Origin of the sequence: Mesorhizobium sp. B2-4-19 (genome assembly GCF_006441315.1) — a bacterium.
Classification (GTDB): domain Bacteria; phylum Pseudomonadota; class Alphaproteobacteria; order Rhizobiales; family Rhizobiaceae; genus Mesorhizobium.
In genome coordinates, this window is the sequence record NZ_VFUV01000003.1 from 220741 (window position 1) to 445851 (window position 225111).

At 63.1% G+C, this 225111-nt stretch carries 219 protein-coding genes, 3 tRNA genes, 5 pseudogenes and 1 riboswitch (2 of these 228 cut by a window edge); of the genes and pseudogenes, 89 read left to right on the forward strand and 138 right to left on the reverse strand.

The annotated features are described in order from the left end of the window. Positions 1–1599, reverse strand: the 5' portion of a protein-coding gene (gene parC / locus FJ546_RS07155) for a DNA topoisomerase IV subunit A (protein WP_140888687.1). It extends 654 nt beyond the left edge of the window; only the first 1599 of its 2253 coding nucleotides appear in the window; it begins with the start codon at positions 1597–1599; the stop codon falls past the left edge of the window. Here parC and FJ546_RS07160 point away from each other — a divergent pair. Continuing rightward, on the forward strand, positions 1555–1929 hold the full coding sequence (locus FJ546_RS07160) for a hypothetical protein (protein WP_140888688.1): 375 nt from the start codon (positions 1555–1557) through the stop codon (positions 1927–1929). The two genes, parC and FJ546_RS07160, sit on opposite strands and share 45 nt — an antisense overlap. After that, on the forward strand, positions 1926–3116 hold the full coding sequence (locus tag FJ546_RS07165) for a hypothetical protein (protein ID WP_140888689.1): 1191 nt from the start codon (positions 1926–1928) through the stop codon (positions 3114–3116). The genes FJ546_RS07160 and FJ546_RS07165 overlap by 4 nt, the downstream gene beginning before the upstream one ends. A 117-nt stretch (positions 3117–3233) precedes the next feature. Here FJ546_RS07165 and aspS read toward each other — a convergent pair whose 3' ends face one another. After that, entirely contained in the window at positions 3234–5024 is a 1791-nt protein-coding gene (aspS, locus tag FJ546_RS07170; RefSeq protein ID WP_181167864.1) for an aspartate--tRNA ligase, read from the reverse strand. Positions 5025–5311: 287 nt separating this feature from the next. Between aspS and FJ546_RS07175 the strand changes: the two genes are divergently transcribed. The 3 genes from FJ546_RS07175 to rnd all read left to right on the forward strand — a co-directional run bounded on the left by FJ546_RS07175 (position 5312) and on the right by rnd (position 8131). Continuing rightward, the gene (locus FJ546_RS07175; RefSeq protein WP_246686771.1) at positions 5312–5593 is read left to right on the forward strand and encodes a hypothetical protein; all 282 of its coding nucleotides are present in this window, start codon (positions 5312–5314) and stop codon (positions 5591–5593) included. Between the two features lie 66 nt (positions 5594–5659). Continuing rightward, positions 5660–6904 (forward strand): MFS transporter, encoded by a 1245-nt coding sequence (locus FJ546_RS07180; protein ID WP_140888691.1) that lies wholly within the window; start codon positions 5660–5662, stop codon positions 6902–6904. 75 nt (positions 6905–6979) lie between these two features. Beyond that, positions 6980–8131: a ribonuclease D gene (gene rnd / locus FJ546_RS07185; RefSeq protein ID WP_140888692.1), complete on the forward strand. Its 1152-nt coding sequence runs from the start codon at positions 6980–6982 to the stop codon at positions 8129–8131. A 102-nt stretch (positions 8132–8233) separates the two neighbouring features. Here rnd and FJ546_RS07190 read toward each other — a convergent pair whose 3' ends face one another. The 3 genes from FJ546_RS07190 to guaB are packed head-to-tail and all read right to left on the reverse strand — an operon-like array spanning position 8234 to position 10755. Next, a complete protein-coding gene (locus tag FJ546_RS07190) occupies positions 8234–8653 on the reverse strand; it encodes an MAPEG family protein (RefSeq protein ID WP_140888693.1) in 420 nt (139 codons plus the stop codon). A 25-nt stretch (positions 8654–8678) separates the two neighbouring features. Next, positions 8679–9302 (reverse strand): hypothetical protein, encoded by a 624-nt coding sequence (locus tag FJ546_RS07195; protein ID WP_140888694.1) that lies wholly within the window; start codon positions 9300–9302, stop codon positions 8679–8681. Beyond that, on the reverse strand, positions 9253–10755 hold the full coding sequence (gene guaB / locus FJ546_RS07200) for an IMP dehydrogenase (protein ID WP_010915551.1): 1503 nt from the start codon (positions 10753–10755) through the stop codon (positions 9253–9255). The genes FJ546_RS07195 and guaB overlap by 50 nt, the downstream gene beginning before the upstream one ends. A 39-nt stretch (positions 10756–10794) precedes the next feature. Between guaB and FJ546_RS31115 the strand changes: the two genes are divergently transcribed. Beyond that, positions 10795–10944: a hypothetical protein gene (locus tag FJ546_RS31115; protein ID WP_181167842.1), complete on the forward strand. Its 150-nt coding sequence runs from the start codon at positions 10795–10797 to the stop codon at positions 10942–10944. Between the two features lie 95 nt (positions 10945–11039). Then, positions 11040–12461 (forward strand): MFS transporter, encoded by a 1422-nt coding sequence (locus FJ546_RS07205; protein WP_140888695.1) that lies wholly within the window; start codon positions 11040–11042, stop codon positions 12459–12461. An 8-nt stretch (positions 12462–12469) separates the two neighbouring features. On the opposite strand, the gene FJ546_RS07210 is transcribed toward FJ546_RS07205, so the two are convergent. Together FJ546_RS07210 and FJ546_RS07215 are read right to left on the reverse strand one after the other, a co-directional pair. Then, a complete protein-coding gene (locus tag FJ546_RS07210) occupies positions 12470–13267 on the reverse strand; it encodes an RlmE family RNA methyltransferase (RefSeq protein WP_140888696.1) in 798 nt (265 codons plus the stop codon). Then, entirely contained in the window at positions 13267–14604 is a 1338-nt protein-coding gene (locus FJ546_RS07215) for a Ppx/GppA phosphatase family protein (protein WP_140888697.1), read from the reverse strand. The genes FJ546_RS07210 and FJ546_RS07215 overlap by 1 nt, the downstream gene beginning before the upstream one ends. 402 nt (positions 14605–15006) lie before the next feature. Here FJ546_RS07215 and FJ546_RS07220 point away from each other — a divergent pair, with 402 nt between their 5' ends. Together FJ546_RS07220 and FJ546_RS07225 are read left to right on the forward strand one after the other, a co-directional pair. Continuing rightward, positions 15007–15939 (forward strand): lysylphosphatidylglycerol synthase domain-containing protein, encoded by a 933-nt coding sequence (locus FJ546_RS07220; protein ID WP_140888698.1) that lies wholly within the window; start codon positions 15007–15009, stop codon positions 15937–15939. Between the two features lie 175 nt (positions 15940–16114). Further along, positions 16115–16188 (forward strand) — tRNA-Gln (locus FJ546_RS07225). 252 nt (positions 16189–16440) lie between these two features. Here the strand turns inward: FJ546_RS07225 and FJ546_RS07235 are convergent. Genes FJ546_RS07235 through FJ546_RS07245 form a run of 3 tightly spaced genes read right to left on the reverse strand, consistent with a single transcriptional unit; the run spans position 16441 to position 20365 of the window. After that, positions 16441–18720 carry a xanthine dehydrogenase family protein molybdopterin-binding subunit gene (locus tag FJ546_RS07235; protein WP_140888699.1) on the reverse strand — a complete coding sequence of 760 codons (2280 nt, stop codon included), beginning with the start codon at positions 18718–18720 and terminating at the stop codon, positions 16441–16443. Positions 18721–18723: 3 nt separating this feature from the next. Further along, positions 18724–19746 carry a xanthine dehydrogenase family protein subunit M gene (locus FJ546_RS07240; protein WP_140888700.1) on the reverse strand — a complete coding sequence of 341 codons (1023 nt, stop codon included), beginning with the start codon at positions 19744–19746 and terminating at the stop codon, positions 18724–18726. Between the two features lies 1 nt (position 19747). Continuing rightward, positions 19748–20365 (reverse strand): (2Fe-2S)-binding protein, encoded by a 618-nt coding sequence (locus tag FJ546_RS07245; RefSeq protein WP_140888701.1) that lies wholly within the window; start codon positions 20363–20365, stop codon positions 19748–19750. A 307-nt stretch (positions 20366–20672) separates the two neighbouring features. On the opposite strand from FJ546_RS07245, the gene FJ546_RS07250 reads away from it, so the two are divergent. Beyond that, positions 20673–20906: a hypothetical protein gene (locus FJ546_RS07250; protein WP_246686772.1), complete on the forward strand. Its 234-nt coding sequence runs from the start codon at positions 20673–20675 to the stop codon at positions 20904–20906. Between the two features lie 14 nt (positions 20907–20920). Here FJ546_RS07250 and FJ546_RS07255 read toward each other — a convergent pair whose 3' ends face one another. From FJ546_RS07255 to FJ546_RS07270, 4 genes are all read right to left on the reverse strand, one after another. Continuing rightward, on the reverse strand, positions 20921–21331 hold the full coding sequence (locus FJ546_RS07255; protein ID WP_140888702.1) for a DUF427 domain-containing protein: 411 nt from the start codon (positions 21329–21331) through the stop codon (positions 20921–20923). Positions 21332–21371: 40 nt separating this feature from the next. After that, on the reverse strand, positions 21372–21554 hold the full coding sequence (locus FJ546_RS07260) for a hypothetical protein (protein ID WP_140888703.1): 183 nt from the start codon (positions 21552–21554) through the stop codon (positions 21372–21374). Positions 21555–21622: 68 nt separating this feature from the next. Then, positions 21623–21811 (reverse strand): DUF2934 domain-containing protein, encoded by a 189-nt coding sequence (locus tag FJ546_RS07265; RefSeq protein ID WP_140888704.1) that lies wholly within the window; start codon positions 21809–21811, stop codon positions 21623–21625. 623 nt (positions 21812–22434) lie between these two features. Further along, complete coding sequence (locus FJ546_RS07270) at positions 22435–23184, reverse strand: Crp/Fnr family transcriptional regulator (protein ID WP_140888705.1); 750 nt, start codon at positions 23182–23184, stop codon at positions 22435–22437. Positions 23185–23743: 559 nt separating this feature from the next. Here FJ546_RS07270 and FJ546_RS07275 point away from each other — a divergent pair. Next, a complete protein-coding gene (locus tag FJ546_RS07275) occupies positions 23744–24043 on the forward strand; it encodes a PRC-barrel domain-containing protein (protein ID WP_140888706.1) in 300 nt (99 codons plus the stop codon). Positions 24044–24310: 267 nt separating this feature from the next. Here the strand turns inward: FJ546_RS07275 and FJ546_RS07285 are convergent, their stop codons facing one another. The 3 genes from FJ546_RS07285 to FJ546_RS07295 form a co-directional block, all read right to left on the reverse strand. Then, positions 24311–24622, reverse strand: coding sequence for a hypothetical protein (locus tag FJ546_RS07285; protein WP_181167843.1), 312 nt, complete (start codon positions 24620–24622; stop codon positions 24311–24313). A 95-nt stretch (positions 24623–24717) separates the two neighbouring features. Further along, entirely contained in the window at positions 24718–25011 is a 294-nt protein-coding gene (locus FJ546_RS07290; protein ID WP_246686773.1) for a hypothetical protein, read from the reverse strand. A 3-nt stretch (positions 25012–25014) separates the two neighbouring features. After that, positions 25015–25242, reverse strand: coding sequence for a hypothetical protein (locus FJ546_RS07295; protein WP_140888707.1), 228 nt, complete (start codon positions 25240–25242; stop codon positions 25015–25017). Between the two features lie 251 nt (positions 25243–25493). Here FJ546_RS07295 and FJ546_RS07300 point away from each other — a divergent pair, with 251 nt between their 5' ends. Together FJ546_RS07300 and FJ546_RS07305 are read left to right on the forward strand one after the other, a co-directional pair. Continuing rightward, a complete protein-coding gene (locus tag FJ546_RS07300; RefSeq protein ID WP_140888708.1) occupies positions 25494–25886 on the forward strand; it encodes a hypothetical protein in 393 nt (130 codons plus the stop codon). Positions 25887–25950: 64 nt separating this feature from the next. Continuing rightward, positions 25951–27141 (forward strand): NADH-quinone oxidoreductase subunit D, encoded by a 1191-nt coding sequence (locus FJ546_RS07305; protein ID WP_140888709.1) that lies wholly within the window; start codon positions 25951–25953, stop codon positions 27139–27141. Positions 27142–27153: 12 nt separating this feature from the next. On the opposite strand, the gene FJ546_RS07310 is transcribed toward FJ546_RS07305, so the two are convergent. Beyond that, a complete protein-coding gene (locus FJ546_RS07310; RefSeq protein WP_246686774.1) occupies positions 27154–27309 on the reverse strand; it encodes a hypothetical protein in 156 nt (51 codons plus the stop codon). A gap of 593 nt (positions 27310–27902) precedes the next feature. Between FJ546_RS07310 and FJ546_RS07315 the strand changes: the two genes are divergently transcribed. Continuing rightward, entirely contained in the window at positions 27903–28283 is a 381-nt protein-coding gene (locus FJ546_RS07315) for a cupin domain-containing protein (protein WP_140888710.1), read from the forward strand. A gap of 184 nt (positions 28284–28467) precedes the next feature. Here the strand turns inward: FJ546_RS07315 and FJ546_RS07320 are convergent, their stop codons facing one another. Continuing rightward, positions 28468–28863 carry a hypothetical protein gene (locus FJ546_RS07320; protein WP_140888711.1) on the reverse strand — a complete coding sequence of 132 codons (396 nt, stop codon included), beginning with the start codon at positions 28861–28863 and terminating at the stop codon, positions 28468–28470. A 260-nt stretch (positions 28864–29123) separates the two neighbouring features. Here FJ546_RS07320 and FJ546_RS07325 point away from each other — a divergent pair, with 260 nt between their 5' ends. Together FJ546_RS07325 and FJ546_RS07330 are read left to right on the forward strand one after the other, a co-directional pair. Then, complete coding sequence (locus FJ546_RS07325) at positions 29124–29756, forward strand: hypothetical protein (protein WP_140888712.1); 633 nt, start codon at positions 29124–29126, stop codon at positions 29754–29756. 161 nt (positions 29757–29917) lie between these two features. Then, positions 29918–31597: a hypothetical protein gene (locus FJ546_RS07330; RefSeq protein ID WP_140888713.1), complete on the forward strand. Its 1680-nt coding sequence runs from the start codon at positions 29918–29920 to the stop codon at positions 31595–31597. A 600-nt stretch (positions 31598–32197) separates the two neighbouring features. Here the strand turns inward: FJ546_RS07330 and FJ546_RS07340 are convergent. Beyond that, the gene (locus FJ546_RS07340; protein ID WP_140888714.1) at positions 32198–32980 is read right to left on the reverse strand and encodes a hypothetical protein; all 783 of its coding nucleotides are present in this window, start codon (positions 32978–32980) and stop codon (positions 32198–32200) included. A 90-nt stretch (positions 32981–33070) separates the two neighbouring features. On the opposite strand from FJ546_RS07340, the gene FJ546_RS07345 reads away from it, so the two are divergent. The 6 genes from FJ546_RS07345 to FJ546_RS07370 are packed head-to-tail and all read left to right on the forward strand — an operon-like array spanning position 33071 to position 39075. Beyond that, positions 33071–33754 (forward strand): DUF4129 domain-containing protein, encoded by a 684-nt coding sequence (locus FJ546_RS07345; RefSeq protein WP_140888715.1) that lies wholly within the window; start codon positions 33071–33073, stop codon positions 33752–33754. Next, complete coding sequence (locus tag FJ546_RS07350) at positions 33751–34965, forward strand: DUF4350 domain-containing protein (RefSeq protein ID WP_140888716.1); 1215 nt, start codon at positions 33751–33753, stop codon at positions 34963–34965. The genes FJ546_RS07345 and FJ546_RS07350 overlap by 4 nt, the downstream gene beginning before the upstream one ends. Beyond that, the gene (locus FJ546_RS07355) at positions 34952–35908 is read left to right on the forward strand and encodes a MoxR family ATPase (RefSeq protein ID WP_140888717.1); all 957 of its coding nucleotides are present in this window, start codon (positions 34952–34954) and stop codon (positions 35906–35908) included. The genes FJ546_RS07350 and FJ546_RS07355 overlap by 14 nt, the downstream gene beginning before the upstream one ends. Continuing rightward, the gene (locus FJ546_RS07360; protein ID WP_140888718.1) at positions 35905–37209 is read left to right on the forward strand and encodes a DUF58 domain-containing protein; all 1305 of its coding nucleotides are present in this window, start codon (positions 35905–35907) and stop codon (positions 37207–37209) included. The genes FJ546_RS07355 and FJ546_RS07360 overlap by 4 nt, the downstream gene beginning before the upstream one ends. Continuing rightward, entirely contained in the window at positions 37206–38225 is a 1020-nt protein-coding gene (locus FJ546_RS07365) for a stage II sporulation protein M (protein ID WP_140888719.1), read from the forward strand. Before FJ546_RS07360 ends, FJ546_RS07365 begins: the two co-directional genes overlap by 4 nt. Beyond that, the gene (locus tag FJ546_RS07370; protein ID WP_140888720.1) at positions 38212–39075 is read left to right on the forward strand and encodes an RDD family protein; all 864 of its coding nucleotides are present in this window, start codon (positions 38212–38214) and stop codon (positions 39073–39075) included. Before FJ546_RS07365 ends, FJ546_RS07370 begins: the two co-directional genes overlap by 14 nt. A gap of 28 nt (positions 39076–39103) precedes the next feature. Here the strand turns inward: FJ546_RS07370 and FJ546_RS07375 are convergent, their stop codons facing one another. Then, complete coding sequence (locus FJ546_RS07375) at positions 39104–39790, reverse strand: D-lyxose/D-mannose family sugar isomerase (protein WP_140888721.1); 687 nt, start codon at positions 39788–39790, stop codon at positions 39104–39106. A 241-nt stretch (positions 39791–40031) separates the two neighbouring features. On the opposite strand from FJ546_RS07375, the gene FJ546_RS07380 reads away from it, so the two are divergent. Beyond that, entirely contained in the window at positions 40032–41090 is a 1059-nt protein-coding gene (locus tag FJ546_RS07380) for a D-TA family PLP-dependent enzyme (RefSeq protein WP_140888722.1), read from the forward strand. Positions 41091–41117: 27 nt separating this feature from the next. Here FJ546_RS07380 and FJ546_RS07385 read toward each other — a convergent pair whose 3' ends face one another. The 9 genes from FJ546_RS07385 to hutI all read right to left on the reverse strand — a co-directional run bounded on the left by FJ546_RS07385 (position 41118) and on the right by hutI (position 58942). Then, positions 41118–41882, reverse strand: a complete 765-nt coding sequence (locus FJ546_RS07385; protein ID WP_140888723.1) for a heme ABC transporter permease — start codon at positions 41880–41882, stop codon at positions 41118–41120. A gap of 158 nt (positions 41883–42040) precedes the next feature. Further along, a complete protein-coding gene (locus FJ546_RS07390; RefSeq protein WP_140888724.1) occupies positions 42041–43813 on the reverse strand; it encodes a glucan ABC transporter ATP-binding protein/ permease in 1773 nt (590 codons plus the stop codon). Positions 43814–43973: 160 nt separating this feature from the next. Beyond that, positions 43974–44165: a hypothetical protein gene (locus tag FJ546_RS07395; protein ID WP_140888725.1), complete on the reverse strand. Its 192-nt coding sequence runs from the start codon at positions 44163–44165 to the stop codon at positions 43974–43976. Between the two features lie 18 nt (positions 44166–44183). Next, positions 44184–52775 carry a glucoamylase family protein gene (locus FJ546_RS07400; RefSeq protein ID WP_140888726.1) on the reverse strand — a complete coding sequence of 2864 codons (8592 nt, stop codon included), beginning with the start codon at positions 52773–52775 and terminating at the stop codon, positions 44184–44186. 288 nt (positions 52776–53063) lie between these two features. After that, positions 53064–53642 carry a HutD family protein gene (locus tag FJ546_RS07405; protein ID WP_140888727.1) on the reverse strand — a complete coding sequence of 193 codons (579 nt, stop codon included), beginning with the start codon at positions 53640–53642 and terminating at the stop codon, positions 53064–53066. Between the two features lie 12 nt (positions 53643–53654). Beyond that, entirely contained in the window at positions 53655–55325 is a 1671-nt protein-coding gene (gene hutU / locus FJ546_RS07410; protein ID WP_140888914.1) for a urocanate hydratase, read from the reverse strand. Positions 55326–55356: 31 nt separating this feature from the next. After that, positions 55357–56175 (reverse strand): N-formylglutamate deformylase, encoded by an 819-nt coding sequence (gene hutG / locus FJ546_RS07415; protein WP_140888728.1) that lies wholly within the window; start codon positions 56173–56175, stop codon positions 55357–55359. Continuing rightward, positions 56175–57716 carry a histidine ammonia-lyase gene (gene hutH / locus FJ546_RS07420; RefSeq protein WP_140888729.1) on the reverse strand — a complete coding sequence of 514 codons (1542 nt, stop codon included), beginning with the start codon at positions 57714–57716 and terminating at the stop codon, positions 56175–56177. The genes hutG and hutH overlap by 1 nt, the downstream gene beginning before the upstream one ends. Then, the gene (gene hutI / locus FJ546_RS07425; protein WP_181167844.1) at positions 57713–58942 is read right to left on the reverse strand and encodes an imidazolonepropionase; all 1230 of its coding nucleotides are present in this window, start codon (positions 58940–58942) and stop codon (positions 57713–57715) included. The genes hutH and hutI overlap by 4 nt, the downstream gene beginning before the upstream one ends. Before the next feature lie 97 nt (positions 58943–59039). Here hutI and FJ546_RS07430 point away from each other — a divergent pair, with 97 nt between their 5' ends. Continuing rightward, a complete protein-coding gene (locus FJ546_RS07430; protein ID WP_140888731.1) occupies positions 59040–60395 on the forward strand; it encodes a formimidoylglutamate deiminase in 1356 nt (451 codons plus the stop codon). 13 nt (positions 60396–60408) lie between these two features. Next, a complete protein-coding gene (gene hutC / locus FJ546_RS07435) occupies positions 60409–61155 on the forward strand; it encodes a histidine utilization repressor (RefSeq protein ID WP_140888732.1) in 747 nt (248 codons plus the stop codon). A gap of 125 nt (positions 61156–61280) precedes the next feature. Here the strand turns inward: hutC and FJ546_RS07440 are convergent, their stop codons facing one another. Next, the gene (locus tag FJ546_RS07440; protein ID WP_140888733.1) at positions 61281–61625 is read right to left on the reverse strand and encodes a RidA family protein; all 345 of its coding nucleotides are present in this window, start codon (positions 61623–61625) and stop codon (positions 61281–61283) included. 219 nt (positions 61626–61844) lie between these two features. Between FJ546_RS07440 and aztA the strand changes: the two genes are divergently transcribed. The 4 genes from aztA to FJ546_RS07460 all read left to right on the forward strand — a co-directional run bounded on the left by aztA (position 61845) and on the right by FJ546_RS07460 (position 65074). Then, on the forward strand, positions 61845–62663 hold the full coding sequence (gene aztA, locus FJ546_RS07445) for a zinc ABC transporter ATP-binding protein AztA (RefSeq protein ID WP_140888734.1): 819 nt from the start codon (positions 61845–61847) through the stop codon (positions 62661–62663). Continuing rightward, the gene (aztB, locus tag FJ546_RS07450) at positions 62663–63538 is read left to right on the forward strand and encodes a zinc ABC transporter permease AztB (protein WP_140888735.1); all 876 of its coding nucleotides are present in this window, start codon (positions 62663–62665) and stop codon (positions 63536–63538) included. Before aztA ends, aztB begins: the two co-directional genes overlap by 1 nt. Before the next feature lie 30 nt (positions 63539–63568). Next, positions 63569–64510 carry a zinc ABC transporter substrate-binding protein AztC gene (gene aztC, locus FJ546_RS07455; RefSeq protein ID WP_140888736.1) on the forward strand — a complete coding sequence of 314 codons (942 nt, stop codon included), beginning with the start codon at positions 63569–63571 and terminating at the stop codon, positions 64508–64510. Positions 64511–64735: 225 nt separating this feature from the next. Next, entirely contained in the window at positions 64736–65074 is a 339-nt protein-coding gene (locus FJ546_RS07460) for a TIGR01244 family sulfur transferase (RefSeq protein WP_140888737.1), read from the forward strand. 44 nt (positions 65075–65118) lie between these two features. Here FJ546_RS07460 and FJ546_RS07465 read toward each other — a convergent pair whose 3' ends face one another. After that, entirely contained in the window at positions 65119–65400 is a 282-nt protein-coding gene (locus FJ546_RS07465) for a hypothetical protein (RefSeq protein ID WP_140888738.1), read from the reverse strand. 165 nt (positions 65401–65565) lie between these two features. Further along, complete coding sequence (locus FJ546_RS07470) at positions 65566–66033, reverse strand: Lrp/AsnC family transcriptional regulator (RefSeq protein ID WP_140888915.1); 468 nt, start codon at positions 66031–66033, stop codon at positions 65566–65568. 137 nt (positions 66034–66170) lie between these two features. On the opposite strand from FJ546_RS07470, the gene hppD reads away from it, so the two are divergent. The 3 genes from hppD (at position 66171) to FJ546_RS07485 (ending at position 67955) form a co-directional block, all read left to right on the forward strand. Then, positions 66171–67286 carry a 4-hydroxyphenylpyruvate dioxygenase gene (gene hppD, locus FJ546_RS07475; protein ID WP_140888739.1) on the forward strand — a complete coding sequence of 372 codons (1116 nt, stop codon included), beginning with the start codon at positions 66171–66173 and terminating at the stop codon, positions 67284–67286. Positions 67287–67356: 70 nt separating this feature from the next. Further along, positions 67357–67581 (forward strand): type II toxin-antitoxin system prevent-host-death family antitoxin, encoded by a 225-nt coding sequence (locus FJ546_RS07480; protein WP_023780515.1) that lies wholly within the window; start codon positions 67357–67359, stop codon positions 67579–67581. Beyond that, positions 67578–67955 (forward strand): type II toxin-antitoxin system VapC family toxin, encoded by a 378-nt coding sequence (locus tag FJ546_RS07485; RefSeq protein WP_140888740.1) that lies wholly within the window; start codon positions 67578–67580, stop codon positions 67953–67955. Before FJ546_RS07480 ends, FJ546_RS07485 begins: the two co-directional genes overlap by 4 nt. A gap of 17 nt (positions 67956–67972) precedes the next feature. Here FJ546_RS07485 and FJ546_RS07490 read toward each other — a convergent pair whose 3' ends face one another. The 4 genes from FJ546_RS07490 to hmgA form a co-directional block, all read right to left on the reverse strand. Beyond that, on the reverse strand, positions 67973–68509 hold the full coding sequence (locus tag FJ546_RS07490; protein ID WP_140888741.1) for a DinB family protein: 537 nt from the start codon (positions 68507–68509) through the stop codon (positions 67973–67975). Positions 68510–68529: 20 nt separating this feature from the next. Continuing rightward, on the reverse strand, positions 68530–69543 hold the full coding sequence (locus FJ546_RS07495) for a fumarylacetoacetate hydrolase family protein (protein WP_140888742.1): 1014 nt from the start codon (positions 69541–69543) through the stop codon (positions 68530–68532). Positions 69544–69634: 91 nt separating this feature from the next. Next, positions 69635–70489 carry an MBL fold metallo-hydrolase gene (locus FJ546_RS07500; RefSeq protein WP_181167867.1) on the reverse strand — a complete coding sequence of 285 codons (855 nt, stop codon included), beginning with the start codon at positions 70487–70489 and terminating at the stop codon, positions 69635–69637. Positions 70490–70500: 11 nt separating this feature from the next. Then, positions 70501–71814: a homogentisate 1,2-dioxygenase gene (gene hmgA / locus FJ546_RS07505; RefSeq protein WP_140888744.1), complete on the reverse strand. Its 1314-nt coding sequence runs from the start codon at positions 71812–71814 to the stop codon at positions 70501–70503. 117 nt (positions 71815–71931) lie between these two features. Here hmgA and FJ546_RS07510 point away from each other — a divergent pair, with 117 nt between their 5' ends. Further along, positions 71932–72375: a MarR family transcriptional regulator gene (locus FJ546_RS07510; protein ID WP_140888745.1), complete on the forward strand. Its 444-nt coding sequence runs from the start codon at positions 71932–71934 to the stop codon at positions 72373–72375. A 50-nt stretch (positions 72376–72425) separates the two neighbouring features. On the opposite strand, the gene tdh is transcribed toward FJ546_RS07510, so the two are convergent. Both tdh and FJ546_RS07520 read right to left on the reverse strand, forming a co-directional pair. Further along, a complete protein-coding gene (tdh, locus tag FJ546_RS07515) occupies positions 72426–73460 on the reverse strand; it encodes an L-threonine 3-dehydrogenase (protein ID WP_023672918.1) in 1035 nt (344 codons plus the stop codon). A gap of 52 nt (positions 73461–73512) precedes the next feature. Then, on the reverse strand, positions 73513–74700 hold the full coding sequence (locus FJ546_RS07520; RefSeq protein WP_140888746.1) for a glycine C-acetyltransferase: 1188 nt from the start codon (positions 74698–74700) through the stop codon (positions 73513–73515). Between the two features lie 309 nt (positions 74701–75009). On the opposite strand from FJ546_RS07520, the gene FJ546_RS07525 reads away from it, so the two are divergent. Together FJ546_RS07525 and FJ546_RS07530 are read left to right on the forward strand one after the other, a co-directional pair. Further along, positions 75010–77079: an EAL domain-containing protein gene (locus FJ546_RS07525; RefSeq protein ID WP_140888747.1), complete on the forward strand. Its 2070-nt coding sequence runs from the start codon at positions 75010–75012 to the stop codon at positions 77077–77079. Positions 77080–77183: 104 nt separating this feature from the next. Then, on the forward strand, positions 77184–77888 hold the full coding sequence (locus tag FJ546_RS07530) for a polysaccharide deacetylase family protein (protein ID WP_246686775.1): 705 nt from the start codon (positions 77184–77186) through the stop codon (positions 77886–77888). An 18-nt stretch (positions 77889–77906) separates the two neighbouring features. On the opposite strand, the gene FJ546_RS07535 is transcribed toward FJ546_RS07530, so the two are convergent. Then, on the reverse strand, positions 77907–78335 hold the full coding sequence (locus FJ546_RS07535; protein WP_140888749.1) for a MarR family winged helix-turn-helix transcriptional regulator: 429 nt from the start codon (positions 78333–78335) through the stop codon (positions 77907–77909). A 115-nt stretch (positions 78336–78450) separates the two neighbouring features. On the opposite strand from FJ546_RS07535, the gene FJ546_RS07540 reads away from it, so the two are divergent. Next, positions 78451–78858, forward strand: coding sequence for a hypothetical protein (locus tag FJ546_RS07540; RefSeq protein WP_095770514.1), 408 nt, complete (start codon positions 78451–78453; stop codon positions 78856–78858). A 158-nt stretch (positions 78859–79016) separates the two neighbouring features. Here the strand turns inward: FJ546_RS07540 and FJ546_RS07545 are convergent, their stop codons facing one another. Next, entirely contained in the window at positions 79017–81062 is a 2046-nt protein-coding gene (locus FJ546_RS07545; RefSeq protein WP_140888750.1) for an NADH:flavin oxidoreductase, read from the reverse strand. 136 nt (positions 81063–81198) lie between these two features. Here FJ546_RS07545 and queF point away from each other — a divergent pair, with 136 nt between their 5' ends. Next, the gene (gene queF / locus FJ546_RS07550) at positions 81199–81660 is read left to right on the forward strand and encodes a preQ(1) synthase (protein WP_140888751.1); all 462 of its coding nucleotides are present in this window, start codon (positions 81199–81201) and stop codon (positions 81658–81660) included. A gap of 6 nt (positions 81661–81666) precedes the next feature. Here queF and FJ546_RS07555 read toward each other — a convergent pair whose 3' ends face one another. Continuing rightward, a complete protein-coding gene (locus tag FJ546_RS07555; protein WP_140888752.1) occupies positions 81667–82245 on the reverse strand; it encodes a hypothetical protein in 579 nt (192 codons plus the stop codon). A gap of 45 nt (positions 82246–82290) precedes the next feature. Here FJ546_RS07555 and FJ546_RS07560 point away from each other — a divergent pair, with 45 nt between their 5' ends. Beyond that, positions 82291–84150 (forward strand): class I SAM-dependent methyltransferase, encoded by a 1860-nt coding sequence (locus FJ546_RS07560; RefSeq protein WP_140888753.1) that lies wholly within the window; start codon positions 82291–82293, stop codon positions 84148–84150. Between the two features lie 216 nt (positions 84151–84366). Here FJ546_RS07560 and FJ546_RS07565 read toward each other — a convergent pair whose 3' ends face one another. The 4 genes from FJ546_RS07565 to FJ546_RS07580 form a co-directional block, all read right to left on the reverse strand. Further along, positions 84367–85350 (reverse strand): right-handed parallel beta-helix repeat-containing protein, encoded by a 984-nt coding sequence (locus tag FJ546_RS07565; protein WP_181167846.1) that lies wholly within the window; start codon positions 85348–85350, stop codon positions 84367–84369. A gap of 293 nt (positions 85351–85643) precedes the next feature. Continuing rightward, the gene (locus FJ546_RS07570) at positions 85644–86123 is read right to left on the reverse strand and encodes a DUF3828 domain-containing protein (RefSeq protein WP_140888754.1); all 480 of its coding nucleotides are present in this window, start codon (positions 86121–86123) and stop codon (positions 85644–85646) included. A gap of 97 nt (positions 86124–86220) precedes the next feature. Next, positions 86221–87870 carry an ABC transporter substrate-binding protein gene (locus FJ546_RS07575; RefSeq protein WP_140888755.1) on the reverse strand — a complete coding sequence of 550 codons (1650 nt, stop codon included), beginning with the start codon at positions 87868–87870 and terminating at the stop codon, positions 86221–86223. A gap of 44 nt (positions 87871–87914) precedes the next feature. Further along, positions 87915–89465: a trimethylamine methyltransferase family protein gene (locus FJ546_RS07580; RefSeq protein WP_140888756.1), complete on the reverse strand. Its 1551-nt coding sequence runs from the start codon at positions 89463–89465 to the stop codon at positions 87915–87917. Positions 89466–89553: 88 nt separating this feature from the next. Between FJ546_RS07580 and FJ546_RS07585 the strand changes: the two genes are divergently transcribed. The 3 genes from FJ546_RS07585 (at position 89554) to FJ546_RS07595 (ending at position 92731) form a co-directional block, all read left to right on the forward strand. Next, positions 89554–90456: a LysR substrate-binding domain-containing protein gene (locus tag FJ546_RS07585; RefSeq protein ID WP_140888757.1), complete on the forward strand. Its 903-nt coding sequence runs from the start codon at positions 89554–89556 to the stop codon at positions 90454–90456. Positions 90457–90522: 66 nt separating this feature from the next. Then, positions 90523–92412, forward strand: a complete 1890-nt coding sequence (mutL, locus tag FJ546_RS07590; RefSeq protein ID WP_140888758.1) for a DNA mismatch repair endonuclease MutL — start codon at positions 90523–90525, stop codon at positions 92410–92412. A 4-nt stretch (positions 92413–92416) separates the two neighbouring features. Further along, on the forward strand, positions 92417–92731 hold the full coding sequence (locus FJ546_RS07595) for a DUF1905 domain-containing protein (protein ID WP_140888759.1): 315 nt from the start codon (positions 92417–92419) through the stop codon (positions 92729–92731). Positions 92732–92967: 236 nt separating this feature from the next. Here FJ546_RS07595 and FJ546_RS07600 read toward each other — a convergent pair whose 3' ends face one another. Further along, positions 92968–93861, reverse strand: a complete 894-nt coding sequence (locus tag FJ546_RS07600) for a DMT family transporter (protein WP_140888760.1) — start codon at positions 93859–93861, stop codon at positions 92968–92970. A gap of 92 nt (positions 93862–93953) precedes the next feature. On the opposite strand from FJ546_RS07600, the gene FJ546_RS07605 reads away from it, so the two are divergent. Next, positions 93954–94880, forward strand: coding sequence for a LysR substrate-binding domain-containing protein (locus tag FJ546_RS07605; RefSeq protein ID WP_140888761.1), 927 nt, complete (start codon positions 93954–93956; stop codon positions 94878–94880). Positions 94881–94905: 25 nt separating this feature from the next. Here FJ546_RS07605 and FJ546_RS07610 read toward each other — a convergent pair whose 3' ends face one another. Then, positions 94906–95469, reverse strand: a complete 564-nt coding sequence (locus FJ546_RS07610; RefSeq protein ID WP_246686776.1) for a hypothetical protein — start codon at positions 95467–95469, stop codon at positions 94906–94908. Between the two features lie 156 nt (positions 95470–95625). Here FJ546_RS07610 and FJ546_RS07615 point away from each other — a divergent pair, with 156 nt between their 5' ends. Beyond that, positions 95626–95859, forward strand: a complete 234-nt coding sequence (locus tag FJ546_RS07615) for a DUF2093 domain-containing protein (protein WP_140888763.1) — start codon at positions 95626–95628, stop codon at positions 95857–95859. Here the strand turns inward: FJ546_RS07615 and lpxK are convergent. From lpxK to FJ546_RS07645, 6 genes are all read right to left on the reverse strand, one after another. Continuing rightward, on the reverse strand, positions 95856–96881 hold the full coding sequence (lpxK, locus tag FJ546_RS07620) for a tetraacyldisaccharide 4'-kinase (protein WP_140888764.1): 1026 nt from the start codon (positions 96879–96881) through the stop codon (positions 95856–95858). The genes FJ546_RS07615 and lpxK overlap by 4 nt on opposite strands. A gap of 1 nt (position 96882) precedes the next feature. Beyond that, complete coding sequence (gene waaA, locus FJ546_RS07625; protein WP_140888765.1) at positions 96883–98199, reverse strand: lipid IV(A) 3-deoxy-D-manno-octulosonic acid transferase; 1317 nt, start codon at positions 98197–98199, stop codon at positions 96883–96885. Beyond that, on the reverse strand, positions 98196–98987 hold the full coding sequence (locus tag FJ546_RS07630; RefSeq protein ID WP_140888766.1) for a lysophospholipid acyltransferase family protein: 792 nt from the start codon (positions 98985–98987) through the stop codon (positions 98196–98198). Before FJ546_RS07630 ends, waaA begins: the two co-directional genes overlap by 4 nt. Before the next feature lie 5 nt (positions 98988–98992). Continuing rightward, positions 98993–99238 (reverse strand): DUF4170 domain-containing protein, encoded by a 246-nt coding sequence (locus FJ546_RS07635; RefSeq protein ID WP_095770531.1) that lies wholly within the window; start codon positions 99236–99238, stop codon positions 98993–98995. Positions 99239–99314: 76 nt separating this feature from the next. Next, on the reverse strand, positions 99315–100124 hold the full coding sequence (locus tag FJ546_RS07640; protein WP_140888767.1) for a 3'(2'),5'-bisphosphate nucleotidase CysQ: 810 nt from the start codon (positions 100122–100124) through the stop codon (positions 99315–99317). Continuing rightward, the gene (locus tag FJ546_RS07645) at positions 100111–101454 is read right to left on the reverse strand and encodes a TldD/PmbA family protein (RefSeq protein ID WP_140888768.1); all 1344 of its coding nucleotides are present in this window, start codon (positions 101452–101454) and stop codon (positions 100111–100113) included. The genes FJ546_RS07640 and FJ546_RS07645 overlap by 14 nt, the downstream gene beginning before the upstream one ends. A 168-nt stretch (positions 101455–101622) precedes the next feature. Here FJ546_RS07645 and FJ546_RS07650 point away from each other — a divergent pair, with 168 nt between their 5' ends. After that, positions 101623–102039 carry a VOC family protein gene (locus tag FJ546_RS07650; RefSeq protein ID WP_140888769.1) on the forward strand — a complete coding sequence of 139 codons (417 nt, stop codon included), beginning with the start codon at positions 101623–101625 and terminating at the stop codon, positions 102037–102039. Between the two features lie 25 nt (positions 102040–102064). Here FJ546_RS07650 and epmA read toward each other — a convergent pair whose 3' ends face one another. Then, on the reverse strand, positions 102065–103111 hold the full coding sequence (gene epmA / locus FJ546_RS07655; protein ID WP_140888770.1) for an EF-P lysine aminoacylase EpmA: 1047 nt from the start codon (positions 103109–103111) through the stop codon (positions 102065–102067). A 123-nt stretch (positions 103112–103234) separates the two neighbouring features. On the opposite strand from epmA, the gene efp reads away from it, so the two are divergent. Beyond that, positions 103235–103804 (forward strand): elongation factor P, encoded by a 570-nt coding sequence (gene efp / locus FJ546_RS07660; RefSeq protein WP_140888771.1) that lies wholly within the window; start codon positions 103235–103237, stop codon positions 103802–103804. Between the two features lie 63 nt (positions 103805–103867). Here the strand turns inward: efp and FJ546_RS07665 are convergent, their stop codons facing one another. Further along, a complete protein-coding gene (locus FJ546_RS07665) occupies positions 103868–104767 on the reverse strand; it encodes an HNH endonuclease (protein WP_140888772.1) in 900 nt (299 codons plus the stop codon). Between the two features lie 169 nt (positions 104768–104936). Here FJ546_RS07665 and FJ546_RS07670 point away from each other — a divergent pair, with 169 nt between their 5' ends. Beyond that, the gene (locus tag FJ546_RS07670) at positions 104937–105479 is read left to right on the forward strand and encodes a dihydrofolate reductase family protein (RefSeq protein WP_140888773.1); all 543 of its coding nucleotides are present in this window, start codon (positions 104937–104939) and stop codon (positions 105477–105479) included. A 62-nt stretch (positions 105480–105541) separates the two neighbouring features. Here FJ546_RS07670 and FJ546_RS07675 read toward each other — a convergent pair whose 3' ends face one another. The 5 genes from FJ546_RS07675 to FJ546_RS07695 form a co-directional block, all read right to left on the reverse strand. Beyond that, positions 105542–106411, reverse strand: coding sequence for a patatin-like phospholipase family protein (locus FJ546_RS07675; RefSeq protein WP_140888774.1), 870 nt, complete (start codon positions 106409–106411; stop codon positions 105542–105544). Further along, a complete protein-coding gene (locus FJ546_RS07680; protein ID WP_140888775.1) occupies positions 106408–107835 on the reverse strand; it encodes a pitrilysin family protein in 1428 nt (475 codons plus the stop codon). Before FJ546_RS07680 ends, FJ546_RS07675 begins: the two co-directional genes overlap by 4 nt. Positions 107836–107945: 110 nt before the next feature. Continuing rightward, on the reverse strand, positions 107946–109334 hold the full coding sequence (locus FJ546_RS07685) for a pitrilysin family protein (RefSeq protein ID WP_140888776.1): 1389 nt from the start codon (positions 109332–109334) through the stop codon (positions 107946–107948). Between the two features lie 113 nt (positions 109335–109447). Next, positions 109448–110002 carry a 16S rRNA (guanine(966)-N(2))-methyltransferase RsmD gene (rsmD, locus tag FJ546_RS07690; protein ID WP_140888777.1) on the reverse strand — a complete coding sequence of 185 codons (555 nt, stop codon included), beginning with the start codon at positions 110000–110002 and terminating at the stop codon, positions 109448–109450. After that, entirely contained in the window at positions 109999–111936 is a 1938-nt protein-coding gene (locus FJ546_RS07695; RefSeq protein ID WP_140888778.1) for a pseudouridine synthase, read from the reverse strand. The genes rsmD and FJ546_RS07695 overlap by 4 nt, the downstream gene beginning before the upstream one ends. Before the next feature lie 180 nt (positions 111937–112116). Between FJ546_RS07695 and FJ546_RS07700 the strand changes: the two genes are divergently transcribed. Continuing rightward, the gene (locus FJ546_RS07700) at positions 112117–112566 is read left to right on the forward strand and encodes a nucleoside deaminase (protein ID WP_140888779.1); all 450 of its coding nucleotides are present in this window, start codon (positions 112117–112119) and stop codon (positions 112564–112566) included. A 37-nt stretch (positions 112567–112603) separates the two neighbouring features. Here the strand turns inward: FJ546_RS07700 and FJ546_RS07705 are convergent, their stop codons facing one another. The 5 genes from FJ546_RS07705 to FJ546_RS07725 form a co-directional block, all read right to left on the reverse strand. Next, entirely contained in the window at positions 112604–113281 is a 678-nt protein-coding gene (locus FJ546_RS07705; RefSeq protein ID WP_140888780.1) for a hypothetical protein, read from the reverse strand. A gap of 240 nt (positions 113282–113521) precedes the next feature. Next, on the reverse strand, positions 113522–116503 hold the full coding sequence (gene ileS / locus FJ546_RS07710) for an isoleucine--tRNA ligase (RefSeq protein ID WP_140888781.1): 2982 nt from the start codon (positions 116501–116503) through the stop codon (positions 113522–113524). A 287-nt stretch (positions 116504–116790) separates the two neighbouring features. Continuing rightward, positions 116791–117600, reverse strand: a complete 810-nt coding sequence (locus FJ546_RS07715; RefSeq protein WP_140888782.1) for a MipA/OmpV family protein — start codon at positions 117598–117600, stop codon at positions 116791–116793. 129 nt (positions 117601–117729) lie between these two features. Beyond that, complete coding sequence (locus FJ546_RS07720) at positions 117730–117942, reverse strand: hypothetical protein (protein ID WP_140888783.1); 213 nt, start codon at positions 117940–117942, stop codon at positions 117730–117732. A gap of 23 nt (positions 117943–117965) precedes the next feature. Next, a complete protein-coding gene (locus tag FJ546_RS07725) occupies positions 117966–119522 on the reverse strand; it encodes an acid phosphatase (protein ID WP_246686777.1) in 1557 nt (518 codons plus the stop codon). Positions 119523–119658: 136 nt separating this feature from the next. Here FJ546_RS07725 and FJ546_RS07730 point away from each other — a divergent pair, with 136 nt between their 5' ends. Beyond that, the gene (locus FJ546_RS07730) at positions 119659–120213 is read left to right on the forward strand and encodes an HdeD family acid-resistance protein (protein WP_140888785.1); all 555 of its coding nucleotides are present in this window, start codon (positions 119659–119661) and stop codon (positions 120211–120213) included. A 79-nt stretch (positions 120214–120292) separates the two neighbouring features. Here FJ546_RS07730 and FJ546_RS07735 read toward each other — a convergent pair whose 3' ends face one another. Beyond that, positions 120293–121273 (reverse strand): bifunctional riboflavin kinase/FAD synthetase, encoded by a 981-nt coding sequence (locus FJ546_RS07735; RefSeq protein ID WP_140888786.1) that lies wholly within the window; start codon positions 121271–121273, stop codon positions 120293–120295. Positions 121274–121279: 6 nt separating this feature from the next. Continuing rightward, positions 121280–122140: a TIGR01459 family HAD-type hydrolase gene (locus FJ546_RS07740; RefSeq protein WP_140888787.1), complete on the reverse strand. Its 861-nt coding sequence runs from the start codon at positions 122138–122140 to the stop codon at positions 121280–121282. Between the two features lie 296 nt (positions 122141–122436). Here FJ546_RS07740 and FJ546_RS07745 point away from each other — a divergent pair, with 296 nt between their 5' ends. The 3 genes from FJ546_RS07745 (at position 122437) to FJ546_RS07755 (ending at position 127372) form a co-directional block, all read left to right on the forward strand. Then, positions 122437–124356 carry a TadE/TadG family type IV pilus assembly protein gene (locus FJ546_RS07745; RefSeq protein WP_140888788.1) on the forward strand — a complete coding sequence of 640 codons (1920 nt, stop codon included), beginning with the start codon at positions 122437–122439 and terminating at the stop codon, positions 124354–124356. Positions 124357–124546: 190 nt separating this feature from the next. Continuing rightward, complete coding sequence (locus tag FJ546_RS07750) at positions 124547–126532, forward strand: TadE/TadG family type IV pilus assembly protein (protein WP_181167847.1); 1986 nt, start codon at positions 124547–124549, stop codon at positions 126530–126532. A 207-nt stretch (positions 126533–126739) separates the two neighbouring features. Further along, the gene (locus FJ546_RS07755; protein ID WP_140888789.1) at positions 126740–127372 is read left to right on the forward strand and encodes a LysE family translocator; all 633 of its coding nucleotides are present in this window, start codon (positions 126740–126742) and stop codon (positions 127370–127372) included. A 345-nt stretch (positions 127373–127717) separates the two neighbouring features. On the opposite strand, the gene FJ546_RS07760 is transcribed toward FJ546_RS07755, so the two are convergent. Next, entirely contained in the window at positions 127718–128542 is an 825-nt protein-coding gene (locus FJ546_RS07760) for a DUF2189 domain-containing protein (protein ID WP_140888790.1), read from the reverse strand. 272 nt (positions 128543–128814) lie between these two features. Here FJ546_RS07760 and FJ546_RS07765 point away from each other — a divergent pair, with 272 nt between their 5' ends. Continuing rightward, positions 128815–130038 (forward strand): TadE/TadG family type IV pilus assembly protein, encoded by a 1224-nt coding sequence (locus FJ546_RS07765; RefSeq protein ID WP_140888791.1) that lies wholly within the window; start codon positions 128815–128817, stop codon positions 130036–130038. Between the two features lie 78 nt (positions 130039–130116). Next, complete coding sequence (locus FJ546_RS07770) at positions 130117–130632, forward strand: CAP domain-containing protein (protein WP_140888792.1); 516 nt, start codon at positions 130117–130119, stop codon at positions 130630–130632. 92 nt (positions 130633–130724) lie between these two features. On the opposite strand, the gene FJ546_RS07775 is transcribed toward FJ546_RS07770, so the two are convergent. The 3 genes from FJ546_RS07775 to FJ546_RS07785 form a co-directional block, all read right to left on the reverse strand. Beyond that, positions 130725–132260, reverse strand: coding sequence for a DHA2 family efflux MFS transporter permease subunit (locus tag FJ546_RS07775; protein WP_140888793.1), 1536 nt, complete (start codon positions 132258–132260; stop codon positions 130725–130727). 308 nt (positions 132261–132568) lie between these two features. Then, positions 132569–133747 (reverse strand): HlyD family secretion protein, encoded by a 1179-nt coding sequence (locus tag FJ546_RS07780; protein ID WP_140888794.1) that lies wholly within the window; start codon positions 133745–133747, stop codon positions 132569–132571. After that, positions 133744–134217: a MarR family winged helix-turn-helix transcriptional regulator gene (locus FJ546_RS07785; RefSeq protein ID WP_140888795.1), complete on the reverse strand. Its 474-nt coding sequence runs from the start codon at positions 134215–134217 to the stop codon at positions 133744–133746. Before FJ546_RS07785 ends, FJ546_RS07780 begins: the two co-directional genes overlap by 4 nt. A gap of 142 nt (positions 134218–134359) precedes the next feature. On the opposite strand from FJ546_RS07785, the pseudogene FJ546_RS07790 reads away from it, so the two are divergent. Together FJ546_RS07790 and FJ546_RS31520 are read left to right on the forward strand one after the other, a co-directional pair. Further along, a pseudogene (locus FJ546_RS07790) lies at positions 134360–134854 on the forward strand (class I SAM-dependent methyltransferase family protein); the annotation flags it as partial. A gap of 13 nt (positions 134855–134867) precedes the next feature. Further along, positions 134868–135509: pseudogene (locus tag FJ546_RS31520) on the forward strand (phosphatase PAP2 family protein); the annotation flags it as partial. A 128-nt stretch (positions 135510–135637) separates the two neighbouring features. On the opposite strand, the gene FJ546_RS07800 reads toward FJ546_RS31520, so the two are convergent. From FJ546_RS07800 to FJ546_RS07845, 10 genes are all read right to left on the reverse strand, one after another. Continuing rightward, a complete protein-coding gene (locus tag FJ546_RS07800; RefSeq protein ID WP_181167848.1) occupies positions 135638–136687 on the reverse strand; it encodes an iron ABC transporter permease in 1050 nt (349 codons plus the stop codon). Next, on the reverse strand, positions 136687–137634 hold the full coding sequence (locus tag FJ546_RS07805) for an ABC transporter substrate-binding protein (protein ID WP_140888796.1): 948 nt from the start codon (positions 137632–137634) through the stop codon (positions 136687–136689). Before FJ546_RS07805 ends, FJ546_RS07800 begins: the two co-directional genes overlap by 1 nt. 47 nt (positions 137635–137681) lie before the next feature. Further along, positions 137682–138470 carry an ABC transporter ATP-binding protein gene (locus FJ546_RS07810; protein WP_140888797.1) on the reverse strand — a complete coding sequence of 263 codons (789 nt, stop codon included), beginning with the start codon at positions 138468–138470 and terminating at the stop codon, positions 137682–137684. Further along, positions 138467–138865, reverse strand: a complete 399-nt coding sequence (locus tag FJ546_RS07815) for a DUF1636 family protein (protein ID WP_140888798.1) — start codon at positions 138863–138865, stop codon at positions 138467–138469. The genes FJ546_RS07810 and FJ546_RS07815 overlap by 4 nt, the downstream gene beginning before the upstream one ends. 90 nt (positions 138866–138955) lie before the next feature. Next, a riboswitch (cobalamin riboswitch) is annotated at positions 138956–139163 on the reverse strand. A 129-nt stretch (positions 139164–139292) separates the two neighbouring features. Further along, positions 139293–140501 carry a PAN domain-containing protein gene (locus FJ546_RS07820; RefSeq protein ID WP_140888799.1) on the reverse strand — a complete coding sequence of 403 codons (1209 nt, stop codon included), beginning with the start codon at positions 140499–140501 and terminating at the stop codon, positions 139293–139295. Then, a complete protein-coding gene (locus FJ546_RS31120; RefSeq protein ID WP_181167849.1) occupies positions 140485–142077 on the reverse strand; it encodes a hypothetical protein in 1593 nt (530 codons plus the stop codon). The genes FJ546_RS07820 and FJ546_RS31120 overlap by 17 nt, the downstream gene beginning before the upstream one ends. Before the next feature lie 358 nt (positions 142078–142435). Beyond that, positions 142436–143425: a substrate-binding domain-containing protein gene (locus FJ546_RS07830; RefSeq protein WP_140888800.1), complete on the reverse strand. Its 990-nt coding sequence runs from the start codon at positions 143423–143425 to the stop codon at positions 142436–142438. A gap of 71 nt (positions 143426–143496) precedes the next feature. Then, the gene (locus FJ546_RS07835) at positions 143497–144552 is read right to left on the reverse strand and encodes an ABC transporter permease (RefSeq protein WP_140888801.1); all 1056 of its coding nucleotides are present in this window, start codon (positions 144550–144552) and stop codon (positions 143497–143499) included. Further along, positions 144552–146069, reverse strand: coding sequence for a sugar ABC transporter ATP-binding protein (locus FJ546_RS07840; protein ID WP_140888802.1), 1518 nt, complete (start codon positions 146067–146069; stop codon positions 144552–144554). Before FJ546_RS07840 ends, FJ546_RS07835 begins: the two co-directional genes overlap by 1 nt. Beyond that, complete coding sequence (locus tag FJ546_RS07845; protein WP_140888803.1) at positions 146066–147094, reverse strand: LacI family DNA-binding transcriptional regulator; 1029 nt, start codon at positions 147092–147094, stop codon at positions 146066–146068. Before FJ546_RS07845 ends, FJ546_RS07840 begins: the two co-directional genes overlap by 4 nt. 218 nt (positions 147095–147312) lie before the next feature. Between FJ546_RS07845 and FJ546_RS07850 the strand changes: the two genes are divergently transcribed. Continuing rightward, complete coding sequence (locus FJ546_RS07850; RefSeq protein WP_140888804.1) at positions 147313–148146, forward strand: AraC family transcriptional regulator; 834 nt, start codon at positions 147313–147315, stop codon at positions 148144–148146. A gap of 6 nt (positions 148147–148152) precedes the next feature. Here the strand turns inward: FJ546_RS07850 and FJ546_RS07855 are convergent, their stop codons facing one another. From FJ546_RS07855 to FJ546_RS07870, 4 genes are all read right to left on the reverse strand, one after another. Continuing rightward, positions 148153–149103: a helix-turn-helix domain-containing GNAT family N-acetyltransferase gene (locus FJ546_RS07855; protein WP_140888805.1), complete on the reverse strand. Its 951-nt coding sequence runs from the start codon at positions 149101–149103 to the stop codon at positions 148153–148155. A 71-nt stretch (positions 149104–149174) separates the two neighbouring features. After that, positions 149175–150320, reverse strand: coding sequence for an alanine racemase (locus tag FJ546_RS07860; protein ID WP_181167850.1), 1146 nt, complete (start codon positions 150318–150320; stop codon positions 149175–149177). Then, positions 150320–151639 carry a D-arabinono-1,4-lactone oxidase gene (locus FJ546_RS07865; RefSeq protein ID WP_140888919.1) on the reverse strand — a complete coding sequence of 440 codons (1320 nt, stop codon included), beginning with the start codon at positions 151637–151639 and terminating at the stop codon, positions 150320–150322. The genes FJ546_RS07860 and FJ546_RS07865 overlap by 1 nt, the downstream gene beginning before the upstream one ends. A gap of 5 nt (positions 151640–151644) precedes the next feature. Further along, positions 151645–152829: an MFS transporter gene (locus FJ546_RS07870; RefSeq protein WP_140888807.1), complete on the reverse strand. Its 1185-nt coding sequence runs from the start codon at positions 152827–152829 to the stop codon at positions 151645–151647. A 125-nt stretch (positions 152830–152954) separates the two neighbouring features. Here FJ546_RS07870 and FJ546_RS07875 point away from each other — a divergent pair, with 125 nt between their 5' ends. The 3 genes from FJ546_RS07875 (at position 152955) to groL (ending at position 155772) form a co-directional block, all read left to right on the forward strand. Then, positions 152955–153581, forward strand: a complete 627-nt coding sequence (locus tag FJ546_RS07875) for a TetR/AcrR family transcriptional regulator (RefSeq protein ID WP_140888808.1) — start codon at positions 152955–152957, stop codon at positions 153579–153581. 176 nt (positions 153582–153757) lie between these two features. Continuing rightward, positions 153758–154054 (forward strand): co-chaperone GroES, encoded by a 297-nt coding sequence (groES, locus tag FJ546_RS07880; protein ID WP_010915433.1) that lies wholly within the window; start codon positions 153758–153760, stop codon positions 154052–154054. A gap of 62 nt (positions 154055–154116) precedes the next feature. After that, on the forward strand, positions 154117–155772 hold the full coding sequence (gene groL / locus FJ546_RS07885) for a chaperonin GroEL (protein ID WP_095770579.1): 1656 nt from the start codon (positions 154117–154119) through the stop codon (positions 155770–155772). A gap of 375 nt (positions 155773–156147) precedes the next feature. Here the strand turns inward: groL and FJ546_RS07895 are convergent, their stop codons facing one another. Next, positions 156148–156756 carry a TetR/AcrR family transcriptional regulator gene (locus tag FJ546_RS07895; protein ID WP_140888809.1) on the reverse strand — a complete coding sequence of 203 codons (609 nt, stop codon included), beginning with the start codon at positions 156754–156756 and terminating at the stop codon, positions 156148–156150. 98 nt (positions 156757–156854) lie between these two features. Between FJ546_RS07895 and FJ546_RS07900 the strand changes: the two genes are divergently transcribed. Further along, complete coding sequence (locus FJ546_RS07900; RefSeq protein ID WP_140888810.1) at positions 156855–157865, forward strand: NAD(P)-dependent alcohol dehydrogenase; 1011 nt, start codon at positions 156855–156857, stop codon at positions 157863–157865. A gap of 33 nt (positions 157866–157898) precedes the next feature. Beyond that, entirely contained in the window at positions 157899–158348 is a 450-nt protein-coding gene (locus FJ546_RS07905) for an OsmC family protein (protein WP_140888811.1), read from the forward strand. Positions 158349–158676: 328 nt separating this feature from the next. Here the strand turns inward: FJ546_RS07905 and FJ546_RS07915 are convergent. From FJ546_RS07915 to FJ546_RS07945, 8 genes and pseudogenes are all read right to left on the reverse strand, one after another. Then, positions 158677–158877, reverse strand: a pseudogene (locus FJ546_RS07915) (LysE family transporter); the annotation flags it as partial. A gap of 107 nt (positions 158878–158984) precedes the next feature. Beyond that, positions 158985–159365 (reverse strand): YkgJ family cysteine cluster protein, encoded by a 381-nt coding sequence (locus tag FJ546_RS07920; protein WP_140888812.1) that lies wholly within the window; start codon positions 159363–159365, stop codon positions 158985–158987. A gap of 4 nt (positions 159366–159369) precedes the next feature. Then, complete coding sequence (locus tag FJ546_RS31125) at positions 159370–159534, reverse strand: hypothetical protein (protein ID WP_181167851.1); 165 nt, start codon at positions 159532–159534, stop codon at positions 159370–159372. A 1-nt stretch (position 159535) separates the two neighbouring features. Beyond that, on the reverse strand, positions 159536–159943 hold the full coding sequence (locus FJ546_RS07925; protein ID WP_010915422.1) for a hypothetical protein: 408 nt from the start codon (positions 159941–159943) through the stop codon (positions 159536–159538). Continuing rightward, on the reverse strand, positions 159943–160170 hold the full coding sequence (locus FJ546_RS07930) for a hypothetical protein (protein WP_095770917.1): 228 nt from the start codon (positions 160168–160170) through the stop codon (positions 159943–159945). The genes FJ546_RS07925 and FJ546_RS07930 overlap by 1 nt, the downstream gene beginning before the upstream one ends. A 384-nt stretch (positions 160171–160554) precedes the next feature. Then, positions 160555–160764, reverse strand: a complete 210-nt coding sequence (locus tag FJ546_RS07935; RefSeq protein ID WP_140888813.1) for a cold-shock protein — start codon at positions 160762–160764, stop codon at positions 160555–160557. A gap of 340 nt (positions 160765–161104) precedes the next feature. Further along, positions 161105–161365, reverse strand: coding sequence for a hypothetical protein (locus FJ546_RS07940; RefSeq protein ID WP_140888814.1), 261 nt, complete (start codon positions 161363–161365; stop codon positions 161105–161107). Further along, positions 161355–162365, reverse strand: coding sequence for an oxidoreductase (locus FJ546_RS07945; RefSeq protein ID WP_210243100.1), 1011 nt, complete (start codon positions 162363–162365; stop codon positions 161355–161357). Before FJ546_RS07945 ends, FJ546_RS07940 begins: the two co-directional genes overlap by 11 nt. A 105-nt stretch (positions 162366–162470) precedes the next feature. Here FJ546_RS07945 and FJ546_RS07950 point away from each other — a divergent pair, with 105 nt between their 5' ends. Then, positions 162471–163097, forward strand: a complete 627-nt coding sequence (locus FJ546_RS07950) for a TetR/AcrR family transcriptional regulator (RefSeq protein ID WP_140888815.1) — start codon at positions 162471–162473, stop codon at positions 163095–163097. A gap of 13 nt (positions 163098–163110) precedes the next feature. Here the strand turns inward: FJ546_RS07950 and FJ546_RS07955 are convergent, their stop codons facing one another. Both FJ546_RS07955 and FJ546_RS07960 read right to left on the reverse strand, forming a co-directional pair. Further along, the gene (locus FJ546_RS07955; protein ID WP_246686778.1) at positions 163111–163440 is read right to left on the reverse strand and encodes a YciI family protein; all 330 of its coding nucleotides are present in this window, start codon (positions 163438–163440) and stop codon (positions 163111–163113) included. A 46-nt stretch (positions 163441–163486) separates the two neighbouring features. Beyond that, positions 163487–164155, reverse strand: a complete 669-nt coding sequence (locus FJ546_RS07960) for a glutathione S-transferase family protein (protein WP_181167852.1) — start codon at positions 164153–164155, stop codon at positions 163487–163489. Positions 164156–164357: 202 nt separating this feature from the next. Between FJ546_RS07960 and FJ546_RS07965 the strand changes: the two are divergent. Continuing rightward, a pseudogene (locus FJ546_RS07965) lies at positions 164358–164508 on the forward strand (CsbD family protein). A gap of 57 nt (positions 164509–164565) precedes the next feature. Here the strand turns inward: FJ546_RS07965 and FJ546_RS07970 are convergent. After that, a complete protein-coding gene (locus FJ546_RS07970) occupies positions 164566–165699 on the reverse strand; it encodes a metallophosphoesterase (RefSeq protein ID WP_140888817.1) in 1134 nt (377 codons plus the stop codon). Between the two features lie 66 nt (positions 165700–165765). Between FJ546_RS07970 and FJ546_RS31525 the strand changes: the two genes are divergently transcribed. The 4 genes from FJ546_RS31525 (at position 165766) to FJ546_RS07990 (ending at position 168866) form a co-directional block, all read left to right on the forward strand. After that, the gene (locus tag FJ546_RS31525) at positions 165766–166131 is read left to right on the forward strand and encodes a hypothetical protein (RefSeq protein ID WP_246686779.1); all 366 of its coding nucleotides are present in this window, start codon (positions 165766–165768) and stop codon (positions 166129–166131) included. Between the two features lie 158 nt (positions 166132–166289). Further along, positions 166290–167687: a class II fumarate hydratase gene (fumC, locus tag FJ546_RS07980; RefSeq protein WP_140888818.1), complete on the forward strand. Its 1398-nt coding sequence runs from the start codon at positions 166290–166292 to the stop codon at positions 167685–167687. A gap of 177 nt (positions 167688–167864) precedes the next feature. Beyond that, entirely contained in the window at positions 167865–168287 is a 423-nt protein-coding gene (locus tag FJ546_RS07985; RefSeq protein ID WP_140888819.1) for a DoxX family protein, read from the forward strand. 156 nt (positions 168288–168443) lie between these two features. After that, positions 168444–168866 carry a DoxX family protein gene (locus FJ546_RS07990; RefSeq protein ID WP_140888820.1) on the forward strand — a complete coding sequence of 141 codons (423 nt, stop codon included), beginning with the start codon at positions 168444–168446 and terminating at the stop codon, positions 168864–168866. Between the two features lie 21 nt (positions 168867–168887). Here FJ546_RS07990 and ppx read toward each other — a convergent pair whose 3' ends face one another. Then, the gene (gene ppx, locus FJ546_RS07995) at positions 168888–170423 is read right to left on the reverse strand and encodes an exopolyphosphatase (protein WP_140888821.1); all 1536 of its coding nucleotides are present in this window, start codon (positions 170421–170423) and stop codon (positions 168888–168890) included. Continuing rightward, positions 170423–172624 carry an RNA degradosome polyphosphate kinase gene (locus FJ546_RS08000; protein WP_140888822.1) on the reverse strand — a complete coding sequence of 734 codons (2202 nt, stop codon included), beginning with the start codon at positions 172622–172624 and terminating at the stop codon, positions 170423–170425. The genes ppx and FJ546_RS08000 overlap by 1 nt, the downstream gene beginning before the upstream one ends. Before the next feature lie 228 nt (positions 172625–172852). Between FJ546_RS08000 and FJ546_RS08005 the strand changes: the two genes are divergently transcribed. Together FJ546_RS08005 and FJ546_RS08010 are read left to right on the forward strand one after the other, a co-directional pair. Further along, a complete protein-coding gene (locus FJ546_RS08005) occupies positions 172853–173098 on the forward strand; it encodes a zinc-finger domain-containing protein (protein ID WP_140888823.1) in 246 nt (81 codons plus the stop codon). Between the two features lie 19 nt (positions 173099–173117). Continuing rightward, positions 173118–174356 carry an FAD-dependent monooxygenase gene (locus FJ546_RS08010; RefSeq protein WP_140888824.1) on the forward strand — a complete coding sequence of 413 codons (1239 nt, stop codon included), beginning with the start codon at positions 173118–173120 and terminating at the stop codon, positions 174354–174356. Positions 174357–174421: 65 nt separating this feature from the next. On the opposite strand, the gene FJ546_RS08015 is transcribed toward FJ546_RS08010, so the two are convergent. From FJ546_RS08015 to FJ546_RS08050, 7 genes are all read right to left on the reverse strand, one after another. Beyond that, entirely contained in the window at positions 174422–175087 is a 666-nt protein-coding gene (locus FJ546_RS08015) for a TIGR02117 family protein (protein WP_140888825.1), read from the reverse strand. A 259-nt stretch (positions 175088–175346) separates the two neighbouring features. Further along, positions 175347–176150 carry an amino acid ABC transporter ATP-binding protein gene (locus FJ546_RS08025; RefSeq protein WP_140888827.1) on the reverse strand — a complete coding sequence of 268 codons (804 nt, stop codon included), beginning with the start codon at positions 176148–176150 and terminating at the stop codon, positions 175347–175349. Between the two features lie 23 nt (positions 176151–176173). Then, complete coding sequence (locus FJ546_RS08030) at positions 176174–177331, reverse strand: amino acid ABC transporter permease (protein WP_140888828.1); 1158 nt, start codon at positions 177329–177331, stop codon at positions 176174–176176. A gap of 4 nt (positions 177332–177335) precedes the next feature. Further along, entirely contained in the window at positions 177336–178523 is a 1188-nt protein-coding gene (locus tag FJ546_RS08035) for an amino acid ABC transporter permease (RefSeq protein WP_140888829.1), read from the reverse strand. A gap of 61 nt (positions 178524–178584) precedes the next feature. Beyond that, positions 178585–179613: an amino acid ABC transporter substrate-binding protein gene (locus FJ546_RS08040; protein WP_095770605.1), complete on the reverse strand. Its 1029-nt coding sequence runs from the start codon at positions 179611–179613 to the stop codon at positions 178585–178587. 383 nt (positions 179614–179996) lie between these two features. Further along, a complete protein-coding gene (locus FJ546_RS08045; RefSeq protein ID WP_140888830.1) occupies positions 179997–180857 on the reverse strand; it encodes a DUF2182 domain-containing protein in 861 nt (286 codons plus the stop codon). A 9-nt stretch (positions 180858–180866) separates the two neighbouring features. Continuing rightward, a complete protein-coding gene (locus tag FJ546_RS08050) occupies positions 180867–181502 on the reverse strand; it encodes a DUF1326 domain-containing protein (protein WP_140888831.1) in 636 nt (211 codons plus the stop codon). Between the two features lie 351 nt (positions 181503–181853). Here FJ546_RS08050 and FJ546_RS08055 point away from each other — a divergent pair, with 351 nt between their 5' ends. The 5 genes from FJ546_RS08055 to FJ546_RS08075 all read left to right on the forward strand — a co-directional run bounded on the left by FJ546_RS08055 (position 181854) and on the right by FJ546_RS08075 (position 186133). Further along, positions 181854–183035, forward strand: a complete 1182-nt coding sequence (locus FJ546_RS08055) for a cystathionine beta-lyase (protein WP_140888832.1) — start codon at positions 181854–181856, stop codon at positions 183033–183035. 227 nt (positions 183036–183262) lie between these two features. Continuing rightward, on the forward strand, positions 183263–184342 hold the full coding sequence (locus FJ546_RS08060) for an HPP family protein (RefSeq protein ID WP_140888833.1): 1080 nt from the start codon (positions 183263–183265) through the stop codon (positions 184340–184342). A 159-nt stretch (positions 184343–184501) separates the two neighbouring features. Beyond that, positions 184502–185188, forward strand: a complete 687-nt coding sequence (locus FJ546_RS08065) for an RNA polymerase sigma factor (protein ID WP_181167853.1) — start codon at positions 184502–184504, stop codon at positions 185186–185188. Positions 185189–185294: 106 nt separating this feature from the next. After that, a complete protein-coding gene (locus FJ546_RS08070) occupies positions 185295–185819 on the forward strand; it encodes a DUF4142 domain-containing protein (protein WP_140888834.1) in 525 nt (174 codons plus the stop codon). Beyond that, positions 185816–186133 (forward strand): cupredoxin family copper-binding protein, encoded by a 318-nt coding sequence (locus FJ546_RS08075; RefSeq protein ID WP_140888835.1) that lies wholly within the window; start codon positions 185816–185818, stop codon positions 186131–186133. Before FJ546_RS08070 ends, FJ546_RS08075 begins: the two co-directional genes overlap by 4 nt. A 224-nt stretch (positions 186134–186357) precedes the next feature. Here FJ546_RS08075 and FJ546_RS08085 read toward each other — a convergent pair whose 3' ends face one another. Next, positions 186358–187233: a crotonase/enoyl-CoA hydratase family protein gene (locus FJ546_RS08085; protein ID WP_140888837.1), complete on the reverse strand. Its 876-nt coding sequence runs from the start codon at positions 187231–187233 to the stop codon at positions 186358–186360. A 79-nt stretch (positions 187234–187312) separates the two neighbouring features. Between FJ546_RS08085 and FJ546_RS08090 the strand changes: the two genes are divergently transcribed. Beyond that, positions 187313–187897: a TetR/AcrR family transcriptional regulator gene (locus tag FJ546_RS08090; RefSeq protein ID WP_140888838.1), complete on the forward strand. Its 585-nt coding sequence runs from the start codon at positions 187313–187315 to the stop codon at positions 187895–187897. A 60-nt stretch (positions 187898–187957) separates the two neighbouring features. Next, a complete protein-coding gene (locus tag FJ546_RS08095) occupies positions 187958–188674 on the forward strand; it encodes a hypothetical protein (RefSeq protein WP_140888839.1) in 717 nt (238 codons plus the stop codon). Here FJ546_RS08095 and FJ546_RS08100 read toward each other — a convergent pair. From FJ546_RS08100 to FJ546_RS08135, 8 genes are all read right to left on the reverse strand, one after another. Beyond that, on the reverse strand, positions 188612–189481 hold the full coding sequence (locus FJ546_RS08100; RefSeq protein ID WP_140888840.1) for a tetratricopeptide repeat protein: 870 nt from the start codon (positions 189479–189481) through the stop codon (positions 188612–188614). The two genes, FJ546_RS08095 and FJ546_RS08100, sit on opposite strands and share 63 nt — an antisense overlap. Positions 189482–189498: 17 nt before the next feature. Further along, positions 189499–190725, reverse strand: coding sequence for an anion transporter (locus FJ546_RS08105; protein ID WP_140888841.1), 1227 nt, complete (start codon positions 190723–190725; stop codon positions 189499–189501). Positions 190726–190833: 108 nt separating this feature from the next. Beyond that, positions 190834–191796 carry a glycosyltransferase family 4 protein gene (locus tag FJ546_RS08110; RefSeq protein ID WP_140888842.1) on the reverse strand — a complete coding sequence of 321 codons (963 nt, stop codon included), beginning with the start codon at positions 191794–191796 and terminating at the stop codon, positions 190834–190836. A 216-nt stretch (positions 191797–192012) separates the two neighbouring features. Beyond that, positions 192013–192801, reverse strand: a complete 789-nt coding sequence (locus FJ546_RS08115) for a GGDEF domain-containing protein (protein ID WP_140888843.1) — start codon at positions 192799–192801, stop codon at positions 192013–192015. A 178-nt stretch (positions 192802–192979) separates the two neighbouring features. After that, positions 192980–193201: a hypothetical protein gene (locus tag FJ546_RS08120; protein WP_140888844.1), complete on the reverse strand. Its 222-nt coding sequence runs from the start codon at positions 193199–193201 to the stop codon at positions 192980–192982. A gap of 172 nt (positions 193202–193373) precedes the next feature. Beyond that, the gene (locus FJ546_RS08125) at positions 193374–193661 is read right to left on the reverse strand and encodes a hypothetical protein (protein ID WP_140888845.1); all 288 of its coding nucleotides are present in this window, start codon (positions 193659–193661) and stop codon (positions 193374–193376) included. 95 nt (positions 193662–193756) lie between these two features. Continuing rightward, positions 193757–193833, reverse strand: a tRNA-Arg gene (locus FJ546_RS08130). A 46-nt stretch (positions 193834–193879) separates the two neighbouring features. Further along, positions 193880–194185 carry an ETC complex I subunit gene (locus FJ546_RS08135; protein WP_015318428.1) on the reverse strand — a complete coding sequence of 102 codons (306 nt, stop codon included), beginning with the start codon at positions 194183–194185 and terminating at the stop codon, positions 193880–193882. A gap of 125 nt (positions 194186–194310) precedes the next feature. On the opposite strand from FJ546_RS08135, the gene FJ546_RS08140 reads away from it, so the two are divergent. Continuing rightward, a tRNA-Pro gene (locus FJ546_RS08140) sits at positions 194311–194387 on the forward strand. Between the two features lie 468 nt (positions 194388–194855). Further along, a complete protein-coding gene (locus tag FJ546_RS08145; RefSeq protein ID WP_140888846.1) occupies positions 194856–195305 on the forward strand; it encodes a hypothetical protein in 450 nt (149 codons plus the stop codon). Here FJ546_RS08145 and hdaA read toward each other — a convergent pair. Genes hdaA through FJ546_RS08160 form a run of 3 tightly spaced genes read right to left on the reverse strand, consistent with a single transcriptional unit; the run spans position 195302 to position 197743 of the window. Then, positions 195302–196006: a DnaA regulatory inactivator HdaA gene (gene hdaA, locus FJ546_RS08150; protein ID WP_140888847.1), complete on the reverse strand. Its 705-nt coding sequence runs from the start codon at positions 196004–196006 to the stop codon at positions 195302–195304. The two genes, FJ546_RS08145 and hdaA, sit on opposite strands and share 4 nt — an antisense overlap. After that, positions 196003–197211 carry an AI-2E family transporter gene (locus FJ546_RS08155; RefSeq protein WP_140888848.1) on the reverse strand — a complete coding sequence of 403 codons (1209 nt, stop codon included), beginning with the start codon at positions 197209–197211 and terminating at the stop codon, positions 196003–196005. The genes hdaA and FJ546_RS08155 overlap by 4 nt, the downstream gene beginning before the upstream one ends. Beyond that, positions 197183–197743: a CDP-alcohol phosphatidyltransferase family protein gene (locus FJ546_RS08160; protein WP_140888849.1), complete on the reverse strand. Its 561-nt coding sequence runs from the start codon at positions 197741–197743 to the stop codon at positions 197183–197185. Before FJ546_RS08160 ends, FJ546_RS08155 begins: the two co-directional genes overlap by 29 nt. A gap of 199 nt (positions 197744–197942) precedes the next feature. Here FJ546_RS08160 and purM point away from each other — a divergent pair, with 199 nt between their 5' ends. The 4 genes from purM to FJ546_RS08180 are packed head-to-tail and all read left to right on the forward strand — an operon-like array spanning position 197943 to position 200623. Then, entirely contained in the window at positions 197943–199052 is a 1110-nt protein-coding gene (gene purM / locus FJ546_RS08165; RefSeq protein ID WP_140888850.1) for a phosphoribosylformylglycinamidine cyclo-ligase, read from the forward strand. Continuing rightward, positions 199049–199762 carry a phosphoribosylglycinamide formyltransferase gene (purN, locus tag FJ546_RS08170; RefSeq protein WP_140888851.1) on the forward strand — a complete coding sequence of 238 codons (714 nt, stop codon included), beginning with the start codon at positions 199049–199051 and terminating at the stop codon, positions 199760–199762. The genes purM and purN overlap by 4 nt, the downstream gene beginning before the upstream one ends. A gap of 10 nt (positions 199763–199772) precedes the next feature. Continuing rightward, positions 199773–200114: a hypothetical protein gene (locus FJ546_RS08175; RefSeq protein ID WP_140888852.1), complete on the forward strand. Its 342-nt coding sequence runs from the start codon at positions 199773–199775 to the stop codon at positions 200112–200114. Further along, on the forward strand, positions 200114–200623 hold the full coding sequence (locus FJ546_RS08180; RefSeq protein ID WP_140888853.1) for a histidine phosphatase family protein: 510 nt from the start codon (positions 200114–200116) through the stop codon (positions 200621–200623). Before FJ546_RS08175 ends, FJ546_RS08180 begins: the two co-directional genes overlap by 1 nt. A 46-nt stretch (positions 200624–200669) precedes the next feature. On the opposite strand, the gene FJ546_RS08185 is transcribed toward FJ546_RS08180, so the two are convergent. The 3 genes from FJ546_RS08185 to FJ546_RS08195 all read right to left on the reverse strand — a co-directional run bounded on the left by FJ546_RS08185 (position 200670) and on the right by FJ546_RS08195 (position 201992). Further along, positions 200670–200909, reverse strand: a complete 240-nt coding sequence (locus tag FJ546_RS08185; protein ID WP_140888854.1) for a DUF680 domain-containing protein — start codon at positions 200907–200909, stop codon at positions 200670–200672. A gap of 216 nt (positions 200910–201125) precedes the next feature. After that, positions 201126–201359, reverse strand: coding sequence for a DUF680 domain-containing protein (locus tag FJ546_RS08190; RefSeq protein WP_140888855.1), 234 nt, complete (start codon positions 201357–201359; stop codon positions 201126–201128). Positions 201360–201743: 384 nt separating this feature from the next. Further along, entirely contained in the window at positions 201744–201992 is a 249-nt protein-coding gene (locus FJ546_RS08195; RefSeq protein WP_140888856.1) for a DUF680 domain-containing protein, read from the reverse strand. A 480-nt stretch (positions 201993–202472) separates the two neighbouring features. Here FJ546_RS08195 and FJ546_RS08200 point away from each other — a divergent pair, with 480 nt between their 5' ends. Together FJ546_RS08200 and FJ546_RS08205 are read left to right on the forward strand one after the other, a co-directional pair. Continuing rightward, entirely contained in the window at positions 202473–203144 is a 672-nt protein-coding gene (locus FJ546_RS08200; protein ID WP_095770629.1) for a response regulator, read from the forward strand. Further along, on the forward strand, positions 203131–204489 hold the full coding sequence (locus FJ546_RS08205) for a sensor histidine kinase (RefSeq protein ID WP_140888857.1): 1359 nt from the start codon (positions 203131–203133) through the stop codon (positions 204487–204489). The genes FJ546_RS08200 and FJ546_RS08205 overlap by 14 nt, the downstream gene beginning before the upstream one ends. Before the next feature lie 13 nt (positions 204490–204502). On the opposite strand, the gene FJ546_RS08210 is transcribed toward FJ546_RS08205, so the two are convergent. The 6 genes from FJ546_RS08210 to FJ546_RS31130 form a co-directional block, all read right to left on the reverse strand. After that, a complete protein-coding gene (locus FJ546_RS08210; RefSeq protein WP_019857360.1) occupies positions 204503–205381 on the reverse strand; it encodes an ABC transporter permease in 879 nt (292 codons plus the stop codon). Positions 205382–205392: 11 nt separating this feature from the next. After that, positions 205393–206202: an ABC transporter ATP-binding protein gene (locus FJ546_RS08215; protein ID WP_140888858.1), complete on the reverse strand. Its 810-nt coding sequence runs from the start codon at positions 206200–206202 to the stop codon at positions 205393–205395. 108 nt (positions 206203–206310) lie between these two features. After that, the gene (locus FJ546_RS08220; RefSeq protein ID WP_140888859.1) at positions 206311–207324 is read right to left on the reverse strand and encodes an ABC transporter substrate-binding protein; all 1014 of its coding nucleotides are present in this window, start codon (positions 207322–207324) and stop codon (positions 206311–206313) included. A 203-nt stretch (positions 207325–207527) separates the two neighbouring features. Beyond that, positions 207528–208304: a 4-hydroxy-tetrahydrodipicolinate reductase gene (gene dapB / locus FJ546_RS08225; protein WP_140888860.1), complete on the reverse strand. Its 777-nt coding sequence runs from the start codon at positions 208302–208304 to the stop codon at positions 207528–207530. Beyond that, the gene (locus FJ546_RS08230; protein ID WP_140888861.1) at positions 208305–210398 is read right to left on the reverse strand and encodes an ATP-dependent helicase; all 2094 of its coding nucleotides are present in this window, start codon (positions 210396–210398) and stop codon (positions 208305–208307) included. It lies immediately after the preceding gene. 129 nt (positions 210399–210527) lie between these two features. Continuing rightward, positions 210528–210701, reverse strand: a complete 174-nt coding sequence (locus FJ546_RS31130) for a hypothetical protein (RefSeq protein WP_181167854.1) — start codon at positions 210699–210701, stop codon at positions 210528–210530. A 107-nt stretch (positions 210702–210808) separates the two neighbouring features. Between FJ546_RS31130 and FJ546_RS31135 the strand changes: the two genes are divergently transcribed. After that, on the forward strand, positions 210809–210964 hold the full coding sequence (locus FJ546_RS31135; RefSeq protein ID WP_181167872.1) for a hypothetical protein: 156 nt from the start codon (positions 210809–210811) through the stop codon (positions 210962–210964). Between the two features lie 28 nt (positions 210965–210992). Here FJ546_RS31135 and FJ546_RS08235 read toward each other — a convergent pair whose 3' ends face one another. From FJ546_RS08235 to FJ546_RS08250, 4 genes are all read right to left on the reverse strand, one after another. Then, entirely contained in the window at positions 210993–211166 is a 174-nt protein-coding gene (locus FJ546_RS08235; RefSeq protein ID WP_246686780.1) for a hypothetical protein, read from the reverse strand. 317 nt (positions 211167–211483) lie between these two features. Further along, entirely contained in the window at positions 211484–212644 is a 1161-nt protein-coding gene (locus FJ546_RS08240) for a M20 aminoacylase family protein (RefSeq protein WP_140888862.1), read from the reverse strand. Between the two features lie 5 nt (positions 212645–212649). Next, positions 212650–213882, reverse strand: a complete 1233-nt coding sequence (locus FJ546_RS08245; RefSeq protein ID WP_140888863.1) for a Zn-dependent hydrolase — start codon at positions 213880–213882, stop codon at positions 212650–212652. After that, the gene (locus FJ546_RS08250; RefSeq protein ID WP_140888864.1) at positions 213879–215087 is read right to left on the reverse strand and encodes a diaminopropionate ammonia-lyase; all 1209 of its coding nucleotides are present in this window, start codon (positions 215085–215087) and stop codon (positions 213879–213881) included. Before FJ546_RS08250 ends, FJ546_RS08245 begins: the two co-directional genes overlap by 4 nt. 103 nt (positions 215088–215190) lie before the next feature. Here FJ546_RS08250 and FJ546_RS08255 point away from each other — a divergent pair, with 103 nt between their 5' ends. Both FJ546_RS08255 and FJ546_RS08260 read left to right on the forward strand, forming a co-directional pair. Then, positions 215191–215673 (forward strand): Lrp/AsnC family transcriptional regulator, encoded by a 483-nt coding sequence (locus tag FJ546_RS08255; protein WP_181167855.1) that lies wholly within the window; start codon positions 215191–215193, stop codon positions 215671–215673. A gap of 35 nt (positions 215674–215708) precedes the next feature. Next, positions 215709–216896: an NAD(P)/FAD-dependent oxidoreductase gene (locus tag FJ546_RS08260; protein ID WP_181167856.1), complete on the forward strand. Its 1188-nt coding sequence runs from the start codon at positions 215709–215711 to the stop codon at positions 216894–216896. A 20-nt stretch (positions 216897–216916) separates the two neighbouring features. On the opposite strand, the gene FJ546_RS08265 is transcribed toward FJ546_RS08260, so the two are convergent. Then, the gene (locus tag FJ546_RS08265; protein WP_140888867.1) at positions 216917–219025 is read right to left on the reverse strand and encodes a molybdopterin oxidoreductase family protein; all 2109 of its coding nucleotides are present in this window, start codon (positions 219023–219025) and stop codon (positions 216917–216919) included. A gap of 104 nt (positions 219026–219129) precedes the next feature. Further along, positions 219130–221007, reverse strand: a complete 1878-nt coding sequence (locus tag FJ546_RS08270) for an ABC-F family ATP-binding cassette domain-containing protein (protein ID WP_140888868.1) — start codon at positions 221005–221007, stop codon at positions 219130–219132. A gap of 126 nt (positions 221008–221133) precedes the next feature. Between FJ546_RS08270 and FJ546_RS08275 the strand changes: the two are divergent. Next, positions 221134–221397 (forward strand): annotated as a pseudogene (locus FJ546_RS08275) (helix-turn-helix domain-containing protein); the annotation flags it as partial. A 75-nt stretch (positions 221398–221472) separates the two neighbouring features. Here the strand turns inward: FJ546_RS08275 and FJ546_RS08280 are convergent. From FJ546_RS08280 to FJ546_RS31140, 4 genes are all read right to left on the reverse strand, one after another. Continuing rightward, entirely contained in the window at positions 221473–221922 is a 450-nt protein-coding gene (locus FJ546_RS08280) for a MucR family transcriptional regulator (RefSeq protein ID WP_140888869.1), read from the reverse strand. 159 nt (positions 221923–222081) lie between these two features. Then, positions 222082–222285, reverse strand: coding sequence for a hypothetical protein (locus FJ546_RS08285; protein WP_140888870.1), 204 nt, complete (start codon positions 222283–222285; stop codon positions 222082–222084). Beyond that, the gene (locus FJ546_RS08290) at positions 222278–223204 is read right to left on the reverse strand and encodes a DMT family transporter (protein WP_140888871.1); all 927 of its coding nucleotides are present in this window, start codon (positions 223202–223204) and stop codon (positions 222278–222280) included. Before FJ546_RS08290 ends, FJ546_RS08285 begins: the two co-directional genes overlap by 8 nt. A gap of 45 nt (positions 223205–223249) precedes the next feature. Beyond that, the gene (locus tag FJ546_RS31140; protein ID WP_181167857.1) at positions 223250–224086 is read right to left on the reverse strand and encodes a hypothetical protein; all 837 of its coding nucleotides are present in this window, start codon (positions 224084–224086) and stop codon (positions 223250–223252) included. A 112-nt stretch (positions 224087–224198) separates the two neighbouring features. Here FJ546_RS31140 and FJ546_RS08305 point away from each other — a divergent pair, with 112 nt between their 5' ends. Next, positions 224199–225111: the 5' portion of a LysR substrate-binding domain-containing protein gene (locus tag FJ546_RS08305; RefSeq protein WP_140888872.1), read on the forward strand. It continues 47 nt past the right edge of the window; the window shows 913 of its 960 coding nt (coding positions 1–913); its start codon is at positions 224199–224201; its stop codon lies beyond the right edge, outside the window.

Consider the following 225111-nt stretch of genomic DNA (forward strand, 5'->3'; position numbering starts at 1 on the left):
CTTCATCGCCCGCAGCCAGCCTTTTTCCGAAACCACCACGGTGACCGGCTCGCGCTCGATCATGGCGTGCGCGATGTCGGTCAGGTCGTGCTCGGGTGCATCGGCGAACTGGGTGCGGCGCTTGCCGAGTTCGGTCTCCGGGCCGAACTTGTCGCGGATGTTGGTGACTTCCCACTTGATCGTCGACCATTGCTTGGCATCGGACGCCAGCAGCGCCTCGATCTGCTTCTTCTCCGCGCTCAGGCCATCGAATTCCTTGCGGATCTCGAATTCTTCCAGCTTGCGCAAGGCGCGCAGACGCATGTTGAGGATGGCCTCGGCCTGGTTGTCGGTGAGCGACCAGCGGGCCATCATCACCTGCTTGGGCTCATCCTCCTCGCGGATGATCTTGATCACCTCGTCGATGTTGAGATAGGCGATCAGGTAGCCGGCAAGGATCTCCAGCCGTCTTTCGATCTCGCCCAGGCGATGTTTCGAGCGGCGGATCAGAACGTCGCGGCGGTGGTCGAGCCATTCCTGCAGCACGCCCTTCAGCGACAGGACGTTGGGCACCTTGCCGCGCGACAGCACGTTCATGTTGAGGGGGAAACGGCTTTCAAGCTCGGTGAGCTTGAACAGCGATTCCATCAGGATGCCCGGATCGACGGAACGGCTCTTCGGTACCAGCACGACGCGGATATCCTCGGCGCTTTCGTCCCTGATGTCCTCGAGCAGCGGCAGTTTGCGGGCCATCAGCAGTTCGGCGATCTTCTCGATCAGCCGCGCCTTCTGCACGCCATAGGGAATTTCGGTGACGACAATGCTCCAGGTGCCCCTGCCCTGGTCCTCCTGGCTCCATTTCGACCGCACACGAAAACCGCCGCGGCCGGTCTGGTAGGCTTCGAGGATGGAAGCGCGGCTGTCGACGATGATGCCGCCGGTCGGGAAATCCGGACCCTGGACGAAATCCATCAGCTTCGACACTGGCGCATCGCGATGCTCGATCAGGTGCAATGCGGCGTCGCAAAGCTCGGCCGCGTTGTGCGGCGGGATCGATGTCGCCATGCCGACCGCGATGCCGGACGAGCCGTTGGCCAGCAGGTTCGGGAAGGCGCCGGGGAGCACCACCGGCTCCTCGTCCTCTTCATTGTAGGTCGGCCGATAGTCGACGGCATCCTCGGTGATGCCGGACAACAGTTCGGTCGCCACATCGGTCATGCGCGCTTCGGTATAGCGCATGGCGGCGGCGTTATCGCCGTCGATGTTGCCGAAATTACCCTGCCCGTCGACCAAGGGATAGCGCATCGAAAAATTCTGCGCCAACCGCACCAGCGCGTCGTAGATCGACTGGTCGCCATGCGGGTGGAACTTACCCATCACCTCGCCGACGATGCGGGCGCATTTGGCAAAACCCTGGTCGGGGTTAAGCCTGAGCAGCCGCATGGCGTGCATGATGCGGCGGTGGACCGGCTTCAGCCCATCGCGAACGTCGGGCAGCGCCCGGTGCATGATGGTCGACAGCGCATAGGCCAGATAGCGCTCTTCCAGCGCCTTCTTCAGATCGACCGGCTCGATATGATCACCACCGCCATTTTCAGGCGGCAAAAGCCTTTTTCCCATGGGCTGGGACTAGCCGAGCGGGCGATTCGCGGCAAGAGCCCTGCAGATATACCCGCCGTTGTGCAACATGAAACCGTATGCCTGGGGATGTCGACCAACATCAGCCTGTTACAACAGGCCTTTATGGCCAAGCGTGATGATATCGGGCAACCGGCTCTTCATGACAAATTCACCGGTTTGCGCCAAGACGGTGGGATCGAGTTTGCCTTTCACTGTGATTTTCGACCATGGTACCGGGATACGCCTTTTTCCCGTCCAGTTCGTCACGGAATGGTGATGGCGCAAAGAATTGAAAACAATTTCAGGACACTCTCAGGGACCTTGCGATGACAATCAAACGCTCAACTCTCCGGAAATTCGCTCTTTCAACCTTCTTGTTCACACTGCCGCTGAATGCGGCCCTTGCCCAGGATGCCGCGGTTGCCGACCGGCTGAAGGCGGCGCTGGCTGCCCAGGGCGTCGACATCTCCTGGACCGGGGTGACCGGCGACAACACCAGCATGGTGCTGCAGGGCGTTGCCATCAAGCCGGCGGCGGAAAAGGAAGCCCTCACCATCGGCGACGTCAAACTCGAGAACGTGACCGCGGCCAATGGCGGCTTCGATATCGGCACCGTCTCGACCTCGGCCTTCGAGCACGCCAAGGACGGCGTCACCCTCAACCTCAGCCCCTTCGTCATCCATGACATGGTGGTTCCGGCCGATGGCGCCACCGGCCCGCTGGGCTCGCTGATGATGTACAAATCCGCCGAACTCGCCAACATGACTGTCAAGGTCGCCGACAAGATCGCCTTCTCGATGGACGGGCTTGCCATCCAGATCACGCCGCCCGCGGACGGCAAGGCGATGGAATTCACCGGCAATACGGAAAAATTCACGGCCGATCTCTCGCTGGTCGACGACCCCAAGTCCAAGGAGGTCATCGATGCGCTCGGCTACCAGAACATTTCGGGCAATCTCGCAATGGCCGGAACCTGGCAGCCCTCGGACGGCAAGATGGAACTGTCGAAATACGACATCTCCGTCGAGAATGCCGGCACGCTCGGCATGACCTTCGACCTCGGCGGCTACACGATCGACTTCATCAAGTCGCTGCAGGAAATGCAGAAGAAGATGGCCGCACAACCGGCAGGCGCGGACAATTCGGCGCAAGGCATGGCCATGCTCGGCCTGTTGCAGCAGCTTTCCTTCAACAGCGCCTCGATCCGTTTCGACGACGATTCACTGACCGGCAAGGTGCTGGAATATGTCGGCAAGCAGCAAGGCATGTCGGCCAAGGACGTCGCCAACCAGGCCAAGGCGATCGTGCCGTTCGGCATGGCGCAGCTCAACAATCCGGAGCTGACAGCGCAGGTGACCGCGGCAGTCAGCAAATATCTCGACGACCCGAAGAGCCTCGAAATCTCGGCCGAGCCGCCGGCCTCGGTGCCGTTCGCGCTGATCATGGCCGGCGCCATGTCCAACCCGCTCGACCTGCCGAAGACGCTCGGCGTCAGCGTCAAGGCGAACGAAGACTGATCGAACGGCCTCAGATTACAAAAATAGCCCGGCAGCGATGCCGGGCTATTTTTTTGGATTATCGAGTCAAGAGAATCGGTTCGGGAGGGTTTTTAAAGTACCGCTCGAAACTCGCGATCAGGCGTCCTTCCTAGTCGGGGCGACACGCAGTGCCAGTTCGCGAAGCTGCTGCGGGCTTGCTTCCGACGGCGCGCTCATCAACAGGTCGTAGGCCTGCTGGTTCATCGGGAACATGGTGATCTCGCGCAGGTTCTTGGCGCCGACCAGCAGCATGACGACGCGGTCGACGCCGGCCGCCATGCCGCCATGCGGCGGCGCGCCATACTGGAAGGCGCGGTAAAGGCCGCCGAAGCGTTCCTCGACGGTCGCACGGTCCAGTCCGACCGTCTCGAACGCCTTGACCATGGTTTCAGGCAGATGGTTGCGGATGCCGCCTGATGCAATCTCGAAACCGTTGCAGACCATGTCGTACTGGAAGGCCTTGATGCCGAGCAGATCCTCGCCGTTCAGCGCATCGATACCGCCCTGTGGCATCGAGAACGGGTTGTGGGCGAAGTCGATCTTCTTTTCCTCCTCGTTCCATTCGAAGAACGGGAAGTCGACGATCCAGCACAATTCGAAGCGCTCGCGGTCGACGAGATTCAGTTCCTCGCCAGCGCGCGTGCGGGCCGCACCAGCGAAAGAAACGAACTTCCTGGGATCACCGGCAACGAAGAAGGCGGCATCACCGTCGGCAAGGCCGAGCTGCTGGCGGATCGCCTCGGTGCGCGCCTCGCCGATGTTCTTGGCGAGCGGGCCAGCGCCTTCGAGCTTGTCGCCCTCCTTGCGCCAGAAGATGTAGCCCAGCCCCGGCTGGCCCTCGCCCTGCGCCCAGGAATTCATGCGGTCGCAGAAGGCACGGCTGCCGCCGGTCTTGGCAGGAATGCCCCACACCTCGGCCTTCGGGTCGTTGGCCAGGATGTTGGCGAACACCTTGAAGCCGGAATCGCGGAAATGATCGGAGACGGCTTGCATTTCGATCGGGTTGCGCAGGTCCGGCTTGTCGGTGCCGTATTTGCGCATGGCGACATCGTAGGGAATGCGCTGGAACTTCTGCGTCACCGGCTTGCCGTTGGCGAAGGCCTCGAAGACGCCCCGCATCACCGGTTCCATGGTCGACAGCACGTCGTCCTGTTCGACAAAGCTCATTTCCAGGTCGAGCTGGTAGAATTCGCCCGGCAGACGGTCGGCGCGCGGGTCCTCGTCGCGGAAGCACGGCGCGATCTGGAAATAGCGGTCGAAGCCCGACACCATGATCAGCTGCTTGTACTGCTGCGGCGCCTGCGGCAGCGCGTAGAACGTGCCGGGATGGATGCGCGACGGCACCAGGAAGTCGCGGGCCCCCTCAGGCGACGAAGCCGTCAGGATCGGCGTCGAGAATTCGGTGAAGCCGACATCGGTCATGCGCTTGCGCATCTCGGCAATGATCTTGGTGCGTGCCACGATGTTCCTGTGCAGCGTGTCGCGGCGCAGGTCGAGGAAACGGTATTTCAGCCTGATGTCCTCGGGATAGTCCGGCTCGCCGAACACCGGCAGCGGCAGTTCCTTGGCCGCCGACAGCACCTCGATCTCGCGGGCGAAGATCTCGATCTCGCCTGTGGGCAGGTTGGCGTTGGTGGTCTCGGGCAAGCGCGCCTTGACCTCGCCATCGACGCGGATGACCCACTCGCCGCGCACGGTCTCGGCGACCTTGAAGGCAGGCGAATCGGGGTCGGCGACGATCTGGGTCAGTCCGTAATGGTCGCGCAGGTCGATGAACAGCAGGCCGCCATGGTCGCGCACGCGATGCACCCAGCCCGACAGGCGAACGGAAGAGCCGACGTCGCTCTTTCTCAACTGGGCACAGGTATGGCTGCGGTAACGGTGCATTGTCATTGGTAAAGTCCGGGGTGCTGGGTGGCAGGCCAAAGCATCGAAGCCCGGCCCAAAATTTGCGCGAAAAGCGCATGGGAGCCTGGATTTGTCAAGGCAAGGAGACGTTGGGCCGTATCCAGGTTCGACCGTCAGGGCTCAAGTCTTTGCCGGCCTCCACGCATTGCCGCTGGACGTGTTCCTGAGACAACGCATTTATCAAGCGATCTGGTATCAAGCGACCTGGAGACGCCCAGTGCCAAAACGCACTCCCACCGGGCATTGGGCCACACAATGGCCGCGAGATGGAACTGATGCTTCAGGGCGACAAGCCAATGGCCTTGTTCCAGGCCGAACCGGGCATGGATTCCGACGATATTGGCGACGCGGACTTTGAACCGTTTGTCAAAGACGGCCGTATCCTTAGGTTCACTACCATTGATTCTGGAACCTCGGTGGAAGAGCGACGCTATTGTCGCCGACGCAGGAGTGGCGCTGCAAGCTCAGCTTGCTTGAACGACTGCTTCCCAGGCCAGGACGAATTCGCCATGGAATGCAATGGCCTGCCCCCGTCAATGCCGGCCTAGATTTGCCGCTGGCATTGACGAGGGTAATGGTTCAAGAAGGGATCACCGATATGTGACCGCCTTTTCATGTCCTCCATCCGCCCGCTGATCCCGCTTCTTCTGGCCGCAGGCATCCTGCTCGGCGGCAACGGGCTGCAAAGCACGCTGATCGCACTGCGCGGCGCGCAGGAGGGGTTTTCCGCTTCCGACATCGGCCTGATGGGCACCTTCTATTTCGCCGGCTTCCTGCTCGGCTGCCTGGCCATTACCCGCATCATGAAGGCGGTCGGCCATATCAGGGCGTTTTCGGCACTGGCCGCCATTGCATCGGTCGGCACTCTGCTGTTGGTGCTGGTGCTCGATCCGGTGATGTGGTGCGCCGTGCGCTTTGCCGGCGGCTTCTGTTTCGCCGGGCTGTTCACCATCGTCGAAAGCTGGCTGAATTCCGGCGTCACCAACAAGGATCGCGCCCGCGTGCTGGCGATCTACCGGATGGTCGACACCGGCTCGGTGACATCGGCCCAGTTCCTGATCCCGGTCTTCGGCGCCGGCGGCTTCACCATCTTCGCCATCATGTCGATCATGATCACGCTGTCGCTGGTGCCGGTCTCGCTCGGCGACCGCTCCAACCCGACACCGCCGGAGGAGGTCAAGCTCGACCTGGCGCGCGTCTGGCGCATTTCGCCGCTCGGCTGCTTCGGCTGCATCGCCGTCGGCGTCACCAACAGCGCCTTTCGCACGCTGTCGCCGGTCTATGCCGAACAGATCGGCATGTCGGTCGCCGATGTCGTCACCTTCGTCAGCGTCGGCATTTTCGGCGGCGCCATCATCCAGTATCCGCTCGGCTATCTCTCCGACCGCTGGGACCGGCGCCGGGTGCTGTTGCTGACGACCTGCTGCGCTATGCTTTCAGCCCTGGCGCTGGTGTTCATCGCCGGCAGCAATCCGCTGCTCAACTTCATCATCATCTTCATCTTCGGCTGTTTCGCCATGCCGCTCTATTCGCTGTCGGCGGCGCATTCCAACGACCGCGCCGGCACCGGCGAGTTCGTGCTGATCAATGCGGCGCTGATGCTGTTCTACTCCTTCGGCGCCATCGGCGGCCCTTTCGCCGCCTCGACAGTGATGCAGCATTTCGGGCCGAGTGCGCTGTTCGTGTTCAGCGCCACCGTCTATGCGATCTTCATCGCCGTCATCCTCTACCGCATGCAGGCACGCTCCGGCGTGCCCGTGGGCAAGCGCAGCCGCTTCATCGCGCTGTTGCGCACGTCGACCGTTTTCGCGCGGCTGGCCAGGCGCAATGGCGATTCCGATGGCCCGGGAAGCGCATGACGGAAGCGCCAAAGCTTGACGAAAGCTTTCCCGGCTGAAATCTAGGAAGACCTTACTCCTGCCAAAAGCGATTTGATGCACGTCATCACCACCCAGAAAGAACTCGAGACCGTTCTCGCCGCTTTCGAAAAGTCGGATTTCGTTACCGTCGACACCGAGTTCATCCGCGAAACGACCTTCTGGCCGATCCTGTGCCTGATCCAGATGGCGGCGCCCGGCGTCACCGCGCTGATCGACCCGCTGTCGCCCGACATCAATCTCGCCCCGTTCTTCCGGCTGATGGCCAACGAGGCCGTGGTCAAGGTCTTCCACGCAGCGCGCCAGGACATCGAAATCATCGTCCATCTCGGCGATCTCGTGCCACACCCGGTGTTCGACACGCAGGTCGCGGCCATGGTCTGCGGTTTCGGCGACAGCGTTTCCTACGATCAGCTCGTGCAGCGCATCACCGGGGCCCGGCTCGACAAGTCGTCTCGCTTCACCGACTGGCGCCACCGGCCGCTGTCCGACAAGCAGCTCGATTACGCGCTCGCCGACGTCACCCATCTGATCGAGGTCTATCAGCATTTGAGCGCCGAACTGGTGCGGGAGAACCGCGCCCACTGGCTGAACGAAGAGATGGATGTTCTGACCTCGCGCGAGACCTACGATCCGCATCCCGAAGACGCCTGGAAGCGGCTGAAGATGCGGCTGCGCAAGCCGCAGGAACTGGCGATCGTGCAGGCCGTGGCGGCATGGCGCGAACGTGAGGCGCGCGAGCGCGACGTGCCGCGCGGCCGCGTGCTCAAGGACGACGCGATCTACGAGGTGGCGCAGCAGGCGCCGCGCGACACGGCCGCCCTCGGCAAGCTGCGCACGACGCCCAAGGGCTGGGAGCGCTCCTCGACGGCGACGGCCCTGCTTGGGGCGGTCAACACCGCGCTGGCCTTGCCCAAGGAGCAGATGCCGAAACTGCCGAAGAATTTCCAGCCGCCGGAAGGCTCGAGCGCCGCGGCTGAATTGTTGAAAGTGCTGCTCAGGATCGTCGCCGAAAAGCAGGGCGTGGCCTCGAAGGTGCTGGCCTCCAGCGATGACATCGACCGCATCGCCGCCGAAGGCGAGGACGCCGATGTGCCGGCACTGCAGGGCTGGCGGCGCGCCGTGTTCGGCGAAGCGGCGCTGAAGCTGGTGCGGGGCGAGATCGGGATAAAGTTCGACAAGCGTAAGATAGCGGTGTTCGATCTCTAGAGGCTTTCTAGCCAATGCGTTCGGATCAGGACGAGAACCGGCGATACGAGGCGATCGACGCATTGCGTGCGTCGAGGGCCGCAACCCCTGCGTGACCCCGCCTCAGACGATGCCAAGCAGGTGCAGCGCGAACCAAATCCAGGCCAGCGCCAACACCACCGCACCGGCGAAGAAAGAACGGCTGCGCAGCCGCAGATTGTTGCTGGTCAGGTGAACCCAGGCATGAAAATAGCGCGTCAGGACGAAAATCCACGCCAGCGCCAAGGTCAGATAGTTAACGCCGTTGGTGACGTGGAGCGTCAGGCACAGCACGTAGAAAAGCACCGGCAGTTCGAACTGATTGCAGAGATTGGCGGCAACGGTGATGCTGGACGCCGGCTCGGTCGAGCGGGCCTTGTACTGTCCGACCTTGGCCTCACCTGATTTGATTGCGCCATATCTGCGGCGCCCCAATACGCCGTAGACGATGTAGACCAGAGCCACATGCGCTAGAACAGGCCAGAAGATCGTCGTCTGGTTCATGATATTTCCCCTGCCCTGATCGGCTTCAGGCCTGGCGTCTTTGGCCCACCAGCCAGAAAGCGGCAATGACGACCACCGGGATGGCGAGAAGCGCGAATTTGGTGATGATCAGAGCCGAAGCGAAAGACAGTGAATCCGGGTTGGCCGACAGGAAGTCGGACAGAAGCCGCGCCACGGCGATGTTCTGGGCATAGTCGGCCAGCGTGTAGGGAAGCACCAGAACCAGCGCGAAGATCGACTGCACCTGCCCGGGAAGCTCGCGAAAGTTCTGCAGGCGCCGGCCGGTGGCCAGGACCAGGCTCATCAAGGTCAGCGACAGCAGAGCCGGGAACAACAGATCGAAGGTCAGATAGTGCCAGACCAGAATGATCTCGCCGCCGCGCCGCCCGAGCGCCGTCAGCCAGGCCATGCCTTCGTCGGGCGTGAAGCCGAAATAGCGCATGTCGAGCGACGGCAGGCCGCCGCTCAACTGGCGGAAATAGAAGAATTCCATCACCGTCATGGCGATGAAAACCGCCGCCGACAGGAAACACAGTGCGGCCGCGTGGCGGGGCAGCCGCAGGACCGTCGCGGTCAGGCTCCGGCCGAGCCCGTATTGTTCAGGCTCCGCCGGGATAGTTCGGGCTTTCGCGGGTAATCGTGACGTCATGGGCGTGGCTTTCACGAAGTCCGGCGTTGGATATGCGCACAAAAGTGGCGCGCTCGCGGAAATCGGCAAGGTCGCGGCCACCGACATAACCCATAGCGGCTTTTAGCCCGCCCGCAAGCTGGTGCAGCACGCCAGACACAGGTCCTTTGTATGGGACCTGGCCCTCAATGCCTTCCGGGACCAGTTTGAGGGTATCGCGCACCTCGGCCTGGAAGTAGCGATCGGCCGAGCCGCGCGCCATGGCGCCGACCGAACCCATGCCGCGATAGGCCTTGAAGGAGCGACCCTGGTGCAAATAGACCTCGCCCGGGCTCTCATCGGTGCCGGCCAGCAGCGAGCCGATCATGGCGGCACTGGCGCCGGCTGCGAGCGCCTTGGCGAGATCGCCGGAATATTTGATGCCGCCGTCGGCAATCACCGACACACCCGATTTGTGCGCCGTCTCGACGGCGGACATGATGGCTGAAAGCTGCGGCACGCCGACACCGGCGACGATGCGGGTGGTGCAGATGGAGCCCGGGCCGATGCCGACCTTGACGGCGTCGGCGCCGGCGTCGATCAGCGCCTGCGTGCCTTCCGCGGTGGCGACGTTACCGGCCAGGATGCGCACCGAGTTGGAGAGTTTCTTGGCGCGCGTGACGGCGTCGAGCACGCGCTGCGAATGGCCGTGCGCGGTGTCGATGACCAGAAGGTCGACGCCGGCGTCGATCAAGCGCTCGGCGCGCTCGAAGCCATCGTCGCCGACGCTGGTGGCGGCCGCCGCGCGCAGGCGTCCTTGCGCATCCTTGGTGGCGTGCGGGTTGAGCTGCGACTTCTCGATATCCTTGACGGTGATCAGGCCGACGCAATTGCCCTGCTTGTCGACAACGACCAGTTTTTCGATGCGGTGCTGGTGCAGAAGCCGCTTGGCTTCGTCCTGGTCGACATTCTCCTTGACCGTGATCAGGTTCTCGCGGGTCATCAACTCATAGACCTTCTGCGCCGGGTCGGAGGCAAAGCGCACGTCGCGGTTGGTCAGGATGCCGACCAGCCTGCCGGTCTTGTGGCCGCCAGTGCCGCCATTCTCGACCACCGGAATGCCCGAGATCGAATAGGTTCGCATCAGCGACAGCGCATCGGCGAGCGTGGCGTCCGGACCGATGGTGACCGGATTGACCACCATGCCGGATTCGAATTTCTTCACCTGCCGCACCTGCTCGGCCTGTTCGGCCGGCGAGAAATTGCGGTGGATGACGCCGATGCCGCCGGCCTGGGCCATGGCGATGGCAAGACGCGCCTCGGTGACGGTGTCCATCGCGGCAGAGAGGATCGGCACGTTGAGATCGATGTCGCCTGCGATGCGGGTGCGGACATCGGTTTCGCCGGGCATGACCTCGGAGTGACCCGGCTGCAAAAGCACGTCGTCAAAGGTCAGCGCCAGTGCGCCTGTGGACGTTTCGATGATTTTTGCCATGGCCAGCCCTTTAGAATGCGGAAAAAGCGCTGGACCGGAATGGACAGCGCCGACTCTCATCTTCCCTTTCAGGATTGGCGCTGGCTGGTAACACGTCGCGGCGCGGATGAAAAGCCGATCGTTGCATTGCACAACGGCGTCTTCGACCATTTGATTGCGCTACCCACGGTTGCGGTCGCACAAAAGTGACAGCAATTTAACACGACATCGGTGTCCAGCCATGATAACCGGCCCCTGTATCGGTTCGCCCCCGACCGAAGAGAAGATTTGAAACGGTCACGCTCGTGAATCGCACCATTCCGCTGATCCTGGCGGTCGCTCTTTTCATGGAAAACATGGATTCGACCGTCATAGCGACATCGCTGCCGGCGATCGCCATCGACATCCACACCAGCCCGATCGCGCTCAAACTGGCGCTGACCGCCTATCTGGTGTCGCTGGCGATCTTCATTCCCATCAGCGGCTGGATGGCCGACCGCTTCGGCGCCAAGAACATTTTTCGCGCCGCGATTGCGGTGTTTATCGTCGGTTCGGTCGCCTGCGCCTTCTCCGGCTCGCTGCCGGCCTTCGTGGTGTCGCGGTTCCTGCAAGGCATTGGCGGCGCCATGATGACGCCGGTCGGGCGCCTGGTGCTGGTGCGGGCCACGCCCAAGAGCGACCTGGTCGCCGCCATGTCGTGGCTGACCGTTCCCGCCTTGGTCGGACCGCTGGTCGGCCCGCCGATCGGCGGCTTCATCACCACCTACTTCACCTGGCACTGGATCTTCCTGATCAATGTGCCGATCGGCCTGGTCGGCATCTGGCTGGCGACGCGCTTCCTGCCGGAAACCGAATCGATGGAGACGCCGCCGCTCGATTTCTTCGGCTTCGTGCTGAGCGGGCTTGCGGCATCCGGCGTCGTGTTCGGCCTGTCGGTGGTCAGCCTGCCCTATCTGCCGCCGGCGACCGGCTTCATCACCGTGGGGGTCGGGCTGCTGTCGGGCGCGCTCTACCTCATGCATGCGCGGCGCGCCAGAAATCCACTGCTGGCGCTCGAACTGTTCCGTAACCAGGTGTTCCGCTCATCGGTGCTTGGCGGCTCGCTGTTTCGCATCGGCATCGGAGCAGTTCCGTTCCTGCTGCCGCTGATGTTCCAGATCGGTTTCGGGCTGACGCCGTTCCAGTCCGGCATGATCACCTTTGTCTCGGCGGTCGGCGCCATCGGCATGAAATTCGTCACCGCGCTGATTTTTCGCCTCGCCGGCTTCCGCCGCGTGCTGATCGTCGGCTCGCTGGTCGCCGCCGCATCGATCGCCATCTACGGCCTCTTCACCCCGGAAACGCCCTACATACTGATGCTGGCCATATTGCTGGTCGGCGGCTTCATCCGCTCGATGTTTTTCACCGGCGTCAACGCGCTCTCCTATGCCGAAGTGTCGGCCGAAGACACCAGCAAGGCAACGCCGATCACGGCGGTGTTCCAGCAGTTGTCGATCGCCCTTGGCGTGGCGCTGGCCGGCGGCATCCTGGAAGTCTCGACCTCGATCCATGGCGGCCCGTTGACGCTGGGCGATTTCCACATCGCCTTCTTCATCGTGGCGGCCGTATCGGCGGCGGCGTCGCTGTCGTTCATGCGGCTGGCGCCCGATGCCGGCAATGCCGTCTCCGGCCATGGCCGGCTGACGACGCCCAAGACGCTGGAACCGGCGAGATCGCCGGGCGAGTGAAGGCCGGCTCAGCGGTCAGCGTCCCCCGGCCCTTCGCTATGGCTCCGGGCGCTCGAGTCCTTCGGAACGTCCACTGGACGTTCCGATCCGCCTGATGGCGGAACGGACTCTCGCCCTTTGAAGTCCTTTGCCAACAGATAAAGCTCGACCGATTCATCGCGCGAGGCCGGCGGCTTGACGTGGTGGACGGAGCGGAAATTCTTCTTGAGCATGGACAGCAGTTCGTTCTCGGCGCCGCCCTGAAAAGTCTTTGCGAGGAAATGGCCGCCCGGCTTCAGGACGGACAGCGCGAAATCGGCCGCCACTTCGCACAGATGCATGGTGCGGATGTGGTCGGTGCGTTTGTGGCCGGTGGTTGGTGCCGCCATGTCGGACAGCACGACATCCGGGCTCCCACCCAACGCCTCGGCGAGCTTGCGCGGCGCATCCGCATCCAGGAAATCCATCAAAAGCACCGGTGCGCCGGGCACGGCATCCATTTCCAGATAGTCGATGCCGACGACATGCGGATTTTCCGCCGTCGATTTCGTGCGCGCGGCCGCGACCTGGCACCAGCCGCCGGGGGCGGCACCGAGGTCGATCACCTTCATGCCGGGCTTCAGCAAATGGTGCTTGTCGTCGATCTCGATCAGCTTGTAGGCCGCGCGCGAGCGATAGCCGTCAGCCTTCGAGCGCTGGACATAGGGATCGTTGATGTGGCGCTGCAGCCAGCGTCGCGACGATTCCTTCAGGCCGCTCTTTTTCTTGATCCGCGTCTTCAGCACGCGAATGCCGGCCGATCCTGGGTTTTCCGGTTTCTTGGTCATTATCGGCCACGCCCATCGTTGCGCCAGACGCCGTCATCGGCCATCAGCTCGCTCAATATGCCTTCGCGCAGGCCGCGGTCGGCGACGCGCAGCCGCTCCGAGGGCCAGACGGCGCGGATCGCTTCGAGGATGGCACAGCCGGCCAGCACCAGATCGGCGCGGTCGGCGCCAATGCAAGGGTTGGCGCAGCGCTGCTGGAAATCCCAGCCGACCAGCCGCTCCACCATGCGGTCGACGCTGTCGCGGTCCATCCACAGCCCGTCGACCCGACGACGGTCGTAACGCTCGAGATCGAGGTGAACGCCGGCCAGCGTCGTCACCGTGCCGGACGTGCCCAGCAGATGAAAATTCGGGCTGGCCTTGAGGTGGCTCAGCCGGTCGCGCCCGTCGAAGCTCGCCAAACGGCCGGCGACGTCGTCGACCATGGCGTCGAAGATCTCGCGCGTCACGGTACGGCCGCCAAAGCGCTCGGCCAGTGAGACGACGCCAACCGGCAGCGATGTCCACGAGACGATATGATTGGCGAGCCGCGGCGAACGGCGACCGGTGAGATCGATCAGCGCGATCTCCGAAGAGCCGCCGCCGATGTCGAACAGCACGACACCCTGCGTGTCGCGCTCGACCAGCGAGCCGCAGCCGGAAACCGCCAGCCGCGCCTCGGTCTGGCGGTCGATGATCTCGAGCTTCAGGCCGGCCTCGCGCTCGACGCGTTCGAGAAATTCGACGCCGTTCTCGGCCGAGCGGCAGGCTTCGGTGGCAATCAGCCTGGCCTTCCTGATCTTGCGGCTGCGCAATTTGTCGCCGCAGATCTTCAGCGCCTCGACGGCGCGATCCATCGCCGGCTGGCCGAGGCGGCCATTGGCGGTGAGCCCCTCGCCCAGCCTGACGATGCGTGAGAAGGCGTCGATGACGCGGAACTGGCCATGCCGTGTGGGAACGGCGACCAGCAGTCGGCAATTGTTGGTGCCGAGGTCGAGGGCCGCGAAGACCGGCAGCTCATGCACCGGTGGCCGGCGCGTGCCCTGTTCGGGGCGTGGCGCGGGAGCGGTGGGGGAGACTGCTGGCGCCGTCGGCTGCTTCGCTTCCAAGGCTGGCACCGGCGATCGATTGCCCTGCGTTTCGTCGCGCGCAAAAACCTTGCGCCCGCGCCTTCGCTTGCGCCGCTTCTTGGGCTTGCCCTTCTGGTGATGGGTCGCGTCACCCGCCTGCCCACCGACGGAGTGCGGCTCCGTCGGGCGGCGTTGCTGCCAACCGGCTGTCCCCGAGCCCGATAGCCCTGGGGAAGCGCTGGACGCGCCCACCTCCGACGCGCCTGCGCCGGTGTCGCGGTCTTCCACTGTCGTTCCTTCCGGCGCCGCGCGAACCGGTGAAGGACGCAGCGGGCGCTTTGGCATGTTTCAAGTTGCCGTCAGACTAACAGTGCCGTGGCCGATCACCAAGAGCCGCATGCCGAATTTTGCCGGCTCGGCGCGGACCGCCTTTTTACGCTACCGCGTAATGTAGCGGCAAGGCTGGATTGGTAGCGCGGATGCCGGCGAGGACAACGCCGGCCGAAGCCGATGTCTTATCGCGTGCCGTTCGCGCCGGGCAGATCTTGCCGGCGGCCGGCGCGACAAGTGTTCGCGGTTGAATAGCCGGCTTCAATGAGGCATTTCTGAAATGAATGGAAGTCACCGGGCAGCCGGCCTCCCACCATCAAGCGAAAAGGAAGCGGGCACGCAGCGCATGGCGGTCAGGCAATGAACTGGAAACGCTATTTCTGGCCGGTCGTCGGCATCGCCGCGGTGATCTTCTCGCTGCTGCTGCTCTGGCATGAACTGCGCGGTATTTCGCTCGACGATGTCTGGGATGGGCTCGCCGCCATCCCAACCCGCGGCTGGGTGCTGGCGGCGCTGAGTTCCGTCATCGCCTATGCCGCGCTCGCCGGCTACGACCACATCGCACTGCTGCATATCGGCAAGCGTGTGTCGTGGCTGTTCGTAACGCTCTGCTCCTTCACCACCTATGCGCTGTCGCACAATATCGGCGGATCGGTGTTTTCGGGCGCCGTCATCCGCTACCGCGCCTATGGCACAAGAGGCCTGACCGGCCAGGATATCGGCGTGCTGGTGGCGATCTGCTGGATCACCTTTGTGCTGTCGACGATTCTCGCCTCCGGCCTCGTGCTGGTCTTCGAGCCTCAGATCATCGATCGGTTCTCGGGCATCGCCCATCATGGCCTGTCGGAAGCGGCGGGCATCGCAATGCTGCTCCTCGTCGCCGCCTACATCTTCGGCAGCTGGCTGCATCTGCGCCCGCTGAAGATCGCCGGCTTCCAGCTGCACTATCCGGCACTGCCGATCGTCGCCAGGCAATTGCTGATCGGCCCGATCGAACTGATTGCCGCCGCGGCGATCATCTTCTTCGCCCTGCCCGAGGTGCACAATCCCGGCTATTTCGTCGTGCTCGGCGTCTTCCTCGTCTCCTTCTCGGTCGCCCAGATCTCGCATGCGCCGGGCGGACTCGGCGTGTTCGAGGTGGTCTTCCTCACCGGGCTTTCCGACATGGAGCCGGTCGGCGTGCTGGCGGCGCTGTTGGTGTTCCGGCTGTTTTACCTGATCATCCCGCTGATTCTGGGCCTGGGCGTGGTGCTGTTCTTCGAGCGTTCGCAGTTCAGCCGGACAGAGAGCTGAGGCGCGGATTGGATTTTGTGCCCGCGCCCGTACACATGAACCCCGGCATATGAAACCAGCTGTCAAAACGTAGCGATTGAACCACAGAGCAGGCTTGACTATTTTCCGCTGGCGGCTACAAGGCAGCGCTCAAGCGGCTCAGCCGTTCGGCCCACGCGGTTGATACCGCGCCTGCTGGGGAATAGGTTAACGGTAGACCCACGGACTCTGACTCCGTTAGTCCTGGTTCGAATCCAGGTTCCCCAGCCAACATTCTTCTGAAGCCTCCAGATCTGATTTGATCTTCGTCAGAATGGCGCGCCACTGTGCCGCTGCATCGCCAGTGAAGCCGCCTCCCTTCTTTCCGGTTGGATCATAATCGTCTGCGGTTGCGTGTTTCCACAAAGGTAGACAAATCCTTTGCTCCGGTAACGACCGTGCCTTTTCCCCACGGCATCAACCTGCCGTTTTTGAATTTCTTATGGGTTACGAGTTTCACTTTCAGTCCAATGCCTCAAATCGTCAGTCCATCAAATCGTCGATCCTGATCGGCAGGTTGCGGATACGCTTGCCGGTAGCATGGTAGACCGCACTTGCCACGGCGGCGGCTGTTCCAACGTTGCCGAGTTCGCCCAGCCCCTTGACGCCGGCCGGATTGACCTCGCGATCGACTTCCGGGACGAGGATCACATCAACCTGTTTGATGTCCGCGTTGACCGGCACCAGATAGTCTTGCAGGTCGCGGTTGACGTAGCGCGCGTGCCGCCGATCGATTTCCGTGGCCTCGTGCAAAGCCTGGCCGATGCCCCAGATCATACCACCCATCAATTGGCTGCGCGCGGTGCGTGTGTTCATGATGCGCCCGGCCGCGAAGGCACCGACGACGCGCGGCACCCTGACTTCACGGGTGTAGCGGTTGATGCGCACTTCCGCGAACTCGGCGCCAAAGGCATATTTGACTGAATCCTTGTCGCCTTCCCCACCATGAAACTCAGGTTGTCCAGCATAGAGCTTGCTCAATGCCTCTGGCGAAGAACCCTTGGGGGCAAACTCGGCATATTCCTCGATGGCGCCGACCTGCATGGTCTTGAAGACATCGGCCAGCTTTGCGGATTTGCCGGTCTCCGTGACAACTTTCCCATCCGCCATATTCAGTTTCGCATTGCCCGAACCGGCAAGAGGACCATCGTTGCCCGCCGCAGCCGCGAACAGCTTCTCGCGCACGGCATCGCAGGCCTTCATCACCGCCGAGCAAACACTGGCCGTCGAAATCGAGCCGCCCGACACCGGTGCCGGCGGCAAGGCGCTGTCGCCCATCTCAACGCTGATCTTGTCCATGCCGACCCCCAGCCTTTCGGCCGCCATCTGTGCTGCGATGGTGCGGACACCGGTGCCGATTTCATGCGAACCGCATTGGACCCGAACGTCGCCGTCGACGGTGAGACGGATCCTGGCCGCGCAGGGTGCGGCGGCGGTCGGATAGATCGCCGTCGCGCACCCCATGCCGACCAGCCAATCGCCTTCACGCATCGACCCGACCTTGGGATCGCGCTTCGACCAGCCAAAGGTCGCTGCCGCCTGATCGTAGCATTTGATGAGCGAGCGGCTGGAAAACGGCTTGCCGCCGATCACTTCCTTCTGCGGTTCATTGATGCGCCGGAACTCCACCGGATCCATGCCGAGTGCTGCCGCCATCTCGTCCATGGCGTTTTCCAGCGCATAGACGTAAGGCGTTTCTGGTGGTGACCGCATGTATCCAGGCGTGTTGCGATCGGCGTGGACCAGCGAAACATGCGTCAGGACAGACCCGTAATTGTACATGCGTGCAGTGGCGGACGTGCCGCCGACGACATAAGAGTCAGGGCGGGATGTCACCTCCCAGCCCTCATGTCCGAACGCCGTGATCCGGCCGTCCTTGTCGGCGCCCATGCGGATTCGATGCCGCGTTTCAGCGCGATAGGTCTGCGTGCCAAAGGCCTGCATACGGCTGACGACGCAGCGAACTGGCCTGCCAATGCGACGCGCCGCAACCGCAACGATGGCCGTGCGTGCCGTCATCGGTCCCTTAGAGCCGAAGGCGCCGCCAATGTAGGGACTGATAATCCGCACGTTGGCTGGATCTAGCTTTAGTTGGCGTGCCAGTTCTACTTTCCAGCCGGTCACGTTCTGGGATGGCTCATGGATCGTCAGTTGATCGCCCTGCCAAATCGCGGTGGTTGAGAACAATTCGATCGGATTGTGATGCTGGGTCGGGGTCGAGTATTTTTCGTCGATCTTCACCGCCGCATTTGCCCAAGCGGCATTGAAGTCGCCAGCCTTCGCATCTTCCTTTAGCATCGGGCTTTTACCCGCCGCCGGCTCCACTTTCACGCCTTGTGAATCGAAAGTGGCGCTGGGTAGTTCGTCCTCATAATCGGCGCGGATCAACGCCGCGGCTTCTTCCGCCGCCTCAAAAGTCTCGGCAACGACCAGAGCGATGATCTGGCCGTCGTGGAAAATCGACTTATCATGCAACGGCCCGATTGAACTTGCGCCAGTATTGCCAAACTTCGGTGCGTCGGTCTTATCCATGTCGCCATAGGTCACAACATCAAGCACACCAGGTACCGCCTTGGCGTCTTGTATATGGATTTGGGAGACCTTGCCCCGAGCAATGCTGCTGGTGGCAAGGGCGCCATAGGCAACGTTGGCCGTGGCGATGTCTGCAGGATAACTGGCCTGACCGGTAACCTTCAGCCGGGCGTCGATCCGAACAATAGGATCGCCCTGATTGTCTTTGGGAGTTGGTGCGGCTTGATTCATGGCTCAGACCTTCATGTCACGGGTTTCGAGCAACGCCCGCACCAGCGTGCGCTTGCCGAGCGGTATCTTGAACGCATTGTGTTCGCGCGGCCTGGCATCGGTGAAAGCGACGTCGGCGGCCCGCTGTGCCGCTGGCTCGTCAAGCACCTTGCCCTTGAGCGTATCCTCCGCCGCGCTCGCCCGCCACGGCACGGTCGCTACGCCGCCGAGAGCGATGCGGGCACTCCTGACCGTCTCGCCGTCCATATCGAGCGCGACAGCCGCGGACGCCAGCGCAAACGCGTAGGATTCGCGATCGCGTATCTTCAAATAGCGCGACCGGCTGCTCCACGGCGCGAGCGGCACTTCGATGGCAGTGATGAGTTCGTCGGCTGCGAGATCAGTTTCGATGTTCGGCGTTTCGCCCGGCCGCCGATGCAGCTTGGCGAAGGCAAGCGTGCGCCTCCCCTGCTGGCCTTCGATGTCGACGGTCGCGCCGAGCGCAATCAGGGCTTGCGCGAAATCGCCATGATAGGTGGCGATGCAGGCATCGCTGGTGCCGAGAACGGCGTGCTGGCGGTTGAACCCTTCCATCGCAGCACAGCCGGAGCCTGGCTCACGTTTGTTGCATGGCCAGGAGGTTTCACGGAAATACTCGCAGCGCGTCCGCTGCAGCACATTGCCTCCGAGGCTCGCCATGTTGCGAAGCTGGCCGCTGGCGGCGAATTTCAGACTTTCGGCCAGGAGTGGACAACGACGTCTGACATCGCGGTTGTCGGCTGCTTCACTCATGCGAACCAACGCCCCGAAGCGAATGGCATCACCCTCTAGCCTGATCTGTCGCAAGGCGGGTTCGGCGAGAGTGTTGAGATCGATCAATCGTTCCGGTTGCGCGACACCGAGCTTCATGTAGTCGGCCAGATTGGTGCCACCGGCGATAAACTGCGTGTTGGCACCGGTCGGCGGAGTATGTTCGGCGCCGGTGTGGGACGCCATGGCGACCGCCGCGGAGACGCTGGTTGGTCTCTCGTAGACGAAGGGGCGCATGCTAGGCCCTCCTGATCTCATCGCGGGCCTGGATGATCGCCGCAACGATGTTGGGATAGGCCGCACAGCGGCACAGATTGCCACTCATATATTCGCGGATGTCATCTTCCGACCCAGCGTGGCCTTCATTGATGCAGCCGATGGCGGACATGATCTGGCCCGGTGTGCAATAGCCGCATTGAAAGGCATCGTGGTCGACAAACGCCTGCTGGACGGGATGCAGTTCGCCGTCGGTCGAAACTAGGCCTTCCACCGTGGTGATCTCGCGGCCCTGGTTCATGACGGCGAAACTCAGGCACGAGAGCACCCGTTTTCCGTCGACAAGAACGGTGCACGCACCGCACTGCCCGTGGTCGCAACCTTTTTTTGTGCCGGTCAGGCCAACATGGTCGCGCAGAGCGTCAAGCAGGCTGGTGCGATTGTCGAGTGCGAGGGTGTAGGGCTGTTTGTTGATACGCATTGAAACCGCCGACAAGTCACGCGGTTCGGCCAGTTTGGCGGACGTTGGCTGGTCAGCGCTCTTCGAGGAATTGACAAGCGGCATTGCCGCTACCGCCGAAACAGAGGCCGTCATGAACATGCGTCTGCTTAGGCCACTGGCTATTTTGGCTTCGGACATGGCTGGCTCCGGGCTGGCTGGGTCTCAAGCGGACCCAACCAACCGCAAAGATCAAAGTTCCCTCCTCACGTGCCTGTGATCGGTTTTTGTTGGTCGCATCGACGCATCAGGAACTTCACCTGCCGGGCGATGGTCGTCTTTCGAAAGCCCGAAGGGAAACGATCATGAGCGATGATCGGCATGACAAGAACAGTGACGATGGGCCTGTATTCTCGGCGGAGCAGGCGCGGCAAGAAACGATGGATCAGAAGGACATCGCCTATCTCCATGACGTGCTGAAAAGGGCGAAGGTTGGAACCGGGCGAAGTTGGAAGAGGCTGGTTTTGGCCCGGCGATTGCTTCGGCTGTCGATGCCATGTCGCGCAGGGACGGCGAGGATTATTTCGCCCTCGTACGACGAGTTGCATCGAACTCGCTGGCGCTGCCAGTAAAGCGTGCGGATCTGGAAGACAATATCTGGCAGTTGCAGCAGATCGGGGCATCGGCGGCCAGATACGAAGAGGGACTGCGCATCCTCGACAAGGAATTCCCGCGCCGCTGATCCCCGTCAGCGGTCTATTTCGTCACATGGGGCGTGTGCCGCTTGTCTTCCGACGGCTCGATATCAATGCGCGCCTTTTCCGGATCGAACGCGCCGTGACCCGCAATTGCCCTCGCCGCCGTGTCGGGAGTTTCATATGTCCACATGAAGTCGTCGGCCGAGCTTCCCACGGCATGGACGCGCCAGTAGCTGGCGGTACCTTTCAACGGGCTTTCCTTCGTAGTGTTGGTCTTTTCGAAAAGATCGAAATAGATATCTTCGAAAGGGATGTAGAAGACGGGCTCCTCTCCCTCTTCCCGCAGCACCTTGGCTCGGCCGGTGGCTGCGACTATGGCGTCGGAAAATCGTACCGTCACCGTGCCGGCAAACGGCTCTATGGCCAGTTGGCCCTGATGGCGTGTCGCTGTCGGGACTGAAGTTTGCATATCTTTTCTCCTGGCCAACAGGGGGTTGTGAGATCGCAGGTCATTTGCTCGGAGGCGCGGTAGCTGGCTGGTCACCGCCAGTCGTGGACTTGGGCCTAGCGTCCTTGTCGACCTGCGGGTTCTTGTTGACCGTGTCGGTGTTGGCTTTCGTCGGCTCGGTGCTGTTGTCGCAGGCAGCAAGCGCGAGACCAGTGGCCAAGATCAGCAATGACAAGGTTCTCATTGTCGAGGCCTCCTCTGGTTGATATCGACAAACGAAGCTCCGGCGTATTTGGTTGCTTAGCTGTGTCTTCAACCGCTGGTGCTTTTCGAGCCCACTCCAACCACGGGAGCGGCCGTTCCACGCTCGGCCTCCGGGCCTTCCGCCTCTATTTCCTGCACTGCTTGGTCCCAGTGTTCCTGCTCTCGGCCAGTTGGACGGCCTTCCCGCTCCCAGATTTCGTAGGCTCGCCGTTTGATGCGCTCTTCTCTGCTGTCCATAACTCGATCCTCCGATCCATCAGTCTCAATTCCGGCAGATATTTTTTGTTCCTTTCTTTGTCGGGACGAGGAGCTGCACGACTGATCGTGTTGCGCGAGACAGCCTATGATGGCAGTTTTCAGCAGTCCGCGATCGCAAGTCGACAATTCTGTTTTTCTGCGAACACGTCGTCCTTTCAATCATTCAAGAGAGGCCGTGTGTGCCGCGTGGATCGACCCGGAAATCGTCCGCCGCTGGTTCTTCGTCAGTCCGGCGAACAAGACAATTGCAGTTCAGATTGAACCTCACCCGGGCGGAAGGGTGTCTCCTCACGTTGACGCAGACCGTTGCTGCTCCAGAAAACGCCGAGCGGATATGGCAAGGTATGCTCCATGGCCTTGCCTGCGTCTTGCAAGTCGACCAGCATTCGAGCGACCTTGAGATGTCAAAGGCTCCGTACGGTTTTTACCAAACGGTGAACCTTTGTTGCCGGTCATTTGGCGAGGATTAAATTAGCAAGGGCGGCATAACCCCAATTTGCCGCGGTGGCCGGCGCGGGCCTAGGCAATGATGTCTCACCGGCATGATCGCGTCGGCCACTTGCCGCTATGCACCCCGGCTGCGGACGCACCTATCCCAACGCTCAGACGATGGGCCGGTCCTGCCTTGCGGGGTTCTTTGAACCGAGGTCTCCGACCAGCCGGCGATATTGGGCTTCGGGTGATCCGTAGCAGTCTCGCGCCAGCGTAAGCAGCCCATCGCGATCGCGGATCGTGATCTCTCCGCGACGGGCACGGATATAGCCGTAGCCCTCGATCACTTGCAGTCCCACAGTCACGCCGGGGCGCCTGACGCCGAGCATGATGGATAGGAACTCGTGGGTTATCAGGAGCCTGTCACCGACAGTTCGGTCGCTGCACATCAGAAGCCACCTCGCCAGCCGGACTTCGAGGTTTTGCCGCGCATTGATCGATGCCGTGTAGCTGGCCTGAATGTGAAAATACTGGACGTAGCGCAGTAGGAACGGCCGCAAGGTAGAGCTGCCTGCCAACGCCTCGACGAAGGGGGCGGCGGCTATCCTCAGCGCTTCGCAGGTCGACTGGACATAGCAATCAAAGTTCGCCTGGTCGTCCCCCATGACCAAGGCCGAGCCGGTCATGCCTTCGAAGCCGATGATCCCCACTTCGGCCTCGCCTTTTGCGGAGGTCTTGGCCACCACCGATGCCAGCCCGCTTTCAAGAAAATAGACGGCTTCGATCGGTTGCCCCGCGGTCTCGAGCGGCGCGCGCAGTTCTAGGAAGACGCTTCGCAGATGGGGCTTCAGCCGCGCGAAGTCATCCGCGCTCATGCGGCGCAGCAATTCGCTCTTGGCTTGCAGGATCTGATGATCCACGAGACGCTCTCCCCTTTGGCAAGAGCACTGGGATCTCTTAGCCGGCCGCGTCCGTCGAACGAGCGGACGGTGCCGAACCATAGACTGTGGCCGGCGCAGCACTAGGCGGGTCAGCGTGTTGGTATGAAACCGACATTGACTGCTGTAGAACAATCGAACGCTTCGGTGGCTATCCATCTTTCGCCAGGAGACGCGCTTCCCGCAGGATGGAGGCACGATCAAACCCGATCAGCGATATTATTTCGCGTATCTGTTGTTCCGTGGCGCCGGATTCGCGCGCAATTGCGCGAACCATCTCTTGTGCTGGACTAAGCCGTTCGGGGTTCTTCGACATGACACACTATGCCTCGTGACGGGCAGGAGTGCGATGGTCGCTCCCAAGCGTCGGCGCCCGGACCGTGCTGCCGACGATTTATCTATGTACGCTTTCGTACAGAATGTTGCGAGTCAATTCAGGCCGAGGCCGAATTTCAGCTGGTCTTGTCGGGCGCCTGAAACCGTACGGAACGATTGCGTCGCTGGGAGGTTCAAACATTCCACCCAACAGGAGTTTCGAACAATGGATCACGCCAATCATGCACGCCTCACGAGCACCGAATTGACGCCGGACATTCTGGCAGACGCCACGATATACGATGCCGACGACAACAAGGTCGGCACTGTTTCGCACGTCCACGGTTCCGGGGCCGCCAGTCAGGTCGTCATTGATGTTGGTGGTTTTCTCGGCATTGGCGCCAAGCCGGTGGCCGTGCCCGCGAGCCAGTTGGATTTCATGCGTGACGAGGACGGCGATGTGCACGCGGTGACGAACTGGACAAAGGACCAACTCAAGAAAATGCCTGAACACCACGACGCATGACTCCATCTTGACCGGGAGCCGGCCGCGCCTGGCCGCTCCCCGCCTATCCGATCGGCAAAATCGATCCGAACAGGCTTCAACGGAGTCAAAAACCATGACGGCCAAGAAGCAGAAGACCGAGAGCGAGGATAAGAAGGCACTGCGCCTGGCGGAGACGACCGACGTCTCACCCAAACAGGCCAAGGAGCTCGTGCGAAAGCACGGCAAGGATAGCCCAAGGTCGAGAAGGAAGTCAGGAACTTCAAGGCAGAAGGATAGTAGCCGTAGTCAAGGCTTGCCCGGTATATTTGCGCAAGCGATCAGCGCAAAGGTTAGCAATTCGAGATTAAGGGATGTTCCGGACCTTTCGGCCGCGAAGGCAAATGGGAAGCGCAGCACCAGCTTATGGTTTTCGTCAAGAATCTCGAACGCCAATCCCGTACGCACCGGCTTGCCGCGCAGCAGTTCTTCGGCGAGGATTTCTTTCGCCGAGACCATCGCGTTTTCCTCGGCGCCCGCGAGATCAGAAAACTCTTGACCCTCGGGATCCTCCTGCAGGTTTCCATTCTCATCTCGAAGGCAGAAAAAATACCTGGGCATAGCGGACTCAACTCCTGCTCATCGTAAAGCCGGCGCAATGGTGGCGCCGGAAGCATGCCAAGTGGATTTGCAACAATCTGGCCAGGCCCTCAGCCTCAGGATTCGGTGCCTGTCGTGCTCGGGTTGTCGAAGAGCACACCAAGGCCATGCTCGATGGCACAAGCCGCGATCAGATCGTCGAAAGCTTTTCCCGAGAGCGGGCAACTTGGCATCACCTCTCGAATTGCGGCGCTGGCCTTGGCGGCGGAGACTACATCGTGGCGTTTCTTGCGTGTCTCGACATATTGCTCGACCAGGATTTTCAGGCGCTTCACCGCAACGTCGTCTGTAAACATGAATTCCTCAGCCAGTACCAAGCGGCGTCGACCGATATTAACTCCTTCGGCCATCGATCAATCGCGAGAGTCAAAAAGGACAGCCAGCCCCAGTTCCCTTGCCAGATCGACGATCTTTTTCGTCAACTCATCATCCGTATCTTGCAAATAAGGCGCGTCCTTGCGAGCAGCCTCTATCGCTGCTTTGACCGAGACGATATCGCCATATCGCGCATTTCGAAGCTCTAATGCCAGAAACTCCCTAGCGCTACCGACAGGTCTTGTTGCCCATCTGGCGATGCTCATGCAGCTCCTCCCATGGTCATCCTCGGCGTTATCCTGACCCTGTCCACGACGCAGATCAATTGATTGTACGATCCCGTACGGAAACGCCTACCTGGTAGGAGACAACAGCAGGATGACGCAATTCGGACCTTAGTTTGGGCATCTCGACGGTTGGGGTTGGGACGTAATCGCCCGCTGTGGCCAGCCCTACGGAACCATCGCTCAGTATGAGGGTTTCTTCAAATGTCCCTTGAGAGGATGAAGGAGCGACCATGCGGATCTTGACGATAGTTATCGCACTTTCCGGGGCGGTCATCACGCAGCCCATCTACGGGCAAACCATCAGCCCACAGCTCCCCCATATGACACCACAGGGCGAAGCGCAAACGGAACAGACGCCACCTGATCAAGGCTCTCCCGATCAGAATTTCACCGATATTGCCATTGTCGCTGTCGAGGAGCTGCCTGCGGAAATCAAAGCGCAGGCGGAAGCCGTGATTACCCAGACCAGTGCGGAAGATCTGCTGCGGCTGCAAAAATCTATCGATGCATCGCCTCAGGCTACATTGGCGCTAAGGGCGAACGGGCTCAACTCTTCACAGGTCGTGGCCGCCAACATCGATGGTGATGGTACCCTGACGTTGATCATCCAGACGACAACTTGATCGGCATCCCGAACCATAAAGCCGCGCAGTCAAGCACACAAACGCAGATATCGCCGAGTCCGCCATGGCCGAAGCCGCTGTTCGCAACTTCACCATCAATTTCGGACCGCAGCATCCGTCGGCCCACGGGGTTCTGCGATTGGTACTGGAACTGGATGGCGAGATCGTCGACCGTGCCGATCCGCATATCGGCTTGCTCCATCGCGGCACGGAAAAGCTCATAGAGCACAAGAATTATCTGCAGGCCCTGCCCTATTTCGACCGGCTAGACTACGTCGCGCCGATGAATCAGGAGCATGCCTTCTGCCTCGCCGCCGAGAAATTGCTCCAAATATCGGTGCCGAGGCGTGGGCAACTTATCCGCGTCCTGTTTTGCGAAATCGGCCGCCTTCTGTCGCATCTCCTCAACGTTACGACCCAGGCCATGGACATCGGCGCATTGACCCCGCCGCTCTGGGGTTTCGCAGAGCGTGAGAAGTTGATGGTCTTCTACGAGCGCGCCTCGGGCGCCCGGATGCACGCGAATTATTTCAGGATTGGAGGCGTGCACCAAGACCTGCCTGCCGAGCTTCTGGACGACATCTGGGATTTCTGCGACCCGTTCCTCAAGGTCTGCGACAATCTTGACGGCCTGCTCACCAACAACCGGATTTTCAAGCAACGCAATGTCGATATTGGCGCGGTTGGGCTCGATGACGCCTGGGCATGGGGGTTCTCCGGCGTGATGATACGTGGATCTGGGGCGCCATGGGACCTGCGCAAGGCACAGCCATACGAATGCTATCCCGAGATGGATTTCGACATTCCCGTCGGCAAGAACGGAGACTGTTACGATCGGTACCTAGTTCGCATGGAGGAAATGCGCCAGTCGGTCCGGATTATGAAGCAATGCCTGGAAAAGCTGGGCTCACTGGAAGGCCAAGGGCCTGTGGCAATTCCGAACCAGAAGATCACACCGCCACCGCGCGCCAAGATGAAACGATCCATGGAAGCGACGATCCAGCATTTCAAACTTTATACCGAAGGCCATCGTGTGCCGGCCGGAGAAGTCTACGCCGCCGTCGAAGCGCCGAAAGGGGAATTTGGCGTCTATCTGGTTTCGAACGGAAGCAATGTTCCCTATCGATGCAAGATACGCGCGCCGTCCTTTGCCCATCTGCAGGCGATGGATTTTCTATCCAGGGGTCACATGATCGCCGATGTCGCCGCAATCATCGGATCCCTTGATATCGTGTTCGGCGAGATCGATCGCTGACCAGTGCGCGGATCACATGCCGCGGTCGAAATCGGTAGCCTCACCGGTATGGCGCATCATGCGACGAAAGCTCATCGAGATGTGGGCGCGCCTTATGTGGCCGATCGATTCCCAATGTCCGATCTCCGCAGCGGCAAGGACTTCCTCCATCCCGGCGGTACATATCATGCAACGCTCAGCCAGAAGTGTTTCGAGGGCTGCCCTGCTGTCCAGTTTCGGGCGATCCCTCGCGGGCAAATTTCAAAGACAAAATCAAAAACAATGTTGGGACCGGAGGGACTCCAACCCCGGCGAACCGGTTGTGGATCAACGGTTCGACGTTCGCCTAACTCCGAACCAAACATCCGCAATCGATCCTCTGACAGGGGCCGGGCCTCGGCAATCTTACGACCCAGGCAAACATTGCTCGCCAATACCCCCTGCCCCAACAGAGTAAAGTACCGACGCAAATGTGGTTGACGTCGGATCTGGGCACCAGTGATGATGCTCAGACGCGGGCGAGGCCTGAGATCCAGCGCGGCTTCAACGGCCTGTGAAAGCGTGAATTTGTGCTGGCTGGGGATCCAGGTTCCCCAGCCAAGCTTATTCATAATTTGAATCAGCCGCTTACACAGAACTTCATGTCCTGACGCAGGCCATTCCAGGTCACCCGTTCAGGTGGTGAGCGCGGCTGTGGTCGACCTTCGCGAGATATAAAAGCAATTGCTAATATAATGAAAAGGTGCCAGCATTGGACTCCGCGTCGCGTATGGGAGGATGCCATGGCCGATGGTGGAATGAATGTCACCAAACTTGAATCCAAATCTCACGACAACCCGGATGAGGTTCGCTCGCCCGACAAGACACGCGTCGAGGTGGTGCGGCTTCCAGGCTTTACGCTCGGGCGGCTCAATATGGAGCCGGGATGGAAATGGTCCGAATGCGTGAAGCCGGTCGTCAAGACGGATAGCTGTCAGGTATCGCATGTCGGCTACGTCATTTCCGGAACCATCACCGTCAAGATGAACGACGGGACCCAGAAGACGTTCACGAAGGGTACGTCCTATACGATCCCGCCTGGCCACGACGCCTGGGTGGAAGGCAACGAACGCTTCGTCTGTATCGAGGTCATGAGCGCCGAGCAATACGCCAAGCCGGCGTAGGGCAGGCCGCAACCTGCTGGCTAAAAGGTTTCTCGTCGGGCGGCGAGGCTGCCGGCGCGACATGAATATGGCTGCAGCTCCGCCCGTCGGCCGTAGGCAGAAGACAAATCTTTCGTTTCTCGAAAACGGAAGGATTTGGCGAATCTCCCTTGCCGGATATTGTCGTGGTTGCGCTCCGGCCGCCTCACCCCTTCCACATCGTCGATCGAAGAACAGCCTGCATATGCTCTGCGAGGTCGAGTTCGCCGCGTGCCTCTATCTCCAAAAGATATCGGGCCTTGGCCAGGCGATCGCCTTCCTCGACCGCAGCATAGCCGCAAATGGCCAGCAACGCCCTCTCCTCCTCCCGGCTGGCTCTCTCGGAGTCGCCGCCGCCTATATCGTGCAGCGCCTTGCCGAACGCTGCGTATGCAATCCTGTGCGCCTCAATCAGCTCTTGCAGTCTATCGGAGTGTTCCTGATCTCGGCCCGGCGAGCCTGTGCCGCGTGCGGTTGCCGCAACCGTCGAGGCGACGACTGCGCTGCCGGAGTGGAAAAGCAAGGCGCGGCGGTTGATCCTGGACGTGGCGAACTCTCCCATTTGCTTCGATCGCTATCAGATCGACGACATGTCACCATCTGACTGTAGCACGACGGTTTGCACATTCTTGTCAGGATGGAAGGTTCGAGGCAGCCGACAGCAAGCGCGACCGGGTGAAGCTTCCCGCGCCCCGAGAATCCGTACGGCGCGTCACTTTTTGGGCGGTTCGAGGCAGGTGATATCTCCAGAATGAAAAAGATTGATGGTGGCAGGTGCGTTCCAATGGCTAAGCTGCCTGAAGTTCTGCACGAGGCCGGATAATGGTCACCGACACCGAGTTCATTCACGAAAGCATCAGCCAAGGCTGCGTTACGCTTGCCGATGGCGAATTCCTCATCGACAGGCTGGTGAAGTATATCGGCAACGGAAGGATCCGTTGGCACGTCGAGTTTCGTGGGCATCGTGTCGAGTTCACAACCGGCCAGCTCAAGAAACAGCCGACCTTCCGAAGGAAGATGCTCGAACAGGCCGGCGTGCTGCCGCCCCAGCGTGCCGGGGCCGATTACAGACGATGGGCCATGGATTTGAGGAAGAATGCCATCGAATTGCCTTGGCGGGACACGCCGGTCGATGCCGGTTTCTCCATCGACAGCCTTGTCAGTCTTGGAGACGATCGCTGGACCGTCGACTATCGAGGCAAGGTCATCAAGTTCACGACGACCAAACTGCGCAGGCAAACCAGTTTCCGCAAACGCATGCTGGCCAAGGCCAAGGTGCTGCCGCCGCAACTGGATCCGGTCGCCTATCGGAAGTGGGTGGACTGGCTGATTCAAAACGCCACGGAGGCCGCACCGCAGGCCAGCGATACTTTGATGAGCGAGAAAAGTTGGCTCGACGACCTGCCGGACCTGGCCGGCTGGCAAAACGAAGCGCCGCACGACGGGACCAATTAAGGGCGGCGCCACCGACAGTCCCCCGTTATCGTCACGCCAGCCCTACCGCTCAAATAGCGGTGTTGGCGTTTACCATGCCTGGAGATTTCGGCACACATTGATGGCTAGGGAATCTGGCCTCGAGCTTGGCTCGCGGCCGCCCAGACCTTGAATGAGAACCCATGGACCACTTCAACCTTGGCACCTATCGCCGCCCGATCTCCACCCGCTCCACCGAGACCCAGCGCTGGTTCGATATCGGGCTCAACTGGTGCTACGGCTTCAACCACGAGGAAGGCATCAAGTGCTTTGAGAAGGCGTTGGAGACCGATTCCGGCTGCGCGATGGTGCATTGGGGCATCGCCTATGCCGCCGGGCCTTTCTACAATCTGACCTGGAAGGAACATGGCGAGGCCGAGGCCAACAGTGCGACCAGGCGCTGCTTCGAGCACGTCCGGCTGGCGCGTGCGCATGCGGCCGGCGCCAGCGATGTCGAACGGCGATTGATCGAGGCGCTGGCTTGCCGTTTCCAGAAGCCGCACAAGGTCAGCCCGCAGGAATTCGAACGATGGGATGATGCCTATGCCGCCGCGATGCGGCGGGTCTACCAGGATTTTCCCGACGACCATGATGTGATGGCGCTGCTGGTTGAGGCGCTGATGATGCGCACGGTGCGGCGGCTGTGGAACCTAAAGACCGGTGAGCCGGCGCCGAATTCGGACGCGCTTGAAGCGCTGGAGGTTTGCGAGCGGTCGATCCGGCTTGCCGACGAGGCAGGTGCCGCGCAACATCCGGCGATCCTGCACCTGCACATCCATCTCCTGGAAATGTCCACCATGCCGGAGCGCGGCCTGCGCTCGGCCGACCGGCTCGGCGAAATGTGTCCCGATGCCGGGCACATGAACCACATGCCGGGGCATATCTACGTGCTGTGCGGCGAGTATGAGAAGGCGAGGCTCGCCAGCGAAAAGGCGGTCCGCGCCAATGACCTCTATCTCGCCTATGCGGACGAGCCGACCTATTACCTGCTCGGCTGCTGCCACGACCTGCATCTGATGATGTTCACCTGCATGTTCCTTGGCCAGTACCGGCCGGCGCTGTGGGCCGCCGACAAGGTACGCAGCCTGGTGATGCGAGACGTGGTCGCCATCCCGGACCGGCCCAAGCTGACGCAAACGGTGGAAGGCTATCATGCGATGAAATCGCACGTGCAGGTGCGCTTCGGCCGCTGGCAGGAGATCATCGACGAACCGGCGGTCGACGAGCCCGGCCTCTATGTGCTGACGGCGGCCATGCAGCACTACGCCAAGGGCGTCGCGCATGCGACGCTGAGGCAATTCAGGGAAGCCGAGCGCGAGCGCGACCGGTTCCACCGGCATATGGAGACCATTCCGGCCGAACGGCGTTTCCTCAGCAACCCGACCCGCGCCTCGCTCGCTGTCGGTGCCGCCTTGCTCGACGGCGAGCTTGCCTACCACCAGGGCCGGCACGAGGAGGCCTACGCCCATTTGCGCCAGGCGGTCGAGCTGGATGACAACCTCTCCTACACCGAGCCATGGGCGTGGATGCACCCTCCCCGCCATGCGCTGGCGGCCTTGCTTCTCGACCAGGGCCACATGCAAGAGGCCGAGCGGGTCTATCGCGACGATCTCGGCATCAGCGGCAAGGTGCAGCGCTGCGCCCAGCACCCGGACAATGTCTGGGCGTTGCATGGGTTGGTCGAATGTTTGAGGCGGCGTGGCGAGAGCGAGGAGTTGCCGGCCCTGCAGGCAAGGCTCGCTACGGCGCTGGCCGAGGCGGATGTGGCGATCAGCTCGTCATGCCTGTGCCGGACGAGCGTGCAGCGCGGTTGCTGCCACTGAGATTCCGATCTGAGGATGTTTCTTCCGAGCCCGATCTTCAGGCGATGGAAGCCCGAGCCGCCACAGCACGGACCGGACCTTCGATCAGGATTTATGGCTGCAGCGCGGATAGTGCTGGCTTTGATCGCTGAAGTGCGCTGCGCGCAATTCTCGATCAGGCGAGGGAAACGGCATCAGCCGATCAGGCCAGGCTCAATGAACGGCTTTCCTCAATCAGCGCGGAGCAGTCAATCTCGTCATGAAATTGGGCGCATGCATCAGGTGCGAGCCAGGAAGCGTAAGACCGAAGCCGTTTGAGCCTGGCTGTTTTCTCGAGCCGCGCCAGGCGCTCATCTTCGGCTGGTTGGGTATGAGGTGGCCTTTTGTTCCTCTCGGCGGGATCTTGCATATCGACTGTCCTCGGTCGGAGCCTACAAAGAGGCCCGCTTAATGAGGGAGTTGGCCCACTCACCGGAAGATAGGATCACCTATTGCTCGGGGGCCGCTCTCCACTTGGGCTGATGCCACCACAGGCGCGGACGAAAGTCGCCATCCATTTTGATGACGCTGCCGCGAATTGGGACTCGGCAGCTGTTGCCCTCATGTGAATGGCGCCGTGCGCTACGAGAATATCTGCGCCAGTTCGTCGATGCTTGCGCCTTCCTTGACCTGGCGCAGCTCGACATAGCTGACCGCGGCGGCGATCGACAGCACCATGGAGACCACGGTCTGCACCAGCGCGGCGCCCAGCCGCGCCAGAATCCCGCCAAACAGTGCGAAAACCAGCAATATACCCCACTGGATGACCATCGCGATGATCATCAGTATGAGAAACAGGCCAAACAGCGACCAGCGGTTGCCCTTGGTCAGGGCACGGCTGCGCGACATCGAGCCGAAAACGCCCCGCCGCTCCTGAATCAGGACCGGCACCGACATCGACCATCCGAGCCACAAGATGATGCCGGGCACAATCAGGGCCAGCATGGCAAGGACCGAGCCAAAGGCGACGAGGAAGCCAATCGCCAGCGTCGGCAGCAGGAAGCGGACCGCAATCTGAATGCAGTCGCCGACGGAGGGCCGCCTGCCGTTCAGGTCCTCGATCGTCGCCCGGACCAGTGACGACTGAAGCAGCATGGTGAAAACGAAGGAAACCAGCCCGGCGACAAGGCTGAGATAGGAATTGCGGAACATCGCATGGGGATCCGCCATAGCGCCCGGATCGCCATGCAACATCGCGTCGACCTGCGGCTGGGTCCACAACCGGACAAGCAGCGTCGGCGCGCCGGCGAACAGCGCCGCAAGGCCAAGGCAAAGCCCGATGTTGCGGCCGATGACGGCAAAGGTGTTGTTGAACACCCTGCCGATCTCGAATCGGCCGGGTTGTCCCAATGTCGCAGTGGTCATGATATTCCCCCGAGCCGCCGCAACATCCAAATGACCAACCTCGAAAGTAAATCTGGCAAGATTAAAAGGCTTCGTCCAGTGGCCTTGCAATTGTCCAGGCGTATTGCCAGTGTCGGCACCAAACCGCAGGTGCAGAGGGGCGAGCGGGTGACAGTCGCACAGCCGCAGGACGCCGAATGGCTGGCAAAGATACACAAGCAGTTGCTTGCGGACGATTCCATCCAGTTTGACCTGCCGACGCTGGTGCAGCCCGAGCCGCCGGAATGGCTGCGGCCTTTCCTGGAAGCATTGGCGAAGATCGGCCCTTACATGATCTACCTGTTCTGGGGCGCGGTGATCGTCGGCGTCGCGGTCATCGCGCTTCTCGTTGCCCTCGAGGCCAAGGGCGTGGCATGGCGCCTGATGTGGCGGCGCGCCCGCAAGCAGGCTGAGGCGGAAGAGGCATGGCGCCCGGATGCTGGTGCCGCGCAGATCCTGCTGTCCGAGGCCGACGCGCTCGCCGCGCGCGGCGACTATGACGAAGCGGTGCATCTTCTGCTTCGCCGCAGCGTCGCCGACATTGCCGGGCGGCTGCCCGACTTTCTGCGCCCGTCGCTCACCTCGCGCGACATCGCCAGCGCCACATCGTTGCCGGCGCGGGCACGCAGCGCCTTCAGCGAGATCGCGCGAATCGTCGAGGCAGCGCTGTTTGCCCGCCAGCCGGTCGGAGCCGATGGCTGGCAGCAGGCGCGCGGCGCCTATGAACGCTTCGTCTTCAGGGATGCCTGGACATGAGCGCGCCGGCGGTCGAGGCCGCGCAGGAACCGTTCAGCCGCAAAACCCTGTTCTGGGGCATTTTTGCCAGCTTGCTGGCGGCGGCGGGATTTTTCCTGCTGTCGACCTACGCGCCGGACTTTCGCCAGCCGGAAGGCGGCGGCACGCCGCTCTCCAAGGGCGGCTCCGGTTATGCCGGGCTCGTCGAATGGCTGAAACTCGCCAATGGACAGACGCCACCCATGGCGCGCAGCGAGGACGCACTCAGCTCCGTCCTGGCGTCCGAATTCCTGCTGGTCGTCACCATCGCGCCAAACAGCGACCCGGGCGCGCTGGCAAGAATCATCAAGCTTCGCTCGGGCAAGGCCACATTGTTCGTGTTGCCCAAATGGATCACGTTGCCGTTGCAGGACCATGAAGGCTGGGAGATGAAGCTCGAACGGCTGCCCGATACGGTCGTCAATGACTGGCTCGGGCGCATCGACAAGGCCAAGCTTGGCGAAGGCAAGAGTTCGGTCGCGCAGATGGACGTCGCAGGCCGCATGGTCGCCACGCCGGAAGACCTGCAATGGGTGGCGGACGATCACCCCTTGATCGCGGCGGGCAATGGCAAGGCCGTTCTCACGGAGCTCGACGAAGAGCCGTTCTACATCCTGACCGACCCCGATCTGATCAACAACGCGGCGCTGAAGGATCCGCAAAAGGCGGCGGCGGCGCTCGACATCATCGCCATGCTGGAGCCCGGCGAGGGCGCGGTGATGTTTGACCTGACGCTGCATGGCGTCGGGCAGAAATACGATCTTGCCAAGCTTTTGGTCGAGCCGCCCTTCCTGGCGCTGACGCTGTCGGTGCTGGCGGCGGCGGCCCTCGCCTTCCTGCATGGGCCCGGGCGGTTCGGGCCGCCGCGCACCGAGGCCCGGGCGATTGCCTTCGGCAAGCGGGCGCTGGTCGACAGCACGGCAATGCTTTTGAAGCGCGCCGGGCGGCTCGGGGAGCTCGGCGATCGGTATGCCGCGCTGATGCGTGCGCGTACCGGCGCATTGCTCGGCGCTCCGCAAGGCTTGCAGGGCGAAGAGCTCGACCGCTGGCTCGATTCCCGCGACCGAAGCGAAACGCAGGGCTTCAGCCGTCGCTTCAAGGCCGCGAGCGGAGCTGGGGATCTGGCGCAAATGCATGAAGCGGCGGAAGCGCTGCATGACTGGACGACAAGGAGGCTCGGTGAACGTCGATGATGTGAAGGCCCTGGCGACCGCGATCAGGGAAGAAGTGGCGAAAGCAATCACCGGGCAGCGCGACACGGTCGATCTGATGCTGACGGCATTGTTCGCCGGCGGTCACATTTTGCTGGAAGGCCCGCCGGGAACCGCCAAGACCATGACCGCGCGATGCTTCGCGCAAGCGCTTGGCGTTGCCTATGGCCGCATCCAGTTCACGCCCGACCTGATGCCTGGCGATATCGTCGGCTCCAACATCTACAATTTCCAGAGCGGGCAGTTCACGCTGACGCGCGGGCCGATCTTCTGCGACCTTTTGCTTGCCGACGAGATCAACCGCACGCCGCCGAAGACGCAGGCAGCCCTTCTGGAGGCCATGCAGGAACACGCCGTCACCTTCGACGGCACCACGCATGCGCTCAGCCAGAACTTCATGGTGGTGGCGACGCAGAACCCGATCGAGCATCAGGGCGTCTACCCCCTGCCCGAGGCACAGCTCGACCGCTTCCTGTTCAAGCATCGGGTGAGCTATCCCGATCTCAAGGAGGAACGCGCCATCATCGTCCATCATGGCGGCGGCACCGCCTCGCACGATATTGCGCAATACGGCATCAAGGCGCAGACGGACCGCAAGACGCTGGAAGCAGCACTTGCCACGGTTGGTGACGTGACGCTGGTCGACGATGTCGTCGGCTATATCGCGGCCCTGGTGCGCCGCACGCGCGAAAGCCCGGACCTCGAGGTCGGCGCCAGCCCGCGGGCGGGCGCCATGCTAGCGCGCGCAGCACGCGCCAGGGCGGCACTCGACGGCCGCGCCTATGTCATCCCCGACGACGTCAAGGCGCTCGCCATACCGGCGCTGCGCCACCGCGTCATCCTGTCGCCGGCGGCGCAGATCGATGGGCGGCTGGTCGAGCAGATCGTTTCCGACCTCGTCGACCAGACGAAGGCGCCGCGTTGATCTACCCGACCGGCAAAGCGGTGTGGGCAGCGGCGGCGGGGGCGATCCCTGCCTTCCTCATCGCGCTTGCGCTGCCGCATGTCTGGTATCTGGGCCTGCTGTGGATCTGCGCGATGCTTGCATTTCTCGCGGTCGACGCAGCGGCCGGGCGTGGGCGTGCCTCGCTCAGCGCCAGTCTCATGGCGCCGCCGCGGGTCGGCGTCGGCGGGCGCTTTACCGTGCATGTCGCGGCCAGCCTCGGCCAGCGGGTGCGCATGCTGCAAGCACGTGTCGGCCACGATCAGCGTGTGGAGCCGGTCGGCCGCACAGGCGGCGTGTTGCCGGCGAACGGCGGCACGCTCGATCTCGAATTCACGGCGCGCAGGCGCGGCATTGCCAGTTTCGACCGGGTCTGGCTGCGCTGGAACGGCCCGTTCGGATTGACCTGGAACCAGGTCGTGCTGCCGATGGACCGCAAGGTGGCGGTGCTGCCCGACGTCCGCAGCGCGCGCGATGAGGCGATCACCTTGCTGCAGCGCTCCGCGCTGGCCGACGGCCACGCGCAGAGGCGAGCCGGCCAGGGTCGCGAGTTCGAGGCGCTGAAGGACTATCAGCCCGGCATGGGCCGGCGGATGATCGACTGGAAGCGCAGCGCCCGCCACGGCAAGCTTCTGGCGCGCGAGTTCAGGATCGAGGAGAACAACAACATCGTGCTGGCGATCGACAGCGGCCGGCTGATGTGCGAGCCGGTCGACGGCGTGCCGAAAGTCGACCGGGCGGTGACCGCGGCACTTCTGTCGGCCTTCATTGCGCTCAAGGGCGGCGACCTCGTCAGCCTGTTTTCCTTCGATGCCACGCCCCGCGTCTCGAGCGGCGCGGTGCGCGGCTCGCCGAGTTTCACGATGATCCAGAAGCGCGCGGCCGAGATCGACTATTCCGGCGAGGAGACCAATTTCACGCTGGCGCTGACGACATTGGCGGCAAAGCTCGACCGTCGCTCGCTGGTCATCGTCTTCACCGATTTCGTCGACCCAATCAGCGCCGAGCTGATGCTGCGCACCGTCGGCCGGCTGGCTGAGCGGCATCTGGTGCTGTTCATGCTGATGAAGGATGTCGAACTGGAGACATTGGCCGACATGCAGCCCGCGAAACCCGAGGATGTGGCCCGCGCGGTCACCGCGGGCGGCCTGCTTCGGGAGCGGCAAGTGGTGATCGGGCGGCTGCGGCTGCTGGGCGCGCATGTGATCGAGGCCGACCATCAGCGGCTCGGTCCGGCCTTGGTCGAGCGCTATATCCAGCTCAAGGAGGAGAACCTCCTATGACGCTGCCCGCCGGTACCGATGCCGTACGCCAGTCGCTGGCAAGCTTCCGCCAGGAGCGCGAGGCCGACTGGAAGGCGTTCGAGGCGCTGCTGGCCCGCGTCGAAAGACGCGCGCCGCGCACGCTTTCTGAAGACGAGTTGCTGTCGCTGCCATTGCTCTACCGTTCTGCGCTGTCCTCCCTCTCGGTGGCCCGTGCGACATCGCTCGACAGCGCGCTTATCGCCTATCTGGAGGCGCTCAGCCTGCGCGGGTATTTCTATCTCTATGGCGCGCGACGTAGTTTGAGGGAGCGCGTCGGGGATTTCTTCCTGCGTGACTGGCCGGCGGCAATCCGCGATCTGTGGCGCGAGACCTGGGTGTCGGTCGCACTGACTGTCGTCGGCGCCATTGCCGGCTACTGGCTGGTGGCCTCCGACAAACGCTGGTACGACGCCATTATCGCACCCAGCCTTGCCGGCGGGCGCAATCCGGATTCGTCGACCGAAGTGCTGCGCAGCGTGCTCTACGATGGCGGCAGCAGCCACTTCCTGTCCGGCTTTGCCGCCTATCTGTTCACCCACAACACGCAGGTGGCGATCCTGGCCTTTGCTCTCGGCTTCGCCTTCGCGGTGCCGAGCGTTCTGATCATCCTGATGAACGGATGCATGCTGGGCGCGCTGTTCCAGGTCTATGCGGCCAAGGGGCTGGGCTTGGAGCTTGGCGGCTGGCTCTCTATCCACGGCACGACGGAGCTGTTCGCCATTGCGCTGGCGGGCGCGGCCGGCATGCGCATCGGCACGCGCATCGCCTTCCCCGGCGAACTGACCCGGATGGCGGCCGCCGCCCAGGCCGGGCGAGTGGCGGCGACCGTGATGATTGGCGTGATGATGATGCTTCTGTTTGCCGGCCTGCTCGAAGGCATCGGCCGGCAGACGATCACCAGCGATGCGACGCGCTACGCCATTGGCGGCGGCATGCTGACGTTGTGGATCGCCTATTTCTACCTGTTCCGGATGGTGCGGCATGGCAACGGCTAGGAACCCTGTCGAGCTGACAAGGCCGCTGATCACGCCGGAAGGTGTCGACCTCCGGGTCAAGCTGGCGGACGCCGGTACGCGGGCTTCGGCCTTCCTGCTCGATGTGGTGATCATCGTCGCGGCCGCTATTGCGGTCACCCTCGTCGTCATCTTCGGCCTCGGCGGCCTTGGCGTGAAGGAGGCGGAGCCGCTCTTCATCGTCTGGATCATCTTCATCTTCCTGCTGCGCAACGTCTATTTCATCGCCTTCGAGGCGGGGCGGCGGGCCGCGACGCCGGGCAAGCGAATCGTCGGCGTGCGGGTCGCCTCGCGCAGCGGCGCGGGTCTCACCATCGACCAGGTCATCGCGCGCAACCTGGTGCGCGAGATCGAGGTCTTCCTGCCGCTGTCGATCATCGCCGCGCGCGGCGGCGCCGGCATCGCCGACACGCTGTCGACGATTTTCGGCCTGGTGTGGGCGCTGCTGTTCTCGCTGTTTCTGTTGTTCAACCACGACCGGCTGCGCATTGGCGATCTGCTTGCCGGAACCTGGGTGGTGGAGACGCCGAAATTCAAGCTGGTCGAGGACCTTTCGCAGCGAAGGGATCCGGTCGCCAGGCGCTTCCATTTCAGCCCGACGCAGCTCGACGCCTATGGCATCGCCGAATTGCACAAGCTGGAAGAAGTGCTGCGTCGCGACGATTATTCCGCGATGAAAGCTGTGGCGGAAACGATCGGACGCAAGATCGGCGCGAAGATCGAGCCGATCGATTCAAAGGCGTTTTTGACCGCCTACTACGGTGATCTCAGGGCGCATCTCGAGCGCAAGCTGCTGCTCGGCAACCGCAAGGCGGACAAACACGCGCGGTAGCGCGGTGCCAAGCCGAGTTTGGCCTGCCCTACCCCAGCCACTTGTCATAGTCGGCCACCAGCAGGTGCACCGGGGCAACATCTTCGTCGATGTTGGAGAAGCGGCCGATCGGCTCGCGGAAGACATTGTCGGTGAGATCGTCGTTGACGGTCGACACCTCTCCGATCAGCACATCCTTGCCCTCGGCCCAGAAGGCATGCCAGACGCCCGGTAGCAGCGTGACGCTCTGGCCCGGGTCGAGCTTCAGCAGGCCGCCAGCCGGCAGCCGGTGGATGGTTCCGTCGACAGGCACCGACACCTCGGCCTTGGGATCAATGCCGCCGTCGCGGTCGTGCATGAACAGTTCCAGCACCAGTTTGCCGCCGCCACGGTTGATGATGTCCTCGGCCTTGATGTTGTGGCGGTGCATGGGCGACAGCTGGTCCTTGCGCGAGATCATGATCTTCTCGGCATAGAGCATGCCCATGCCCTTCTTCATGTCCTCGTAGCGGCCGTTGCGCACGGTGAACAGGAACAGGCCGAGCTCATTGAATTTTTCCTGGCCATAGTCGGTGATGTCCCAGCCGAGTCGCGAGGTATAGATCGCCGAAGAATCGACCTGGCGCGCTTTCATCTCCTCGGGCGACCAATAGGCGAAGGGTGGCATGATGTAGCCGAACGAGCGGATGAAAGCGTCGGCTTCGCGGATGATGTCGTTGATGGCGGAGCGTTTCATGATCGTGACCCTTCGTGTCTACACGCTTTAGGTTGTTGCATGTCGTCATCCCAAAACCGCCGGGCACTTTTGGGCGACATGCATTGCAAATCGCATAGCCGAACGCCGCTGCGGTGTCGATCCATCTCGCCGTCCCCGCGCCTGCGCTACGCGCGGATGGCCCAGCGGTCCGGTCCGCTGGCCGCGTGACATCAAGCACTTTCAGGCTCATAAACCCTGCGAATTCTCACAGGGATAGAAGATGCCGACCGTCCACGACCTCGATACGCCGTCGATCCTGATCGACGCCGCGCGCGCCGAAGCCAACATTGCCCGCGCACAGGCCCATGCCGACAGGAACGGACTGAAGCTGCGGCCGCATATCAAGACGCACAAGCTGCCCTATTGGGCGAAGAAGCAGGTGGCGGCGGGCGCCGTCGGCATAACTTGCCAGAAGATCGGCGAGGCCGAGGTGATGGCCGATGCCGGGCTGTCCGATATTTTCCTACCCTACAACATCCTCGGCCGCGCCAAGCTGGAACGGCTGAAGGCGCTGCACGGCCGCGTGACCCTGTCGGTCACATCCGACAGCATGGAAACGCTGGAAGGGCTGGCCGCCACTTTCACCGATTCCGGTCGGCCTCTTCAGGTTCTGGTCGAATGCGACACCGGCATGGGCCGCTGCGGCGTGCAAACGGTTGATGAGGCGGTCGCGCTGGCAAGGCTGATCGACAGGGCCGGTGGCCTCGCCTTCGGCGGGCTGATGACCTATCCGGCGGCTGGCCGCGCGGCCGAGGCCAAAGCCTGGCTTGCGAACGCCAAGCAGGCGCTGGCCGCTTCAGGCCTCGCTTGCGAGCGCATCTCCAGCGGCGGCACCCCGGATATGTGGCGTTCCGGCGAGGATAGCGTTGTCACCGAATATCGTCCTGGCACCTACATCTATCTCGACCGATACCAAGTCGCCAAAGGCGTCGGCACTCTGGACGATTGCGCGCTGACGGTGCTGTCGACGGTGGTCAGCCATCCGACGCCAACCCGCGCCATCCTCGATGCCGGCAGCAAGGCGCTGTCCAGCGACACGCTGGGGCTGAAAGATTTTGGCGAGCTCCTCGGCGCTCCCGACGCAAGGGTCACCGGGCTCAGCGAAGAACATGGCACCGTCACGCTTTCCGGCGACGCGAAGCTGCGCATCGGCGAGCGCGTGCGCGTGGTGCCCGACCATTGCTGCGTCGTCACCAATCTGTTCAACGAGGTCAACCTGATCGACGGCGAGCAGGTGCTCGAAACGTTGCCGGTGGCAGCGCGCGGGCTGATGGCCTGACCGCCTACGGCCCGGTGACAGGCGGGATCAGGCCGGTTGCCGCTCCGCCTGCCGAGCCGCTACCCGCCGCATGGCAATCACCCGGCGGCGGCGGATTTCGGTGCGCATCGCCATCAGGTGCAGCGTGAAGAACAACGCCGTGAACCCGACCGCCATGACCAGCAGCGGCCAGAGTAGGGTGGGGTCGATGGTCGGGCCGCCGAGGCGGAACACCGAGGCCGGCTGGTGCAGGGTGTTCCACCAATCGACCGAGAATTTGATGATCGGGATGTTGATGAAGCCGACAAGCGTGATGATGGCGGCGGCCCACGCGGCGCGGCTCGCGTCGTCGAGCGCACGGGTCAGCGCGATGATGCCGAGATACATCAGGAACAGCACGAAGACCGAGGTCAGGCGCGCGTCCCACACCCACCAGGTGCCCCACATCGGCTTGCCCCAGATCGAACCGGTGATGAGCGCCAGTGCGGTGAAGACGGCGCCGATGGGGGCCGCCGATTTCAGCGCGACATCGGCCAGCGGATGCCGCCAAACCAGCGTGCCAAGGGCTGAGACCGCCATCAGCGAGTAACACATCATGGCGAGCCAGGCGAAGGGCACATGGATGTACATGATGCGCACGGTGATGCCTTGCTGGAAGTCCTCGGGCGCGGCGAAACTCATATAAAGCCCGACGGCAAGGACAAGCGCGGCGATCGTCGCCAGCCATGGCACGACCCTGTCGGCCAGCCCAACGAAGCGCGTCGGGTTGGCAAGGTCCATCCAGCCGCTCAGGCGTGAAGTCGTGTCGCTCATGCGGCTTTACATAAACCGCCGGCGCGATTGGGGCAATCGAGCGGCGGTGTCGCAGGTTACCCTCCCCTTGTTGGGAGGGTCGCTGCGAAGCAGCGGGCGGTGCTGCCCCCGCCCGGACCTTCGGTCCGACCTCCCCACAAGGGAGGTCGAGAGCATGATTACGCGGCCTCGCCCTGCACGGAGCGGCTGAGGCGGCGGACTTCCTCGTCGTTGAGCAGGCCGCCGGCGCGCAGCAGGCTGGCAAAGCGGCCGTTGCGCAGCGACAGTTCGGCGAAGCCACCCATTTCGACCACCCTGCCCTTGTCCATGAACACGACCAGATCGGCGTCACGAACGGTGGTCAGGCGGTGGGCGATGATGAAGGTGGTGCGGTCGCGCCGCAATTCGTCGATCGCTTCCTTGACCCGGTCCTCGGTCTCGACGTCGAGCGCGCTGGTCGCCTCGTCGAGCACCAGGATCGGAGCGTCTTTCAATACGGCGCGAGCAATGGCAATGCGCTGGCGCTCGCCGCCCGACAGCTGGCCGCCACGTTCGCCGACCACCGTGTCGTAGCCATTGCTCTTGGCCAGGATGAAATCCTGCGCGGCAGCCGCGACGGCGGCGGCATGGATCTCATCATTGCTGGCTTCGGCACGGCCGACGCGGATGTTGTCCTCGATCGAGCGGTTGAGCAGTCCGGCATCCTGGAACACGGTGGCGATCGAATGGCGCAGCGACTTGCGGGTCACGGTGCGGGTGTCGATGCCGTCGATCAGGATGCGGCCGCTGGACGGCGAGAAGACGCGCTGCAGCAAATTGATCAGCGTGGTCTTGCCGGCACCCGTCGGTCCGACAATGGCGACGGTCTGGCCGGCCTGAACCTCGAAGGATACGTCGCTGACGCCCTGTCCCGAATTGGCGAACTCGAAGCAGACATCCTCGAAGCGGACATGGCCGGTGACATTGGTGAGGTCGCGCAGGCCATCCGGTTCGGCGGCATCGGCGGCCGAGTCCTCGAGCTTGTAGAACTCCTCGAGTTTGGCGCGAGCCTCCGAAATCTGGTTGGCGAAAGCCGACATCTGGTCGAGCCGCGAGATCAGCAACGTGGCGAAGCCGGTGAAGGCGATGACATCACCGACGCGCAACTGGCCATGGGTCACCAGATAGGCGCCGATCAGAAGCACCACCATCATCGAGATGGTCGACGACAGGCGATTGAGCGCATTGGCGATGGCCCACCAGTCGAGCACCGGGTTCTGGGCGTCAAGCAGGTTCTTGACATAGCGGCGCAGAGTCTCGGCCTCATAGCCAAGGCGGTTGTAGCTCTGGAGAACGGCGACGTTGCTCACGGAGTCCGTCACATGGGCGAACACCTTGTGGTAATGGCGCTCCACGGCGGCCTGGCCCCCCTTGGTGCGCTTCATCACCAGACGGCCGATGCCGACATAGAGCACGCCAAGCGCGAGCAGCACCATCGACATACGCACATCCATGCTGAGCGCCGTCGGCACGAGCAGGACGAGCGCGACAGCCGTGGACAGATGCTGGCGCATGAATTCGAGCCACAGGCTGAACAGCGTCTCAACGGCACGCAGCAGCGTGTGCAGGGCGTTGGACGTGCCGCGCTGATGATGCCAGGCGAGCGGCATGGTGATGACGCGCTCGAAGGACTGGCACAGCACTTCGCTACGCCGGGCGTGAGCAAAGCGGTCGGCGCCGCGCGCCACCAGGACGAAAGCGATGACGTTGAAGGCGCCCAAACCGGCCCACACGGCAAGCGTGGAGAATACCGAGCCATGCGCGGAGATGGCATCGATCACCCGGCCAAACATGATCGGCTCCAGGATGGCGATGGCGGCAAGTGCGACATTGGCGCCGCAAATCAGCGCGACGCGCCTCTTGTCGGCGGCCAGATAGCCCAGCGCTCTCCAATAGATCTGCAGAAGTGACACTTCAGCTACTCCGCCAATTCTCTACTGTGCTCAATGCGGTATTGTGCACTGCACCATTGTTTGACACGTAACGGTTGACGCGTCGCAAAACAATGCCCGTCTATCGCTTCCGTTCCCATTTAGCGAACAAAAGATGACGACGATGCGAAATCTGACGTGATCACCTAACGGTTTGAGATAAAAGGTGAAATGCCAGCCTTGCGGCAAAATCATGGCAGTGGCCGAGAGCTGCCACATTTTTAATCACGGCAGGCTTGCATGACGTGTCAGGCAACGCCTGGCGGATGCCGTCACCAATCGCGCGCAAGTAAATATTCGCGGCGTCGCGCGCCCCGAAGGACGCGCGATCCATTGACCTAAAATCTTGATTTTACGCCGGTATCTTGACCACGACCTCGGTCTTGGTACCAGCTTTGGGTTCGAAGGAGGCGGACTTTGTTTTCGAGCCGTCGACTTCAAGCGAGATCGTCTTGGTCTTTTTGTCGCGAACGACATGAACCTTGATCTCGGCGCCCAGCATCTTGAGGGAAGCCTGGTAGCCATCCCAATGGCTGGGCAGTTTCGGCCGGAACGTGATCTGCTTGCCGCGCCGCTCGATGCCGAGGATGCCTTCGACCGCCGCCCGGTAGAGCCAGCCCGCCGAGCCGGTGTACCAGGTCCAGCCGCCGCGCCCGCCCTTGTCGTCTCCGGCATAGATATCGGCGGCCACCACATAGGGTTCGACGCGGTATTGCTCGGCCGAGGCCTCGTCGGATGCGTGGTTGACCGGGTTCAGCATGGAGAAGCAGCGATAGGCTTCGTCGGTCTGCCCCATCTCGGCCAGCGCGATGACGAACCACGTCGCCGCATGCGTGTACTGGCCGCCATTCTCGCGCACGCCGGGCGGATAGCTCTTGATGTAGCCTGGGTCCTTCTGCGTCTTCGAGAAGGGTGGCGTGAACAGTTTGACGATCTTGAGCTTGTCGTCGACGAGCAGGCTGGTCGCCTGCTGCATCGCCGTCGTCGACCGCGCCGGGTCGCCTTCGCCTGAAAGCACGCTCCAGGACTGGGCGATGGAATCGATCCTGCACTCTTCGGAGGTGCGCGACCCCAAGGGCGTGCCGTCGTCAAAACTGCCGCGCCGGTACCACTCGCCGTCCCATGCCGTGCTCTCGAGCGCCCGCTTCAGCGCCTCGGCATGCTTTGCCCAGGCCTGGGCGCGCTTGTTGTCGCCCTCGCCCTTGGCTACGGCGGCGAAGTCACCCAGCGTCTTCAGCAGGAACCAGCCCAGCCACACGCTCTCGCCCTTGCCGTGTTCGCCGACACGGTTCATGCCGTCGTTCCAGTCGCCGCCAAGGATCAGCGGCAGGCCGGCAGGACTGCTGCGCTTGATGGCCAGGTCGAGCGCGCGCGCGCAATGGTCGTAAAGCGACACCGTCTTCTTCGAGATTTCGGGAGTGAAGAAGGCGTCATGCTCGCCCTCGCCCAGCGCCTGCCCATCGATGAAGGGCAGTTGCTCCTTGAGTATGGCGGCGTCGCCGGTCACGCTGAGATAGCGCGCCGTGGCGTGGGCCAGCCAGACCACGTCGTCGGAAATCAAGGTGCGCACGCCGGCCCCGGTGCGCGGCAGCCACCAATGCTGCACGTCGCCCTCCGGGAACTGCCGGCGCGCCGCGTTGAGGATCTGATCGCGCGCCAGTGTCGGATCATGCGCCAGCAGCGCCAGCGTGTCCTGCAGCTGATCGCGGAAGCCGAAGGCGCCGCTTGCCTGGTAGAAAGCCGAGCGGGCGCGGATGCGGCAAGCAAGGCTCTGATAGGGCAGCCAGTGATTGACCATGGCATCGAGCGCCTTGTCCGGCGTCTCGACCTGAATGGTGTCGAGGAAACCGCGCCACTCGCGCTCATTGTCGGCCAGGCGCTGGTCGAAATCCTTGCCCCGATGCGTCTTCACCAGCGCGCTTGCCTGCGCCGAGGTGTCGGCATCGCCGAGCAGCCAGAGCAGCGTGACGTCGCCGCCGGCCGGGATCTCGACGTCGCGGGCGATCGCCGCGCAGGGATCGTCGCCGGCTTCGACACGGCCCGACAGGGCCGCGCCGGTCAGCACCGCCAGCGGCAGTTCGCTGGATCCGTGCCGGCCGAGGAACTCCGAACGATCCGATGTCACCGAATGGACAGCGGCGTCGGCGGCCAGGAAGGCTACGCGCTCGCTGAAATCGAGCCCATAGGGGTTTTGCGCCAGCAATGCGCCGGTCGCGCCGTCGCGGGACGGGACGATGGTGGCGGCCGTCCGCGACCGGTGTCCGCCAAGCACCCATTCGGCATAGGCATAGACGCGCAGCCGCGCCGGCACCGAGCCAGAATTCTGGATGCGCAGCCGCGTGATCTTCACTGGATCGACGGGGTCGACCACATGGGTCAGGTCCATCGACAGCGGCCCGCGCTTCGAGCGGAAGGTGGAGAAGCCCTGGCCATGCCAGGCCTCGTAGGTCATCGAGGGATCGCGCACCACCGCGGCGATCGGCGAGAACGCCCTGCCGCTGGTCTGATCGTAGAAATAGATGCCCTCGCCCGGCCGGTTCGAGACCGGATCGTTGGACCACGGCGTCAACTGGTAGTCGCGGCTGTTGCGGCTCCAGGTGAAGGCTGCCCCCTCGGCGGAGGTGTGGAAGCCGAACGAGGCGTTGGAGACGACATTGATCCAGGGCTGCGGCGTGGTGCGTCGCCCGGCCAGACGCACCACATAGTGCCGTCCGTCGCCGTTGAAACCGCCAAAGCCGTTCCATTGGTTGAGGCCAGAGCCATCGGCACTGACATCCGCCACGGACTGCGAGGCAAGGGCATGCGCCGCCGGGATTTCGCGCTGAGCCGGCAATCCGATGGACGGCAGGCCGTCGCGCGCCTGCAAGGCGGCCGCCTCGGCCCGTTCGATCTGATCGAAGATGGTGCCGTTGCGCGTATGCAGCACCACCCGGGCGACGGCGAGCAGCGTCTTGTAGGTGGTCTCTTCCATCAGGTCGCGGCGTACCGCGAAGATGTGCTGGCGGGGACCGAGTTCCTTGCCGCGCAGACGGCTGTTTTCGCACAGCGTCTCGACGGCGCGCTGCAGGTCCTGGACATAGGACGAGGCCTGCTCGTTGACGACGACGAAGTCGATCATCATGCCGCGGGTGCGCATATATTCCTGGAAGCGCAGCGCCTGGGCGACGATTTCCAGATCGGCGACGTCGCCGATCCTGACCAGGAAGATCGGAAAATCGCCCGAAATGCTGGTCGGCCACAGGCTCGACTGCTTGCCGAGGCCCGAAGCGATGGATTCGGCCGGCAAGCGCAGGAACGCATCGGGGTAGATCAGGTAGCGCGCCAGTTTCTGCACATTGGCGGCATCGGTCAGGCTGAGGCCCATATGGCGGGTCTGCACCTGGCTGCGCGTCCAGGCAAGCATGGCCTGACGGGCAAAGCTCTCCTGATGGTCGAGGCGGTTTATCGCTTCTTCCAGTTCGGTGCGATTGGCCCCGACCACGGTCCAGAAGGTCAGCGATATCTTCTTGTTTGCGGGCACGCGCACCTGGCGGCGCAGCGAGGCGATGGGATCGAGCGTAAAGCCGGAATGACCGCCAAGCCTGGCGCCCGGATCGAAAGCGGCAGCATCGACGATCGAGCGGCCACGGCCGACAAAGGCGCGCCTGTCGGTCTCGGCCTCGGCATCGCGCGCCGGACCTGACGGATCGGTGACGAAATGCGCCAGGGTGATATCGGGCTCGCTGGTTTCGCGCTTGCGGCGCGTGGCGAAGATCGCGCCGTTGTTAGCGGCGATTTCAGTCTCCACGAACATCTTGGAGAAGGCCGGATGCGCGTTATCGGAGGCCTCCAAACCCAGCACCAGTTCGGCAAAGGACGTCACCTCGATGAAACGATCGGACGTGCTTTCATTATAGAGCGTGATGCGACGGCCCTCGCCATTGCCTTCGGAAACGACGATGCATTCGACCTCGGAGCGCAACGTGCCGACCAATTTGACGAAACTCGCCTTGTCGTCGGAGAACAGGGTCTGCGCCTTCTCCTCGGTCGCGCGCTTTGGCTCTGCCGTTGCCGACCACCAGTCTCCAGTGCTGACGTCACGCAGGAAGATATAGGAACCCAGACGATCCTCGACCGGGTCCGGCTGCCAGCGCGTAACGGAAAGATCGCCCCAGCGGCTGTAGCCGGAGCCGGTTGCCGTCACCATCACCGAATAACGGCCGTTCGACATCACATTGGTCGAACGCAGCGCCCGCAGAGGATCGAGCACGATGCGCGTGTCGGGGCTCTCGGTTTCGGTCTCGTCCTTGGCGCGCTCGTCCGCTTCGGTCCTGACGGTGGCGGTCGGGATGTCGCGCGGCGCCCTTTCCTGCAGCAGGAGTTCAGCCGATTCGATGACCGGATCGCTGTGGAAACGGTCGCGCAGACGACCCTCGAAGATGGCGTCGGCGACCGCCGCGATCGACATGCCCGAATGGTGCGCATAGTAATTCAGCACGACCGCGTGGTTGGTACCTTCAGGCACGCGCTGCGGCGTGAAGTCGACCGCATCGTAAAAGCCATGCGGGCCAAGCGCACCGATGCCGCGCAGACGCGCGAGATTTTGCACGGCTTCGCGCGGGTTGAACTGCGCCGCCAATATGGTGGCGTAGGGCGCGATCACCGTGTTCTGGCCAAGACCGCGCTTCAGCCCAAGCCCGGGCACGCCGAAATTGGTGTACTGGTAGGTCAGTTCGCGGTCGCGGGCGTTGTAGGCCGCTTCCGAGATGCCCCAGGGCACGTTTTTCTGGCGACCGTACTGGATCTGGCGCTTGATGATCAGCTTGCTGGTCTGGTTGAGGATCGAGCCCTGCGCCTCCTTCATCACCAGCGGCGGCATCAGATATTCGAACATCGAACCCGACCAGGACATCAGCGCGCCCTGGAAGCCGATCTCGACGATCGGACGGCCGAGCCGGAACCAATGTTCGGTCGGCAGGTCGCCCTTGGCGATGGCGAACAGGCTGGTCAACCGCGCCTCGGAGGCGAGAAGGTCGTAGCAGCTTTCGTCGAGCTGGTGTTCCTCGACCCGGTAGCCGATCGACAGCAACTTGCGTTCCGGCCGCATCAGGAAGGCGAATTCCATCTCGAAGGCGAAACGACGGGTGCGCTCGCGCAAGGTCAGGAGTTTGGCGCGCAGCGCTTCGACGGCGTTGTCGTCGCTGTGGGCATCATGGACATGTGCCTCGCAGGTGGCTTCCAGCCTCGCCGCCCAGTCGACGATGACGTCGCTCTGGGCCGAGGCCGCCTCGGTGTGGATGGCGGTGGCCAGCTTGCGGATCTCGCCCGCCAGCACGGCGAGGTTGATGGTGCGGATCGAGGCCATTTCCGGCTGCGCCTTGATCGTCTCGACGGCGCGCCGCATGCCGTCCAGGCGATCGACGAGACGCTGGCGCAGAGGCCTGAGCTGACGGCGGTCGTCGGGCAACTCATCGAGGCTTTCGCTCAGGATGGTGACCGTGTCGAGAATGCCTTCGAAATCGCCCTGGAGGTGAACGGAAGGCGCTTCCGCCCATTCGGCACAGGCAGCCGCCACGGCCACCAGATGGCCGGCGAGATTGCCGCTGTCGACAGCCGAAATGTAAAGCGGGTAGAGCGGCTTCAGCGTCGTGGTGTCGTACCAGTTGAAGAGATGGCCGCGGTGGCGCGGCATGCTCTCTATGGTCGTCATGGTGGCGTCGATGCGGGTGATGGCATCCGACAGGCTGATCCAGCCGAAATCGCGCGCCGAGACCACCGACAGGAGATAGACGCCGACATTGGTCGGCGATGTGCGCGGCGCCACGACCGGTGCCGGGCTTTCCTGGAAATTGTCCGGCGGCAGATTGTGATGCTCCGCCGTGACGAAGCTTTCGAAATAGTGCCAGGTGCGCCGCGCAATGGTGCGCAGCGTGTGGATATCGGCCTGCGATATGCGCAGCCGGTCCTCGGTTTCGGCCGAGCGGCTGATCCAACTGGCGATCGCCGGTGAACCGATCCAGAACAGGGCGAAGAAGAACGCGACGAAGGCGCCGGTGGAATCGGCCAGCACCGGAATGGCCAGGCCGACGAAGCCGATGATCACCGCGCCGTACATCATGCCGTAATAGGAGCCGACATCGTTGTCGCCGGCCTTGTGCGCCTGGGAAGCGGTGCGCCATTCCAGGAGATTCTGGCGACTGACGAACAGCCGGTAGAGCGTGCGCACGATGGCGTCGCCCATCATCCAGGCGTTGTGCGCCATCAGCACGATCTTCAGGGCCACCATGGCGGTGCCGAAGGCGACGTCGCGCGCCAGCGCCGAGAAATGGCCGCGCGGCGTCTGGTCGCCGCTCTTGGGCAGGATGGCGTTGACGACATCAAAGGTCGGCGCCATGAACAGGCTGAGGATCAGCAAGGCCTGCCATTGCGCGGCCTGCGTGAAGGGCAGCAGGGTCCAGCCGGCGATCGCCGCCATCACCCAGAAGATCGGCGTCAGCGAGCGGCGCAGATTGTCGACCATCTTCCAGCGCGACAGGGCCGGAACGCCGGAACGCGGATCGAGGATGAAGCCCAGAAGCTGCCAGTCGCCGCGTGCCCAGCGATGGTGGCGCGAGGCGTCCACCGAGTAGCGCGTCGGATAGTCCTCGACCAGTTCGACGTCGGTGACCAGTGCCGCCCGCGCCAGCGCGCCTTCGAGCAGATCGTGGCTGAGGACGGTGTTTTCCTCGATGCGGCCTTGCAAGGCGGCTTCGAAGGCATCGACATGATAGAGGCCCTTGCCGGTGAAGGACCCGTCGCTAAAGACATCCTGATAAAGGTCGGAGACGGCGAAGACATAGGGGTCCAGGCCGCGATTGGCCGAGAACACACGCTGGAAGAACGAGGCCTCGTCGCCTGATGTCAGCGAAGCGGTGATGCGCGGCTGCAGGATCGTGTAGCCGGCGGTGACGACGCGCCTGGCGGCGTCGAAATGCGGGCGGTTGAGCGGATGGCAGAGCTTGCCGACGAGGCTCGCCACCGCATCGCGCGTGGTGCGCGTGTCGGCGTCGAGCGTCATCACATGGACGACTTTTTCCGGCAGCGGCACGTCGAGCGGCAGGAAAGTCGTGTCGCTGTCGCCACGCAGCAAAAGGTCAAGCTCATGCAGCTTGCCACGCTTGCGCTCCCAGCCCATCCAGGCCCCTTGCGCCGCGTTGAAGAGGCGGCGGCGATGCAGGATGTAGAAGCGCGGCGCGCCTTCCGTAGGATAGCGAGCGTTGAGACGGGCGATCTCGGCGCGGGCATATTCGAGGATCTCGGTGTCGGCCGCATCGATCTCGATCTTGCTGTCGGGCCAGTCCGACAGCAGCGCGAAATGGATCTCGTCCACCAAATTGGCAAGGTAATGGACTTCGAGGTTGCGGATGTTTTCCTCGACATCGTCGCGCGAGCCGATGAGCGATGGCACAACCACCAGCGTGCGCGCCTCGGGCGGCACACCGTGCCTGTAGTCGTAGCCGATCAGGCGTGTCGGCTTGAGGAAGAGCGAGACAACCGTGTTGAAGAAGGCCAGCGCGCCCTCGCTCGCCGGCACGGCAAACAGCGCCAGCATCAGGACGATCGAGGTCACCGAAAGGCCGAGATTGGCCAACGCGTTGCCGGTGAGGACAAGAAGCAGGGCCGTCAGCGCGAAAACAGGCAGGACGATGCCCAACCATCCGGTCTTGGCGAAGGTCCGCTTGACCGTTTGGCTGATGGTGGGCCGATAGCCGATCGCTTTTTCCAACTCCAGACGGCGCGGACCGACGAGGAAGAAGCCGACATCGGTATGCGCGGACGGAGCCGGGGCGGAATCGTCGCCATCGCCGGCCGATACGTGTTCGCTGGCGGCGTGTTCGCTAGCGGCCTGGCCGGCCAGTTCGATCGCCTTTTCGGCGACGCGGTATTCCGACAGGTTCGAGCGGCGGGCCAGTTCCTCGATCGCGGTGCGGTATTGGTCGCGCGAGAAGAAGTCGAGCGCGGCAAAATCGGTGCGCTCGCGCAGCACGGTATCGATGCGGCTGACGCCTTCGAACCACACCGTCCAGTCGACGTCGTTGATGAGGCGCAGGCCGCGGATAATGTTGCCGGTCGTCACATTGCCGCTGGACAGCGTGTGATGCTCGGAGATGATGATCTCCTCGGCATCGGAACCAGTCTTTTCGAGCTCGCCTTCCAGCCATTCCAGGGCCTTGCCGGCATTCTGCGAGCCATCGCGCAAGCGATAGAGAAGCTGCGTGGCAAAGGTGGTGTCCTGCGCGTGAGCGCTGAAATTGGCCAGGATCGCCTGGCGGTCGGCACTCTCGTCGGTCGCCAGCACCTTGTCGGCCACATCGTTGGCGATCTGGCGCATCTGGCGGGTGCGATTGACCCTGACAGCCAGCCGGCGGAGATTTTCGATCAGCACGAAGCGCAAAAGCGACGGCAGCGCCCAGAGTTCACCGATCTTCAGAGGCTCGACCGACTGAAAACCCTGGACGATGGACTTGAACATGGTCGCCGAGACGGAACTGTCCGAATGCGCCACATAGGTCCAGGCCAGCGCCAGGGCGCGCGGCACGGTGCCGCCGTCAGGCAGTTTCAGCGTCGGCAGCTGACGATAGAAGCGGCGCGGCAGGTCGCGCTTGACCTGGAAAATGGTCTCCTCGACCAGATAATTGTTATCGAGCAGCCATTGCGCGGCGGGGGTGATCGTTTCGCCCTTGGCCTGCGCGGCATTGGTCGAACGGTAGACTTCGAGGATCTTCTTGGCGCTGTCGCGGATGCGGGCTTGGAAATCGAAGGGGATCAGGCCGAACAGGTCGGCGAGATCGCCCTTTGCCAGGCTTTCGCCGAGCAGCCTCAGGCGCTCCTCCGGCAGGAATGTCGACCTTATCGGCTCTTCCGTGATGACCGGGAAGCTCGCGCTTGTCTTCTCGATCTGGGCAGGATTCGTCTGAATATTCATTGAAAATTCCGTAAACGGACACTCAGCGGCGTTACCGCCACGGCAATGGCCCTAAAACCGGTTCAAATGCAATTGGTTGCATCAACCCCTATGCCGAAAGTTTGTTTCCGCACCACGACAGAGCGTCATCTTTCGACCAAACTCAAAGACGAGCGCCCCTCGCTCTCGTCAGGACAGATCGACGGAGAGGATTCGGGCTTTTTCGTGATCCCGGCAGGAGCTTACGCTATATTTCGCCGGCATTGCGATCATGTTTGGAAACAGGCGGTAACCGTTGGCGCGAAAGCGTCAGGCGGCGGTGGTTATCCGGACCACGAACAGCGTCGTATCCCGCGCCGGCTCAACCTTCAGGATGGGAGTCTCCGGCCCGATCAGCAGCGTGTCGAGCGGCCCGAGGCGAATTGACCCAGCCTCGAGGAAAACAGCTTCGCCCTTGTGGCAAAGGATGAAGGTCGAACCGGCCCGGGTCGCGATGTCCACAGGCTGCGAAATCGCCATGCGCTCGACCGAATGCAGCGTGCGGCCGCGGCGCGTCATGACGTTGAGGTCGGTGATCGGGCCGGCGATCAGCGCGGCACTGGTCGGCAGGTCTGCTGGAAAGGCAAAAGGCCCGGAAGCCGGTGTCAGCCGCACCGCGGGCCGGCCGGCGACATCGAGCACGACGCCATCGCCTTCCAGTACCGACAGGGTACGGTCGATGCCGGCAAAGCTGGAGAACGGCCCGCTGCCCTCGACGCGGGCCATCGACACGCGCCAGTCGAACCCGTCAAGGCCGGCGCCGTCGGGCGAGACGGCGATTTCGGTCGTCGTGCCGCCGCCGTTCTTCCACGGCATGACGCGGTAGTCGGCAGCACGAAGAATGCGCATGATTTCAGCCTATCAGCCGAGAATGCCGGGCAAATTGAGCTGGTGCTCCTTGGCGCACTCGATGGCGATGTCGTAGCCGGCATCGGCGTGCCGCATGACGCCGGTGGCCGGATCGTTCCACAGCACGCGCTCCAGGCGCCTGGCGGCGTCCTGGGTACCGTCGGCGACGATGACCATGCCGGCATGCTGGGAAAAACCCATGCCGACGCCGCCGCCATGATGCAGCGACACCCAGGTGGCGCCCGACGCGGTGTTGAGCAGCGCATTGAGCAGCGGCCAGTCGGACACGGCGTCCGAGCCGTCCTTCATCGCTTCCGTCTCGCGGTTCGGCGAGGCGACCGAGCCGGAATCGAGATGATCGCGGCCGATGACGACCGGCGCCTTGAGTTCGCCCTTGGCCACCATCTCATTGAAGGCGAGGCCCAGCCGATGGCGATCGCCGAGACCGACCCAGCAGATGCGCGCCGGCAGGCCCTGGAAGGAAATGCGTTGGCGCGCCATGTCCAGCCAATTATGCAGATGGGTGTTGCCAGGCGTCAGTTCGCGTACCTTGGCGTCGGTCTTGTAAATATCCTCGGGATCGCCGGAGAGCGCGGCCCAGCGGAACGGACCGATGCCGCGGCAGAACAGCGGGCGGATATAGGCCGGCACGAAGCCGGGGAAGGCGAAGGCGTTCTCAAACCCTTCGTCCTTTGCGACCTGGCGGATGTTGTTGCCGTAATCCAGCGTCGGCACGCCGGCGTTCCAGAACGCCACCATCGCCTCGACATGCTCGCGCATCGAAGCGCGGGCAGCCTTCTCGACCGCCTTCGGATCGCTGACGCGCTTCTCGCGCCACTCGGCCATGGTCCAGCCCTTCGGCAGATAGCCGTTGATGGGGTCGTGGGCCGAGGTCTGGTCGGTGACCATATCGGGGCGGATGCCGCGCCTGAACATTTCCGGCACGATCTCTGCCGCATTGCCGAGCAGGCCGACGGACTTCGCCTCGCCGGCCTTGGTCCAGCGCTCGATCATCTCCATCGCCTCGTCGAGCGTCTCGGCCCTCTCGTCGACATAGCGGGTGCGCAGGCGGAAATCGATGGAGTCCGGGTTGCATTCGATGGCCAGGCAGCAGGCGCCGGCCATGACAGCGGCCAGCGGTTGGGCGCCGCCCATGCCGCCGAGGCCGCCGGTCAGGATCCATCTGCCCTTGAGATTGCCGCCATAGTGCTGACGGCCGGCCTCGACGAAGGTCTCGTAGGTGCCCTGCACGATGCCTTGCGTTCCGATGTAGATCCACGAGCCGGCCGTCATCTGGCCGTACATCATCAGGCCCTTTTTATCGAGGTCGTTGAATTTATCCCAGGTCGCCCAGTGCGGCACCAGATTGGAGTTGGCGATTAGCACGCGCGGCGCATCTACGTGGGTGCGGAACACGCCGACCGGCTTGCCCGACTGCACCAGCAGCGTCTCGTCCTCGCCAAGCGTCTTCAGCGAAGCGACGATGCGGTCGAAATCGTTCCAGGTGCGCGCCGCCCGGCCGATGCCGCCATAGACGACCAGTTCGTTGGGGTTTTCGGCGACATCGGGGTCGAGATTGTTCATCAGCATGCGCAGCGGCGCTTCGGTCGTCCAATAGCGGGCGTTGAGCTTGTCGCCGCGCGGCGCACGGACTTCGCGGATGTTGTGGCGAGGGTTGTTCATCATTGTCCCTTTCAGCAAGACGGGCGACGCGTCAGCGCCTTGCCCAGTCGATCGCGGTTTCGAGGATTGTCTTCAGCGTCGCGCGGATCGGCGCTGCATAGGTGGGGTCATAAGGGACCGGCCAGTTCTCCGGCGACCCCTTCTGCGACGGCTCGCGCATATAGCCACGGTTGGAGAGCTCCATCTGCAGCGCATGAACACCGGTCTGCGGCTGGCCGAAGCCGCGGGTGATCGAGCCGCCCTTGAAGCGGCCGTTGACCACCCAGGTCTCGCCGGTCGCGGCGAGGATGGCGGCGACCTTGTCCTGAAGAACGGGATCGGTGCTCTTGCCATCATTGGTGCCGAGATTGAAGACCGGCAGCGTGCCTTCGAACAGGCGCGGCAGCACCGAACGGATCGAATGGCAGTCGTAGAGCACGATCTTTTCATGCATGCCGCGCAGGCGTTCGATCTCGGCCTGCAAGGCGGCATGATAGGGCTTGAAATAGGTCTCGCGACGCTGATCAATCTCGGATGGGGTCGGTTCCTCGCCCATGCGATAAAGCGGATCGCCGTCAAATGTGTCGGTCGGACAAAGTGTGGTCGTGGTCTGTCCGGGATAAAGCGAAACGCCGGACGGATCGCGATTGACGTCGATCACGGTGCGCGAAATGGCGGTGTGCACGACGGTTGCGCCGAGGTCGTTGGCGAAGTCATAGAGCTTGTCGATCCACCAATCGCAATCGCGGCGGCCGAGCCAGGGCGACATCAGCCGGGGCTCGAGGCCAGCGAGGTCGATGCCGGTGTGCGGGATCGACACCAGCAGCGGTGCTGTGCCTCGACTGACGGTGAGCCAGGGTGTGGCGGTCATCACGCCGCTTCCGCAATCGACGGCAGCGCCACCGCGCCGGCAGCCCTGACGGTCGCGCCGCTGCGCACCATGGCGATCGCCTTTTCCATGTCGGGGTGGAAGTGGCGGTCATTGTCGAGATGCGGCACTTCGGCCCGGACCAGCTTGCGCACCGCTTCCAGCGCAGCGCTCGACGCCAGCGGCTGGTGGAAATCGCAGCCTTGCGCGGCGGCCAGCAATTCGATGCCGATCACCGCCGTGGCGTTCTCGACCATGCCGATCAGCCGGCGCGCGCCGTGCGCGGCCATCGAGACGTGGTCTTCCTGGTTGGCCGAGGTCGGGATCGAATCGACGCTGGCCGGATAGGCCTTCTGCTTGTTTTCCGAAACGAGTGCGGCCGCCGTGACCTGCGGGATCATGAAGCCGGAGTTAAGGCCGGGCTTCGGCGTCAGGAAGGCCGGCATGCCGGACAGCGCCGGATCGACCAGCATGGCGATGCGGCGTTCCGACAGCGAGCCGATCTCGCAGACGGCCAACGCGATCATGTCAGCGGCGAAAGCCACCGGCTCAGCGTGGAAATTGCCGCCGGAGAGCGCCGTGTCATCCTCGGCGAAGATCAGCGGATTGTCGGTGACGCCATTGGCTTCGGTGCCGAGCGTATCGGCAGCCTTGCGCAACACGTCGAGCGCGGCGCCCATGACCTGCGGCTGGCAGCGCAGGCAGTACGGATCCTGCACGCGCTCATCGCCGACACGGTGGGATTCGCGGATGGCGCTGCCGGCCATCAGGTTGCGCAGCGCCTCCGCTGTCTCGATCTGACCTCGATGCTTGCGCAGTAGATGAATGCGCGGGTCGAAAGGCGCATCGGAACCCTTGGCGGCATCGGTCGACAGCGCGCCGGCGACCAGCGCCGACTGGTAGAGCACTTCGGCCTCGAACAAAGCGGCGAGCGCGTAGGCGGTCGAAAACTGCGTGCCGTTGAGCAGCGCCAGGCCTTCCTTGGCGCCAAGGGTCACCGGCTCGAGGCCGTGCGAGACGAAGGCGACCTTGGCCGGGAAACGGCCATGCGGGGTAAAGCATTCGCCGACGCCGATCATCACCGCCGTCATGTGCGACAGCGGCGCAAGATCGCCGGACGCGCCGACGGAGCCTTGCGCCGGCACCACCGGGATGACGTCGTTGGCGAGCATCGCTTCCAGCAAATTGATGGTTTCGGGGCGCACGCCGGAGGCGCCCTGCGCCAGGCTGGCAAGTTTCAGCGCCATCATCAGCCGGGCAATTGCAACCGGCATCGCCTCGCCGACGCCGGCGGCGTGCGACAGCACGATGTTGCGCTGCAGAGTCTCGAGATCGCCGGCTGGGATGCGCACGCTGGCCAGTTTGCCGAAGCCGGTGTTGATGCCATAGACCGGCTCACCCTTGGCGACGATCCTGGCGACAGCCTCGGCGCTTGCCTTGATTTTTGGACGGCAGGCCTCGTCCAGCTTCGGCACTGCGCCACGGTAGATGGCGCGCCAGTCGGCCAGCGTCGCATTGCCGGGTTTCAGGGTCAGTTCGGTCATTGTCCTCTCCAGATGCGGGCATGCAACGGGTTGAAGCCCATGCGGTAAACGAGTTCGGCGGGGCGCTCGATTCTCCAGATCGCCAGGTCGGCGGATTTGCCGGATTCCAGCGTGCCGGCCTTGTCGAGAAGGCCAAGCGCCCGCGCGGCCTCGCGGGTGACGCCGGCAAGGCATTCATCGACGGTCAAGCCAAAGAGCGTCGCTGCCATATTCATGGTGAGCAACAGCGAGGTGAGCGGCGAAGTACCGGGATTGCTGTCGGTCGCCACCGCCATCTTCACGCCATGGCGGCGGAACAGCTCGACAGGCGGCTTCTTGGTCTCGCGGATGAAGTAATAGGCGCCGGGCAGGATCGTCGCCACCGTGCCGGCCTTCGCCATCGCGGCAGCGCCTGCCTCATCGGTGTATTCGAGATGATCCGCCGACAACGCACCATAGCTGGCGGCAAGCGCGGCGCCGTGCAGATTCGAAAGCTGGTCGGCATGGAGTTTCACCGGCAGCCCAAGCGCTTTCGCCTTGTCGAAGACGCGCGCCATCTGCTCCGGCGAAAAGGCGATGCCCTCGCAAAAACCATCGACGGCATCGGCAAGTTTCTCAGCGGCGACGTCCGGCAGGATCGTGCCGGCGACGAGATCGATGAAGGCGTCCTTGTCACCCTGGGCTTCGGGCGGCAGCGCGTGCGCGGCAAGGCACGTTGTGCGGACAGTGACGGGGCGCTCATTGGCCAGCCGGCGGGCGGCACGCAATGACTTCTTCTCACTATCGAGATCGAGGCCGTAGCCCGATTTGACCTCGACCGTCGTGACGCCTTCGGCCATCAGCGCATCGAGGCGCGGCAGCGTCTGGGCAACGAGCTCATCCTCGCTTGCCGCGCGCAGCGACTTGACCGAAGACACAATGCCGCCGCCGGCGCGGGCGACTTCCTCATAGGTGGCACCTGCCAACCGCATCTCGAATTCGTTGGCGCGGTTGCCGGCATAGACAAGATGCGTGTGGCAATCGATCAGGCCCGGCGTGATCCAGCGGCCCTCGCAATCGACGGTCTCGGCGCCCTGCCCCGCCGAAGCCGGCATGTCCGCTTCGGCGCCCGCATAAACAATGAGACCATCGCGCGCGGCGATCGCGCCTTTCTCGACAATGCCGAGACCAGCCACACCGTCGGCCATGGTCGCCAGGCGCGCATTGCGCCAGACACGATGGCCGCTCTTCCCGTTTGCTCCACCCATCATCTTTTCCATTTGAAAGGATGGCAATTATGTATATACATATTGAAACGCGACGCAAGTGGTCTCGTCGCCCAGGCATGCAGATTTGGAGACGGACGTGACGGCGATCTTTGCGGAACAGGCGCTGCTGCCCGAGGGCTGGCAAGGCAATGTCAGGATCGCGCTCGATGGCGGCCGCATCGCCACAGTCCAAGCAGACGCAGTTCCGCAGGCCGGCGACGAGCGCTGCGCCATTCTCGTGCCCGGCATGCCCAATCTGCACAGCCACGCCTTCCAGCGCGGCATGGCCGGCCTGGCTGAGCTTCGCGGCCCCTCCGCCGACAGTTTCTGGAGCTGGCGCGAGGTTATGTACCGCTTCGCGCTATCGATGACGCCCGATCAGGTCGAGGCGGTCGCCGCGCAGCTCTATGTCGAGATGCTGGAGGCCGGTTTTTCCCGCGTCGGCGAATTTCACTATCTGCACCACGACCGCGACGGAAACCCTTACGCCAATCTTGCCGAGATGGCAGAGCGCATCGCCGCCGCCGCCGCCGAAACGGGCATCGGCCTGACGCTGCTGCCGGTGTTTTACGCGCACTCCTCTTTCGGCGGAGCGGCTCCGAACGAAGGCCAAAGGCGATTCATCAACGATGTGAATCGTTTCTCCCGTCTTGTTGAGAAGTCCAGCGAATCGGTTCGCGCGTTGAATCAGGCTGTCGTCGGCGTCGCCCCGCACAGTCTGCGCGCCGCCACACCGGAGGACTTGACCCAAGTTGCTGCTTTGGCGCCGGATGGGCCGATCCACATCCACGTCGCCGAACAGGTGAAGGAGGTTGAGGACTGTCTCGCCTGGTCCGGCGCGCGCCCGGTCGAATTCCTGCTGGCCAAAGCCGAGGTCGACCAGCGCTGGTGCCTGATCCACGCCACCCATATGACCGATGCGGAGACGATCGCCATGGCCAGGAGCGGGGCCATCGCCGGGCTTTGCCCGATCACCGAGGCCAATCTCGGCGACGGCACGTTTGCCGCGCCGCTTTTCAGGGAGCATGGCGGCCGCTTCGGTATCGGCTCCGATTCCAACGTGCTGATAGGCCTGCCGGATGAGTTGAGGCAGCTCGAATATTCGCAGCGTCTCGCCCACCGCGCCCGCAATGTGCTGGCCGTGGCCGGTGGCTCGACCGGGCGAGCGCTGTTCGATGCCGCGCTCGATGGCGGCAGCCAAGCGCTCGGCGCCGGCGCCTCGCAGATCGCCGCCGGTGGTCCGGCTGATTTCGTCTCGCTCGACGCCGGCCATCCTTCGCTGGCGGGCAAGACGGGCGACGCCATCCTCGATGCCTGGATATTCGCCAATGGCAGCACCATCGATTGCGTATGGGTGCACGGCAAAAAGCAGGTCAGCGGCGGCAGGCATGCCAAGCGCGCGGCAATCGCCGAGCGATTCCGCAAAGTCATGACCGACCTGTCGCAGAATTGAAGCAGGACGTTTGATGAGCTTGATCGAAGCAGATGATGTTGACGGCGCAGAGAGCATCTCGCTGCATCAGCGCATCCTGTCCGACATCAGGGAAAAGATCCTGTCGGGCGCCTGGGCGCCCGGACATCGCATTCCGTTCGAGCACGAACTGACGACCGAATACAATTGCTCGCGCATGACCGTGAACAAGGCGCTGTCGCAGCTGGCCAAGGCCGGGCTGATCGAACGCCGCCGCCGCTCGGGCAGCTTCGTCCGCCGGCCGCAGTCGCAGGCAGCGGTGCTGGAACTTCACGACATCAGGATCGAGGTCGAGGCGCTTGGCCTGCCCTACCGCTACGAGCGGCTGGAACAGCTGAAGCGCCGCAGCAACGCGGAGGACAGAGCGCTGCTCGGGCTGTCCGCCGCAGGGTCGGTGCTATGGGTCGAAGGCCTGCATTTTGCCGGCGAACGGCCATTCGCGCTCGAGCAGCGGCTGATCAATCTTTCCGCGGTTCCGGAAGCCGGCGACGAAGAGTTTCTGGAAATCGCCGCCGGCCCCTGGCTGATCGGCCGCGTACCATGGAGCGAGGCCGAGCACCGCATCCGTGCCATGGCCGCCAATGAGGCTATCTCCGACGCGCTCGACATCGATCCGGGCGCGCCTTGCCTGGTGGTCGAGCGCCGTACCTGGAGCGCTGAACGCCCGGTTACGCATGTGCGTTTTATCTATCCGGCGGAAAGCCACACGCTGGTGGCAAGATTCACGCCATCGCAGGGGTGAGTGCCGCTTACCCTCCCCCTTGTGGGGAGGGTCGCTGCGAAGCAAAGGGGTGGGGCGGCGCCAGCCCCCACCCGGACCTGCGGTCCGACCTCCGCACAAGGGGGAGTTAGAAGGCCGGCCGTGCCTTAAATCGCCGCCGTGACAATAATCTCGACCAGATATTCCGGGCCGGCAAGCTTGGCTTCGCCGGTGGCGCGGGCGGGGGTGTGGCCCTGCGGCACCCACTTGTCCCATTCAGAATTCATCTCGGCGAAGGTACCCATGTCGGCCAGCCAGATGATCGCCTGAACGATCTTGGTCTTGTCGGTTCCGGCCTTGGCCAGCAAGTCGTCGATGGTCGTCAGGATGTCGCGGGTCTGCGAGGCGACGTTGCCTCCGGGCTCGCCGACCTGGCCGGCCAGATAGACGGTGTTGCCGTGGATGACAATCTGGCTCATGCGCGGGCCAACATCGATGCGACGAATGCTCATGGGAGGTTCCTTCCTGTTATGGGTTGCGACTGTTTAGAGTTGCGGTTCGCTTGGGGCAAGGCCGCCGGCGCCAAATCCCCTTGGACCAGTACGCAAAGGACTCGGCAAATTGAGCCGCCGGTCGCAATTCCGCCCGATTGGCTTGTTGACTAATGTAATAACATCACATATCCAATCGGCGCTTGCCCGCGGCCGGATTTCGCTGCTCCACGGAACGACATGACCCAGACCTGCCTGACATTCCGTGACCTGACGCTGGGCTATAACAGCCACCCGGCGATCCACCATCTCGAGGGCACGATCCGCAAGGGTTCGCTGACCGCCGTTGTCGGCGCCAACGGCTCCGGCAAGTCGACGCTGATGAAGGGCATTGTCGGCGTGCTGAAGCCGATGGCCGGCGAGGTTGTTCGCGCGCCAGGCGTGCGCGCCGCCTACCTGCCGCAGCAATCGGAACTGGACCGTTCGTTCCCGGCGCGCGTCGTCGACCTGGTGTCGCTCGGTCTCTGGCCAAAGCGCGGCATGCTCGGCCGCTACACATCAGAGGATCGCGCGGCGGTCAGCCAGGCGCTGATGGCGGTCGGCCTTGGCGGCTTCGAGAAGCGGCCGATCGACACGCTGTCGGGCGGCCAGCTGCAGCGCACGCTGTTTGCCCGCGTGCTGTTGCAGGATGCCGACCTGATCCTGCTCGACGAACCGTTCAATGCCGTCGATGCCAAGACGGTCGGCGACTTGATCGCCCTGATCAAGCGCTGGCATGGCGAGGAACGCACCATCATGGTCGTCGTCCATGATCTCGATCTGGTGCGGCAGAATTTTCCCGAGACCTTGCTGCTTGCCCGCCAGCCGATCGCCTGGGGCGAAACGCGCGAGACGCTGAAGTCGGAAAACCTGCTGCGCGCCCGTCGCTTCCATGAAGCCTGGGAGGAGAACGCGCCCTGGTGCGAACCCGACGAGCACGGTCATGACCATGCCCATGGCCACGATCATCATGGCAACGATCACGACCATCACCATGGCGCCGGGCCGAGGGCTGCCTGATGGACGCGCTCTACGGTCTGTTCATCGCACCGTTCGCCGATTTCGGTTTCATGCAGCGGGCGCTGTTCGGCTCGCTGATGCTGTCGCTCGGCGCCTGCCCGATCGGCGTCTTCCTGATGCTGCGGCGCATGAGCCTGTCGGGCGACGCCATGGCGCACGCCATCCTGCCGGGTGCGGCCGCCGGCTTCCTGCTCTACGGGCTGGAAATCCTGCCGATGACCATTGGCGGCCTGATCGCCGGCATCATCGTCGCGCTCGGCGCCGGTGCCGTCTCGCGCTTCACCATCCAGCGCGAGGACGCCTCGATGGCGGCCTTCTACCTGATTTCTCTGGCCATCGGCGTGCTGATGGTGTCGATCCGCGGCTCCAGCGTCGATCTCATGCATGTGCTGTTCGGCACGGTGCTGGCGCTCAACAATGAGGCGCTGACGCTGATCGGCGGCATCGTCACGGTGACGCTGGTCAGCCTCGCCATCTTCTGGCGGGCGCTGGTCGCTGAATGCCTCGATCCGCTGTTCCTGCGGTCGGTCAGCCGGATGGGCAGCCCGGTGCACTTCATCTTCCTTGGTCTCGTCGTGCTCAACCTCGTTGGCGGCTTTCAGGCGCTCGGCACGCTTCTGTCGGTCGGACTGATGATGCTGCCGGCAGCAGCAGCCCGCTTCTGGACCGTGCGCGTCGAGCCGATGTGCGTACTGGCCGTGCTGATCGGCTTTGCCTCCTGCGTCGCCGGACTGCTTCTGTCCTATCACGCCTCGCTGCCGTCCGGCCCGGCCATTATCCTGTCGGCCGGCGTCGTCTACTTCGCCTCGATCCTGTTCGGCACGCGCGGCATTCTGCGCGCCCGCATCATCCATCACCGTCACAGAACGGCCTGATCCCCCGCCCCTCGAAAGGAGACCCCGCCTATGCTGAGATCCATCCGTGCCGTCCTGGCGATGAGCGTTATAACATTAACCACCCTTGGCGCATCGTCGGCTTTCGCGGCGCCGCTGAAAGTGGTCGCCAGCTTCACCGTCATTGCCGATTTTGCCAGAAATGTCGGCGGCGATCGTGTCGACATCACCACCATCGTCGGGACGGATGGCGACGCCCATGTCTATGAGCCGAGCCCGGCCGACGCGGTCGCCATGGCCAAGGCCGATATCGTTCTGGTCAACGGCCTGCATTTCGAAGGCTTTCTGCAGCGGCTGGTCGATGCCAGCGCCACCAAGGCCTCGATCGTCACCTTGACCAAGGGCGTGACGCCGATCGACTTCAAGCCCGAATTCGCCGACGCCGATGCGGCCGAGGGCGCCGGCACCGGCGGCGGCAAGACGGTGACCGACCCGCATGCCTTCCAGTCGATCGCTAATGCCAAGATCTATGTGAAGAACATCGCCGAGGCTTTCTGCGCGGCCGACAGCGAGGGCTGCGTCAGCTACCAGTCCAATGCCGCCGCCTACACCAAGAAGCTCGACGCGCTGGAAGACGAAGTAAAGGCGGCGATCCAGCCGATCCCGGAGGCCAAGCGCGTCGTCATCACCTCGCATGATGCCTTCGGCTACTTCGAACACGAATACGGCCTGACCTTCCTCGCCCCGCAAGGCATTTCGACCGATTCCGAACCGTCGGCCGCCGATGTCGCCAAGCTGGTCGAGCAGGTCAAGCAGCACAAGGCGGCGGCGATCTTCGTCGAAAACATCACCAACCCGCGCCTGATCGAACAGATCGCCAGCGAAACCGGCATCAAGGTGGGCGGCACGCTCTATTCGGATGCGCTGTCACGGCCCGATGGCCGGGGTTCGACCTATATCGACATGATGCACAACAACATCCGTCAGATCAAAGGTGCCATCCTCGGCAGCTGAGGAGCGCCGCTCTCGGAAAGGCAAAGCCGGTCTCCGCCTTTTTCGGCCGAGGACTTCCGGCCCGACCTGTGGCGCGGTCTGCCCGATCCGTTCCCAGACTGGGCGGCTTGAGTTGGAATCCTCGCCGGAAACGTCTATCTCTGCAGAACGATTTCCGCTGGCGGATTGCCGGCTACGTCGGGGAGTGGCAAGACTCCCCGCAAATCAGATTGCGAGGATGCTGCGATGGAATACCGTGAAATCAGCGACGACTATTCGGTCTCTGGCCAGATCCAGCCCGAAGATGTCGCTGCCATCAAGGAAGCCGGTTTCAAGAGCGTCATCTGCAACCGGCCGGATGACGAGCAGCCCGGCCAGCCTTCGGCCAAAAGCATCGGATCGGCGGTCGAAGCCGCCGGTCTCGCTTTCCGCTACATCCCGGTGATCAGCGGCCAGATCACCGCAGAGAATGTCGAGGACCAGGCCGAGGCGCTGGACGAATTGGAAGGTCCGGTGTTCGCCTATTGCCGTTCCGGCGCGCGTTGCACGAATCTGTACGGGCTGATCCAGCAGTCGAAAGGGTGACCCAGTCGGTGTCGATCATCTCGCTCATCAATCTAAAAGTTGATTCAAAGGGCTTTTAATATCGCTGCGTAAGCACCAGCCAGAACAGCGGAAGCTGCGTCCTTGAAGATACGAAAATCTGCGTCATGAGCCGTTTCGCGCTCAAAAGTGTCATGCCAACTGGACTGCGTGGCTACGATTACTGGACAATCGATCTCTGGAAATTGGTCCGCCGTGATGTCTGCTATAACGCCTTCGCCTTCGATCCACGCATGGGAGATGCGGTCCGGTCCGTCGCCTCTCATGCCGCAGACATAGGAAAAATTGCCGGCGCCACGTTCGTTCAAGAAAGTTCCTAGGAGCAGTGAGGCGTCTCCACAGCTTCCAGCTGGAAAGTCTCGAAATTGCACCGGCAAAGCCTCCTGGTCGCAACGTTCAAGGGCCGCTCGAAATTCTATCGCTAGCTGTTTGATCGCGTCGATATCCAAAACTGCACCAATCCGCAGATAACGTTATATCGGCAATGCGCCGGTTTCCTTCAGCGTCTCCAGCACGATCGCCGTCTTCACATGCTGCACGGATTCGTGTGGCAGGAGCACGCCGTTGACGAATTCCGACAGCGACTTCAGGTCGGGTGTCACCACCTTCAGGATGTAGTCCATCTCGCCGGTCAGCGCGTGCGCCTCCTGCACTTGCGGCAGCCGCGCCACCAGTTCGCCGAAGCGTCGCGCATTATCGCGGTTGTGGGTGGCCAGGGTCACCGAGATGACGTTGACCAGCGAGAAGCCAAGCTTGTCGCGGTCGAGCACCGCCCGATAACCCTTGATGTAGCCGTCCTCTTCGAGCCGCTGGCGGCGGCGCGAGCATTGCGAGGCCGATAGGTTTACCCGCTCCGAGAGATCGTTGTTGGTCAACCGCGCATCGCCCTGCAGGAGCGCCATTATCTTGCGGTCAAATTGGTCAATGCGCGTCTCATCCATGGTTTTGTCTCTCAGCATGCATGCTTCACGCATGACATCATCATTTCAAGCGTTTGAATGCAAGCACCACGCGCCGGCTCCGCGCTATGATGGCTTCAGATGGCCTTTTCAGGCCAAGCCAGCTTTGGAGGAATGCCATGGGTCCCTTCCCGCACGACGCCCCGCCCGCCAAGATCAGCAAGGACAATCCTGCCGGCACCGATGGTTTCGAGTTCGTCGAATTTGCGCATCCGGAGCCGCGGAAGCTCGCCGAACTGTTCACCCGCATGGGCTATGCGGCGGTGGCCAGGCATCGCGCCAAGGACATCACCGTCTGGCGCCAGGGCGACATCAACTATGTCGTCAATGCCGAGCCGGGCTCGCATGCGATGAAGTTCGCCGACAAGCACGGCCCGTGTGCCGCCTCGATGGCCTGGCGCGTGGTCGACGCCAAGCACGCCTTCGACCACGCCGTCTCGAAGGGCGCCACGCCTTACGAAGGTGACGACAAGGCGCTCGACGTGCCGGCGATATCAGGCATCGGTGGTTCGCTGCTCTATTTCATCGACGCTTATGGCAAGAAGGGCTCGGCCTATGACGCCGAATTCGAATGGCTCGGCGCGCGCGATCCGCGGCCGCAAGGGGTTGGCTTCTATTATCTCGACCACCTGACCCACAATGTCTATCGCGGCCAGATGGACAAGTGGTGGGATTTCTACCGCGAACTGTTCGGCTTCAAGCAGATCCATTTCTTCGACATTGACGGCAAGATCACCGGCCTAGTCAGCCGCGCCATCACCTCGCCCTGCGGCAAGATCCGCATTCCGCTCAACGAATCCAAGGACGAGACCAGCCAGATCGCCGAGTATCTGAAGAAGTACAATGGCGAGGGCATCCAGCACATCGCGGTCGGCACCGACGAGATCTATGCCGCCACCGACAAGCTGGCCGCCAACGGGCTGAAGTTCATGCCGGGCCCGCCGGAGACCTATTACGACATGTCCTACGCCAGGGTGAACGGCCATGACGAGCCGATCGAGCGGATGAAGAAACACGGCATCCTGATCGACGGCGAAGGTGTGGTCGATGGCGGCGTGACCAAGATCCTGCTGCAGATCTTTTCCAAAACCGTGATCGGCCCGATCTTCTTCGAATTCATCCAGCGCAAGGGCGACGAAGGCTTTGGCGAAGGCAATTTCCGCGCACTGTTCGAATCGATCGAGCAGGACCAGATCAAGCGCGGAGTGATCAAGGTGGACGGCAAGGCGGCGTAGGACCGACCCAATCAGCCTTCTTGCGGCGCGATCAATTATGACCTAAATTATGGTCATAAAGGATCGAACCATGAATGTTTCCATCGCCGAGGCCAAGGCTAAATTGTCGGAACTCGTCAGCCGCGCGGAAGCCGGCGAGGAGATCGTACTCACGCGCCACGGCAAGGTGGCCGCGCGAATCGTACCGCCGGCAGTGGCCGAACCCCTGCCGCGAATCGGCGCCTTGAAAGGCAAGATTTGGATTGCGGACGATTTTGACGAACTCGGTCCCGAGTGGGACGAGTACGTGAAATGATCGCCGGCACGTTTCTCGCCGACACCCATATCATCCTCTGGTCGATTTCAGACGATCGACGTCTAAGCGAGCAACACCGCGCTATCCTGGCTTCTGAAGCGGTGGTGTTCGCGAGCGCGGCAAGTGTTTGGGAAATTGCCATCAAGCGTTCGATCGGAAAGCTCAACGTGCCGGATGATCTGCCGACACTGCTTCCAAGGATGCAATTTCAGCCACTCGCCGTAACTCTCCAGCATGCGAACGCCGTCAGCGGCCTACCCCACCACCATGGTGATCCGTTCGACAGACTGCTGATTGCGCAGGCGCAGGTGGAGAACCTGATCATCCTGACCTCCGACCCGCATTTTGCCCACTACAAGGTCGCTCTGGCCTGATTGGCGAAAAACCGGCCTCACAACCCCAGCCGCTCAACCTCTTCCTCCCTCAGCTTGATGTCGTAGTCGAGCAAAAACTCGTCCAGTTGCGGTGGCACAACCGATGTGCCGGACAGCATGGCGTGCACCTGGCCGCGGTGGTGGATGTCGTGCAGGAAGACATGGGCGAGGATGTCGCCGATCCTTTCAAGGATCATGCCGTCCTCGCGCCGGTCGGTGATGACACGGCGATCGAGATCGGCTTCCGACAGGCCATCGCAGAAGGCGATCAGCCGCCGGTCCGCGGCCACCTGAGCGGCAAACAGCGGCCGCGGTTCGTCGAAGGGCACAAAATCATCATGGGCCGCGGCGCCGACGCCGCCCTCTTCGAGAAAATCGAGATAGAGATAGTCGACCGCGAGGATGTGGTTGAGCGTTGCCTTGATCGACGGGAAAAAGCTGGTGCGCTCGGCCTCGAACTCACCCGGCTTGAGCGCGAGCACGGCGCGATAGAGCCGGTCGTTCGACCAGAGATTGTTGCCGGCCATGCGGCGTAGATGATCCAGAAGATTCACCGCTGAAATCTCCGTATCCCCTATTCCTGGTATTTCTCGACCTTCTGCTCGATGGCGCCGAAGATCGAATGGCCCGTACTGTCTTTCATCTCGATGCGCACCGTGTCACCAAAGCGCAGGAACGGCGTCCTGGGCTCGCCATTCTCAATGGTCTCTATCATGCGCAGCTCGGCGATGCAGGAATAGCCGGCGCCGCCAGCCGAGACAGGCTTGCCCGGCCCGCCGTCGAGCTTGTTGGAGACCGTGCCCGAGCCGATGATGGTGCCTGATGCCAGCGGCCTTGTGCGGGCGGCATGGACGATCAGCGCCGGAAAATCGAAGGTCATGTCGACGCCGGCATCGGCGCGGCCGAACGGCTTGCCGTTGAGGTCGGCAAGCAGCGGCAGGCTGACCTTGCCGCCATCCCAGGCGTCGCCCAGCTCATCCGGCGTCACCGCCACCGGCGAAAAAGCCGAGGACGGTTTTGATTGGAAAAAGCCGAACCCCTTGGCCAGTTCCGGCCCGGTGAGCGCGCGCAACGTGACATCGTTGACCAACATGACCAACCGGATCGCGGCACGCGCTTCATCAAGGCTTGCGCCCATCGGCACATCGTCGACGATGACGGCGACTTCGCCCTCCATGTCGATGCCGAAGGCTTCGTCGGCCATGCGGATCGGATCGCGCGGCGCAATGAAGGAGTCCGAGCCGCCCTGGTAGATCAGCGGGTCGGTCCAGAAGCTCGCCGGCATCTCGACGCCACGCGCTTTGCGCACCAGCTCGACATGGTTCACATAGGCGGAACCGTCAGCCCATTGATAGGCGCGCGGCAACGGCGAATGCGCGTCGTGTTCGTGAAACCGGGCTGACGGCACCGCATTGTTTTCCAGCGATTCCGCTATCGTGCCGAGATGCGGCGAGACCCTGCGCCAATCGTCGAGTGCCGCCTGCAGCGTGCGCGCCAGGAACGAGGCATCGGTGTACTGCGTCAGGTCGCGCGAGACGACGACGAGTTTCCCGTCGCGCGTCCCGTCCTTCAATGTGGCAAGCTTCATGCGGTTTCCTCTCCTTGTGCAGCTTTCACACTGCTTAGTTTCTTTGTCTTGCGCATGATCTTTTCCAAAAACCGGTGTCCACTTTTCGGGATCATGCTAGCGCCACAACAAGGCCGTCGCGGCAGATCGTCAAGTCGCCGGCCCATGTTTTCCTGACAGCGGCAAGCCAGTCGGCCTCGCCGATCTCGGGATCGTCGGCGGGAATGAGGTGGTTGAGCACCAGCTTCTTCACGCCGGCATCGCTGGCGATACGCCCGGCCTCTTCGGCAAGACTGTGGCTGGCGAGCAGATGTTCCTTGAGCCGAGCGCCATTACCGGTTCTGGCAACCAGCCGCTCGATGCCCTCCTCCAGCATGGCTTCATGGACGAGAATGTCGGCATCCTTGGCGAAGTCGGCGAGCGGTGGGAAGAAAGCCGTATCGGCGGAAAAGACCACGCTTTTGCCGCCTTGGTCGAAGCGCAGGGCAAAACAGTCAGTCACCGGCGGGTGATCGACGCGAAGCGCCGTCACCTTCAGGCCGCGTTGGTCGAGCACATGGCCCTCGGCGAATTCGCTGACCGAAACCAGTTCGCGAATATCAGGCCGGCCCTCATCGACGATGCGGATTTCGATGTCGAACTCCATCGCCTGACAGAAGCGCCGCCAATAATGGCCGGTGCCGGGCGGGCCAAGAACGTTGACCGGCGTCGCCAGCCCCGCTGTCCAGGCGGTGTGGACCAGCGATCCGAGTTCCAGCACGTGGTCGGAATGCAGATGGGTGATGAAGATCAGGTCGAGCGCCTTCAGGCTGATCCCGGCATCGACCAGACCGCGCGTCACGCCGAGCCCGCAATCGACGACGATGGCCCGCCCACCGACCTCAAGCAGCGATGAACTCGGCCACGGTCCGCCTGGCCGCAGCGCCGGGCCGCCCTTCGAGCCCAGCAGCACCAGCCGGTCCGGCATTGGCTTGCCGCTCAAGACCAGTCGCCCTCGGGCGTGCCATTGAAGCGCTTCTTCAGGTCGGCCCAGCAGTCGATGTAATTATCCTGCCGGGTTTCCAGTTCGGCGCCGTAGCGGGTCAGCATCTGCGGGAAACGGGTCTCGAACATGAAGGCCATTGTGTTGTCGAGCTTGACGGGTTTCAGCTCCGCGCGCGAGGCCTTTTCGAAGCCAGGCGCATCCGGGCCATGGGCCAGCATCAGATTGTGCAGGCTGATGCCGCCGGGAACGAAGCCTTCCTCCTTGGCATCGTACTGGCCGTGGATCAGCCCCATGAACTCGCTCATGATGTTGCGGTGATACCAGGGCGGACGGAACGTATCTTCCGCCACCAGCCAACGCGGCGGGAAGATGACGAAGTCGATGTTGGCGGTGCCTTCCTCGCCGCTCGGCGCCGTCAGCACGGTGAAGATCGATGGATCGGGGTGATCGAACAGGATGGCGCCGACCGGCGAAAAGGTTGCCAGATCATATTTGTAGGGCGCGTAGTTGCCATGCCAGGCGACGACGTCGAGCGGCGAGTGGCCGATCTCGGTGGCGTGGAAATTGCCGCACCATTTCACGATCAGCCGGCACGGCGTTTCCTTCTCCTCGAACCAGGCGCAGGGCGTCTTGAAGTCGCGCGGATTGGCCAGGCAATTGGCGCCGATCGGGCCGCGGTCGGGCAAGGTCAGCTTGGCGCCGTAGTTTTCGCAGACATAGCCGCGCACTTCAGCATCGATCAGCTCGACCTTGAAGACCAGGCCGCGCGGCAGCACGGCGATCTCGCCGGGCCGAAGCTCGATGACGCCCATTTCGGTGACGAAACGCAGGGCGCCGACCTGCGGCACGATAAGCAGCTCGCCGTCGGCGTTGAAGAAATGATCGTCAGCCATCGAGCGGTTGGCGACATAGACATGGGCCGCCATGCCCGTTTGCCCAAGCACATCGCCAGCCGTGGTGATGCTGCGCATGCCCTGAATGAAATCGGTCGGCTCCTTCGGCATCGGTACCGGGTTCCAGCGATACTGGCCAAGCGTCAGCTCATGATCGCCGACATTGGGCGCGCTCTTCCACAGCGGATAGTTAGCCGGCTTGAAGCGGCCGGTGTGCTTGACGCTCGGCCGGATGCGATAGAGCCAGGAGCGCTCGTTGGTGCCACGCGGCGCGGTAAAGGGCGAACCGGAAAGCTGCTCGGCATAGAGGCCGTAGGCCGACCGCTGCGGCGAGTTCCGGCCTTGCGGCAGTGAGCCGGGCAAAGTCTCGGTCTCAAAATCGTTGCCGAAACCCGGCATGTAGGAAAAGGCCATCCGATCCTCCCTGATTCCGGCTCCAAGCTTCACAAAGCCCAGTCTGCCGATGATATTGACCAAACTGGTTTCATTTGTAACCATCGAAAATGTAACTATCAACGGCCACGGCACGTCATGGAACCCGACATTCTCGAGCTTGAAAGCTTCCTGCCCTACCGCCTCTACCGGCTTGCCGATGCCGTCAGCCGCGAGTTCTCCAGGATCTACCGGGATCGCCACGGCCTGACGCGACCGGAGTGGCGCACGCTTTCAGGGCTCGGCCAGCGCGGCACGATGACGGCGACCGAACTCGGCGAGCAGTCGGCCATGCACAAGACCAAGGTCTCGCGCGCGGTGGCCGAACTCGAGCGGCGGCGCTGGCTGACGCGCACGCCCGACGAAAATGATCGCCGGGTCGAGCACCTTGCACTGACCAAAGCGGGGCTTGCGGCCTATCGCGAGATGGTGCCGCTGGCGAAGGCGTTTGAAAGGGAATTGCTGGCTAGGCTGAGCCACAAGGAGCGGGCCGCGATTGTCAGCGGAGTGGCCGCCCTGGAGGAGGCCTTGGAAGGAAAGTAGCTGATAGGCTGAAGGGACAGCGAAGGACTCGACGTCTCTATCGATACGTCTCACCAGTCCATCACCACCTTGCCCGAACTGCCGCTCCGCATGGCATCGAAGCCGGTCTGGAAGTCGTCGATGCCGATGCGGTGCGTGATCAGACCCGAAACATCCAGCGGCCCCTGCACGAGTGCGATCATCTTGTACCAGGTCTCGAACATTTCGCGGCCGTAGATGCCCTTGAGATGCAGCATCTTGAAGATGACCTTGTTCCAGTCGATCTCGAAGCCGGTCGGCGCAATGCCCAGAATGGCGATCTTGCCGCCATTGTTCATGGTGTCGATCATGTCGCGGAAGGCCGGGGCGGCGCCCGACATTTCGAGGCCGACGTCAAAGCCCTCGGTCATGCCGAGCGCCGGCATGACGTCGCGCAGCTTTTCCTTCGAGGCGTCGACGACATGCTGGACGCCGAGCTTTTTCGCCAGCGCCAGCCGTACCGGGTTGATGTCGGTGATGACCACTTTTCGCGCGCCCACGCATTGGGCGACGAGCGCGCCCATGATGCCGATCGGCCCTGCGCCGGTGACCAGAACGTCCTCGCCGACAAGATCGAAGGACAGTGCCGTATGCACCGCATTGCCCAGGGGGTCGAAGATCGCCGCGATCTCGTCCGGCACGTCGTCGGGGATCGGCACGACATTGTGCTGCGGGATCGCCAGATATTCGCCGAAGGCGCCGGGACGATTGACGCCGACGCCGAGGGTGTTGCGGCACAGATGCCCTCGCCCCGCGCGGCAGTTGCGGCAGTGGCCGCAGACGATGTGGCCCTCGCCAGAGACGCGCTGGCCGACCTTGTATTCGGTGACCGCGGCGCCGAAATCGGCCACCGTGCCGACAAACTCATGGCCGGTCACCATCGGCACCGGCACGGTCTTCTGTGCCCACTGGTCCCAATTGTAGATATGCACGTCGGTGCCGCAGATCGCCGTCTTCTTCACTTTGATCAGCACGTCGTTGGGGCCGATCTCCGGCACCGGCACCTCTTCCATCCAGATGCCTGGTTCGGCCTTGGCCTTCACCAGAGCCTTCATCATGTTCGACATTCTTTTGTCCCTTGAATCTCTTGATCCGGAATCGCTTTTCGGCGCTGGCCGCTCACGAAATCACGCCCAGCTCCCTGCCGACCGCGCCGAAGGCCTCGACCGCCCTGTCGATATCGGCACTGGAATGCGCCGCCGACATCTGCGTGCGGATACGCGCCTGGCCCTTCGGCACCACCGGGAAGGAAAAGCCGATGACATAGATGCCGCGCTTCAGCATGCGCGCCGCCATCTCCTGCGCCAGCGTCGCCTCGCCCAGCATCACCGGTATGATAGGATGATCGGCCCCGGCGAGCGTGAAGCCGAGTTTGCCCATCTGCGACCTGAACCGCGCCGCATTGGCATAGAGGCGCTCGCGCAAGGCATCGCCATTGCGGATCAGCTCGAAGACCTTGATCGAGGCGCCGGCGATCGCCGGCATCAGCGTGTTGGAGAACAGATAGGGTCGCGAGCGCTGGCGCAGCCAGTCGACCACTTGCCTCTTGCCCGAGGTGTAGCCGCCGGACGCGCCGCCGAGCGCCTTGCCCAGCGTACCGGTGATGATGTCCACCCTGCCCTCGACGCCGCAATGCTCGGCCGAGCCGCGGCCTTGTCTGCCGACGAAGCCGACAGCATGGCTGTCGTCGACCATGACCATCGCATCGTATTTGTCGGCGAGGTCGCAGACACCCTTCAGGTTGGCGATGATGCCGTCCATCGAAAACACGCCGTCGGTGGCGATCAGCCGGAAGCGGCAATCCCTGGCTTCCTGCAGCCGCGCCTCGAGATCGGCCATGTCGTTGTTGGCATAACGGAAGCGCTTGGCTTTCGACAGCCGGACGCCATCGATGATCGAGGCATGGTTCAGCGCATCCGAGATGATCGCGTCTTCCTCGCCAAGCAGCGTCTCGAACAAGCCACCATTGGCGTCGAAGCAGGAGCCATAGAGGATGGTGTCTTCCAGGCCAAGGAAGGATGAGATCGTCGCTTCGAGTTCCTTGTGTTCCTCCTGCGTGCCGCAGATGAAGCGCACCGACGCCATGCCGTAGCCATAGCGGTCCAGAGCCTGCGCGGCCGCCTTTCGCAGGTCGGCGCTATCGGCGAGGCCGAGATAGTTGTTGGCGCAGAAGTTCAGCACCTTCTCGCCGCCGACCTCGATCTGCGCAGACTGCATCGAGGAAATCACCCGCTCTGACTTGTAGAGGCCGGCCGATTTGAGCCCGGCGAGCTCGCTGTCGATATGGGAGAGAAAAGCTGCGGTCATGATCGGGCCTCGTTTGACGTGGCCAGGACTGTCGTCCCGCCCGCGCAAAAAATCCATCGCAAAAGCGACGGGATGGGGTGGCCGGGCAGCATCGGATGAGACGCACGGGCACAGCCCAGGCCACCAGTTGGGAACACTCGCGGCAACCAATGTTCAAATGCGGGCCGGCGGCGAAAGGAGCCGATAACCATTTCGCAATCTTTCGGCGTCTTCCCCTTGCCGTCAGGCTGTCGGTTTCCAGTCCTGTTAACGTTTGCGGTTCAATGGTGGTCATACAGGAATCCGTTGGCGAGAGGACCGCCCCCGAACATGTCGCAGCAGCCGGTGCAAACCGTTTCAGGCAAGCTCATATTGCTGATCAAGGCCGGCTATTGGCTGGCGCTGCTGATCATTGCGGCCATGGTGGCGGCCTCCTTCGTCTTGCTGCAGCAGACGATGGCCACGCAGCAGCACAACAACACCTTGCTCGACATTGTCGGTACGCAGAAGACCTTGTCGCAGCGCATCGTCTTCCTGGCCAGTGCAACGGGCGCCGCCTCGCGCGACAAGCGGCCGGCATTGGTCAGCGCACTGAAGCAGGCCACCGCCGAGTTCGAGACCAATTACGATCTGCTGCTCAAGCAGACCGGCGCGGATCCGCAATCGCCGGCCAAGTTCGATGCGAAGTCGATCGAGAGCGTGCTTTTCGCCAAACCCTTCCATCTCGATTATTTCTCGGTCGGGCTGATCGCCAATGGCGACCGTCTGATCTCAGCCCTTGAATCGCAACTCAATCTCGACAATGACGGCTACAAAGGCGGCGCCGAACGCGTCAACCTCGATGCCTCGGTCGCCAACGCCACCTTGTCGGGCTATGCAGCGCTCGGACAGCGCATCAGCGCCGATGCCGACGAGCGCTCCGAAAAGCTGCTCGCGCTGCACCGCACATTGTTCTACGCCACCCTCGGCGTCATCCTGCTGGTGGCGCTGTTCATCTTCAGGCCGATGTCCAACGCGATCCTGCGCAAGACGCGTGAACTGGTCGATGCGCGCAATTCGATGGCCTTCATCGCGGTTCATGACGGCCTGACCGGCCTGCACAACCGCACCTTCCTGACCGATCATTTCGACACGCTGATCAAAGGCGCATACCGCCGGCGCGAACGGCTGGCGGTGGTCCAGCTCGACCTCGACCGCTTCAAGCAGATCAACGATACGCTCGGCCACGCCGCCGGCGACTATGTCCTGGTCGTCACAGCCCAGCGCATGCGCGATTCCTGCCGGGCGTCGGATCTGTGCGCGCGGCTCGGTGGCGACGAATTCGTGATGATCCTCAACGGAGCGGGCAGCACCGAGGACATCAACATGCTGGCGCGGCGCATCCTGGCGCACATCAACGAGCCGATCGCCTTCCGGGGCACCACCATCCTTCCGGGCGCCAGCGGCGGCATCGCCGTCTATCCGATCGATGCCGACAACGCGCAGGATCTGCTCGTCCATGCCGATCTGGCGCTATATTCCGCCAAGAAAATGGGCGGCGGCAACTTCTCGTTCTTCTCGGAGGAGTTGCGCCGCGAGCTCGACTACCGCAAGCAGCTCGAACACGACATCAAGGTCGCGATCTCCGAGCGGGCATTCCAGGTTTATTTCCAGCCGCAGGTTTCCTTGACCGACGGCACGATCAGCGGCATCGAAGCCCTGGTGCGATGGAACCATCAGGAGCGCGGCATGATCTCGCCGGGCGAATTCATTCCGGTCGCCGAGAAATGCGGCTTCATGCCGGAGATCGGCCGCATCGTCATCAGCAAGGCGATCAACGAAGCCGCCGAATGGAACCGCGCCGGGATTGCCTTCGGACGGCTTGCCGTCAATGTCTCGGGCACCGAGCTGCGCGAGCACGATTTCGATGCGTTTCTGTTCGAGACGCTGGAAAAGGCCGGACTGCCGCCGCAGAAACTGTCGCTGGAAATCGTCGAATCCGTCATTCTCGACGATGAGAAGACAGGCATCGCGGCGAAACTGCGTCACATCAGGGCAGCCGGCGTCCACCTGGAACTCGATGATTTCGGCACCGGCTATGCGTCGCTCAGCCACGTCAATCCCAATGAGATCGACCGGCTCAAGATCGATCGCCGCTTCGTCCAGAACATCCATGAGAACGGCGACAACTCGAAGATCGTGCGCGCCATCACCGAGCTTGCCCGGGGGCTGGGCATCTCCATCGTCGCCGAGGGTGCTGAAACCGAGGCCGAACTCGAGTCGCTGATGGCGATCGGCTGCGACCAGGTACAGGGCTATTCCATCGCCTTTCCGATGCCGCAAGACAAGGCGCTGGAATGGCTGACCGCCCGCATGCCGAAGAAGGCCAAGCTGCGGGTCTTGCAGGGCAGCCTGGCGTAACTGCCCGCCTTGACAACCAGCCGCCGAAATGGCGGCCTGCCGCAAGTGCAGCCGGATCGCTGGAGCTTGTGACATTCTTTCGGCTTGTCCTGGCGGCCATTCTGATGTCCGCGCTGCCGGCCCATGGGGCGGACCGCATCATCTATCTCACCTTCGACGACGGCCCGCTGAACGGCACCAGCAACATCCTCGACGTGCTGCAGGCAGAGCAGGTTCCGGCAACACTGTTCATGGTCGGCATGCATGCCGAGGCCAGCGCGTCCACCAAGGCGCTGGTGCGGCGCGCCAAGGCGATGCCGCTGGTGACGATCGGCAACCACAGCTACAGCCACGCCTATAATCACTACCGGCACTTCTATGGCGACACGGAAGGGGTGGTTGCCGACATGCTCATGGCGAATGCCGTGCTGGGCCTGAAGCCCGCGGTGCATGCACGACTGCCGGGGCGCGATGTGTTCCGGCTGCCCTCTATGTCAAAGGACGACAACTCGCTCGGACCCGCGCAAGCCGGCCGCGAGGACCCCGACTACGAGTTCGTCGCGGCTTCCGGCTTCTATCTCTACGGCTGGGATCATGAATGGGTGCACAAGGACAGCGGCGAGCCGGTACAGAGCGTCGATCATCTGGTCAGCGAGATCGATCATCTGTTCGGCTACGGCCACTTCGCCAAGCCGGGCAGGCTGATCCTCTTGATGCATGACGAGATGTTCCAGGACGGTTTTGACGGCAAGACGAAGCTTACCGAGCTGATCACCGCGCTGAAGCTGCGCCATTACGCCTTCGGAGCGATCCCGAATTATGACAACTGAGCCGATGGTTCGGTATTCCTAGCTTTCGACATTGTTGCGCAGCGCCGCAAGTACCTGCGCAAACTCCGCCAGGCGCTCGTCGGGCAGCCCCATGCGAAGCCGCCTGTCGAAGGCAAGCGCGGCCTGCCGCAACGTCTCGAACAGCGCTTCTCCCGCTTCCGTCAGTTCGACCAGATGGACCCGGCGGTTGACGGGATCGCGGCGGCGCGTCAGCAGGCCCTGCGCTTCCATCGCATTGAGGTGGTGGGTCAGCGTCGCGCCCTGGATGCCGATCATGCCGGCAAGTTCGCGCTGATTGGCGAGCTCGCTCGACTTGACCGACAGCAGGGTGAGCCAGACCGGCAAAGTGCCGCCCGCGTCGACCAAAGCGGCGTCGAAGGCCTGGGCGACAAGCTTGGCGGTGCGGCCGAGGTTCATGCCGATTGGCGGGCGTTCAAAGGGCGTCATTGCCGGACACTAGACGGTGTTTTTCCCAGATGGAACTGACTCCCGCTTTATACATTGACATCGAACTGTTCGATATCTAATTGTTAGATGTCCCGCGGATGAGAGGAGAGCGGTCATGCAATATGTCTACATCGTCGTCATCGGTCTTCACGTCATGGCAGGGGTGTTCTGGGCTGGCACCACCATCACGCTTGCCCGCGATCCCGAGATCAAGGCGGAACGCTTCATCCAGCCGCAGATGGGCGCGGCCGGCATGGTTTTCCTGACCGGGGCGCTCCTGTGGTATTTCTTCCATGGCGCCTATTTCGGCTCGATGGAAATGGTGCTGGCGCTGGGTATCCTGGCCGCTTTCGCCGCCGCCGGCGTACTCGGCGCCATGGTCAGGGCACCCAGCCGGCGGCTTGCCGGCGCCAATGCGGAAATCGAAACGCAACTGCGGGCCAGAATGGCCCTGGGCGAACGCATCGCTGCGTGGCTGCTGGTGGTCACGGTGCTGTGCATGGCGATCGCCAGGATGGTCTGAGCACCGTCCACGCCAAAAGCTCGGAGATCGCACGTTGCCCGGCGATGAGCCAGTGACGTGTGGGCGCGCGGCCAGGCCGGCATACATGGGCTCTCGTATGCAAGTCCGACCGCGCGCCACCAACACCACAAATTGCGCCAGCCCGAGCGGGCCTTGCATCAGAACCGCAAGCCGAACCTGATGCCGTCATAGATGGCGGCGTGAATGTTACGCGAAGCGACCGCATCGCCGATGCGCAGCAGCACGAAGCCTGCTTCAGGGTTGCGTGCCGGGAAAATGTCGCCGCCGCCGACCAGACGTTCATAGTCGATCGCGCCGCCATTCTTCGAAAGCGGCTTCAGGCTGAGGTAGAGATCGTCGAGCGGCGCGGTGCCGTGCTCGACCACCACCTGGTCGACCCTGCGTTCCCCGCGCCAACCGTCGGCAAAGTCCGAAGCGAGTTCGGCGACCAGTTGATTGCCCTCGCGCCGTACCGAACGCAGGCGCGTGTTGATGGTGATGGCGACGCCTTTCTCCTGGAAAGCACGCATATACGGCACGTGGTTCATGCCGCCCATCTCGGGGGCGAAGAAACGCTCCGGCGAGACCAGCTCCAGCCTTGCACCGCTGTTGGCGATCAGTTCGGCCGCCCCCATGCCCTGATGGCCGCCATTGTCGTCAAAGAGCAGAACGTTTTCGGCCGGCTTGACGCTGCCGGCCATGATGTCCCAACTCGACGTGACGAGAGTGTCGCCGCTCGTCAACGGCGGGTTCTGCGGCAGGCCGCCGGTGGCGACCACCACCACATCGGGCGCCAATGCCAGAACATCGTCCTTTTCCGCCCAGGTGTCGTAGCGGATCTCGACGCCGAGCCGGTCGAGTTCGGCCAGCCGCCAGTCGATGATGCCGATCAGCTCCTTGCGGCGCGGATTCTGCGTTGCCAGACGGACCTGGCCACCGGCCTGCGAGGATGCCTCCAGGATCGTGACCTGGTGACCGCGCTCGGCTGCGACACGCGCCGCCTCCAGTCCGCCGGCCCCGGCACCGACGACGACGACTTTCCGCTTCGGCCCTTCGGTCTTGACGATGATGTGCGGAATCTCGGCCTCGCGGCCGGTCGCCGCGTTGTGAACGCAGAGCGCCTCGCCGCCTTCATAGATGCGATCGAGACAATAGGTGGCGCCGACACAGGGGCGGATCTCGTGCTCGCGGCCTTCCATCACCTTCCTGATGATGTGCGGATCGGCGATATGCGCACGGGTCATGCCGACCATGTCGAGCTTGCCGGTGGCGATCGCATGGCGCGCGGTGGCGACATCGGAGATGCGCGCCGCATGAAAGGTCGGGAACTTTGTCGCCGCCCTTACCTCGCCGGCAAAATCGAGATGCGGCGAAGACCGCATGCCGGTCACCGGAATAACCTTGGTCAATGCCGCGTCGCTCTCGATCGAACCGCGGATGATGTTGAGGAAATCGACCTTGCCGGAGCCGGCCAGCCGTCTGGCGATCTCGACGCCTTCCTCCTTCGACAGGCCTTGCGGAAAATCCTCGTCGGCGACCATGCGGATGCCGACGACGAACTTTTCGCCGACTGCCGCGCGCACCGCATCCAGCACCATGTTGGTGAAGCGCAGGCGATTGTCGAGCGAGCCGCCATACTCGTCATCGCGATGATTGGTGGCCGGCGACCAGAAGCCATCCATCAAATGGCCGTAAGCCTCGAACTCGATGCCGTCGAGGCCGGCGGCCTGACAGCGCTGCGCGGCCGACGCATAGTCGGCAACGATGCGTTCGATGTCCCAGTCCTCGATGGTTTTTGGGAAAGCGCGGTGCGCCGGCTCGCGCACCGGCGAGGCCGAGAGCACAGGCAGCCAGTCGGCCTTGTTCCAACCGGTTCGGCGGCCAAGATGGGTGATCTGGATCATCACCTTGCAGTCATGCTCGTGGCAGGCCTCGGCGAGTTCGGCCAGCCACGGCACGATGCGATCATCATAGACATGCAGATTGCCGAAGGCCGCTGGACTGTCGCGTGAAACGATGGCCGAGCCGGCGGTCATGGTCAGCGCCATGCCACCCCTGGCCTTCTCGGCATGGTAGAGCCGATAGCGTTGTTTCGGCATGCCGTCCTCGGAATAGGCCGGCTCGTGGCTGGTCGACATCACCCGGTTCTTCAGCGTCAAATGCTTGAGCTGGTAGGGCTGGAGAAGCGGGTCGTTGCTGGTCATCGTCTTCCTGCGGTTTCAAATTGCGCTGGAGCAGGAGCTGCAGCATTTCCTAATTTAAGCATCGGATTCATCTGAAAACCGCTGCGCACGTTTCTGTCCGATGCTAATGAGCGGCAAAATCGAAGGAACCCCGCCCATGATCGATACCAAAACCCTTACCCAGCTCGGCGCGCACGTCGAGACGCCACAGAGCCCCGAAACAGCGGTCCTGGAAACCGTGCCGTTTTCGCGCGGCGACGGCCCGCCGGCGATCGTACGCTTCACCTGCCCGGAGTTCACCTCGCTGTGCCCGGTGACCGGCCAGCCGGATTTCGCCCATATCGTCATCGACTACGCACCCGATGCGGCTTTGGTGGAATCGAAGTCGCTGAAGCTGTTCATGACCTCGTTTCGCAACCACGGTGCCTTCCATGAGGATTGTACCGTCATGATCGGCCGCCGCATCGTGGCAGCAACCAAGCCGCTATGGTTGCGCATAGGCGGCTATTGGTATCCGCGCGGCGGCATTCCGATCGACGTTTTCTGGCAGACCGGCGCTCCACCTGAAGGCGCCTGGCTGCCGGACACGGGCGTCGCCCCCTATCGCGGGCGCGGCTGAGCCCCCTCATTCGCACTGATACTGGCTGAGCGCCCATTCGCCGGTCACCGACAGAAGATCGGAAATCTTCCAGTCGCTGCCAACCTTCTTGAGCTTCCATTCGAGACGGTGCTGGTGACCTTCGACAACGAACGCGACGACCACCTTGGCCTCGTCGTCGTTGACGGCCTCGACCGTACGCAGACTCCGGTCGACGGCGAGCTTGTCGTAGTCGGCGTTGTCGAGTGCCATGTTGGGGTCGAGGCATTCGCCCTCACCCGAAGCGCGCAGCGCGTCACGCTTGTCGAGCACGGTTTTCGCTGGATCGATGAAGTTCTTGCGTTGGGCTGGATCGAGTTCCAGCCCGGGATGTTCGTAAAAGGGCTTCACCACTGCCGTCGGCGATCCCTGCAGAACGGGCGCCGCCGGCGGCAACTCGACCGGCTTTTCCTGCGGCGCCGGCGTTGCGGCAGGAGGCGTAGCGTTGCTGTCTGGAGGCTGGCCGCCGGCGGACGGCGCGTTCGGCGGCGGTGAGCCGAACAGACCTTGAGCGGCGGCGGCGCAGGTCAAAACGCACACGATCACCAGGGCCATAAGACGGGCCATCGCATCACTCCAGGCTTCGAACGGTCATGCGTTCAGGCCGGCGGAATGTCCAGCCTTTGGTCGTCGAAACCTAGTCACAAAGATGCAGAATTTGAGGAAGCCAACAAGCACTTCGAGGCGAACGGTTCGCGCGGCTGCCCGCGCCAACCGTTCGAGAACAATCATTTCAGCGGAACCATCGGCGGATCATCGGCAACGCAAACGACGCCAAAGCTTGCCGGCACCGAGAAACTTACAGCCATGTCTGGCTGGCGGGTTTGCGTATATTGTGCCAGTACCCTGGCAGGTTCCGTCAACAAGGAAGACCGTCTCTTGAACTATCTAGACGCCTTGGGGCTAACCCATGAAACGCTTCGGCCGGCCAACTATTGCGAGATCGGCTGCAGACTGGGCTATAGCCTGGCTCTGTCAAGAGTTCCGGCCATAGGCATCGATCCCGATTATGAGATCAAGGTCGCGTTGACCGCCCCCACGCGGTTGTTCAACACCACCAGCGACAGTTTCTTCGCACGCGACGATGTGGCGCAAATTCTCGGGGCACCCATCGATTTGGCGTTCATCGACGGGTTGCATCTTGTAGAATTCGCACTGCGCGATTTCATGAATCTGGAGAAGCATGCCAGCCCGGACAGCGTCATTGTCATTGATGACCTGCTGCCGCAGCACATGGATTACGCGTCACGGCAACGCAATACAACGATCTGGACTGGTGATGTCTATCGCCTGATACCTATTCTTCGCCACTACCGGCCCGATCTGGACATTCGGGTTTATGATGTCGACATGAAGGGTTTCGGCCTGGTGACCCGGCTCGATCCGTCGTCGGACGTGCTCACCGCCAACTATGGCGCCATCGAAGCCGACATACTGGCTGGGAAGTGGTTATTTCCCACCGTCGCCGCCATCCGCGACCACATGCAACCACGCGCAACGGATCTGTTGGCTAACGATCTTGGGATCATCGCGGCACAGCGCGCGACCAAGGCTTCGATGCAATCGGACCGACGCGTGGCGCCAGCATCGTCGCAGCGCAGGCCGCGCCTCTCGGTCATCATCTGTGCCTACGAGATGGCGCGCGAGGCACCCCGCACGATCCTGTCCGCGACCGCTCCCTATCAGAAGGGACTGAGGCCGGATGAATACGAAGTCATCGTCGTCGACAACGGTTCAAGCACGCCGCTCACATACGAAAATCTGCCGCCAAATGCGCAAATCGTAAGAGCACCAGACCCTAGGCAATCCCCGGTGTTTGCTCTGAATTGGGCTGCGCGCGAAATCGCCAAGGGGGAGATTTTGTTGTTTGCCATCGATGGTGCCCGCATATTCTCCGAACGACTGATCGATGAGAGTGTAAAGGCTCATGACAGGATGGCGGATGCCTTTGTGTTCTCGCTGTCCTGGCACATTGGTCCCAAGGTGCAGATGCAGTCGGTGCCGGAAGGATATGGGGCGGAGATCGAAGATGGATTGATCCGTGCCGTGCGCTGGCCCGACGAGTCGGACGGACTGTTCGGGATTTCGGTATTTGCCGGCTCCTCAAGCAGTGGTTTCTTCGGCGGCATTACCGAAAGCAATTCTTTCTCGATAAGCCGCGCATTGTTCGACCGACATGGCGGCTTCGACGAACGTTTCACGTCCCCAGGCGGCGGCTTGGCAAATCTCGAGATATTTCGTCGCTACGTGACGCGCCCTGACGCGCGCAATGTCTGCCTGCTCAGCGAGGGGACGTTTCACCAGGTCCATGATTCCGTGGCGACCTCGGGCAAAAACAGGTGGGAGGCTTTTGCCAGCGAATACGAGGCAATCTTTGGCGGTCCCTATCTCAGACCTTCATATCATTGCTTTTATCAGGGTAAGCCGCGCGCCGGGATGGTTCCATTTATCCTGCAATCGCTTCAGGGTTGATTGCCGGTCGCCGGCGAAACGCGATCGATCGGGTTTCAAGATGTTGCTTGCGGCTAGGCAGCCTGAGGGCTGCCAGCGCGGCGCCATGCAACACCGAACCGAGTGGCTAGCTGAAGCAAGCCCAAAGTCCGTGGAAAGCTTGTTCTGCAGGTCCCACTGCATTCCACCGGACAGCGAGCACTGCCCGGTGGAATGATCTGTCATGCAACAGGACGCTTATTGCAGCGGCGCACCTCCAGGTCCAGGGAATGCCGTCAGCGGCGTGCCATCCGCGACATTTCCGGAAATCATGTTGTTCTTGAACGACTGCACCACACCCGATCCGCTGGAGCCGACACCGGTCAAGTTGGCGAACACGGTCGAGCCGCCAAGAGTGACGATCGAACTGCCGGCGCCGCCGGCAGCCGCACCATTGGCATTCACGCCCACGCCGGCATTGGACGACACCGTCGTATTTGTCACCGTGGCGCGGACCGGGGAGGCTGCGGCAACCGTCTTCACGGTCACGCCGTTGCCGCCGTTCCCGCTGACCAGGCTCGCTGTCAACGCCATATTTATGGCCAAGGTGTTACCCGTCCCATCGACGGTGATACCGGCGCCGTTGTTTGTGACCTCCGTTCGCGTGAACGCAGCATTTATCCCAACGGCGCCAGTCGTCTTGATCAGGATGCCATTGGTGGCTGCCTCGGATATCCGGGTATTGCTGATATAGATTTCGGTAGGTCCGTTCGGCGCGACTTCCACGCCCTGGCCGGTGACCCGCTGGATGATCGAATCCTCGATATGCAGTTGGCCCTGACCAAGAAAGCGTACGCCATTTAGGCCTGTGCTTACGCCATCGATATCCAGCCCCCTGAGATGCACAACGCTTCCAGCGGGAGCGTTGACAATGACACCATTGGTTCCGGCGGAGAGAACCCCGCCTTCCGTATAGACACAGTCAATCGTAATCGACTTGGTGATTGTCACCGTACCGAAGCCACCGGGATCGAGGCAGTTGATCTCCCCGCTGACAGCCGTCTTCGAGATCGCGCCGGCAAAGGTCTTGCAAGGCGCCGTGCGACTGCACGGATTGGCGTCGTCGCCGACGCCGGAAACCCAGGTCCGGGTCGCTTGAGCGGAAGCCGGCGTGGCGATCACCGCCATCGCCAAAGCGAGAAACAGCGAAGATAATAGGTAGCCTAGAATTTTCATGATCATTCCCCCTAAATGGAACAAGAGATTCGTTCACAACCAAGCGGAGGAAGTCTAGCGCTTCGCCTTGTCAAAAGCAACGTGATGTCAAAACCGGATCGCTGATTTGAATTTCTCGTGCGGGTGGCGATCCGCCAAGCTACGCAACCGCCATCATGCCATTGTTACATCGTCTTCACACTACATTCGAAGCGCTTGGCGTTCCACGAAATTTAGAAAACTTCACGCGCCGGGTTTGCCGAGCGGCTACATGATTCCGCCGTTTCGACGCCGGCCGGAACGGCCAAGGCCCATGGCAATCACTCCGGATCTTGGCCCGCGATGCATTCGAGCTGGCTCAGCGTCCAGTCGCTGGTCTTCGAAGCAATGTCCGATACCTTCCATTTGCCGTCGACCTGCTTCAGCGACCAGCGCATTTCGCGTTGCGAATCGTCACCGTCCGAAAACAGCCTGAAGCTTGCCACTACTTGTGCCGTGTCGCCATCCACCGTCTCGGACAATTTCAGGGTCTTGGAGACCGTCTTTTGATCGAAATCCTGCGCATCAAGACCAGGATCGAAGTCGATGCAGGCGACCTGGTCGGGATTCTTCTTGGTCGCCTGGTCGTTGAGATCGAACAGTCTCGTCACCGGCGCGGTGAAGCGATCCCGGTATTGTGCATCGGCCTCGAATTTGACCGCCGGAACATAGAAGAACTTCACGGCGTCCGACGCCGGTCCGGCGAAGGCGGCCGCGGGTAAGGCTATCGCGAGGGCGGCAAGGAGCACTGTCCGTCTCATGCAGAATCTCCGGCTTTTGATGGCTTGACGCAATCAACACCACGCATCCTGCATACCGGCTTTTTTGCCGCTCATGAAGCCCCTGCCCGGCCTCCTTTCAGCCGTCGAGCCAGACGTTCTGGAGGTCCATCTCGAAGGTCTGGTGGACGCCGTAATTCTTCACCTTCTTGCTGGTGTGGCTGTAGAGCTTCTGCCAGAACGGCTGAATGATGACCCCGGAGTCCTGCAGGATCTGCTCGACGTCCTTCATCACCTCCTTGCGCTTGGCGACGTCGATCAGCGAGAGCGCCTGCTTGAGCTTGGCGTCGAAATCGGGATTGGAATAGGCCGACTCATTCCACGCCTCGCCGCTGCGATAACCCAGCGCCAGCACCTGGACGCCGAGCGGACGCATGTACCAGATGGTCATCGAATAAGGATATTTCGTCCAGTCGTTCCAGAAGGTCGACCCGGGCAGCACGGTGCGCTTCACCTTGATGCCGGCATCGCGCAATTGACCGGCGATCGCGTCGCCGGTGTTCTTCTGCCAATCGTCCTCGATGGTGATCAGTTCGTGCTCGAAGTCGGCCTGACCGGCTTCCGCCATCAGTTTCTTGGCGCCGGCAGCGTCACGCTGCTTTTTTGGCAGGGGATAATATTCCGGATGGATCGGGCTGACATGATGGTTCTCGCCGACCGTGCCGCGCCCGGCATAACCGAGTTGCAAGACGGCATTGTTGTCGACGGCCATCTGCAGAGCGTTGCGCACCCGCTTGTCGTCATAGGGCTTGTGCGTGATGTTGGTGCGGGCAACCAGTGTCGTTGCCGTCGCAACCTCGGATTTCTGCAGGCCCATCTTGTCGAGAATGTCGATGAAATCGGCCGGGCTCTCGAAGTTGAGGTCGATCTCGCCGGAATCGAAAGCGTTCACCGTGGCATTGAAGTCGGTGCCGTAGTCGATGAATTCGACGCCGTCGAGAGGCGCCTCGCCACCCCACCATTTGCCGTTCTCGCGGCGCTTCACCACCGCCTTCTGGCCGACATCGTAAGAGACGAGTTCGAACGGACCCGTGCCGATCGGCTTCTTGACCGGATCGGCGCCGTCGGCACCGAAGTTGCGGTGGACGATGAGCGCGGGATAATCGGTAAAGTTCGGGATCAGCGAAATGTCGGGTTCGCTAAGCTTCAGCTTGACGGTGTGGTCGTCGACCTTGGTGATCGCGCCGTCCCTCGCCTTGCCGGTTTTTGCGTCGATCAGCGCGCCGACGCGTGCGGCCATCGAGTTGCCCGCGACGCCTTTCTCGCACCAGCGCGCCAGATTGTAGGCGACGTCATCGGCATTGAAGGCATCGCCATTGTTCCAGGTGATGTCCTTGCGCACATGCAGGACATATTCGGTGGCGTCGTCGTTGATATCCCAGCTTTCGAGCAGCACCGGCTCGAAGGTGAATTGCCTGGTGTAGCGCACCAGCGGCTCCAGCCAGCTGCGCGAAATGTTGGCCAGTTCCACCCAGTCGTAGGTGCGCGGGTCCTTCTGCGCCTTGACCGACATCGAGACGCGCAGCGTGCCGCCCTTCTTCGGCTCCTCGGCCTGGGCCTGTCGCGGCGCGGCAAGATCGATCATGCCATAGGCAAGAGCCGTCGACGCACCGAAGGCACTTGCCAGCGCCAGGAACTCACGCCGGTCCATGCGACCGGCACGCGCCTCCTTTGCCATGGCCTCGATAGCGCTGGGGACGCGATCGCCATTGCTTGTGAAAAGTGTCATTTTCTTCCTCCCTTATGGTTCCCGTCGGGTCTTCGCCCTTTGCGTCAACTCACCGTATCCGGCAGCTTCTCCTCGCGCTGCGCGATCAAATCCCTGAGACCCTCGGCAATACCCTCGTCGAGCTTCGGTTCCTCGTAATCGGCGAGCATGTTGCGCGCCTTCTCGCGGCCGCGCGTGTCGTGGTCCTTCGCCCCTTCGGCATTCCATTGTTCGTAGGAGTTGAAATCCATGATCGAGGGCATGAAGAAGGCGGACTCGAAATGTTCGAGCGTGTGCTGGGTGCCGAGGAAATGGCCCTGCGGTCCGACCTCGCGGATCGCAGCCATGGCCTCCTTGAAATCGTCGAAGGACACCCCCCCGGCGTATTTGTACCAGCCGACAAGCTGTTCGCAGTCCGTCGCGAATTTCGAATAGCCGCAAGTCAGGCCGGCTTCCAGCCAGCCGGCGGAATGCCAGATGTAATTGGCGCCGGACAGGATGGCCGCATGCATGAGCATGTTCGATTCGTAACCCGCCTGAGCGTCGTTCAGCTTCGAGCCGACATGGAATCCCGAGGTGCGCCACGGCAGCCGGTATTTCCGCGCCAGCGCGCCCATCAGATACATCATCTGGGCGGCCTCCGGGGTGCCGCCCATCGGCGCGCCGGTCTTCATGTCGACCGTGACCATGAACTGACCGTAGATTTGCGGCGAGCCTGGGCGGATGAGCTGGGTCAGCGCCACGCCGGCAAGCGCCTCGGCGTTGACCTGCGCCACCGCGCCGACGGCAGAAGCCGAGGTCGAAGCGCCGCACAGCGCGAAAGGCGCCAGGATCAGCGGCTGGTTGTGGCTCGCGTAGACCCGCATGGCGTCGATCATGGTGGCGTCCCATACCAGCGGCGAATTGCAGTTGGTGATCGCCACCAGCACAGGGTTGTCGCGTACGAACGCCTCGCCGAAGACGATGCCAGCCATCGCCATCGTGTCCTCGGCGCGCTCCTTCGACGTCACTATGCCCATGAACGGCTTGTCGGAATGCTTCAGCGCCGAGTGGATGATGTGCAGATGCCGTTTCGGCACCGCGATTTCCATCGGCTCGCAGATGACCGAGCTCGAGGAATGCAGCGCCGGCGCCATGTAGGCCATTTTGTGGAAATTGTTGAGGTCGGCGAGCGTGCCATAGCGTCTGACATTGTCGAGGTCGCGGACGTAGGGCGCACCATACATCGGCACGAAAATAGAGTTCTTGCCGCCGACGCGCACGGTGCGCTCGGGGTTGCGTGCATTGAGCGTGAACTCCGACGGAACCTTCGAGACGAGCTCCATCAGCAGCGCGCGGTCGATGCGGACACGCGTCTCCCTGACGTCGGCACCGGCCGCCTTCCAGAGCTCGATCGCGCCGTCGTCGCGGAATTCGCAGCCCACCTCCTCGAGGATCTTGAGCGATTCCTCGTGGATCAGTTCCACCGCCTCGTTAGGCACGATCTCATAGACGGGGATGTTGCGCACCAAGGTCGGAAAGGAAGCGATCGGAGCGCTTCTGAGCGCCTTGCGGCCAACACGGCCACCGCCGCGGCGATGGGTCTGTTCGGTCAATTCGACGGCCGGTACGTTCATGGAGCCTCCTTCTTCCCGCCACCACGTTAGCGACCCGAAATATGGCTGTGACGCTGGAAAATCCTGATCTTCTGTATAAGCTGTGCTTATGCGAAGCCTGCGCCACCTCCTGCCCTCCGCCGGCAGCCTGATCGTCTTCGAAGCGGCCGGCCGGCTGTCGAGCTTCACCGCCGCGGGGCGCGAGCTCGGCATGACGCAGGCCGCCGTTTCCTACGCGGTGCGCGGGCTGGAAGAGCAGCTCGGCGCCAAGCTGTTCCAGCGCCGCCACCGGCAGGTCAGCCTGACCGAAGCCGGCGAACGCTTCCACGCCGATGTCTCGCTGGGCTTGTCGCACATACGCAAGTCGGCCGAGGATCTGCGCCTGCAGGCGACGGGTGGCCATGTGACGCTCGCCGCATCGACCGCCTTCGGCTCGTTCTGGATGATGCCGCGCCTGCAGCAGTTCCGTGACGAATTGCCGGGCATCGACCTGCGCATCCAGACCGCCGACCGCGACCTCGACATCATCGCCGAAGGCATTCCGCTCGCCGTGCGCGGCGGCGAGCCCCGGGACTGGCCCGACTACCATTCGCTGCCGCTTGCCGATGAGGAGATTTTCCCCGTCGCCGGCACCAGCTACCTGGCCAAGTTCGGCATGCCGAAGACCGTCGGGGAATTGGCCAAGCACCGTCTCATCCATCTCGAAGAGCCGTATCGCGAGGCGGCGAGTTGGGACGAATGGTTCCAGTCGGCCGGCGGCAGCCTCGGCGACGCCGCGCGCGGCCTGCGCATCAATGATTATGGCCTGGTCATCCAGGGCGTGATGGAGGGGCAAGGCATCGCGCTCGGCTGGCGGCACCTTGCCGAGCGGCTGCTGGCGACGGGGCTTTTGGTTCAGGTGACGGATCATGTGTTGAGGACCGGCAAGGCCTTCTATATCGTCTGGCCGAAGAACCGGGAGCTCAGCGACAATGCCCGCAAGGTAAGGGACTGGCTGGCCGCGCAGGCATAAACCGTTTCACCGTTTCACCGCAGTTCGCCCTCGCCCGCAAGACACGAATCCGCCTATACTGTCGCCATGCCCATCCGCCAGCTTTCCGAAACGATGATCAACCAGATCGCCGCCGGCGAAGTCATCGAGCGTCCGGCGAGCGTGGTCAAGGAACTGGTCGAGAATGCGCTCGATGCCGGCGCATCGCGCGTCGAAATCGTCACCTCAGGTGGCGGGCTGAACCTGATCCGTGTCACCGATGACGGTTCCGGCATCCCTGAGCCGGAGCTTTCGCTGGCGATCGCGCGCCACTGCACCTCCAAGCTCGCCGAGGATATCAACGACATCCGCTCGCTCGGCTTTCGCGGCGAGGCGCTGCCGTCGATCGGCTCGGTATCCCGGCTGTCGATCCGCTCGCGCACGGCTTTGGGCGACAGCGCCGCCGAGATCGGCATAGAGGGCGGCCGCGTGCTGCCCGCCAGGCCTGCGGCGGCCAATCGCGGGACCACGGTCGAGGTGCGCGACCTGTTCTTCGCCACGCCGGCGCGGCTCAAATTCATGAAGGGCGAGCGGGCTGAAAGCTCGGCGACCAGCGATGTCGTCAAGCGCATCGCCATCGCCTTTCCGGCCGTGCGGTTCACGCTCGCCGGTTCCGACCGCTCGACCCTGGAATTGCCGGCGACCGATGACAGTCCCGAGGGCAGCCTGCGCCGTGTCGCCCAGGTGATGGGGGGCGAGTTTCCCGACAATTCCATCGCCATCGACGCGATGCGCGAAGGCGTGCACCTGACCGGCCATGTCTCGATCCCCTCCTTCACCCGCGCCAACGCGCTGCAGCAATATGCCTATGTCAATGGTAGGCCGGTGCGTGACAAGCTGATCGCCGGCGCCATCCGCGGCGCCTTCGCCGATGTGCTGCCGCGCGACCGCCACGCGGTGACGGTGCTGTTTCTTTCGCTCGATCCGGCCATCGTCGACGTCAATGTCCACCCGGCCAAGGCCGATGTGCGCTTCCGCGATCCGGGCTTGGTGCGCGGGCTGATCGTCGGCGCCATCCGCCAGGCCCTGGCCGATGCCGGCATCCGCTCGGCCACGACGGGAGCCGCGGGCATGATGGCGGCATTCCGGCCGGGTGCCGCACCCTACAATCATGGCGGCCCGGCCAACGGCCATCGCAGCTACGAAGCAGCATTCCATGCATCCGGCTCCACCGGTTTCGATCCCTCGCGCTCGCCGCAGCGGCCTCTGGACATGCAATTCGAGGGTGCGGGCTTCGAGCGCGCCGGCGCAAGGCATGGCGGGTTTGGCGAACCCGGTCAGGCGGCGTTCGACACTGGCGCGCTTGCTAGTGCCGACGCGCGCGCCGGGCAGAGAGAGGCGGCCGAGACGCTGCTCGGCACGGTGCTCGGCGCGGCACGCGCGCAGGTGCATGAGAACTACATCGTTGCCCAGACCAGGGATTCGCTCGTCATCGTCGATCAGCACGCGGCGCATGAGCGGCTGGTTTACGAAGCGCTGAAGAACGCCCTGCATTCGCGCCCCGTGCCCTCGCAGATGCTGCTCCTGCCTGAGATCATCGACCTGCCGGAAGAGGATGCCGAGCGGCTCGCCATGCACTCCGAAACGCTCGCCCGCTTCGGCCTCGGCATCGAGCGCTTCGGCCCGGGCGCCGTAGCGGTGCGCGAGACGCCGTCGATGCTGGGCGAGACCAATGTCCAGCAACTGGTGCGCGATCTCGCTGACGAGATCGCCGACAACGATACGGTCGAAACGCTCAAGGAAAGGCTGGACAAGATCGCCGCCACCATGGCCTGCCACGGCTCGGTTCGCTCCGGCCGGCTGCTCAAGGCCGAGGAGATGAACGCGCTGCTGCGCCAGATGGAGGCGACACCTGGTTCCGGCACCTGCAACCATGGCCGCCCGACCTATATCGAGCTGAAGCTCGCCGATATCGAGCGGCTGTTCGGGCGGCGGTGAGCCTGTGAGCGGCGAACAGACGGTCCGGTTCCAATTCGAAGCCGAGGTGATCCACTGGAGGGGCCCTTCGCCATACTTCTTCGCGCCAATACCCGAGCGGCATGGCGAAGAGATCAAAAAAGTCGCGAAGTTCGCGACCTATGGCTGGGGAGTGATACCTGTCGAGGCGGCCATTGACGGCTTCATGTTCGGCACATCCCTGTTTCCCAAGGGCGGGAGCTATCTTTTGCCCCTGAAGGACGACGTCCGGCGCAAGTGCAATCTAACGGCAGGCGATTCGATTTCCGCTTCCATCGCCATACACCTTCGCGGCCGATAACGCGGCCCGTGGGCGATCCTGTTGATGGGAACCGTCTCATTTCCTTAGGCGGTACTTCTTGGTCTTGCGGTCAAAGACATAAGCCTCCTCGTACCTCGCACGGCCATTGCGGAAACTCACGGAGATGATGTCCCTGCTGCGCTCCGTTTGCTTCTGCACATTCCATTAGATCGGCGTCATCAGCCGATGACGCGCGGCTCTCGTCCTGATTCAGGAAAGACAGCCAACCCTTTGATCTAGCGCTTCAAATTCACCACTATGACGCCGCCGAGTGCCAGCGCGCCGCCGAGGATGCCGAGCAGCGTCGGCACTTCGCCCAGCCAGAAGAAGCCGATCAGGGCAGACATCGGCGAAACCAGATAGAGGAAATTGGAGGCACGTGCGGCCGGCAGACGCGATAGCGCTGTTGCCCAGGCGGCATAGGCGATCAGGCTGGGCACGATGCCAAGAAAGATGACGGCGCCGAGACCGGCGGTGTTGGCGACGGCTGCCTGCGCAAAGCCGCTCGGCAGAAAGGGGGACAGACAAAGCGCTCCGAGCACCATGTTGGAGGCCGAGATGGTCAGCGGGTGATGGCGGGCAAATAGCGGCTTCTGGACGATGGTGTTGACGGCCGAACAGAGCGCGGAGCCAAGCACGAGCAGTGCGCCAGCATTGAAATGCAAGCCTTGTCCGTCTGCCATTGCTATGACGCCGATGCCGACGAAGGATATCGCCGTGCCAGCCCAGGCCCATCTTGAAAAGCGTTCGCCCAGAAGCGCCATCGCCATGATGGCAGTGAAGATCGGGCTGACATTGATGATGAAGCCGGCGGCTCCAGCCGAGACGGTCAGCTCGCCGAAATTGAGCATGGCGGTGTAGAGCGCGACGAAAATTGCCCCACCGAAGACGAGGCGCCACACCTCGTCGAGCCTGGGCAGCGCCGGACGCTTGACGGCAAGGAAGATCGCCGCCGGCACTGCGGCGATGGCAAAGCGCAGGGACCCAAGTTCCAGCGGCCCGAAGGCGGCCAGGCCGGCACGGATGGCCGGAAAAGCGGAGGCCCAGCCGACCACCGTCAGCGCCACGGCAATGGCGGCCGTGGTGTCCATCCGCTGTGTCTGATTCAACGTGCCCGTCATCGCGCTCATCTCACCGTCCTCATGCTGTTCCCGTCCTGGAAGCCACAAAACGCCTTTTTCCGCCCGTTGACAAACGACCAAATCGAGGATCACCTGTGACTATGGATCACAGCTCAGACACAATGGTGCCGCTGGAAACCCTGCGTGCCTTCGACGCGGCGGCGCGAACCGGCAGTTTTTCCGCGGCCGCCGAGAAGCTCAACATCACCCATGGGGCCATCAGCCGGCAGATCGCCAAGCTCGAGGACTGGCTGGGCCTGAAAGTGTTCGATCGCGGCGCGCGCGGCGTGACGCTGACGATCGAAGGCAACCGGCTGCATCTGCGCACGTCGGAGGCTTTCGCGCTGATTTCGAGCCATTCCGACCGCTGGGTCGAGCCGTGCGGCACGGCGGTGGTGCGGCTAACCTCGATCCCCTCGGTGAGCGGGCTGTGGCTGATGCCGCGCATGGCGGCACTGGAGAATAATCCCACCAAGCTGCGCATCGTGCTCGATGTCGACATCCGCCAGGCCGACCTTGCCGATGAAGGCATCGATTTGTCGATCCGCTGCGGCCGTGGCGGCATTCCCGGCCGCATCTCGATCCAGCTGTTCGAAGAGCATGTCTTCCCCGTGGCCTCGCCGGAACTGGCACGCGAGATCGGCCGCGGCGACCCGGCCCGGCTGCTCAAATTCCCGCTGATCAACGATTCCGACGCTTCCGGCTGGCGCGCCTGGTTCGCCGCGCAGGGCATGGACTATCGCCCACGCCCACAAGATCGCCGCTTCGAGGACTACAATCTGGTGCTCGACGCCGCCGCCTACGGGCTCGGCATTGCGCTGGCGCGCCCGCCGCTGACCGGGCATCAGTTGCAGTCGGGCCGAATCACCGCGGTCGACGAGCGCACCGCGCTCAATCCGGTGTCCTATTGGCTCGACCGGCCGCTGGGGCGACCGCGCACGGCAGCGGCCGACCTTGCCCGCCGTATCGCGCAGCAGGCCGGATTGGCGCCGGACAAGATCGAGGCGTTCATCGAAGCGGAGCGATAGGTCACCCGGCCTATCTTCGATTCGTTCAGCGAAGCAGCAGCAGAACGAATCCGAACATCATTGCTGCCAGCAAACCGGTCATGATCGAAACAAAGCCGATCCTCACCAGCAGGCCCTCGGGATTGGGTGCGGCGGCGGCGTGAGATTGATTGGCTGGCCTTCGCTGTCCCGACGACATCCCCATGGCGGCGTTTTGAGGCACCGGAACCTGCGGCGGCGGCGGAACAAACGACAACAAGGACACCCCCGCGGCCCTGGCGGGCGCGTTGTCATTGGCCGTTGCCGAAGGCGGCACGGCGCCGCGCTGCGTTTCGGCTTCGGACGCCGTTCTCCTCGCCACGGTCGTTGCCAACACCGCCTCGTCCCGTGTGTCGAGCTGGGCCTGATAGGCCTCGACGATGCCGGAAGAAGCAATCTGCTGCGATTTGACGGCCATCGGCGCCGCCGGCATCGCCAGCAAAGCGGGCGCCGTGCGTTGCGCGAACAAAGAGGGCGCGGCGGGCTGGACCAGTTCCCTGACCAGCGCCGTCCTGACCGGATCGGCCTTCGCCGACGGCACGGGTTGCGGCGTCATCGCCTCCTTGAGCAAAGAAGCCAGGCGGGCGGAAGAAATATCCATCATGCCCCCGATAAAAGCGCTTTTCGCACCTGTCCTAATGCCTCAGCATTGCCCGAGGCTTGTCGCAAGCTTGACCCGGCCGCGGATTTGTGGCGATGAAATCTGTATGACACTTGGCACCACCGCATGATGAACCGTTTCGAAGGCCCGGGCGGCAAGGAAGCCCGCATCCGCTATCTCGATGGCGATTTCCAGGTCACCAGTCCCGGCTCGTTCGTGCGCTGTGCGGTGACCGGAGAAAACATCCTCCTGGACGAGCTGAAATACTGGAGCGTCGCCAGGCAGGAGCCTTACATCAACGCCACCGCCTCGCTGCGCCGCGAAATCGAGGTGCATCCGGAGCTGCGCAAGCGTAGCTAGCTTCTTAGCCTACGCTGCCGCCAGGCATCGAGCGTTTCCTCGATGATGCGTTCGGGCACATGGTCGAGCTCGAAAACCGTGTCGATTTCCAACACCTCGACCCTGTCGAGAAAGTCCTGCGAGGCGCCGTGGCGCAACCGGGCGGCGTCCTTGGCCGTGGTGATGAGCCCCAGGCCTTCGGCGCGCGCCGTCACCGCCAGTTCGGCGAGTTCGTCCTCGGCGTAGAAATGATGGTCCGGAAAAGGTTTTGAGAGCACCACCTCACCGCCGGCCTCGCGCACCGTGTCGAAGAATTTGTCGGGATGGCCGATGCCGGCGAAGGCGAGGAACCGCTTGCCGGCAAGCCCAGCCTTGCTGCTTGGCTCGGTATGCGCCTCGAAGATCGGCCGGCCGGCGCGCGCCGCCTGGCGCACCACGGCATCGGCGGCGGTGCCCTCGCCCATCTTCAACAGCCCGCTGGTGAAGACCAGCTGGTCGACGATCTTGGCCCTGAGCGGGCCGCCCGGAATGACGCGGCCATTGCCGATGCCGTAGCGGGCGTCGACGACGATCAGCGCATAATCGATGTGGATGCGCGCGCTCTGAAAGCCATCATCCATGATCAGGAAATCGCAGCCCTGCTTTTCGATGAGCAGCCTGGCGCCGGCGGCGCGGTTCGGCGTCACCGCGACCGGCGCATGCTCGGCCAGAAGCAGCGGCTCGTCGCCGACATGCTTGGCGGCATCGTGATTGATATCGACGACATGCGGCTCGGCGAAGGAGCCACCATGGCCGCGCGACAGGAAACCGGGCTTCAGCCGCATGCGCTTGGCCTGTTGGGCGAGCGCGATGGCGACCGGCGTCTTGCCGGTGCCGCCGACGGTGAAATTGCCGACGCACAGGACCGGTGCATCGATCTTCTCGCGCCTGGCCCGCCGCATGCCGCGCCCGGCGACGAGCGCATAGACGGCCGACAGCGGCGACAGCGCCAGGACCTTCCAGTCCGGCTCTTCCCACCAGAATGGTGGTGCTTCGGAGGCCACGCTAGCGCCCGTTGGCGCCCTTCAGGCGCGACTTGACGACCAGCGGCTGGATATAGGGTTCGAGCGATTTCAGCGTGCGCGCCAGCGCGCCGCGCATCTCGTCGACGGTCGCCACCCCTGCCGCCATCATCTCATGGCGCGCCACTTCGTTGGTCAAAAGGAAGTTGACGGCCCCGGCCAGCATGTCGCGATCACGCACCAGCTTGGCACCGCCGCTGTCGATCAGGCGCTGATAGGCCTCGCGGAAATTCTGCACATTGCGGCCGGCCAGAACCGCTGTATCGAGCATGGCCGGCTCGAGCGGATTCTGCCCGCCCTCGGAGGTCAGCGAGCGGCCGACGAAGGCGATTTCGGTCAGCCGGAGATAGAGCCCCATCTCGCCGATCGTGTCGCCGAGCAGGATATCGGTGTCGGGCCCGACACGGTCGTCCTTGCTGCGGCGCGCGACCTTCAGCCCCATGCCGGAAATCTGCGCGGCAAGGCTTTCGGCGCGATCGGGATGGCGCGGGACGACGATCGTCAGCAGGCCATGGTGACGCTTGTGCAGCATCGCATGGACTTCCGCCGCCACCACTTCCTCGCCGTCATGGGTCGAGATCGCCGCCCAGGTCGGGCGGCCGCCGATCTGCCGCTGCAAACCGGCCAGCACCCGTTCGTCGACGGGCGGCGGGTTGGTGTCGACCTTGAGGTTGCCCGACACCGTGACCGGCCGGGCGCCAAGCGCGCGAAAACGCTCGCCGTCGACATCGGACTGGGCAACGACATGGGCGAGATTCTCGAACAGCGCCTCGGCGATGTTGGCGCGCTTCTTCCACGAGGTGAAGGAGCGGTCGGACAGCCTGCCATTGACCAGCACCTGCGGCACACGGCGCGCGCCAAGCTCGAGGATGGTCATCGGCCAGATCTCGGATTCGGCGATGATCGCCAGGTCCGGCTGCCAGTGATCGAGGAACCGGCTGACAGCCGGCTTCAGGTCGAGCGGCACATATTGGTGGATGATGCGGTCGCCAAGCCGCTCGTCGGCGACCTGGGCCGATGTCACCGTGCCGGTGGTCAGCACAATGTTGACGCCGTAATCGAGAATGCTCTCGACCAGCGGCACCACGGCTATGGTCTCGCCGACGCTCGCGGCGTGGATCCAGATCACGGGTCCTTCGGGGCGTGGGCGGCCGGCGACGCCGTAGCGCTCGCGGCGACGGTGGCGGTCTTCCTTGCCGCGCGAGGTGCGCCAGGCGACATAGGGCCCGACCAGCGGATAGGCCGCGGCACCGGCGAAACGGTATGCCGTCAGCATGGCACGCGCCCAGCGGCCGCTCATCGCCGGCCATCCACGAGACGGTAGGCCTCGGCCGTCGCGGCATTGAGCGCGGTGGTGATTTCCTGGCGCTTGCGCTCCATTTCGGCGTCGTCGGCGTCGGCCGCGACAAAGATCGGTGCGCCGATGGTCACGGCGGACCGGCCGAAAGGCAGGTTGATGGTCGTCTTGTCCCAGCTCTTTTCCAGCACCTTGCGGCGGCTGGTGGCGATGGCGACAGGCAGCAGCGGCCGGCCCGAGAGGCGCGCCAGGAGAACGATACCGAGCCCTGCGTCGCGCGGCGTGCCATGCGGAATGTCTGCGATCATGGCGACGTTCTTGCCGGCGGTGAGCGACTTTTTGAGGGCGATCAGGGCCTTGGCCCCACCCTTGTCGAGATGCCGGGAATTGTCGCGACCGCCGGAACCGCGCACCGCCTCGATGCCGAATTTCTCCAGCATCAGCGCGTTGAGCTCGGCATCGGCGCTGCGCGACACCATGGCGACCAGCGGCTTGCGCTTGGGGTAGTAGGCCGGCGTCAAAAGATGCTGGCCGTGCCACAGGGCTATGATGCCGGGCTCGAATTCGGCATAGGCGCCGCCCGAAAAGCGCGCCGATCCGGCGACCAGGGGGCTGGTCAGGCGAACCAGGCGCACGAACTGCGCGAGCAGGCTGGCGATGGCATTCTTGACGAATCGCGATTGCGCGAGCGGTTCGCGCACTTTGCGCCAGAACGTCTTGGTCGCCCGCCTGCCACCCCTGCCCGTCGGCGCGGTGTCGCTGGCTGGCCCTTTCGCCAGGTCATGCTCCATCGAAGTCAACCGGCAGCCTTGTTGTCGGGGTCCAGCAGACGGTGCAGATGAACGACGAAATAACGCATATGGGCATTGTCCACGCTGGCTTGCGCCTTGGCCTTCCACGCCGTGTGCGCGGATTGATAGTCGGGATAGATACCGACAATGTCGAGCCCGTCGAGATCGCGGAACTCGGTGCTCCCAAGCTTCTTCAGTTCGCCGCCGAACACCAGATGCAAAAGCTGTTTCTTCCCGTCTTCCGCGGTCATGTCGGTCCTTCACATATTGTGAGTTTGTGACAGGTCTAGACCAAAGCCGCCGACTTTGGAACCTGCGAATGTGCTTTCACGCATCCAGCCCGGCGATGACATCGACGAGCGTCGCCAGCAATTCACCGCTGCCGGCGGCGAGCGCGCCGTGGCGGGTCACCTCGCCGGCATAGCGCGGCGCGCGGCCATGCGGGTCGAGCAGCCGACCGCCGGCCTCGCGCAGGATGAGATCGGCGGCGGCGATGTCCCAGTCATGCGCGTTCGGCTTGACGAAGGTGGCATCGAGCATGCCATTGGCGATCATCGCCAGGCGGTAGGCGAGTGAGGGGCTGTAGGGCGCCCGCACCAGCCGCTTCTGCCAACCTGCCGGCACCAGGTCAATCAGCTGCTTCAGCCCTGAAATCTCGGCCTTGTCGCCAATCGTGCGCACGCCAATGCGCTTGCCGTTGCGGAACGCGCCCTGGCCGGGCAGCGCCCAGTAGGTCTCGTCCATCGCCGGGCATTCGAGAACGCCGGCAAGCGTGCGGCCCTCTTCGACCACGGCGACGCTGACACACCAGGTGCGCTGTCCCTCGAGGAAGCCGCGCGTGCCGTCGATCGGATCGACGACGAAGGTGCGGCGCGCCGAAAGCCGCACCGGATCGTCGACCGTCTCTTCGGACAGCCAGCCATAGTCCGGCCGCGCCGCCAGCAGCGTGCGGCGCAGATAGGCGTCCGCGGCATGATCGGCTTCGCTGACCGGCGAGGTGCCGCCCTTCATCCAGACTTGTGGGCTGTTGCCGAAGTACTGCATGGCGATCAGACCCGCCTCGCGGGAGGCATCGCGCAGCAACGGCAGATCGCCAATGGCGCCGGAAGAGGCAGCGGTCAGTTCAGGCTCCGGCAAGGGTCATGCCTTCGATCAGGAGCGTCGGCGCGGCGGTGCCGAAATTGCGGTCGAGGTCATCAGCCGGCACCATGTTGAGGAACATGGTCTTCAGGTTCGAGGCGATGGTGACTTCGGCGACCGGATAGGCAAGTTCGCCGTTCTCGATCCAGAAACCTGAGGCGCCGCGGCTGTATTCGCCGGTCACCATGTCGACGCCCTGGCCGAACACTTCGGTGACATAGAAGCCGCTCTTGAGCGACTTGATCAAATCCTCCGGCGAGCGTTCGCCCGGCTCGATTGCGAGATTGGTGGAGGATGGCGACACGGAGGAGCCGCTGCGTGATCCGCGGCCGTTGGTGATCAATCCCAGTTCCCGCGCCGCCGAGGTCGACAGGAACCAGTGGTTGAGCACACCCTTTTCGACCATGAGAAGCTTTTCGCCCTCGACGCCCTCACCATCGAACGGGCGCGAGGCCTGGCCACGCGGCCTGAGCGGCTCGTCGGTGACGGTGACGGCGGACGCGGCCACCTGCTTGCCCATCATGTCGCGCAGGAACGAGGTCTTGCGGGCGACAGACGCGCCGTTGATGGCGCCGGCAAGATGGCCGGCGATGCCGCGCGCCACGCGCGGGTCGAACACCACGTCGACCGGCCCGGTCGCCGCCTTGCGCGCGCCGATGCGGCGCACGGCGCGTTCGCCGGCCTTGCGGCCGATATCCTCCGGCGCATCGAGATCGGCAAAGTGCTGGCGCGAGGAGAATTCATAGTCGCGCTCCATGCCGGTGCCCTCGCCGGCGATGACGCTGGCGGAGCGCGAGAAACGCGAGCCGACATAGTGGCCGATGAAGCCGTGCGAGGTGGCCAGCACGATACCGCCCAGCCCGGCACTGGCGCCGCTGCCGGCCGAATTGGTCACGCCCTTGACGGCAAGTGCCGCCGCTTCGGCCGCAAGGGCTGCTTCCTTCAACTGGTCGGCCGACACTTCGGTGGCGTCGAACAGGTCGAGATCGCGCATTTGCCTTGCCAGCAGCGCGGGATCGGCGAGACCCTGATAGGGATCCTCGGGCGAGACTTTCGCCATGGCGACGGCGCGCTCGGCGAGCATCGCCGGATCGGATGCAGCAGTGGCCGAGACGCTCGCCACTTTCTGGCCGACGAAGACGCGCAGCGAGACATCCTCGGCCTCCGACGATTCGGTGGCCTCGACCTTGCCAAGCCGCACCGACACGCCGGTGGAGCGGCCGCGCACTGCAACCGCGTCGGCGGCATCGGCGCCGGCCTTTTTGGCGGCCTCGACCAGCGCCGCGACGCGGTCGGTCAGTTTTTTAGCGTCTGATGTATCGGCCATGCCTGTGATCCTGCTTGTCGCGGCCAGCTTGCGGCCGCGCCCACCCATCTATTGTTCCGGTCCGGCTTGTGCAATGGCATAGGGTTCAATCAAAATGCATCGCCACATGGTTCCCATCGCGAACCCTATGACGCAAAAACAGCCCGCAGCCCGCACGGAGCATCCTTCATGACGCCTTTCCATCTCGCCTTCCCCGTCCGTGATCTCGATGAAACCCGCACTTTCTATGGCGAAGTGCTGGGCTGCGCGATCGGCCGTTCGTCGGCGACCTGGGTGGACTTCGATCTTTACGGCCACCAGATGTCGGCGCATTTGCGGCCGCAGGCCGCGCAAGCCGCCAGCGACGGCAAGGTCGACGGCATTCTGGTGCCGATCCCGCATTTCGGCGCCGTGCTGCTGATGGATGACTGGCAGCGCCTGGCGACCCGCCTGGAAGCGCGCGACGATATAGACTGGCTGGAACGGCCGATGGTCCGCTTCAAGGGTGAGCCCGGCGAACAAGCGACGCTTTTCATCCGCGATCCCTCCGGCAACGCCCTGGAATTCAAGGGTTTTCGCTCGCTGGAACAGGTTTTCGCGTACTAAGATCGGGCACCACGAGGGCCGCGGCTCAGGAGCCGGCGACCGGCGTCCAGATCACGTCCTCTATTTTTTGCGCGCCAGTGGCCAGCATAACCAGCCGGTCGAAGCCGAGCGCGATGCCGCTGGCTTGCGGCATGATGGCAAGGGCGGCGAGAAAATCCTCGTCCAGCGGATAACGCTCGCCATAGATGCGCTCTTTCTCGTCCATTTCGAGTATGAAGCGCCGGCGCTGCTCCTCGGCATCGGTCAGTTCGCCAAAGCCGTTGGCGAGTTCGACGCCGCAGCAATAGAGCTCGAAGCGCTCGGCGACGCGCGGGTCACGCGGGCTTGGCCGGGCAAGCGCCGCCTCGGCGACCGGATATTCACAAAGAATGGTGGCGCGCCCGAGGCCAAGATTGGGCTCGATCTTTTCCACCATCACCCGGCTGAACAGGTCGGCCCAGCTATCGTCGGGCGCCGTGCGCAGCCCGGCTCGACCCAGCGCGGCGTAGAGCGCGTCGCGGTCGGTGCCGCCATCGGCAGCCACCGTCGCCAGGAGATCGATGCCGGCATGGCGCAAGAAGGCATCCGCCACCGTCAGCCGTTCCGGCTCACCGAGCGGATCGCACTCGCGGCCCCGAAAGGAAAAGCGTGTCGCCCCTGCCCTCGTCGCGGCCAGCGCCAGCAGGTCGGCGCAGTCGCGCATCAGGCTCTCATAGGTCTCGCCCACCCGGTACCATTCCAGCATGGTGAATTCGGGATGGTGCAAGGGGCCGCGCTCGCGGTTGCGCCAGACGGCGCCGAGGCTGAAAATCCTGTTCTCGCCGGCGGCGAGCAGCTTCTTGCAGGCGAATTCCGGCGAAGTGTGGAGATAGAGCGGCGCGCGCGCGCCATCCGGCCCGACCGCTTCCGTGGCGAAAGCCGCCAGATGCGCCTCATTGCCGGGCGAGACCTGCAGGGCGGCGGTTTCCACCTCGACAAAATCGTGACGAGCGAACCACTCGCGCAAGGCTGACGTGAGCCCATTGCGCAGCATCAGGCGCGGGCGGCGGTCGGCGTGGACATGCGGCGTCCACCAGGGCGAAGCGGCTGTCATGGATGGATTGAACGCATGCCGGCGCGCCTGGGGGGCTGGCGGTTCGCGCCAAGATGCGCTAGGCCCCCATCCAGCGCCGCACAAGCCGGCAATAGCCCACTAACTCTCGCAGGATTTAAAATCGTGGTGAAAATCATCGCCAGTTCGCTCCGCAAAGGCAATGTCGTCGACAAGGACGGCAAGCTTTATGTGATCCTCTTTGCCGAAAACATCCACCCAGGCAAGGGCACCCCCGTGACCCAGCTCGACATGCGCCGCATCGGCGACGGGGTGAAGGTTTCGGAGCGCTATCGTACCACCGAGCAGGTGGAGCGCGCCTATGTCGAGGAGCGCGAGCACACCTTCCTCTACGCCGACGGCGAGGGTTTCCACTTCATGAACCCGGAAACCTACGACCAGGTGGCGGTGAGCGAAGCCGTGGTCGGCGACGCGGCACCCTATCTGCAGGAAGGCATGCCGGTGCAGGTCTCGCAGTTCAACGGCATCGCGATTTCCCTGGTCCTGCCGCAGCGCGCCACTTTCGAAGTGGTCGAGACCGAGCCGACGACCAAGGGCCAGACGGCCTCGTCCTCCTACAAGCCCGCCATGCTTTCCAACGGCGTGCGCACCGCCGTGCCCCCGCACATCGCGCCCGGCACCCGGGTGGTGGTGATGACGGCCGATGGGTCCTATGTGGAGCGCGCGAAGGACTGAGGCAAACTCTCCTGTCTGCCAGCCCCAGGTCTGCCAGCCCCAGGCCGGAAACTACTCGTCACCTCATTGCTTGAAGCAGTGCTCGCGGTGCCATTGCAAGAAATGAGGATGCGGGCGTTCGAGCTGTCGGCGAGGCGGAAGCGCGCGGCGGGTCTTGTTTACGAACCCTCGCACGCTCTCAAGGTCATTGACCTGCCGCGAGATCAGGATTTCCAGATCGTCGGAGAGGCTGATCAGTCCGCGATCGAACATCCAATGCGCGGTACCTGATAGTGCGAGCCCATTGTTGACGATGTCGGGTCCGTTCTTTTCGACCGGTCGAATATGTGCCGCGGCAACTTCCGCCCGACCACCGCCATTTATCAATTTCAGTCCCGTGATCGCGCAACGCTCATCATAGGCGCGCAAGACGATGCGACGGAAAATGCCGTCCCGCACGATTCGCGATCCGATGTAACTTATGCGGTCGCGGCTGTGCTCGAACTGGAACGGGGCTTCTTCATCCTGAAACCCGGATGAAATGCCGATCTCGTCGACGCGTGGCAGCAGTGGCTCACGGGCGTCAAGGCCCAGATCGAGAATGCGGTTGAAGTCGCTCGGGCTGATCGGTCGGACGGCCGATTGAGCGCGACCAGAAATCCGTCCTTGGTCATTAAGCAAACCTCGTTCAACGAGCCCGTCCATCCCATTGAATGGAACGGGATTGGCGAAATCGAGGTATGATCCCGGCTCGATCAAAGCGAGATACATACCAGGCGCCACGGGATCAAGGATAACCTGCTGGACTTTCGCCAGGGCGAAATAGCCGCGGGTATCGTCTACCTTGCTAGGTTCATAGTAGATGATCCAATCGCCGACACATGCTTCCACACGGCGCAGATACTGGCTGGGGAACTGATATCGCTCAGCGGGGCTGTCATCGTAGATCGAATCTGAGCGGTGGATGAAGACCCCGAATCCCATGATCTTCCTACAGCTTTGGCAATATCAGCTGAGATGTAGCACCAAAATGCGACTTTGGAGCCTGGTTCAGGCTAGGGAAACTCCTTCTCTGACAAACCACCCCCGATTTTTCAGAGCATGTAGCAAAAGGCCCATGCGGTTCGTCCTTTGAGCGAAGCAGGAGAACGCCATGCGAAAACTCATCGTCACGGAATTCATCAGCGTCGACGGCATTGCCGAGGTCGAGAAGCTGCCCAGCGTGACCTGGAACGACGAGATGAACAGGTTCAAGGAGGATGAACTTGCCGATAGCGGCGCCATGCTTCTGGGGCGCACGACCTATGAGATCTTTGCCGGCTCATGGCCTGAGGAAATCGGGGATTTTGCCGACCGGTTCAACGCGCTGCCGAAATACGTCGCCTCGACCAGCCTGAAGGCGCTCGACTGGAAACCGGCCGAATTGCTCACAGGCTCGCTGCCGGACGCGGTGAGGACGCTGAAGGAAGGCAGCGGCGGCAACATCTACGTGCATGGCAGCCTCAGCGTGGCGCAGGACTTGCTGCGCCACGGGCTGGTCGACCGCGTCAGGCTGCTTAGCTATCCCGGCGCCGTCGGCCAGGGCAAGCCACTGTTCCCGCCGGGCGAACAAGTGCCGCTCGAGCTGATTTCGGCCACGCCCTTCAGCAACGGCGTTGTTGCGCTGGAGTATGCGCCGGTGACGGCGAAGTCATAGCGGGTTCCAGGCTGGATGACACAGGGTTCGACACAGGACTGCCAATTGCGGCGTCCCGTCGCTCAACCGGCCTTCTTCCCTCGCCTCCCCTTGATGGCAGCGGCATTGCGCGCCTCAACCACCCTCGCCACTTCGCGCTTCAGCTGATCCTTGATCTCCACCGTCTCGCTCATCATCGCATCGATCTTCAGGAAATCGAGCACGCGGTATTTCGAGACCGCCGGGCGGACCAGAATGTCGGGCTGGCACTGTTTCAACTTGTTGGCGATGATCGACTGCATCATCAGCTGCGTGGCGCCGAACATCAGGTCGACGGAGGTGGGCTGCCTGCGGTCGGCTTCTTCCGGCGCGCCGACCACGTCGACGCCGATGATGATGTCGGCATCGTTCTCGATCAGGTCGAACGGCACGGGGTTGTAGATGCCGCCGTCGATCAGCAGCCGGCCGTCGCGCATCACCGGGCGGAAGACCGCGGGGATGGCGGCCGAGGCGGCCAGGGCTGAATGCAGGTCGCCGTCATCGAACACGGCGAGCTTGTGGCCGAAATAGTCGGTCGCCGTCACCTTCAGCGGAATCTTCAGTTCGGCGAAGGTTTCGGGAATGGCTGCGGGCAGGAAGGCCTTCAGGATGCGTTCGACATTGAACTGGCTGACGCGGATGCCATTTTGCATAGCCTCGGCGATGGTGCCCGGCCGCGCCCGCCACATGCGGCTCGCCACTTCGGTGCGGCGGCCCAGGATCGAGCGGGCATAGTCGTGGATGTCCTTGCCGGTCATGCCCGACGCCATGCCGGCGCCCATGATGGCGCCGATCGAGGAACCCGCGATCGCCACCGGCTTGATGCCAAGCTCGTCCAGCGCCTCGATGACATGGATATGCGCCAGGCCGCGCGCGCCGCCGCCGCCGAAGGCGATGCCGAAGGTCGGGCTCATCCCTTGCCGGCCCCGGCCAGCGGCGGCCCGACCACCATGATGGTCGGCTCGGCCGTCAGCAGCTTTTTGGCCGCCGCCTTGACCTGGTCGAGCGTCACCGCGTTGATGTAGCCGGCACGGCGCTGCATGTAGTCGATGCCGAGATCGTCGAGCTGCAATTCGACCAGCGTCGCGGCGATGGAACTCGAAGAGTCCAGATTGGTGATGGCATAGGCGCCGATCAAATATTTCTTGGTCGCCGCCAGTTCAGCTTCGGTCGGGCCATCCTCAGCCAACCGCCTGGCGACATCGCGCACGATGCCGAGCGTCTCGGCCGCGCGGTCCGAGCGCGTGCCGGTGGTGACGATCAGCGCATCGGCATGGTCCTGGTTGACCAGAGAGGAATTGACGCTGTAGGCCAGCCCACGCTTTTCGCGCACCTCCTCGAACAGGCGCGAGGTGAAGGTGCCGCCGCCAAGAATCTCGTTCATCAGCACGGCGGGGAAGAAATCCGCCGACTTGCGCTTCACACCCGGCCAGGCGAGTTGCAGCGAGGTCTGCGGCAGGTCGTAGTTGACCTCGACGCGCTGCGCCAGCTTCGGCTCGACATCGGCGACCGGGGCGAGCGCCTGGGTCTGCGGCAGATCGCCGAACACCATGTCCAGCTTCTTCTTCAGCGTCTGCGCGTCGATGGCACCGACCACGGCGACATGCAGGCCGCCGCGCGCGAACACCGCCTTGTGCAGGGCCTTCAGATCGTCCTGCGTGATGGCGGCGATGCTCTGCCTGGTGCCCTGGTCCGAGCGCGAATAGGGATGGTCGCCATAGATGGCGCGCGCCCATTTGTTCTGCGCCACGGTGTCGGGATCGTTCTCGTTGGCGATGATGCCGGACAGGATCTGGGCGCGGATGCGGTCGATCGGCGCCTGGTCGAAGCGCGGCTCGTTGACCGCCAGCCGCAACAGATCGAAGGCCTCGTCGCGCTGTTCGGCCAGCATGCGCATGGAGCCATAGACGCCGTCGCGGGTCTCTTCGAAGCTCATCTCGGCGCCGGCATCGTCGAGCCTGACCTGGAAGGCTTCCGAATCGAGGGGGCCGGCGCCCTCGTCGAACAGGCCGGTCATCAGATTGGCGAGGCCCTCCTTGCCCACCGGATCCTGCGTCGAACCGCCGCCGAAGACGAAACGGACGGCGACGATCGGTACGGAATAATCCTCGACCAGCCAGGCGGTGATGCCTTTGGAGGAGGTCACCTGCTGGATGTCCATCGCGCGGGCGGCCAGTGCGGGCAGGATCAGGAAGAGGATGGATAGGAAGAGGGTCGCGAGGGCGTGCAGGGCCTTTCCTTCTCTCCTTGTGGGAGAAGGTGGATCGGCGCGCAGCGCCGAGACGGTTGAGGGGTGGGTGATGGATCGCCGCTCCTGCCAAGCTGGAACACCCCTCATCCGACCTTGCTTCGCGAGGCCACCGCCCTGGGGCGAGCCACGGGTCTCACCCCGTCCTTCGGACCCCACAAGGGGAGAAGGGAAAGAGACGCGGTGCTGGTTCGTCATCATCAATTCCCCGCCTGTTGCTGCGGCAAGAGATAGCCGGTCGTCGAGCGGGACAACACCAGATAGCGCGCGGCGGCGGCCTTGACCTCGTCCGCCGTGACCTTGCGGATGCGGTCCGGCCATTGCTGGACATCCTGCACATTGCCGCCGGTGGCCAGCGTCGAGCCATAGATTTCGGCCATGGAGTCCTGCTTGTCGCGGGCAAAGACCATCGACCTGATGTAGCGGTCCTTGGCCTTTTCCAGCTCATCCGGCGTGACGCCGCCGCTGGCGATGCGCGCCACCTCGGCATCGACCGCGACCTCGACGTCGGCTAGCCTGGCGTCGCCGCGCGGCGTGCCATAGACGGTGAAATTGGTGTCGTCGAGCATGGTGCCCTGGAAATACGCGCCGGCGTTGGAAGCGATGCCTTGCTTGACCACCAGCGCCTGGTAGAGCCGGCTGCGATTGCCGCCGCCGAGGATCTCGGCCAAGAGGTCGAGCGCCTCGGCCTCGCCCGGCCTGGCAGTGTGATAGGACGGCACCACCCATTGCGTCGAGAAACTCGGCACGCTGACGCGGGCGTCGGTGAGCGTGACCGTGCGCTTGGTGTTCTGCTCCGGCTCGACCGGGCGGATGCGCGGCGGCAGGTCCGGCCCGCGCGCCACCTTGCCATAGGTCTTTTCGGCCAGCGCCTTGACCGTCTCCGGCTCGACGTCGCCGGCCACGATCAGCACCGCGTTGTTGGGCCGGTAGTATTTGTCATAGAAAGCGACGGCGTCGGTGCGGTTGAGCTGCTCCATCTCCTGCATCCAGCCGATGACCGGAATGCGATAGGGCTGGTTCTGCCACAGCGTGGCATCAACTTCCTCGTCGAGCACAGCCTGCGGATTGTTGTCGATGCGCGAGCGGCGCTCCTCGAGGATCACATCGCGCTCGGTCTTGATGACGTCATCGGTGAGGATGAGGTTGCGCATGCGGTCGGCCTCGAAGCCCATCATCTGCTCGAGCGCCGAGGGCGCCACCGTCTCGTGGAAAGCGGTGTAGTCGTAGGAGGTGAAGGCGTTGTTGGAGCCGCCAATGTCGGAGACGGCGCGGTCGAACTCGCCGGCGGCGTGATTTGTCGTCGCCTTGAACATCAGATGTTCGAAGAAATGGGCGATGCCGGATTTGCCGGGCGGCTCGTCGGCGCTGCCGATCTTGTACCAGACCATATGGGTGACGATCGGGGCGCGATGGTCGGGAATGACGACCACCTCCATGCCGTTGTCGAGCAGGAAATCCGTCACCTTGAACTCGGCCGGCTTCGTGTTGGGCGACGCGGCGCTGTCGGCCAGCGTCGGGCCGGTGAGCGTGAAGGCCAGCGCGGTTGCCAGCAGTGTCGTCCGCAGCCATTCAGTCCTGGATGTCATCAATGGCTCCGGTTTTCTCTTCAAGACGATAGGCAAGGTGCTTGCGACAAGCAAAGTGAATTGTTGTTGCCGGCAAAGGCGGCGGCAAAGAGGCCACCGATGAACGCAGGCGATCAGGCGGCTTCGATGAAGCGGATGATGGTTTCGCCGTAGTTGCGCTCGACCAGCACCGAAAAGCCGGGTCCTGGCTCGAAGGGAACCGCCGCCGTCTCCTCGACCACGCAGAGCGCGCCGGGGCGCAGCCAGCCGCCGGCTTTCGCCGATTGCAGTGCGCGCTCGCCCAGCCCCTTGCCATAGGGCGGATCGGCGAAGACCAGGCCGAACGGCGCCAGCGTGCCCGCCTCGCCAAGGCCGGTGGCGTCGCGGCGAAAGATCTTGGTGCGTCCGGTCAGGCCGAAGGCCTCGACATTGTCGCGGATCAGGCCACGGCCTTCGGCCGATTCCTCGATGAAGACGCCGTAGGACGCGCCGCGCGACAACGCCTCCAGACCAAGCGCCCCGGTGCCGGCGAACAGATCCAGCACGCGCGCGCCGTCCAGCTGTTCGGCAAAGCGATGCGCCAGCACATTAAAGACGGCCTCGCGGGTGCGGTCGGTCGTCGGACGGATGGCGCTGCCGCGGGGCGTCGCCAGCGGGCGCCCACGAAACTCACCGCCGACGATCCTCATCTTGTGCGGGGACCCTTGGGGCCGCCACGCGGCCGTTCGCCGCCAGCCGGACGCTCGCCACGCGGCTTGCCCGGTTTGCCAGCGGGCTTGCCATAGGACGGCTTGAACGAGGCCTTGCGCGCCTTGGCCTCCGCCGCCTTGGCGGCGTCGGCTTCCGCCCTGCCCTTGCCGATCGGCCGGGCTCCTGGCGCCATCCAGACATTGGCCTTGCGCTGGCCGGGCGGCTCGATCGGCCGCTGCTCGCGCTCGGATTTCTTACCGCCAAAACCACCACGCGGCTTGTCGCCGAAACTGCCACGTGGCTTGTCGCCGAAGCCGCGTTCGGGCCGGGGCCCGCGTTCGCCGAAGCTCTTTTCCGGCCGCTCGCCTCTGTCGGGACTGGTCGACAGCTTGCCCAATGCCTCGTCGCGGCTGCCTTCCCGGCGCTTGCGATTCTTGATCAGCCCGCCCTCGCCGATCGGCCGGCGCTCGCCGTCGCGCGTGAATTTCGGCCGCTCGGGTTCCGGCGCGCGAACTTCAGTGCGCCGCACCGGCTTGTTGGAGAAGGGTTTTGCTATCTCGGCGTCGAAGTTGGCGCCGGATTCCTCCACCAGGCGCTCGCCCAGCTGATCGCGCAGCACGCGGCCCTTGATCTCCAGTACGTGGCCCTCGGGGAGATCCTCGAGCTGGAACGGGCCATAGGAAATGCGGATCAGCCGGGTCACGTCGAGGCCGAGCGCGCCGAGGATGTTCTTCACTTCGCGGTTCTTGCCTTCGCGCAGGCCGATCGTCAGCCAGGCATTGGAGCCCTGCTCGCGGTCGAGGCTGGCCTCGATGGCACCGTAGAAGACGCCGTCGACGGCAATGCCTTCGCGCAGGCCTGCAAGCGCGCTTTCCTCGACCTTGCCGTGGACGCGCACGCGGTAGCGGCGCAGCCAGCCTGTGGCCGGCAGTTCGAGCACGCGCGACAGGCCGCCATCATTGGTGAGCAGCAGCAGGCCTTCGGTGTTGATATCGAGGCGGCCAATGGTCATCAGCCGCGGCAATTCGGCCGGCAGCACGTCGAAGACGGTCTTGCGGCCTTCGGGATCACGGTTGGTGGTGACGACGCCGGCCGGCTTGTGGAACAGGAACAGGCGCGTGCGCTCGATCGGCGGGATCTCCATGCCGTCGAGATGGATGATGTCGCCCGGCATGACGTTGAAGGCCGGCGAAGTCAGGGCGCGGCCGTTGACCTTGACGCGGCCGGCGGCGATCAGCTCCTCGGCGTCGCGGCGCGAGGCAAGCCCGGCGCGGGCCAGCCGCTTGGCGATGCGTTCGCCGGCCTCTTCCGTGGCCTCCGCCGGACGCGGGCGCGGCTTGAAGCCGGCCGATGCCCCCTGGGACCGATCGCTGAAATCACGCTTGGGGCGGTCACCGCCAAAGTCGCGCTTGGGACGGTCGGCAAAGTCGCGCTTCGGGCGATCGCCGAAATCACGCTTGGGACGGTCGAAACGCTTTTCGCCGCCCTCCGCCGACGCGGCAACCGGACGGTCGCCGCGCGGCGCATAAGGTTTGCGCGGCCCTTCGCGCTTTTCATACGGCTTGCGCTCGCCTTCCGCCGCCGTTGGACGGTCTCCCCGCGGCGCGTAGGGTTTGCGTGGCCCTTCGCGCTTTTCATACGGCTTGCGTTCGCCTTCGGCCGCCATCGGACGGTCGCCACGAGGCGCGTAGGGTTTGCGCGGCCCTTCGCGCTTCTCGTAGGGCTTGCCCGCGGCGCGTGGGCCCTTGCTGAATGGCTTGTCGCCGCCCTTGAAGTCGCGTTTCGGCCGTTCGCCCTCGGCGGCCATCGGCCGATCGCCGCGCGGCGCGTAGGGTTTCTTGGCGCCGAAGGATGGTTTCCTGTCGCCTCGAGGAGCCGCAGGTTTCTTGCCCGGGCCTTTTTGGCGCGGAGATTTCTTGTCGTTGTCGTCCATGTGGCCTTTGTCCGTTTGCGCTGCTACAGCGTGGCGCATCCTTTCGGGCGCGCAACGAACGCTGTAGCACTTTGATTTGGCGCATGATCTTTTCCGAAAATCGAGTCCGATTTTCGGGTTGATGCGCTCCATAACAGGATCACGCCTGAGTGGCGAGGAGATAATCGGAATGGAAACCGCGTGAAGCGGCCGGATTTCATGGCGGTGGCGCTCAAGGAGGCCGAAGCGGCAGCCTTGCGTGGCGAAGTACCGGTCGGCGCCGTCATCGCCAACGGCGGCACGGTCGTTGCGAAAGCCGGCAACCGCACCCGCGAGCTTGCCGACCCGACGGCGCATGCCGAGATGCTCGTCATTCGCGAAGCCTGCGCGAAACTCTCAAGCGAGCGGCTGACCGGCCACGATCTCTATGTGACGCTGGAACCTTGCGCCATGTGCGCCGGCGCCATCTCCTTCGCCAGGCTACGCCGTCTCTACTTCGGCGCCGCCGACGAAAAGGGCGGCGCGGTGGTCAATGGCGCACGTTTCTTCGCCTCGCCGACCTGCCACCACACGCCCGACATCTATCCGGGCATGGGCGAGACGGAGGCTGCGCTGCTGCTGAAGGATTTTTTCAAGGAACGTCGCGACTGAACCGCGGTGTGCCGCCCGAAGGGCAGCGCGGGCGTTCTTACAGGGACGGCAACCAGTCGAACCAGCCGGACTTCTTGCCTTCCGCCTCCTTCTTCAGGCGGCGTTCCTTCTTGTATTCGTCCTCGCCGAGTTCGTTCTGCGGCGCCGTGCCGGCCGCGACGCGATAGGCCAATGGCGGCTCGCTCAGATATTTGCGGGTGTTGGGGTCGCCCTGGTTGCTCGCGGCAAGACGACGCTGGATCTCGGCGGCGCGGCCCTTGTCGGAATCAGCGGGTGTCCAGGCCGGCGGGTGGCTGGAGCCTGAATCCGCCATCGCCTTCTTGACCGAGGCCGGATCGGTCTGCACATCGTCGACGATCTCAGCCTGATAGCTCGGATCGTTTTGATGGGCGGTGGCATCGGCGCGCAGGCGCGCGCGGCGCTGTTCGGGCGATTCGGGCCATTCGGCGCTTGCCGACTGGATGCTTTCCTGCGGTGCGGGCAGCGCTTCCTTCTGTCCGGGAGCGGGCTTCACCAAGGTGGGGCGCGGCTTGTAGTCGATCGGATCCTTGCGCTTCGGCGCGAAGGAAACGGCGCCAGTGAGATCGCCGGCCAGCTGTTCGGCAGCGGTCTTGTCGGTGCCATAGGTTGGAGAGCTCATGCAGCCGGATAGAGCGAGGCCCGATGCGACAAGCGGCGCCAGCAGCGCAAGGCGCGCCTTATATCTCTCGGTCATGCCAAAAAGTCCCACTCTAGACAGCCTCTCGATCGTCACCGGTCCTGTGACCGGTCCCCATCGTCCAAGCACTTGCGACGGAAATCCGGCGACAATTTGTCTTCCGGAGTTTCGCGTGTTTACCTCAACCGCTCGTTAAGGGCAACGCACGGAGGGATTTGCACCGCCCGGCGTGGCATTTGTGCACTATTGATCGGGTGCGCTTTCCCAAAACCGCGGTACGCTCTTCGGCGACATGGACTAAACCCGACCGAGCGCCTTCAACTCATGCAGAACGGCGGCATCGCGTGCGGAGACATCGGGAAATGCGGGATCCTGCCCGACATCGGCCGTGTAACGCCAGGAACGCGCGCATTTGGTGAGGCCGCGGTCCTCGGCCTTCTCGACCACCGCGGCGACGCCCTTGACATCGTCGAGGGTGAAGGCGCCTTCCGGCGCCTGCCCATGGGCAATGACGAGGTCGCTGGTGATCGCCATCTCGGCCATGTCGACGTCCGATATCGCCGCCTCCAGCGCTGCGTCGTTGATGGTGACGACGGGCACCGCCTCCAGCGAGGAGCCGATCACCTTCTGGGCACGCGCGATCTCGAGTGCGCCGGTGACGACGCGGCGCACCTGCCGCACCTTGCGCCATTTTTCCGCCAGCGCTTCGTTCTTCCAATCCGCCGGGATTTCCGGGAACTGGTCGAGATGCACCGACACGGCATCGGGATGCCGGTCGAGCCAAGCCTCTTCCATGGTGAAGGGCAGCATCGGCGCCAGCCATTTCACCAGGCAGTCGAAAAGATGGCGCACCACCTGCACCGAGGCCTTGCGCTTCACGCTCGACGGCGCGTCGCAGTAGAGCGCGTCCTTGCGGATGTCGAAATAGAAGGCCGACAGCTCGACCACCATGAAATCGACGAGCGCGCGGGTGATGCGCTTGAACTCGAAGGCATCGTAGCCCTGGCGCACCACCTCGTCGAGCTCGGCCAGCCGATGCAGCATCAGCCGCTCCAGCTCCGGCATCGCTTCCAGCGGCACGGTCTCGCCATCGTCATGGGCGAGCGTGCCCAGCATCCAGCGAATGGTGTTGCGCAGCTTGCGGTAGGCGTCGATATTGGTCTGCAGCACGTTCTTGCCGAGCCGCTGGTCTTCCCAATAGTCCGTCGTCACCACCCACAGGCGCAGGATGTCGGCACCAGACTGCTTGATGACGTCCTGCGGCACCACCGTGTTGCCGAGCGACTTCGACATCTTGCGTCCGTCCTCGTCCATGGTGAAGCCATGGGTGACGACGGTGTCGTAAGGCGCCCTGCCCCTGGTGCCGCAGCTTTCGAGCAGCGAGGAGTGGAACCAGCCGCGATGCTGGTCGGACCCTTCGAGATAGACGTCGGCCGGCCATTTCAGGTCTGGGCGATCCTCCAGCGTAAAGACATGCGTCGAGCCCGAATCGAACCAGACGTCGAGGATGTCCATCACCTGCTTCCATTTGGAAGCATCGTGGTTGCCGAGGAAGCGTTCCTTGGCGCCGGCGGCGAACCAGGCGTCGGCGCCCTCTTCCTCGAAGGCATCCATGATGCGCTGATTGACCGCCGCGTCCTTCAGCACGTTGCCGTCCTCATCGGCGAAAACGGCGATCGGCACGCCCCAGGCGCGCTGACGCGACAACACCCAGTCGGGGCGCTCCTCGATCATGGCGCGGATGCGGTTCTGGCCGGCAGCCGGCACAAAGCGCGTGTCGTCGATGGCCTTCAGGGCGCGGCCGCGCAGTGTCGTGCCGTCGCCGAGGTCCTTGTCCATGTAGACGAACCATTGCGGCGTGTTGCGGAAGATCACCGGCTTCTTCGACCGCCAGGAATGCGGGTAGCTGTGCTTCAGGCGGCCGCGCGCGAAGAGCGCGTTGCGCTTGATCAGCTCGTCGATGACAGCCTGGTTGGCGTTCCCCTTCTTGCCATTGTCGTCGATGACACGCGCGGCTCCACCCTCGCGATCCGGGCCGAAGCCTGGCGCGTCCCTGGTGAAGAAGCCGGCATCGTCGACCGTGAAGGGGATCACCGTGTCGATGCCACGTGCGCGCAGCTGAGGCGCGGCGTCCATCCAGGCGTCAAAATCCTCGCGGCCATGGCCAGGCGCGGTGTGGACGAAGCCGGTGCCGGCATCGTCGGTCACATGATCGCCCGCAACCATCGGCACGGGGAACTCGTAACCGCCGCCGAGACTCTTGAACGGGTGCGAAAGCACAAGGTTTCCAAGCTGTTCGGTGCTGACGCCGTGAAGGCGCTTCAAGGTGACCTTTGCCTTGGCCTGGCTTTCCTCGGCCAGCGCATCGGCGAAGATCAGCTTCTCACCCGGCTGCGGGCCAAAGGCATTCTCGGCCGCCGTCACCTCGTAGAGCCCGTAGGCGACGCGCGGCGAATAGCTGACGGCGCGGTTGCCCGGGATGGTCCACGGCGTCGTCGTCCAGATGACGACATGGGCGTCCAGCAGATCCAGCGACCGCCCGCTCAGGTCCGGATTGAGTTCCGCCGGCTGCCCGTCGACGATATTGGCGACGACAAGATTGGCCACCGGAAACTTCGCCCAGATCGTGTCCGACTCATAATCCTGGTACTCGATTTCGGCCTCGGCCAATGCGGTGCGCTCGACGACGCTCCACATCACCGGCTTCGAGCCGCGATAGAGCTGACCCGACATAGCGAATTTCAGCAATTCGCCGGCGATGCGCGCCTCGGCATGGAAAGCCATCGTCGTATAGGGATTCTTGAAGTCGCCGATGACGCCAAGCCGCTGGAACTCACCGCCCTGCACCGCGATCCAGTGCGCCGCGAACTCACGGCATTCCTTGCGGAACTCGTTGACCGGTACCTCGTCCTTGTTCTTGCCCTTGGCGCGATACTGCTCCTCGATCTTCCACTCGATCGGCAGGCCGTGGCAGTCCCAGCCAGGCACATAGTTCGAGTCGTAGCCGCGCATCTGGAACGAGCGGGTGATGACGTCCTTGAGGATCTTGTTCAGCGCATGGCCGATATGGATATTGCCGTTGGCGTAGGGCGGGCCGTCATGCAGCACATATTTCGTGCGGCCGGCGGCGCTCTCGCGCAGCTTGGCGTAGAGGTCCATGTCCTGCCAGCGCTTGACCAGCACCGGCTCCTTCTCGGGCAAGCCGGCGCGCATCGGGAAATCCGTCTGCGGCAAATAAAGCGTCTTGGAATAGTCGATCGTTTCAACAGTGTCGGTCATTGATCTGCCATCTGCGTAGCCCGTCGGCACAAAGCCCGGGCGTTGAGGTCTTTGATTGACGCATATCGTTTTCCCAAAACCGGACCCACCTTTGGGCGATACGCGTCGATGTTCTGAAAAAAGCGCGAGGGCGCGCGCGAAACACCCGGTGGTTCCGGCGGCGCTCAGGCCACCCGGAACACCGGGCCAGTAATTCGTATCGCGATCGCGAAAAGGCGCGAAAAGCTCATCATGGCGTGGCTTTTAGCGGAGATGGACGCAGGAATAAAGCGTCTCGTTCAATTCGCCTACATCTTGAAGTCGAAGCGATAGGTGGTCGACACACCGACCATGAACTGGTTGCGGTCGCCGCGCTCCCTGACCAGGCTGGAATCGGCTGCCGGCCCCTCCAGGCGCGAATATTCGCCGAACAGGCTGGCGGTCATCGGGTCGGTCACCTTCCAGGTCACCGCGCCGCCGAGGCCGACGGATTTCAGTCCGCCACCGGGATTGTACTGGCTCAGGCCGGAGGCCACCGCTTCCTGCGCATTGACGCCATAGTAGGCGTCGAAATAGTTCGCCGAAGCAAAGGACACGCGCGGGCCGCCCGAGATCCTGACGGTTGGCGTCACATCGTAGAAAGCGTCGGCGGCGATATCGGCGACAAAGCCGTTATGGGCACGGATGCCGTGGCGCAATTCGGCGCGCGCGCGCATCCAGTCCGTCGGATAGAATTCGAAGAAGCCACCGACTTCGCCGCCCCAGCGCACCGGATCGAGACCCTTGAGCTCGTCGGCATCGCTGTCATCGCGCGAGAACAGGAACCTGCCGGTCAGGCCGGCGCGAACGCCGCCATCATCGACCAGCGCCAGCGAAATATTGTCGTTGCGCGAGGTGAAGCGAGCCTGGGGACCGGCCTTGCCCAGGGAGATGATGGGCTGGGCGCTGAGCATGTATTTCTTGCCGCCCTCGAAATTCGGCGCGACCATGCCCGTGGCGCCAACCGTCAGGTACCAGTCGCCGGACAGCCAGCCGAGGGGGCCGTCGCCGGCCTCGGCCGCGGAAGCGCCCAGCAAGGAGGCGGTCAGAAGCAGCGGAATCGCCCGGACAATACGCATCGATACTCCATACGCGAAACACGCCGGAACAAACACCGGCATCGCTCAAGCCATGGCGCCAGTTCGGTAAAATTTGACTTAACATCCGTAACAGTTGCGTCGGCCAACCTTGTGTCTGGCGAAGCCGGATCAGGCGCCGCGCGGCGCGGTCGGCAGGTCCAGCAGCCCTCTCACGGCCTTGCTGCCCTTGCCGGCAATGCGCGCCGATCCGTCGTCACCCACCTCCACCGTTGCACCGTTGGCAAAGCTTAGCGACCAGCCGTCGCCCTTGGCGTTACGGCGGCGGTCGGTAAGCTCGATGCCGGCAGCGGTGACAAGGGCGATGATCCCGTCAGCGTTCATCGTTTTCCTACGGACACGGGCCTTCACTTGAGGTCGAGCCCGGCGGTAAGATCGCCGAGCGGCGGTTCGCCATGCGCGGCGAGGGCCCGGTCGCGAACGACGATGCCGTGCAGCACCGGCAGTTCGAAGCGCTCGGTGATGAAGCGCAGGATCGAAGTCGTGTCATAGGGCGTCTGATCGACATAGCCATGCTTGGCGAAGGGCGAAACGATGATGGCGGGGACGCGCGTGCCCGGCCCCCAGCGATCGCCCTTGGGCGGAGGGACGTGATCCCAGATGCCGCCATTCTCGTCATAGGTGACGACGACCAGCATATGCGGCCATTGCGGGCTTTTCTCCAGATGGGCGACGACGTCGGCGATATGGCGATCTCCAGCCTCGATGTCGGCATAGCCGGAATGCTCGTTGAGATTGCCCTGCGGCTTGTAGAAGGAGACCTGTGGCAGGACGCCGTCGTCGATCGCCTGGATGAAGCTAACCCCGCCCAGCCCACCGTCGCGCAAATGTTGGCGTCTGGCGTCGGTGCCCGGCGCGTAATTGGCATAATAGTTGAACGGTTGGTGGTGGTACTGGAAATTCGGAACCGGCGAGTTGTTGCCGTGGTCGAGCGTGTACTGCCAAGCGCCCGAATACCATGCCCAGGTGATGTGCTTGAGGCTAAGCATGTCGCCGATGGTCGGCTCCGTCTGGGGCGGCAGCGTGGTGGGCTTGGCCGGATCCGCGAGGAGCGGATTGCCGCCAGGCGCCGGATCGTTGCCGCTCGGTTGATAAGGCGGCTGCATCGTGTTCACCGCGTGGAAGTCCGGCGTCAGATTGCCATCGGAGACAAATTTCGGAATGCCGTCGCGCGCCGATTTCGGCGAATTGTCGGCGATCTTCAGCGCTGTGCCGCTCTCATCCGTCACCGAAATCGACGGCTTGGCCGGGCTCTTGTCGGCATCGGCGTAGTAAGGCGCGCAAGCGCAGATCAGCCATTGGTGGTTGAAAAACGAGCCGCCGAACCCACCCATGAAGAAATGATCGGCCAGCACGTATTTCTGCGCGACCGCCCACATGTCGGTCTTGGAGGCGTCCCAGTTGCTCATCGGCATGGCGCCTGAATCGGCCCAGGCAACGAACATGTCGTTCTTGCCGCCGTTGATCTGCATCTGGTTCTGGTAGTAGCGATGCCAGAGGTCGTGCGTTGTGACGCTGAGCGGCACGTTGAAACCCTTCGCGTCGTTCACGGTGAACGGCGCGTTTGGAAGGTGCTCGGTCATCGCCTGCGTCACCGGCGGCGTGACGCCCTTGGCGGTCAGCCCCTCCCACACCGGCGGCAGTTCGGACAACACCGAGCCGTCACGATCGCGCTGCTGTAGGCTTTCCTGGCTGGCTTTATCGATGCCTTCGGCACCGGGAAAATGGCCATAGAGATTGTCGAAGGCGCGGTTCTCGGCGAAGATGACGACCACCGTTTCTATCTTGGTGATCTCATCTGGCGGCTCGCCTGGCTGCGCTGCGAATGCGGAAACCGCAGTTGCAGCGAACAGGGCGAGAGTTGAGGAAAACAGGGCGAGCCCATGGGATCGCTTCATTGTCATACCTCCCTGATGCAAAGCTGGATGACACCAGCTTCGCCGCGCCTTTGCAATAGCCACCGCGCTGGACGGGTAGTGCCATTGGGATTACCTTCCTTCAACCGCAGGATGCGCGGCCAGATGTGGAGGGAGATGGATCATGACCTTGCACGGCGATACACTGAAGAACGCGATCGGCCAGACGCGCGAAAAGTGGGGATGGTTTGTCGGCCTGGGCGTGGTGCTGCTGATCCTCGGCGGCATTGCTTTCGGCAATCTTTTCATCGCCACCGTGGCTTCCGTCTATGTCGTCGGCTGGCTGATGCTGGTGGCCGGCATCATCGAGATCATGCATGCTTTCGGGGTCAAGACCTGGAGCCGCTTCTTCTACTGGCTGCTCAGCGGGCTGCTTTACGCGGTCGCCGGATTTTTCGCCTTCGACAATCCGCTGCTGGCCTCGGCGGTGCTGACCTTCCTGCTGGCCGTTGCGCTCGTCGCCTCCGGCGCGCTGCGGGCCTGGGTCGGCTACAGCCACCGTCCGGAACAGGGCTGGGGCTGGATCGTCGCGGCAGGCCTCGTCAGCGTGTTTGCCGGCCTGGTCATAGCCATGGGTTGGCCGGTCAACAGCCTGTGGGTGCTCGGATTGTTCCTGGCGATCGACCTGATCTTCCAGGGCTGGACCTTCATCGCGGTCGGCCTGGCGCTGAAAAAGTAGAGTCCTGCCGAGCATGATCTCCGGACAGGCGGAAACCGTTTGTCCGAAAAAACCGGTATCCGCTTTTCGGGATCACGCTTCAGAACGCAATGGCCGCGTCGAGCTGTGAAAGCGGCTTGACGCCGGCAAGCAGCGCCCGGGCCTCGGCTTCATCGCGCTTCATCTGCACCACCAATGCATCGAGGCCGTCGAATTTGATCTCGCTGCGCAGGAAGCCGAAGAACGAGACCTCGCAGGTCTCGCCGTAGAGATCGCCGGAAAAATCGAAGACGAAGGTTTCCAGAAGCGGTGCGCCATTGTCGTCGACCGTCGGGCGGCGGCCGAAGCTGGCGACGCCGTCATGCAGCGTGCCGTCGGCGCGTCGGAAGCGGACGGCATAAATCCCTTCCTTCAGGGTCGCTTCCGGTGAAAGCCTCATATTGGCGGTGGGAAAGCCCAGTGTGCGGCCGAGCTGCTGGCCGCCGATCACTTCGGCCTCGACCGTGAAGCGATAGCCGAGCAGACCGGCGGCCTCGACTACCCCGCCATCGCAAAGCAGGGCCCGGATCCGGCTCGACGAAACCACCTCGGCGCCCTCGTCGCGAAAAGCGTCGACGAGCGTGACGCCAAAGCCATGGCGTTCACCGGCTGCCATCAGATAGGCCGGTCCGCCCTGGCGGTCCTTGCCGAAATGGAAATCGAAACCGGTCACGGCGTGGGTAATGCCGAGCGTCCTCTCCAGCACGTCGGTGACGAAGGCTTCCGCCGACAGCGCGGCGAAGTCGCGCGTGAACGGCTGCTCGACGAGCGCGGCAAAACCCAGCAAGGACAAGAGCCGCGCCTTCATCGGCGGCGGCGTCAGCACGAACAGCGGCATGTCGGGCCTGAAGACCTTTCGCGGGTGCGGTTCGAAGCTCAGCACCAAGGCCGGCACGTCACGTCGCAGAGCCTCGGCCAACGCCCGTTCGAGCACCGCTTGATGGCCACGGTGGACGCCATCGAAATTGCCGATCGCGACAACGCCGCCACGCAGATCGGCGGGCAGCGGCGCGGTCGCGGTGAGATGCTGGAAGCCTACCATCGCCACCTACTGCAGTCTGACCATGACGGCCGCCGGACGATAGCCGTGCCGCTCCAGGAAGAGCCCGAGCTTGGCCGGATCCGGCTGGGATGCATCGCCATAGTCGCGGGCGTGGATACCGCCGGAGACATAGAGGACGTCGAAACCATTGTCGGCCGCGCCCTTCACATCGGTCATCATCCCATCGCCGATGGCCAATACCCGAGGACGCTCGACCGGTCGGCCAAGCACCTCCGCCACCTCCTTCATCGCAAGGTCGTAGATCGGCGCGTAGGGCTTTCCCGCAATCAGCGTACGGCCGCCGAGCTGGGCATAGTCGCGCGCCAGCGCGCCGGCGCACCAGATGATGCGTTCGCCGCGTTCCACCATGATATCGGGATTGGCGCAGATGAATGGCAGGTTCCTGGCACGCAATCGCCGCAGAAGGTCGGTATAATCCTGAGGCTTCTCGACCTCGTCATCGAACAGCCCGGTGCATACGACGCCGGCGGCCTCGAATTCCTCGACGAGGTCGACATCGAGGCCGTCATAGAGTGTCAGATCGCGGTCGGCGCCGATATGGAAGATCTTGCGTGGGCCTTCCGCGATCAGGTCGCGGGTCACGTCGCCCGAGGTCACGACACGGTCGTAAGCTGACGGCGGAACGCCGATCACACTCATCTGGGCCACGACATCGGCGCTGCGGCGGGGCGAATTGGTGATGAGAACAACGGGAATGCCGGCTGCCCTTGCCCTGGCCAGCGCCACCGCAGCAGCCGGGAAATGCCATTCGCCATTGTGCACCACGCCCCAGACATCGCAAAGAATTGCCGAATAGGCTTTTGAGACGTCTTCGAGCGAGCCGACGATGTCAGGCGAATCCGCCATGCCGTTTCCTTCAATATGAGCGTTGCGAGTGCCGCGGCCGACGGTCGCCGCAGCGGGTTCGAATTATCCGAACCGATCCATGCTGTCACCAGCTTTCACCTGGAGATCGACGCGAAGGCGCCCCTATGCGCCCAAACGGCGCTATCTGTTGGCGCCCAAGCCACCGCTGGACAGGGTTTGGTTAACGCGCATTGAAAGGGCGGCTCTACCTTGGACATATTACGGCAACGTGAAATTTAACGATTTATGACACGATCCCCACCGATTATCGATTTTGGCGGGGGTATTTTGAAGCAATGATCCGGAGATTCGGACGCGATCGGCGTGGCAATTACGCGCTCATGACTGTCGTCGCCATGGTACCGCTCATGGGTGGCCTGGCAATCGGCGTCGACTATACGGAAATGACGCGGCAGCGACAAAACGCCTTGAACGCCCTGGACGCGGCCGGCGTCGCCACTGCCCAGCAGATCGTTGCTGGCGCCAGCGACACCGATGCCAAGGCCTACGCCAAGAATTTCTTCGAAGCCAATCTCGCGCATATCGATCCGGCCAACACCACCCTGGCCGTGACGCTGCCCAACAACAACACCGGCGGCGGAACATTGAAGCTTTGCGGCACCTTGACCTACAAGCCCTACTTCCTGCCGGCGGCGAGACTGCTGCTTGGCGGCAGCGCCGGTCCCACCAACATCGTCTTCAACACATGCTCCGAAGTCCGCCTGAAGAACACGCTGGAAGTGTCCCTGGTGCTCGACAATTCCGGCTCGATGAACGACCTCGGCAAGGGTTCGAACAAGGTACGGTTCGACCTCCTCAAGAGTGCCGCCAAGCAGCTGGTCGACCAGTTGGCAGGCCAGGCCCAGCAAATGAGGCAGGTCTCCAATCCGGTTCAGTTCAGCCTGGTTCCCTTCGCCGCCTCGGTCAATGTCGGCTCGGGCAATGCCTCGGCGGCATGGATGGACACGACCGGCATCTCGCCGATCCATCATGAGAATTTCGACTGGACGACCATGAGTTCTTCCTATTCGTCCACCAAATATGCCCAGAACATCGCTGGCGTCTGGTATGCGAAAGGCAATGGTTGGGACGCAACCCAGAAAGATCTGCCGTTGACCCGGTTCTCGCTCTACAAGCAGATGAAGCGGGTTTCGGCGTGCAGTTCGAAGAGCTGGGACGGCACTTGCACTTCGAACGCGACATATACCTATGACACCGTCGCCAACTGGGGCGGCTGCGTCGAGTCCCGTCCCTACCCCTACAATATCCAGGATACGCCAGCTTCGACAGGAACGCCCGCAACGCTGTTCGTGCCGATGTTCGCACCTGATGAAACCGACCTTACCGACAGCAGCAGCCGGCCCGCCAACAACAATTGGCGCACCGACACCACGCCGGGCAACAGCACCAGCGCGGAACGTCAGCGCTACATGCCGAAATATTTCGCCGATCCGGGCAACACGGTCACGTCGGCCTATGGCATGGATGCCGGCCCCAATACCAGTTGCACCACCACGGCCATCACGCCTCTGACCGACGTTTCGACGACAACCGGTGCGACCGCGGTCAAGGCTTCGATCGACGCCATGGCCGCCGACGGCGCCACCAATGTGCCGGAAGGCATGGCCTGGGGATGGAGGACCCTTTCCAGCGCGGCTCCCTTCACCGAGGGCAGGGCTGAGACGGAAAGAGGCAACGATAAGGTTCTGATCGTCCTGACCGACGGCGCAAATACATATTACACGCCGACATCGGTGACGGCGCAGACCTATTCAGGACCCAACTGGGCTTACGGCGGCAATGATCTGGCAGGCGCGAAAGCCATCTATTCGGCCCTTGGCTACGTCAAACCATACAACAACACATACAGCTATGGTCGTATGTTCCTGGGCACCAGCGCCAATGTCGCCAAGGATGATTATTCGAACGCCAACTACACCAAGGCGATGAACGAGTATTTCACCACGCTGTGCAACAACGCCAAGGCCGCCAACATCATGGTCATGACCATTGCGCTCGACCTCGATGCCACCAAGACGGCGGAAAAAACACAGATGGATGCGCTGAAGGCCTGTTCGTCGGATTCCCGCTTCAGCAAGGATCCGGCCGATCCGAGCAAGCCGATGAAACTGTTCTGGAATTCGACCGGAGCAACACTCTCCGACGATTTCAAGGCGATCGGCAACGAACTGTCCAACCTTCGCATCGTCAGCTGATCGCCAGGCCGCGAACGCCCTGCCCCGACAGGGCGTTCGCCTTAGACCGGATCGGGGCCGCAGGCCTGCATTGGTTAGCGCTTGGTGAAGCGCCGACCAAGCAATAGAGCGGTTTCCCAAATCCGTCCTTCAGCGTTTTGTGGAAGGCTGGCGTCAATCGAGAATCCGCAGGCGGGGGCCGCTGCAAGTCATGCATGAACTTTGGCGTCAGTTCCGCCGCGACAGGCGCGGCAACTATGCTCTTATGACTGTTGTGGCGATGGTGCCGCTGATGGGTGGCCTGGCGATCGCGGTCGACTTCACGGAAATGAACCGCGAAAAGCAGATGGTGACGAATGCGCTTGATGCCGCCAACTTCGCCACGGCGCGCCGGCTGACGGAAGGCGCGACCGACGACCAGTTGAAAGCCTATGCGCTCGACTTCTTCAATGCCAACCTGAACGATATCGATCCGGCCAGCGCGACGCTCAACGTCACCTTGCCCAGCAACACCAGCGGCGGCGGCCTGCTCACGATGACGGCGCAGCTTGCCTACAAGCCCTATTTCTATCCTGCCTTCGCCCAGCTCGTCGGCAAATCGGCAACCGATGCGAACCAGAAGATCAACTTCAGCGTCACCTCTCAGGTCAGGCTGAAGAACACGCTGGAAGTTGCCCTGGTGCTCGACAATTCCGGATCGATGACCACGCTCGGCACGGGCTCGGGCCAAAAGCGCATCGATCTTCTCAAGACAGCGTCCAAACAGCTGGTCGACACGCTGGCCCAACAGGCGGTCATGATCAAGCAGGTCGACAAGCCGGTGCAGTTCGGCCTCGTGCCCTTTGCCGCTTCGGTCAATGTCGGCCCCGACAATGGCAACGCCTCGTGGATGGACACGGAGGGCCTGTCGCCGGTGTCGAACGAGAATTTCGACTGGTCGACGCTGAACGCGGCCAACAAATATGCCCAGCAGACCAACGGCATCTGGTACAAACGCGGCACCGGCTGGGGCAGCGAGGAAGGGCAGATGCTGACCCGGTTTTCACTCTACCGGGACATGAAGGTCGTCACCAACCACGAGCGTGTCGTCAACAGCAAGCGGGTGGTTTGCGACGAGTACAATTCGAACAACACCTGCAAACGCAGCCACGACGAATACGACTACATCGATTCCTACGGTCCGTTCGCCAGCTGGCAAGGCTGCGTGGAGGCCCGGCCCTATCCCTACAATGTCAACGACGCTTCGCCGTCCGGCGGCTCGGCCAACACAGGCATAGGCGCCGGCGATCCGGCAACGATGTTCGTGCCGATGTTCGCACCGGACGAACCCGGCAACCGCTGGAAGCTCACGCAGGATCCCGACGAGGCCGCCCCGGTGGCCTACGGCGCGGTGAACAGCTGGTGGAATGACGATCCTACGAGCAGCACCGGTCAAGCGCGGCTGCGAAACATGGCCAAATATTTCCAGCCGCGGCCAATCGATGCGCCGGCGCTGCCCGCCGGCAACGGCCCGAACTACAGCTGCACCACCAATCCGATCACACCACTGACCGATGTGAGCGTCGCCGATGGGGCCACCTCGATCAAGGCGGCGATCGACCTGATGCAGCCGAATGGCGGAACCAATGTTCCCGAGGGCATGGCGTGGGGCTGGCGGGTGGTCTCAAGCGGCGAACCGTTCACGCAAGGGCGCCAGGAAACGGAAAAAGGCAATGACAAGGTGGTGATCGTGCTGACCGACGGCGCCAACACCTACTACACGCCGTCCTCGCTTGGCTATTCGGACCCCGCCAACTCGAAATCCACCTACGCGTCCTACGGCTATCTCAACCCCGGCTACAACGGCACCTCGGTCGGCCGCATGTTCATGGGCACATCGAGCGCCATCGGTCAGTTCGACTATTCGAACGGCAACTACACCGATGCGCTCAACGAGCAGATGGCAACGCTTTGCAACAACGCCAAGGCGGCCAACATCATGGTGATGACGGTGGCGCTCGACCTGTCGACGACCAAGGCCAGCGACAAGCTGGCGATCGATGCGCTGAAATCCTGCTCGTCGGACTCGCGCTTCCGCAAGGACCCGACGGATCCGAGCAAACCGGCGAAGCTGTTCTGGAATGCGACCGGCGCCAGCCTGTCGAACGACTTCAAGGAAATCGGCAACGAACTGTCGAACCTGCGGGTGGTCGGCTAAGGCGCGCCGCGTCGAAACGGCGCTTTGGGTCCTTCTTTATGCATGTCGTTGCCCCGAAACCGGAGGCACTTTGGAGCGACATGCTGTAATCGCTCCTCTGGCGCAACACCTGGTGCCGGCAAGCCCTTGCGGGCGCATGCCGTGACAGGCAGATATTGGCTGCTCGCGCGATCGCACATCGATCGCGAGCGTGCTTGGGGACGAACAATGCCGGATACCGCCAACCATATCGCCTTCGCGCTGGTCTGCCTCGGCATGGTGCTGACGCCAGGCCCGAACATGATCTACCTGATCTCGCGCTCGCTGTCGCAAGGGCCGAAGGCCGGACTGATCTCGCTTGGCGGGGTCGCGGTCGGTTTCCTGTTCTATGTGCTGTCGGCGGCGTTCGGCATCACCGCGCTGCTGCTCGCCGTGCCCTATGCCTACGACGCGCTGCGCCTTGCCGGCGTGCTCTATCTCCTGTGGCTTGCCTGGCAAGCGGTGAAGCCGGGCGGACGTTCGCCGTTCCAGGTGCGCGATCTGCCGAAAGACCGGCCGCGCAAGCTGTTCGCCATGGGGCTGATGACCAATCTGCTCAACCCCAAGGTGGCCGTTCTCTATCTGTCGCTGCTGCCGCAATTCATCAGCATCGGCAAAGGCCATGTGCTGTCGCAGCTATTGGTTCTGGGCGCGACGCAGATCTCAATCAGCCTGACCGTCAATGCGATCATCGCGGTGACGGCCGGTTCGATCGCCACCTTCCTTGCCGGACGGCCATTGTGGCTGGTCATCCAGCGCTGGATGATGGGAGGCGTGCTGACGGCGCTGGCGCTGAAGATGGCGACCGACGCGCAGCGCTGATATCCGGGCGCCGGGTCATCATCTCTCGGCACTTCTCGATGGGACTGAAATCGTCAAGCTCACCGGCCAGAATCAAGGTCGGGACCGCCATGCCGCTTGCCTGGGCCTTGCGCACCTGAAAAGGCGTTGGCGTTATCGCGGCACTTTCAAATTGCACCAGATGGCTGGCATCCGCATGCGCGGCGTTGTGTCCTGCAATGCCGAAGCAGGCCAGCCAAACAATTCTTTTCACGAGCGCCAGCATCTTGTGTGCCATCGGCAGACTCCGGCCATTGGGTGCCAGCGGCGCTCTTGACCGACGTTACAGACTTGGGGCGTCCGCCTGGTTGCCGGAGATATGGCTCCCTACATCGGCCGGCGGATCGGCCGGATCTGCGCCGGCTCGACTACCTTGCGGTAGAGGTGCCAGGTGGCATGGCCCAGGATCGGCATGACCACCGCCAAACCGGCAAACAGCGGGATCGAGCCGATCACCAGAAGCACGGCAACCAGCAGGCCCCACAGCGCCATCTGCAGCGGGTTTGCCATCACCGCCCGGGCCGAGGTTTCGATTGCCGAGACGGCACCGACATCACGGTCGAGCAGCAAAGGGAAGGCGATCACCGTTGTGGCCAGCACCACCACCGCAAAGACAAAACCGGCCGCATTGCCAAGCAGGATCAGGGTCCAGCCCTTGCCCGTCGTCAGCACGTCGCGGACAAAGGCGCCGATCGAGGCCGGCGGCTGGTCGCCGAACAGGCCGGTGTAGATCGATTGCGCGGTGTACAGCCACAACAGGAACAGCGCAAACAGCATGACGCCGATGACCGCGATCGACGGCAATGCCGGGGAACGGCGCACATCCAGCGCATGGCGCCAATTCGTGTTCATGCCGAGTTCGCGCCGGCGGCTGATTTCGTAGAGCCCGATCGCGGCAAAAGGCCCGACGAGGGCAAAGCCCGACATCAAGGGATAGACCAGCTGAATGGCGTTGGAACCCGAGCTCCACCGGGTAAGGATCAGGCCGACGATCGGGTAGATCAAACACAGGAACACGTAGTGGGACGGTTTTGCCCAGAAATCCTCGGCGCCGAGCCTGAGCGCGTCCCAGAGATCCGCCGTGGTGATGCGGCGCACCGCGGGCTGCACATGCATCCCGTGGGCGTCCGCCATGATATGAAAGCCGGCCATAACCATCCTCCCGTGTGTCGGGGGCGGTCACCGCCGTGATGGCCGCCCGCAGCTGCCACTAGTAGATGTGGCAGCATAGCCGATTTGTCAGGGGTTGTCGCCGAATCGATGATCGGTCGGGTCCTCACGGGATTGTCGTCGCCTGCCGGCCAAAGCCGGCCGGCGGACTCTACTCGCCTCATTTCAGAACCCATGCATTTTAGCAATTGCTTAAATTACTCTTAGATATCCCGAGCGTATCACCTGGGCATTGCAAACCTTGGCGGCGGACGATGTTCACATTGAGAGGCTTCTGGCTTTCCAAGCGCGGCAACTTTGCCATGGCGACAGCCATAGCGATGCTGCCGATAATGGTTGTGGTGGCCGGCGCGATCGATCTGACAGGCACCAGTGACGACGCCGCGCAATTGCAAAACTCGCTGGACGCGGCTGGACTTGCCGTCGGCACGAAGTACCTGCCCAGCATGGCCGCGAGTGATGTCGAGGCACTTGGGTCGACATTCTTTGCGGCCAATTTGAGCCTCGCCGACCAGCAGGAATATGCAGACAGCGTCTCGGCTTTTTCGGCAACCGCCAGCGGCGACCCGAGCGCCTACTACATCTCGCTTTCATCCAGCATCAACCGTCCGAGCTTCATCAATGGCGCGGCCCCATGGCCAGCTCACCGCTCGGCCACGGTCAAGATGAATCCCGGTGCGCAGGCCTGCGTTCTGGCGCTCGATCCACATGCGTCGGCCGCGGTAAGCCTGCAGGGCTCGACCGATGTCTCCATGAGCAGTTGCGTCATCGCGGCAAACTCGGATGCGCCCGATGCTGTCAGCAGGGGCGGTTCCGCGCAGATTTCGGCGGGCTGCGTCTCGACCGTCGGCAGCACTTACGGGCTTTCGCCGCCAAGCGCCAATCTCACCTGCGGAGCCCCGCTCGAACATCAATATGCATCTTTCGATCCTCTGGCGGACGTCGTTCCTCCCCCTTACACATTGTGCCTGCCGGTCCCGAACGGCAGAACCTATACGCTGTCGCCTGGAACCTATTGCGACAAGACGTTGTCGGGAAACATCACGCTCAATCCGGGCGTCTACATCTTCCGTAGCGTCACCCTAAAACCCGGCGGCAACGGCAGCCTGACCGGTCAGGGCGTGACCTTATTCCTCGTGGAGGGCTCGCAGATCACCATAAATGCCAATGAACAGGTAAACCTATCTCCACCCACCAGCGGTCCCTTCGCCGGCATCACCATTTTCGAGAACCGCGGCAACACCTCGGCCCTGACGCTGAATGGCGGTGCAAATTCCGCGATCAGCGGGTTCGTCTATGCGCCGGACGCGGCGATATCCTTTGGAGGCAACTCGGATATGAGCGGTCAGGGCGACTGTCTGAGGCTTGTTGGCTCGACCGTGCAGATGACCGGAAACTCATCCATCAAGACCGACTGCACCGCCGTGTTTGGAAATCGCGAGATGTATGCCAGCCGCCTCATCACGCTTGTGAAATGAGCGGCCAAGCTGCATTTCCATCTTGGATCTTACGGCCGTGCCCGGCAAAAGCCATGATCGCCATTATGTCAGGTGGGCATGATAGTCGCGAAAACTGCAAACTCCCCAATCCCGCATCCGAACAGGCGCAGGTTGCTCAAGGTCGCCGGCCTTGCAGCCATTGCCGCGCTTTCCGCCTGCAGCACCGTCTCTGTACCGACGGGCGAAAGTGCCGGCGTCTCTTCCTCCGCCACGGCTACTCTGTCGGCCTTGCGCGCCTCAGCCGGGCTCGGCCCGCTGACGCCGGACGCCCAGCTCGAACAGGCGGCGCTGCAGCAGGCCGGCTATATGGCGTCGCGCGAGCGCATGAGCCATACCACGGGCTGGGGCAAGGATTTCGCATCGCGCATGAAGGACAATGGCGTGCGGGGCGCCGCGGCCGAGAACATCGCCGAAGGCCGCTTCGACCAGCAAAAACTGTTCGACATCTGGATGCATTCGCAAGGCCACCGGCGCAACATACTCGATCAGGATTTCAGCCGCTTCGGGCTCGCCTATGTCCGCGACGGACATGATCCCAACCTGCGCTATTGGTCGCTGGTGCTCGGCAGGTAGCGTCTGCCAAGGCCGCTTCGGCTATTCGCCGGCACCAACCGGCACGCCAATCCCAGTCCATCTAGACGGCAGGCGGACCGCCCGCCGCCGGCTCAGTCCATATGCGCCGCAGGTGCGCGGCCGCCGGCCGGACCGACCTTTGGCTTGCGCAGCAGGAAGACGAACGGGATGGCGGCCAGCGTCATCACCATCAGTATTTTGAAGTCGTTGACGTAGGAGATCATCATCGCCTGGAGATTGACCATGCGATCGACCTGAGAGAGCGCCATCGGATCGCCGCCCGCGGCGGCCGGCGAGACGGCCCAGAGATTGGGATTGAACGGGCTGATGAAGGCCGAAAGCTCGGCGTGGTTGATTTGCGTGTTGCGCACCAATAGCACCGTCACGACCGAGACGCCGATCGACGAGCCGAGATTGCGCACCAGGCTGAAGAGCGCGGTTGCGTCGGTGCGGTAGCGTGCGTCGAGCGTGGCGAAGGCGACCGTCGACAGCGGCACGAACACCATTCCCATGCCCAGGCCCTGGATCACGCCGGAGCTGACGATCAGCCAGTTATCCATCTGCGGTGTGAAGCTCGCCATGGTGTAGAGCGACTGCGCGGTCAGCAGAAAACCGATGACGACGAGAATCCTGGCGTCGATCTTTCCCATGATGCGCCCGACGACGAGCATCGAGATCATCGTGCCGATACCGCGCGGACCGATGACGATGCCGATGGTGATGGTCGGATAGCCGAAGATGGTCGACAGCATCGGTGGCAGCAGCGACATCGAGGCCAGGATGAGCACACCCATGACGAAGATGAACGCCAGCCCGGTCACGAAATTCTGGTCGAGGAAAATCTTCGGATCGATGAAAGGATGGTCCGCGGTCATCGTGTGAATGATGAACACCCAGAAACCGGTGATGGCCAAGCCGAGCTCGATCCATATCTCGACCGAGGAAAACCAGTCGACCTCGCCGCCGCGATCCAGCATCAGCTGCAGCGCGCCGACGCCGAGCGATATCATGGCAAAGCCGAAGAAATCGAAGCTGCGCACCCGCCGGGCAACGGCCGGCAGATAGGCCGCCATGCCAAGGAAGGCGACGATGCCGACCGGCAGGTTGATGAAGAACACCCAGCGCCAGTTGAAATTCTCGGTCAGCCAGCCGCCCAGCGTCGGACCCAGGATCGGTCCCAGCATGATGCCGGCGCCCCAGATCGCCATTGCCTGGCCGTGGCGCTCCTTGGGATTGATGTCGAGCAGGAATGTCTGCGACAGCGGCACGATGGCGGCGCCGAACACGCCTTGCATCAGCCGGAACAGCACAATGGTTTCAAGGCTCCATGCCAGGCCGCACAGCATGGAGAAGATGGTAAAACCGACCACCGCCGTCAGGAACAATTCCTTGCGGCCGAAGCGGTCGGCGAGCCAGCCGGTGACCGGCGTCATGATGGCGGCGGCGACGATATAGGAGGTCAGCACCCAGTTGATGTTGTCCGGGGACGCGCCGAGGTCGCCCGTCATGGTCGGCAGCGCGACATTGGCGATGGTGGTGTCGAGCGCCTGCATGATGGTCGCCAGCATGAGCGCAACCGTGATCAGGCCGCGATGCGGCACCTCTCGAAATGGCTCTGGCGTGCTCATGATGCGGAACTTCCAGCAGGTAACAAAAACGTGTACACCGGGGTTTCCGGGCGGCAGAGGCTTCCGTTGAGACCTTCATCGCGGTGGGACGCGATTATCGATGTGGGGGTTACATCGACCGAAAGTCTCTGGTGAGCGGATGCCTGCCGCCCGGAAACATGAGGACCGAAGGGTCCGTGTCGAAGATTTCAGATTTCAGCCAGGCCGCGACACGGCTTGAACCAAACGCTGATCCTTCTCACTCCTCCCCTCAGACCAATCCTTGGCTATCCGCTTGCACCTGCCTGGCGCCGCGGACTTCCGCCGACTTACTGCACGACCTCGCCAGCCGTGGCGTGGCCGAATATGGCCGGAAAGCCGCGGGCAACGCCGGTATCGACCGTGACCGAGGCGCTCATGCCGGTCCGCAGCGCCATCTTGGCGTCGGGATCGGTCAGTTCCAGTCGCACCGGGATGCGTTGCGTGACCTTGACCCAGTTGCCGGTGGCGTTCTGGGCAGGCAGCAGCGAGAATTCTGCGCCCGTTCCCGCACCGATCGCCTTGACCGTCGCCTCGAAGGTCTTGCCCGGATAGGTATCGACGACGATCTCAGCCTTCTGGCCCGGCTTCATGTTGGTGAGCTGAGTTTCCTTGAAATTGGCATCGATCCAGGTGTCGTTGGTCTCGACCAGCGAAAACAGCGGCGTGCCGGAGCCGACGAACTGGCCGACCTTGAAGGACGAGGCCTGGGAGATGACGCCATCGGCGGGCGCCTTCACCGTGGTCCGCGCGAGGTCGTAGGCGGCCTTGTCGCGCGCGGCGAGCGCGGCCATTACGGTCGGATGCTTGTCGGTTTCGATATCGGGGTTGCCGCCGAGCGCGGCCTTGGCGCTGATGATGCCCTGCTGGGCGACGGCGACCTGCTGCTTGGCCTTGTCGAGGTCGTTGCGGGCCTCGTCCAGAGACGATTTGGCGTTGATGCCCTTCTGCGCGAGATCGGCGGCGCGGTCATACTGCGACTGGGCGTAGTCGACCTCGCTGCCGGCGGACTTCTCCTGTGCCATCGACTGGCTGTAGGCGGCGCGCAGCTGCTCGACATTGAGGCGCGCGGCGGCAACCGCGGCGTCGGCCTGAGCAAGCGCGATCCGATAAGGCTCGGGATCGATGGTGAACAGAAGGTCGCCCTGCTTGACCATCTGATGGTCTGATATGGCAACCTGGACGATGCGGCCGGCCGTGTCCGAGGCGATCGATACCTTGGCCTGCTGCAGATTGGCGTTCTCCGTCCCCTGATAGCGGCCGCCGGTCACCCAGACATAACCACCACCGATGACCAGCGCCGCCGGCAAGACAAGCATGAGGAGGAAGCGGCCCATGCGGCGCTTCTTCTTCGGCGCCGGGACCGGCTCAACGGGCGGAACGACCGCGACGGGAGCGGCGGCCGGCTGGGCCGGGGCTTCCATCTCCACCTTGGCGGCGTTTTCGTCGACTTTGGCTACCGCGTTCATGCTGCTGCGCCTTTCGTAGGCTCGACTTTTTCCGAGATATCGCCGTCGGCGAGATTCTGTGCCATCGCATCGAGCGCCCTGATCAGGACGCGACGGTCCTCCGGCGAAACGCCGACGAGCGATTCCTCATAGACCTCGCCGGCCAGGCTCTTGACCTCGGCATAGGCGGCGCTCGCCTTGGCCGTCGGAAAGATCATGCGTACGCGGCGGTCGGCGGCGGCGGCGCGGCGCTCGATCCAGCCGCCCTCCTCCATCCGGTCGACGAGGCGCGAGACACTGATCGGCTCGATTTCGAGCAACTCCGCGAGCCGGGCCTGGCTAACGCCCTCTTCCTTGGCGACGCGCACCATCAGGCGCCATTGCGCCGACGACAGGCCGAGCCCGCTGGCACGCGTCTCGAAACGCTTGCGCATCAGGCGCTGCACGTCGTGGATTAAAAATCCCAATCTGTCGATGCCGTCCGAAACCATGAGCGGTATATATAATAAGCGTGCTTACTATTCAAGCACCACGTCGTTCAAAAGCCGGCAAATGTGCGTGCCCACCGTGACCGTCGACGATTGGTCGACGCCTCAGCAACCGATGCGCGGCAGCCGGGCAGCGAGAGTCGCTGTTTTGGACGCTGCCGCCGCTGGTCGTCCCGATCAGCCGGCAAGCGTGCGCCTGCAGGATTATTCCGACCTCAATGTCGGGCTTGGCCGCAAGCTGATCGCCGAGCGGCAATTGCCGGCCAGCGTCTCGTTCCAGCGCGCCGACGCTTTCGATGCCGACATGCTCGCCGCTATCGATCCGGCGCCGGACCTCGCCATCGTTTCGGGCCTTTACGAACTGTTCTCCGACAATGCCATGATCGCCCGCTCGCTTGGCGGACTGGCCCGCGCCATGCAGCGGGGCAGCCTGCTCATCTACACCAACCAGCCCTGGCATCCGCAACTCGAGATGATCGCGCGCAGCCTGACGTCCCATCGCGGCGGACAGGCATGGGTCATGCGCCGGCGCACGCAAGGCGAAATGGACCAGCTCGTCGAAGCCGCCGGTTTCGAGAAGCTCGACCAGCGCATCGACCAATGGGGCATCTTCACCGTCTCGGTCGCACGGCGCCTGTAGGACCAGCCGAGGCATGCCGACTGATCCCGAAGCTTCGCAATCCGCAGCCATCGCCGCCGCCGAACCCTATGGCCGTGTGGTCGTGAGGGCTGCGTTGTGGCTGGCGTTCCTGGCGCCGTTCTTCTACCTGACCTATGGCTTCGCCAACTGGCTGGCGTCGCGGCGCGACGATGTCGGCAGCACCGTGTTCTCCTGGGAACACAGCATCCCGTTCGTCGCCTGGACCATCGTGCCCTACTGGTCGATCAACCTGTTCTACGGCCTGTCGCTGCTGCTTAACGACAACCGGCAAGGGGTCGACCGCCTGGCCGGCCGCTATCTCACAGCGCAACTCGTCGCCGTCACCTGCTTCATCCTGTTCCCGCTGACCGCAACGTTCGTGCGGCCGGAAACGACCGGCCTGCCGGGCTTCATGTTTGCCGTGCTTGGCGGCTTCGACAAACCTTTCAACCAGGCGCCCTCGCTGCACATCGCCCTGCTGGTGATCATCTGGGACCATTGGCGCCACCGGCTCGGTCGCCTTCTCCTGCCGCTCTGGCACGGCTGGTGCTTCCTGATCGGCGCCTCGGTGCTGACGACCTGGCAGCATCATTTCATCGACATCCCGACCGGCGCGCTGCTCGGTTTTTTCGCGCTCTGGCTGTTTCCGCGCAACGGCGAATTGCCGTTTTCAGGTGCCCGGCTGACCAGCTATGCGTACCGACAGCCTGATCTTCGCTGCCCCCATCTTCTTTCACATCGTGCGCTATTTCTGGACAGTCTGAGACAGCAGGCTCCGAGCGGTCAGAGGCGGTTTCTCATGACCAGCGTGACGACGAAGAAGGCGCCGAGCGAGCTGGTGATGATGCCGATCGGCAGTTCCTGCGGCGGCAGCAGGGTTCGCGCCAGCAGATCGCTTGCCAGCAACAGCACCGCCCCGAACAGCGCACAGCTGGCGATCAGGCGCAGATGCAAGGGACCGGCCAGCGGCCGCGACAGATGCGGGATCATAAGCCCGACAAAGCCGATGACGCCGGCGACCGAGACGAGAATTGCCGTCGAAAAGGCGGCGACGAGAAACGTCGTCCTACGCATCCGCGCCACCGGCACGCCAAGGCTTTCGGCAGCACTTTCACCCGCCAGGAAGGCGTCCAGCCTGCGGTGGTTCCACAGCCCGTAGGCAGCAATCGTTCCGGCGCCCAAGGCGCCCAGCCAGACGTTGTCCCAGCGCGCCAGCCCGAGCCCGCCCATCGTCCAGAACAGCACCGAATGGGCGGCGCGCTGGTCGCCGGCAAAAACCAGATAGTTGGTCAGGGCAGTGAACAGGAAGGAAACGGCAAGGCCGGCGAGGATCAGCCGTTCGGGTCCCTGCCCCCTCACCCGCGCGACCAGCAGCAGGACGATGCAGGCGGCCAATATGCCGCCTGTGAAGGCGGCGACCGGCAAGGTCCAGATGCCGAAACTGTCACCAAAGACGGTGATGACGGAAACGGCACCGGCGGCCGCCCCCGACGACAGGCCGAACAGGAAAGGATCGGCAAGATCGTTGCGGGTCACCGTCTGCAGCAAGGCGCCTGTTATGCCGAGGCCGCCGCCGACACAGACCGCCAGGATCGTGCGAGGCAGCCTGAGATCGACGACGATCTTGCCGACCGGGCCAGACACCTGGTGTTCGTTCAACCCGACGGCCTGCCCAAGCGAGGCGATGACGTCGGTCAGCGGGATCAGCGTCGAACCATAGGCGATCGACAGCAGCACGAGGGCGACGATCGCCGTCGTGCCCGCCACCATCGCCAGCGCGAATGCCTTGTGTCCCGAAAGCGCACCGGATCTATGCCCAGGGGCAACAAGCATCAGAACGCTTCCGGATGCATCGCCCTGGCGATCTTGCCGATCGCCTCGATGTTTGCCGGCCCGGGCGTCAGTTCGGCATAGCGGAGCGCCACGAAGCGCTCATTCTTGACCGCATCCGTCTCCTTCATCGCCGGGTGCGCCTTCAAGAAATCGAGCAGCTTCCTGTAGCCGCCGCCATCCTGGTAGTCGAGCAGGATGAGGAACTGCGGATTGCGCGACGCCACGGTTTCCCAGTCCGTGTTGCCCCAGCTGGTGTCCATGTCGGCCATGATGTTGTCGCCACCCGCCGCCGTGATCATGGCGCTCGGAATGGCGAATTTGCCTGCGGTGAACGGCTTGTCCTCACCTGAGTCATAAAGGAATACCCGCGTCCCCTTTCGGTCGCCGACTTTCGCCATGATGTCTGCCAATTGCGCCTTCCAGCCGGAGACGAGCTTCTCCGCGTCCGCGTCCTTGCCGAAGATCTTGCCCAGCTTTTCGACATCGCCGTAGAGCAGGTCCATCGAGGCGGCCGGACGGTTCTTGTCGAGATGGACGCAGCTTTCGGTCAGCACCAGCGTCTTGATGCCGTGCGGGGCGAGCGTGTCGGGCGTCACGTCGCCACCCGGCTTCATGCCATAATACCAGCCGGCGAAGAAGAAATCGGGCTCGACGGCGACGAGGTTTTCGAGCGTCGGGTATTTGGGCGCCAGTTCCGGGATGGAACCCTGCTCGGCCTTGAACTCGGGGCCGATCTTGTACCATCCGGTGATGCCGGTCAGGCCGACGATCGACGGCTGCAGCTTCAGCGCGAAGGCCATTTCGGCCATGTTGAGATCATGGATGACGGCGCGCTTGGGCGGCGCGTCGAAGGTCAGCGGCTTGCCGCAGCTGTCGACGGTGACCGGGAAGGCGAAGGCTGACGAAGCCAGCAGCGAGAAGACGAGCGACAGTGCGAGACGTTTCACGGATTTTGCTCCTTGGCTGAACGGTGTCGGATGAGGGATGGGGTCGATCAGGATGGCGGCGCAGCGCGGTTCGGAACATCGAACACCGTGAGTTCGCGGTCTTCGGTCGGATGGCGCAGGCGAAACACGTCGATGCCGAAAATCTCGCGGATCAGCTTTTGCGTCAGCGCTTCGCGGGGTGCCGCCAGCGCATGCAGCCGCGCCTCGCTCATCACCGCGACTCTGGTGGCGAAGGGCGCCACCAGAGCCAGATCGTGCAGCACCGCGATCACCGTCATGCCGAAGCCGGCCACGAGCTCGAGCAGCTCGCCGCGGGCGCGCGGATCGAGATGGTTGGTCGGCTCGTCGAGGAACAGCACCTTTGGTTGCTGCGCGATGGCGCGCGCCAGTTGGGCGCGCTGGCGTTCGCCACCCGACAGCGAGCCGATGGTGCGGCCAAGCAGCGGCAACAGGCCGGTCCGGCGCAACGCGTCGACGACGATGTCGCGCTCCTCGCCCCTGCGTCTCAGGCCGGCATGCGGGACGCGGCCGAGCTCGACATAGTCGATCACCGCCAGCCGCGGGTCAGGCTGGTCGGTCTGGCCGACGACGGCGATGTGCAGCGCCCGCTCGGCGGTCGAGATACGGTCCAGGCGGCGCCCGCCAAGCTTCACCTCGCCCGCACTTGGCTTGAGCATGCCCGACAGCATGCGCAGCAGCGTGGTCTTGCCGGCGCCATTGGGGCCGATGATGGCAAGGCGATCGCCCGAGGCCACCGACAGGCTGACGGCGTGGACCAGATGCCGGCCATTGGCCATGGCGCTGAGGTCGCGCGCTTCGAGGAGTGGCATTGTCATCGGCTGTTGCCCGGAAACTTGGCCGGCCCGGGAATGCGGGCCAGCGTCTTGCCGGTCAGTCGCGGCGGACGTTGTCCGGAATTGCACCAGCCGTCGGCGAGCGAGGCGTAAAGCCTGGCAAATCGCACGAGATCGCCGGCGTCGGCCTCGGCGTCGATGGAGCCGAAGAGATAAGAGGCCTTGCCCGGCGCCTCGAAGGCCACCGTCAGCGGCCGCGCGCAGCCCGCCATGCATTCGGCACCTTCAACCGTGAAGCCATGCGCCACGGCGGGTTCATGGCAGACCGCGAGCCGGGAGCGCAAATCGACGCACAGGCTTTCGCCCGACCTGATTCCGGTCGGAACGTCACGGCAAAGCGTGCACACGATGATGCGATGATCGATGGCGCCGTCCAACTTTCCGTCACTTTCAAAACTGGCGACGGAAGGATGTCGGCTAGCCGGCCGACAAGACCGACGTCCACGTCTCCTCCCGGCACACCCCGTCCGGTCAACTCAGCCGATGGCAGGTCTCCTGGCTCGCGGGTCTCGGCGCAATCCAGCCTTCCCAGCCTTGCCGGCCAGTGGCATGTCGGATCTTGCTCACCGCTTACAGTTGCGGGGGCAGCCACGGCCTCGACCTTTTGCGGGTCTCACCGTGTTCCCTTTTCACCCCTTGCCTTTCGGCGCGGGGACCATCACGCACCCACCGTAGATTTCCATCGATCGCATCGCAATGAGTTTTTTGCGACGCCGTCGCTGCATGTTCTATATGTAATAACATTACGTTTGAAGCGATGTTTCGCGGCGATGTCAACCCCTGTCGTCGCGCACGCGCGCCCGGCTAGTTCCCGACGCTCTTGATTCCTGAGGCCACTGCTACGTTGTCGGATGATTGAGCGACGCTGTTGAAAAGCGTGCACGACATTTCCTTGCTGCGGAAATTGAAACCCATACACAATTTTTCATTCGCGCATTGTAAGATGCAGTCTGGATACCTGAGCTGTCCTGTCCAATAGGGTACGCCGGAAACCTCAGTGTTCTTTGCGAATACCAAGTTCGAATAGTGCAGATTGCTTTCGACAACCTTCTTCGCCGCCATCACTGATTCTTCGCTCTTCACAAGAACGGAAGCGTCACCTTTCATGAAGCAGGCCTGGTATTTGGTGTTATATGTAACCGCCAAGCACGTAAAATCGTGATCGCAAGCGTTCTGGCACTGCTCGGCAGTGACGCCTCGAATAGGCATGTTGGGTAGGTCGTTTCCAATCGCGTCCCATCCCGATACGACGACAAAGCCGGTGTCAGGATCGGTCGCTGTCGTCATGACCGGGGGCTGCGGGGAAACGCCGCCCACCTGTCGACGAGGATCGGTGGCAAAATCCGCGGCTGCAAAAGTACGACCATCGAGCCACGCACAATTCGTTGCCAGCTGAATTGCCGTAGCATCTGTTAAACCGACCTGTGCCAAAGTCGCGGGTGCAGATATGGGTGAGACAGGCTGTGTTTCTGGACCTAGCCTGTTTGCCAATTGAACGTTCACGTCGACGTCCTGGACCATCCGACGCGAATAGCACCACGCAGTGTCCCAAGAGCTGTCTTTCTCGTCCTTGAAGTGATGGCCTGAAATCAACTCCCATTTGTCTCCCTGGAAGTCGATCGTCTTCGTGGCGAACTTCGTGAAGTCCACTGTGACGACATCCGGTTCCTTTGGAGGCGTTGGCGGCGTCGGCACTTGCGTGGGCCGTGGAGTAGGCAGTGGGATGGAAGGCTTATCTGCTCTGGTCTCGGCGGGCTTTTCGGGGGCTTCTACGCGCGGAGTATTCGGTTCTGGGATTGTGGGGTCGTTCTGCCAAAGTCCAAGCTTCAAGCCCAAGCCGATCCCAATTGCCGCCACGGCAATTGCACCTCCGGTTGCAATTCGACGCAATGCAGCCGCTCTAGAGATTTTCTCCTGAGCTGCGGCCTCGGCCTGTAGTGTCGGTATGGCAGACCGCTTTACGATTAGACTGACGGCCTGCTCTAGAAGTGCGGTATTATGCCGGACGAGCATTGCCCCGCCCCTTCATCGACAACGTCACCAGATCGGCAACTTCTGGCGGCAGCTCCTGATTCAGAGCCGTTCGAAGCACCTCTGGATCATCGGTAAACAGCGGAACATAGAGTATCTCCTTGACGACCTTTTCAATCTCGACGGGGACCTCGACGCGCTTCTCGACTTCCTTCTCGACGACCCTCTCGACCGGCACCTCGATCGTCCGAATGCGACGCCACCGCCAGCTCAAGAGCATGCGGCGAATGAGCGACGACAGGCGGCTATGGGACTGAACTTCGCCGCGAGCGGCTATGCGTTGAAGAGCGAGCGCCACCATCGCTGTGATCGGCCCGGCGAGCGCCGCGATCACGGCAAGCGAACTGAACCAAATGACTGAGATCACACCTGCCTGTTCCGGAGTCACCTGCTCTGGCTTTGCACCGTACCATCTTGCCGCGATGCGCCTGACCTGGTCGGTGCGCGCCATTGGAATCCGCTCCTTCTCGAGGGCCGCGACTTCCTTGGCTATTTGATCCTGCCTAACCTGATTTTGCGCGGCCACGGTCGCTTTGTTGGCTTCAGCGCCTTGGGCGTCGGCTAGCCTCTTGCCCGCCTCGTCAAGTCGTCTCTGCCAACTGGCGGCGTCTGCATCGCGTGTCTGCTCGAGATTCGATCGCCGACCTGTAAGCTTTTGCCGCTGGTCGGCCGTCATCGGCGGACTGCTCGCACGTAGCCGGTCAAAATCCGATCGAAGTGACGCTATTTCCTGTTCCAGTGGATTTATTTGAGCGTCGAACTTGGCGCCGATTTTGGACCTTGGATTTGCCAGCTTGGCGACCTCATCCTCCAACTTCCGAGCTGAATCGCTGTCGCCTGAGTCTCGGGCCATCTTGATGCGTTGGACGAAGCTGTCGCGCTGGCGTTCGAATTGGTCGACGGCGTCTTTGATCTCAGCATCGCGCTGCTCAATCAGCGACGATCGAACCGTGTTCTTTTCTTCGATCTGGTCTCGAACACGGGATGCCTCCGGAGTAAGAGCTGTTGCCCCCTGCAATTCAGCGTCAACCTCCGCAATTTGTGCCTGGAAGCCGGCACGGGACTTTTCGGCAAGGGCGGTCATCTCCTCAAATTCGGCGCGAGCCTGGTCAACCTGATCAGCTTTCCTGCCGAGTTCATCTGCCGAGGCAAGCTTCGACGCCTCCTGTTCCAGCGCGTCAATCTTGTTCACCAAATCTTCGTAGCGAAGCTGACGAAGGGCGCCCGCTCGCTCCATTCCCATAAAAACGGTCTCGAACGTGATACCCGCGAGGATCAACAGGAAGACGAGCACTATGGGCTTCCACACCCACGATACGCTGAAAAGCAGAGTGGCAATTGGGATTTTGGTAAGTTCTGCGATGGCGACCATCAAAAATGGTGCACTTGCGAGTGTCAGATCCATCGCAGTGACGGACTCGCTCGCCGCGAAAGCTTGATAGCCAAGAGCTACGCCAGTCATAAGACCAATAGTCGCCGCTGCGAGCTCAAGCGCCCATGCCCCCCTATAAGTCCACTGCCCATAGGTCGCGAGCTTTTGGCCCATCGTTGTTTGCATATTGCGCCCCCGATCCGGCAAACCCACCCGCTCGGATCTGATGGCATTACACCGAAAAGTAACTATGTTCGCAACTGTTATGAGTGGGTATCGGCAATTATCCTGAGTCGTAGTTAAGGCTGAGGCGATTTGTGTGGCGACTATACCAAGCTCTTATATCTGAAGCGCTTCTCCCTCCCCGAGATTAGTATTGCTGTGTCAGCACTGTTGATCAACAGCTTCCGAACACACATGACACGCCTGCCTGACCGAGATGAGGCTCGAAGTTGCAATTCTTCGGCAGAGCCTCCTCCAAAAAACGAGCAAGGCCCCGCGGGGCCTTGCTATCTCAACCTCAGCGCCGAGCTCTAATCGCCCCTCACTTCCCCATCAGCTGCTTGGCATTCACCGCCGTGATCGCGGTCGTCTCCACCGTTACAGTCGGCTCCACCGAAGTCGCACAGTCGAGCAGGATCTTCTTCGACATCTCGATCGCTTCCTTCGCACCCGTCGGGTAGGTGAAGGTTGCCGCCCAGTCGCCCTTGGCGACGGCCTCGATGCCGCCGGCCGGTCCGGGCAAGCCGTCGGTGCCGATGATCTTGACGTCCTTGCCGGCTCCCTTGGCGGCAAGCAGCGCGCCGGCCGCCATCATGTCGTTGGAGGCATAGAGCACCTTGATGTCGGGATGCGCCTGCAGCATGGCGGCAAAGGCGGTCTGGGCTTTGTCCGGCACCCAGTCGGCGGCCTGCTCGGCGACGACCTGGATCTTGGCATTCCCCTTGACGCCGTCCTTGAAGCCGTTCAGCCGCTCGACCGCCGGCGTCGAGCTCGGCAAGCCTTCCAGCACCGCCGCCTCGCCGCCATCCGGCAGCAGGGTCTTGGCGGTGTATTTGCCGGCCTCGAGCGCGATCTTGTAATTGTCGCCGCCGATGAAGGCGGTGTAGTCCTTGCCGGGATCGCCGACCGTCTTGCGGTCGAGCTCGATGACCGGGATGCCGGCATCCATGGCGCGTTTCACCGCCGGCGTCAGCGGTGCCGCCTCGAAGGGCGAGATCAGCAGCAGATCGACCTTCTGGGTGATGAAATTGTCGACCTGCGAGGTCTGCGTGTTGACGTTGCCGGCGCCGTCGGCGATCTGCAGCGTGAAGCCCGGCACCGCCTTGGCCGCCGCCGTCAGTTCGTCATTGACATGCTGGCGATAGGGCTCGGCATTGTTGGCCTGCGAAAAGCCGATGATGAACTGGCCGTCCTTGGCGCAGGCCTTGACCATCGGGTCGGCAGCCTGGGCGGCTCCTGCAATGCACAGGCCCGCGCCTGCCAGAAGCACGGCACGAAGCGTGCTCCTCGTTCCTTGTCTTGTGGTTTTCATACTCGCTCTCCTCCTCGTCGGGCCGGGGGGCCAGACCTTGGTTTGACTTCGACTTTGTTGCCGCCTTCCTCCTAACGACCCAAACCCTCGCGGCGGCGAACGAGGGATTGAAGCACTGCCGCCAGCACGATGATCGCGGCGGTCGCGAGCAACTGCATGGCGGGCGTGATGTTGTTGAGCTGCAAGATGTTGGCGAGCGCGCCGAGCATGATGGTGCCGGCCACGGTGCCGACCATCGAGCCGGCGCCGCCAAACAGGCTTGTGCCGCCGATGACCACTGCGGCGATCGCGGTGAGCTCGTAGCCCATGCCGTCATTGGCGCTGCCGAAATTGAACTGGCCAGCATGGACGATGCCGGCCAGGGCCGAGGCAAAACCGGTGATGGCATAGACCGAGATCTTCACCATCGAAACTGGCACGCCGGAAATGCGCGCCGCGCGCTCATTGCCGCCGACGGCAAAGACATAGCGGCCGAAACGCGTGGTGTTGAGCACGATGGTCGCGATCGCGGCAAAGACGATGAAGACGATGGTGGCGACCGGCACGGTGTTGTTGAACAACCGCTCGCCGAGGATCGCGAACACCGGCGGTGCCAGGCCCGGCCCGTCGCCATAGGAAATGTTGATGTACTGGTTGCCCGAGACGACCAGCGCCAGGCCGCGCGCCGCCTGCAGGCCGGCGAGCGTGACGATGAACGGCTCCAGCCGGAAGCGGGTGGAGATGGTGCCCTGGATGGCGCCGAAGACGATGCCCATGATAAGCACGGCGAGGATGGTGGGAATGAGCCCGAAGCCACCCGAGATCATCATCGACGCGGTGACGACGCTGGACAGGCCGAGCACCGCGCCAACCGACAGGTCGATGCCGGCGGTGATGATGACGAAGGTCATGCCGATGGCGATGATGCCGGTCTCCGAGACGGCGCGCACGATGTTGGCGATGTTGTCGGGATCGAGGAACAGGATCTGGCCGTGCCGGCGCGGCGAGAAGATGATGCCGCCGATCGCCACCACCACCAGGCCGATCAGGCTCTGGAAGCGCACCACAAGGGCGAGCGGATCGCGATGCTTTGGCGCTGCCGCCGGCAACGCCGAGCTCGCTGTCACCGAAATCTTCTGTTCAGACATCAGGCCTCCCTGCCATTTGCCGCGTCAAGCACTGTGTGCTCGTCGACGCCGCCGATGAATTCCGCCACGTTGCGCCCTTGGCGCAGCACCACGATCCGGTCGCACAGGCCGATGAGCTCCGGCATCTCGCTGGACGCGACCAATATGCCGAGCCCCTGCGCCGCCAACTGCCTCAGCCGCGCGTAGATCTCGCCCTTGGCGCCGACATCGACGCCGCGAGTCGGCTCGTCGAGCAGCAGCAGCCGGGGATTGCCGAGGATCTCCTTGGCCAGCACCACCTTCTGCTGGTTGCCGCCGGACAGCGCGCCGACGGCGATGTCGGGATTCTTCGGCCTGATATCGAACTGGCCGAAGGATTGCTTCACCGCATCCGCCTGGCGGCGCTGCGACATCAGGCCGAAGGGCGAGATGCGGCGGATCACCGACATGACCAGGTTGAGGCCCACCGCCATTCTGAGCATCAGCCCGCTGCCGCGCCGGTCGTCGGTGACGAAGGCGATGCCGGCCGCGCGGGCGGCCCTGATCGAATCCAGCCTTACAGGCCGGCCATCGATGGCGACCTCGCCTTCCCAACGGCCGGACAGGCCGGTGCCATAGAGCGCGCTGAGCAGTTCGGTGCGCCCTGCCCCCATGATGCCGGCCAACCCGACGATCTCGCCCGCCTTGACGTCGAGCGAGACGCCGCTCGGCGGCTGCCAGCCGGCGCTTTCATGGGCGAGCCTGAAGCTGGCATCGCGCAAGCTGAGCAGCGTCTTGCCGGCCTTCGTCGACCGTTCGGGATAAAGCTCATCCAGCGGCCGGCCGACCAGAAGCCGAACCAGCTCGACCTGCGGCGCGTGCGGCTCGGTGACGCCCGCGACGCGACCGTCGCGCATGACCGTCACCCGGTCGGCGATCTGCGGTACCTCCTCAAGGCGATGCGAGATGTAGACGATGCCGACGCCGCTGGCGGCGAGCTTGCGCATGATGTCGAACAGCCTGTCGACCTCACCTACCGTGAGTGCCGCCGTCGGCTCGTCCATGATCAGCACGCGCGAGGCGTAAGACAGCGCCTTGACGATCGCCACGACCTGGCGCTGGCCGATCGACAGGTTCGCCACCATGCTGGCCGGATCGATGGCCAATTCGATGGCTTCGAGACGCTTGCGCGCTTCGCTGCGCATTGCCGGCACGTCGAGGAAACCACCCGGCCGCATCAACTCACGGCCAAGGAAAAGGTTGGCGGCGACGTCGAGCGTCGGCACCAGGTCGAGTTCCTGGAAGATGGTGGCGATGCCGGCCGCCTGCGCCTCGCGCGGGTTGTTGAAGGCTACCTGCTTGCCGTCGATGTGGATGGTGCCCTCGTCCGGCGTGTAGACGCCCGACAACAGGTTCATCAGCGTCGATTTGCCGGCGCCGTTTTCGCCAAGCAAGGCATGGATCTCGCCCGCCTTGAGGTCGAAGTCGACGCCGCGCAGCGCCTGGACGCCGCCGAAGCGCTTGACCGCGCCGGTGACGGAAAGCAGCGGCGCGCTCATGCCGACCTCATGGGGCTGACCTGATGGGAGGCCGGCCTCGCGCAGGACTCTCGCACCTGCAGCGCCGCCCGCAGCCGCACCGCCTGCGGCTCCAGGTCGGTCGATGCGATGCGAGCGCACAGCAGGGCGGCCGCCTGCCGTCCGATCTCGGTGCAGGGTTGCGCGACGAGTGTCAGCCGCGGCTCGAAGCAATCGGCCCATTCGAAGTCGTCGAAGCCGGCGAGCGAGAGGTCGCCGGGGATGGAGAGCCCCCTCTCGCGGATGGCGCGAACTGCCCCGATGGTCGTCATGTTGTTGCCCGTGACCAATGCGGTGGGCGGCGACGGCAGAGACAGGATCGCATGGGTCGATGCGGTCGCGCTCGCCGTGTCGACATTCTCCGGCGAGACATAGTGCGGCAGGCACTCAAGTCGATTGGCGACCAGCGAGGCACGAAAGGCCTCGACGCGTTCGCGGGTCGTCGCCAGGCCCGGCTGGCCGGCGATGTAGCCGATGCGCTTGTGGCCGAAGGCGGCGACATGATCGATCAGCGCGCGCATCGATGACTGGTTCTCGACGCCGATCTGGTCGAAGCGCTCGTCGGCGAAACGGTCGATGAGCACGCAGGGCAGCTTCTTCTCGGCCAGGTAATCGATGGCGCGCTGCGGCGCGCCCGACGGCGCCAGGATGACACCGTCGACGCGACGCTGGTGGAACGCTCGCACGACCGAAAGCTCGCGGTCGGGATCCTCCTGCGTGTCGGAGAGGAAGACCATGAGGCCGAGGCGCGCGCATTCGGCCTCCACCGCGCAGATGATGTCGGTGAAATAAGGGTTGGAAATCGCCGAGATCGCCAGGCCGACGCTGTTGGTCGAGGCCACTTTCAGCGACCGCGCCAGCTCGTTGGGCTGGTAGCCCATCGCGGCGATCGCGTCATTGATGAGCCGCGCCTTCTCCGGCGAGACAAAGCGGGTGCGGTTGATGACATGCGAGACGGTCGAAACCGATACGCCGGCGCGGCGCGCGACCTCAGCCATTGTCGGCATGGCGGCTCAAATGGAGTGCTCGCAAGCGCTCCTCCCTGATGATGCGTTCCAGTCCGCTCTCATTGGCTTTGGCGGATTTCGACAGAGCATATTGTCATCGAAACGTTTGCGCAATCGATTCGATGACTTTGTTCGACGAAATTCGCGCGCTGCGCAATTTCGATCAAATTTGTCACGGAAGAAAGCGGCAAGATGGTCCGACCAAATGCGAGAAGCCCATGAACCCGACCGAGAAAGCGCTGTGGTTTGTCGAAAGCCATCTGCCGGAGGCGATTTCGCTCGACGACGTCGCTCAAAGCAGCGGTGTATCGCGCTTTCATGTGACGCGCGCCTTCGGTGCCGCCACCGGCCGCTCTGTCATGGGCTATATGCGCGCGCGCCGGCTGACCGAGGCGGCGCGCAGGCTCGCCGACGGGGCGCCCGACATCCTCTCGGTGGCGCTCGATGCCGGCTACAACTCGCATGAGGCTTTCACCCGGGCCTTCCGCGACCAGTTCGGCACGACGCCGGAACTGGTGCGCGCGCAAGGCTCGACCAAGACCCTCGACCTCGTGGAGCCGATCCTGATGGACCAATCCTTCCTCGCCAAGCTCGAACCGCCACGCTTCGAGACCAGCCGGCCGTTCCTCATCGCGGGGCTCGGCGAACGCTACAACTGCGAGACCAGCGCCGCCATTCCGATGCAATGGCAACGCTTCGGCCCCTTTATCGGCAACATTCCGGGCGAGACCGGTGACGTCGCCTATGGCGTCTGCGTCAACGGTGACGATGCCGGCAATTTCGACTACATCGCCGGCGTCGAGGTCTCGGACTTTTCCGACCTTCCGGGGGAATTCAGCCGCGTGCGCATACCGGCTCAGAAATATGCGGTGTTTTCGCATCGCGAGCACATTTCGACGATCCGCCGCACCGTCAACACGATCTGGAACAAATGGCTGCCGGCCTCCGGACACGAAATAGCGGACGCGCCGGAATTCGAACGCTATGGCCCGGAGTTCGATCCGCGCGGCGGCAATGGCGGACTGGAGATCTGGATACCGATCAAGGGTTGATCGGCGCTACAATTCCAAATCCCATGTCTGCCCGACCAGATCCTTGCCGAAGGAATGGTGGCGCTCTTCGTCGATCAGCTTGAAGCCCGCCGCCTGATAGATGCGGCGCGCCGAGCCCAGTATATCGTTGGTCCAAAGCGTCAGCGTCTTGTAACCCTTGGCTCGCGCGAAGGCGATGCACTCGTCGACCAAGTGCGCGCCGATGCCAAGGCCGCGTGCCGAAGGCTCGACATAAAGCAATCTGAGCTTCGCCACCTCGGGCGACTTGCGCATGACGAAAACCGAACCGACGACCTCGCCATCGCGCTCGGCGATCCAGCCGCGCTCCCATTTCGGGTCGAAGGATTTGACGAACGCCGCGAGGATTTCGGCGACCAGTGCCTCGTAGGTTTCGTCCCAGCCATAATCCTGCGCGTAGAGCATCCCTTGCCGGCGGGTGATCCAGCCGATGTCGCCGATCTGAAGCGGCCGCAGCAGATAGGGAATTTTCGGCTCCGCGCTTTCGTCCAGAAGAGCCTGGATCGTCCGCATGGACTTCACCAGCCGGTCCTGTTCCGAAGCAGGCAGCCGATCGAGCAAGGCCGCGACCTGGTCATGCGAATCCTTGTTCAGCGGCGAGAAGGCATTCCTGCCCGCCGGCGTCAGCGCAATCGAGGATTGCCTGGCATCCGAAACCAGCGTCGACCTGGAGATGAGGTCGTGGCGTTCGAACTTCTTCAGCAAACGGCTGACATAGCCGGCGTCGAGACCGAGATCGCGCCCAAGGTCGGTCGCGGTCAAGCCGTCGCGGTGCGCCAGCTCGTAAAGCACGCGCGCCTCGGTCAGCGAAAAGGCGCTTTTCAGCAACCCTTCGTCGAGCAGGCCGATCTGGCGGGTGTAGAAGCGGTTGAAAGCCCGTACCGCATCGATCAGCTGCTTGTTGGGCGCTTCGTTCTTGGGCTGATGGTGAATCGTCATGGTCATCTCCTGCCTTCACAGGATCAACCATTTACTTGACTTAGTCAACTATATGGATCTGCCCGACGCGATCACATCATCGGCAACACCGGCCAACGATCAACGATCCTGCCTTGGGAAAGCACCGCGATCGGCCCGAATTGCTGCAGCACGGCCTCGCTCTGCGTAGGCCGCAGGTACGCGTAGTCGCCTGGCCTGGCGGCGCTGTCGGCAGGCAGGCCCATGAATTGCTGGTTGGAAGACAGGCCGAGCAGGCGATTCGTCCTCATGCCCTCGGGAAAGACCGGTTCGGCCATCCATTTGCCGCCATAGAGATAGCAGCCCTTGCGGGGGAACCGGCCGAGCGCCTGCAGCAGGCGGGAAACAGCCGGCGGACCCGGCAGCATCGGCTCGATCATCTTCAGAATCGGCGTCGCGATGAAGGCCGCCGGCTGGAAACCGTCGAGGCCAGGCGTGTCGAAATCGCTGGGCAGCACGAAGGCCGACCCCATCGACACTTCATTGGCAATGCCGCCGTGATGCAGCAGCGCGGTCTTGCTGCCGCCAATGTTCAGGATGCGGCGCCGGTCCGGGCCGAGGCGCGCCACGAAAGCGGCGGCCCGCTCCGAAGCCCGCGCCAACGCCTTGACCGGCCCGCCGAACAGGCCGGGAATGTGCGGCGCGTGCGCCTCATAGGCCATGACGCCTTCGCAGCGCAGTCGTTGGTGGGCCGCCAGCGCGCTTAACGCTTTCGACAAGGCCTCCGGGCTGGCGAAGCCGCCGCGATGCAGCCCGACATCGATCTCGAAGGCGATGCGCAGTTCGATATCGAGTTCGATCGCGAGAGCGCCGTATTCCGCCAGTCTTTCGTCACTGTCGATCAGCCAGCAAACGCGCGACCAGTCGGCGCCACCCTTCACCAGCGCCGCCCTGGCCGCCCCGACCGGCATCGGCTTGCCGAACAGGAGTTCCGCGTCCGGAAACGCCTCCAGCACCGCCTCACTGATCGGCGGATGAAAGGTCATGAAGCGGCCGGTTCCGAGCGTCTTGCCGATATGCGCAAGCAGCGGCAGGCAAGCGAGCGACTTGTCGACCAGCCGCACGGCAAGGCTCGGGTCAAGCCTGGCCTTGACCAGCGCAATGTTGCCATCCAGCCGGTCGAGGTCGAGCAGCAGGCACGGCTGGAAGATGCCGGCGGTTTTCAGTGCTTCGGAGAGCGCGGCAAAATAGGCACTCATCATTCGATGCCAAAAGGACTGGGTTCGATGCCAAAAGGACTGGGTTCAATGCCGAACAGCCCTGCCATGTAGGGCGAGACGAAGCGGTTTTGCGGATCGATGTCGCGGCGCACCGCCATGGCGTCGTCCCAACGGGGATAGAGCTTCTTGAAATCCGCCGCCTTCAGGCTGTGCATCTTGCCCCAATGCGGCCTGCCGCCATATCTGCGGAAGATCGGCTCGGCCACCTGCATGAAGGGCAACGGATCGCCCGCCGCGTCGTGGTGGACGGCGATCGAACAGGTCGGCCTGTTGTAGAAGGGCGAGAGCCAGAACCGATCCGCCGCGACGCTGCGCACCTCCATTGGGAAATAGACTTCGGGAAAGTGCCGTTCGGTGAGCGCGATGATCTCGGCCAGCGCCTTCGGCCCCTCCTCGAAGGGAAGGTGATATTCCATCTCGTTGAACTTGGTCTGGCGGTCGCTGGCATAGACGTTGAGCCAGTCCTGCACATAGTCCTCGGCCGGCACCTTCGCGACGGCACCGAGGATCAGCCGGCGGCGCAGTGACGGCAGCCAGGCGAGCCCGGTGCGCAACCGGCGCAGCGTGCGCAAGGAGCCTTCGTCATCGTCGGTCGGGCGCGTGGTGGTCGCCTCGGTGCTGAAGTCGCTGGCGATGAACTGCGCGTAGCCGGAAAACGGAATGTAGTAGAATTCGGCCGAGCGGTGAGCGGTCATCATCTTTTCGAAATCACGCAGCATGTCGCCGATCGGCAGCACCCATTTGCGGCGGCGCAGCCGGTAGGTCGCGATGTTGTTCAGCGTCACTTCGCTCAAGACACCGAAAGCACCGAGCGCGACGCCGACGGCGTGGATCATGTCCTGGTCCCCTGCCATGGTGAAGTCGCGGACCTTGCCAAGCCCGTCGACGATCTGCACCGTCTCCAATTGCGTGTGATAGGCGCCGAGCGTCGGCCCCGAGCCATGGGTGGCGGTTCCCAGCGCGCCGCCGATCGCCTGGCGGTCGATGTCACCCATATTGGGCAGGCCCTGGCCGATACCTTGCAGGATGTGCATGAGCGGACCTAGCCGCGTCCCTGCCTTCACGCGTGCCTGATGCTTTTGCGCGTCATGCGAGACCAGCCCCTCCAGCTTTTCCAGAGACAGGATCGTGCCCTCGGATTTCACCAGCGGGGTGAAGGAGTGACCGGCGCCGACGACACGGACCGGGCCGGGTGCGGTGCGAACGAGGTCACCAACTTCGCCGGCATCGGAGGGGCTGGCGATCAGCCGCGGCGCGGCAGTGACAAAACCGGACCAGTTGCTCCAGATGTTCGACATGGCGCTCACGCAACAACCCGGCGACGCCGCGCCGCGAGGATGAACAGGCCGAGCAACAGCACACTGGCCAAGGCACTGCCGGCGGCGAATTCCGGAACCGGGCGGAAATCCTTGCCGTCGATGAGCAGCGACGCCGCAACCGGCCCGATCGCCAGGCCGAAGAGCTGCGCGGCCGGCACCAGGAGCACGGCGGTGCGGGTGTCATCGGCCGTGATCGCCAGGCGGATCTGGTAGGGCACGATGAACAGGAGAATGAAACCCATGACAAGGGCGGCGACCCAGAAGGTGGCGAGGCCAGGTCCGCTGGCCAGCACGAGCGAGGCGACAAGCGCGACGGTGCCAATGACTGCGATGGCAATGCGGTAATCGATGCGCGCTTCGAACACGGTCGCCGTCATCGCGCCCAGGACCTGTACCGCGAGGCTGGCCGAGACGATCAGGCCGACGGTGCGGCCGTCAATGCCGAATTGGGCGCCAAGCGGCTCTAGAAACGCCCAGACCGAGCCGAAGAACATGAAATAGCAGAAGACGCACAACAGCGCGGTGATCGAAGGAACCGTCAGCACATTGGCGAGGTTCTCGTCCTTGGGCAGGTCGGCGTAATCGGCAGGGACGACGAAGGCGACGATGAGCGACAGGACGCAGGCGACCGCGAGAATGAGGAAGCCACCAGCCGATCCGGCGGCCGGGATGACATAGAGCGCCAGCAGCAGGGCAAGCGCGCATTGCGCCAGCGTCTGCATGGTGACGAAAAAGCCGCCGATGCGTTCGGCGCGGCGCGAACGGGCGATCAATTCGGTGGCGACCGCGACCAGTCCGCCTTCGGCAAGGCCGGCCAAGGCGCGTGCCGCCATAAGCATATTGGCGCCGCCGGCATAGGCCGTCCAGACATTCGCCAGCGCCAGCAGGAGCAGCAGCACCGCACTTTTCCAGCGCATGTTGCGGGCCGACAGCAGCATCGCGACGATCGCCGAACCGACGGCGATGGCGATCATCTCGGCAGTGGCGACCAGCGCCAGTTCGTCGCCGCTGACATGGCCCTCCGTGTAGAGGGCGCCGAGCAGCACTGGCTGCAGGCCGAGAATGAGCAGGCCGACCGAGCCGATCCACAGCGCCGAGGCAAGCTGCCCGCCGGTCGGATTGCCGACCAGCCAGTCGCCGCTTCCGGCATGCGCGTCACCAGATGCCAAAGCCGCCTCCCAACGTCCCTTGTCGCACGGCAAAAAAGCTGACAATCTGTCAGTATTTCAGAAACTGATACTTGATCATATTTTTTGTCAACCAGAATTTGTCAATTCGTGCGAAAGACCGGTGCATGGTGGAAGCAAGGCGAACAGCGACCGAACCGAGGCGCAAGCCCAAGCAGGAGCGCAGCCGCGAGCGCATCGACGCCATCCTGTCGACGACCATGCGGCTGATCGGCGAGAAGGGCATCGACGCCGTCACCATGAAGGAAGTCGGCGCGCTGGCGGGCGGACCGATCGCAACCGTCTATCACTACTTCCCCAACAAGTCGGCGATCCTGGCGATGCTCTATGAGCGGTTTTCGGAGGTGAGCCGCGCGCGATTGACCGATATCCTCGCCGATGTCCGCGAAGCCAAGGACGTCATCGCCGCCGCCGACCGGTTGCTTGACGACTACCTCGGTCGCGTCGCCGGCGATCCGGCCATCCAGGACCTGCAGAACGCCATCCAGGCCGACAAGGCGCTCAAAAATCTCGACATCGCCGAAACCCGGCATCAGGCCAGGATGTTCTGCGGCCATGTCACCGCCTTGATCGAGCCCGACAAGCGCGAGCAATTCGAACGCGTGGTCCTGCTGATCTTCCAGCTTGCCGGTGGCGTGGTGCGGCTGGCGCTCGCGCAGGGCCAGCCGGAAAGCCGCCGGACCATCGAGGATTACCGGTCGATTATCCACACGCAGTTGCGGTTGTTTCTGTAAGCCGCAATCCGTGGAAAAAATTACCGCCTTTCGAGGCTGCCGCGCGCCTTGACTCTCGCTGTTCGGCGGCCTATTTCAGCGCCACGTTAGCACTCGCCCTTGGTGAGTGCTAACTATATGTCCGGCTTCGCCGGACGGAGGAACTGTTTCTCACCGTTCTCATCGAGGAAGAAAAAATGGCAAAGTCGAAGTTCCGCCCGCTTCATGACCGCGTGGTCGTTCGCCGGGTCGAATCCGAATCCAAGACCGCCGGCGGGATCATCATCCCGGATACGGCGAAGGAAAAGCCGCAGGAAGGCGAGATCATCGCCGTCGGCTCCGGCGCGCGCGACGAAAGCGGCAAGCTGGTCCCCCTGGACGTCAAGGCTGGCGACCGCATCCTGTTCGGCAAGTGGTCGGGCACCGAAGTCAAGCTCAATGGCGAAGACCTTCTGATCATGAAGGAATCCGACATCATGGGCATCATCGGCTGATCATCGGCCTCACCGTCAACTAAATTCCGGGCTTTATCCCAAGCCCCTGCCAGGAGCTAAAAATGGCTGCCAAAGACGTAAAATTCTCCCGTGATGCCCGTGAGCGCATGCTGCGCGGCGTCAACATCCTCGCCGATGCGGTGAAGGTCACGCTCGGCCCCAAGGGCCGCAACGTCGTCATCGACAAGTCGTTCGGCGCACCGCGCATCACCAAGGACGGTGTCACCGTCGCCAAGGAAATCGAGCTTGAGGACAAGTTCGAGAACATGGGCGCCCAGATGGTCCGCGAAGTTGCTTCGAAGACCAATGACATCGCCGGCGACGGCACCACGACCGCGACCGTTCTGGCGCAGTCGATCGTCCAGGAAGGCCACAAGTCGGTTGCCGCCGGCATGAACCCGATGGACCTGAAGCGCGGCATCGATCTGGCCGTCACCGAGGTCGTCGCGGCGCTCGGCAAGGCCGCCAAGAAGATCAAGACCTCCGAGGAAGTCGCCCAGGTCGGCACCATCTCGGCCAATGGCGACGAGTCGGTCGGCAAGATGATCGCGGAAGCGATGCAGAAGGTCGGCAACGAAGGCGTCATCACCGTCGAGGAAGCCAAGACCGCCGAGACCGAACTCGAAGTCGTCGAAGGCATGCAGTTCGACCGCGGCTATCTCTCGCCCTACTTCGTCACCAACGCCGACAAGATGGTCGCCGATCTCGAGGACGCCTACATCCTCCTCCACGAGAAGAAGCTCTCCAACCTGCAGGCAATGCTGCCGGTTCTCGAAGCCGTCGTGCAGACCTCGAAGCCGCTGCTCATCATCTCCGAAGACGTCGAAGGCGAGGCCCTGGCCACGCTGGTCGTCAACAAGCTGCGTGGCGGCCTGAAGATCGCCGCCGTCAAGGCTCCGGGCTTCGGTGATCGCCGCAAGGCCATGCTGGAAGACATCGCCATCCTCACCGGTGGCCAGGTCATCTCGGAAGACCTCGGCATCAAGCTCGAGAATGTCGGCCTCAACATGCTCGGCCGCGCCAAGAAGGTGTCGATCTCCAAGGAGAACACCACCATCGTCGACGGCGCCGGCAAGAAGGCCGAGATCCAGGGCCGCGTTGCCCAGATCAAGCAGCAGATCGAAGAGACCACTTCGGACTACGACAAGGAGAAGCTGCAGGAACGTCTGGCCAAGCTGGCGGGCGGCGTTGCGGTGATCCGCGTCGGCGGTGCGACGGAAGTCGAAGTCAAGGAAAAGAAGGACCGCGTTGACGATGCGCTGAACGCGACCCGCGCGGCCGTGGAAGAAGGCATCGTTGCCGGCGGTGGCGTGGCCCTGCTGCGCGCTTCGGCCAACATCAAGGCTGCCGGCGCCAATGCCGACCAGGCTGCTGGCATCAACATCGTGCGTCGCGCTCTGCAGGCTCCGGCCCGCCAGATCGCCTCGAACGCCGGTGCGGAAGCATCGATCGTTGCCGGCAAGATCCTTGAGAACAAGGGCGCGACCTTCGGCTACAACGCCCAGACCGGCGAATATGGCGACATGATCGCCATGGGTATCGTCGATCCGGTCAAGGTTGTGCGCACGGCTCTCCAGGACGCGGCCTCGGTCGCCGGCCTGCTCGTCACCACCGAAGCCATGATCGCGGAGGCTCCGAAGAAGGAGTCGGCTGGCGGCGGCATGCCTGGCGGCATGGGCGGCGGCGGCATGGGCGGCATGGGCGGCATGGACTTCTAAGAAGTCCATAAAGCGCGCCCATCAACTAACAATGCTCAAGCCCGCAAGCGGGCTTGAGTGGCGGCATGGACTTCTAAGAAGTCCATAAAGCACGCCCTTGAACTAACATCGCTCAAGCCCGCAAGCAGGCTTGAGCGGCGGCATGGATTTCTAATCCAAGCCACCTGGCTTATGCATCCGAAAGGGCGGCAGCGATGCCGCCCTTTTTCATTGCCTCCTGCAACGGTAGCGACCATCCTGCTCGGGCCTGTCCGGCTTTTCGAGCGTCCAGGCTTCCTACAAATTCACGACCATGCTGCCGGCCTTCCTGACGTCGCTGGCTAACGGCCCGAACCTCAGCGCCAGCGCCTGCTTCCCGAACCAGGGGGCTTGACTTCAGACACCGGCCTCCGCGCGTCGCTGAACCTCGCCGGCAAGCACCGCGGCTTCGATCAGCGCCGCGACTTCGTCCGCCACCGCCTGTAGCGGGGCGCGGTCCCGGGTGGCGCGGGCGATCACCATCAGCCCTTCCAGCGACGATTCGACCAGCAGCGCCAGAGCGTGGGCGCGGCGCTCGGGCACTCCGGCGCTGACGAAGGCCTCACGCAACAGCCCTATCCACTGCTCGAAGGCCGCGCCGCACAAATCCGCCAGCTCCGGCACGTCGGTCGGTGAGTCCAGCACGACAGGCGCGATCGGACAGCCGAGCGAAAACTGGTTGTCTTCCAGCATGCGCCCCACCGCCTGGTAGATATGATGGACCGCCACCGCCGGATCCCTTTCGGCGGCCAGCGCTTCGCCTAGTCTCGCCGTCACCCCGGCAACACTGTCACGCGTCACCTCGATCACCAGTTGGTCCTTGCCGCCCGGAAAATGGAAGTAGAGCGAACCGCGCGGCGCGCCGCTGGCGCTCAATATGTCGTTGAGCGAGGTGCCGTGATAGCCGCGCTGCCGGAGCAGCAGCGCGGTCGTGTCGAGTATGCGGGTGCGGGTGTCGTTCGCCATGTCAACCTCTGTCAGCAGCTTTCATTATAGGCCTTGCGTCGAATATGACAATCGGTCTACATAATATATAGATCAGTCTACATATCGGACGCAACACCATGCGCAGCTATCGTCTTGACGGGTCGGGCGGGACCGAATGCCTGGTGATGCGCGACGAGCCAGAGCCTCAGCCAAAACCGCATGAAATCGTGGTGCGCGTCCGTGTCGCCTCGCTCAACCGGCGTGACACGATGATCCTCAACGGCACCTATCCGCTGCAGCCGCGCCAGAGCGTCGTTCCATTGAGCGACGGAGCTGGTGACGTTGTCGCCATCGGCGATGCCGTCACCCGCTTCGCCGTCGGTGACCATGTCACCGGCACCTATTTCGCCCGCTGGATCGACGGCCGCATCAACGCCGGTCTCATCGACCAGCTCGGTTGCACGCTGGACGGCATGCTGGCGGAATACGCGGTTCTCGACGAACAATGGGCGGCGCGCCTGCCCGATCATCTCGAATGGCATGAGGCGGCGACGCTGACCTGCGCCGGCGTGACCGCCTGGAACGCGGTGACGGGTGCCGGAATTCCAAAGCCAGGCCAATGGGTTCTAGTCATCGGTTCAGGTGGCGTCTCGCTCTTTGCACTGCAGTTCGCCAAGCTGCTCGGCTGCCGCGTCGCCGCCGTCACCTCGCGCGCGGAGAAAGCCGACAGGCTACGGAGGCTGGGTGCCGATCTTGTGATCTCGACGTCGGACATGCCCGAATGGGGTGCGGCCGTCCGCGACCAGACCGGCGGCATCGATCTCGTCGTCGAGACCGGTGGCCCGGCGACTTTCGCGCAGTCGCTGATCGCCAGCACGCTTTACGGACACATCGTGCTGCTCACGCTGCAGGATGCGAAAGGCGAATCGATCCAGATCCCGGCGGCACTCTACCAGCGCAGCCTCGCCACCATCAGCCGCCTCTTCGTCGGCAACCGGAGCAATCTCGAAGCCATGCTGCGCGCTGTTTCGCAGCACCGCCTGCGGCCCGTCGTCGACAAAATCTTTTCCTTCACCGAGGCCCGCGATGCCTATCGCTATTTCCAGCAGGGCGACGTCTTCGGAAAGGTGGTCGTCGACGGCGCCTGACCCATCGATGCCTCAAACCAAAGGAGAACGACAATGACAATTCGCGAAGCCTCGGCGAAGTGGCAAGGGACGCTGAAAGAGGGTTCGGGCAAGGTGAAGCTCGGCAGCGGGGTCTTCGAAGGCGCCTATTCCTTCCCGTCGCGTTTCGAAAACGGTCCAGGCACCAACCCGGAAGAGCTGATCGCCGCGGCGCATGCCGGCTGCTTCTCTATGGCCCTGAGCGCCATACTGGGCACAGCCCATCACATACCGACAAGCATCAGCACCGTCGCCAAGGTGCATCTCGGCGCAACCGCCGCGGGACCGACGATCACCCGCATCGAGCTTGAGACGCAAGCCGAGATTCCGGGGCTTGCTCCGGATGAATTCCAGAACCTCGCGGAGAGGGCGAAAACGACATGCCTCGTTTCGCGCGCCCTGGCCGGCGTGGCCTCCATCACGCTCAAGGCCGAGCTCCTCGCAACCACCACCACGGCACACTGACATCAGGAGCATGAGATGAAACAGGACAGCATTATCACTCTCAATTCAGACGACCGCTCCGGACAGACGGCCGAGATCATGCGGCGCTTCAACGACGTGTTCCAACTGCACGACCCGTCCGCACTTCCCGAACTGATTGCCGAAGAATGCGTCATCGAAAACACCGTGCCGGCGCCTGATGGCGCGCGTCATGCGGGGCGGCAAGCATGCGTCCAGCTGTGGTCGGCGATCGCCAGGCACGCGCTTCGACCTCGAGGAGACCTTTGTCGCCGGCGACCGGGCGACCATCCGCTGGCGCTACTGGATGGCCGACGGCAACTCCCTCCGTGGCGACCGCGCTGGTGTGCAGCAACGCCGCAAGGCCGGTGATGGCAGCAGCCATGTGCGGGATGATGCCGAGCGTGCAGCCGAAGGCGGCAATGATCGAAGCCCGCGCACCGCGCGAAAGTCCCGCACTCAGCGTGTAGAGAACGCCGGTGCCGGGCGAGGCAACGACGATCAGCGACGTCAACAGAAACTCGACGCTCACGATGATTTCCTCCACGGCCCTGCCCTGCATGGAAGCTATCGGGTGACGCAAGTTGAGGCAAGCGACGGCGATTGGCGTTTTCCTTGCGCCGCAAAGCGGGGATGGAACTACCCCACCGCCAGCCCGTGCGCGGCCCTTGCCATCAGGCACTCCTCGTCGCCAGGCATGCAGGCACGGCAGACATCCGGGCGCGTTTCATAGATGCCGCAAGCGGTCGACTTGCCGACCTCGCCCGTCAGGGCCGAACAGCGCACGCCCTCGCAGCGCATGCCGGACAGGTCGAGGGCTACATATTTTTCAGGAATGCGTTCGAGCTGCGCATCATCCTCGGTGGAGAAACGCGGCCACTCGGCCGAATAGGAACAGCACGCGCCGCAGCTCTGGCAGTCGAAGAGCGGCGCGGCGTCGCGTTGTGAGGAACGGCTTGCGGCAGCGGCCAAGGCGAGCAGCCCCGGCGCGGCAGGATTGCGATCGGCGTCCCGCGGCAAGGCGCTATTTCTTCTTGCCTGTCTTGCGCGCCGGCGCTTCGACCGGTGACTTGAACAGATCGGTCGCGGGGTCGGCCGATTCGCTGGCCTTCGCGGCAGCCGGCTTGGCCGGCTTTGCTGCGGGAGCCGGCGCTGCCGGCTGGTCCTTGGCGGAGAATTTTATGGCCATGTCAGTCCTCGTCGGCGAAACGCGATGATGGGGCGCGTGGATTGCGCAAGCGGCCGATCAGCGCCGAAACCGCCGTGATGTTCATTTCCTCTGGCGACCAGTTCCTGGCTTCAGCGATGTGATGCGGCGCCAGTTCGCGATGCGTGCTGCCGCTATAGGCGGCATCCTGATAGGTGACCCGCTCCAGGGTCTTCTTGTCCTCGCGAACGTATTCGATCAGGTAGTTCGGGGCTTCGGCGCGGCCGCGCACGCCGACGCGCACCTGGGCATCGCCATGGGCGCGCTTGCAGCGTTCGAGTTTTTCCAGCACGCGCCGGACATATTCGACCGGCTTGTCCAGGGTTTCGACCATGTCGGCGATGGTCGCATCGGCCGCGATCGGCGTTGGCGGTACGCGCTTGGTGGCCATCAGCGTTTTCCGGCTCTTTTCGGCCGCGCCGCAAGTGCGGCGGCCGCCGCCATCTCTTCGGCTTCCTTTTCCAGGCGCAGCTCGCGCAAGCGGGCGGTCTTGGCTTCCCGCGCCTCGCTGACGGCGTCGCGCTCGGATAGGATGCGGTTGAGCGACATCGACTGGGTTTGCGTCTTGCTGAACAGCGACACCGCCGGATCGGCGGCGGTTTTCGAATGGTCGGTCAAAATCTTTCTCCTGTCAGGAGCCTGGTGCCGGTAGGGCGAGACCGGTCGTCGGTCGAGACCACGCACAAAGCAACACGGCATCGGGGCAATACGGCGGCGGATTCAAATTGCCAAGCCGTCCCTTAGCACGTTCAGCCCGATGCGCAGTGCATTTTCGGCGGCGGCAGGCGTAAAATGAAAAAGGCCAGGCACCGCCTGACCTTCCCTGGGAGTATCGCGCATCCAGCGACATCCAGAAGGATGCATAGGGATGGATGCGCCGGAAACGCTCCTCTCATGCGCATGATGTGCCTTGGAAACTCAGGTTTCCAGGGCCACGCGCCGGAATTCGCCCTTCACCGGTGCCAGTACATCCGTGGTCACCGGGAGGGCTGAATTCGTTCTTCAGGCCGCCTTCAACTGATCGGCGGACATCTTGCCCGACTTGTTGTCGCGGACCATCTCGTAGCCGAGCTTCTGGCCCTCGACGATGTCGCGCATGCCCGCGCGTTCTACGGCTGAGATGTGGACGAAAATGTCGGCCGAGCCGTCGTCAGGCTGAATAAAACCAAAACCTTTGGTGGCGTTGAACCATTTAACTGTGCCGGTGCTCATAAACGAACCCTTTCCATGGCAAATATTCGGTAATCGCGGTGCGACTGCACAGCGATTTTTGTCTCGATTTTTGATGGGGAAGTTCGTCAAAGGCGCGCATGCGTGCGCGGATAACAAAAGTCGGTCAAACAAATATCGACATAGTTCTTCTAGACTGCTTTTGCCGCCGAGTCAATTTCTGGTTTTCCAAAAGCCTGGATTCAATTTCAGGTTGTCATGCGAATGGAGTCTCAACTGCTCAACTGCAAAAAGACCAGGCTCCTCCCAAAAAACCACACCACCCCGGAACCAGTCCCCTGCCAGCGCGTTTCATTGGGGTCAGCAATTTCAGAGAGCAATCTCAGGAATGCTGACAAAAGGACGCCTCCCGCACAATAACCGTGCGAGGGGCGTTCCTATTTGTGCCAAAGGCTAGGCCTTGCCGGATCAAAGCATGGGTGAAGACGCCCGTGCCTGGCCCCAACTCGATCACGGATCCCGTCCGGGAGGAAATCTCGGAAACCATCAGGCTGGCCAGCGCCGCGCTGGACAGCGTGATCGAGGCGACCCGCAGCGGATCGAGGATCCAGGCGCGGAAGAAGCGAAGGATGTCAGAGAGCATTGGCCGCTCCCGGATTTGCGATGACAAAGCGAACGCCGGTCAAGTCCTCTGACAGCTGCCACAGTCTCTTGGCGATGTCGGGATCGCCTGCGGCGGCGATCGGCTGGACAATCCTGGGATAGCCGCTTTTTTCGCCCTTGCCGTCCGGCCCGATAAACTGTCCGCCGGCGGCAGCGGGCGCGGTTGCCGCATAGAGCTGATTGAGGGCGCCCATCGCCACGTCCTGCGCCAGGAAGCGATTGCCGAAGCGCATGAACAGCTTGAGGATGCCGGTCGGGCCGCTCAGTTGCAGATTGGTGGCGGAATAGCCGGGATGGGCGAGCAGGCTTCGCACCGGCAGGCCCACGGCTTTCAGGCGACGATCGAGTTCCAGGGCGAACAGCACGTTGGCGAATTTCGACTGGGCATAGAACGACACCCGGCCATAGTGCCGCGCCCCGGTAAGATCGTCGAAATGGATCCGTCCGCGCTTGTGCAGATCGGAGCTGACGGTGACCACTCGGCCGTCGCTGCTTTGCACCAGACGGTCGACAAGACGTGCCGTCAGCACGAAATGGGCGAGATGATTGACGCCGAACTGCAGCTCATGACCCTGCCGGGTCAGGCTGCGCGGCGGCATCATGACGCCGGCATTGTTGATCAGCACATCGACGGCTAGGTCGTCCGCGATGATATCAGCGGCAAAGCGCTCCACATCGTCCAGATCGGCAAGATCGAGCCGCCGCAATTCGAGCGAGCCGCTGACACGCTCGGCTTCAATCCTAGCCTTTGCCGCCCTTCCCTTGTCTTGGTCGCGCGCCGTCATCACGACATGGGCGCCGTGGCGCGCCAGTTCCAGCGCCGTCTGGAAACCAAGACCGCTGTTGGCGCCGGTGACGATGACCGTACGTCTCGACTGGTCGGGGATATCGGCCGCTGTCCAGCGACTTGGCACGAGAGGATCATTGACGACGGCACGCGGGATTGCGGACAAGGCAGCAACCGGGGTTTGGACGGACAAGGGGATGTCTCCGGATTCGGTCGGGAAATGGGAAATCTAAACACTGTTAAGTGACGAGCTAACCCGAAATTTATACAATGTAAAGATTGAGCGCGGAAAAGCGGAATGACGGCGGAAACAGACCGGGAATCCTATCATCATGGCGATCTTCGCGACGCGCTGATCCAGGCGACGGACGCCATTTTGGCCGAGCGCGGCCTTGAAGGGTTTACGTTGCGCGGCGCGGCGCGGCGGGCGCATGTGTCGCCTGCGGCGCCCGCGCATCATTTCGGCAGTTCGGCCGGGCTGCTGACCGAAGTCGCCATTCTCGGTTTCCAGGAACTCGCACGCCATATCGACGTCGAAGGACCGGCCGAAAGCCCGACCGCGCGGCTGAAAAGGCAAGGCGCCGGCTATGTGCGCTTTGCCCTCGCCTATCCCGGCCGCTTCCAGCTGATGTTCCGGCATGACCTTCTGCTGGCCGACGATGCACGGCTGGCGGCGGCGTCGGATCTGGCCAAGGTTCCCATCGCCCGCACGATCCAGGCGCTGCTTGGGCGGCCCGAGAATGCCGAGCTCGACGCACCGGCCAGCGCCATGATTTTGGCAGCCTGGTCAGCCGTGCACGGCTTTGCCCATCTGGCGCTGAGCGGCAAGTTTTCGCGCCTCATACCGGAAGCAAGGTCCCAGCATCTGCTCGACGAGCTTTTGCCTGACATGCTGGAGGCGCTGTGGCCGGAGCCGGACTGTTAGCTTTCGGTGTCGCCTACATGATCGTGCTGATCATCGGCAGGATCTCGTAGCGGAAGCCGCGGCCTGACCTTGCCACTGGATCGCCATCGGTTATCGCCTTTGCCTCGGCCTCGCTGCCGGCACGCAGGATCAGCAGGCCCCAAGAGCCGGCCGGATCGGCGACCGGGCCAGCCAAGATCATGCTGCCCTCGCGCAGCTTGGCGCGCAGGTAGTCGGCATGCCGGCTCATCAGCTCCCTCTCCTCGTCGGTCATGGTGAAGGCGAAGTCCGGCCGCGGCGGGATCAGCCGGCAATGGAAGATCCTTGTCGTTGCGGCTTCACGTGATGCTTGGTTGCCGGCCATCGGTCCTCCTCCAGGGGCGAAACCTGATTGCTGTCCGTCATTCGGTCTATTCGTCCGGCCCAGGCTCCGGCCATGGCTCCTTCGCCGCCTCCGCATACCAGTGCCGCATCGCAGGCATTGCCAGCACGGCGTCGACATAGGCCCCGGTGTCGGGCGCGAGCTCGCCGCCATAGGTGTCGAAGCGGGTGACGACCGGCGCATACATGGCATCGGCCGCGGTGAAATGGCCAAACAGGAACGGACCGCCCTTGCCGTATTTCTCGCGGCATTCGCGCCACAACGCCTCGATGCGCGCCCGCTGCACTTCCCCTTCGGCGTCGAGCGGCTTGTGTCCCTTCGGCCGCCGCAAATTCATCGGCCAGCCATAGCGTACCTCGCGAAAACCGGAATGCATCTCGGTCGCCGCCGCGCGCGCCAGGGCACGGGCGCCGATATCGGTCGGCCAGAGCTTTTTCTCGGGAAACAGGTCAGCGAGATACTCAAGAATGGCAAGGGTTTCCCAGACGATCCTGCCCCCTCCCTGCAACGGCTTGTGATTCAGGACGGGCACCTGACCGGTCGGCGACACTTTCGCCAGATTGGCAAAGGTCTCGGGCGTACGCAGCCGCACAAATCCTTCCTCGAACGGGATCTCCAGATGCCTCATCGCCACCCATGGCCGCAGCGACCACGAGGAGAAGCATTTGTTGCCGATGTAGAGCGTGAATTCCGCCATTTTTCTCCCCATGCGCACGGTGCGTCCGCGCAACCTATCCCGCCAACCTTGCCACCGGAAGCGGGTCCGCGCGGTCATCCTATTCCGCAACAGCGCCTGGAACTTAACCGATGGCGGCCCGTTTGTTCCCGGCGGACGAATTCCCCCGAATTCAAACTCCCAGGAGATGCGGAACATGGTGAACAAGGATTAGGTCGCCGGTCTGGCCAAGCAGGTCAAGGGCGCGGTCAAACAGGCTGCCGGCAAGGCGACCGGCAACAGACGGACCCAGGCCGAGGGCATGGCCGACAAGGTCGCCGGCAAGATGCAGAAGGCCTGGCGACGTGAAGGACAAGGTCAGGAAGGCGCTCTGATCCTGCATCGAGACATGTCGTGGCCTATCGGAAAGGCGGCCGCCAGGGCCGCTTTTTTCAAGTGCTCCAGCCCTTGCTGAAAGCGTTGGTGAAGGTGACCTCGCCATGGTCGTCGGCCGCCTCGGCCAGCGCCACGTCCATGCCATCGCTGGTCACCCGGGCCACGGCGAACCCTCCCATATAGGCGGCCTTCGGCTTGAACAGGTCGAGCCCGTCACGGCGGTAGATCAGCGGGGTGTCATGCTGATGGCCGTGGAAGATGCCGACGACATTGTAGCCCCTCAGCGCCGCCAGCAGCGCCTGTCTGTCGGCCTCGCCCCACCAGTGCGGCGCACCGGCGCCGTCATCATCATAGGTGCGCTTGGCGGGATCCCACCGCTCCGTCGAAAAAATGTCCCAGCCATAGTGCTGGAACAGGATGACGGGGCGGCCATCCGCCGCGTAGGTCGCCAGATCCTGCTTGAGCCAAGGCAGGCTCGAGTCGGCGCCGTGACCGGTGTCGCCGGTGAAACGATGCGTCTGCACAAGGTGCAGGCCGCCCCAGTCCCATGAATAGCAGTCGGTGTCGACATCGTAGCTGGTGGCCGGCACTGGTGGTTTGAAGAACACGCCGGGGCGGTGGTTGACCTCGACGTAGTCTCGCAGTTCACGCCGGTACCAATCGACATGATGCGGCGGACCGTTCTGGTCGAGATCATGATTGCCGAGCCCGACATAGACCGGCATGTCGACACGATCCGGGCCGACGCCTTGGCTATAGCGCTGGCTGAACTGCAGCAGCTGCGTGCCCTCGCTCGGCTGGGTGATCTGGCCACCGCCATCGTCGGTGATGTCGCCCCCGACGACAAGACCGAGCGGCATGCCGATCCGGTTGCCGGCCGAACGCAAGCCGGTGGCGACGCCGTTGATCTCGGCCGGCCAGTGCTTGTCATTGATGGCATTCAGCGCCGCGACATTGCGCAGCAGCGCGGCGTCGGTCTTGCCCTCCTGCTGGCAGTTGGGGCTGAGGCCGCTCGCCATCCGGCAAGCATGCACATCGGCGATGAACAGGAAGGTGGCGTCGATGGGCTGGATGCGCTGCCCGGTCTGTCCGAGCGCTGGGCGTGAAAGCGCGCCGGCCGCCGCAAGACCCGCGGTCTGCATCAGAAAGCTGCGTCGTGAAAGCAATTGTGGCACACGGCGATTCATCATCGGCGGAATTTCAGCACAAGCGACGTCCGTCCGTCCAGTTTCGGCGCCACGAAACGGAGGAGCGTCATGAAGAGCGCGCGCATGGCGATGGCGATTCTGCTACCGGCAGGCGTTGCGTTTGCCGGTCCATGCGTCGATGCGAAGTCCGCGAAAAACGGGCTCATCCTGACGCGGCCGGGCATTCAAAGCGAGTTTCGGCCGGTCGCGGGCGGGATGATCGCCGTCGCCAACAGCTATGAGTCGCATGCCTTACGGCGACTCTCCGCCGCTGCATGTGCTTGCCCGGAAGACGAAGTGTTTCACATCCTGGACGGGAGATTGCGCTTTCAGATCGACGGCCGCGAACGCATCGCGGTACTGGTGCAATTTCTGCGCAAGGCATGGCATCGACGTTGTTGGTCCGCCACTCTAACTCAAAGAAATAGAGCATGATGTCGTCCGAAAACCGCTTCACACTTTTCGGCATCATGCCCTAGCCTGAAGGCGGAGGCGTTCCTTCAACCGATTTGCATCCGGCCCACCCGCAATCTCCGCTTGAAGCCAATTGTGCAACGCGATACGCCGTTGCCGACTTCGACAAGGAGAGACCCGTGACCGCTGCAAAGACCAGAACCGAAACCGATACGTTCGGCCCCATCGAGGTTGCCGCCGACCGTTATTGGGGTGCGCAGGCGCAGCGTTCCCTGGGCAATTTCAAGATCGGCTGGGAAAAGCAGCCAGCTTCGATCGTGCGTGCGCTGGGCATCGTCAAGCGGGCGGCGGCGGAAGCCAATATGGAGTTGAAGCGGCTCGATCCGGCGATCGGCAAGGCGATCATCGCGGCCGCTCAAGAGGTTATCGACGGCAAGCTCAACGACCATTTCCCACTGGTTGTCTGGCAGACCGGCTCGGGCACGCAGTCCAACATGAACGCCAATGAGGTGATCGCCAACCGGGCGATCGAGATGCTGGGCGGCGTCATGGGCTCGAAGAAGCCGGTGCATCCCAACGACCACGTCAATATGAGCCAGTCGTCGAACGACACCTATCCGACGGCCATGCACATCGCCTGCGCCGAGCGCATCGTGCACGATTTGCTGCCGGCGCTGAAGCACCTGCACAAGGCGCTGGACGCCAAGGCCCGGGCCTTCAACCACATCATCAAGATCGGCCGTACCCACACGCAGGACGCCACGCCGCTGACGCTGGGCCAGGAATTTTCCGGCTATGCCGCGCAGGTCGCCTCCTCGATCAAGCGCATCGAAATGACACTGCCCGGCCTGCAGGAACTGGCGCAAGGCGGCACCGCCGTCGGCACCGGCCTCAACGCACCGGTCGGCTTCGCCGAGCGGGTGGCCGATCGCATCGCCGCCATCACCGGCATCGCTTTCGTCACCGCGCCGAACAAGTTCGAGGCGCTCGCGGCACATGATTCCATGGTGTTCTCGCACGGCGCCATCAACGCGGCGGCGGCAGCACTCTTCAAGATCGCCAACGACATCCGCTTCCTCGGTTCGGGCCCGCGCTCGGGCCTTGGCGAATTGTCGCTGCCGGAAAACGAACCCGGCTCGTCGATCATGCCGGGCAAGGTCAATCCGACGCAATGCGAGGCGATGACGCAGGTCTGCGTGCAGGTGTTCGGCAACAATGCGGCGCTGACCTTCGCTGGCAGCCAGGGCCATTTCGAGCTCAATGTCTACAATCCGCTGATGGCCTACAACTTCCTGCAGTCGGTGCAGTTGCTTGCCGATGCGTCGGTCTCCTTCACCGACAATTGCGTCGTCGGCATCGAGGCCCGTGAGGACAACATCAAGGCGGCGCTCGACCGCTCGCTGATGCTGGTGACGGCGCTTGCGCCCACCATCGGCTACGACAACGCCGCCAAGATCGCCAAGACGGCACACAAGAACGGCACCACGCTGCGCGAGGAAGCGCTGGCCACCGGGCTTGTCAGCGAGGCCGATTATGACCGGCTGGTGCGGCCGGAGGACATGACGCATCCGGGGTAAGGTGCTTTTCGGCGGGAGAATTTGCTCCCGCCTCCGCATCGCCCGACACGAATTTCGCGCCTTTTCGCCGTCCACGGAAATGTATGGCCTGTGAACAATGTGTCGCCGCATCGGCGGCTTTGGTGAACAGTCGGCATCGTCTATCTCAGGGTCATTCAACCCATTCGGAGAGACACCATGTCCATCAACACTTCCGCCGCCGGCACCGGCACCGCGACCAACAGCTCTGTCACCATCCTGCTCGGCCGCATCCTGCTCGCGGTCATTTTCCTGCTTTCCGGTTTCGGCAAGCTTACTGCCATTGCTGGCACTGCTGCCTACTTTGGCGGCCTCGGCCTGCCCGCTCCGACGGTAACGGCTGTGGTCGTCGGCCTGATTGAACTGCTTGGCGGCCTCGCCATCCTCGTCGGTTTCCAGACCCGCGTCGCCGCCTGGGTGCTCGCGATCTTCACCGTCGCCACCGGGCTGGTCGCCCATACCGGCTGGGCCGACCAGATGCAGATGATCCAGTTCCTCAAGAACCTCGCCATCACCGGCGGCTTCCTGCTGCTGGCTTCTTCGGGCGCCGGCGCCTATTCGATCGACGCCAAGCGCGGCTGAACCTCCCTCCCAAGCCTCGATGGAAGCGGCGCGGAATTTTCCGCGCCGCTTTTTCGTTGTCCGGAATAGCCGGTCCGGTTTCGGCCGAGGCCTCACAGGCGTAGACTTCGGGCCAGCCGGCTCGAGCCCAAAAGGGCGCCGGCAAGGGAGGTGGCCATGACCCGCGATGCATTGCTTCTGGTTTCGCGACTGCTGTTTGCCGTGCTGTTCGTACCATCCGGCTTCCAGGCGCTCGCCAACATTGCCGGCACATCCGACTATTTCGCCGGCCTCGGCCTGCCGCTGCCCACGCTCGCCGCCTGGGGCACGGGCCTGTTCGAGCTGATCGCCGGCTTGCTGATCCTCATCGGCTTTCAGACCCGGATCGTGGCGCTGCTCTTGGCGGCCTTCTGCGTCGTTGCCGGCTTCATCGGCCATCACGGCCAAGGGGCCGGCGATCCGACACTCGCCTTCCTTCACCAGCAGATGCTGATGAAGGACATTGCCGTATCAGGCGGCTTCCTGGCGCTGGCGATGGCCGGCGCCGGCGCCTGGTCGGCGGACGGGCGCGGTTTCGCTATCGGTGCGGACGTAACCTGAGCCTCCGTCAGCAAGAACGCCCTATTTGACCGACACGCTCGGACCGCCCTCCACGGCCAGCACGAGCCTGCGGTTGGTGATCCGCGCCAGCTGCGCCAGGCGGCCGGCCGGCCGCTCGCCGTAGAGATCGGAGAGCGATGCCGGCAACACCAGCGCCAGGACGCCGTTGGCGCGTTGCTCCCATGTCAGCCTGGGCATGATGCCGGGCATCGAGGCCGTCAGCAGGTAGACCACCCGCATCATCGCCGCCAGCACGCGAGCCCGCTCCAGATAGCGCGGCGTAGCCAGCGCCTTGATTTCAGGTGCGATGGATTCGTTGAAGATGCCGTCGTGACGATAGGCGTTGGCCAAAGCCAGGAAGGCACGGCCGGGATGGTCGACGCCGAAGAAAGAGGCGTGCGCGATGATGTTGAGCGATTGCCTGCCACGATATTCCGGGTGCGCGCGCCAGCCGATGTCGGCCAGCAATGCGGCGGCGTGGCGGTAGCGCGCCTCGTCCTCGGTCTCGTCGATACCGAAGGCGGCGAAGGATTTGGCCGTCCAGTCGACCAATTCATGCGCATGGGTGACCGAGCGCGAGCGCAAACGGGCGAGTTCCTCGGACGCCGAAATCAACGGATCGGCCTTCTGCTCGGCCTCGTCGAGCAGCGAATAGAGAAATCCTTCGCGCACGCCGAGCGCCGAGACGATGATCTTCGACGGCTGCATCGCCGCCATGATCTCCTGCAGCACGATGGCGCCATAGGGCAGCAGCGAGCGGCGGTTCTTCGAGACGCCCTCGATCCCCTTGACCTTCTCGATCTCGGCTTTGGCCACCTGTTTGAGAAAATTCGTCGCGCTGTCGGCCGACATCTCGTAGTGGTGCATGACGCCAAGCGGGTAGTTGGTCATCTCCATGTGCAGGCGGGCGAGGTTTCGCCAGGTGCCGCCGACGGCGTAGAAGGGCCGGCCCTGCCCGCCTTTCAACAGCTTGGCGCGCGCCAGTTCGTCGCGCGCGATCTTCTGTGCCTGGGCAAGCGAGTTCTTCGCCATGTCCTGCAGGCGCAGGCCGCCGAGCGGCAGCGTTATGCCGTCGCCGATCGCCTCGCCATCGACGTCGACCAGTTCTAGGCTGCCACCGCCCAGATCGCCGGCAATGCCATCGGCCGGATGGAAGCCGGAAATGACGCCGAGCGCCGAATAATAGGCTTCCTGGCGCCCGCTGATCACACGGATCTCGGTCTTGAGGACCTCTTCGGCGCGATGGATGAAATCCGGACCATTGATCGCCTCGCGCGCCGCGGCGGTGGCCAGGACATAAATATGCTCGGCGCCGGCCTGATCGGACAGCGCGCGAAAGCGGCGGAACTCTTCCATCGAGCGGGTCACCGCCTCGGGGTCGAGCTTTCCGGTCGAAACGATGCCGCGGCCAAGACCGGCGAGCATCTTTTCGTTGAACAGCATGGTCGGCGAGCGCGCTAGCCCTTCATAGACGACGAGGCGGATCGAATTCGACCCGATGTCGATGATGGATAGCGGTCGGCGGTCCTGCAGCCGGCCCTGGGAATCGGACAGCATCAGGTGGACGCTGCAGCGTTCTTCTTGCGGCGCTTGAATTGCGCAATGCGCTTGGGCGCATGCGACTTCAGCGCGTCACCCCGTCCCGACAGGCTCGGATTGGTCATGAAATATTCCTGCGCGTTGAACGGTTCCTCGCCCTCTTCCAGCACCACGCGCCGGGAGGTTCCATCAGCCAATACGTCGAAACTTTGCTGATTGTCCATGATGTTGCCCAGCATGATCTGGCCCAAAACCTGTTCATGCACAGTTGGATTGGTGATCGGCACCATGGTCTCGACGCGACGGTCGAGATTGCGCGGCATCAGGTCGGCGGAGGAGATGTAGACGATCGCCTCGTCCGAGGGCAGGCCATAGCCATTGCCAAAACAATAGATGCGGCTGTGTTCGAGGAAGCGGCCGACGATCGACTTGACCCTGATGTTTTCCGACAGGCCCGGCACCTGCGGCCGCAAGCAGCATATGCCGCGCACGACGAGGTCGATCTCGACCCCGGCGCGGCTGGCATCATAGAGCGCGTCGATGATGATCGGGTCGACCAGCGCGTTCATCTTCATCCAGATGCGCGCCGGCTTTCCCTCCAGCGCATGCGCGACTTCGTCGGAAATGTGCTGCAGGATGCGGTTGCGCAGCGTGAATGGCGAGATAGCCAGCCGCATTTCGGCGGTCGGCTCGGCATAGCCGGTGATGAAATTGAACAGCTGGGCGACGTCGCGGGCGATCGTCGGATCGGTGGTGAAGAAGGACAGGTCGGTGTAGATGCGCGCTGTGACCGGATGGTAGTTGCCGGTGCCCAGATGCACGTAGTTGCGCAGCTTGCCATCCTCGCGCCGCACCACCAGCGACATTTTCGCGTGGGTCTTCAATTCGAGGAAACCGAACACGACCTGCACGCCGGCGCGCTCGAGGTCGCGCGCCCAGCGGATGTTGGCTTCCTCGTCGAAGCGCGCCTTGAGCTCGACCAACGCGGTTACCGACTTGCCCGCCTCGGCTGCGTCGACCAGCGCGCGCACGATCGGGCTGTCGTTGGAGGTTCGGTAAAGCGTCTGCTTGATCGCCACCACTTCCGGATCGGCCATCGCCTGGCGCAGGAACTGCACGACGACGTCGAAGGATTCGTAGGGGTGGTGGACGATGATGTCCTTCTCGCGGATAGCGGCAAAGCAGTCACCGCCATGCTCGCGGATACGTTCGGGAAAGCGCGGGTTGTAGGGGGTGAACTTCAGATCATCGCGGGGAACAGCGACGATCTCGGATATCTGGCTGAGCGCCAGCGGACCGGTGAGCACGCTGATGCGGCTCGACGAGACGCCGAGCTCGCCGGCCACGAAATCGCGCAGTTCCGCCGGCATCAGCTTGTCGAACTCGATGCGGATCACCGAGCCGCGGCGGCGGCGCTTCAGCGCCGTCTCGAACAGGCGCACCAGATCTTCCGATTCCTCCTCGACCTCGATATCGCTGTCGCGGATGATGCGGAATGTGCCGGAGCCCTTGACCTCGTAACCCGGAAACAGCTTGCCGATATAGAGACCGACTGCCTCCTCAAGCGGGATGAAGCGGACATGGTGCTTGCGATCGGGAAGCCGGATGAAACGCTTCAGCGCCACCGGCAGACGCAGGAGCGCGCTCATCTCCTCGCCATTCTTGCGGTGGCGCAGCTGCAGCGCCATCGAGAAGCCGAGATTGGGAATGAACGGGAACGGATGCGCCGGGTCGATCGACAGCGGGGTAAGCACCGGAAACACCTGATCCTGGAAATGCTCTTCCAGCCAGACCTTCTCGTCCTTGGTCAGCGCATCGCGCGTGATGCTCTCAATACCTTCCTTGTTGAGCAGCACCGTAAGCGCCGAAAGGCTCTTCTGCTGGTCTTCCTGCAGCCGCTCGACCTCGCGCAGCAGCTGTTCGAGCTGCTGTTCGGGGGTGCGGCCGTCAGGGCTTTTCAGCGTAATGCCTTCGCGCACCTGGCCGGCGAGGCCGGCGACGCGCACCATGAAGAATTCATCGAGATTGGCGGCCGAGATCGACAGGAAGCGAACGCGCTCCAGCAGCGGATGGTGGGTGTTCAGCGATTCCTCGAGAACGCGACGATTGAATTGCAGCCAGGAAAACTCCCGGTTGACGAAGCGATCCGGGTTGCCGCCCTCTGAATTGGCCACCTCGACATTGACGAATTCGCTCTGCACCGGCTTCAGTTCGTTCATTGTCCCTGCCCACAACCATTCCCTTGGAGCGCCGCCAGACGGCGATGAACGCTCTAACATGCCTTCGTGAGGCGTGATCGGTCGCGGAATCGCTTGGCTTCCGCGGTCACACGCTTAACCGGCTCAACTTATCCTCTGACAGGCTTTTGCGACAGTTTCATTTCATCGATCTTGCAAAGAGACCTGTTATGATCCAGATGCATGCGAGACTGCGTTAAGGAGACGACGATGGCAGGCGGTTCCATTCCCCATTTCCAGAACGATGCCGGCCATCCGGCGATCGACATCGGGGTCAAGGAATTCATGTGCACGGGCGCCAATCCGCCTTTCGACCACCCGCATGTGTTTCTCGACATGGGAGACGACAATGAAAAAGTCTGCCCCTATTGCTCGACGCTTTACCGCTATTCGCCGAAGCTGAAGGCAACGGAAACGCTGCCGGCAGGCTGCCTCTACATCCACCAAGCCGCCTGATTCTGTCCCGACGGATCTGATGGACGACCAGCGCTCCCGGCAAATCGTCATCGCCGGAGCGGGCGTCGCCGGGCTGACAGCGGCACTTGCTTTTGCCAGACGCGGCTATCGCGTGCAGGTGTTCGAGCAAGCGCCGCGCCTGGAAGCCGTAGGCGCCGGCCTCCAACTTTCTCCCAACGCCACACGCATCCTGCGCGACCTCGGCGTGCTCGACCGGCTGCTGCCGGCGACGGTGCGGCCGGAGGCCGTGGTGCTGAGGGATGCCAGGACGTTACGCCAATTGGCGCGTGTGCCGTTGGGACAATCGGGTGAAAGCCGCTGGGGCGCTCCCTATCTCGTCGCCCATCGCGCCGACCTGCAGGCTGCGCTGATGGCGTGTGTGGCAGAGATGCCTGATATCCATCTCACGCTCGGGGCGCGCGTTGAAAAAATTGCGACTGGCGGCCATGGTGTCACGGCGACCGTCGAGATCGGCGGCAAGACGGCAGAGGAACAGGGTTCCTTGCTGGTCGGCGCCGATGGCGTCTGGTCGTCGGTGCGCGGGCTTGTCGATGCAAAAAGGATGGCATCGCCAAGAAGCCGTTTTTCTGGAGAGCTGGCCTGGCGCACCACCGTTGCGGCCGACAGCAGCGCCGGGCAAGCCTTTGCCGCGATCGGCGCGGCCGATTGCGTCACGACTTTCCTGCATCCGGGTTTCCATATGGTCGCCTATCCCGTCAGCAAGGGCGACGCCTTCAATCTCGTCGCCTTCACCAAAGGTGAGCGCATCGCCGAGGGCTGGTCCGGCCGTGCCGATCCCGGCATCCTGTCCGTCGCCATGCGCGGCGCCGCGCCAGGACTCCTCAAGCTGGTGGAAATGGCCGGCCCATGGCTGACCTGGCCGCTGCACACCGTGGAGCAAAAGCAGCCTTGGACAATGCCAACCGGCATTGCGCTGGTCGGCGATGCCGCGCATGCAATGACGCCGTTCGCGGCGCAGGGCGCGGCAATGGCAATCGAGGATGCCGCGACGCTTGCCACGCTGGTCGCCGACTTTCCCGCCGATCCGCGCCAAAGCCTCACCATCTGGGAAAATCTCCGGCGACCGCGCGTGGAGAAGGTCCTTAAGCGTGGCGCGCTCAACCGGCTTGCCTGGCACGCCCGAGGGCCGGTGGCGCTGGCCCGCAACCTTGTGCTGGCGACGCGGCCGGCGGAGAAGCTCGCGGCCGACCTCGACTGGCTTTATGGTTGGGAGGAACCGAAGGTCGTCAGGCGGTAGGTGTCGAGGCAATAGAGCCCGATAGGTTTGGCGCCAGCGCCAAATCTTGGAACCATCGCGGAATCTCAATTGTACAGCCGCATCGACCACCCCAGCGACACCGGCAGCGGGTTCCACCAGCCGGTGCGCAGGCCGGCGGTACGCAACGCAGCGGCGGTCCAGGTGTTGCAGCCGACCAGCGCATTGAAATGGCCGTTCGCCTCATAGAAGCGGTCGAAGCTGGAGTAGGCCGCATTCTCGATGACGATCGGGCCGCCAGGCCCCTGCTGAAAACTGGCCTTGATGAAATCGAGCAGCGCCGCGAAATGCTCATCACCAATGTCGAAGCCGGCAACATCGGGATGCGGTTCGACGATAGCGCCGGCGACATCCACATGCATGACCGAGGCGTCGAGGGTCAGCGCCTTCATCACCGGAACGGCCTTGAGCTCGGACCAGGTCGGTGTTTCCAGATAGAAGGCGCGGCCACCCCAGCCGAAGACGATGTAGCGCACTTCGGGCGCATCGGACGGCAGCCCGGCGTCTGCCAGGAAGTGGAAGCGCTTGCGTACGGCGGCGTCCACCGGAATGGCGATATCGGTATGGATCGGGTTCTTCAGCACCAGTATGTGGCGCGTGCCCTCGCCCGCCGACGCCGCCGGCCAGAGCGGGCGCGGCACCAGCGTGCCGAGGGTCGCCGCAAGCACGATCGCGGCCAGCACCATGAAGAGGAAACGCAGGATTTTTTTCATCGATGACGCCCCTCCGCCAATCGCATCAGCCGATTCACAAGCAAAGAGCCCGGCCGCAACGCGGCCGGGCTCAGATTGATTACAAACCCCTCGGTTTTTGACAGCAGTCAAAATCGAGGGGTTTTGATTCCGGTTTGTTCGCGATCTGAATCTGAGACGTTCCGTGAATCTTGGGTGATTTCGAGACGTGCGGAGGTTTGTCAGCAGTCTGAGCCCGGCCGCAACGCGGCCGGGCTCTTTGCGCTCGGTGTGGAACCGCTCAGTGCAGGATCTGCGACAGGAACAGCTTTGTCCGCTCATGGCGCGGGTGGTCGAAGAATTCGGCTGGCGTGTTCTGCTCGACGATCTGGCCCTGATCCATGAAGATCACGCGGTTTGCCACCTTGCGGGCAAAGCCCATCTCGTGGGTGACGCACAGCATGGTCATGCCCTCCTCGGCGAGGCCAACCATGGTCTCCAGCACTTCCTTGATCATCTCAGGGTCGAGCGCCGAGGTCGGCTCGTCGAACAGCATGATGCGTGGGTTCATGCACAGCGAACGCGCGATCGCCACGCGCTGCTGCTGGCCGCCGGACAGCTGGCCGGGATATTTATTGGCCTGCTCGGGGATTTTCACGCGCTTGAGGAAATGCATGGCGATTTCCTCGGCCTGTTTCCTCGGTGTCTTGCGCACCCAGATCGGCGCCAGCGTGCAGTTCTCAAGGATGGTCAAGTGGGGGAACAGGTTGAAGTGCTGGAACACCATGCCGACCTCGCGGCGCACCTCGTCGATCTTCTTCAGATCGTTGGTCAGCTCCTTGCCGTCGACGATGATCTTGCCCTTCTGGTGTTCCTCCAGCCGGTTGATGCAGCGGATCATCGTCGATTTGCCGGAGCCCGACGGACCGCAGATGACGATGCGCTCGCCGCGCATCACTTTCAGATTGATGTCCTTCAGCACATGGAACTCGCCATACCATTTGTGCATGGCGATGATGTCGATGGCGACATCGGTGGTCGAGATGTGCATCTTGGCGGCGTTGACCTTGATCTCTTCGGCGCTGACGGCGTTTTCGGTGGCCATGACAGGGTCCCCTTATTCTTTTGTTAGCGTTTGTGGCCGGTGTCGAGCCGGCGTTCAGTGTACATTGAATAGCGCGACATGCCGAAGCAGAACAGCCAGAAGACGAAGGCGGCGAACACCAGGCCGGACCTGGCCGTTTGCGGCGTCGCCCAGTTGGCGTCCGAGAAGTTCTGCTTGACGACGCCAAGCAGGTCGAACATCGAGATGATGAGGACCAGGCTGGTGTCCTTGAACATGCCGATGAAGGTGTTGACGATGCCGGGAATGACCAGCTTCAGCGCCTGCGGCAGTACGATCAGCCCCATCTTCTGCCAATAGCCGAGCCCGAGTGAATCGGCGCCTTCATATTGGCCTTTGGGGATCGCCTGCAGGCCGCCGCGCACGACTTCAGCCATATAGGCGGCGGCAAACAGCGACACGCCGATCAGTGCCCGCAGGAACTTGTCGAAAGTGACGCCCGCCGGCAGGAACAGCGGCAGCATGACACTGACGAAGAACAGGACGGTGATCAGCGGGATGCCACGCACCGTTTCGATGAAGATCACGCACAGCGTCTTGACGATCGGCATTTTCGAACGCCGGCCGAGCGCCAGCACTGTGCCCAGCGGCAACGACACGGCAATGCCGACGAAGGACAGGCTGAGCGTGACCAGCAGGCCGCCCCAGCGCGAGGTCTCGACATGCGGCAGGCCGAACACGCCGCCAATCAGCAGGAAGAACGAGACGATCGGCAGCACCAGGAAGAGCAGGATGGCATTCAGACCCTTGCGCGGCACACGCGGGATCAGCATCGGCACCAGCAGAACCACGAACAGGACGGCCACCAGGATCGGCCGCCAGCGCTCCTCGATCGGATAGGTACCGAACATGAACTGGCCGAACTTGGCGTTGACGAATGCCCAGCAGGCGCCCGTCCAGCCCTCCGGCTGAATGCCGCCTTGTGCGACAGTCGCGCAGACCGTGCGGTCCGGCCCGGTCCACACGGCATTGATGAACGCCCAGTTGATAACTTGCGGCAGGACCCAGGCAACGATGGCGATCCCAAGGATGGTCAGGATGGTGTCGCCGACCGTGCCGACCAGGTTCTTGCGCACCCAGGCCACTGGGCCACGCACACTTGTCGGCGCAGGCTGCGCCAAGGCCATTTCGGTGCGCACCCAGGACATATCGTGTTCCTGCATGGCTCTACCTTTCCACCAGCGCCATTCTGGCGTTGACCACGTTCATGACGGCCGAGGTCACCAGGCTAAGTATGAGATAGGCGATCATCATGATCAGCACACCTTCGACCGCCTGTCCGGTCTGGTTCAGGACTGTGCCGGCGGTCGCCGTCAGGTCTGGATAACCGATGGCGATCGCCAGCGAGGAGTTCTTGGTCAGGTTGAGATACTGGCTGGTCAGCGGCGGGATGACGATGCGCATGGCCTGCGGCACGACAACCAGCCGCAAGATCGACCCGGATCGCAGCCCAAGTGCCGCCGCCGCCTCGGTCTGGCCCTTGCTCACGCCCCTGATGCCGGCGCGCACGATTTCGGCGATGAAGGCCGCCGTGTAGCAGGACAGCGCCAGATAGAGCGACAGGAACTCCGGCTTGACCTGAAAGCCGCCGGTCAGATTGAAGGTCGATTGTTTGGGAAGATCAAAGCTCAGCGGAAAGCCGCTCAGCACATAGGCGAGCAATGGCAGGCCGATGATCAGCGCCACCGAGGTCCAGAGCACCGGAAACTGCTGGCCTGTCGCCATCTGCCGCTGACGCGCCGTGCGGGCGACGAACCAGGCCATGGCAATGCCAACAAGCAGGGCGACCACGATCAGCCAGGAGCCCTCGCCCCAGACCGGACGGGGAAAGTAGAAGCCCCGCTGGTTGAGGAAAGAGCCGAAGGGCAGATGGTAGCTGTCACGCGGCGCCGGCAGCACGGCGAGCACGCCGGAATACCAGAAGAAGATGACCAGCAGCGGCGGGATGTTGCGGAAGACCTCGACATAGACCGTGCAGATCTTCTGGATCAGCCAGTTCTGCGACAGGCGGCCGATGCCGATGACGAAGCCGATGATTGTGGCGGTGATGATGCCGGCCACGGCGACAATGACGGTGTTGATCAGGCCGACGACGATGGCGCGGCCATAAGTCGAGTCCGACGTATAGGCGATCGGCGTATCGGAAATGTCGAAACCGGCGCGTCCCCTGAGGAAGCCGAAGCCCGACGCGATGTGCAGGCGCTGCAGATTGTCGATGACGTTCTGCACGATCCACCAGACGGAGCCGAACAGAACGATGACGACCAGCGTCTGGAAGAAGAGACTGCGGACTTTCGGATCATTGATGAAGGAAGCCCTGCTGGACTCCTCGCGAAGAACTTCCTGCGATGCCATGTGACCGTCCCCTGGAAAGAGAAACCGGAAGGCAGATATCTGCCTTCCGGATCACATTCGGTCAGCGGATCGGCGGAGCGTATTGCAGGCCGCCCTTGGTCCACAGCGCATTGATGCCGCGCGCGATCTTGAGCGGGCTGCCCGAGCCGACATTGCGATCGAACATTTCGCCGTAGTTGCCGACGGCCTTGACGATGTTGACGACCCAGTCGTTGGAGACGCCGAGATCGGTACCGATCTTGGTGTCGGCTTCCTGGCCAAGAACGCGCTTGATCTCCGGGCTGGCCGAGTTCTTCATCTCGTCGACATTGGCCTTGGTGATGCCGAGTTCCTCGGCGTCAAGCAACGCGAAATAGGTCCACTTGACGATGTGGTACCACTGGTCGTCGCCCTGGCGCACCGCCGGTCCGAGCGGCTCCTTGGAGATGATCTCGGGCAGCACGACGTGATCGGCCGGCGAGCCCAGCGTCAGGCGGATACCGTAAAGGCCAGACTGGTCGGTGGTGTAGACGTCGCAGCGGCCGGCGTCATAGGCCGCGTTGACCTCTTCGAGCTTCTCGAAGACGACCGGATTATACTCCATCTTGTTCGCCTTGAAGTAGTCGGCGAGATTGAGCTCGGTGGTGGTGCCGCTCTGCACGCAGACGGCCGCGCCCGAGAGCTGGAGCGCCGAATTGACGCCCGGCAGCTTCTTGGCGTTGATCATGAAACCCTGGCCGTCATAGTAGGTCGTGCCGATGAAATTCAGGCCAAGCGCGGTGTCGCGATTGATGGTCCAGGTGGTGTTGCGCGACAGGATGTCGACCTCGCCGGACTGCAGCGCGGTGAAGCGCTCCTTGGCGCTGAGCGGCGTGAACTTGACCTTGGTGCCGTCACCGAAGACGGCGGCCGCGACAGCACGGCAGAAATCCGCATCGATGCCCTGCCAGTCGCCCTTGTCATCCGGCGCCGAGAAGCCGGCCAGACCCGTCGAGACACCGCACTGGATGAAGCCCTTCGCCTTGACGGTGTCGAGCGTCGTCGCCGATGCGGCCGACGCCATAAACCCAAGCGTAGCGGCGCCAAGGATGCCGATAGCAATATGTTTCATGACCCACAGACCCTTTTCTGTTTCTCAGGCAAAAACCTGATCTTTTTTCCCGTGTGAACGCAGCTCCCATCCAGCCCATTCCCGGAATCCCGCATCGTAACCGACGCGCCGCCTCCCATTCACGAACAGCATCGAAGGCGATAATTCCTGTGAGGTCAAGGAAAATGACCGAATCCGAACGTCTTTGAAAATCGATTGCCTGAAATGCCCGAATTGCAGACAAACGCGCCCGCAATTTAGTCACGGCGCGAATAAAGTCGGCAAAGCGCATTCGACGCGAATGCGGGCCAGCGGCGAAATCCATAACCGGCACGAGCTTGGCGTCCCTGATCTGGATGCCGCGTGAATTGGCACGTCCGAAGACTGTCATCGGACCTGCGCCGTCAAAGCGCACGAGACATCAACCACACGCCGGCCGCCGCCATCAGCGCGCCGGAAATGCGCGAGATCAACAGCCCGCTCGTGGCCGTCTTTTCCAGGAGAACGAGGATGGCGATACCGGCGATCCACAGGATGTTCATGACGCCGCCGACGAACAGCAGGGCCATCAGCGCCCAGCAGCAACCCAGACAATAGAGGCCGTGATCGACGCCTAGCCGAATCGCGCCGAGCGGCGCGGAACGGAACCCGCCATGGCTCATCAGGAACCCGATCGGCCCCTGACATTGGCGCAAGCAGACGCCCTTGATCGGCGTCCATTGATAGAGGCCGGCGGCGATCAGGACGAGGCCGCCGAGGATCGTGCTGTCGGTTGCCATCGAGGGGTCGAGCAGGGCCAGCCGGCCGAGCAGCCATTGCGCGCCGGTCGCGGCGATGCTGAAGACGATCCAGACGGTGAGATAGCCGGTAAAAAACCATCCGGTCGAAGCGATGGGGCGGCCAGCCGCCTGCGCCTTGCGGCCGATGCCAGCATAGAGCAGCAGCAGCGGCGCGACCGAAGGCGTCATCATGCCGACCATCATCACCGCCCACATCGTGAAAATGAAAGCGAAATCGGCGAGTGTCCAGGCTCGGAAGCCAGGCGCCACAGCGGCGCCCAGGTCCATTCCAGCCATGTCCATATTCGACATGTCCATTGCGGCCATATCGCCGCTCGCTCCGGCCGGCATCGGGGACGCGTGCATGGCCATGTCGATGGCAAGCCACAGCACATAGACCCAGGCGAGCACCGCAATCACGACGAGCGCTGCCATCACGACCGTGCGGTCGCGCCGCAGCACCGCCTCTAAGGCCTTGTCGCCCATTGGATCAGCTCAATGGACGACGCCGCTCTGCGTGAGATGCAGATTGGCAAAATGACTGTGCGTATCGGCCACCTCGAACTTGATCGGGCCTGTCGCCTTGGTCCAGCCGCGCCCGATCTCGGCCATTGCGTATTCGAAGCCGTGCGGCAGGTCGATGCGTGCCCGATGCTCGACGCCGGTGACCGGATTCTTGATCGGCTCGCCATGACCGTCGGCTACGCCCTCGACATGCAGCCGTCCGGTTCGCGCGTCGACGTCGACCTCGAATTCGATAGGGGCAAAGATCGGGTCATGGAATTTCTCCAGCGTGGTCGAGAAGACCTCGAATATCGTCGCGCCTGGTTCGGTGTCCTGTCCGCCCAGTATGCGAAGCAGCGCTTCACGCTGGGCCTCGCTCGCCCTCTCGTCGACAACCACCGCTGCTTCGCCGCCGCCCTGATGGATGGCGCCGGGCCAGCGGAAAATCCCGACGAGCCGCAATCCATCGAGTTTGGTGGCTCCGTGATGGCCGCTCTCGATTTCGATGCCGGCAACCGCCTGACAGAAGCCGTGTGTGGGCATGGCGTTGAACTGGCATGGGCAGCCATAGGCGCAATTGCAGTTGACGAATTCGCGCGCCTTCATCGTCCATTTGACGTTGGGCATGGCATTCCTCCCCTTGCGGCGCTCTGTGAGCGCGATACCCGGACCGGGGGATCAGGAGGAGCCCTGCCAAAAACCATCCGGCAGCATCTGATCGAGGCAATCCGGTGATTAATATTAGAAATTTATTATATATGTTTCGCAGCCGCCTACAATAGGTTGACCGAGGGACGATCGGCTCCGCTGACAATCACTGCCGCACACCTCGGCCAGCCCGTTTCAGGACCCCGCAGCTATGCCGTTCAGGTGGAGAATTGGCATATTCGAAGTCTATCCCTGGCGGATGGTGGGCTGTTGCGCGGTCCATGCCGCCGCACTATGGCTAGCGCCTTGTCAAACAGGCGACGATGAAGAATGGCTAAGGACGGCAACGAACAGGGCTCCGGCAAAATGGGCATCAACACGCGGTTGGCCCATTCGGGCAACAACCCGCACGACTATTTCGGCTTCGTCAATCCGCCTGTCGTGCACGCCTCGACCGTGCTGTTCCGCAACGCCGCCGCAATGGCTGGCCGCAGCCAGAAATACACCTACGGCACGCGCGGCACGCCGACGACGGACGCCCTTGCCCAGGCCATCGACGCGCTCGAGGGATCCGCCGGCACGATCGTGGTGCCGTCCGGCCTTGCGGCGGTGACTATTCCGCTGCTCGCCTTCGTATCGGCCGGCGATCACCTGCTGATCGTCGACAGCGTCTACCATCCGACCCGTAATTTCGCCGACACGATGCTGAAGCGGCTCGGCGTCGAGGTGGAGTATTATGATCCAGGTATCGGCGCGGGCATCGCCGCCTTGATCAAGCCCAACACCAAGGTGGTGTTCACGGAATCGCCGGCCTCCAATACGTTCGAGGTGCAGGACATCCCGGCGATCGCCAAGGCGGCGCACGCGGCCGGCGCTATCGTGATGATGGACAACACCTGGGCGACGCCGCTCTATTTCCGGCCGCTCGACCACGGCGTCGACATCTCCATCCACGCGGCGACGAAGTACCCGGCCGGCCATTCGGACGTGCTGCTGGGCACGGTTTCGGCCAATGAAAGCCACTGGAAACAGCTCTATGAGAGCTTCTGCACGCTCGGCTGCTGCGCGGGCCCCGACGATGTCTACCAGGTGCTGCGCGGCTTGCGCACCATGGGCGTGCGCCTTGAGCATCACCAGCGTAGCGCGCTTGCCGTCGCGTCGTGGCTCGAAGGCCAGAGGGGCGTGGCGCGCGTGCTCCACCCTGCCCTTCCCAGCCACCCGGACCACGCTCTGTGGAAGCGCGACTTTTGCGGTTCGAGCGGCATCTTCTCCATCGTGCTTGCCGGCGGCGGCCAGAAGGAGCAGCACGCTTTCCTCGACGCGCTGCAGATCTTCGGCCTCGGCTATTCCTGGGGCGGCTATGAGAGCCTTGCGGTGCCGGTCTGGCTTGGCGACCGCGTCGTTGCAAAAGGCCCCTATGAAGGCCCGTTGATCCGCCTGCAGATCGGCCTCGAGGATGTAGACGACCTGAAAGCCGACATTTTGCGCGGTCTGGCCGCAGCGACGGCTTAACCAGCGCGCATGGACTGATTGCCGGACAGAATCAGCAGACGGCCGCAAGGCCTTGGCGCTGATGACAAAGCGCGAGCCGCTCGCGGCACCCCATTGCTGCGCGTCGCGCAATACTATTCTCCCAGGCCGCTGCTTTCGGGATTTGTTTGGCTTTCAAATCCGTGGGTTCGGTCGCATTGCGTGCTGCACTGGTACCCTCGTCCAATCCTATTGGTCACAACCCTGCCATGGCCTTTCGTCTTTTTGTCCCCATCCTTGCCGGCGCGACGCTGCGAGAGCGGCTGCTGGCCTGTATCGGCGCCACGATCGGCATCGCGCTGACCGGCGTGATCAGCGGGCTGGCAATGGGCGGCGGCCCGCATGTGGCCCTGCTGGTGGCGCCGATGGGCGCCTCCGCCGTGCTTCTCTTCGCCGTGCCCGCCAGCCCGTTGGCGCAGCCCTGGTCGATCATCGGCGGCAACTCCATATCGGCGCTGGTGGGTGTGACGGTGGCGCATTTCATCCATGATCCGGTCATGGCCTCGGGCCTCGCCGTGGCGCTCGCCATCGCGGCCATGTCGTTCGCGCGCTGCCTGCATCCGCCCGGTGGCGCGGCGGCGCTGACGGCGGTGCTCGGCGGGCCGGCGGTAGTCAGCGCCGGCTTCCTGTTTCCGTTCGTGCCGGTGGCCCTGAATTCGATCATCCTGGTCACGCTCGGCCTGCTTTTCCACAGGCTGGCGCGGCGCAACTACCCGCATGTCGCCGCCCCCGCGGCCAACAGCCATGGGACGGCCGATCCGCCGGCGCAGCAGCGCGTCGGCTTCCGGCCCGAGGATATCGACGCGGCGCTGACCACGCTCGACGAAACCTTCGACATCGACCGCAACGACCTCGAACGGCTCCTGAGGCAAGTCGAGCTGCAGGCCATGGTGCGCTCACACCGGACGCTGCTTTGCCGGGACATCATGTCCCGCGACGTGGTTTCGGTGCCCGAGCAGGCCACCGCCGACGAGGCGCGCCAGCAACTGCTCGATCACAACATCCGCACCTTGCCGGTAGTCGACGCGGATGCCCGGCTGGTTGGCGCCGTCGGCCTGCGCGAGCTGACGAAGACGACCGATACGGTGAAGGGCGTGATATCGAAGGCCGGCACCGCTTCGCCCGAGACACCGGCGATGAGCCTGCTTCCCGTACTGACCGACGGCCGCAGCCACGCCGTGGTCATCGTCGACGATGAGCGGCGCATTCTCGGCCTGATCACCCAGACCGACCTGCTGGCGGCGGCAGCGCGCGTGCAGGCCGCAGACAAAGGACTGGCGGCGGCTTAGAGCAACTCCAGGAAAAGTGTGTGTGCGCAGTTCGCCGTTTCCGTAAAAACGGTGAACTGATCTAGAATAGCGGAGCCAGGTTGCCGAAATCCGGGAACCTTTTTCCGGCGGGCGCATCGAACGTGCAGTCAAGCGTCTGTTCGGGGAGATCCGGTCGCGATGAGCAAGCTCGCAATACCCGTCAAAATGCCCGGGGTGGCCGAGGCTCTGTCCGGCGACATGCTGCTTGTACAGCGAGCCCTGGCGCGCGACGCAGGCGCCTTCCGCACTATCATCAAGACATACAACCAGCGGCTCTACCGCATCGCGCGCGGCATACTGCGCAACGACGCCGAAGCCGAGGACGTCGTCCAGGAGGCCTATGTCCACGCCTTCGCCAATCTGGCGGCATTTCGCGGCGACTCTTCGCTTGCCACCTGGCTGTCGCGCATCGTCATCAACGAAGCACTCGGCCGCCTGCGCAAGAGGCGCCGCACCGTGGCGATGCCCGAAAATCCGGAAGCGCAAATCATCCGCTTTCCCCTCAACCCCAACGACGACCCAGAGCGAACGATGGCGCAGCGGCAGATTCTCGCACTTATCGAACGGGCGACCGACAGCCTGCCTGACATCTACCGCATGGTCTTCGTGGCCCGCGTCATCGAGGGCCTGAGCATGGAGGAAACCGCCGATCTGCTGGGCGTGCGGCCGGAGACCGTCAAGACAAGGCTGCACCGGGCGCGTAGCCTGTTGCGCAAGGCGCTGGACGATGAGATCGGCCCAGTCCTGCTCGACGCCTTCCCCTTCGCCGGCCGCCGCTGCGAGCGTTTGACCAAGGCCGTTATGGCACGGCTGGGCTTCGAATGATCCCGTCGCGATTTTGCGGGAACGTTTCTCCCGGCCGCGCATCCAATCGGCGTCAACTGGAAATGTAAGCCCGGCGCTTCCTTGCGGCCGGGCGAAGGAGGATGCCATGTTCACCCGATATACCGCCGCCCTTGCCGCCGTGCTTTTCGTCAGCGCTGCTCCGTTCGCGCAGGCCGCCGACAAGCCGACCGACCCGCAGATCGCCCATATCGCCTACACAGCCGGCGTCCTCGACATCGAGGCGGCCAAGCAAGCGATCAAGACATCGAAGAACAAGGAGGTCGTCGCGTTCGCCAAGGACATGGAGCGCGACCATGAGGCGGTGAACAAGCAGGCGCTCGATCTGGTCAAGAAGCTCAAGGTGAAGCCCGAGGACAACGCCACCAGCCAGGCGCTGACCAAGGCGGCTGAACAAGAACGCGCCAAGCTCGCCAAGCTGAAGGGCGCCGCTTTCGACAAGGCCTATATCGAGAATGAAGTCGCCTATCACAAGCAGGTCGACAGCGCGCTCGAAACGCTGCTCATCCCTTCTGCCAGCAATGCCGAACTGAAGAGCCTGCTCGAGACCGGCCTCAAGATCTTCCAGGGGCATGAGCAGCACGCCGAACATGTCGCCGGCATGCTGAAATGAAGGCGGGCGTCTTGATCCGTCTGCCGTGGCTGGCCGCTCTGGCGCTTATGACGGCGCCGGTGGCGGCCGCAACCATAGAGGTCACCATCGACAAGCTCGTCTTTTCCCCGGCAACCGTCGAGGCGAAGGTCGGCGACACGATCGAGTGGGTGAACAAGGACGTGGTTGCCCACACGGCCACCGTCAGGGGCGGCTGGGAGGTGATGATCCCGCCGAAGAAATCGGCGAGCCTGACACTGAAGGCTGCTGGAGCGGTCGACTATTTCTGCCGCTTCCACCCCAACATGAGGGGCCAGATGAACGTGGCGCCGTGATGCCATCGCGGGCTGGCGGCGCACAGCCGCCAGCGTGCAGGCCCTCGCAGGCTTTCACATGTGAGAAATCCTCGCTGCAGACGAACCGCGCCAGCGCTCGCCGATCGGCAGGCGACTTCGAGGGCGGCAAGAGCAGCGCTTTGAAAGTGCCGGGGCAGTTGGGGTGCATCGTCAGGGCGAAGTGATGGCCGTCAGGCAGCGACGCTGTCCCCCGACATGACGCCTCATCGCGACGCTTTGGCCTGCCCCGCAACCTGGTCGAGCCGCGGCGAGGCGCGCCTTGCCTCGTCCGGCCCTGTGATGTGCGTCCAGGAGCCGTCATAGCTGGGCCTGCGCCGCTCGATCCAGGCGGCAAGGCCTTCCCTGAGATCGACGGTCGGGACCATGCGGGCGAACTGCTCGGCCTCGACCAACAGCCCTTCGGCTATGCTGAGGTTGATGCCGCGCGCCACCGCGGTAAGAATGCCGGCGAGCGCCGCCGGCGAATGCGTGACGATGCGGCGGGCAAGATCGTGCGCTGCCGGCATCAGCTCGGCATGCGGCACAATCTTGTTGACGAGGCCGAGTTCGGCCGCTCGTTCAGCCGAAAAGGTTGCGCCCGTCAAAAGCAGTTCCAGCGCGCGCTTGCGCCCGGCAAGCCGCGGCAGGCGCTGCGTGCCGCCGAAGGTCGGCGGCATTGCGAGATTGATCTCAGGCTTGGCGAACAGGGCGCGGTCGCTGGCGATGGCCAGCGGCACGGCCTCGGTGATCTCGCAGCCTCCGCCGAAGGCAATCCCGTTGACGGCGGCGATGATGGGTTTGCGGAAGGCTTCGAGCCTTGCCGTCAGTCGCTGGCCGCGCAGGACGAAGTCGCGCAGCGCCACATCCGTGCCTGCGGCGACACTCAATGAGAATTCGCCGATATCGCCGCCGGCGGAGAAGGCGCGTTCGCCGGCCCCGGTCAGGATGACGGCGCGGACCGCATTGTCGGTCTCTATCGTGTCGAGGATCGCGAGCAGGCGATCGATCAGGGCGTAGTTCAGCGCATTGAGCTTTTCCGGGCGGTTGAGGGTGAGGACGCTTACCCCGTCGCGGGTCTCGTTCAAGACAAGATCGGCCATTGTTCTTCCTTTCCAGATACGACGGAAAGGGATCACGCTTTCGATTGCGTGTATATTCACTAGGCGGTATACATCGCTCATGCCCGAAGCCGTCAGCCCGACCCGCAAACGCATCGTCGACGCCGCGACGAAGCTGTTCTATGCCGAGGGAATCGGCCGCGTCAGCGTCGACGCGATTGCCGAAAAGGCGGGCCTCACCAAGCGGACGCTCTACTACCACTTCAAGAGCAAGGACGACCTCATCGCCGCCTATCTCGACGCGCGCGACCAGCCCAATCTGCGGCAAATGGCCGGCTGGTTCGATGCCGCCGAAGGCGGCGCGGACCGCAAGACCGAGGCGATCTTCAGCAATCTGGCGCGGGTTGCGCACCACCCGAAATGGAAGGGATGCGGTTTCCTGCGCACGGCCGCGGAACTCGCTTCGATGCCCGGCCATCCGGCGATCAAGGTCGGATCACGCCACAAGTCAAATTTCGAGGCATGGCTGGCCGGCGCGTTGTCCGACCTCGGCGTCGAGGAGCCGCAGGCGGTGGCGCGCGAAATCGTGCTTTTGATCGATGGCTCCTTTTCGATCATGCTGGTCCACCGCAATCCCGATTACATCGAGGCGGCAGGACGAGCAGCGGCGACGCTTGTCCGGGCCAGATCGCGGAACAAGGGCTGACCAACCCGCGGCTTGGAACGCAGCCGGCAAGCATGGTATCGCAATGCCAGGGAGGCGGTGATGCGTATCATCTTTCGATGTGATCCAATGTTGATCGAGCATTTGCCGCGCCCGATCCCGGCGCGCGGCGCTCTGCCGGAATGGCTGCGCGCGATGCCCGCCACCGCCTATTCGGCGATCCACGGCCGCGACATTCGCACGCTCAAGCAATGCCCACCCGTTGTCGATGCGATGACCTATGGCTTCATGGTCCTGCTGCCGTGCGACGTCGTCGTCGACAAGGGCACCTTTTCGTGGGACTGGCAAATTCCAGAACCGGTCACGCAAAACCACCCCAGAGCGCCATTGAGCTTCCACACGCCGGGGCAGCTCGCCGGCAGCCCGTTTGCTACGCCCGGCCAAGCCGCCCTCAAATTCAACAGCTTCTGGACCATCGAGGTCGAGGAAGGCTGGTCGCTGTTCGCGACGCATCCGATCAATCGCGAGGATCTTCCTTTCAGGCTGGTGACTGGGCTGGTGGATTCCGACCGGTTCAGCGATGGCGGCATCAATTTCCCGGCGGTCTGGACGGAACCTGGGTTCTCCGGTGTGCTCGGGAAAGGAACCCCGGTCGCACAGTGCTTTGCGGTTCCGCGGGCGGCGCCGCAGCTGGAATACCAGGTGTTCGACGAAGAACGGCAGGCGTCTTATGCGCGCACGGTCGCTAATGTCCTTTCAACGCCGGGTGTCTACCGCAAGCGGTTCCGCGCCCGGCGGGGGCGCTCCACTGGCGAGTGACCGGCGCAGTGCTTCCTCATCAAGCCACAGCCGACCACTCGGCGCCGATGTAAGCGCCATGGCGATGACGCCGAACGTGGATGGGCGCAGACGATAGGCCGTTGAATACGCCAGCATCGCCCCTTCGAGATCACCAGTTTCCTGCAAGACGACACCCAGATTGACGGCAGCCTCCGGGGTATCGGGGCTCATCTCCAGCACGCGTCGATAGGCCTGGGCGGCGGCACCGAACTTGCGCATGTCCTGACGCACCAACCCGAGATCAAACCAGGCAGAAGGATGCCCGCCGCCGGCGACGGCGCGTTCGAGGAAGCCCTCTGCCTCGACTGACGCACCGCGTTGCCAGGCAAGGCGTCCGAGGCGCGCCGCAGCCTCCTCGGATTTCGGATCCCGTTGCAAGACAAGTGTCCACCATTCGCCCGCGGCCAAAGCATTGCCTGCCTGATCGAGGGTACGTGCCCGCTCGATCAGTATTTCCGCCTGTGATGACAGCTTTGCCGCGCGATCCAGCTGTTGCATCGCTGCTTCGAACCGGCCGTCGGCCCGAGCAATCCTGCATGCCAGAATCAAAGCGGGCACATTATCCGCATGAGCGGCCAGACTCGTCTCGATGCGCGAGCGAGCTCCCGACAAATCCGCCCTGGCGAACAGGATCGCCGCCAGAAGATGGCAAAGCGCCGGATCATTCGGGTGTTGCTTCAGGCCTAATTCGCACAGCTGCATTGCCTGGCCGTGATTGCCGGAATTGAAAGCGGCCACCGCACGTCGGATCAGATCGCCGCTTTCGACTTGATTCGTATCCGTCACCGCTTTTGCCACTCCCGCTAGAACCCGAAGGCCAGCCATGCCGTGCCGGCGACGAGCGTGATCAGCGTCAGCGGCAGGCCGACCTTGAAGAAGGTACCGAACGACAAGGGCGTGCCGGCAGCCTTGGACTGCTCGGCGACGATCAGGTTGGCGACCGAGCCGAGCAGCGTGAAATTGCCGGCGAGCGTTGAACTCATCGCCACCACCAGCCAAGCCCGTTCGGGGTTTTCCAGCCCAGGTATGAACGGCCGCAGCGCCAGCACCGCCGGAACATTGCTCATGATGTTGGAGAGCACCGCGGTGAAGCCGGACAGGCGCCAGACGTCGTCGAGGCCGAGATTCTTGGCCGAGACGATGAGATCTGGCGTCAGCAAGGTCCTCTCGGCGCCGGCGATCACCACGAACAGACCGGCGAACATGAACAGCAGCGGGCCATCGATCTCACGGTAGATGCGGTCCGGCTTGATGGCGCGGGTGAGCAGGAGAATGGCACCGCCGATCAATGCCGCCTTGGCAACGGGGACGCCGGCGAAGAAGGCGATGGCCAGTCCGATGCAGACGATCACGGCCTTCAGCACCTGCCCGCGATGCATGCGGCCGCGCGAGACGTGCGGCGTCAATTCGGCGGTGCGGGTGAATTCGGCGCGATAGACGATGCGCACGATGACGATGACCGCGACGAGGCCGAACAGGGCGACCGGCGCCAGCGCCGCCGAAAAAGCGGGATAGGAAATGCCCGACAGCGCGCCGATGACCATGTTCTGCGGATTGCCGGTGATGGTGGCGACGCTGCCGCAGTTCGAGGCGGTGGCGGTGGCGATCAGATAGGGGATCGGATTGCGATTGATGACGCGGGTGACGTGGACGACGATCGGCGCCATGACCAGGCAGATTGCGTCGTTGACCAGGAAGGCCGACAGCACGCCGGTCAGCAGCGTCACCATCATCAGGAGCATGAAGGGCGCGTGCGCGTGTTCGATGGCGATGGCGCCCAGGCCGCGAAAGGCGCCGGAGACCTTCAGATGCGCCACCACGATCATCATGCCGAGCAGAAGCGTGATCGTGTCGAAATTGATGGCGCGGTAGGCGTCCTCCATGCTGATCGCGCCAATAGCGATCATCGCGGCGCCGCCAAGCAGCGCGATGCCTGCCCGGTCAAGACGCAAACCGGGGATGCGGCCGATGGCGACGCCGGCATAGGTCAGGACCAGGATCAGCAGAGCCGCCGCGCCCATCAACGTCATTGGTAAGAAGCCCCGCTCGATCTGGTGGCGCCGATGCGGTCCGCCCGGTGGTTCTTTTGCACGTCAACTTTAACGATGTCGAGATTGACGACAAACGGGGCGGTAGCGCTAACGCCGATAGAAATCCAGCCGCTGTTGCAATGCCTGCGGCGAAAACAGTCGCTCGACGGTCTGCCGCGCTTTGTGGCCCACGTTAGTCCGCAGCGCCGGATCGGCCTTGAGCTCGGCCAGGATGCGCGCCGCCTGTTGCGTCGTCTCGAACAGAAAACCGTTTTCGCCATGGCCGATATGGTCGGCATAGCCGCCATGCGCATGGCAGACCACGGGCAAACCGCAAGCCATCGCCTCGAACACCACGCGGCCGAATGTCTCCACATGCGTGCCGGTGCGATAGTAGAAGACGTCGAGCGTCGGCAAGAACTGCTCGGCGGCAAACTGGCCCTGCGGCAGGAGTTCGAGTTGCGGATGCGGCGCGAGCCTGTCCTTCAGCGACATGCCGCCCTGGATCCGCACCGCAACGCCATCGGCCAGCAAGGCCTCGTAGAGCGCCACATCGTCGGCATGATGCTTGTCCGCCGTGTCGCGGCTCAGCCGCCCCACCGTGAACGGGCCGTCCGGCCTCGCCGGTCGTGGTGAGAAACGCCCGATATCGATCGGCGACGGATGCACGACGCCTTCGACATGCAGCATGCGCTTCTGGAATTCCGAGATCAGCACCAATTCGGCGTCGGGCCAGCCCAGCAGGCGCGGCATGCCGGTCGTCAGCCCGATGATCTTCGGGTGAAAGGTGTTGAAGACATAGATCAGCCGGCGTGGCCGCCGGATCAGGTAAGGCCAGATTTTGTTGCGCCAATGCGCGCCGAGGAAGACATAGGTGCCGCCGTCCGGCACCTCGCGCTTTGTCGGCGAGACGCGGCGAATCGGAAATTGCCGCATGAGTTCGTCGGACACGCGCGAAGAGATTGCCCAAAGACACACCTGCCGGTCGGCACTCAACAGCCGATACAGGTCCAGGGTTTCGCGCTCGCTGCCGCCAAACGGGTTCTGAAAGCCGTTGAACAAATGGATCATGATCGCCGCGCTTGCCTGGCCCGGGCCATCCCGCCACTCGTTCGCCGGCACCGAAACAGGTCGTGACTGCGCGGGTAGCCCGGGAGACCGAGGAGATCAAGAAAGCAGAAATGTCTCTGGCGACGCCCAATACATCACCTTAGCCGGAGGAAGCACACCGGCAAGACGGCGTCAAGGAAGCGTCGACCTCAGCCTTCACGCGCAGCAAGGCTGCGGTCAATGCACCGTGGCGGCGCTGGACTGAGACACCAGGGCGGCTTCCGCCGGGTCGAAACTGACCTGATCGCGGCCATTCGACTTGGCGGCATAAAGCCGTCTGTCTGCGGCTGAGAATATGGCCTCGTAAGTCGTCGGCCCGCTGAAGCTGGTGCCGCCGATACTGACGGAAAGCGGACAGGCGCGGCCGCCGGGCGAAAAGTCCATTTCGCGAATTCGCCGGCGGATGCCTTCGGCAACCAGCCAGGATTGCGAGGGGTCGACACCGGGAAGAAACACGCCAAACTCCTCGCCGCCGATGCGGCCGACGATATCGCTGCCGCGCAGCTGTCCCTTGATCGCCTGCGCGATCAGCTTGAGCGCCTGGTCGCCACAGTCATGGCCGAGGCGGTCGTTGATAGACTTGAAGTGGTCGGCGTCGATGATCAGCAGCGCGCCGGAACGTGTCCGTTCCTGCTTGCGGGTGTCCTCGATATAGGCCTCGACCAGCATCGAGAAGGCGCCCCGATTCAGCACCGCCGTCAGACTGTCGGTGGCGGCGATGACGCTGAGGTCGCGCTGAGCTATCGCCAGCTGGCGGATCTTCCACATGAGAAAAAACAGAAACGACCCGCCCAGCACCAGGGGCAGCATGAGGTCCGTCATTTGCGCGCGCCAGACGGCCTCGGGCGAGAGATAGGGGAAATTGAAGGAATCGACGAAAAATGCCACGGCAATGAAGAATACCGTGCCGGCGGCGGTGACAGCGATCACCCTGCCCCAGCTGGTCGACGACAGGTCGAACTTCATCCCATTCCACTCCGTTAGCCGTCGCTACTGTGACGCGCCAACGCAAACAAATTGATAAGACTTTCCCTTCAATTCGAGATCAGGGAGCCGGAGCATGCTCGCCCAATGGACCGCCGTGCCCCGGCGGTGAACGCAAGCCCGCCGACTAAATTTCGCGCGATGCGGGGAATTCAGAACGTCAATGGTTCGGTGCCGGTCCACTTGCTTCGACAACGAAGGATGCCGCGATCAGGTCGTCGGCATCCAGTTGTAGGGACCCGTCGCCCGCCCCCATGATCGCCGCGACCTTGTGGAAGGTCTTCATCTCATGATCGGAAATTTCGGCATCCTGCATTCTGGCTCTGAGTTGAGCGATACGCCGCCCCAAGGCGGGGGACGTTCCAATTTCGCGTTTCGACATGGCCTCGTTTTCTCCTCCCCCAACCCGCGCCTGTTTGTCCCGCCCGTTCGCCAGCCCGCACATTGCCTTTTATGAGGCTCCGCGAATACAAGGCCCCGAACGCCTGATGTGGGCTAAGGTTCCAACTTCGGCGGATCACGAAATAATTCCGGGTCGCCCACGCAGCTTTGCCCTATTGGCCGGCCGTCAGCACCATCGTCACGGTGGAGTTGCGCGCCTCAACCCGCTCCAGACACCGACCCTGAATGTTCGGCCACCTCGCGGCGGCGCATTCCTTGTCGGCGGTGGCAACGGGTTCGCTGCGCTGTACGTCGGCGGCTTGGGTGACCGTCGATGAGAAAAGAACCGTCTGCGTTATCAGAGCCGAGAAAACGGCAACCTGGAACAGCACGGCGGCGAAGGCGATCTTCTTGAGCATGCGATGCAACGCGCCGGCAAGCGTCAGGTTCCCGCCGGTCATTTCTTAGCGCGAGCCTGCACCGTGCCGGCGCGGCAGAAAGCGAACCGACACGCCTTCAACAGGAAGGAAATAACCTCGTAAAATCATCGATTTATTGGCGATCCCGACAGGATTCGAACCTGTGACCATCGGCTTAGAAGGCCGGTGCTCTATCCAGCTGAGCTACGGGACCGCTGGCCGGCCAAAGCGGCCGGCTGGATATCTGGCGCTGGCGCCGTTCAATGCGTCCAGGGCGTCCTGCGGTCATAGCGGAAATTCTCCGCATAGGAAATCTGGCGGCGCTTGGTCTCTTTGGGCTCCTCGACACGGAAGGCAAGCCCTTCCTTTTCGGCGTAGGCCACGGCCTCTTCGCGCGTGTCGAAGGTCAGCCTGATCTGGCTTCTCATGTCTCCCGACGTCGTATAGCCCATCAAGGGGTCGATCTTCTTGCGCATCTCGGGGTCGAATTCCAGCACCCAATGGCCGGTCTTGGCCTTGCCGGATTGCATCGCGGTTTTGGCTGGGCTGAAAATGCGCGCGGACATGGCCACCTCATGGTTGTGCAAGGCAGCATCGCCGCCCCTCCGCCCGTCATTACTGCGCAATGCGCATGGCGGCAAGGTTTTTGCTCTTGCCATGTAACACCGAAATGAATAGGCAACAGACCGTTCGGAGTGTAGCGCAGGCTGGTAGCGCATCTGGTTTGGGACCAGAGGGTCGGGAGTTCGAATCTCTCCACTCCGACCATCCTCTTCATAGCTGGTGCGATCCAGGCGCCCTCGCCCGCCACGAGAGCCTGAACCACGGCCGCCGCGTGCCGTTGATCGGGCGATACGCGCTCCGGCTTTCCATGCAACGATACGCGCGCCGGTCCAGTCCTGCTGAATGAGCGCCCCCACTCCGCCCGACTTCAAGCCCGGAGCGCGCTTTCTATGTCGGTCGTGGATAGATCGGGTCCTAAGAACAGTTGAAGGCAAGCTCGCCGGGCGAGAACCCCAAACTCAATCCCGGCGAGCCTACAACCTGATTTGGAACGCAATCAGGACCGGGGTCAGCCGGCAAGCTGGTGCAGCAAGATGGATGCCAGTTCTTTTTCCCGAAATGGGACAGTTTCCTAACTATTGGTTTGTTGTTTCCATAGCCACGCTTGATTTTGACTAACGCCCCGCCTTGTACCATCAATAAGAATGACGGGACCCAAATCGGGGGAGTATAATGGGTAATTCTTATCCTGGTGAAGAGGCGACGGCCGAACAAATACTAAGGCTTGCAAGTGAATTCAGAAATGCGGCGGTCAGTCTTCAGGCACATCATCGCAAGCGAAATCCACTTTCCCTCGTGCCGTGCCGTTTCGCTGCGCTTCATGCGATTGAACTCTATCTCAATGCACGACTCCTGCTATCAGGATCGGACCCGAAAGCGGTTCGCAGCCTGCAGCATGATTTCGCTGCTCGCACCGAAAAAGCCCTTGTTTCTGGGCTCGTCCTGCGGAAGCGCACGACACATCACCTGTCCCAACTGACCGGAAACAGAGAATATTTGGTAGCGCGATACGGCCCCGAAATGACCACCACCCTGTCGCAAATCAACAGGCTGATGGCGACATTGCACGAGGTTGCCACGAAGGTAGAAGGGCTGCACCATTCCGGAGCACCTGCAGCCTAAATCTCGAACGCGCCCTGCCCCTCATCCATCGCGCTGACCGTTTCGGCGGCGAGCGCCCGCGTGATCGGCATCTTGCGCTCGAGCGCGGTGCGGTCCAGCCGCTCGACCACACGCATGGCTGTCGCCAGCGAGCGCTCGATGCGCCGCACCAGATATTGCACGACATGCGGTTCGACCTCGACCTGGCGGTCGGCGAACAGCTTGGTGATGACGCCGGCGAGCAGGAGGTCGTCGGGCTCATGGATCTCGACCGTCGCCGCCGCCTTCAGCCGCGAGGCCAGATCCGGCAGCGCCACGCCCCAGGCCGAGGGAAAACGCCGTGCGGTCAACAGCAGCGTCGAGCCGGCGCCGCGCACCGCATTGATCAGATGGAACAGGCCTTGTTCGTCGACCGCGCCGGCATCGACATCGTCGATCAGCGCCGGCCGGGCGCCCAGACTGGCGATGCTGTCGCCGATGCGCCGGGCGTCGACCGCGACCGCGTTGGCGCGCGTACGCCAGATGGCGGCCAGATGCGTTTTGCCGGAGCCGGCTGGACCTGCCAGCACCACCACAGGCGAGGGCCAGTCCGGCCAGCGGTCGACCAGTGCCGCCGCCTGGTTGTTGGTGCCGGAGACGACGAGTTCGTCGCGCGAATGGCCTGTGCCGTGGCCGAGATCGAGCGGCAGCTGGCGCGGCGGATCGGTTCGCGGGGCGGTCACTTCGAGCGACGTGGCTGGGTGCGGTGGCCGTCGCCACGATCTGCCGGCAGCGGCGGCGCGGCCTCTGTCGCGTGGCCCTTGTAAAGCGGCGATTCGAGATAGCGGGCGATGGCGAAGCGCACCAGAACGGCGACGGCGGCGGAAGCCGGCACGGCAATCAGCAGACCGACAAAACCGAACAGCGCGCCGAAGGCAAACAGGGCAAACATCAGCCACACCGGATGCAGGCCGACGCTTTTGCCGACCAGCCTGGGCTGCAGGATGTTGCCTTCGATGAACTGGCCGATGAAGAAGACCACGGCGACGGCGACGATCATCGTCCAGTCCGGCCAGAACTGCACGAAAGCGACGCCGACCGCCAGCACCAGCCCGGTCAGCGAGCCGACGTAGGGGATGAACGAGATCAGCCCGGCGAACAGGCCGATCAGGATGGCGAAATTCAGCCCCGTCAGCGTCAGACCGGTGGCATACATGGCGCCGAGCACCAGGCAGAGCGTGCCCTGGCCGCGCACGAAACCGGCGGTCGCGGTGTTGATGTCGCGCGCAATGGCGCGCACGGTCGCGACGTTGTCGCGCGGCACCCAGCTGTCGATGACCGCCACCATGCGGTCCCAGTCGAGCAGCATGTAGAAGGCAACCACCGGCGTCACCACGAACAGGCTGATCACCGAGACCAGCGCCACGCCCGAACTCCAGATCGAGGTGAAGACCGTGGTGAGCAGGCCGAAACCCGAGGTCAGCAGCGAATTCAGGCCATCGCGCAAGCCATTGGCGTTGACGCCGAATTTCTGCTCCAGCCATTTCGGATCAAAGGAGGTGATCAGGCTCTGCAGTCGGGTCAGGTATTCCGGCAGTTTGCCGGCGAAATCGGCCATCTGCGTCGCCAAGACCGGAATGAGGATGACAAAGGCCAGCACCAGGACGATGAGGAAGGTGATCAGGATGACCACCGTCGCCATGAAACGCGACAGGCCAAGCCGCTGCAGCCGGTCGGCGACCGGATCGAGGAAGTAGGCAAGCACCATGCCGGCGACGAAGGGCAGCAGGATGGCGCTGAATACATAGAGGAACAACGCAAGTCCGGCGACGCCGGCCACCCAGAAGGAGATCTGCCGGCGGAACGCGGAGGCCGCGACAAGATCGGCAGCCGCGGCCTCGATCACCGCCGCTTCTTTCTCAGATGTCCGGATTGGAGCCTTCGCCATAGCCGCTCATATGCCTCAGCCAAGCCACGAGATAGGCTGCGGCCGAAGCCACGGTCAAGACCCCGGACAGCAATATGAGGGCTGGCCGCAGAGGGTCGAGGTGAAAGGCAAAGGCGAGCTCGCCCAGCACGACCGCCGCCAGCACGATCTGGATCGCGGTATTGGCCTTCGACACCAGGAACGGCTTTATCTCGACCGGATGCGCCATCACCGTGGACAACAGGACCGCGCAGACGATCAGCGCATCGCGCGACACCATGGTGACGACCAGCCACAGCGGCAATTGCCCGACAAAGCCCATGACGACGAACACCGAAACCAGAAGCAGCTTGTCGGCCATCGGATCCAGATAGGCGCCGAGTTCGGACTGCTGGTTGAAACGGCGGGCGATGAAGCCGTCGACGCCATCCGAGACGCCGGCGATGACGAGGCCGGCAAAGGCCCAGTCCCAGCGGGCCTGCAGCATGGCCAGCACCACGGCAGGCACCAGGAGAAGGCGCAGGATGGTGATCAGATTGGGGATGCAACTCATTGTCCCGCCATGCGCTGTTTGGAGATAGATGCAGCAGATGGAGAGCCGCCACAAGGGACGGTTCGTTCCAGGCGCGAGCCACAATCCTATGCCATTCTATCCACGCTTTTGTCAGGTCAAATGGCGCTCGGCTCCGTCGTTATCCTTGCGGACCGAAACCGTTCATGCGAAGAGCCCGCAAACGAGCAGGAAAATTGCGATGAGCAAGCGCGACACAAGCCAGCCCAAAACGGGCCAGGCCAAAACGAGCAAGCGCAGAAACGGGCTCACCTATGCCGAGGCCGGCGTCGATATCGATGCCGGCAATCTCATGGTCGAGAAGATCAAGCCGCTGGTGCGTGCCACGCGCCGGCCGGGTGCGGATGGCGAGATCGGCGGGTTCGGCGGGTTGTTCGACCTCAAGGCGGCGGGCTTTACCGATCCTGTGCTGGTCGCCGCCAATGATGGTGTCGGCACCAAGCTCAAGATCGCCATCGACGCCGGCAAGCACGACACGATCGGCATCGATCTCGTCGCCATGTGCGTCAACGACATCGTCGTGCAGGGCGCCGAACCGCTGTTCTTCCTCGACTATTTCGCCACCGGCAAGCTCGACCCCGACCAAGGTGCGGCTATCGTCGGCGGCATTGCCGAAGGCTGCCGGCAGGCCGGCTGCGCGCTGATCGGCGGCGAGACGGCGGAAATGCCCGGCATGTATCACGGCAGGGACTATGATCTCGCCGGCTTTGCCGTGGGCGCGGCCGAACGCGGCCAGCTTTTGCCCACCGACGACATCGTCGAAGGCGACGTGCTTTTGGGCCTCGCTTCCTCGGGCCTGCATTCGAACGGTTTTTCGCTGGTGCGCCGCATCGTCGCCGCCAGCGGCCTGGCGTGGGACGATCCGGCGCCGTTCAACGACGAGGCGACGCTGGCCGAGGCGTTGCTCGAACCGACCCGCATCTATGTCAAGTCGATCCTCAAGGCGATCCGCAACACGCATGGCATCAAGGCGCTGGCGCACATCACCGGCGGCGGTTTCCCGGAAAACATTCCGCGCGTGCTGCCCAAGGATTTTTCGGCCGAGCTCGACCTGGAAGCCATAGACGTGCCGGCGGTGTTCTCGTGGCTGGCCAAGACCGGCGGCGTGGCGCCGGAAGAGATGATGCGCACCTTCAATTGCGGCGTCGGCATGATCCTGGCGGTCGCCTCCGGCCAGGCGGCGCAAGTCGCCGCCGTGCTGCAGGAAGCCGGCGAGACGGTGACGCCGATAGGCCGCATCGTGCCGCGCCGCGATGCCGGCGTCATCTATCGGGGCTCGATCGGCCTATGAGCACGCAGAGAAAACGCACTGTCGTCCTGATCTCGGGGCGCGGCTCCAACATGACCGCGCTGATCGCGGCGGCCAGCGACCCGGCCTTCCCAGCCGAGATCGTCGGCGTGATTTCAGACAAGGCCGACGCCGCGGGCCTCGGCATCGCCAAGGCGCGCGGCATCGCCACGCAGGTCATTGCCCGCGCCAACCATGGCAGCAAGCAGGCGCATGACGCGGCGATCGACGCGGCACTCACCGCCTTCAATGCCGAGATCGTGGCCCTGGCCGGCTACATGCGCATCCTCTCCTCCGGCTTCGTCCAGAAATGGCAGGGCCGGATGATCAACATCCACCCTGCCCTGCTGCCGGCATTCAAGGGCCTCGACACCCATGCGCGCGCGCTGGCCGCCGGCCTGCGCATCCATGGCTGCACGGTGCATTTCGTCACGTCGGAGATGGACGACGGGCCGATCATCGCCCAGGCGGCCGTGCCGGTGATGGTCGGCGACAATGCCGATACGCTGGCTGCCCGGGTGCTGAAGGCCGAGCACCGGCTTTATCCGCTGGCGCTGGGCCTGGTCGCCGAAGGCAAGGCGCGCATGGAGGCCGGGCGCACGGTGCTCGCCCACTTTGCCGACGATGCCGACAACGCCACCTCGGTGGTGATGGCGCCCGATCCGCTGCGCGAAGAAGCCGATCTGGAGCATCTGGCGCGGATTACGCCCTGAGCCGAGGCCAATGGACGTTTTCGACACTGCGATCCAGACGAAAGGCGACCTGGCAGGCGTTTTCGAATATGACGAGGCAGCGGACCCTCAAAACGCCACAGCATATTTTTACCTTTGTGAGATGCAGAGCAAAACCGTCGGGCCAATCGTCGGAATAATACACATTCGATCCGGAGCCTGGTCGATGGCCGAAACCGACGTCATCGTTAAGTGGGACAACGGTGAACGGCGTGTCGGCCTATTCATCCATGGCCAGTTGTTGGCGGCCTTCGATGTCGAAGCCGGCACGAGGCACGGCGGTGGATATGGCAAGGACTTTCATGCCGACATTCCCTGGTCGGACGCAAATTGATGAAACAGCTTCTTCTCCTGCGCCACGCCAAATCGAGCTGGGACGACCCTGATCTCGACGATTTCGACCGGCCGCTGGCCGCACGCGGATTGAAGGCGGCCAAATTGGTGGGGCGGGAGCTTGCGGCGCGCGACTGGCTGCCGGATCTGGCGCTGGTGTCGTCGGCTCTGCGCACCCGCGACACATGGCGGCTGGTCGCCGCGGAACTGCCGGCACATCCCCGGGTCGTGTTTGCCGAAGCGCTCTACGAGGCTTCGGCGGCGGATATTCTGAGCCAGATTCGCGAAGTCAACCCATCAAGCCGCTGCCTGGTGGTGGTTGGCCACAATCCGGGCCTGGAGGATCTGGCGAAACAGCTTGCCGGATCCGGCTCGGAGACCAAAGCCCACAAGAGGCTCGAGGAAAAGTTCCCCACGGCAGCCATCGCGCGCTTTGTCTTCGACAGCGACTGGTCTGGCCTTTCGACGGCACGACTGACGCATTGCCTGCGCCCGAAGGATCTGAGCTAGCAGTCCTGCCGGGCATGCGGCGGGCAAGCCCGCCGCGCCCGAGACCTCAGTTGCCCCAGATACCCTGGCCGGGTTCCGGCCAGTCGGTGGTGGTCTTCATCCTGGTATCGGCTGCCTTGCGCCCGGCCATATCCGTGTCCTTTACCGCGCCGGTGGCGGCATGATCCACGCCGGCGATCGGGGCAACCGGCTGGTTGGCATTGTCGGAGCCATAATGGTCACTGCCGGCAAGGGCGCCGCCGGTCGCAACGAAAATGGCGGTTATAGCGATAGCGATCTTGTTCATTTCAATCTCCTGTCTCATCCGTTGGGCGGCGTCTTGGGAGGACGGCTCCGCAGGAATAAGACCCCAGGCCGTCTGGTTTTGTTCCCGGAGGCGGAGCTTTTCAGCCGACTGCGAAGACCTCCTGCTTGAAACCGATGCCTGCCCTGTTGCGCAAAAAACAAGAGCGGCGGGTCAAACCCACCGCTCTTTGTTATCGAAGCCTGCTTGAGCGTTGGCTTAGTTGCCCCAGATCCCCTGGCCGGATTCCGGCTGGACTGAATCGGGCGTCAGCTTGAAGCCGTGATGCTCGACCGGCTTGCGGATCGAAGCCGTGTGGCTTTGATCGATGTTGCCAGCAGGCGCTGTGATGGCCGGCTGGTTGACGTTGTCCGAACCATAATGGTCGCTGCCGGCAAAAGCAGTGCCCGTGGCGACGAGGATGGCAGCAGCGGTAAGTGCGATCTTGGTCATTTTCTGACTCCAGTATTCCTAAGTTCTGTCCGTCTAGTGGCGTGCCCTTGCGAGGAATTTCGCGTCGCTCGGACAGGCTGGAAGTGGGTTTTTCGTTCGCCGACTTCCAATCACGAAGATGTTCCATCACGCGCCGAATCCAGACCTTGAATTTTGGCCAAGGGATCAAGCGTCAAAGATTTTATTGATGAATATCACATGGTTATTGGAAGTCAGCATTGCACGTTGTGGCGATTCATCGAGCCAGCGTCGACCGTCCGTTCACGGTTCGTCAACATAACTTGAACCGATCGGTTCGATTGCAATCGGCACACCCGCATGCACAAAAACAAGAGCGGCGGGCCAGGCCCACCGTTCTTTGTCGTTTTCCGGGGATTGGAGGAATTAACGGCCCCAGATGCCCTGGCCCGACTGAGCCGGCACGTTGGCATTGGCGTCGCCCTGTGTCTTCAAAGACTTCACAATCGAACCGGTATAGGTGGTGTCGACGTTCGAGGACGACTGGCTGGCAACCGGTTGGTCGACTGCGACGGCGGATTGATTGGCGTGGTCCCGGTCGAAGTTGTCGCTGCCAGCGAAAGCGGCGCCCGTGGCGACGAGGATGGCGGCGGCGGTAAGAGCGATCTTGGTCATTTTCTTTACTCCAGTATTTATCTGTCCTGTCCGTCTAGTGGCGTGCCCTTGGGAGGAATTTCGCGTCGCTCGGACCACCCCGAAGTAGGGAATGCCTTTTGGGATTGCCAGTCGCGTCGGCTTTGCAGAATTTCCTTATATTATAGACAATGCATATTGCAGCGCAGCAATCTTAGTGAAATTTATGCAATGATTTCAGTTTATTAAGCTCAACCCCTCCGGCAAAATCGGGACGCTTTTGGAGGCGATTGTTCACCGTTTGCGATACAATCTGTCAATCAGAACCGAACCGTTCGGTTCGATTTGAGGGCAAAAATAGGCTGATCGAAACCTGCAAGGGCCCGCCGTCACCCTCGCCAAGACCGCATTTGTCTTGCGTTGAGATCGATACTGTCGCTCATTCAGGAGAGATCAACGGCGCGGCCCATCAGCCAAGGCGATCCGCTGGAAGGCCGCAAATGGATCCGGACTGTCATAGATATGCGACTGCTGCTTGTTGAGGACAACCGCGAACTGGCCGACTGGCTGGGCAAGACCCTGCGCCAGGCGAATTATGTGGTCGATATCGTCCATGAGGGCGAGGATGTCGAGCACGCGCTGGCGGCCGGCGACCATGCGCTCGTCATCCTAGACCTGGCGCTGCCGCGCATGGGCGGCCTTGAGGTGCTGCGCATGCTGCGGGCGCGCGGCAACCGGGTGCCGGTAATCGTGCTGACCGCCAATGCCAGCCTCGACGGCAGGGTCAAGGGCCTCAACGAAGGCGCCGACGACTATCTGGCCAAGCCATTCCAGATCGAGGAGCTCGAGGCCCGTATTCGGGCGCAGCTGCGCCGCGCCAACGACCGCACCGCGCCTGTCGTCGCCTGCGGCGATCTCGTCTTCGACACCAACACAAGGCTGTTTTCGCTGGCCGGTGAACCACTGGCGCTCACACCTCGCGAACATGCGGTGCTGGAGCAATTGATGGTGAAGGCCGGGCGCACGGTGAGCAAGGCAGCACTTTCGGCGGCGATCTATGATTTCGAGACCGATGCCGACCCCAGCGCCATCGAGATCTATGTGCATCGCGTGCGCAAGAAGCTCGAAGGGTCGCGGGTCCAGATCGCCACCTTGCGTGGCCTCGGCTATCTTCTGCGGCATGAAGATCAATAGCCTCCGCCTGCAGTTGTTGGCATGGGTGGTGCTGCCACTGGCCGGACTCGCCACCATCAATCTGTGGACCAGCCATGGCAGCGCGCTGGCCACAGCCAACCTGGTCACCGACCGAATGCTGCTCGGCTCGGCGCGGACCATCGCCGAGCAGGTCGCCATGACCGATGGCGTGCTCGATGCCACGATACCGCCGGCGGCGATCGAGATGTTCGATACGGGCGACCGCGACAGCGTCTACTACCATGTCAAGACTGCCAGAGGCCGGCTGCTGACCGGCTACCCCAATCTGCCGGAGGCATTGACGCCGTCCAGCACCGAGGCAACCTATCGCGACCACCGGCTGCGGCTGCTTACCTTCAGCCAGGGTGTGGTCGGCGCCGGCGAGGATTCGCCGATATCGGTTACCGTCGGCGTCACCCTTGCGGGGCATGACGCGATGGTGCGGCGACTCTGGTTTGGTGCCTTTGCCCAGCAGTTGGCGCTGGTGGCGATCGCCGGCCTCTTCGTGCTCCTTGGCCTGCATCGGGGCCTGGCACCGCTCATCAGGCTGCGCGACGCGGTGCGTTCGCCGAACCGCAGCGACCTCGACCCGGTCGAAGTGCCGGGCGCCCAAAGCGAAATCCGCCCGCTGATCGAAGCGCTCAACGCCTATATGGCACGCGTGCGGGCCCAGATGGCATCGCAACGCCGCTTCGTCGCCAATGCAGCGCATCAGTTGCGCACGCCGCTGGCGCTGCTGTCGACGCAGGCGAGCTACGCGCTGCGAGAAACCGTCCCCGATGCCCGCCACGAGGCGCTGGTGGCCCTGCAGGCAAGCTCCGGCCGTCTGGCACGGCTTGCCGAACAACTGTTGACCTTGTCGAGAGCCGAGCCGGGCAGCCGACGGCCGCGCGCCGACCGTGTCGACCTGACCGAAGCGGCTCGCCAGGTTCTGGAAACCCATGCGCCGATCGCCGTCAGCCGCAACGTCGATCTCGGCCTCGAGGAGGCCGGCCCCGCGCCGGTCATCGGCGACGGCACCATGCTGCGCGAAATGATCGTCAACCTCGTCGACAATGCGCTGCGCTACTCCTCGTCAGGTGGCAGCGTCACAGTGAGGCTGGCGGCTGTCGATGGCGAAGCCGTGCTGACGGTCACCGACGACGGGCCTGGCATTCCAGTGGAAGAGCGGGATCATGTGTTCGAGCGCTTCTACCGCATCGCCGGCTCGACCGAGGAAGGCAGCGGGCTGGGGCTCGCCATCGTGCGCGAGGTCGTCGAAAACGCCGGCGGCCGCGTCACCCTGCGGGATGGCGCGGCCGGCGGGCTGGTGGTTGACGTGAGGTTGCCGCTGGCAAGCAGCTAGCCCATGTCGCCGCTCACTGCGTCTCATGCAGCGGCTGGGGGCGCCATTTCGCCAGGCGATCCTCGACCATGGTCATCAGATACTCGGCGCCGAGCGCCACCACCATGACGATGACGATGGCGGCATACATGCCGGCGGCGTCGAAGGATCCCTTGGCGATATTGATCAGCAGGCCGATGCCATAGCGCGAGCCGACGAATTCGCCGACGATCGCACCGATAATGGCAAAGCCGAAGCTGACATGCAGGCTGGCGAAGATCCAGCTCATCGCCGAAGGGACGATCACCGAGCGCGTCAACTGCCAGTTGGAAGCCCCGAGGATACGGGCATTGGCAATCATCGCCCTGTCGGCCTCCCGCACGCCCTGGAATGCGTTGTGGAAGACAACAAAGAAAACCATGACGAAGGCAAGCGCCACTTTCGAAGCGAGGCCGAGGCCGAGGATCATGATGAAGATCGGTGCCAGAACCACGCGGGGGATGGAATTGATCACCTTGATGTAGATGGAGAAAATGTCTGCGGCCATCCGGTTGCGACCGAGCGCGACGCCGATGATGATGCCAGCTACCGAACCGGTCACGAAGCCAATGACCGACTCCTCCATGGTAACATAGAGATGATACCACAGCGGCCCCTCGGACGTTCCTTCCGTCGTCCATTCATAGAGCCGCTGCGCGATCGCGCTCGGCATCGCGTAGAAGAACGGATCGATCCACGCCAGGCGCGCGGCAATCTCCCACAGGCCGAGAAAGGCGACCAGGATGGCGACCCGCCAGAATATGACGGTGCGGCGGCGGCGCTGCGATGCTTTTGCCGCGGCCGCTTCGATTTCCGCGTCGGAAGTGCCAGGCTTGAAAGCGCCTGCTCTGATGTCGATTGCGGCATCGGTCATGGCTTTCCTCCTCAGGCTGCCGCGCGTGCATAGCTGGTCTCGACCTCTTCCTTGAGGTCGGCCCAGATGGTGCGCGAGTAATCGATGAAGCTTTGTTCGTAACGGATGTCGGCGACGACGCGCGGGCGCGGCAGGTCGATCGTGTAGACCGACTTCACGGTGGCCGGCCCGGCGGTCAGGACATAGACCTTGTCGGCCAAGGCAATCGCCTCTTCCAGGTCATGGGTCACGAAGACCACGGAAGCCCTTGCTTCGGACCAAAGGCGCAGCAGTTCCTCATGCATCAGCACGCGAGTCTGCACGTCAAGCGCTGAAAACGGCTCGTCCATGAGCAGGATCTCCGGACCGTTTATGAAAGTCTGCGCCAACGCCACACGCTTGCGCATACCGCCTGAAAGCTGGTGCGGATAATGCTGCTCAAAACGCGACAGCCCGACGCGCGCCAGCCAGTCGCGCGCCGCGGCCGTGGCTTCGGACTTGGCCTTGCCGCGAAAGAGCGGACCAGCCATCACGTTGTCGATCACGGTTCGCCACGGAAACAGGGCATCGCTTTGGAAAACAAAGCCGATGCGCGAGTCTATTCCCTTGACCGGTGCGCCCATGACACGAACCTCGCCGGCACTTGGGCTTGCCAGCCCTGTGACGAGATTGAGCGTGGTGGATTTTCCGCAGCCGGTCGGGCCGACAACGGCGACGAATTCGCCGCGCTGTACGGTCATGGTGAAGTCACGCAGTGCCGTCAGCGATTTGCCGGTGGGTGAAAGGAAACGCCGACTGACGTTGATCAGCTCGATAGCCGGTGCATTTTTTTCAATAGCCATGGTGGAACTCCTGGATACGAGCAGACGCCCGCCGTCGGCCCCAAGGTCGCCGGAGGTGAAAAACCGAGGGTACCGGCGCGATGTCGTTCATCGCGCCGGTACTGTCTGCTACTTGGCGTTCTTGACGAATTCCGAGGTGTAGGTCTTGGCAAGGTCGATCTGCTTGCCCTGCAGTTCCTTCTTGAAGGCTGAAAGAACCGTCAGCACTGTCTCAGGTCCACCCTCGGGCATGATCCCGTCGGGGGTGAACATCGCCTTGCCGGCATCGAGGGCCTTCACATAGCCTTCCTTGTCGCCGACATAATAGTCCTTCGGCATCTTGTCGGCGATCTCGGCGCCGCTATGCGAATTGATGAACTTCTGCGTCTTGACGAAAGCGTTGGCCAGCTTCTGCACGATGTCCTTGTGCGCTTCGACCCAATCTGTCTGCATATAGAGGGAGGCGGCCGGGTAGGTGCCGCCGAGAGCAGCCTTGGTACCTTCTATCGTGCGCATGTCGATGAGAACGGACGCTTCGCCGGTCTTCAGCAGCCGCGTGATCGTCGGCTCGGTCGTCATGCCCGCCTGGATCTTGTCCTGCTGCATGGCGGCAATGAAGGTGTTGCCGGCGCCCACCGGAACCGAGGTGAATTCGCCGAGCTTCAAACCGCTCTTGACGGCAAGATATTCCGTAAGAAAATTCGTCGATGAGCCTAGACCGGTCACGCCCAGGCTCTTGCCCTTGAAGTCGGCGGGCGACTTGATCTCGGGATGCTTGGTCGAAACGAGCTCGACCTCGCCCGGCGCCTGGCTGAACTGGACGATGGATTCGACAAATTTGCCCTTGGCCTGCAGATCGATGCAGTGATCATAAAAGCCGACAACTCCTTGCACGGCACCGGCAAGCATCTCGTTTTCGGCGTCGACCCCGGCCGGCTCATTCAGCAACTCGACGTCGAGACCCTCATCCTTGAAGTAACCGAGTGCTTCGGTCAGTTTGGCTGGCAGGTAAATCTGCTTCTCGTAGCCGCCGACCATGATGGAAACTTTGTCGGCGGCGTGTACGGACGGCGCTGACAAGGCCATGGTGGCGACGAGTGCGGTTGTGGCGGCTGAATCGAGCAGAATTCGCGCGAGCGACATGGCCTCTTCCCTTTGTTCGTTTCCCGCGCCCCTCTCTCTCCCATCGCTTTTGCGCGACAATATGGGGGCGCCGGACAAGAATTATGGCATCAACCTTTCATCCAGCTTTCAGGGTAAAGCCGAAAATGACGGCAGGCTTACGGATCGGCAAGCCGCGGCCGGAGGGCAGTCGCGGCGGCGTGAAAATGCACGCCGTGCCAAGTTCAGCGGTCAAATCCCAGCACGTCGCGCATATCGTATTCGCCGGGCTTGCGTCCCGGCACCCAAAGTGCCGCGGCGATGGCGCCACGGGCGAACATGATGCGGTCGCCGGCAGCGTGCGACACGGTAACGAGCTCGCCTTCGGCACAGAAGCTGACGCTGTGTTCGCCAACGATGCCGCCGCCGCGAACCACCGCAAAACCGATCTCGCCGGCCGGCCGCGCGCCGGTGACGCCGTCGCGGACGCGCCTTGCGACCGCGTCCAGTTCGACGCCGCGTCCACCGGCGACGGCCTGTCCCAGCATCAGCGCGGTGCCCGACGGCGCATCGATCTTGTGGCGATGATGCGCCTCGAAGATCTCGGCGTCCCAATCTTCGGGGGCGAGCGCTCTCGCCGCCCGCTCGACCAACCCGACCAGCATGTTCAGTCCAAGCGAAAAACTGCCGGAGCGGACGATGGGAACCGTTTTCGCGGCATCGGCTATATCAGCCAGTTCGGCGGCATCGAAACCGGTCGAGCCGATCACCAAAGCGGGGCCGCCCCGGTTTGCGCAAACCCTCGCCAGACCGGCGGAGGCCGCCGGCGTGGTGAAATCGATCACCACATCGGCCATGGCAAGCGCCTCGTCGCGGCTCACCAGCCCGTCGCCGAAACTGCCCGGGCGATGGAAGCGGGCGGCAAGCGCCAGCCGCTGATCAGCCAGAACGGCCTCCGCCATCTGCCGCCCCATGCGGCCCAGCGCCCCGGCGATGGCGATCCTGATCGGCGGCTGCACCAGCTATTTCCACATGCCACGCATGCGCGCGCCGATATCGACGCGCACGTCCGGCCGGGGCGCCCTGCCCTGTGCCGCCTGTGCGCCCGGCCACGACATCTGCTGGAACGCGGCGAGAATCGAGGCCGGGATAAAACGCGTGCGCGAGGCATAGAGATGGCGATCGCCGCGCGCGGCCTGGCCATGGGGAAAGAAGCGCTGCGGCATGACGAGGTTGAGGCTGTCCTTGGCCCGCGTCATCGCCACATAGAGCAGCCGGCGCTCCTCCTCGATATCCTCCTTGGTGCCGACGCCGAGATCGGCCGGGATGCAGCCATCGACGGTGTTGAGCACGAAGACGTTCTTCCACTCCTGGCCCTTGGCCGAGTGGATGGTCGAAAGGATCAGATAGTCCTCGTCGCGATGCGGGGGGCCAGCCTGGTCGCTGGTCGCATCCGGCGGATCGAGCGTGAGTTCGGTCAGGAAGCGCTCGCGCGAGGCGTAGCCCGAGCCAATCTGCTCGAGCTGCAACAGGTCGGCGCGGCGTGTGATGGCATCCTCATGGATGCGTTCCAGATGTGGCTCGTACCAGAGCCTGACCTGTTCGAGATCGGCTGGCCATTTGGCGCCGGCCCGCAGGCCGGAATAGAGCGAGACGAAACCGGGCCAGTCGCCCGCCGCGCGCTGCGGCGGCCGCCATCCGGCCAAGCCCATCGCTTCATCCAGCGCTGTCGTCATCGTCTCGACGATATGCGCGGCAGCCGAAGGGCCAATGCCCGGCATCAGTTGCAGAACGCGAAAGCCGGCGACGCGGTCACGCGGGTTTTCGGCAAAGCGCAGCACCGCCAGCACATCCTTGACATGGGCGGCATCAAGGAATTTCAGGCCGCCGAACTTGACGAAGGGAATGTTGCGCCGCGTCAGCTCGATCTCCAGTGGCCCGCTGTGGTGCGAGGCGCGAAACAGCACCGCCTGCGATTTCAGTGCCGTACCGGCCTCGCGCTCGGCGAGGATGGCATCGCAGACGAAGTTGGCCTGCTCGACCTCGTCGCGGACGCTCACCAGCCTTGGCTTGTCGGTGGATTTTCGCTCCGACCAAAGGTTCTTGGTGAAGCGCTCGGAGGCCTCGCCGATCACCGCATTGGCGGCGGCCAGAATGGTTTCCGTCGAGCGGTAATTGCGCTCCAGCATCACCACATCGGCGGCCTGCGCGAACTGTTTTGGAAAATCGAGGATGTTGCGCACCTCGGCGGCGCGGAATGAATAGATCGACTGCGCATCGTCGCCGACCACCGTCAGTCCGGCGCCGTCGGGTTTCAGTGCCATCAGGATCGAAGCCTGCAGGCGGTTTGTGTCTTGGTATTCGTCGACCAGAACATGGTCGAAACGCCCGCCCAGATGCGCCGCTATTTCCGGCTCGGCCGCCATCTGCGCCCAGTAGAGCAGCAGATCGTCATAGTCGAGAACGTTCTGCGCCTGCTTGGCCTCGACATAGCCGGCGAACAGTTGCTTGAGCTGCTCGGCCCAGCCGGCGCACCAGGGGAAGGCGGCCCCCAGCACTTCGCCGAGCGGAGCCTGCGCGTTGACGGCGCGCGAATAGATGGCAAGGCAGGTGCCCTTGGTCGGAAAGCGCGCTTCCGTTTTCGAGAAGCCGAGTTCGTGGCGCACCAGATTCATCAGGTCGGCGGAATCCTCGCGATCATGGATAGTGAAGGCCGGGTCGAGGCCGATCTCCAGCGCATAGTCGCGCAGCAACCGGGCAGCGATGCCGTGAAAGGTACCGGCCCAGGTCAGTGCGTCCGTGGTCACCGCGGCGTCGCGGCCAAGCACCTCGCCGGCGATACGTTCGACACGTTTCGCCATTTCGGATGCGGCGCGCCGCGAAAAGGTCATCAGCAAGATACGGCGCGGGTCGGCACCCCTGACGATGAGATGGGCGACGCGATGCGCCAGCGTGTTGGTCTTGCCCGAGCCGGCGCCGGCGATGACCAGCAAGGGCCCGGCGATCTTGCCGTCGCCATGCTCGACGGCCTGGCGCTGGGCACCGTTCAGCCGCGCGAGATAGGCGGGCTGAGCAGTCGATTCCACGAAGGTCGAATCATGGGCGGCGAGGTTCATCGCCCATCAAGCATCGTTTCCGCTTTGTTCGCAACATAGAAGCTTCACGACGGCCCTTGGTCTTTGGCGCAACCCCCAAGGGAACGCTTTTCCAGGGAAAGCCGCTTCACACTTTTCCTGGGAATTGCTCTACCGCCGGGGGTCGACACCCATGGCCGCCGATTGGCGGCGCAGAGCGTCGCGGTCACTTCTCGGCGCGGGCAGCAACAGGGGATCGACGTCGCCGGGCACGTCATCGATCATCTTGCGCGCGAGGCGGTAAGCGAGAAAGGCAAAAGTACCTGCCAGAAGCAAACGGATCATGCCGCGGTCTCCTCTGATGAGGGTCAACCGGAAACATGACGGTTTGTTCCATCGCGCGAAGTTCGCAACCAAACCGATGGCGGGTCGTTCAGAGGAGGGAGGCGATAGTGATGAAGAAGCTAGGATTAGCCCTTGCGCTGGTCGTTTTGGCTGTTTCAGCCTGCGACAACAAATTGCCACCGACCAAGGCTCCTGGTGCCGAACAAAGCTCCTACGGCAGCAATCCCGTCATGAACACGGAGAGTGTTGGGCAACTGAGATGATCCCGGGCGCTGAGGAAGCGTCGAAACCTCAGTGCATTGCAGCGATGCATTCTTCAAGCCGCTCGAGGCGGAACTTGGCATTGCGCAATTCGTGCCCGGCGTCCTGTTGCAACTGACGGCCTCGGGCCGGGAATGCCACTGTAAGGTTTCTTTCGAGTTCGGCGATGCGCGCACGCACCTGCCGCGCCTCGTCCTGACGCAACGCCTTTATCCAGCTCCGCCCGCGCATCCGCCTTCCCGCGACAGCCCAAAGACCGGCGTCTTCCATGCCAGAAAGACGCTAACTTCCCGCGAGTGCTAATATTCTAAATTTAATGAATGCTAATTTAGAAGGCGATCGGAGCGGGAAGAAGGCCGGCGCCGCTTGGGAGGAGAAGGCGCCGGCCAAGCGGATAAATCAGGTCCGCCGCACCATGCAGGCTAGCTGAGTCTTGCCTCTGCGTCATGTGGGATCGCGGATTTCGGCCTTTTCTAGGCGTTTTCCACCGGCAAAGGCGTGCCGAAGGGGTCCGCGGACGGTCAAATTCCGAGCCGTTGCCTTGCGATGGCGGCATAGAAACTGGCGCCGAAGACCAGCCCGTCATCATTGAAGTCATAGCTGGAATTGTGCAGTGGCGCCGAGGCCTCGCCATTGCCGAGGAAGACGAAGCAGCCCGGCACGTGATCGAGGAAGCGGGCAAAATCCTCCGACGCCGTCATCGGCTCGCGGGCAACCGCGACATTGCCGGGATCGAAGATTTTCTTGGCGGCGGCGAAGGCCGCCTCGACCAGTTCGGCATCATTGTGCAAAGGCACGAATTCTCTGGTGTAATTGACCTCGGCGGCAATGTTGTAGGCGGCTGCGGTGCCTTCGGCGATGGTGCGCATCTGGCGTTCGATCTCCGCGCTGACCTCGGGGCGAAAACTGCGCGTATCGCCGAGGATGCGGGCAAGACCAGGCAGCGCATTGCGGGTGCCGTCGGTGATCAGTTCGGTCACCGAAACCACCGCTATGTCGGCCGGGCTCAGGCGGCGCGAAACGATGGTCTGCAGATTGGTGACCAGCGCACAGGCGGCGACCAGCGTTTCGTTGCCCGAATGCGGCCGCGCCGCGTGGCCGCCGAACCCCCTGAGCACGATCTCGAAATTGTCCTCTGCCGACATGACCGGGCCGGCACGGGTCTCGAAATGCCCGACGGGAAGGCCAGGCATGTTGTGCAGGCCAAATATCTCGTCGAAGGGAAAGCGCTGCATCAGGCCGTCGTCGATCATGGCCAGCGCGCCCCTGCCCCACTCCTCGGCCGGCTGGAAGATGAAGCGCACGGTGCCGTCGAAACCGCCCTCGCCCGCCAGCAGCTTTGCCGCGCCAAGCAGCATGGCGGTGTGGCCGTCATGGCCGCAGGCGTGCATGACACCGGTATTCCTGGATCGGTAGGGCGCGCTCGATTGCTCCGATATGCGCAGTGCATCCATGTCGGCCCGCAACGCAATGGCACGGTTGCCGGTGCCGCGCTTCAAAGTGCCGACGACGCCGGTGCCGCCGACACCCTCGGCGACATCGTCCAGGCCGAATTCCCGCAGCTTGGCCGCGACGAAGGCCGCGGTGCGTTTCTCCTCGAAACCGAATTCGGGGTGCGCGTGCAGGTCGCGCCGCCAATTGGTCATCTGTCGCTTCAGCGTTTCTGGATCGAGTTCAGCCATTTTCTTCAGCCCTTGAGCGCGGCGAGTTCAGCGACGACATCAAGCAGGATGTTGGCACCGGCAACAAGCTCGGCATCCTCGGTGTGTTCATGCGGGCTGTGGCTGATGCCTCCGGCGCTCGGCACGAAGATCATCGCCGCCGGCGCCATGCGCGCGATCATCTGGGCGTCGTGGCCGGCGCCCGAGGTCATTCGCCGCGAGGCAAGCCCGCGGCTCCTGGCAGCAGCCTCGATCAATTCGACGACCTGTCCGTCGAAGACAACCGGCTCGAAGCGGGCCAGCCGCTCGACCGACACGGTGATGCCCTCGGCGGCGAGTTGTTTGAGAAAGGCGGCCAGCGACGCCTCCTGTGCTTGCAGGCGCTGCTCGTCGGGATCACGCAGATCGACGGTGAAGACGGCGCGCGATGGGATGACGTTGATGGCATTCGGTTCGAAGCGCATCGTACCGACGGTGGCAACGGTCGGCGCGTTGGAGGCCGCTGCAAGATCATGCAGGAAGGTGACCACGCGTGCCGCGGCATATCCGGCGTCGCAGCGCATCGACATCGGGGTGGTGCCGGCATGGTTGGCGACGCCATCGAGGGTGATGCGCTGCCAGGAGATGCCTTGCAGGGTCTCCACCGCGCCGATCGGAATGCCTTCGCGCTCCAGGATCGGCCCCTGTTCGATGTGCAGTTCGACATAGAGGTGCGGCTTGAGAAAGCCGGGTTCGCGCTCGCCGGCATAGCCGATGCGGGCGAGTTCCTGCCCGAGCGTGCTACCATCGGTGCCGACAGCGGCGAGCGCCGCCTCGACATCGACGCCGCCGGCATGGACCAGCGAGCCCATCATGTCGGGGGAGAAGCGCACGCCCTCTTCATTGGTGAAGGCCGCGACGGCGAGCGGGCGCGCCGGCGAGAGACCCGACGTCTTCAGCGTCTCGATCACCTCCAGCCCGGCAAGCACGCCGTAGCAGCCATCATAGATGCCGGCGTCGATGACGGTATCGATGTGCGAGCCGATGAGCAGCGGCGCCTCGCCTGCATTGCCGGCACTTTGCCAGATGCCGAAAATGTTGCCGATGCGGTCGATAGCGACATCGAGCCCGGCCTGCCGTAGCCAGCCGACGAAGAGGTCGCGGCCCTGTCTATCGGCGTCGGAGGCCGCGAGCCGGATCAGCCTTCCCTCGCCGTCGCGGCCAACGGCGCCGAGTTCGCGGATACGGCCAAGCAGCCGCTGTGCATCGACCGCAATCATGGTGTTGCCTCGGCAATGAGCTTGCCGGCCATCACCTCGGCCGGGCTCAAGCCAACCAGTTCGGCATAGCGATGCGGGTCGGTGGCGCCTTCGGTGTTGATCACCAGCACGCGGGATTTGCCGTCGAGGCCGAGATCGGCCCTGTTTTCGGCCATCGCCCGGACCAGTCCGGCAAGACCGACGCCGCCGCTCTCGCCGGCGACGATCACCGGATCGCTGCCGGATGGCCGGGCCAGCCGCCGCATCATCCCGACGGCGTCGTCCTCGTCCACGGTCATGAAGGCATCGGCGGCGCGCGCCAGCACGCGCCAAGCGACCTGAGAGGCCTCATAGCATTCAAGCATCGCCATGACCGTCGGCTGGTCGTGCGCCACCTTGACCACATGCCCTGCCCGGGCAGCCGCGACAACGCAGGCCGCGCGCGCCGGCTCGACGACGGTGAAGGTCGGCCTGGCGTCGCCGAGCACAATGGCGAGATGGCCGGCCACCGCCGCGGCAATGCCGCCAACGCCGGCCTGGACGAAGACATGGGTTGGCGGTTCGCCGAGTTGGCGCAGCGCTTCGCGCACGATCGCCGTATAGCCCTGCATCACGAGCCCGGGAATCCGCTCATAACCCGGCCACGACGTATCCGACACCACGCTCCAGCCCTTCTCGGCCGCGACCTGCGCCGCCTGCCTGACAGAATCGTCATAATTGCCATCGACGCGAACCATCTCAGCGCCGTAGCGGGCTATGGCAGCAATGCGCCCATCGCTGACGCCGGCATGGACAAAGATCACGGCCCTGGCGCCAGCAAGCTCGGCGCCTTGCGCGACCGAGCGGCCGTGATTGCCGTCGGTGGCGCAGGCAAATGTCATCTTCTCGGCGACCGAGCGAACATCGGCACGATCGAGATCCTCGATATCGACGGGGCGGCCAAGGCGCTTGCCCGCCTCTTCCAGCACCAGGCGGAAGACAGCATAGGCACCGCCCAGCGCCTTGAAGCTGCCCAGGCCGAGACGAAAGCCCTCATCCTTGACATGCAGCGCAGCGAGGCCAAGTTCGCCCGCCAGCGCCGGCAGCGCGTGCAGCGGCGTCATCGCGTGATTGTCACGATGGGCGAGAAAGCGCTCGACCGTGTCGGCGCCCGCGATCCCGAGGGTTTCGGCATCGGTCGCATCAAGCGGCTCACCGTGCAAGGCATTGCGATTGGGCAGGAACACTGGCGCCTCCTTGGCAGTCCGCGACAACATATTGCAGGACAGACGCAAAGAGCGCTGTAATTGGGCCTTCGAAATGCAAGTTTGTTTCACCGGGATGCCGCTATTGCCTCCATCATCGCCGCCCTCGCTCGACAGTTTCGATCTGGCCATCCTTGCCATCCTGCAGCGGGACAACACGACACCGCAGCGGCTGATCGGCGAAGCGGTGAACCTGTCGGCACCGGCCGTGCAGCGCCGCATCAAGCGCATGGAGCAGGCGGGCGTCATTGCAAGCAATGTCGCGATCATCGAACCCGCGGCGGTCGGTCAGCCCATCACCATCTTCGTCGAGGTGGAACTGGAGAGCGAGCGCACCGAGCTTATCGACGCGGCCAAGCGGCAATTCTCGCAAACGCCCGAAGTGCAGCAATGCTACTATGTGACCGGCGAGGCCGACTTCATCCTCGTCATCACCGTGGCCGACATGCGCGCCTATGAGGCGCTGACGCGAAAGCTGTTCTTCGGCAGCAACAATGTCCGGAAATTCCGCACCTTCGTGGCCATGGACCGCGTCAAGGTCGGGCTGACGGTGCCGTTGCCGGATTGAGCCTTGCCGGCGGGCTGGGTCCAGTCCGTGCCGCCATGCTTTTGACATTCTCAGGACGCGAATTGAGCTGGGAGGCGCGCTTGGACGACACCACGACAGTAGCGATCATCGGTGCCGGGCCGGCGGGCCTGGCCGTCGCCGCATGCCTGCGGCAGGCCGGCGTCGACTTCATCATCATCGAAAAAGAGCAGCAGGCCGCGCCTGCCTGGCGGCGCCATTACGAGCGCGTCCACCTGCATACGATCAAGCGCTATTCGTCGCTGCCCTTCGTGTCCTTCCCCAAACACTATCCGCGTTATGTGCCGCGCGCTCTCTTCGTCGACTATCTCGATGCCTACGCGCAACGCTTCAACCTCAAGCCCCGCTTTGGAGAAACCGTGAAGGCGGTCACCCGCGACGGTCGCGGCTGGCGCGTGGACGCGCCATCGGGGCCGTTGCGCGCCAAACATGTGGTGATCGCGTCAGGTTACAATGCCGAGCCCTTGCGGCCCGGATTTGCCGGTATCGACACCTTCACGGGCAAGACATTGCACAGCGCCGACTATCGCAATGCCGCGCCCTTCACCGGCCAGTCGGTGCTCGTCGTCGGCATGGGCAACACCGGCGCGGAGATTGCGCTCGACCTGGCGGAAAACGGCGCACAGCCGACGATTTCCGTGCGCGGCGGCGTTCATATCGTGCCGCGGGAACTGTTCGGCGTGCCCATCCAGATGGTCGGCATGGCGGCGCGCCTGGGGCCGCAACGCTTCAACGATGTTCTTTTCCCGGTCATTCTCGACCTGGTGCTGGGCAGGCTGGAAAAATACGGGCTCAAACGGCCGGGACAGGGACTGCTGGAGCAGATTGCGATTGCATCGCGCATTCCGGTGATCGATGTCGGCACCATCGGCAAGATCCGAGAAGGCGTGATCAAGGTCGCGCCCGATATCGCCGAGATTTCGGAACGCGGCGCCCGTTTCGCCGACGGCAAACACGGCGAATTCGACGCGATCATCTTCGCCACCGGTTACCGGCCGGGCTATGCCAGATTTCTCGAACCCGGAATCCAGCCGGACCGCAGTGGAGTTACCCCCAAAGCTTCGGATCTCGGCCTCTACCTCATCGGTTTCCACAATGCAGTCACCGGATTGCTGCGCGAGATCGGGATCGAAGCCCAGGCGATCGCCGACGACATAAGGCACCGGCTGAACCGGACGAAGGCGGCTGAGATCCTGCCGGTGTGATGGGCTCGCGGACGCCTGGCTCAATCTGGCTTGCGCAGCCAGACCTTGTTGTCGTGGAAGGCAGCGCCGCCATAGGGCGCGGGTGCATCGGCGCCTGTCAGCACGTTGATGCCCTCGCCGCGCTCATGCGCGCTGTTGGGCCAGATGCCTTCGGCGATCACCACGCCGCGCTTGATGCCGTCGAAGAATTTGGCATGCAGCACCAGCTCGCCACGCCGGTTGCCGACCTCGACACGGTCGCCGTCGGCAAGCCCAAGGTCCGCCGCGTCGTCGGGATGCAGGAGCAACGCCGGCCTGCCTTCCTTTTCCTTCGACACCGGCGTTTCGGCAAAGGTCGAGTTGAGGAAATTGCGCGCCGGCGAGGTCGTCAGCCGGAACGGATGCGCCTCGTCGGCCACTTCGATCAATTCGACATGGTCGGGAAACTCGGGCAGGCGCTCCACCGGTCCGAACAGGCCCATGCTCTTCGGCGGCCGGTTGGGAGCCGCCTGGCCGGTCCAGTCGGCGCGGAAGCGGAATTTACCATCCGCATGGCCAAACCCGTTGATAAAATGCGCGGCCTCGAAATCCGGCTGCAGATCGACCCATTTCTTCTCTTTCAAGCTGTCGAAACCGCCCAGCCCACGCTTGCCGAGAATGATGTCGATATGCTGCTGTTCGGTCAGGCCGAAACCCGGGCGGTCTGCGACCCCCAGGCGCGCGGCCAGTTGCTCGATGACGAAATGGTTGGTGCGCGGCCCTTCCGGCGGCTCGATCAGCTTGGGACCGAGCGTGATGTGCTGGTTGCCGCCGCCCTTGTAGACATCGTCATGCTCGAGAAACATCGTCGCCGGCAGGACGACATCGGCTAGTTTGGCGGTGTCGGTCATGAACTGCTCGTGCACGCAAGTGAACAGGTCGTCGCGCAGAAAGCCCTGCCTCACCAGCCGCTGCTCGGGCGCTACATTCACCGGGTTGGTGTTCTGGACCAGCATCGCAGTCACCGGCGGTCCGCCATAGAGCGCGTCAACGGCGCCGGTCAGCACCGGGCCGATGCGCGAATGGTCGAGATGGCGGATCGAGGGATCGCGCATCCTGGTGCCTTCCAGCACCTCCTGGTTGAGCTTGAAGATGCCGGAATTCGAATGGAAGGCGCCGCCGCCCTCATACTGCCAGCTTCCTGTGACCGCGGCGATGCAGGAGGCGGCATGCATGTTGACGGCGCCGTTGCGCTGGCGGGCGAAGCCGTAGCCGAGACGGAAATAGGTTTTCTTGGTCGTGCCAACGAGGCGGGCAAAGGCCTCGATCTCGGTGACCGACAGGCCCGTGATCTCGGCCGCCCATTCAGGGGGCCGGGTCCGAAGATGCGCCTCCAGCCCCTTCGGGTCGTCGGTGTATTTTTCGAGATAGGCGCGGTCCGCCAGGCCTTCCCTGAACAGCACATGCATGACCGCGCAGGCCAGCGCGCCGTCGGTGCCGGGCTTCAGCACAAGGCCCATGTCGGCCTGCTTCATCGTCGCGTTTTCATAGACGTCGACGACGACGATCTTAGCGCCGCGTTCCTTGCGCGCCTTGATGGCATGGGTCATCACATTGACCTGGGTGACCACGGCATTGGTGCCCCAGATCACCACGCAGTCGGATTTCGCCATTTCGCGCGGGTCGGGCCCACGCAAGGCGCCCGCCCCCATCATCCAGCCGGTCCAGGCGAGATTGGTGCAGATCGACCCGAAGAAGCCCGAATATTTCTTGGCGTGACGCAGGCGGTCGATGCCGTCGCGCTGCACCAGCCCCATCGTGCCGGCATAGAAATAGGGCCAGACCGTCTCCGAGCCGTATTTGTCTTCGGCCGCAACGAACTTTTCGGCGACGAGGTCGAGCGCGGCCTCCCAGCTCGCTTCCTGCCAGACGCCGTCGCCCTTGGCGCCGGCGCGGATCAGCGGCTTCAGCAAGCGGTCGGGGTGGTGGACGCGGTCGGCATAGCGCGCGACCTTGGCGCAGACGACGCCGGATGTGTAGCTGTTGGCCTTGGCACCATGGACACGGCCGATGCGGTTGCCATCGAGCAACTCGACCTCGAGCGCGCAGGTGGACGGGCAATCATGCGGACAGGCCGAATGGCCGATGCGAAGCTTGGCGTGCTGGTTCATGGGGAATGTTTAGCGATTTTCGCACGTGGCGTGTAGGGCCAGATAGCGTCCTTCCTTGTCTTCCAAAGGCCCTTCCTTCTCTCCCAAAGGAAAGAACGCTCCCCCTACTCCGCCGTGCCTTCCTCATACTCGGCCGACATGGTCAGCCATTTTTCCTCGTGGCCGGCCAGCGTCTGGGCGAGCTGCGAGCGCTCCTTGGCCAGGCGCGTCGCCGTCGAGGGATCCTTTTCGTAGATCGCCGGATTGGCCAGTTCGTCCTCGATGCCGTCGATGCGCTTGCGGAGGCGGTCCATCAGCGCCTCGGTGGCGCGGATTTCCTTGGCCAGCGGTTCGAAGGCGGCACGGCGCGCGGCCGCATCGCGACGGCGGTCGGCTTTTGACGCCTTGTCGGCCTCGCGCTTGCCGCGGCGGTCGCCGGACACGCCGGTGACCAACGCCTTGTAGTCCTCCAGGTCGCCATCATAGGGGTTGACCGCGCCATCCTTGACCAGCCACAGCCGATCCGCGGTCGCCTCAAGCAAATGGCGGTCGTGCGAGATCAGGATGACGGCCCCGGGGAATTCGTTGAGCGCATGGATCAGCGATTCACGGCTGTCGATGTCGAGATGGTTGGTCGGTTCGTCGAGAATGAACAGGTTCGGCCCCTCGAAGGCCGACAGGCCCATCAAAAGGCGCGCCTTCTCGCCACCGGACAGATCCTTGGCGGGCGTATTCATTTTCTCGGTCGTCAGACCGAACTGGGCGACGCGGCCGCGCACCTTGGATTCCGGCGCCTCCGGCATCAGCCGGCGGACATGCTCATAGGCGTTTTCCTCCGGACGCAGATCGTCGAGCTGATGCTGGGCGAAGATCGCCACCTTCAGCCCGGGCGCCACCGTCATGGTCCCGCTCTCCTGTTTGAGGCGGCCCGACAGCAGCTTGGCGAAGGTCGACTTGCCGTTGCCGTTGGCGCCAAGCAGCGCGATGCGGTCGTCGGCGTCGATGCGCAACGTCATCTTCTTCAGGATCGGCTGGCCTTCGGTGTAGCCGACATTGACGTTGTTCAGCGCCACGATCGGCGAGGCCACGGTCTTCACCGGTTCGGGAAAAGAGAACGGCCGCACCGAATCGTTCACGATCGCCGCGATCGGCTTCATCTTTTCCAGGGCCTTGATGCGTGACTGCGCCTGTCTGGCCTTGGACGCCTTGGCGCGGAACCGCTCGACGAAGGATTCCATGTGCTTGCGGGCGGCCTCCTGTTTGACGCGGCCCTTTTCCTGCAATTCCTTCTGCTCGGTGTATTGGCGCTCGAACTGATCATAGCCGCCGCGCCAGAAGGTCAGCTTCTTCTGGTCGAGATGAACGATCGAGTTGACGGCACGGTTGAGCAGGTCGCGGTCGTGCGAAATCAGCAGAACCGTGTGCGGGTATTTCGACACGTAGTTTTCCAGCCACAGCGTGCCTTCGAGGTCGAGATAGTTGGTCGGCTCGTCGAGCAGCAGCAGATCAGGCTCTGAAAACAGCACGGCGGCCAATGCCACGCGCATGCGCCAGCCGCCGGAGAAGGACGAGGCCGGCCGGCGCTGCGCTGCGTCATCGAAGCCGAGGCCGGCGAGGATGGTGGCCGCGCGGGACTCGGCCGAATGCGCGTCGATGTCGGCCAGCCGCATGTGAATATCGGCGATGCGGTGCGGATCGGTCGCGGTCTTTTCCTCTTCGAGCAGCGCCGTGCGTTCGAGGTCGGCCTTGAGCACGATCTCGATCAGCGGCTCCTCGGTTCCCGGCGCTTCCTGCGCCACCTGGCCGATGCGCGTGTTCTTCGGCAGGCTGATCGAACCGGTCTCGGAGGGAAAATCGCCGGTGATGGCCTTGAACAGCGTCGTCTTGCCGGTGCCGTTGCGGCCGACAAGGCCGGCCTTGGTGCCGGCCGGCAAGGTCAGCGAGGCATGGTCGAGAAGCAGGCGCCCGGCCATGCGGAGCGAAAGGTCGTTGATGATCAGCATGGCCGCGCTTTTGCACCGGACATCAACGCTTCGCAAGACCTTGCGGGCCAGTTGGCCGCACATGGCCTGAAACACAAGCGGGAGCGCGAGGCGAATTGGTGGCCCCCAGAAGATATTCTCGCAAGGCGAATTTGCGACTTCAGCGAAAAGCGCCTGGCACGCGCACTTCTGCTGCTGGCAAATTTCGGCAAGGAAGGAAAGCCTGAACCCATTCTCGGCAAGGTCAACCAGGAGACGCTTGCCGAAATGATCGGCACAACGCGACCGGGAGTCAGCTACTTCATGAACAAGTTCCGCGACCTCGGATTCATCGAGTACAATGGGAAACTCATGGTGCACAGTTCGTTGCTGAACGTGGTTCTCCACGATCAGCCGCAAATCAGACGGTGAACCCGGAAGCGCAAAGCCGCTTTCCGGGTTCCATTGGCTGTCGCGTCCGGGCCGGTTGGCCGGAGCGCTTCGCGCTTAGACAGCCGCCTTGCGCCTGGCTCCCTTTGCCACGGCGGCCGGCGCTGCTGCCGGTTTGCGGCCAAGTCCCGTCGACTTTGCCAGCGCCGACCGGGTCGCCGAGTAATTCGGAGCGACCATCGGATAGTCCGGCGGCAGGCTCCATTTGGCCCGATAGTCGTCAGGGCTCAGACCATAGTCGGTCCTGAGGTGTCGCTTGAGCGACTTGAACTTCTTTCCGTCCTCCAGGCAGATGATGTAGTCGGGAAATACCGACTTTTTCGGGTTTACGGCCGGAACCAGGCTCGGAGTTTCCACGACGACCGCGCCAGCCAGTTTTCGGACCGAGGCGCTGACGCTGGCAATCAGATCAGGCAGGCCGGAAGCTGGAAGTGGATTGTTGCCGACATAGGCCGAGACAATATCGGCCGTTAGCTCTATAACGGTCTTATCCTCGATATTTGACAATTCTTTCACCCTATTTGCGAGAAAGTCATCCACCCCAGCGAAGACTTTCGTCGATGTATCTCTTTAACCGCGTCCCCCAACGGCGCCAAGCGCCAAAACGAATCAAGACTTGGCGTCAACTATTTTTATGGGAAATCGACGCTGCGCAATTTAGAAAATCTAATACTTGGAAGCAGCAGACTTTGCCGTTCGGGTATCGGCCAATATCTCAAGAATACGCCGCCAACGGGCACAGCGCCCGAAATCCTTCTGCTCAATCGCCTTTTCGGCCTTCATCGCCGCGTAGAGCGGTGCTTCGGCGCCAAATTCCTTGATCAGCCAATGCGCTTCCTGCCTGGCGAGACGTTCATTGTCGTCAAACATAGTCTTGCGCCTCCGTGCGCTCCAGACCGACCGCGATACAACTGCCGATGACGAGGACGGCACCGGCAATGGCGGTTGTCGTCAACCGTTCACCGGACAGGGTCAGCAGCAATGTCGAGGCAATCGGCGTGAGATAGGCGACGACCGCGACCTTGCCGCTGCCTTCGAGCTTCAAGGCGCGCGACCAGAAGTAATAACCCAGCCCCATCGGGCCGGCGCCGAGATAGAGCCCCAGGGCGAGATCGACGCCAGAGGGCCAGGCGACGCCTTCGCCAGCGGACCATAGAAGCGTCAAGGCGACGCCGACCAGCGACGAAGGCAGCAGCAGGCGATCGGGCGAAGTGGCGAGCCGTCCAACCATCACCGAATAGAAAGCCATGCACAGCGCGGACCCGAATGCGGCGAAATAGCCGAGGAGATTGCCCTGGAACCAGCTGCTCTCACGCCCTCCCGAAATCACCAGCGCAACGCCGACGAAGCCAAGGGCCGCGGCAAGCCCCAGCATGACCGGACGCCGGGGATTGTCGAAGGCGATCACTGCCGCGGCGACCATCAAGGGCCAGGTATAGGCCACGAGATTGGCTTCGATTACCGGCATCGAGGCGAAGGCGACGTATTGCAGCACCATGGTGCCGACCAGACCGATGAATCCGACAGCGAGAGGAGCGAGTGTCGCGCTTGGCGCCATTGGCGGCGCTTCTTCACGGTTCATGAACCGGATCAAGGCGAAGACCAGTGCAGCTCCCGCAAATTGCAGGAACTGCACTTGCGACACCGGATGTGTCGCCAGCAGGGATCTGCCGACCAAAGCATTGGTCGACCACAAAGCCACCGCGCCGGCGGCAAAAATCAGCGCGGATATCGAACCTGATCCGTGCCGAAACAATCGGCCTGGGGCCCTATGCCTGTGCTGCACCATGATCTTGTCCGAAGACCGGCTCCCACTTTTCGGGATCATGGTTGACTACCATGATTCCCTGGCTCCGCCCGAAACCTGTGCTTCGGCGGACGGGGCAGGCGTCGGATGCTCCGCCTCGAACCGGCGATAGGCCGGCAGCTGGTTGGTCCAGACGTCTTCGGCCAATTCGTTGACCCACTCGCGGTCGTGATCATTGTCGGCGGCGAGATAGAACATGCGGTTGTCGTCGACATAGGGCTTGGCCACCGAACGCTGGTTGAGCACCAGGGTGACGCGCTCGCCGTACTGGATCGGCGCCGTGCGATGCAGGACGCCGAGGAATTGCCCGAGGGTCGCGTAGTTCATCTTGTGATCGATGCGCATGATGCGGTTGCGCGGAATCTCGCGGCCGGATTCGAGGATGGCGCGGCCCGTCTCGGAATCGTCGCAATAGATTTCGAGATGGCCGCCGACCAGCGGGTTGCTGATCGACAAAGGAATGAGTTCGGTGACCGGGACGCCGTCGCAATGCCATTCGACGGCGCCGTCCCTGGGATTCATGAAGGTGACGGTCGAGCCGACGATCGACAGCGGATAGGGCTCCAGCTTCGTGCCCATCATGTCGGACAGCCGCTCCAGGCGCAGCTTGTCGTGCAGCAATTCCTTGATTTCGGGGATGAAACGGTCGGCGCCGGTGATGAAGGTCAGGTCGAGGTGCTTGTGCACGGCATGACTGTCCTTGAGCTTTAAAGCGGCCTCCTCGATTGCGGCGAGCAGTGCCGGGTCATAGCCATGCAGATACTGTGCAACGCCGAAACTCGACACTTTCCAGGCGGTTTCATGGCCGATAATGGCCTCACGGCTCATCGCATAGCGCAATTCGGGTATGGTATGTGCGTTCATTGTACTTCTCCAAGTGGGGGGCAAACACTTGATTAACAGTCGATTAAATTAGCCCCCCCTGTAAAATTAGGAATGCTGGTGCTAGTGTAAGCCCAGCTTAAGGTCGAAGCCCGTGCGTTTGCTCAGTCAGGTCAACCTCAATTCGCTGAAAATCGTGGAGAGTGCTGCGCGCCACGGGAATTTCACGCGGGCTGGCGAGGAGCAGTTCATCACCGCTTCAGCGGTCAGCCAGCGCGTCAAGAGCCTGGAGGATCAGCTGCGTTTCAAGATTTTCCAGCGCGGTGGCAATGCGGTGTCGTTGACGCCGGAAGGCGAGACCTATGTCTCGCGTGTTCGCGAGGCGTTGGAGCGGATCGTCGCCGCCAGCATGGAAGCGACCGGACAATCGCAGGAACATGTGCTGAAAATATCCGTGCTGCCGACCTTCGCCGCGCGCTGGCTGTTTCCACGCCTGCCGGGATTCCAGCGGCGACACCCCGATATCGTGATGCGGGTGTCGACCTCCTATGCAACGCATGAGTTCACCGCCTCCGATTTCGATCTCGAAATCCGCTATGGAGACGGCCATTTCAACGGGCTGCCATCTGATCTGCTGTTTCGGGAAGACCTGACACCAGTGTGCAGCCGCAAACTGTTCCATGAGATTCTCGGCAACAAGCCGGTGTCAAAGGTGACGCCCGACGACCTCAGGCACTTCACGCTTCTGCATTCCGACACCTGCACCCAGAACTGGCAGTCCTGGCTTGGCTTTGCCGGCGCCAGTTTCGTGCTCAGCGAGACCAAAAGCATCTATTTCGACTCGTGCATGATGTCCTATGAGGCCGCCAATGCCGGAATGGGCTTTGCCGTGGCCAACCGTGCCTATATGGCCAGCGACATCCGCGCCGAAAGGCTGGTCGCTCCCTTTGCCGTCCACCAGCCGAATACCGCCGGTTGGTATTTCGTCTCCCCCCACAAGTGCCTTGCGGCACGCAAGGTGCTGCTGTTCAAACAATGGGTCATGGCGGAAGCCGCTTTGACGCAAC

Coding starts and splice junctions, on each gene's coding strand:
- FJ546_RS07285 (WP_181167843.1), bottom strand. CDS start 24,622: ATGCCCAGGTATTTTTTCTGCCTTCGAGATGAGAATGGAAACCTGCAG.
- FJ546_RS08105 (WP_140888841.1), bottom strand. CDS start 190,725: ATGACGTTGATGGGCGCGGCGGCTCTGCTGATCCTGGTCCTGACCTAT.
- FJ546_RS07315 (WP_140888710.1), top strand. CDS start 27,903: ATGGCCGATGGTGGAATGAATGTCACCAAACTTGAATCCAAATCTCAC.
- purN (WP_140888851.1), top strand. CDS start 199,049: ATGAGCACGCAGAGAAAACGCACTGTCGTCCTGATCTCGGGGCGCGGC.
- FJ546_RS07240 (WP_140888700.1), bottom strand. CDS start 19,746: ATGCGCCCCTTCGTCTACGAGAGACCAACCAGCGTCTCCGCGGCGGTC.
- rnd (WP_140888692.1), top strand. CDS start 6,980: ATGCACGTCATCACCACCCAGAAAGAACTCGAGACCGTTCTCGCCGCT.
- FJ546_RS08175 (WP_140888852.1), top strand. CDS start 199,773: ATGGACGTTTTCGACACTGCGATCCAGACGAAAGGCGACCTGGCAGGC.
- FJ546_RS08270 (WP_140888868.1), bottom strand. CDS start 221,007: ATGCTGATCATCAACGACCTTTCGCTCCGCATGGCCGGGCGCCTGCTT.
- FJ546_RS07485 (WP_140888740.1), top strand. CDS start 67,578: ATGATCGCCGGCACGTTTCTCGCCGACACCCATATCATCCTCTGGTCG.
- FJ546_RS07275 (WP_140888706.1), top strand. CDS start 23,744: ATGGATCACGCCAATCATGCACGCCTCACGAGCACCGAATTGACGCCG.
- FJ546_RS08035 (WP_140888829.1), bottom strand. CDS start 178,523: ATGGCATCGCAGGAAGTTCTTCGCGAGGAGTCCAGCAGGGCTTCCTTC.
- FJ546_RS07260 (WP_140888703.1), bottom strand. CDS start 21,554: ATGAGAACCTTGTCATTGCTGATCTTGGCCACTGGTCTCGCGCTTGCT.
- purM (WP_140888850.1), top strand. CDS start 197,943: ATGAGCAAGCGCGACACAAGCCAGCCCAAAACGGGCCAGGCCAAAACG.
- FJ546_RS07555 (WP_140888752.1), bottom strand. CDS start 82,245: ATGGCCCGTCTTATGGCCCTGGTGATCGTGTGCGTTTTGACCTGCGCC.
- ileS (WP_140888781.1), bottom strand. CDS start 116,503: ATGACCGACACTGTTGAAACGATCGACTATTCCAAGACGCTTTATTTG.
- aztA (WP_140888734.1), top strand. CDS start 61,845: ATGACCCAGACCTGCCTGACATTCCGTGACCTGACGCTGGGCTATAAC.
- queF (WP_140888751.1), top strand. CDS start 81,199: ATGATCGATACCAAAACCCTTACCCAGCTCGGCGCGCACGTCGAGACG.
- hutU (WP_140888914.1), bottom strand. CDS start 55,325: ATGAACAACCCTCGCCACAACATCCGCGAAGTCCGTGCGCCGCGCGGC.
- FJ546_RS07375 (WP_140888721.1), bottom strand. CDS start 39,790: ATGAAACGCTCCGCCATCAACGACATCATCCGCGAAGCCGACGCTTTC.
- FJ546_RS07300 (WP_140888708.1), top strand. CDS start 25,494: ATGCGGATCTTGACGATAGTTATCGCACTTTCCGGGGCGGTCATCACG.
- FJ546_RS07525 (WP_140888747.1), top strand. CDS start 75,010: ATGTCGCAGCAGCCGGTGCAAACCGTTTCAGGCAAGCTCATATTGCTG.
- hutI (WP_181167844.1), bottom strand. CDS start 58,942: ATGGGTGGAGCAAACGGGAAGAGCGGCCATCGTGTCTGGCGCAATGCG.
- FJ546_RS08220 (WP_140888859.1), bottom strand. CDS start 207,324: ATGTCGCTCGCGCGAATTCTGCTCGATTCAGCCGCCACAACCGCACTC.
- FJ546_RS31125 (WP_181167851.1), bottom strand. CDS start 159,534: ATGGCCATAAAATTCTCCGCCAAGGACCAGCCGGCAGCGCCGGCTCCC.
- guaB (WP_010915551.1), bottom strand. CDS start 10,755: ATGGCAAAAATCATCGAAACGTCCACAGGCGCACTGGCGCTGACCTTT.
- FJ546_RS07175 (WP_246686771.1), top strand. CDS start 5,312: ATGGAACTGATGCTTCAGGGCGACAAGCCAATGGCCTTGTTCCAGGCC.
- FJ546_RS07350 (WP_140888716.1), top strand. CDS start 33,751: ATGAGCGCGCCGGCGGTCGAGGCCGCGCAGGAACCGTTCAGCCGCAAA.
- FJ546_RS07305 (WP_140888709.1), top strand. CDS start 25,951: ATGGCCGAAGCCGCTGTTCGCAACTTCACCATCAATTTCGGACCGCAG.
- FJ546_RS07470 (WP_140888915.1), bottom strand. CDS start 66,033: ATGGATGAGACGCGCATTGACCAATTTGACCGCAAGATAATGGCGCTC.
- FJ546_RS31120 (WP_181167849.1), bottom strand. CDS start 142,077: ATGCAAACAACGATGGGCCAAAAGCTCGCGACCTATGGGCAGTGGACT.
- FJ546_RS08025 (WP_140888827.1), bottom strand. CDS start 176,150: ATGGCCACCGAAAACGCCGTCAGCGCCGAAGAGATCAAGGTCAACGCC.
- FJ546_RS07210 (WP_140888696.1), bottom strand. CDS start 13,267: ATGACCAAGAAACCGGAAAACCCAGGATCGGCCGGCATTCGCGTGCTG.
- epmA (WP_140888770.1), bottom strand. CDS start 103,111: ATGACAGCCGCTTCGCCCTGGTGGACGCCGCATGTCCACGCCGACCGC.
- hutG (WP_140888728.1), bottom strand. CDS start 56,175: ATGACCGCCACACCCTGGCTCACCGTCAGTCGAGGCACAGCACCGCTG.
- FJ546_RS07770 (WP_140888792.1), top strand. CDS start 130,117: ATGATAGTCGCGAAAACTGCAAACTCCCCAATCCCGCATCCGAACAGG.
- ppx (WP_140888821.1), bottom strand. CDS start 170,423: ATGCTGTCCGATTCCCAGGGCCGGCTGCAGGACCGCCGACCGCTATCC.
- hmgA (WP_140888744.1), bottom strand. CDS start 71,814: ATGGCCTTTTCCTACATGCCGGGTTTCGGCAACGATTTTGAGACCGAG.
- FJ546_RS07400 (WP_140888726.1), bottom strand. CDS start 52,775: ATGAATATTCAGACGAATCCTGCCCAGATCGAGAAGACAAGCGCGAGC.
- FJ546_RS07530 (WP_246686775.1), top strand. CDS start 77,184: ATGTCCGCGCTGCCGGCCCATGGGGCGGACCGCATCATCTATCTCACC.
- FJ546_RS07925 (WP_010915422.1), bottom strand. CDS start 159,943: ATGGCCACCAAGCGCGTACCGCCAACGCCGATCGCGGCCGATGCGACC.
- waaA (WP_140888765.1), bottom strand. CDS start 98,199: ATGAGCGGCCGCTGGGCGCGTGCCATGCTGACGGCATACCGTTTCGCC.
- FJ546_RS08160 (WP_140888849.1), bottom strand. CDS start 197,743: ATGAGTTGCATCCCCAATCTGATCACCATCCTGCGCCTTCTCCTGGTG.
- FJ546_RS07495 (WP_140888742.1), bottom strand. CDS start 69,543: ATGAAGCTTGCCACATTGAAGGACGGGACGCGCGACGGGAAACTCGTC.
- mutL (WP_140888758.1), top strand. CDS start 90,523: ATGCCCATCCGCCAGCTTTCCGAAACGATGATCAACCAGATCGCCGCC.
- groL (WP_095770579.1), top strand. CDS start 154,117: ATGGCTGCCAAAGACGTAAAATTCTCCCGTGATGCCCGTGAGCGCATG.
- FJ546_RS07740 (WP_140888787.1), bottom strand. CDS start 122,140: ATGGCGGATTCGCCTGACATCGTCGGCTCGCTCGAAGACGTCTCAAAA.
- FJ546_RS07765 (WP_140888791.1), top strand. CDS start 128,815: ATGTTCACATTGAGAGGCTTCTGGCTTTCCAAGCGCGGCAACTTTGCC.
- FJ546_RS08015 (WP_140888825.1), bottom strand. CDS start 175,087: ATGAAAAAAATCCTGCGTTTCCTCTTCATGGTGCTGGCCGCGATCGTG.
- FJ546_RS07845 (WP_140888803.1), bottom strand. CDS start 147,094: ATGCCGACAATGGCTGAGGTCGCGCGCCGCGCCGGCGTATCGGTTTCG.
- FJ546_RS31525 (WP_246686779.1), top strand. CDS start 165,766: ATGAAGAGCGCGCGCATGGCGATGGCGATTCTGCTACCGGCAGGCGTT.
- FJ546_RS08290 (WP_140888871.1), bottom strand. CDS start 223,204: ATGGTGCAGCACAGGCATAGGGCCCCAGGCCGATTGTTTCGGCACGGA.
- FJ546_RS31130 (WP_181167854.1), bottom strand. CDS start 210,701: ATGATCCGTTTGCTTCTGGCAGGTACTTTTGCCTTTCTCGCTTACCGC.
- FJ546_RS08005 (WP_140888823.1), top strand. CDS start 172,853: ATGGCAGGCGGTTCCATTCCCCATTTCCAGAACGATGCCGGCCATCCG.
- FJ546_RS07855 (WP_140888805.1), bottom strand. CDS start 149,103: ATGACGATTCACCATCAGCCCAAGAACGAAGCGCCCAACAAGCAGCTG.
- FJ546_RS08090 (WP_140888838.1), top strand. CDS start 187,313: ATGCCCGAAGCCGTCAGCCCGACCCGCAAACGCATCGTCGACGCCGCG.
- FJ546_RS07160 (WP_140888688.1), top strand. CDS start 1,555: ATGATCACCACCGCCATTTTCAGGCGGCAAAAGCCTTTTTCCCATGGG.
- FJ546_RS07165 (WP_140888689.1), top strand. CDS start 1,926: ATGACAATCAAACGCTCAACTCTCCGGAAATTCGCTCTTTCAACCTTC.
- FJ546_RS08265 (WP_140888867.1), bottom strand. CDS start 219,025: ATGAACCAGCACGCCAAGCTTCGCATCGGCCATTCGGCCTGTCCGCAT.
- FJ546_RS08240 (WP_140888862.1), bottom strand. CDS start 212,644: ATGGCTGAACTCGATCCAGAAACGCTGAAGCGACAGATGACCAATTGG.
- FJ546_RS07990 (WP_140888820.1), top strand. CDS start 168,444: ATGACCCGCGATGCATTGCTTCTGGTTTCGCGACTGCTGTTTGCCGTG.
- hutH (WP_140888729.1), bottom strand. CDS start 57,716: ATGACCGAACTGACCCTGAAACCCGGCAATGCGACGCTGGCCGACTGG.
- FJ546_RS08135 (WP_015318428.1), bottom strand. CDS start 194,185: ATGTCCGCGCGCATTTTCAGCCCAGCCAAAACCGCGATGCAATCCGGC.
- groES (WP_010915433.1), top strand. CDS start 153,758: ATGGCAAAGTCGAAGTTCCGCCCGCTTCATGACCGCGTGGTCGTTCGC.
- FJ546_RS07865 (WP_140888919.1), bottom strand. CDS start 151,639: ATGTCGAACATCTGGAGCAACTGGTCCGGTTTTGTCACTGCCGCGCCG.
- FJ546_RS07615 (WP_140888763.1), top strand. CDS start 95,626: ATGATGAACCGTTTCGAAGGCCCGGGCGGCAAGGAAGCCCGCATCCGC.
- FJ546_RS08045 (WP_140888830.1), bottom strand. CDS start 180,857: ATGGGCGACAAGGCCTTAGAGGCGGTGCTGCGGCGCGACCGCACGGTC.
- FJ546_RS08065 (WP_181167853.1), top strand. CDS start 184,502: ATGAGCAAGCTCGCAATACCCGTCAAAATGCCCGGGGTGGCCGAGGCT.
- FJ546_RS07195 (WP_140888694.1), bottom strand. CDS start 9,302: ATGACGTCACGATTACCCGCGAAAGCCCGAACTATCCCGGCGGAGCCT.
- FJ546_RS08085 (WP_140888837.1), bottom strand. CDS start 187,233: ATGGCCGATCTTGTCTTGAACGAGACCCGCGACGGGGTAAGCGTCCTC.
- FJ546_RS07675 (WP_140888774.1), bottom strand. CDS start 106,411: ATGAGCCCGACCTTCGGCATCGCCTTCGGCGGCGGCGGCGCGCGCGGC.
- FJ546_RS07840 (WP_140888802.1), bottom strand. CDS start 146,069: ATGAGCGCGCCGCTGCTTTCCGTCACCGGCGCGGTCAAGCGCTTCGGC.
- FJ546_RS07785 (WP_140888795.1), bottom strand. CDS start 134,217: ATGGTTTCGGACGGCATCGACAGATTGGGATTTTTAATCCACGACGTG.
- FJ546_RS07295 (WP_140888707.1), bottom strand. CDS start 25,242: ATGAGCATCGCCAGATGGGCAACAAGACCTGTCGGTAGCGCTAGGGAG.
- FJ546_RS07290 (WP_246686773.1), bottom strand. CDS start 25,011: ATGGCCGAAGGAGTTAATATCGGTCGACGCCGCTTGGTACTGGCTGAG.
- FJ546_RS07645 (WP_140888768.1), bottom strand. CDS start 101,454: ATGGCCGATACATCAGACGCTAAAAAACTGACCGACCGCGTCGCGGCG.
- FJ546_RS07900 (WP_140888810.1), top strand. CDS start 156,855: ATGCGCAGCTATCGTCTTGACGGGTCGGGCGGGACCGAATGCCTGGTG.
- hutC (WP_140888732.1), top strand. CDS start 60,409: ATGAGCTTGATCGAAGCAGATGATGTTGACGGCGCAGAGAGCATCTCG.
- FJ546_RS08055 (WP_140888832.1), top strand. CDS start 181,854: ATGGCTAAGGACGGCAACGAACAGGGCTCCGGCAAAATGGGCATCAAC.
- FJ546_RS07245 (WP_140888701.1), bottom strand. CDS start 20,365: ATGTCCGAAGCCAAAATAGCCAGTGGCCTAAGCAGACGCATGTTCATG.
- FJ546_RS07510 (WP_140888745.1), top strand. CDS start 71,932: ATGGAACCCGACATTCTCGAGCTTGAAAGCTTCCTGCCCTACCGCCTC.
- FJ546_RS08230 (WP_140888861.1), bottom strand. CDS start 210,398: ATGAACCTCGCCGCCCATGATTCGACCTTCGTGGAATCGACTGCTCAG.
- FJ546_RS08000 (WP_140888822.1), bottom strand. CDS start 172,624: ATGAACGAACTGAAGCCGGTGCAGAGCGAATTCGTCAATGTCGAGGTG.
- FJ546_RS07775 (WP_140888793.1), bottom strand. CDS start 132,260: ATGAGCACGCCAGAGCCATTTCGAGAGGTGCCGCATCGCGGCCTGATC.
- FJ546_RS07835 (WP_140888801.1), bottom strand. CDS start 144,552: ATGTCTGAACAGAAGATTTCGGTGACAGCGAGCTCGGCGTTGCCGGCG.
- FJ546_RS08070 (WP_140888834.1), top strand. CDS start 185,295: ATGTTCACCCGATATACCGCCGCCCTTGCCGCCGTGCTTTTCGTCAGC.
- FJ546_RS07935 (WP_140888813.1), bottom strand. CDS start 160,764: ATGAGCACCGGCACAGTTAAATGGTTCAACGCCACCAAAGGTTTTGGT.
- FJ546_RS07560 (WP_140888753.1), top strand. CDS start 82,291: ATGTCCAGCCTTTGGTCGTCGAAACCTAGTCACAAAGATGCAGAATTT.
- aspS (WP_181167864.1), bottom strand. CDS start 5,024: ATGCACCGTTACCGCAGCCATACCTGTGCCCAGTTGAGAAAGAGCGAC.
- FJ546_RS07570 (WP_140888754.1), bottom strand. CDS start 86,123: ATGAGACGGACAGTGCTCCTTGCCGCCCTCGCGATAGCCTTACCCGCG.
- FJ546_RS07265 (WP_140888704.1), bottom strand. CDS start 21,811: ATGGACAGCAGAGAAGAGCGCATCAAACGGCGAGCCTACGAAATCTGG.
- FJ546_RS31140 (WP_181167857.1), bottom strand. CDS start 224,086: ATGAACGCACATACCATACCCGAATTGCGCTATGCGATGAGCCGTGAG.
- FJ546_RS08205 (WP_140888857.1), top strand. CDS start 203,131: ATGAAGATCAATAGCCTCCGCCTGCAGTTGTTGGCATGGGTGGTGCTG.
- FJ546_RS07970 (WP_140888817.1), bottom strand. CDS start 165,699: ATGATGAATCGCCGTGTGCCACAATTGCTTTCACGACGCAGCTTTCTG.
- FJ546_RS07830 (WP_140888800.1), bottom strand. CDS start 143,425: ATGAAAACCACAAGACAAGGAACGAGGAGCACGCTTCGTGCCGTGCTT.
- FJ546_RS07540 (WP_095770514.1), top strand. CDS start 78,451: ATGCAATATGTCTACATCGTCGTCATCGGTCTTCACGTCATGGCAGGG.
- FJ546_RS08060 (WP_140888833.1), top strand. CDS start 183,263: ATGGCCTTTCGTCTTTTTGTCCCCATCCTTGCCGGCGCGACGCTGCGA.
- FJ546_RS07460 (WP_140888737.1), top strand. CDS start 64,736: ATGGAATACCGTGAAATCAGCGACGACTATTCGGTCTCTGGCCAGATC.
- FJ546_RS07670 (WP_140888773.1), top strand. CDS start 104,937: ATGCGAAAACTCATCGTCACGGAATTCATCAGCGTCGACGGCATTGCC.
- FJ546_RS07715 (WP_140888782.1), bottom strand. CDS start 117,600: ATGCGTATTGTCCGGGCGATTCCGCTGCTTCTGACCGCCTCCTTGCTG.
- FJ546_RS07480 (WP_023780515.1), top strand. CDS start 67,357: ATGAATGTTTCCATCGCCGAGGCCAAGGCTAAATTGTCGGAACTCGTC.
- FJ546_RS07955 (WP_246686778.1), bottom strand. CDS start 163,440: ATGGCCGGCAACCAAGCATCACGTGAAGCCGCAACGACAAGGATCTTC.
- FJ546_RS07810 (WP_140888797.1), bottom strand. CDS start 138,470: ATGACAATGCCACTCCTCGAAGCGCGCGACCTCAGCGCCATGGCCAAT.
- FJ546_RS07600 (WP_140888760.1), bottom strand. CDS start 93,861: ATGAGCGCGATGACGGGCACGTTGAATCAGACACAGCGGATGGACACC.
- FJ546_RS08185 (WP_140888854.1), bottom strand. CDS start 200,909: ATGAACAAGATCGCTATCGCTATAACCGCCATTTTCGTTGCGACCGGC.
- FJ546_RS07750 (WP_181167847.1), top strand. CDS start 124,547: ATGCATGAACTTTGGCGTCAGTTCCGCCGCGACAGGCGCGGCAACTAT.
- FJ546_RS07440 (WP_140888733.1), bottom strand. CDS start 61,625: ATGAGCATTCGTCGCATCGATGTTGGCCCGCGCATGAGCCAGATTGTC.
- FJ546_RS07370 (WP_140888720.1), top strand. CDS start 38,212: ATGGCAACGGCTAGGAACCCTGTCGAGCTGACAAGGCCGCTGATCACG.
- FJ546_RS07860 (WP_181167850.1), bottom strand. CDS start 150,320: ATGAGTGCCTATTTTGCCGCGCTCTCCGAAGCACTGAAAACCGCCGGC.
- FJ546_RS31115 (WP_181167842.1), top strand. CDS start 10,795: ATGGACAGCGCCGACTCTCATCTTCCCTTTCAGGATTGGCGCTGGCTG.
- FJ546_RS07960 (WP_181167852.1), bottom strand. CDS start 164,155: ATGGCGGAATTCACGCTCTACATCGGCAACAAATGCTTCTCCTCGTGG.
- FJ546_RS08110 (WP_140888842.1), bottom strand. CDS start 191,796: ATGATCCATTTGTTCAACGGCTTTCAGAACCCGTTTGGCGGCAGCGAG.
- FJ546_RS08095 (WP_140888839.1), top strand. CDS start 187,958: ATGCGTATCATCTTTCGATGTGATCCAATGTTGATCGAGCATTTGCCG.
- FJ546_RS07325 (WP_140888712.1), top strand. CDS start 29,124: ATGGTCACCGACACCGAGTTCATTCACGAAAGCATCAGCCAAGGCTGC.
- FJ546_RS07235 (WP_140888699.1), bottom strand. CDS start 18,720: ATGAATCAAGCCGCACCAACTCCCAAAGACAATCAGGGCGATCCTATT.
- FJ546_RS07585 (WP_140888757.1), top strand. CDS start 89,554: ATGCGAAGCCTGCGCCACCTCCTGCCCTCCGCCGGCAGCCTGATCGTC.
- FJ546_RS07905 (WP_140888811.1), top strand. CDS start 157,899: ATGACAATTCGCGAAGCCTCGGCGAAGTGGCAAGGGACGCTGAAAGAG.
- FJ546_RS07220 (WP_140888698.1), top strand. CDS start 15,007: ATGAACTGGAAACGCTATTTCTGGCCGGTCGTCGGCATCGCCGCGGTG.
- aztC (WP_140888736.1), top strand. CDS start 63,569: ATGCTGAGATCCATCCGTGCCGTCCTGGCGATGAGCGTTATAACATTA.
- FJ546_RS07725 (WP_246686777.1), bottom strand. CDS start 119,522: ATGACAATGAAGCGATCCCATGGGCTCGCCCTGTTTTCCTCAACTCTC.
- FJ546_RS07875 (WP_140888808.1), top strand. CDS start 152,955: ATGGTGGAAGCAAGGCGAACAGCGACCGAACCGAGGCGCAAGCCCAAG.
- FJ546_RS07950 (WP_140888815.1), top strand. CDS start 162,471: ATGACGGCGGAAACAGACCGGGAATCCTATCATCATGGCGATCTTCGC.
- FJ546_RS08040 (WP_095770605.1), bottom strand. CDS start 179,613: ATGAAACATATTGCTATCGGCATCCTTGGCGCCGCTACGCTTGGGTTT.
- FJ546_RS07680 (WP_140888775.1), bottom strand. CDS start 107,835: ATGAGGGGTGTTCCAGCTTGGCAGGAGCGGCGATCCATCACCCACCCC.
- FJ546_RS07365 (WP_140888719.1), top strand. CDS start 37,206: ATGACGCTGCCCGCCGGTACCGATGCCGTACGCCAGTCGCTGGCAAGC.
- FJ546_RS07535 (WP_140888749.1), bottom strand. CDS start 78,335: ATGACGCCCTTTGAACGCCCGCCAATCGGCATGAACCTCGGCCGCACC.
- FJ546_RS08200 (WP_095770629.1), top strand. CDS start 202,473: ATGCGACTGCTGCTTGTTGAGGACAACCGCGAACTGGCCGACTGGCTG.
- FJ546_RS07575 (WP_140888755.1), bottom strand. CDS start 87,870: ATGACACTTTTCACAAGCAATGGCGATCGCGTCCCCAGCGCTATCGAG.
- FJ546_RS08195 (WP_140888856.1), bottom strand. CDS start 201,992: ATGACCAAGATCGCTCTTACCGCCGCCGCCATCCTCGTCGCCACGGGC.
- FJ546_RS07385 (WP_140888723.1), bottom strand. CDS start 41,882: ATGAGCGACACGACTTCACGCCTGAGCGGCTGGATGGACCTTGCCAAC.
- tdh (WP_023672918.1), bottom strand. CDS start 73,460: ATGTCGAACATGATGAAGGCTCTGGTGAAGGCCAAGGCCGAACCAGGC.
- FJ546_RS07255 (WP_140888702.1), bottom strand. CDS start 21,331: ATGCAAACTTCAGTCCCGACAGCGACACGCCATCAGGGCCAACTGGCC.
- FJ546_RS07735 (WP_140888786.1), bottom strand. CDS start 121,273: ATGGTAGGCTTCCAGCATCTCACCGCGACCGCGCCGCTGCCCGCCGAT.
- FJ546_RS07330 (WP_140888713.1), top strand. CDS start 29,918: ATGGACCACTTCAACCTTGGCACCTATCGCCGCCCGATCTCCACCCGC.
- FJ546_RS07695 (WP_140888778.1), bottom strand. CDS start 111,936: ATGGACGACAACGACAAGAAATCTCCGCGCCAAAAAGGCCCGGGCAAG.
- FJ546_RS08245 (WP_140888863.1), bottom strand. CDS start 213,882: ATGATTGCGGTCGATGCACAGCGGCTGCTTGGCCGTATCCGCGAACTC.
- FJ546_RS07565 (WP_181167846.1), bottom strand. CDS start 85,350: ATGATCATGAAAATTCTAGGCTACCTATTATCTTCGCTGTTTCTCGCT.
- FJ546_RS08050 (WP_140888831.1), bottom strand. CDS start 181,502: ATGCCCAACGTCAAATGGACGATGAAGGCGCGCGAATTCGTCAACTGC.
- FJ546_RS07940 (WP_140888814.1), bottom strand. CDS start 161,365: ATGCTCTCTGACATCCTTCGCTTCTTCCGCGCCTGGATCCTCGATCCG.
- FJ546_RS07665 (WP_140888772.1), bottom strand. CDS start 104,767: ATGGGATTCGGGGTCTTCATCCACCGCTCAGATTCGATCTACGATGAC.
- FJ546_RS07760 (WP_140888790.1), bottom strand. CDS start 128,542: ATGGCCGGCTTTCATATCATGGCGGACGCCCACGGGATGCATGTGCAG.
- FJ546_RS08075 (WP_140888835.1), top strand. CDS start 185,816: ATGAAGGCGGGCGTCTTGATCCGTCTGCCGTGGCTGGCCGCTCTGGCG.
- FJ546_RS07780 (WP_140888794.1), bottom strand. CDS start 133,747: ATGAACGCGGTAGCCAAAGTCGACGAAAACGCCGCCAAGGTGGAGATG.
- FJ546_RS07745 (WP_140888788.1), top strand. CDS start 122,437: ATGATCCGGAGATTCGGACGCGATCGGCGTGGCAATTACGCGCTCATG.
- FJ546_RS07705 (WP_140888780.1), bottom strand. CDS start 113,281: ATGACCGAGAGATATAAGGCGCGCCTTGCGCTGCTGGCGCCGCTTGTC.
- FJ546_RS07820 (WP_140888799.1), bottom strand. CDS start 140,501: ATGCTCGTCCGGCATAATACCGCACTTCTAGAGCAGGCCGTCAGTCTA.
- FJ546_RS07755 (WP_140888789.1), top strand. CDS start 126,740: ATGCCGGATACCGCCAACCATATCGCCTTCGCGCTGGTCTGCCTCGGC.
- FJ546_RS08115 (WP_140888843.1), bottom strand. CDS start 192,801: ATGAAGTTCGACCTGTCGTCGACCAGCTGGGGCAGGGTGATCGCTGTC.
- FJ546_RS07895 (WP_140888809.1), bottom strand. CDS start 156,756: ATGGCGAACGACACCCGCACCCGCATACTCGACACGACCGCGCTGCTG.
- hppD (WP_140888739.1), top strand. CDS start 66,171: ATGGGTCCCTTCCCGCACGACGCCCCGCCCGCCAAGATCAGCAAGGAC.
- FJ546_RS08030 (WP_140888828.1), bottom strand. CDS start 177,331: ATGCAGGAACACGATATGTCCTGGGTGCGCACCGAAATGGCCTTGGCG.
- FJ546_RS07340 (WP_140888714.1), bottom strand. CDS start 32,980: ATGACCACTGCGACATTGGGACAACCCGGCCGATTCGAGATCGGCAGG.
- FJ546_RS08260 (WP_181167856.1), top strand. CDS start 215,709: ATGCTTTTGACATTCTCAGGACGCGAATTGAGCTGGGAGGCGCGCTTG.
- FJ546_RS08215 (WP_140888858.1), bottom strand. CDS start 206,202: ATGGCTATTGAAAAAAATGCACCGGCTATCGAGCTGATCAACGTCAGT.
- FJ546_RS08010 (WP_140888824.1), top strand. CDS start 173,118: ATGGACGACCAGCGCTCCCGGCAAATCGTCATCGCCGGAGCGGGCGTC.
- FJ546_RS08190 (WP_140888855.1), bottom strand. CDS start 201,359: ATGACCAAGATCGCACTTACCGCTGCTGCCATCCTCGTCGCCACGGGC.
- FJ546_RS07310 (WP_246686774.1), bottom strand. CDS start 27,309: ATGATATGTACCGCCGGGATGGAGGAAGTCCTTGCCGCTGCGGAGATC.
- FJ546_RS08210 (WP_019857360.1), bottom strand. CDS start 205,381: ATGACCGATGCCGCAATCGACATCAGAGCAGGCGCTTTCAAGCCTGGC.
- FJ546_RS07720 (WP_140888783.1), bottom strand. CDS start 117,942: ATGAACGCTGACGGGATCATCGCCCTTGTCACCGCTGCCGGCATCGAG.
- FJ546_RS07730 (WP_140888785.1), top strand. CDS start 119,659: ATGACCTTGCACGGCGATACACTGAAGAACGCGATCGGCCAGACGCGC.
- FJ546_RS08125 (WP_140888845.1), bottom strand. CDS start 193,661: ATGACCGGCGGGAACCTGACGCTTGCCGGCGCGTTGCATCGCATGCTC.
- FJ546_RS07850 (WP_140888804.1), top strand. CDS start 147,313: ATGAACCCGACCGAGAAAGCGCTGTGGTTTGTCGAAAGCCATCTGCCG.
- FJ546_RS08120 (WP_140888844.1), bottom strand. CDS start 193,201: ATGTCGAAACGCGAAATTGGAACGTCCCCCGCCTTGGGGCGGCGTATC.
- FJ546_RS07500 (WP_181167867.1), bottom strand. CDS start 70,489: ATGCCGGACCGGCTGGTGCTGCTGGGCTCGAAGGGCGGCCCGGCGCTG.
- FJ546_RS07800 (WP_181167848.1), bottom strand. CDS start 136,687: ATGCTTGTTGCCCCTGGGCATAGATCCGGTGCGCTTTCGGGACACAAG.
- FJ546_RS07545 (WP_140888750.1), bottom strand. CDS start 81,062: ATGACCAGCAACGACCCGCTTCTCCAGCCCTACCAGCTCAAGCATTTG.
- FJ546_RS08145 (WP_140888846.1), top strand. CDS start 194,856: ATGGGTAATTCTTATCCTGGTGAAGAGGCGACGGCCGAACAAATACTA.
- FJ546_RS08155 (WP_140888848.1), bottom strand. CDS start 197,211: ATGGCGAAGGCTCCAATCCGGACATCTGAGAAAGAAGCGGCGGTGATC.
- FJ546_RS07405 (WP_140888727.1), bottom strand. CDS start 53,642: ATGCGCATTCTTCGTGCTGCCGACTACCGCGTCATGCCGTGGAAGAAC.
- FJ546_RS08285 (WP_140888870.1), bottom strand. CDS start 222,285: ATGTTTGACGACAATGAACGTCTCGCCAGGCAGGAAGCGCATTGGCTG.
- FJ546_RS07635 (WP_095770531.1), bottom strand. CDS start 99,238: ATGACCGCGGAAGACGGGAAGAAACAGCTTTTGCATCTGGTGTTCGGC.
- rsmD (WP_140888777.1), bottom strand. CDS start 110,002: ATGAGGATCGTCGGCGGTGAGTTTCGTGGGCGCCCGCTGGCGACGCCC.
- FJ546_RS07190 (WP_140888693.1), bottom strand. CDS start 8,653: ATGAACCAGACGACGATCTTCTGGCCTGTTCTAGCGCATGTGGCTCTG.
- FJ546_RS07380 (WP_140888722.1), top strand. CDS start 40,032: ATGCCGACCGTCCACGACCTCGATACGCCGTCGATCCTGATCGACGCC.
- aztB (WP_140888735.1), top strand. CDS start 62,663: ATGGACGCGCTCTACGGTCTGTTCATCGCACCGTTCGCCGATTTCGGT.
- FJ546_RS07580 (WP_140888756.1), bottom strand. CDS start 89,465: ATGAACGTACCGGCCGTCGAATTGACCGAACAGACCCATCGCCGCGGC.
- FJ546_RS07605 (WP_140888761.1), top strand. CDS start 93,954: ATGGATCACAGCTCAGACACAATGGTGCCGCTGGAAACCCTGCGTGCC.
- FJ546_RS07320 (WP_140888711.1), bottom strand. CDS start 28,863: ATGGGAGAGTTCGCCACGTCCAGGATCAACCGCCGCGCCTTGCTTTTC.
- FJ546_RS07685 (WP_140888776.1), bottom strand. CDS start 109,334: ATGACATCCAGGACTGAATGGCTGCGGACGACACTGCTGGCAACCGCG.
- FJ546_RS07985 (WP_140888819.1), top strand. CDS start 167,865: ATGTCCATCAACACTTCCGCCGCCGGCACCGGCACCGCGACCAACAGC.
- FJ546_RS07520 (WP_140888746.1), bottom strand. CDS start 74,700: ATGACCGCAGCTTTTCTCTCCCATATCGACAGCGAGCTCGCCGGGCTC.
- FJ546_RS07630 (WP_140888766.1), bottom strand. CDS start 98,987: ATGGAGCATGACCTGGCGAAAGGGCCAGCCAGCGACACCGCGCCGACG.
- FJ546_RS07650 (WP_140888769.1), top strand. CDS start 101,623: ATGACGCCTTTCCATCTCGCCTTCCCCGTCCGTGATCTCGATGAAACC.
- FJ546_RS08180 (WP_140888853.1), top strand. CDS start 200,114: ATGAAACAGCTTCTTCTCCTGCGCCACGCCAAATCGAGCTGGGACGAC.
- FJ546_RS07395 (WP_140888725.1), bottom strand. CDS start 44,165: ATGGATCGCGCGTCCTTCGGGGCGCGCGACGCCGCGAATATTTACTTG.
- FJ546_RS07180 (WP_140888691.1), top strand. CDS start 5,660: ATGTCCTCCATCCGCCCGCTGATCCCGCTTCTTCTGGCCGCAGGCATC.